The organism is Chromobacterium amazonense (genome assembly GCF_001855565.1).
Taxonomy (GTDB): domain Bacteria; phylum Pseudomonadota; class Gammaproteobacteria; order Burkholderiales; family Chromobacteriaceae; genus Chromobacterium; species Chromobacterium amazonense.
Genome location: NZ_MKCR01000031.1, coordinates 115,344 through 346,029 on the forward strand (window position 1 = coordinate 115,344; position 230,686 = coordinate 346,029).

Here is a 230,686-nt window from a genome sequence, read left to right on the forward strand (position 1 = left end):
CGCCGGCCAGATCGACGAATTCACGGCCGTCCTGATCCCAGATGCGGGACCCCTCGCCGCGCACCGGGATGAAACCGGCCGGGCCGTAATTGGGGACCATGACCTGATCGAAGTCCGCGCGGGTTACCGAATTGCTCATTGATGGTTTTCCTTCCTTGTTCTGTCGTGCGCCGGCGCTGGTTTCAGCCGGCTGTTTTTAGTTGCTCGATCGATTCTAAAGGATGGCGGCGAGAAGTCACTATCCTGTTTGCGACACCAGCGTATAGAAAGGGACGAAATCCTTAAAATCCTGTCCAACAATAAACAGCCGGCATTCAAGATCCCCACCCGCGCCATGAGGCAACCAGCCCCTCAGCCCGGCAAGACCCAAACCAACACCCTGATGGCATAAAACGCTTTTTTTCTAGCCAAAATCACTATTTGCCCGGCCAAACAAGACTTTAGATCCACCTACCCTGATCCTGCCTTGCGCCTCCTTGCCATAAGGCTGGCACTGGTGCCGAGGTTTTGTTCGCGCCGCTCCGCCGGCAGATGGCAAACAAGCAGCATGCCGCAAAGCGAGGTCAATGCGCTGCAGCGGCCTGCATCGCCCGGCCACGCGCGCAGGCGCGGGTGCTGCAGGTCTGACTCAGCAGTCACGACGCCTGCGTGCGGCTGGCATTGGAAAACGGCAGCCTGCTGGCCGCCCGCGTGCCCAGCTACCGCTGCCCGCAACCTGGCCAAACCGTCGCCCGGCAAGAGAAAGGAGCGGCGACCTGCTTCGCCGCGCCCAACGGCTAAAGTCAGACCCTATCCTCAGCAGGAACCAAAGCTTATAAAAAAAGCCTTCTCAAGCAGAGGAGGCTTTTTATTTTTAATGCATTTCAACTGAAACTTCCCTTGCAAAGGCCAGTGTTAGCTGAGGGTGATTTCAAAGACCAAGATCAGCACCATTGTCAATAGATTGGAAAACTGCGTCTTGATTTTCAACTCACTGGGACACTTTATCGGTTAATCTGTACTTTCTCTTAAGCTCCAAAATCAGGGGTTGGTTTTTTGCTAGGAATTCATTGAATTGCTTGATTACATCGCCTTGTCGGATGCTGGAGAGCGAGAAATCATTGCTTCCAAAGGGAAGCATTTTATCAAAGACCAACGCGCCCGGCTTGTGCATAACCTCGTCCAGATAGTAATTAATGACCGCCGGGCTGGCATAGACGGCATCGTAGTGCCCAGTCATCCCCAAACTGATCACCTGGCTGAACGAATCTTCCTGATAGACCCGAATGGCTCCCTTATTGATTTTTTGCCGCATGGCTTGGTCAAGAGGCCAAGGGGTGAATCCTCTCATGGTCACGATGGCTTGAAGAGACGCTTCTGATAGCTGGTCGACTTTCTCCGGCTTCACTAGCAACCCTTCAATCACATGGATGACTGGATCGCTGTAAATGATAGATTTTCCTTTTTTCAGGTCGGCTTGCCAGTGCGGATTGTCCGGATATTTGAAATCAATTGAACTGTCGTTGAGAAAAGTATGAAACAGCCTGGAAACCGGAAGTGGCGTGTAAGTAAATGAATGGCCGGATTGTTTGGCAAATGCATCAAGCAGATCTCTGCCATATCCGAAAAATTTTCCATTGGTGCAACTATGCAGCGGATAGTAATCAATCTCTTCGACGCCCACAACAAATGCGTTGGCGGCAGCAGCGTCCATGAGCGCCATACCAAAGAATGCCATTGATATTAATGTCAAATTCATTTCACACCGCGCAGTCACGTCCATTTGGGTTAAGTTACGCAAGCCACTCCACTTGCTTGAGCCCGCTAACAAACCCCTGACCCAGCCTTACGCCTCGCTGGCTTGGGTTCTCTAACGAGCTTTTGTCAGCCGCTTTTAAGCTTGCTTATTGCTTACCACTTTAGTGCAAACGGCCAAGTTCTGGCCTAGAAAATAGCTGGCTACGATATCGAAGTTGGACTCGCCCGAGAATCGCGAACCGAGCAAGGGCTCGGAATCACAGACAGGCACAAAAAAGCCCTCCCGCATGGGGAGGGCTCGGTCTGCCTGGGGCCGGCGGGATCAGTGCTGATGCTCGTGCTCGCCATGCACATGCTGGTGGGCGATTTCCTCGGCCGTTGCCTCGCGCACATCCATCACTTTGAGGGCGAAGCGCAGGGTTTTGCCGCACAGCGGGTGGTTGCCGTCCAGCAATACGGTCGGGCCCTTGATCTTGGTGACGAAATAGTAGCGCGGCTGGCCATCCGGGCCCAGGCGTTGGATCTGTCCGCCCACCTTGATGCCAGGCGGGAAGTCGGCCTTGGGCATGGTGGTGACCAGGGCTTCGTCGCGGGGGCCGAAGGCGTCTTCGGTCGCCAGCTCCACAGTGGTTTGAAAGCCTGCTTCCTGGCCTTCCAGCGCGGCTTCCAGTTTGGGGAAGAGATTGTCGTAATCGCCGTGCAGGTAGGAAACCGGGTGCTTGCCATCGTCGTAAACCAGGCCCTGGCTATCGGTGACTTTCATGCGCAGGGTGACGGCGGTGTTGGCGGTGATTTTCATGGCGGGAAATGGCAAAAAAATGGAAGCCCGAAGGTTGGCAGTTAAGCGAATCAGTGTCAACCGAATCTCCCCTGGCTTGTCGGATGCTTATTGAGAAAGTAGCCATTTCCCATGCGGCACCCGTTGCCCCTTTGCCAATCCAGCCACCTAACCTGGCCATGCTTTTCAAAGCACGCGCCAAAGAAAACAGCGGACCAACCGGCCCGCCGTCTTTTGCCAATCCGACACCGCGCCGTCAAGCGCTCCATGCCTGATTACTGTACGGACACAGTCTCCACCCGGCCCACGCGGCTGCCGTCCTGGCTCACGCCGCGCCAGTAATCGGCCTGCACCTGCCGGCCTGGCTGATAGGTTTGCCAACTGTGGCCGTCGGTCGAGTACTGCAGCCGCGCGCCCGGCCATTCCGTGGTGACGGCATACGGCCCGCTGCCGGGCTGCACCGCCGGCATCGGCAGGCGGTATCGCACGCCGGCTTTTTCCAGCTTCGGCGCTTCGCGCCAGCCCAGTACGGCGGCAAATTGCTGCCAATCGGCGTTCAGCGCCGCCTTGTCCACCAGATGGGTGACGCCCAGCTGGTAGGTTTCGCCGGCCTGGTATGGCCGCTCCCACGCCGCCTTGTGCCAGGCGCGCTCGGCCAGCGCCAGCATGCGCGGGTAGACGCGTTGCTCAAACTCGGCATCGGTCCGTACGATCTCGCTCCACGCCTGTCCTTGCATGCCGGCAAAACGCGCCGGCGCGGCAGAGCTGGTTACGGCAAATGGCTTGCCTTGGCGGTCCGGCATCACTTCGGCGTTCTGCGCCAGGTTGTCCGGCGCGAAGCTGAACACCTTGTAGCTGTCGGTATCGCGCGAGGCCCAGTAGTAGCCGTGTTCGCGCGGGTTCAGCTCGTAGGGGAAGTCGAAGTACAGATAGTCCGGCATCGCCAGCACGGTCTTGAATCCCCTGTTGGCCAAATCGCTGGCAGACTGCGCGGCGCCCCAATACAGGGTGTCCCATTCGGTAACCAGGGTATGGGCGGTGGCGAAGTCCGACGCGCCGGCGGCGCCGTGCACGCCATCCTGCCAGGCGCCCATAGTGGCGATGCCCTGGCCGGCCACGATGCCACTGGCCTGGCGGGCGAACCTCAGCGGCAAATCATCCACGCTCTTGATTTGGCCGCTGCTGACAAGCGCCTGGCAGGCCGGAGAGCGGCCCCACGGCTTGTCCTGTTGCGCCATTTTTACCTTGCCCTTGCCCGGATCGCTGCCGCTGACATCCTGAAAACCACCGCCCAACAGGATGTTCTTGGCCTCGTCGCCGCCAAAGTGCCAGGTCTGCAGCGGCTGGCCGGCTTCGCGGTGCATGGCCGCCACCTCGGACACCAGCTTGCTGACGAAGCGCTGGCTGCCCGGCACGCAGGGGTTCAGGTAGGTGTGGCGGTCGTAAAACTGCACCGACAAGGTGTTCGATTGGTCCTGCGGGTCGAGCAGGCGGTATTCGCTGGCTGCCTGCGGCTGGCCTGCCGCCACCAACTTGCGGTAACGCGCTTCCATGGACACCACGGCGGCGCGGGCGTGCGCGGGCATGTCGAATTCCGGAATCACCTCGATGAAATGCGCCTGGGCGTAGCGCACCAGATCGATGTAATCGGCGCGGGTCAGATAGCCGCCGCCGGACTGGTTGTCCGGGCCGGAACCAAGTTGCGGCAGCAGGCAGCGGGTTTCGCTCAAGTCATGGCAGCGCCGCGCGCCGACGTCGGTCAGCTCCGGCAGGCCCGGAATCTGCACGCGCCAGCCTTCGTCGTCGGACAGGTGCAGGTGCAGCTTGTTGAGCTTGTAGGCGGCCATCTGCTCGATCAGCCGCCGCACGGTGGCCGGCTGCTTGAAGTTGCGCGCCAGGTCCACCATCATGCCGCGATACGCATAGCGCGGCGCGTCCTCCACCGTCATCGAGGGGATGGCGCCGCCGCCTTGCGGCGCCAGGCCCAACAAGGTTTGCACGCCATAAAACACCCCGGCCGCATCATAACCTTCCACCATGGCGCCCTGTTGGCCGATGGACAAGCGGTAGCCGCCGGATACGGCGATGTCTGCAGGCAGCTTGGTCCCGGCCACCATTCCCGACACCGGGACCCCATTCGCTCGCAGCCCCAACTGCGCCGCGCGCTCGGCCAGCGCCTGCCGCTGTGCAGGATCGAGCCCGGATAGATTCAGGCTGAGCCCGCTGAACTGCACCTGGCCGCTGCCCGCTTGCTGCCGCATCACCGCGGGAATGGTGCGTTTGGCCACCTGCGCGGCTGACAGCTGCAGCCCGCGCGGAACGAAGGTGTGATAGCGCTGTTCCGGCGTGGCCAATGGCCGTTGCTCTCCGGCCGGGTTCTTCCAGTTGTCCCCGGTCAGCGGCAGCAGGTAGCTGGCATCGTCGCTACTGTCATGCTGCAGCAGGGCTGGCGGCTGGCCATCCACCACCACATAAGGCCGCGGCAGCACGTCGCTTTCGTGCAGCAGCCAGTATTCGTCAATCAGCGGCAGTTCCAGCTTCTGGCCGGCGGCCAGCCCCTGGAAACCGGCGGTGGGCGCGAGCTGGTACAAGTCGCCAGTGATATGGCGGATGACGAAGTCTGGCGAATCCAGCTTCAGGATGCGGCGGATGCTGTGCAGATACAGGCTCCATCCGCTGCCGGCCGGCACGGCTTGGCCGCCCCGGTTTTCCAGAATCAGCCGGCCTTTCAGGCAGGAGGCCCAATCCGCGCCCAGGTCGGCGCAGGGCGCGCCGGCAGCCGCCCCTTTATTGGTATCCACCGCCATTGTCAGCGCCAGGCTCTGCCCCAGCGCCGCCGCATCCGGCGCCGACCAGGCGGCGGACGACAAGGCCGCCAACACAGCCACGCCCAGTAATCGTTTCAGCTTCATTTCCCTTTTCTCCTCCACAGCCAAGCGAAGCCGACCCTTCCATTAAAGGATCGGCAGGAATCCTGCCAGCGCCATGCTCGCGCCATTTGGTATTAAATTGGTATTATTGATGACATGCAATAGGTATTCGCAACGCGGCTTGATGCAAAACAAATTACCCATCGCCAGGAGCCCCCATATGCCTGGGCTTTCTGGCTCGACTCACAATTAATATTGATTCTCATTAATATTAAGTGCTAGCATGCGCCTGCTTCGACAGGACATCCGAATCCGCATTCGGCGCCGGTCCAGCCTTTGTCATCCACATCGCCGCTTACCATGAAAAAATCCCCCATCCTCGTTGATTTCAGCCTGCTCAGGCTCAATCCGCATTTCCGCTGCATCTTCATCGCCCGCCTGATCTCAGTGTTCGCCTTCGGCATCCTGATGGTGGCGGTGCCAGTGCAAATCCATCAGCTGACCGGCTCCCCGCTGCAGGTGGGCATGGCCATGGCGCTGGACGGCATCGGCATGTTCGCCGGCCTGATGTGCGGCGGCGTGCTGGCGGACCGCATGGACCGCCGCCGGCTGATTCTGCTAGGCCGCTCTTCCTGCGGCCTGGGCTTTTTGGCGCTGGCGGCCAATGGGTTTCTGGAGCAGCCGTCGCTGGCGGCGCTGTACGCGGTATCGGCTTGGGATGGTTTCTTCAGCGGCATCGGCATCACCTCGCTGATGGCGTCCATTCCGGCCATCGTCGGGCGGGAAAACCTGCCGGCGGCCGGCGCGCTGAGCATGCTGACCATGCGTCTGGGCGCGGTGCTGTCGCCGCTGCTGGGCGGCGCCGTCATCGCGGCCATCGGCGTCAACTGGAACTACCTGCTGGCCGGCCTCGGCACCTTGCTGACCCTGGTGCCGCTGACCCGTCTACCCAGCCTGCTGCCGCAAGGCGGCGAGCTCGCCCATCCCTTGCGCGCGCTGCGCGAAGGCTTCGGCTTTCTGCTGCAGGACAAGGTCGTCGGCGCGGTGGTGGCGGTGGGCACGCTGCAGGCTTTGCTGGCCTCGGTGCGGGTGCTGTATCCGTCGCTGGCGGAGGATGGCTACGGCGGGGGCGCGTTCGCCGTGGGCCTGATGTATGGAGCGGTACCGCTGGGCGCCATGCTGGGCGCCTTCACCAGCGGCTGGGTGGCCGGCTTGCGCCGCCCCGGCGCGGCCATGTTGGCCGCCATGCTGGCTTCCGCGCTGGCCCTGGCCTCGCTGGGATGGGCTCCTCGCTTGGCGGCCGCACTGGCGGCGCTGGCGCTGGTGGGTTACTTCGGCTCTATCGTCTCTTTGCTGCAGTTCACGCTGGTGCAAGGCCGCACGCCGGACCACCTGCTGGGACGCGTCAACAGCCTGTGGAGCGCGCAGGACGTGACGGGCGACAGCCTAGGCGCTTTCGGCCTGGGCGCGCTGGCCAGGCTATTGGCGCCGATGGCCGCCGCCGCCGCGCTCGGCCTGGGCGCCGCGGCGGCCGGACTGGGGATGCTCGCCGGCTTTAGCCAACTGCGCCGGCTGCGAAATGGCGCGGGCAGCGCATCCCCTGCGACCCAAGCGGCTCCGCAACAGAGCTGATGCCTGCGTCGTCGCGTCCGGCGGCGCGCGATAGCAAGCAGTTTTTTGCACGCGCGCCACTTTATCGCCAATGATAATGCAAACAATTCCTATTTACATTAAGGTCGATTGGTGCGACAATAAGTCAACCATTTGACATTGATTGCGCAAATATTCCGCTGGCTTCAGAAAACCTTGCCGCCGCGCCACGTCAGCCAAGTGGACAACCGTTCCGTGATGAACTCTGGGTTTAGACAATGAAAAACAATCGCCTCCCACGCCAGGGCTTCCGCCTGGCGCTGCTCTCCGCCGCTGTCTGCAGTCTGCACCTCCCCGCCGCCTACGCCGCCGAAGCTGAATTGCCGACCGTGGTGGTGACCGCCACCGGTTACGAACAAAAGATCAAGGAAGCGCCGGCCAGCATTTCGGTGATCACGAGAGAGCAGTTGGAAAAGAAGCCTTACACCAATTTGACCGACGCGATCCAGGATCTGGAAGGCGTCAACATCAACGGCTCAGGCCCGGGCGACAAGGACATCTCCATCCGCGGCATGCCCGGCGAATATACTTTGCTTCTGGTGGACGGCCGACGTCAGAACACCCGCGAAGCGCGCAGCCGCGGCACCGGCGGCTTCCAGCAGTTCCAGATCCCGCCGTTGGAAGCGATTGAGCGCATCGAAGTGGTGCGCGGCCCGATGTCGTCGCTGTACGGCTCCGACGCCATGGGCGGCGTGGTCAACATCATCACCCGCAAAGCGCCGAAGGAATGGCACGGCTCGATGACGCTGGGCGGCACCATCACCGAGCACTCCAATGAAGGCAACACCGGCCAGAGCAGCTTCTGGGTCGGCGGCCCGCTGGTGAAGGATCTGCTGTCGCTGCAACTGTATGGCGCGCTGAATAATCAGGCAGAGGACAATATCTTCTACGCCAACAGCGGCGATGGCGGCAAAGTTGGCACACACTCGGGCGATATCAACGCCAAGCTGAGCTTTACCCCCAACCAAGATCACGAGATCACCTTCGAAGCCGGCCACAACGAACTGCGGCAGACCACCACGCCCGGCAAGAGCGTTGCGTTTGATGACACTAAGGATGATTTTTTCGACGTCCGTGATCATTGGAGCCTGAGCCACAACGGCAAGTACGGCAATATCCGCTCCAACCTGGCCCTGTATCAGGAGATCGAAAAGCCTAGCCACAGCGTCAACAATGTAGACGACGGCAAGGGGCTCAAACTGACCAATACCACGCTGGATGGGCAACTGACCTTCCTGTTTGATCGACATACGTTCAAAGTAGGCAGCCAAGTCGGCCAACAAGTCGGGGACAATATGGCCGCGCAGGAGGCCCTGCAGCCCCCATTTAAATACACCGGCGCGCCGAATCCCAATAAGGTCACGGTCAATACTTGGGCGCTGTTCGCGGAAGACACTTACGACCTGACCGATACCCTGAAGCTGACCGGCGGCGGCCGTCTGGACCATCACAGCGTGTTCGGCAGTCATTTCACCCCGCGCCTGTATCTGGTGGATCAGCTGAATGCCAACTGGACATTGAAAGGCGGCGTCGGCAAGGGCTTCAAAGCACCCACCATCCGCCAAAGCACCGACGGCTACTGCATGCGCACCGGCAAGCAACTCGAAACCGGCCTGCTGTGCGGCAACTCCAACTTGAAGCCAGAAGAGAGCACCTCCTACGAGGCCAGCTTGCACTTTGATAACAACCAGAACCTGAGCGCAAATGCCACGCTGTTTTACAACCGTTTCAAGAATAAGGTTGTCAGCTACGGAACGGATCAGTTCACAACAGAGCTGCTCGACAAACTCGGCAGGCCTGCCCGAATCTATGTCTACGACAACGTGGACAACGTGGACATCCATGGCCTGGAGTTCTCCGGCAGCTGGGCGTTTGCGCCGCGCTGGACCGTGTCCGGCAACTACACCTACACCAAGTCCAAACGCCACGGCGGGAAGGAAACCAGCTACTCCGGCCAATCGCTGGAAGGCATGCCGCTGGACAAAACCCCTGAGCACGCCGGCAACGTCAAGCTGGCTTGGAACCCGGTGGAAAAACTGGACGTATATAGCCGCCTCAACTTTGAGGGCAAGCAGTACTACACCGGCTTCCGCAACGGCGCCAACGTCGCCCGCACCCGCGGGGGCTCCAGCACCTGGGACCTAGGCGGTACTTACCGCATCAACAAGACCTTCGACGTCAACTTCGCCGTGCTGAACGCAGGCGACCGCAAAGTCGCCATCGACGACCGCGCACGCGACAACGGCCTCAACGGCAACTGGATGGTCGACGAAGGCCGCCGCTATTGGCTGACCTTGACCGGCAAGTTCTAAACCCCGCCCTTCCCGTCCGCTTGGCTCAAGCGGGCGGGAAGCCGCATATGGCAGTTGCCGGACCGCCCAGGTCCGCCAACTGCCTGTTCCCGTTTATGCAATAGGAGAAATCAAGATGCTGAGCAGCCGCGCTTCCCTCACCACCGCCCACGCCGACAAGGTGCTGTACAAGCTGTGCAAGCACTACGCGCTGAAAGTGCCGGTGGACTTCGACACCGAGCGCGCCCATGTGCAATTTCCCATCGGCACCTGCGACATCCGGCGCGAAGGCGACACGCTGGACATGGTGTGCGCGGCGGACGCGGCCGACAAGCTGGCCAAGATCGAATTCATCATGGACGAGCACCTGGGCTTGATGGCCAAGCAACCGGAACTCAAGCTCGACTGGCAGAAGTAAAGGATTCCCGATGAAAACCCTGTTCTCCCGCTTGCTGCTGGCCGCGCTGCTCGCCGCAACCGCGTTCGCCGCCCAGGCCGCGGTCATCACCGACATCGCCGGCCGCAAAGTGGACGCGCCGGCCAAAGTCAACCGCATCCTCTTGGGCGAAGGCCGGCTGCTCTACGCGCTGGCGCTGCTGGAAGGCAAGCAGCCGCTGGCCCGCATCGCCGGCTGGCAAGGCGACTTCCGCCAGCTGGACCCGCAAACCTACGCCCAATACAAGAAGCGCTTCCCCGAAATCGACCGCATCCCGCTGATAGGCGGCACCAGCGAGAACTCGGTCAGCGCCGAGAAAGTGCTGGCGCTGAAACCGGACATCGCCATCTTCAGCGTCTCCGGCCACGGCCCCGGCCTCTCCAACCCCATCGTCAAGCAGCTGCAAGCCGCCAAAGTGCCGGTGGTGTTTGTCGATTTCCGCAACGCGCCGCTGGAGCACACCGCGCCCAGCCTGCGCATCATGGGCAAGGCGCTGCAGCGCGAGGCCGAGGCGGAACGCTTCATACGCTTCTATCAAAGCAAGATGGACGCCATCCGCAAAACCGTGGCCGCCATCCCGGCGCAGCAGAAGCCCAAGGTGTTTCTGGACCTGCGCGCCGGCGCTTTCCCCAACGTCACCAGCGCCGGCAAAGGCAGCCTGGGCGAGCTGGTGGACGCCGCCGGCGGCGTCAATATCGGCGACACGCTGATTCCGGGCGCGGTGGGCGAAGTCAATATGGAGCACATCCTGGCCGCCAAGCCGGACTGGTACATCGGCACTGGCAGCGCCGACGCGGCCGACAAGATCGGCGTCCAGTTCGGCGCAAACATCTCGCCGGCCCAGGCCCGGGCATCGCTGGCCCGCGCCGCCGCGCGCAAGCCCGTGGGCGCGCTGGCCGCCGTGCGCGAGGGCCGCACCTTCGGCGCCTGGCACCACTTCTACAACACGCCTTACCATATCGTGCTGCTGGAAGCCTTCGCCAAGACGCTGCAACCGACGCGCTTCGCCAAACTGGACCCGGACGCCAGCTGGCAACAGCTGCATCGCGACTTCCTGGCGATCCCGCCGCAGGGCACGTATTGGGCAAGGGGCGGCAAATGATGGAACACGCCATGGCGGCGCCCGCCGCCTCGGCCATATCCGCCGACTACCGCCGGCGCTTGCTGCACCGGCTGCTGCTGATCGCAGTGCTGATCGGGCTGATATTCGCCTCGCTGACGCTGGACGTCACCACCGGCGCCAGCGGCCTGCCGCTGTCCGAGTTCTGGCGCACGCTGCTTGACCCGGCCGCGGCCGATCCGGCCACCGCCGTCATCGTATGGGACATCCGCCTGCCCTACGCCCTGATCGCCGTCGCCGCGGGCCTGGCGCTGGGCCTGGCCGGCGCGGAGATGCAGACCGTGCTGCACAATCCGCTGGCCGACCCGTTCACGCTGGGCCTGCAGCCGGCGGCGGCGTTCGGCGCGGCGCTGGCCATCCTGCTGAACCTCAGCCTGCCGGGCGTGCCCGCGTCGTGGATGCTGCCGGCCAACGCCTTTGTCTTCGCCCTTGGCTCCGCGCTGCTGCTGGACGGCGTGGCGCGGCTGACGCGGATGGCGGCCAGCGGGGTGCTGTTGTTCGGCATCGCGCTGTTCTTCAGCTTCAACGCCCTGGTTTCGCTGCTGCAATTCGTTTCCACCGCCGACGCGCTGCAAGACCTGGTGTTCTGGCTGATGGGCAGCCTGTCGCGCGCCGACTGGCCCAAGCTGGGCTTGCTGTTCGGCGCTTTCGCGCTGATTTTGCCGTGGTCCATGGCCAACGCCTGGCGCCTGACCGCGCTGCGGCTGGGCGAGGACCGCGCCGCCAGCTTCGGCATAGACGTGCGCCGCCTGCGCCTGGCATCCTTGCTGCGCGCCAGCCTGCTCACCGCGCTGGCGGTGGCCTTCGTCGGCACCATAGGCTTCATCGGCCTGATCGCGCCGCACATCGCGCGGCGGCTGGTGGGCGAGGATCATCGCTTCTATCTGCCAGTCAGCGCGCTGACCGGGGCCGCCATCCTGTCGCTGGCCTCCTGTGTCACCAAGAACCTGATTCCCGGCGTCATCGTGCCGGTGGGCATCGTCACCTCGCTGGTGGGCATTCCCTTCTTCATCGCCATCGTGCTGCGCAACGGAGGTCGGACATGAGCGGGCCTCTGTCGCTGGAAAACCTGTCGGTGAGCTACGGCAAACACCGGGTGATAGACAAGCTCAGCGTGCCCAGCCTGGCAGCCGGCGAAGTCGCCGCCCTGCTCGGCCCCAACGGCAGCGGCAAATCCACGCTGCTGCGCGCGCTGGCTGGCTTGCAGCCTTGCGATGGCGCGGTGCGGCTGGGCGATAGGCCATTGAACCGCCGCCACGGCGAGGCCGCCTATCTGCCGCAAACGCTGCCGCCCTGCGTGCATCTGACGGTGTTCGAATCCCTGATGGTGGCCGGCCAGGCCACGGCTGCCGGTCTGTTTCGCCGCCATGGCGACGACGAGGTGGTGGCGCTGCTGGAGTCCTTGGGCATCGCCCACCTGGCGCGCCATTATCTGGACCAACTATCCGGCGGCCAGCGCCAGTTGGTCGGCATCGCCCAGGCCTTGATCCGCGAACCGGCAGTGCTGCTGCTGGACGAACCGCTGTCGGCGCTGGACCTGAACTACCAGTTCCACGTCATGGACCTGCTGCGCCGCGAAACCCGCCGCCGCGGCATGGTGACGGTGATCGTGCTGCACGACCTCAACGCCGCGCTGCGCCATACCGACCGCGCGCTGATGCTGAAAGGCGGCCAGTTGCTGGCCAATGGCCGGCCGGAGCAAGTCATCGATGCCGCCACGCTGCGCGCGGTCTACGGCGTGCATGGCCGGGTGGAACGCTGCCCGCAGGGCGTGCCGCATATTCTGGTGGATGGATTGTCACACCACGCCGGCTAAAGCAATCCCTTCTTGCCGCGGCCAGCCGGCCGCGGCGCGCGCTGGGTAGTAAATTTTGCAGATTTCGCCATATAAAATTGCAATTGATACTCAATCGCATTTATTATGCGCCATCATCATTCCGCAAGCCGCCTGCGCGGCTCATCCAGCAGCACATCATGAACCCAACACCGTCCCGCCTCCCCGTCAGCGCCGCCCAGCACGGCATCTGGATGGGCCAGCAACTGGCGCCGCGCAATCCATCCTACTGGACCGCCGAAGCCATAGAACTGCGCGGCCCTCTCCATGCCGAGGCGCTGCTGGACTCCGCCGCGGAAGTGCTCGCGCACTGCCCGGCGCTGAACATGCAATTCCATTTCGACGGCGAAACGCTGTGGCAGCAGCCGCATGCGGAAACGTCTCCGCCCCCGGCGCTGCATGATTTCAGCGGCGCGGTCCAGCCGCGCGCGGCCGCCGATGCCTGGATGCGCGAGTCTCTGGCCCGCCCCTGGCAAACCGATTCCGAACGCCCGTTCCGCGCGGCGCTGCTGAAGCTGGATTCTCACCATCACCTGTGGTTTCTGCAAACGCACCACATCGCGCTGGACGGCTACGGCTACGGCCTGCTGGCCAAGGCGATCGCCGCGCGCTACAGCGCGCGGGCATCCGGCCAAGCCATACCGCCCCTGCCCGACTGGTCGCTGCAGCACGTGCTGGCGGAAGACCAGGCCTATCGGACATCGACGGATCGCGAGCATGACCGCGCCTTCTGGCTGCAGCGGCAAAGCCATCTCCCCGCAGCGGTGACGCTGGCGCCGCCGCAGGCGCTGGCCGACGAGGTCGCAAAGGCCGGCGGCATGCTGGACGCGCAGCGGATCGCCAGCTGGCAGCTTGCCGCCAAAGCATGCGGAGCCAATTGGGGGGGCTGGCTGCTGGCCGCGATTGCCGCCTGGCTGGCGGAACACACCGGCCGCCGCGACATCACCCTGGGCCTGCCGGTGATGAACCGCATCGGCTCCGCGGCGCTGGACATCCCCTGCATGGCGATGAACATCGCCCCGTTCAACCTGCGGCTGACGCCAGACGACACGCTGGCAGAACTGGTGCGCCAATCGGAGGATGGCCTGCGCGCCATCCGCCCCCGCCAGCGCTATCGCTACGAATGGCTGCGCGGCGACCTGAGCCGGCTGGCAGGCGATGAGCGGCTGTTCGGCCCCGTCGTCAATCTGATGCCCTTCGACCGACGCGCCCCGTTCGCCGGGCTGGATGCCCGCATCCTGCCGATCAGCGCCGGGCCGGTGGAGGATCTGTCCATCAACCTCAGCCTGCTGAATACCGAATGGCGTTTCAGCCTGGAGGCCAATCCGCGCGCTTATCCGCCAGAGCGGCTGCAAGCGCTGTGGCAATCGCTGCTGCACTGGCTGGACAAACTGGCCCAAACGCACCCCGCCACGGCGCTGGCCGAGCTGCTGCCCCATCTGCCGCCCTTATCCGTGCTGCGCGGCCCCGCTCTGGCGCGCCCGCCGCAAGACGTCATGGCCCGCTTGGCGGAGCAAGTCGCCAGCCAGCCGGATGCGGCGGCGCTGGTTTGCGGAGCGCAAACGCTGAGCTATAGCCACTTGCTGGCCAGAGTTCAGGCTCTGGCCGGTCAATTGCACGCCCAGGGCCTGCAGGACGGCGAGCGCGTGGCTATCCTGCTGCCGCGAAGCGTCGATGCGATCGTCGCCATCCTGGCCACGCTTTGGGCAGGCGGCTGCTACGTCCCGCTGGACCCGCACGGCCCGACGGCGCGCCTGCAAATGGCACTGGACGATGCCGCGCCCAAGCTGGCGCTGAGCTGGCGGCGCTGGGCGGCGCAGCTGGGCTGCATCGCCACGCTATGCCTGGACGAGGCCTTGCCTTTCGCGCCAGCGCAGATGCGCGCCATGCCCGCGGCGGCGCATCTGCCCGCCTACCTGCTGTACACCTCCGGCTCCACCGGCAAGCCCAACGGCGTGTTGGTAGGCCGCGGCGCCCTGGCGCAATTCGTCTCCAGCGCCGGCCAGTTCTACCGTTTTGCCCAGGGCGAGCGCATGCTGCAGTTCGCGCCGCTGCATTTTGACGCCAGCGTCGAGGAAATCTTCCTCGCGCTATGCCATGGCGGCGCCTTGCTGCTGCGCGACGAGGCCATGCTGGAGTCCATGCCCACTTTTGTCGCTGCCGTATCCGGGCTGGGCGCAGACGTGCTGGACCTGCCCACCGCCTTCTGGCATGAGCTGGCCTACGCGCTGACGCCGCAGTTGGCCAAGCATCTGTCGGGCGTTCGCCTGGTCATCATCGGCGGGGAAGCCGCCCTGCCCGAGCGCGCCCGCCGCTGGCGCGAGCTGCTGCCAAACTGCGTCCTGCTGAACAGCTACGGCCCGACCGAGGCATCCATCATCGCCACCGGCGCCATCCTGTCCGGCCCCGGCGCGGCATGGGACGGTTCCGACAGCCTGCCCATCGGCCTGCCCCGCCCCGGCGTGGACGCCGTCATTGTGGACGAGACCTTGCGCCCGGTGCCGGCGGGCGAGGCCGGCGAACTGTGCCTGCTGGGCGAAGCCTTGGCCCTGGGCTATCTGCACCGTCCGGAATTGACCGCTCGACGCTTCGTGGAACTGAGCGCCCTGCCCGGCTCGCCGCGCGCCTACCGCACCGGGGATCGCGTAGTCTGGCGCGATGGCCAGCTGCGCTTTCTGGGCCGCCTGGACCAGGAGCTGAAGATCAGCGGCCTGCGCATCGATCCGGCCGAGGTGGAAAACGCGCTGCTGGCCTATCCCTCGGTGCGGGAAGCCGCGGTGATCGGCCTGCCGCGGGCCGACGGCGGCTACACGCTGGCCGCCTTCCTGAGCGGGGAGGAGCAAACCGATTCGGCCGCGCTGCGCCGCGCGCTGGCGGATGTCCTGCCCGCCGCCGCCATTCCCGACCGCTGGCGCTGGCTGCCGCAACTGCCGCGCAACGTCAACGGCAAGATAGACCGCAAGCAACTGTCCCTGCAGGCCGATGACGCGCTTAGCGCTTTAACGGAGACGGGCGAAGCCACGCCCCTGCAGCGCAAGATCATGGCGATCTGGCAACAGGTGCTCGGCGTCACGCCGGACAGTCCGAGCGCCAATTTCTTCGCCATGGGCGGCAAATCGCTGCAAGCCATTCAGGCCGCCAACCGGCTGAGCCGCGAGCTGGAACGGGAAGTCCCCGTCTCCGCCTTGTTCACCCATCACACCGTCAGCGCGCTGGCGCAAGCGCTGTCGGCCCCGGCGGCGCACCGGCCGCCCGCGCAAGACAGCGACCCGTTCGGCCCCTTGCTGACCATACAGCCTGGCGCGCAGCCGGCCCTGTTCTGCCTCCATCCGGCGGAAGGACTGTCCTGGTGCTATCTGAGCCTGGCGCGCCACCTGCCCGGCGTGGCCATCTACGGCCTGCAGGCGGCGGGCATACGCGGCGAGACGCCGGAGAGCTTCGCAGCGATGGTGGACGGCTATATCAAGCAAATCCGCGCCATTCAGCCGCGCGGGCCGTACCGGCTGCTCGGCTGGTCGCTGGGCGGCGCGCTGGTCCAGGCCATGGCCGCCGCGCTGCAACAGACCGGCGAAACCGTGGAACTCTTGGCGCTGATGGACAGCTATCCAGCCGCATGCTGGCGAGGCCGCCCCGAACCGACGCTGCGCGACGCGCTGGTGACGGTGCTCACCGTCAACGGCGAACTCGATGCCGGCCCAGATGGCCGCCGGCTGGACGAAGAGGCCATCTACCAACGGCTGCTGCGCGTCGGCAGCCCGCTGGCGCCGCTGGGCCGCGCCGCGCTGGAGAAACTCGCCCTGGCGTCGTGGCAAGGCATGCGGCATTTCCGCGCCAGCCAGACGCCGCGCTACCACGGCGACATGCTGTTGTTCCGCGCCAGCCATCATCCTGCGGATGGGCCGCAGACAGCCGACTGGGCGCCCTACCTGGACGGCCGGCTGGAGGTGATCGAGCTGGACTGCGATCACATCGGCATGAGCGATCCGCACCCCATGCGGCGCATCGGGGAAACGCTGGCCAGGCGGCTGATAACGGGGTAATGCTTGCCGGGCGCTGCCCGGCGCAAAGCAATACTCCACCCGCCATCTAGTTTTCGAAAAAACGAAACTCATACCAAATGGATTAAGCAGCATTTTTACAGTTGACTTAGTCCAGCTTTGGCGATAACTTTGAACGATAATTATTATCATTATCAACTGGAGCCTGCCATGAGCAAGCCATCCGCGATGACCGAACAGACGGGCGATGTGTTTTATTTTCTGTCCGCCCATCGCAGCCTGAAGGCCGCCGGCATCCATAGCCGCCTGAACACGCCGGCGAAAGACCGCCGCTTCCAGACCGCCGTTAGCCAAGCCTTCGCCCACGCCCGCGCCGCCGGCATCGACCAACCCGTGCTGATGGGCGCCATTCCTTTCGACATGCACCAACCGTCGGAGCTGTTCATCCCATCCTGCCACGGTTTCTTCGACCGCGCAGAGCGTCTTGAGGCCGCATCCCGCCGCTCAGCCGCCGCCGGCCGCGCCGTCAGCGCTCGCAGCACGCCGGACGAGCCGGGCTTCAAGTCCGCCGTCAGCCAGGCCATCGCCCGCTTCCGCCATGGCGATATCCGCAAGGCTGTGCTGTCCCGCGTGTATGAGGTGGAATTTGCCGAACCGCTGGCGGCCGACCAGATATTCGATGCTTTGTGCCGACAAAACCCGCACGGCTACCAGTTCCAGCTGCCGCTGGCCGCTGGCGGCCATCTGGTCGGCGTCAGCCCGGAGTTGCTGCTGCGCAAGCACGGCGCCAGCGTCCACACCTTCCCGCTGGCCGGCTCCGCCAAACGCCAGGCCGACGCCCATGCCGATCAGGCCGCAGGCGACGCCTTATTGCAATCGGCCAAGGACCATTACGAACACAGCTTGGTGATCGAGGACATCCGCAGCGTGCTGGCGCCGCACTGCGTGGAATTGTCCATCCCCGATGCGCCATCCCTGCTCGGCACCCGCGCGATGTGGCATCTGGGCACGCCGATAGAAGGCCGGCTGGCCGACCCCGCCATGACGGCGCTGAAGCTGGCTTGCCTGCTGCATCCCACGCCGGCCATCTGCGGCTTCCCCACGGCCGCCGCTCGCGAGTTGATCGGCCAGATCGAGCCGTTCCAGCGTGGCGTGTTCAGCGGCATGGTGGGCTGGTGCGACGAGGAAGGCAATGGCGAGTGGGCGGTGACCATACGCTGCGCCACGGTTGCAGAAAACCGCGCCCGGCTGTTCGCCGGCGCCGGCATTGTTGCGGCGTCCATCCCGGAATCGGAATGGGCGGAAACCCAGGCCAAACTGGGCACCATGCTGTCAGCCTTCGGACTCACAGGCATGGAGGCGCTGGCATGAGCATCGCCTTCACCCCATGGCCACGAGCGCTGGCGGCCCGTTATCGCGCCGCCGGCTGGTGGGCAGACCTGCCGATGACCGAGATGCTGCAGCGGCAATGCCGCGAACGTCCGCATGCGCCGGCCATACTGTGCGGCGAGCGCGAAATCAGCTACGCCGAACTGGATCGCCAATCCACCAATCTGGCCGCCTGGCTGCATAGGCAAGGCCTGCGCCGCCACGACACGGCGCTGGTGCAGCTGCCCAATGTGGCCGAGTTCTACATCGCGCTGTTCGCGCTGTTCAAGCTGGGCGTCGCGCCGGTCAATGCCTTGTTCAGCCACCAGAAGCTGGAACTTTCGTCCTACGCCAAGCAGATCCAGCCCAAGCTGCTGATCGCCGACCGGCAGCACCAGTTGTTCGGCGACGACGCCATGCTGGACGAGCTGCGCGCGATCTCGCCCGAACTGAACCTGCATCTGTTCGCGCACGACACGCTGGAAACCGCGCTGCAAAACGATGCCGAGCTGCCGGCCGGCGCCGGCCCATCCGATGCGGCCGAAGTCGCATTCTTCCAATTGTCAGGCGGCAGCACCGGCACCCCCAAGCTGATTCCGCGCACCCACAACGATTACTTCTACAGCGTGCGCCGCAGCGCCGAAATCTGCGCGCTCGGCCCGCATACCCGCTTCCTGTGCGCGCTGCCGGCGCCGCACAACTTCCCGCTCAGCTCGCCCGGCGCGCTGGGCGTATTCCATGCCGGCGGCGCCGTGGCGCTGGCCCCCAGCCCGGAACCGCTGGCCTGCTTCGAGCTGATCGAAAAACATCAGGTGAACATCGCCGCGCTGGTGCCGCCTGCCGTGGCGCTGTGGCTGCAAGCCGCGCCTGGGCGAGAGGCCCAGCTGCAAAGCCTGCGACTGCTGCAAGTGGGCGGCGCCAGCTTTGCCGAGTCCATGGCGCGCCAGGTGCCGGCCGTGCTCGGTTGCAAGCTGCAGCAAGTCTTCGGCATGGCCGAGGGCTTGGTCAATTACACCCGGCTGGACGACGGCGACGACATCGTCTTTGGCTGCCAGGGCCGGCCGATGAGCGACGGCGACGAGGTGAAAGTGGTGGACGAGGCCGGCCATGCCGTGCCCGTGGGCACGCCCGGCATGCTCGCCACCCGCGGCCCCTACACTTTCCGCGGCTACTACCAGGCGCCTGAGCACAATGCCCGCGTGTTCGACAACGAAGGCTTCTACTACTCCGGCGACATGGTGGTGGCCGACGAGAACGGCTACCTGCGCGTGGTGGGCCGGGTAAAAGACCAGATCAATCGCGGCGGCGAGAAGATCGCCGCCGAAGAAATCGAACACCTGCTGTTGCAACACCCGCAAGTGGCGCAGGCCGCGCTGGTGGCCATGCCGGACAGCATGCTGGGCGAAAAGAGCTGCGCCTTCATCGTCCCGCGCGGCGATGGCCTCCGCGCGGTGGCGCTGCGCCGCTTCCTGCGCGAAATCGGCGTGGCCGATTACAAGCTGCCGGACCGTTTCGAGCTGACCGCAGCCCTGCCGCTGACCCACGTCGGCAAAATAGACAAACAAACGCTGCGCGCCCAATTAACCGCCGCAGCCGGAGCCTGAACCCATGAGCATCCCCAAACTCAACGGCTACCCCTTGCCGCAAGCCGCCGACTTTCCGGCCAACAAAACCGCCTGGCAAGTCGATCCCGCCCGAGCCGTGCTGCTGATCCACGATATGCAGCGCTATTTCCTGGCTTTTTACGGCGAGGACAGCCCGCTGATGCAGGAGTTGACCGCCCGCATCGCCGCGCTGCGCGGCTGGGCAGACCGCCACGGCGTACCGGTGGTCTACACCGCGCAACCGACGGAACAAAAACCGGAAGACCGCGCGCTGCTGAATGATATGTGGGGCCCAGGCCTCACCACCGCCGATCCGGCCTTGCAAGCGGTGACGCAGCGGATCGCGCCGCGGCCGCAGGACACCGTGCTGGTGAAATGGCGCTACAGCGCCTTCCAGCGCAGCGACCTGCAACAAAGAATGCAAGCCTGGGGCCGCGACCAGCTCGTCATCTGCGGCGTCTACGCCCACATCGGCTGCATGATGACCGCTTGCGACGCCTTTATGCGCGACATCCAGGCTTTCCTGGTGGGCGACGCGGTGGCGGACTTCAGCGAGGACGAGCACAAGATGGCGCTGCGCTATGTGGCGACCCGCTGCGGATCGGTCATCGCCGCCGCCTCCCTGACAGAAGGAGAGCAGGAAGCGTTTACCCGCGACTGGCTGAAAACCCAGGTGCTTACCGTGCTGGCCGATGGCGACGACAGCCTGGCCGGCGACGACAATCTGCTGGACTACGGCCTGGACTCCATCCGCTTGATGGAGCTGGTGGGCAAGTGGCAGGCGCAGGGTCTCGACATCGGCTTTGAAGCCCTGGCGCGCGAACCCACGCTAGATGGCTGGTGGACAGCCATCGCCGCCAAGCTGCCGCAGGAGGCCTGAGCATGCGCGGACTGGATTTCAGCGGCCAATGCGTGTGGGTCACCGGCGCGGCGCAAGGCATAGGCCAGGAAGTGGCCCGCCGCTTCGTCGAAGCCGGCGCCCGCGTCATCGCGCTGGACTGGCAATTCGAGCGCGCCGCCGTGCGCGACGGCGTGCTGCGCGAGCTGCCGCTGGACATCCGCGACGCCGATGCCGTGGCCGCGCGGTGCCGCCAGCTGGCCGAGGAGGACGCGCTGCCCGACGTGCTGGTCAACGCCGCCGGCGTGCTGCGCCTGGGCGCGTTCGACGCTCTGTCGATCGACGACTGGCAGCAATGCCTGGCCGTCAACGTCAGCGGCCCGTTCTACCTGATGCGCGCGCTGCTGCCGCACTTCAAGGCGCGCCGCGCCGGGGCCATCGTCAACGTGGCGTCCAACGCCGCCCATGTGCCGCGCCTGGAGATGGCCGCCTACGGCGCGTCCAAGGCCGCCTTGACGAGCCTGAGCCACAACGCGGCGCTGGAGCTCGCGCCGTATCGCGTGCGTTGCAATGTGGTATCGCCCGGCTCCACCGACACGCCGATGCTGCGCGGCATGTGGCAGGACGACAGCGGGGCTGCCCGCACCATCGCCGGCAAGCCGGAAGCGTTCCGGCTGGGCATTCCGCTGGGCAAGCTGGCCACCCCGGCCGACGTGGCCGGCGCCGTGCTGTTCCTGGCTTCCGATCTGGCCGGCCACATCACCATGCAGGACGTGGTGGTGGATGGCGGCGCCACGCTGGCGGCCTGACATGCACGCGACAAGGCGCAACCCTATCCTTGCCCTGAACCGTGGCAAGCCTGCGCCGTCCTGTCGCACATGTGCCCATTCGGGGCGGCCGCTACCCGCGCCGCTCCTGCCGCAAACAACGGAGCGCGTCCGCTGACGGTTTGCGGATCGCTTCGCGGAGAAGACCCATGACTACCCTCGCCCGGCCAGACAGCCCCTCGCGCGCTGCCGGCTACTCGTACTCCCTGCCGCCGGCCAGCCAGGCCGACTACCGCGCCATGCCCAGCCCGGTCGAACTGCTGCGCAGCCTGCCGCAAAACGCGCGCGCGGCGCAATCGGTGCATGCCGGCCGCGCCGCCGTGAAACGCGTTCTCTCCGGCCACGACCCGCGCTGGCTGGTGGTGATCGGCCCGTGCTCGATACACGACCCGCGCGCCGGCCTGGACTATGCCTCGCGCCTGGCAGAACTGGCAGCGGAGCTGGACGACACTTTGCTGATCGTCATGCGCGCCTATTTCGAAAAGCCGCGCACCAGCGTGGGTTGGAAAGGCTTGATCAACGACCCGTATCTGGACGATAGCTGCTGCATGGACGAGGGCATGCACATCGCCCGGCGCTTCCTGCTGGCCTCCGCCGAGCTTGGCCTGCCGCTGGCCGGCGAGGCGCTGGACCCGCTGTCGCCGCTCTATCTGGCCGACCTGTACAGCTGGACCGCCATCGGCGCCCGCACCACGGAATCGCAAATCCACCGCGAACTGGCCTCGGCGCTGGACAGCGCGGTGGGCTTCAAAAACAGCACTGACGGCACGTTGGACGCTGCGCTCAACGCCATCATATCCGCCAGCAGCCCGCACGCCTTCCTGGGCATGGACCATGCAGGCCAAGTCGCGGTGGTGAACAGCCGAGGCAATCCGCATGGCCATTTGGTGCTGCGCGGCGGCGGCGGCCGGCCCAACTACGACTCGGTCAGCGTCGCGCTGGCCGAGCAGGCGATGAAAAAGCGTGATATCCCGCCAGTGATCATGGTGGACTGCGCCCACGGAAATTCTTGGAAAAACCACGTCTTACAGCCCATGGTGCTGGCCGACGCGGTCTCGCAGATCGTCCACGGCAACCGCAGCATCCGCGCCTTCATGCTGGAGAGCTTCATCGAAGCCGGCAACCAGCCGATACCGGCAGATCTGTCCCAGCTGCGCTACGGCTGCTCCGTCACCGATCCCTGCGTGGACTGGGATACAACGGCCCGCATCTTGCGCGAGGCGCGCGCCAAGCTGCGGCCGTTGCTGGGGAATTGAACCCATCCTTAGCGCGGGTTGGCTGAACAGGCCATACCCGCGATCCATCAGCCAAGCTCGCTTCCCAATACCCACCAGCCTCCGCGTGCCCGGCCACGCGCCCATCGCCAGCCTGCCTCTTGCCCGCCCTACAAGGCGACAAGGCTAATAGGCAGGAGTGCAGTTAGGGCCAGCCCACTTTCCATCGCTATTGAGCGTCACGCCGGGATCCTGCAGGCGGCAGTCTGGCAATTTGGCCTTGCCATCAGCAGGAATCACAATGACTGTGGTAGACGGCGCAGCCGGTTGAGCAGGCGGATGCAATTTCCGCTGCATCTCTTCCATGCTCGCCCTATTATCTTGAACACGCTTTTCTGACTGTCTCATCATGCACTTGGCAAATCCATCTGTTCCAGGCTGGAATCCAAAACCGGTACAGGCGTTTTGGTCCATCTCACGCAGTTCTTGCGGACTGGCGCAGGCTGTCAGCGCCAAGGCGCACCCCGTGATAGCAATCAACATTGGCGTTGTTTTCACACATTGTCCTCCACAGTTAGGCCTTTTGCCCGATACAAGACCAGAATGGTCTACCTACTTTTGTAGAAGCTCTCCTTGTTATTACAAGTACGCGTATTCATTGAATCGCCCCCGCTTTCCTAGACACCGCAAGAGCCTCACACTAGGCCCTACAAGGAGGTGTCATGAGCAAGCCGCGTTTCCCCGAAGAGTTCAAGATTGAAGCCGTCAACCAGGTGACCGAACGAGGCTACCCCGTTTCCGAGGTAGCCAGTCGTCTCGGCGTATCCACCCACAGCCTGTATCAATGGCTGAAACGCTACGAGCTGAGGGGAGCAGATCAGGTAATTAGAGCGGCTAACAAAATTCCTGATGCGGCGTTGCGTCGACTTGCCGTACTCAAGTACTGCCTGTGTCGGTGCGCCTTGCCTCAGCCGTGAAACTGATTTTGTTAGCCGCTCTAAGGAAGGTCTGAACAAGTCTCCAATCTTCCCGTAAACTGACTCCCCCTCAGTCAGATCCAGGACGCCAGCATGCGACAGCAGATGACCTTCACCGATCTCGAACTCGCCGCTAAGAAGAAGCGCACCCGCCGCGAAATCTTTCTGACAGAGATGGATCAGGTCATGCCTTGGGCGCAGCTCGAAGCCGTCATCGATCCAGTGTATCCCAAGCCTGGCAACGGTCGCCGCCCCTACCCGTTGTCCGCCATGCTGCGCGTCTACTGCCTGCAGCACTGGTACAGCCTGTCCGATCCCGCCATGGAAGAAAGCCTGTACGAGATCGCCTCCATGCGCCAGTTCGCCGGCCTCTCCCTGGACGCCGTCCCGGACGAAACCACCCTGCTGAACTTCCGCCATCTGCTGGAAAAGCACCAGCTGACCCACGCTCTGTTTACCGCCATCCACCAGCATCTCTGCGACAAAGGGCTGATGTTGAAGCAAGGCACCATCGTCGATGCCACCCTGATCCACGCGCCCAGCTCCACCAAAAACGCTCAGGGCGAGCGCGATCCGGACATGCATCAAACCAAGAAGGGCAATCAGTGGTACTTCGGCATGAAGGCCCATATCGGCGTCGACGCCCAGTCCGGCTTGGTGCATCACGTGGCCGGCACCCCCGCCAATGTGGCGGATGTCACGATGGTCGATCAGTTGTTGCACGGCGAGGAAATCGATGTGTTTGGCGACGCCGGCTTTGCTGGCGTGCACAAGCGAGCCGAACACCAATCGCGAGCGGTGCGTTGGTGGATTGCGATGAGGCCCGGCCAGCGCAAAGCGCTGACCGATTCAGCCGACGACCGGCAGATCCAGCTGGGCGAAATGGTCAAAGCCAAGATTCGGGCCAAAGTGGAGCATCCGTTTCGGGTCATCAAGCAGCAGTTTGGCTACCTGAAAACACGCTACCGCGGTTTGAAGAAGAACACCGCGCAACTGATGACGCTGTTTGGGCTGGCCAACATCTGGCTGGCGCGAAAGGCCTTGCTGGCGGCGAGTTAAAAGGCCGGATGACCGGAAGCACCCGGTCATCCTCATGGCGGGCGATCTAGAATTGGTAGGTCTAATGCAACCGAAGCCCCCGCGAGAAATTGCATTTCTGTTTGCGTGGCAGGTTGTTCAGACCTTCCCTAAGCAGATGTCGCTAATCGATCTACCCGATGACTATATGCGCTCTTCATTTTCACAAAAAAAACTCAAAGGACCAAAGCTTACCTGAGTTACATTATCGGTTATTGGTATCATATTTAACAAATGCTTAGTTCCAACATCATAAAGATGATATTCATCACCCAAATTACCATACTCCGATCTAGATATAATCTTTTTATCAATAACTGCTGATTTAACTTCGCCATTCACAGCATAGCTCGTTGTAAAATGCAACATTCTATTCACAAAATCGCCCGTTGGCGATTGAAAGAAAAAATATACTGTTTCATTTTTCATATCTAGGTCAACAAATCCATTAATAGTGACCATTCTACCATCTTTACGGGGAAATTTTAATTCAGATATTTTTGCCGTACAAACCACTCGACTATCAAAAAAATAATTATTATATGAATATCCAATATAAGAAAAAAACAAGAAAAATACCAAACAAATCAAAAACTTATTTGATTTTTGCAATTCAAATCACTCCCATCATGCTTGTCACAATAGTATATAGAAGTTCCTTTTCTATTCTTGATATAGAATACATCGCCACTAGAGCCAGGCAATTTTGGAACGTCTTTATATAACAAGCCAACCACATAAATTAACCCATTATCCTTCTTGATCTTATTTATATATAAACTCGGTAAAAAATCAGAGATAAGCCACCCAGAGGCCAATCCCAAAAATGCGACAAGAATAAAAAACAAAAAATCTCTAGCCCTACGCTCTGTCAGCAGAATATTCTTACTTCTATCTTTTAACAAAGACACATCTAGGCTGGAATCCACATTTTGTTCTAAATCAGAAACAGCCAGATGCGCTGTAGCCTCCGCCTCCGCCTCCGCCCCCACATCGCTTACTCTTTTTGTATCTTCTTGAGAATCTTCCCCGCTCGGCTCGCACACTCCAACAAACATGCACCCTCGCCTAGGAACTGTCTTAATCAACTTTGGGTCAAGCCCGATACGTTCAAATTGTGCTCTTAACTCAAATATCAATTTATGATAACTTGAATCAGTTACAATTAACTTACCCCATACAGCCTCCATAAGAACATGCTTATCAAAAAAACCGCTCACCAGCTTACTGAGAAGAACATTCTCATTATACTTAAGATCGACTTTCCTACCATCAGGCGCTTCCAACACTCCTTCTGTATAATCATATAGTATATGGTGTTCTATAATCCACTTCATAGATGCCATCCTCATTCTTCATATAAACCACCAAACGGTTAATGCAAATTACGTCATTATGTAAATTTAAAATTTACATGCCGTCTTTTAATTATAGATAGAAATTTTAAATTCGCCATATAACGAACCTTTACGCCTAAGGCCACATGATTTTGTACTTATGCACTCCAAGCTTAAAATATAGAATCAAACTGTACACTTCACAGCTATCAACGATAGCCTCAGCGCTCAGAAGGTTTAGTAAGGCTGACAATCACTTTTCTTGCACCTTAATGAAATTAGAATGGCAATTCATGCCTAAATGCGCGATATTTGAGGAAATAACTTTCCAGAACCGAGGCATGACATGCGAGCCAATTTTCAGCTTATCCTTGACGAGTTCATTTCAAATCATCTACGCGATGAAAATAGCGATATACAAATTTCAATCGGTATCGGCTCTAGTATAGTATGCGACATGATCATGGATGCAATCGAAGTCAAATCCATAACGACTCACAGCACATATATTTCAGTCGATAGCGCGAAGAATGATGATGGCACAGTAAGGATCATAATTAAGCCATCATATAGACAAGAACAAGAAGACCTCCTGAAGTGCATGATAGCACCCTGGCGTAACTTTCAGCCTCAACCAGCTAAATCAAAGCAACAACACATCGTCTTGTCTGGCGCATCGGGAAATAACTTCTAATAATTCACTCAGCATCTTTTCCTGCAGCAGCCGCTTTCTAACTGTCAACACATGGAAAGCGGACTGCCACAGCGCCACTCGTTGCATCTCACCATGAACCCATCCCTCTGCCGCCAATGCAAGGTTGCGGCATGGCAACCAGCGCAATGCCCAGAGGAAGAGCACCTTCAAGTCATAAAAGCTTCATGCCCAGGAACTGAGCCAAAGCTCATCATTCCAGCCAGTGCACTTGTGCAGCACCCGCATGCATTTCTTGGCTAGTTAAAGCGAGTAATTTCAGCACCCTCGCAAATTCTGTGGCCCATAATCTTCGCGCCATGGCAGCTATCTTCCCCAACAATCACATCCAGATGCCAGTGCAGTCCATTTTATATTGCGCAATCACAGCGTATCGCCTATACCATCTCTTCCACGCTCAACACACGTGGCAAAAATAATAGTGCAGCTCCAGCGCCGATTGTCCGCGGCCAGCCAGCTGCAGCGGATCCACACGGCCCACTGTTTGACAGCCGGATAGACCTGAGTGTCGAGTACTGCTTCAGCTGGCGCAATCATGACATGTTGCAACACCGTGCAGCTACGCCCCTTTTGCGAGCGGGAAACTCGCTCAACGGGTGTCATGCACGCATTCTGCAGCACTGGGGCAGCTTGGGCTGATACTCCATTACCGCCAGCAAATAGTCCTCTCTACGCACCACGATCGTCCGGGCCACCACTTCACTGGCAACTCATCGCATCCAGGATGACCAGAAACCCTCCAGCATCCAGCACAGTAGAAAATACATGCCTCACGTTGATTGCATTTATTTTTCTTGAACCACATTCTACCTCATCGCTAAACCCAGTCCGGTGACGATCTGCTGGAACGAGCTCAACCGTCCTTGCTTCCAGCAGAAGAAGGCGTTCTCGAATTGATTGGGATCGAGCAGTCGGAACACGCGGTTGAAGGTGCTACGAGAAGGAATGCCGTTTTCAACGACAGTCAGCACAGCAGCCAAGCTCGCTTGACCTCTGCGGACTCGACCACTACAAAACTCACATCCTCCCGCTAATAGCCGCCAACAAAAATCCTGATGCTGCGTTGCGCCGGCTTGTCGTACTCAAGTACTGCCTGCGTCGGTGCGCCTTGCCTCAGCCGTTAAATTGATTTTTGTTAGCCACTCTTAAGATGGCGCACACGGCAATCACCAGAATGCTGCCCAGCGAGCGCCAGATAGGCACATCTATCATTAAGACAAAAATCTACGATTGCAGTCTCGCAATGCCAAGGGTTCAACAAGTGGAACAATCCCCCTCAATGCTCTACATAGCAGCTCGGCGATGTCTGCAAAAACAAATCGTAAATTCCAAGGCCAGCCGGCTCTTACGTACAGTCCTTGCTCTGCACACGTCTATAGAGTCACGCGCCAGCGGCCTGGATGGGCTGGAGCAGGTAAACCATTAGTACATTTCACTGCGTCATAGCATGCATCATGCTTTCTCACATCAAATGCCAATCCACTCCACGGACTTGGTAACATATCCTATACCTGTATGTCTCAAACCGCGCTGCACGCAAATCTTGTCGCCTCGGGAAATTTTAAAAACACGCTCTGCCACATCCGCCACCACCTGCTGTTCATGACCAAATGGTGCAATTAATTCTACAATGAATGGGCTATCCCCAGACTGCCAATCACTAGGCACTATATCTCGATCACCTGTCAATAGAGCACTTCTAACTGCAGTAGAAACGAATGCCCAATTACAAAAAGCTAAAGGGAGACCTTCATCACTTAAATAATATGAAAATTGCCCCAACATCAAAGCGGGCACAACACGTCTCTCCCATTGCTCCAACGTATAGCTTTTATGGCTATCAGAATTTAAACTAATTGATAAAAATCCGCCCAAAAGATTATGTCGCGGAATAGATGAACTTTCAAAATCCATAATTTTCATATCTGAGACAACTTTCATTCCAGCACGTCAAACCATTTTCAATAAAAAATAAACAGCCCTACCAAGTTACATAAAGTAGCTATCTCTTGGTCAGCGGTCGAAAATTATCTCACAATTAGAAAAATCTAAATCTTAATTCCCATAACGCTGAGTTTAAAATTCCTTACCAATCATTACTGGACATTGATAAAACAATCCTCGTCTACCAAATTTGATGAAATGAGAATCAACTACAGCTAGCCATGCCAACCATGGCTAGCCATTGCTTCGTTTAAATTGTATGAGTCAACATAGGTGTAGAGCGAGAAGCATCAACAGTACGTAGTACGTCTGCCCCAGCATCTGGAGAGGACAAGCCAGTCATTGCATGCGCCAGACGTTGGCTATTCATATTAGCGTTGGGGAGCCCGCTGCCTTCGGTCTCTGGCGCGCTCAATCGAAATGGCAAGATAGCTGATAAGCCACTGGCAACTTCAATCTCCCCCGCCTCGCTTCCGACAACCATTGCGATTCGGCCATTACGCAATAAAATCTGCGCATCACTGCTAGAAAAAAACTGCTGCAACTGCGCCAAACTAGCTCCCTCTGGCGTTTCATTCAATAATAGCGAAGACTCATAGCGCCGCCCTGCCAAATCAACATTTAAGCAAATTTGCGCCCCATCCCCAATACGATGCCGCAATAATACAGCAGCCGGACGGTTGACTCCCTGGAACGAAACTGTATGCCCACCGATCGAAATCGAATTATTTTCAATTCTCAAGCCAGAGAAAACCTGCGGCTTCAACTCGCCAAGCACAACGCGACCATCTTGAATACTGTGCTGCTTTAATGCATAGTCCACATCGAAAATCCAACGCTCTTGGGCATTGCCACTCGCCTCTACCCTCAAGTTCAGCGGATTTGCCGGTAAAACGACAGCATACGCCCCACCACCGCCATTCAAGGTGTAACTCAATAAGCCGCGATCATCGGCATCAGCCACCGTCGGCATAATCAAAGAGCGAGCTGATGCATCCAAGTTCACTTCAATGGCTGTAGACCGGCGCGTCTCATCCAATCGGTAAATAGCCCAATCGGTTGGAAACGCATACATGCGCGGGACAAAATCCGTTCCAAAATGCGCGCGTAAACGATCCATGGCAGGCGCGCTGGCAGTTCGCCTACCTGTCACTTGCTGATAATCAAAGGTCAGCCGGCGACTGATTGCAGCAGGCAACAAAACAGGTAAGTTTGGCTGAGATGCATCAAGCGAAAATGCCTGTTCCCTGGCTAAGCCTAGGCCAGCATACACATCCAGCCAACGATGGGTATCCGGATCAGGACGGGCAAAATAATGGTCCCACCCCCCCGTGACCGTGTGCGCACTCCCACCCTTAGTCGCATTGATTTCTACGCTGCCGTAATGCAATTGACCACTACGAAAATCGATGCGATCGACTACCGCTCCAGGATTCAGCTGCCATATGCCATGCTCCAGATGGAATCCAGCACTCTCAATACTGTTTGCAATAGCATCCAAGCGTTGCGACGCTTGGTCAAACCCTTGCCGCAAGCGCTGGTAATTCTCGACCAAGGCCGGCAATCCCACAGCCAACCCTGTCAGCGGCACCGCCAACGCGCTCAAACCCGCAGCTGCAGCACCCGCGCCTGTCAAGCCAGCAATCAAACTGGCTATATTCAAACCGCTCATGACGACGGAAGTACCAAGCCTGGCCTCTATCACCGCACGAGCAGTCGGATCGCTGGTTTGCTGCAACTCGACCACCGTCGCGGCGATATTGACCGCATCAAGCACAGGATTGGCAACGCCAGCAACACGCGACATCAACTCCGTGCCACGAGCAGCCAGGTTCCACTCGGCTCCCAGCGCGCTTCTTATCAATCCAGTCAGCTGTGCTGCATCATCCGCCAAGCCGACGCTGTTTTGCACCAACTGGCTGTAAATTTGCACCTTAGCCGCATCGCTGACTGCATTCAGCCCACCATTGCGCGGATTAACGCTCATCAGGGTTTGCAGCATGAATGCCGCATTCAAACTGCTCACGCCGCGGCTTTGTTCTAGACCCGGCCTCACCACAAGACGGTTGTCCGCCGCACGCCATTGAAAGGCATCAGCCAAGTGAGCTGTCATCGAGGAAATATCATAGAACTCGGCAAAAATAGGATTCTCGTCGCGCACCCAACGCACCTCGCCGGTATCGCGCTTAATGAATCGAATCTCCATGCCGCCTCCTGCGCGCGACCGCCTAACCTGCACCGTCGCCAGCCAACTAGCATCCAGGCTTTCCCTTTGCTTCAGTGTCTGGACTGCAATAGACCACTGTTCCGCGCGATGAATTGCACCAATGTTCTGCACAGCGTAAGCAGAGACGCTATCTCGATGCACGGCATCAGGCGCTTGTTCACCCAAGAGCCGTTGCCGCACGTCATCGCCAACCTGTTGATGCAATTCCACCAGTGCAGCCCGCTCGGCATCGCTCAAGGCGGCATGATGGACCACGCTTTCGATGTCCCGTCCCACCTCCAGCAAAGACTCCAGTTGCACATGCCTTGGCGTCATCTTCTGCGCGTCAGGATCCCAACGCCATTCCACCTTGTGCAGCAGGTCTCGCAAGCGCGCCGACTCTTTAGTGATCCAGCCATATTCTTCCGTCAGAATTTCCTTTTTGCCACTGGCATTGACACGCACCGGATACTCGCGCGCACTCAAAGAAATTTGTTCTGGCGCAATGCCTAAAAGTTCTGCCTGGCATTGCAGCCAATCAGCGACCTCGCTTGGCAGTGACTGTTCATGCAAATTTTGCCTATCCACCAAATTACAACCAAGCAAATCCAGATGGATACCACGGATCTTCTCCGTCGGCATGCGCGCAAAAAGTATGTCCAGTTCAACTTGCAGCTGCTCTGCGTTGCGGTAGCCAAACAGAGTCACGCCATTAGCCTTGCGGCCATGCCCAACCAACACAATGCGCACTCGCCCTTCGGTATCCAACTGAAGCGGGGCACTCGACCGCACTAAGCTTGTTTGCTCGTTCCAACCCAACGCCGAAGCCGCACTGACATCTACATTCAATTGCATCCATTCGCTATGGCGCGGACTCTTGCTAAATATATTCTTCGCCGCTTCAAAACAATAATCATCACCATCTAACTGAACAATCAATTGCCGCTGATAATTATCCATCTGATGAGATTCATGGGCACTCGATATTAGATGCCTTAATGCGTCCAGTGCCGGCTCGCGCCAACCATCCTCGGCATCAACAACAGCTCCCAATGCGCCCCACTGGCTATAGAGATACTGCGCCATAGCATGATTTCTGGCCTCATCCGCCCATTGCCGCAGCAGTGCAGCGGCAGGATAGCCTGTCCGTGAAAGTCTCTCAAGCTCGCTAGCAAAATTATGCAGCGTTTCAATTTTTTCAGCAGCAGACAGGCGAGTGATGTCTCTATGATAATTATCCAGCATCACTAGCGCACTTTCGATTGGCGTCGCTGCTATATTACCAATTTGAGCAATTAGCTGATCCCGAGTCCACAATTTAATGATGGGATAGCGTACGAGCGATCGCAGATCATCTTCAATTTCTTCCATTTTTTCTGGATACGCACGCCATAGCCTATCCAACTCTTCTTCGTTTTCAGTGGAAATATCACGTTGCCCCATGCGGGCAGCTTGTTGATAAAACTCCAAGTACTTAGTTCCCCATGCAGGATACTTGAGTACCAATTCAAAATCCAAGGGAGGACGGCCTAAGATTGCCCACGTAGGATCTGTCAATTGGCCGTGCCAACGCGCATCGTTTACCAGCGCCTGTCGAACTACGTTTGTGCTATCAAAATCCCTATAATTGACAGCCCTGGTTCTAACCTGATCTAAAGCCAGAAATTTTTCTTCCCAGCTTTTAATATTGCTTATAATATCATCCGTGCTTTGCCCAGGGCCTGCAAATTGTCGGGCACACAAGTCTATTGCAATTTTGTGACCGCCCAATTTTGCCATAATCACATAATGTTGTAATGGTTCAAAATCGCGCTCATTCCGCCAAAGCTGCAACATACGCACATCAAATGCAATATTATTTTGCTGCAGCAAAATGGAAATTCGCTGAGCAACAGCATAGCTAGTACCGAGAGCGCTTGTACGCAAGGCCTGCAGCTCACTGTTGCTCAATATTTGCTTAAGTTGAGAAACGGCATCGACAAACGATAATTGATCAATTCTGCTACGCCCCCTACCACGACTGCGGCTTGGATTTTCCTCTACAGACTCCCGGTGATTGGGCGCCGTTCGCACGGCGCCCACAGCTTCTCGATCTACTTGCCATACAAAACCACTAGTATCATCATCTGGCAGACGTTGGGCCAATTGCTGTTCTCCACTTGATATACTCTGGCCATCGCACAGCAATTGCGCCGGCATATCTTCCGCAGTGAAGTTTGATAATATAAATCGCTCTAGCGTATGAATCTGTTTTACTCGGTTAGCCCCGGAGAAAACATTATCTGACATATCAAAACGAACAAGGCATCGCTTACCCACCGCAGTTCTCAACGTCATCTCGGTAGGATTTGTCGTACTCATATCAACCTCAACATGCCATAATTCCCGCAACAAATTAAATGGCATTAACCGTCTGAGTGCATTTTCACGTCTCGCGATCACCCCTGTTCTGAATGGCAAAGTGATATTGGGGTTGGATGAACTTGGCAGCTTAAAAGCTGGCCGGCGAAGAATATCATTACACTCAGTCAAAATAGATTTTATTTTTTTGTACGACGCACCCTCTCTTTGAAAAATATTTCTTGCCATTGCGATGAAGTTACTTTCAGCCAACAATGGTTGTGCGAAACGATAAATATCTCTTATAGAATCTACTTGCTGCTGACTTGAATAATAATCAAGGGATAGATTTTGTAGTCTCGCAATGACTTTCCCGGTTAAAACCTTCATTGCAGATAACCGTGCACTATCTACATGAGTATAAATATAGTTCATTGATTCATGTAGCAATTCATTGAGCTTTGGGCTTGCAACCTCATCCACCCATCGATTGTATTGATCTATGATGCTAAGATTTACCATCCATTCTGGCACATGTCTATAATCTGCAATTATATCTACATCTCCCTCAATCAGAGGGCTACCTATTTCTGCCAGCGGCAGTTCTGCATATTCAGTAGGAGATTGGTGCAAGATGCGTATCTCTCCTATCTTGCCCTGGCGCTGCAACATCTTCAGCACAGGCAACTCCGCTGCCCAAAAATAGCTGTTAACCTTCAACCCTTTTCTTGATAAAACGTAAACTACCCCTCCCCTTTCCTGAGTATGCGCCGCATAAATAGAGCTTAAATAACCTATGATTTCCATGTTCCCCTCCGCAGCAGCGCGAGCGATTTCAGCACTCCCAGGATTTCTATGGGCATAGTTGCTTATTCTATGTCTTAAACTATGAACAAAATCCAAAGCTGTAATATCAAAATCGCTAGCAACGCTTACCCCTTCAGGGCGTAACTTGCTATTCAAAACTCGCTTATATTCTTCTCCATCGCCAGACCAAAATGTCAGCAAGCAATTACGTCCAAGGCGCGGCTCAAACGCAAATCCAATGGATTCCAAGTAAAGCAAAAGCTCCCCCCGCGCCCCGGTGTGCTTCCTAACAATACCCTCCACTGCCAAATCTGCAATGGTACTCTTTTGCTCATTTGACAGTGTTAGTGGAGGGTTGTGACCGGATTGGCGTTGTGCCGAAATTATTGCATCTATGCCTGCCGCCAAATCAGCTTTCATTGCATCCAAATCCAAAGCAGCAACGATAGACCGGTCCAGCGTTTCGAGTTCACGCCCCATTGAATTCATGCTTGGCATACGCTCATAAATATTATGAATTATCTCAATCTTTTCTCTAAGAGAGGCTGCACGTTCCAATGCCATATCACTATTCCCCTGACATTATTGCAAGTTGCTATATTGCACAAATAAAATGGTCTACATGAGGCTACAACCAGATAACAAGGTTCATAATTAAAGCCTCACCGAACTGCATCAACTGAGCAGAGTCTTTTCTTATGACAAACCAACCAAGTTGACGATTCATTATGACAAAATATTCCAACTCTTAACCAATAATAAAACTCACCCAACCTTATTTATTATTAATGAATCACTTCCAGGGCTAATGCATGTAGAAATATAGCCATTATTAAAATCAAACTTATCACAACTAGGTAAAATAAAAAACCTGCCCATCCAAAGATGAAGCAGGCTTAAATTTTCTATTCTATCTTTTTCCAATGTCTATTCAAATGCATCACAACACTGATTAAGAACTAAGACACCGCGCATGCATACTCAACTCAGCACGCTATTCAGACGTGGCAACATATCCCTGTCCAAATTTCCCATCAACAATGCAAAATTAACGTGCGAAGTCAAATAACGATGCTTACTCTCAATCAATCCTGCAAAAGCATCAAGGTAAGCCTGCTCAGCTTGCAATAGGTCAAGCTGGCTCCTTAATCCAACCTTCAAACCTAATCTCGTAGAGTCCAACTTACTCTTACTGGATAACAATAATTTTTCTTTCGCCATTGTTAATTTCACCCCGCTATTCATATCATTCAAGGCCTTAAGTATTTGCGCTTTGACTTGACGGCGAGTAGCCTCTAATTTTTCTTGTGCGGTATCCTTGTTTGACAATGATTCTCTTAATTGAGCCTGGTGCCCCCCCCCGGAAAAAATTGGCATAGAAAAAACTACGCCAATACTACTACCACGCCTACTTGCTGGAAATCCATCCGCATCATGCTTATCACTATAGGCCGCACTTAAAGCTAATATCGGCATATGCAGGCTTTTTTTAGCAAGCACCTCTGACCTGGCTACTTCGATAGCAAACTCCGCGAGCCGGACTGAATGATTGACAATCATTGCTCTATTTGCAAGATACTGAAACTCACTTTCAGGATATGGCTTCAGCGCTAATACATTATCTACCGTGTAAACCATTTTCCCATCCAGCCCCGTCAGGCGCCCCACTTCAAGCTGCCATCTTTCCAGCTCATTTCTGTCTTCTAACTCTTTTGCGCTTGCACCATCCAGGGCCGCCTGTGCCTCATTCAGCTCCAGCATACTTGCTGTGCCCAAACGTTGCGCGAGATAGGCCTGCTGAACTTGCAATTGATATGCCTTTTTCGCCGCAAGCGTAGCTGCCAATAAATCTTGCGCACGGGATGCTTCAAGATAAGCTCTGATAACTGATGCCAATAGTTGCTGACGACTAAGATCAAATTGCACATCAGCCATTTTGGCCTCAATACCACCGCGTTGAAAAGCAGCATACTTTCCCACATCAAACAGTGGCTGATTTAATTGAAAACTATAGCTACGCGCCTCTGAGCTAGGCATGCTGACAGGCGACTCCCAATGATTTCGCGTATGATTAGTTGCAATGCTAAGCTGAGGAAGTAGTCCTGCGCGTCCTATATTTTTTTTTTCTCTTTCAGCATAGAGTTGATGCTGTGCAGCCGCATATTCCGGATTAAAATTACGTGCGGCGTCCCAAGCCTCTACTAAACCAAATGCCAGAGATGAGCCAGGCAAACACACCATGATGGAGGCGATCAGGAAATACCGTATTATGTTTTTCATAAAGAGGTCATAATGAAGATTTGTCAGATTCAGCAATACTCATCGCACAGCTCAGAGATATGCTTCACTATGTTGGCCAGCACTAACGCTCCATCAATGCCTCACCCATTACTTCACGAATGGGCGACAGTAAATAATCAATCACTTTCCGGCTATCCGTTTTAATTTCTGCCGTAACTGCCATCCCTGCCTGCAGTGCCAGCATCATTCCAGTCTTGGAAATCGTTTCATCAGCAAGCAGAATTCGTGCCGCATATACTGGCCCTCGCTTTTCATCTGGTATCGCGTCATGTGATAAATGTTCAACAATCCCAGAGAGGGTGCCATACTTGCTATATGGATAGCTATCTACCTTTAATGTTACCTGCTGCCCGCTACGCACAAAGCCAATATCCTGATTCAATACCAATGCATCCACAACCAACTTGGCATGATCTGGTGCGATTACCATAATTTGCTGCGCCTGTTGCACAACGCCACCAATAGTATGGACTGCCAATTGTTGTACATGGCCACTGACTGGTGCCCTCAAATAGCGTGTTTTTTCTCGCTCGCTGTAACGTCGAATATTTAACTCTGCTTCACTAGCCTTATCCTCAGCTTCAGCTAACTCTCCCAATAATTGTCTACGCATATCAGCCTGATATTGTATCAGTTCTGCTTGAATTCTCTGGCCATTGGCGCGATGTTGCAGCATTCTCTGCATTTCGACCTCTAGGCTCTTTTGAATTCCAATACGCTCGTTTTCAAACTCCAGCCATTGCAAACGCGGGGCCATTCCCTGCTCATTTAATTGACGCCATGCTTCCGCTTTGTCAGCCAGCGCAGGCAATCTTGCGGTTAGTTTTTCCTGCTCCAATTGGCTAGCTATGAGCAATGCCTTGTTCTCTGCGGACTGCGCCATTAATGCGGCAACCCTTGCTTGGTATGCGCCTAATTGCTGTTTGATTCGCATCTGCAATGGCGTGTTGCCATGCTCCCCCCCAGGCAGTGCCGTATGCCTAGAAATGTGATCGATTCCCACCAAAACCGCACGCAAGCGCTCGATATCCTGTAAGGCCAGTCCCAGCTGCCGCTGCAATTGCGATACATCCACCTGATTTTCAGTGCTATCCAATTCCAGCAAGATCTGCCCCGCCTCTACATGCTGGCCATTCATGACGTGGATCTTACGGACGATGCCAGCCTCGAGAGGTTGTATCGACTTCACCCCTCCATCAGGCATCACTTGACCTTGAGCAACCGCTGTTACGCCCACTTCTCCCAGGCAGGCCCATGCCAAAGCTAGAGCAAACAAGGCCATCAGCACATAAGCTAACCAACGCCCCGCAGGTGAAGCGGGCGTTTCAAGCACTTCCAAAGCTGCAGGCAAAAATTCGCGTTCATGGGGAGCCAGCTTCCGGCTTATTCTATCCTGCCAGCTTTTTACTACCTTGCGATACAACTCCTGAAATTGCTGGCCACATCTGCATGCGCGAGTCCAAACAACCAACAATTTCTTTAAAAACACTTGCTTCATACTAAAACCTCTATATTTCCATTCCCGGCCTGAATCGCACATAGACGCGCATAACGGCCTCCCTGCCTTAACAGATCTTCGTGACTACCATCTTCCATAACCATTCCATTTTCTATCGTGACGATACGGTCGCAGTACCTCACGGTGGATAAACGATGGGCAATGATCAACACCGTACGCCCTTGGCAAATATCACGCATATTCTGCTGAATGATGCTTTCTGACTCATAATCCAATGCGCTGGTCGCTTCGTCCAGAATCAAAATGCGCGGATTGCATACCAAGGCGCGTGCGATAGCGATACGCTGGCGCTGCCCGCCGGACAGATTGGAGCCTCTCTCCTCCAGCATGGTGTCATAACCTTCCGGCAGCGCCAGAATGAAATCGTGCGCGCCCGCCAGTTTGGCCGCTTCCATCACGCGCGCCATGCTCATTCCTGGATCGGCCAACGCGATGTTGTCGCGCACGGAACGGTTGAACAGTAGATTCTCCTGCAGCACCACACCAATTTGCGTGCGCAGCCAAGCCGTATCTACCATCGCCAAATCGAAGCCATCTATCATCACCCGGCCGGATTCCGGCAGATACATGCGTTGAACCAGCTTGGCCAGGGTGCTCTTGCCGGAGCCTGAGGGACCGACAATCCCCACCGTTTGCCCTGCCTCTATCTTCAAACTGAGCCGGCGCAGTATCTCCGGCTTATCCGGCCGATAGCGGAAAGTCACCTGATCAAAGACCAGATTGCCGGCAATGGCTTCCAGGCTGGAGCGATTCGGGTCATAACCTGGCTCAGTCGGGCTATTCAGAACATCGCCCAAACGCTCCACGGACAACCTGGCCTGCTGAAAATCATTCCATAACTGCGACAGCCGCAGCACCGGCGCCGCCACATGGCCGGCAAACATATTGAACGCCACCAATTGCCCCATGGTCAGGCTGCCCTCGATCACGGACTGCGCGCCCCAATACAAAATCAATGCGGAGCACAGCTTGGATACCAACTGCACAGCCTGGCCGGCGATATTGCCCAAATTGGCGCAACGGAAACTGGCATTAACATAAGCCGCCAGCAGCTCCTCCCAGCGCGACTGCGCCTGGGATTGCACCGACATGGCTTTCAAGGTCTCAATTCCGGTGACAGACTCCACCAAAAATGATTGGCTTTCCGCATTGCGACGAAACTTCTCATCTACCCGCTTGCGTAAAATGGGCGTCACGAATACGGCAATCAAAACCAGGCACGGCAACGATAACAATACAATCACCGTCAATAGCGGACTGTAGTACCACATTACCGCCAGAAAGATCACGGTGAACAACAGGTCCATCACCAGCGTCAATGCCGAACTGGTGATGAACTCGCGGATATTCTCCAGCTCTCGCACCCGCGCGACAGTTTCCCCCACCCGCCGCGCTTGGAAATACGCCATAGGCAATGCCAATAGATGTCGAAATAGCTTGGCGCCCAGCTCCACATCCACTCGGTTTGCCGTATGGGAAAACACATACGTGCGCAAGCCGCCCAGCACCACCTCGAACACGGCTATCGCAATCAGCCCGCATATCAGCACCTGCAAGGTGCTCATGCTTTGATGCACCAGCACCTTATCCATCACCACCTGAAAAAACAGCGGAGAAACCAGAGCAAATAGCTGCAGGAACAAAGACATCAGCAATACATCCGCCAGCAGCTTCTTGTATTTCAGCAAAGCGGGCACAAACCAACTGACATCAAACTTGCCGCCCTGCCCCAGCAAGGCCGCGCGCTTGGTGGCCAGCACCAGGTGTCCGTTCCACATCGCCTCGAATTGCGCCAGCTCAAGCATGGCGATTTCGCCGCTTTCACCCTGCTGTATCAGAACCCGCCCATCCACTGCCTTGGCCAGCAACACAAAGCCGCCATCGCGTAACTCCGCAATGGCCGGCAAAGGCGTACGCTCCAAGCGCCCCACTGCCACCTTGACTCTGCGCGACTTCAAGCCCAGTTGGCGACACAGACGCACCAGCGCCTCGCCATCACATGGCCGGCCGGCCATCTCGCGCTGCAATTGTTCAATGTTGGCGGGTAGACGAAAAAAGTGCAGCAGGACAGACAAGCAGCCCAGCATGCTGGCGCAAGCCTGCTCCGACTCGCGCAAGGCGGGCAAAGGATCATTCATACAATCATCGCTCTAGGTATGAGAAAAAATCGCCCCTTAGACGCGCGGCAATAGCGCGCCGCTACCAGCAACGCGGCATTTGCGAGGGGAGCGAAACCACAGGGGAAGGAAGATCAGGACACTGCCTTGCAAGCAAGGCGGGCTTATGCGTGGAAACTAGGTTGGCATACATCTTACCTCAGGCAGCTGGAATGTCGGCAAACCGCTCATATATTCGGGACGATATGGGAAGCCCGCGGCGCTGGTTTCAACGCAGACGGGTGGTCAACCCATTGAAATCGCATTGCATATCACAGTTTCCAGCCATGTGGCTGGCTGAGTTGATAAGACAGGCATCCATGGCTGCTCGAAATTCAGATATTTGGCCTGTCAACATACAATCTGCAAAAAGATCTGGCTCAATAAACATTTGCGTAAGTACTGCGGCAAACCACTCTATAGAAAGCCAAACTAGCAATGGAAACAGACAAATACATAAAAAAATAAGTACTTTCAACTCTACTTTCATAAGCTATATGCTTCTATCAATGGAATCCGAATGCGAATCGACCCAAAACCAACTAAAGCACCGCCTCAAACCGAACTGTTACATTTCCATGATACCTGCCCGGAAACATCGCATTTGCATCAGCGGATGATATGAGAAATTCCAGCAACAATTTAACATCACTGAAATCCCAGACATTTTTCTTAATATAAACGCTCCCTCCTTGCGAAATAAAAAACTCTTGATAATGAATGAAAGCATCACACCTAACACTATTACCATAAACATCATTTACAAGATGGCGGCTTCTACTATTGCCAACATAGGAAAATCTAAATCTCGAATTTGTTCCTATAAAAACTGGAATCATCTTTCTCAAAGCGCCATCTGTATGCTTCTCCAAAACCACATTAGAGTCTGGAACCCTTATATTTATATAGCTAGGCACTGTCAAAGCTACAGTAAGCTGAACAGAAGCTCCAGCAAACACGTCAACCAGATTGGCATTCAAACCACCAACACTGCCAGCCAAAACTCCTAGATTACCGACATATGTCCCTACCGGAAAGGCATCAACAGGACCAAAATCATATTCAACGACAAAGTGCATTAGTTTCACACCATCTTTAGGGTATGCAAAGACAAATGAACAGTCTACTCCTGCCTTAAACATTAAAGCGTAGCCTCGAGCGGCACCAATAGTTATTCCACCACGAGAGATGCCTTGACAACTTGCACTCTTATTAACCAGCTCTAATTCTAAGCGCGTCCACTCTCCGCCTGTAAGCTGCGTTCTTGGAACAAAAGCAAAACCTAGTCTTTTGAAATTTATTCGCATTTCACGGGGTACACCACCCGCAGGATTGAATACTATATTTCGCTCTCCTTGCGACACCGTACTTGCGGTATAATTTATTGATATATTCCCATTCACATCCACCGGGACAACGTGCTCCGCGCTAGTCAATAGCAATGACTTAGCACTGTCACAACTGACAGCCCTACAAAAAGTGACCGGAGCTTTCGGACCCATGGTGCGATATGAATCCAAGTTTTCTGAATTGGGTATATTAATATCTGCTGAAAGCACACATTGCGACAGGCCCATCCATCCCAAAAATACGCATAGCCCGCTTAAAGTAGATTTTTTCAACATGCTAAACATTATTTACATCCTTAAATTCCACACCATTCACCAAGCAACCGATATCCCCTACGAAAACTACACCCTCGCTCAGCGCCAGCCCTTCTGGCTCGAAATGCAAGCGGCAATGCTTGACGCCCTCGCGCTCCACCCCCAGTTCCGGGGTATGCGCATGCACATCCAGCGTGAACAATCCGTTTTCATCGCTAACCGTGCGGCCGGCATGGTTGACCACGCTGGCACCGGCCCAAGGCTGGCCGCTTTGGTCAAGCAGCCGCCCCATCACCGTCATCACGCGCATGACCTTCACCTTCTGATAAGCCACGCCGCCGCGGTTCAGGTGGTAGGCGGCGCTGGATGGCCGCACGCTCAGCGGCTGCCCCTCTTGCGCGCGCGCCAACATAAAATTGACTCGCCCCGGCTGATACGGCGTCAGCGGCAGCAGATTGACGCCAGGGCGCAGCGTCTGCTCGCCCCAGCGTCCATCGCCCTGCAGCGTGGCATTGGGATCGTCGGACTCCACCTCCACAATCATCACGGCCGCGTTGCCGGCTTCAACCGCGCCCAGCGCGGCCTTGCCTGCGCCCAAGACCACGGCATTGCGCACATTGAGATTGCCGGTCCAAATGCGGTTGGCGCCCCGGCTGAAAAAGGCATCGCCGTCCGCCAAATCATGGCGGAAGCCCACATTGCCGCTAAAGCCCAGCCCTTGCTCATTGGCCTCCGCCGCCAGGCCTGCGTTGCGCAACGCGCCGTCTTGCCACTGCTGACTCATGCCTGCCGTGGCATAGGCTCGCTGGCGGCCTTCCTTGGCGCGGCTGCCCACGCTGGCATGGTACTGACGCCCGGATTCGCCCAGATGCAGGTTCAATGCCGCTTCCACACCACGCCGGCGCGCCTGCCCGCTGAAGCCGGCTTGATCAAACAGGGAAAAACGCAAGTCGACATCCTGGCCCAGCCAGTTCTGGCGACGGTTCAAGCCCAAATCCACGCCCACGCTGCCGCTGCGCGCATCGTGGCGCGCCTGCAGCGTCACGCTGTTGCGCTCATTCAACTGGCGATAGGCCGTAGCCGTGAGGGCATGCCGCGCCTCTCCGCTTCGCCGCCACTGCTGCTCCAGGCCCAGCTGCAAGCTGCCCTTGTTGTCGGCCAGGGTACGCAATAGCTGGCCATGCCACCCCTTGTCGCCATCGCGCCAAAACAGGCCGCCGTCCAGCCGCATCCGTTCGTTCAGCTCGGCATCCACCGTAGCGGCATACTCGCTGCGCGAACCGCTGCGCACCACTCCGCCGCCCAGCATCACCTTGGGATGCAGCAGATAATTGATCATCCCGCCGCCGCTCCAGCCCAGTTGCCGGTGAAACCGGCTGCCCAAGCTTTCGCTGCGCTGCCCTGCAAACACGTTGTAGCGCCAGCGCTGTGCCGGGTCGCCCCAACGCTGCGGTTTGTAGACCCACTCCTGGCGACGGCTCATTTCCTCTCCATCCTTGCGCACCCGCACCTCAACCGGATAGATGCCGCCCGGCAGGCGTTTGGTGTCCAGGGCTTGCAGGCCCCCTTCCAGCGCCTGGCTATGCAGCAGCACTCCATCACGTAAAATCTCCGCCACGCTGCCCGGCAAACCGCTCACCTGTATCGGGGTCTGGCTGGGAAAATCGCTGTCACGGACCAATGCGTCGGAGCTGCCGGCCATCAGCCCCAGCACCGTCTCACCGCTCAAGGTGGGCGTGCGGGCCAAGCCCTGCACGCCGTTGGCGAACTTGCCCAGCCGGATAAAATGCCGCGGCAATTCGCGCTGCGCGTACCACTGCCCCACCGTCTGCCGCCAGGCATGATGGCCTGCGCCGCCTTGCGCCAGCTGCGTGGCGCCCACCAGCGTCCAGTTGTGCAGGCTGCCGGTGACGTCCAAGCTGTAACGCCCCTCAAGCCCGCCGCGTCCCTGCGCAAACACGCTCAAATCGTTGCGCAGCAGCAGGCCATGCCCGCCTTGCGCCGGCAGCGCGTGGAAAGCCGCGTCCCCAGCCTGTTCCGCGCCGCGCGTCAGCAGCTTCAAACGCGATTCGGCAATATCATATTCAAGCGCCAGCAGCCCGTTAGGGCAGTCTTGCGCACAGCTTCCCAATCTTCTGGGGGACGTCAAATACGCCAGCCACAGCCCGCCCTCCGCTGGCTCCATGCCAGGCTGCAAGCGCACCATGCCGTCACTGGACACTATCAGCTCCACCTCACCCAATTGACGGCCATCCACCCACAGCTCGGACAAGCGCGGCACGTCAAACAACGCCGCGCGAAACTCTTCCGGGAGCGCAGCCAACTGCTCATCCCAATGCTTCTGCACGGATGCCTGCACAGGGAGAACCATAGCTAGCAAGCCATAGATAAATACTCTACACAAAATTAGTACATGCTTTTTCAACATAGAAATAACCATTAAGCTCGACATCTTCTTCAAACTGATTCGAGCAAACAGTCAACAAAATGGTTATTTTTATATTTTGAAATCCGCCTCTGACTACAACACTCGACACTCTATTTTTTTGAAGCTCCCATTCTCATGCGCAAAGAATACTCATGAGAATGGGCAGGGATTATTTACAGTTCAGAAACAAAATCAATCTCTACCGTTGCAACATAGTTATCACCAGGCAAGGTGGATGGCACGTTTCTTTCTGATTCAATAATCAGGTCTCTATCATGAGCGCCATGGGGTGCAACATCCTGAAGATTACCATTCAGGGTCACGGGACCGACCTTTACCGTCAACGGAATTTCTTCGAGCAAAGTTGCACCTATCAATCTCGGGGATGTGCCACCAGCAGCAAGTCTGGCTTTTACCTTACCTAGATTACTGGTCAATATCAGCTCGAGAGTGTTACGAATCTGAGCACCCAATGTACCCGTCAATACCATAGCTTCACCCGGTGCGATAGCAGCATTACCAGCTTTTTTAACAATAGTAAATTGAACAGGAAGGTTATAACTTACAGCAAAGGTCTTTTGTTCAGTCGTAGGAGCGGCAGTAGCAACATGCGACACTCCGGTCAAGGCAATCATGGCTAGGCCATATGCGTATTTTTTAATAGATTTAGACATTTTATGTTCCTTATAAAATAAAAATAAGCTTTATTTATCACAAGATAGAAATCATGACCTTGCGCCTCCAGCGGTCAAAACCACCGGCCGCAGGAAAGCTTCAATAATCTCGGCAATCACTTATTAACAACACAGCCATTAATCAAAGTAGGCTCGAATATGGAGCAACAACAAAACCATGGCAGAACAGACAACTACAGTAAACAAAATGAAAATAAACATCAACAATATGAATATGCTTTCCATTCCGTCCATTTTTCCACTTACCCCTCAAGCTCCACGATGCGCGTCCGCTCGCCTTCCTTCAGGAAGACCTTGTACTTTTTTCCGTCGGCAGGAAACAACTTCTTCTGCCCCGGCCGCAAATGGATTAGTCCTGCGTTTTCGCATTGATCGCCCGAGCATACAGAATAGTGCGGGATGATCACCGTGCTATTCCCCTGGTTCCAGATCACATGCTGGCTGTTTTCTTTCATCACTCGCGTGTCAAATCGGGTATGCTCGGGCCGTACAATGACAACTGCGCCATAGCCGATCAGCAGGTTGACACCGGCGCTGAATGACTGCTGATATTGCTCGGCTACATTTTCATCTAGTTTGAACTCATCCAGCGTTTTGGGCACCACGGGAGAAAACGTAGCGCGGTAATAGCGCTCCCGCTCCCGGCCTCCCAGATGAACCAGCCTTAACACGCCGCGTCCCTTTGCCGGGATAATCAAATGCGAAGGGCTAGCCAACAAACCTTCTTTTTTATCCAAGATGCCTGCATCTCCCGAATCGGCAACGTCCTGTTCCCGACCAGATTCATCAAACACCACTTCACGCAAAGAAACTTTCACATAGGCCGTGCTATCACCATGGTTGTGCACATGCTTAACCAAAGTGCGCTTTGTTTCATCCATGTATTCAAACATGGAGCCCACATCTATGCTGGGCGCCGCCACCGCATGCAGCGATGCCAGCGCACTCAAAGCTAAAAATAATAAATAACGCATGATATTCCTCTTAAGAATGGCAAATGACAGAAGGAATCGATTTCATCGCCATTTTGATCTCATTCAATTCTTGCCTGGTCAGATACAAATACTGGCCTGGAGCGGCCATGCTCAATACTTGTTTACAAATACGCCCTACACGATGCAAACGACAAAACTCCTCATCCCGCTCAGTAAACCGCTCCAGCTTTTCCATCACCGCCACTTGCAGGCTTTCCACTTTTGAGCGATGCAATACCGCGCTCATACCAGAAAACACATCCAACATACACACCTCACTGCTCTCAGCCGTACCCGGCATCTATCCAAAAATTTTTATTACTACCCTGCTAAACAACCTACGGGCATGCGCATCCGACTACCTACATTCTGTTACGCAGAAACGCTCATCGCGCCGCCCGCCATAGCCATTCCACCAGCAGACATCCCTGCAACCTGGCTATATGCCATTACGCCTGCGGCGCCCTGCCCAGCCGAACCAAACGAGACAGCCGAACTCATCACAGAAACCTCGTTAAGCTGCTGACTCAAAGCCGAGCTGGCGGGTTGAGTGGGAGCCAGTGCCTGAAGCATGTTCTGGACTTGCCCTGCCAAGCCCTCCCCGCCTGGGTTTGTGGCGAATTGCTGGCCAAGTTTGCTTAATTCATTTTGGAACCAAGCATGATCTCCACCGGCCTGGGCTGCCGTAGCAGCGATACAAGCCTTAGCCGACGAAGTGGAATTGAACGAAGAATTTTCCAGCAACATTGAAACCAGCAACAAAGCCAAAGCTGGATTCAGTTTCTTCTTCTTTTCCTCCCCCTGCTCCTGAGCAGCAGCTGCAGAAAGCAAGACATCCGTTTTAATAGACTCCATAGCCGTATATGCCGGGGTATACATTCCGCTGCTCACTCCACCAATGCCAGAAACCATCACAACCACCTTTAAAAAGTCACTTATAGATTTGTCAATCCACAGGCACCTTCATCAAAGGCACTTCGATTTGGCTTAGCTTGCAAAACGATGGCGAATCAACAGATGGGGCATCATCCCACGGATTCCAGCAATCATGAAATGAATAACACTTAGCAATCATTACCATTCCATAATCAAACAAATCAAGCCTTACTGACTCTTAGCCAACATTACCCATCGCCGATAAGCACTTGAAAAACAACATGATTTTAATCTTGCGAGCAAGTGAAGATGCCATGCCATCGGCAATAGATTGGAACATATGGAAAATCCGCGCACAGCAAAGAAATATACTCAGCGCCCCTTTTAAAATCATATAGAAATAAGCTTTTTATCTTTGCACTTTAATAGTCCACTCAATCATGTAGCCATCAATTTAACGCATTGAAAATTCAATTTTTTTACTCTATAAATAGAGCATTCAATCTTTAAGGCAATTAAAATGAAACCCCATATTGTATTTTTTATATTTTTCGCACTATTCAATTTCTCTCACTCCCAGGCTGCTGAAGTCATCATCCGCACTTATGAATTCCCCAACGAGACAGACCGCCTAGCAGATGATCAAATTGGAGGCATTGCCGGGAAAATTATTACCGCCGCGCTTAGCGCTCAACACATCCGCTTTCAGCTCATTTGGCAGCCGTGGCTACGCGCGCAGGCCGAAGTTAAATCAGACAGTGAAGGCAATTCTTTCATCATTCCGTTAACCCGAAATTCAGAGCGCGAAAATCAGTACGTATGGGTAAGCAAGCTATACGACTCCAATATCGCTTTTCTCACCCTGCCCGGGAAAACCAAAATTGATAGCATCGCCGAGGTCGGGAAATACAAAGTAGGCGTACTAGCCGGAACTGGTTATGAAGCCACCCTGCAGCGAAACGGCTTGAGCAGTGAACAAATAGATAGAAATACTGAGGAGACACGCAATGCAAAAAAGCTGCTGCTAGGCAGAATAGATGCATGGTATACGGGTGTGATTGGCGGCATGCACTTACTGCAGAAGGAGGGTTACGATGTAAGAAAGGTGCAAATCGGCCGTTCAATTGATACGGAGGCAGATTACATCGCTACTTCAAAGAAAACGCCGCAGGCTCTCGTTGAAAAAGTTCGCAATGCAATTGAGAGATATAAAAAGACCCCTGATTATGAAAAATTGATTCAATCGTATCTTTCCAATTAAATGCAAGCAGGCGTTTAAATTTAAAATCCCCCGCTAAAGATATAGCATCTTACTTTGCGCATGCCATATCCTCAGCGGAGGAGTTCTACATTCAATTAATAGCGATCAGGTTAAATTTAAACTATCAACTTTCCCTCTCCTTGCACAGCCATGCTCCACGCAGTCTGTACGACATGGCGTGAGGCCTGATCCATATTATTGATGAAGCCAGCCTGGCCCGCCTCAGGCGCAAAGCCGCTCATGGCCTGAACCAATGCATCGACCGCCTGATGGCTGAGAGCAGTATAAGAACGCAGGCTGTTTTTCTGGACCTCACCTAGCTCCAAGACAATTTGCGCACGTTTGCTGGAAAAATATCCGTTGAATGTCGCTGCGCCTATCTGCTCGAAACGGTCCTGATCGCTGGCTCCCGCTGTTTCATCGCACCGATTCAGTAAAATCTGCAAATCATCTCCGTTACGCTTGAACCAGATATCCTGCTGATCAATATCATCCAGTACGATATAGTCGTCCTGTTCGGCATCCAGCACTTCGCAATCAATCACCGCGTCCGACAACACAAAGCTATCTACGCCTGTTCCACCTGAAAAACGGTTTTGATAGCCGCCCAACACCAGCACATCGTCACCCGCTCCGGCAGACAATTCGCTGAACTTGGAGCCGCTGTCAGCAATAAGGTAGTCGCTCTCATCCGCGCCCGTCACCACTGCGTGATAACCCATGAGCTTGATCTGGTTTCGGCCATGGTCGGCTTGCAGGCGGTTATGATTGCCAAACACCAGGGCATAATCATTGCCCTGGCCCAGGCTGATCTGGTTATGGTTGCCGATGGCGACGACGAAGTCCTGCCCCGCGCCCCCATCCATGCTGTTGTAGTTGCCGGAAACCACCAGATAATCCTGGCCGGCGCCGCCGTCGATCACGCCTCCCTCGCCAAAAACATAGGCTTGGTCATTGCCGTCTCCCAAGTATGCGTGATTGATGCGGCCAGCCTGCACCGCGACATCGTCGCCCGCGCCGCCAAACATCATGTTCTCTCGCCCCATCAGCACACCAGTGTCTGAGCCAGCGCCTCCAGAAAAGACATTGGAAGTGCCGGTAGCGTAAAAGACATCATCGCCTCGTCCTCCCCAGAAGTTGTTGTTCTCTCCCAGATAGGCGCCCAGATCCTTGCCATCCCCGCCCCAATTGAAGTTGTAATTCCCCAAGGAAACATGCATGTCTCCGTCGCCTTGCAGGTGGCCGCTATTACGCAGGAAGTCAAAAGTCTGCTCTTGCATATTCAGCAGATCGGCGCTCAGATTTTGCTTGAGATTGCTGAGCAGTTGCACCATCTCGCTCTGTTTGTCTTGGCTAAACAAGGTTGCGAACAAGTTCGGCAGATGCAATGCATTCAGGCCAAACGCCTTACGATCTGTCTCTGCCGGCGCTAAAGCGTCCGCTGGCGGCGGCGCATCGTCTGTTTCTTCAGGAGCCGCGGCTTGCAAGCCATGGCTTCGGGCAAAAGAACTCAGCGCGTCTTTCCCCAAGGCCGCTCCCGCCTCCAATGCATCCAGCCAACGGGCCGGGTCGGTAAAAGCCGCCAGTTGCTCGCCGCCGAAGTCGGCAATGACAGACAGCATTTCACGCAGCATGGCGGGCCCGTCTATGGCGTCGCCGGATCTAGACACCAAACCGCCTTGCGCGGTGTAATCCACGCCGAAAATATCACCCAAGGTTGTATCGCTGCCCACTCCGGCCAAACGACCCAACAAGCGGTTTTGCAGCTGTCGCGGCAGATCTGTTGGCGTAAAAGTGAAGGTGGTTTTGGCCATGCCTGTGGCGGTGAATTGCTGGGTCAGCAATCCAAATAGCGAACCCAGGTTGGTATCCAGAATGGACTGGATATTATCGCCAAAGACAAAATTCCAGTTAGCCGTGGTGATCTGGATATCCGCGCCCTGCCCGCCAACCGCAAAATTGAAGGCTAATTTTTCATTCATTTGGCGCAGCTTGTCCGCCCGGCTCAATTGACCACCGCCTTGTTGTCCTTGGCTGGATTGCCATTGATTGAACTTTTTGTTCAATGTGGCTTCGATATCGCTCTTCAATCCGCGGCTGCTGCGCTGATGTTGGCTGTCCAAGGCGGTCAGGCTGGCATAGTCTACGCTGCTGGTTTGATCCAGCCCCGCCGTATCGGCCAGATATTTTTCCACGCCCGCCAGGGTCCACTGCGCCCATTGCGCGCTTAGCCATTGGCTCTGGTCGCGGTTCCCGGCAATCGTTTGCAGCACGCCGGCAATACGCGCGGCGCCATCAAACGGATTCACCAGCGGCGGCATGGGAATGGACTTGTCCGCCATCACGATCAGATCATTGCTGCGCCCCATATTGAAGCTGACGTTGCGGTTGCCTATAAACAACTGCGCCCCTTCCAGCGCGCGATAGCCGGCGATGTCCACGCTATGCTGGCTGTCTCCATCGCCGATATGGACCATCACGTTGTTATCGCCGAAAACCAGCGACTTCATGCCGCCAACGCCTACCTTGATTCCCAAATTGGAGGTGCCCCAATTGACGGTAGTGAACTCGCCATCGCCCAATTGCAATTGGATATTGCCGGAATAGCTCAGCTGCCCGCTATCCGAACCGGCATCTGCCTCTTGATTTGTGGCAACGCGTTTTTTCGGAGCTTGGAATACATCCTGATTGTCTGCGATGGCACCGCTAGCCGATGCGCGACTTGATTGCCCTACCCTTGCCAGGTTGATATCGCCCTCGGCGATGCCGCTGCGCATCGACTCGCGCCGCACTTGCAGTTGCTGATCCTCTCCCCGGCTGAATACTACTTTATGCTCAGGCTCTTTACGCAGCCAATCTCCCTGCTCTGCGCGGGTATGCTTGCGGCCTTGCGAATCCACCGCCACTTCGCTGCTGCGCGCAGAAACGCTGGCAACACCCCCCTTGCGCTCCATGGCTTCGAAAAAGCCGCGCGCATATCCATCCTGCCTGGATGAGCCAACCAAGGAACACCCCACCAAGCTGACATGTTCGGCTTGGGTTTCAATGCCATGCGCACGCGCAATATCGTTACTCACATGCTGTAGACGCGCGGCGAGAGACTCGGCGTCGTAACCGCCCAAGCGGCCATTGCCATCCACCCCACCCTCACTGCCATGCCCCACCACCTGCCAACGCAGCTTGCCGCGCAAACGGGACAGTTCGCCATGCACTACCCGGTATTGGCCATCGGCGCCTACTTGCACCAACACGCTCTTGTCCGGATGCTTGCCCGCCAATCGCGCGGCCGCCCTGGCCGCCACGGGGTCATTCTCCATCTGGAAAATCAGTTGGCCATCAAAGCGGCTTGCTGTCTCGCCGCGGGTTGGCGAGGTGACTTGCTCGGTTCGCCATTGAGCCAGTTCAGTTGAAATATCCAGAATGGGACGTTCCGCATTTTCCTGATATCTACTTAACGATTGCAATTTATGTCTATCATTATCAACATCTTCTATCTTTTGAATTGAGCCAATTCTCTCCAACGTTTCCAGCAACAGATTCTGACTACTACTCATATTCTTATAATGATTTTTTAAAAAAAAATCATCCACATCCAAGAAAACATCAGAAATGGTGTTTTTTACTAGATTCAAATCTTTACTATACAAATTCTCAGAACGCAACTCCAATTCTTTTCTTAACAACTCATTTCCACTATCATGATACTGCGTCACCTGTACAACATGCTCGCCCCCCTCTCGCTTACGCAAAATCAGATGTCGTATATTATTTTGCTGACAAAAAGAAACTGTCCCCTTACCCTCCGCAATAACAAGACGTGAATTAGATACTACAAGATCATTTACATCAGATGGTAATTGCCCTGCAAGCACAACAAGTGGCTTATTGGTTTTTTTCGATAACTCAGCCTCAAAACGTACTGCATCATCAATACGAACACAATCCATCGACTCACTTGAAATAGGAATGCCAACATCACCGGCAACAAAAATAACAGAGCGCTTCCCTGCTTCTGACTTTATCAATGCATCACGCATCCCATCCAATAAAGAAAGCCTATTTTCAATTGGCACTTGATGAAAGCCATACGCATACAACATTCCGGCATCAGAAACATGTGAAATCAGCTTATTTAAATTGCCCTTCTCTGCTTCGGCCAAATTACTCCTATCTATAGCATTTTTATCAACAACTGAAGGGTATATAGCGCTCTCTTCAATTCCTTTAGGAAAGCCATCCAACACTTCCTTACCATTTACATAAACTCCTCTCCTAGCACCATGATCCTTATCTCCCATCATTATCTCAGTTACTCTGGTTGACTCTGCAACACCACTTGCATAACTATCAAAAATAGAAGTTCGCGTATCTGTTGCTCCAGATAGAATTAGCGTGTTTTTTTCTGTCAACAGCTTTACAAAATTAGCACCATCGCTCTCTGTCAAATCCAAGAATTGAACCTTGTCCTCAACTCCCGGGCACAACTTAATTAACTTCTCTCGTGCAGAAATATAATCCAGCTGATGCGTGAATTCAATTTCAATATTCGCGCCAGCGCGCTTAAAGCTTTCGTCATTACTCGGCTTGCCTTCAGTAAAAGAATGGAATTCCTTAAGCTTTATATCCAAATCTAACGCTTCGCCATAATCAGACCGCCCTCTTAATTCATCTCTATAACGTTCAATTAAATCTTCAACTTCAAATTGATTGGTTTCCGAAGCAACCATATCTCTAGAATAATTGAACGACCATTTACCATTTGTATCTTTATGAATCTCAACTTCAGACTGCGCAAAAAATCTTAAAAAATCTTCCGTATCAAAACGATTAGCATCCTCCCCTTCAACACGCAAACCTAATCTAACTCTCTGTTTAAAATTATAATCTTCATTTGTTAGCACAACTAACTTTTTCCCCTCACCCATTAAAGACTCACTAATTTCTCTTATTGGGCGTGAATTAATTGCCTGCTCACCATAATTTGGTGAGTTAGGGAGGAAGAAAATGATATTGTCAAATTTATTTAAGTAATCTTTCGCAACCTGTCGCCCTCCCAAAGCTTCTAAATCCTCGTCGAATGCTGGTACTCGAGCAGAAGACCGTGCAATATCTGGTTGCAAGTCCCTTCTTGCCGACTGCCCAAGCTGTTCTTGAGCTTTGACAACGGGCTCGCTCTCTTGGCTCAGCATGCCTTGCCCCGCTACAGCATGTCTCGGACCACTCGAATCGCTCGGCAGTCCCGCAGAATCTTGCGACGGGCGCCGCACCATTCTCACTTGCCCATTTTCGCCATCCGGTACAAAGCGGGGATGGTCTTCTCCTGGCTGCCAGGTCACTTTCAGGCGTGCGCCCATGCGCTGGTAGGCACCTTGCAATTGGGCAGTATCATGGACAATCGGCTGCCATACGCCTCTATCGCACAAAGCCAATGGGAAGGATGGATTGGCCACGGCGCCCACCAGCGGCACGCCTTGTTCATGCGCTCCCATGTGGGCCGGGTAGCTAACTTGAGGGCCATGCTGCACGGTATGGTGCGAGCCGCGGCGCAAAGGACGGCTCTCGTCTTTGGCCGCCACAGCGGCATTCAGCATGCCGCGGATGAAGCGTTCGGTCTGGCTGCTGCTGGGCACGGAATGCGCGCGACCGCTAAAACTGAGCATGTCGTGCAGATCGTAGTCGCCGGTATACATCTTTTGCTGCCACTGCGGGCTGGCCCGCAGCAACTCGGTGCTGCGACGCAAGGATTCAGCGTCTCTCATGTCAACCGGGAAATAGAAATGATCGGCGTCTACGCGCTTAACCTGCTGCCCCAACGCTTTCATAGCCTCATCGGAAGCATCGCGCAGCGCGTATAGATCCGGAGTCACGTAGAAACCCAGCAATGCTTTCGTTTCCGGATGCCAATGGCCAACCAATCCAGCCAGCCCCAGCTCCTGCAGCCAGGCCAGCTTTTGTGCCCCCTCCGCGCCATACGCGCCGCTCAAGGAACTGCCCTTGACCGTTTTTTCCAAGATATCGTGCCCCTTGGCCGCCGCGCCATCTGCCAGACGTTCCAGCGTCAGCGCACCGGCTTCGCGCGCGCTGACCGCGAAGTTGCCCAAGCTGGATGCTACGCTGAACGCCAATAAATGCTGCTTGGACACAAACTGGGATGTGATCCGGCCAAAGCGGCCATCCGGCAGGTCGACACCTCGAAAAACATAGTCGCACAGTGGTTTCAGGGCTGGATTCTTGCGCACTAGATAGCGCTCCAGCTCCGCATCCGGCATCTGCATCACACGATCAATAAAATCCATGCGCCCGCTTGAATTACTCGATAGCCTGCTTTGTGCTTGCTTGTCATGCGTCGACTCGATAGCTTGGGGAAGCCCATGGACACTCACTGGATCGGCTGTATTGCCTGTCGCTCGTCGTATTTCATCCGCAATGCCGGCCAATGCGGCTTTATCCACTCGCCACGTTTTGCCAGGTTCCACATCGACCAAGGCGTTGAGATGGGCGAGCGCTGCATCCGGCTCCAAGCGAGCCCAAGCAATTGCCGCTGCGCCCAATTCAGTATCGCCGCTACGCGCAGCCTCTCGCGCCAATTGATACAGTCGCACGGCTAGTTGAGGGCTCTCTTTCGCTACTGCCAGCAAATCCTCACGCCGCGACAGCATGTCGCCTGCAAACATCTTTTCTTCCAATTGGGCGCGTAACCGGCCCAAGGCAGGATTGCGTCCTGATGTGGGATGCTCCGCCAGATAACGGCTAAGCCGCTGATGCAAGGCCAGGCCTTCAACTAGCTGCGTGTCACCGCCGACCGTGGATAGCCGTTCCAGACCATCCAGAATCGCGCGATAGGATGGTCCTATGCGCTTGGCGAATACTGAAGCCTCCTGTTGCAATGCTTGGCGCGTGATCAGGCCATCCAATGGCATCCTCTCCGCTTCTTCAGCAGAACCTTGCCCCTCACTCCTGAGGCCGCTCGTCTGCCCCAAACTTTCCAATTCATCAGTATCTGCGACACGATTAGGCTTTGGCACCTCACCTTGCTCACGCTGCTCAAAGTCTTTTTTGAGCGAAGCCACCACGTCAGCGTTCTGCTGTGCCGTTTGAATCTGCCCGGAGTGGCGACGGGATCTAGCCCGCACGCCTGCATTGATCTGCAGGCGATTGACCGCGGCCCGGGCATCCTCCAACCCACCCAAATCTGATGCAATCTGGCCGGGGGTTTCCGTGCTGCCCGCCTCGCCATCGATTTCATCCACATCATTAGCCTCGGTCGTTTCATCCGGCTCCGGCGCATCAGCGCGCGGAGGCTCGGCCACTGCTACCCTGCGAACCTCACGCTCCGGCTTGGCATCGCTCTGTTGTTGCACACTCTTGGCATCGGAAGCGGCTTGACCCACTTTTTGACGGCTTTCTTCTGCGGCCTGCGCACCACGCTGGCGGGCCAGCTCCACATCCTGGTTAGCCTGCTCTTGCCTGGCCTGCGCTTGTTGCTGGGCGCTCTGCGCCTTCACTCTTTGTTCCTCGCCCTGCGCAGTTGCGGCCCGCGCCTGATCCTGACTGCGCAACCGTGCCTCCTCGCTTCGCCGCCGGCCTCTTTCGCTTTTCTGCAAGGCTTCTTGACGCTTTGCTTGCTGGCGCTGATGCTGCTGATCTACCGTGTTCAGCGCATCGGATGCCGCCGCCTGCGCCCTCGCCAACTGCTCTTGGGCATCCGCTGGCAGGTCGGCTGCAAAACGATCCCGCCAAGCATGGCCAGAACCACCTTCCAGTCTCGGTGTGGCAAACGATTCCAACCCGTGTGTCATTTGGCCCAAGCGTGATGTCACTGCATCAGCCTCTTCATTCAAGACATCACGCAGCCAATCACCATTACGCGATAATTGCTGCTCATCGCTTGCTTCCAGCTGCCTCAGGCTACCTTCGATATCCGCCAACTGACGCTTTTTTTCTTGTTCAAGGCGCTGCTGGTCACGTTCCGCCGCAGCTTGGTCCTGAGCCACCTGCACTCCCATGTTGGGCACGTTGACGTCCGGCATCGCAGCGGCATAGGCGGCGACATTGTCGATCACATACCCCAGGCTATTCTCAGGCCCCGTGCCGCTGAAGGAGATGCGATTGCGGCCTGCCACTGCGGTAAGTTGTAATTGCTTATGCTGCCACTCGGCGGCATCGCCTTGGCTGCTGAAAACCAGAACATTGTTCCAGCGCACTTCGATACCGTGCTCTAGGCCTGCATGCAGACGGCGAGCAAAGTCAAAATCCAATGTAATGGTCTGTCCGCCGCGCAGGCCATCCAGATCTTGATAAATCGTAGTATTGCGGTCAGTAGACAGTTCGCTGGAGAATTGGCCATATTTAGCTTCAGCCGAAAGCCCGTATACACCGGCGCCAAGCCAAGCCTCGATGCCATGAGTGGATTGCCAGCCATGGCCATATTGTTCGAAATCGCCATTGACGATCAGATTGGTCCGCGCAACGCTTTGCTCGTCTATCGATAAGCGGCTGGCGTGCTGCCCCTCGTCCACATCCTGCGGCCGTGAAACCTGGCCACGCAGATCACTGGCCAAGCTTGAATCCGTCTGGCTAATCTCATCCAAACGAAAACCCTGCAACTGCTGGACTTCAGCCAGCTCTACGCCAAGGCTTTCCTCGTCAGCTCCAGTCCGGCTTTGCCGTCCCGGCAGCCGGAATCCTCCCCGTCCCTGGCGGGATACACCGGAAGTGTCGCCTTCGTCTCCTTGCACCAGGTAATTGATGGCCTGACTGGCCGCCGCACCCAACAGGGTTTGCTTGATATTGCCAAACAACTCCGCCAACTTATTGCTGGCCGTATTGCTGCTGGCCACCGCGAGGGAATAGAAGTCGCCATTGCCGACTTTGACCACAACGTTATTCCGCGCATAAGCGGCGGTGATCATCATGCCGTCGCCAATCTGGATGTTGGCATTGCCTCTGCCCTTCATCACGGCAACATTAAGGCCATCGCCCCACTGGGTATTGAGGTTGTAGTTGCCCCAGGCGACATTGACTCTAGTGCCGCTTCCCACTTTGATGTTGCTGTTGAGCTTGCCGTAAACGGCGGTCACGCTCAGCCCATCTCCTACAGTCGTGACAATATTCGCTTCGCCTTTGGCTGCCGTAACCTGAATACCATCGCCCACCTTGGTCACCAGGTTGGCACGCCCCAGCAAGGCCTGGTAGCCATCGCCCTGCCCCACCTGGGTGATGATATTGGCCTCGCCTTTCGCCAATGTGACCTGACGCCCGGCACCCACCTTAGTCACCACGTTGGCGCGCCCCCAGGCGCCTACATAATCGTCACCATCGCCAATATGGGTCACCACATTGGCCTCACCCTGCACGATGCTGAGCTGGCCACCCTGGCCTATCTTACTCAATACATTGGCTCGCCCCTTGGCCGCTCGAACACCCAAACCATCGCCTACATGGGTCAATACATTCAGCTCGCCCCAGGCTGCGACAATTTGATCGCCAGCTCCCACCTTGGTCATCAGGTTGGCTTTGCCTTTGGCAAAGCCAATTTGCAGGCCTTCTCCTACTTGGGTCAGCACATTGCCCACGTCGGAAACCAACAGCCCCACGGTGGCGCCATTCCCTACCTTGGTCAGCACATTGCCCTTGCCCAACAACAAAGCAGCAGTAACGCCGTTGCCTACATGGGTCACCACATTGGCTTCAGCCTTGGCCAATACCCCAAGCAATCCATCACCCACCTTGGTAACGATATTGGCTTTGCCCAAGGCCAAAACTCCGGTGATGCCGCTGCCTACATGAGTCATGACATTGGCTTTTCCGAACGCCGCAGCCAGCGTCGCGCCATTGCCAACTTTCGTCATCAGGTTGAAATCGCCTGCAAACAAGCCAAGGCTGATGCCATGCCCCACTTGCGTGAAAACATTGGCCTTGCCCGCCATCAGCGCGGCAGTCAAGCCATCGCCGACCTTGGTCAAGACATTGGCTTTGCCTATCATTGCGGCAAACGTTTCGCCATGGCCAATCTGGCTGAACACATTCGCGCCGCCAATCATGGCGGCCAATGTCATGCCATCCCCAACCTTGGTGGCCACATTGCCCTTTGCCAGCATCAGCGCTACGGTCAGGCCATTGCCGACATGAGTAAAGATATTGCCCTTGGCTATCATCAAAGCCAGCGCTTTTCCATCGCCTACTTTGGTGAAAACATTGAGCACACCGCCCATCAATGCCCAGGCATCGCCCTGTCCAATATGGGTGAATACATTGCCAGCCCCAACCATCGCGGCAATCGAAGTACCATCGCCCACCTTGGTAAAGATATTGCCCGCTGCGGCCATCACGCCCAGCGTGCGGCCATTGCCCACATGGCTTAGCACATTGCCCCAGCCCAGCATGACCGCACTCAGATCGCCTTCACCTACTTTAGTCAGCACGTTAGCAGCCCCAAGCATGATTGCCTGGGTTGCTCCCTGACCAATATGTGTCAAGACATTGAGCTGCCCTCCCAACATCGCCTGCAGCGTGCCATCACCATATTTGGTCAGTACATTGGCGCCGCCAAGCGCGATAACTCGGGTATCGGCCTCACCATTCCCCTGATGAATATGGCTAACCACATTGGCCCCGCCCAGCAGGCCGGCAGACAAGTCGCCGCCACCCAAAACAGAAAGCACATTGCCTCCGCCTGCCATTACGGCGTCTACCGCCCCCGATCCCACTTTGGTGAATACATTGAAGCCGCCGGCAGCCAACCAATGCTCACGGCCTCGGCCGATGTGGGTATGCGCATTCGCTCCGCCTAGCATCAGGACCTGGCCATCGCCATCACCATGATGAACAGAAATATTTCCATAGGCCAATAGACGTGCAAGATAGTTGCCATCGCCACGTCTGATCAGTACATTCGCCGCACCGGCCGCATACACATCCATGCGTCCTTGCGCGCCTAGATGCAGCAATACATTGGCCAAGCCCGCGCCACGGAATACCAGATCGCCCTGCAGGCCTTTCTTGATGACGATATTTGCAGCGCCAGCTCCACTGAAGTGAATGTCCCCTCGCGACACATCCGATTCGATCAGATTCCCCCCGCCAGCGCCTTCAAAATTAATATTGCCTTCAGTATTTCCTTCCCTCCGCGGACGCTCTGCAAAATCATTTACAGAATGGTTTTGCACTTGCGTCAAAATTCCCGACAGGGCGGTCACGGTGTTGATCCGATAATTAAGATCGCTTATTTCATACTCACCACCTTCCAGCGCGCTGTACCCGTTTGATTCGCCAATAGTTTCTTCAGCAATAGAGGAAACATTATTTCCCGGTTTTCTCCAAGCACTCGTTCGATATCTAATCTCACCGGTTACACCATCATTAACAAGCTCCAGCTTGACAACATTGGTATAATTATTTTCAAATCTTGCAAAGATATAACAATTAGACTGAGCAATCGATCTCACTGCATCAACAGTCACGCCACTATCTACATGGTTTTCTCCTAGACTCCCTATTCTGGCAGAAATAATCTCGATATTATTTACTTCCTGCTTTAGCCCTCCGCCATAACTTACCCATTGATCCTTTTTAATTTCGCTTTCTATCGCCTGGACATGGGCAGCCTTCTGATGCTCATAACTAAGCCCTGTCAGACTATACGCTCCACCCACCCCATTGATTTTTGTTGGTGTAAATCCAGCTTGCTCACTGATATGCATATCACTGAGTTGATTTAGATGATCTCCAGTACGGTACCATGATGTAGAAATATACCGAAGCGCGCCACTAACAGGATCGTTTAACAACTCAACCTGATTGACTTTGGTATAACCATCATCGACAATAGCGAAAATATAAGTATTTGGGCGAACCGTTGATTTAATAGCCGAAACTTTTTTTGCCTGATTAACCCATTCACCACCCAAAGTACCACTAATTAATCGAATAGTATCAGCACCAGCAGAGGCTAACGGATTGCCAGCTTCGCCACCTCTCCGTGTGATATGATTAAATCCCCCAATCCCCTTGAAGTGAATATTTCCATTGGCCACATCCGATATAATTCGATTGTACCCCCCAGCTCCTGAAAAATGGATATCGCCACGTGTTCGTTGGAAATCATCGTCATCGTGACAAAGCCGAGATAGCTCATTCCATCCTCCCAAGCCTCTGAAATCAATATCACCATCTCGCCCCTGGCGCAGAACGCGGTTATATGCTCCAGCACCATATAAATTTACACTGCCAGACTCTACACGTGAGGTAATGATATTGGCTGCGCCTGCACCAGAAAAAAAAATTTCCCCGCTCGATCCTTGATAGTGCTGAAACCATGTACGCTCTAGCTGATTTGCGCCCCCTGCTCCATCAAATCGCAAATCGCCATTATCAGTATGGTGGGTAATTTGGTTATACCCGCCTGCGCCTGAGAAAAAGACATTACCTGAAACACCCCGCCTTGTTAATAAATTAGCCAATGCAGCGCCTTGATAATGAATGTCTCCACCCTGCCCATCATGCTGTATCGATACCGCGCCACTCAACCCACTGAAATCTATACTCCCCGATTGTTTTTTTTCGATTGTTGCGTAACCTGCGGCACCACGTACCGTCAATGCGCCACTATCATCAACCACCTTCAAATATGCGGCACCGGCATTTACGATATCATCGCCAGTGCCTGTATAAACAGTTGCACCTATCGATCCCACAGTAATCTGATCATTACCGCCATAAGCATGAATGACGCCACCAAACCCTATCGCATTAATCGTATTATCGTCATCATCAGCAACATAATTACCCGTAAAAAAATATTCAACACTCCTCCAGACGCTCTTACCCATAAACTACCTTCCTATTCTTCTTTCAAATTGAAAACCACTGTACTTTTCGCGCACAAGTACCCACATCTGGATGAATAGTGCCTCGCACAGTGCAGACTCGCTGGCCTTTTTTTGAAGAAAATACTCTTTGACGCAAATCACGTACCACAGCACGAGCATGACCAAATGGGGCAATCATCTCTGGTATAAAGATAAAATCGCCTGATTGCCAATCAGTCTCTATTAAATCCCTAGATCCTGACAACAATATTTTTCTCACCTGAATAGAAACAAAAGCCCAGTTGCAAAAAGCAACTGGGCGTCCTTGATCGTCTTCATAGTAGCAAAATTGGTCTAAATCAAATGCCGGGATGATTCTATGCTGCCACTCCGCCACTGAGTACCTTCGGTGCAGCGGGGAATATTGACTTAACAACATTACCCCACCCAACATGGCCTGTTTTTGCGATTGACTCAGCTTACCTGCCTGATAAATCGTTGCCACAATTTAATCATTTACTCCCATCATTTATTTTGACGGCAATCCTTTTCACACAAGATCCGCGAATACAGGCACACCCCCAGTCTCTGGCGTTGCGTTTATCATACCCGTCGAAATCATTTTCTTTATTTCCTCTTCCATCCTAGGGTCTTCCAGCATACTTTTGACAATCGCAACCATATACATAAAACCGGCTGCAGGCATATGAACCACTCCCTTCAAAACCAGTTGGGCGACATCCTCCTTCTCATTCCCATGTGCCAGCTTATTATGATCATGCCCAACAAAATGAAGAGAAAAGACGCCTCTGTTATAGTTAACGCTTGCAACAGTTTGTACAAACTTCTCTTCCATAATAACTACTCCGTGTTTATTGATAATAATGAAATTATGAATTAAATACTCAACTCACATGAAAATTTTCTCATACACTCACCAAAATCATAAATTAATTACCATTCCCACCGCTTAAAAAACCTTACCGATACAACCTTACGCGCTCTTACTTCGCAATATTAATACCTACCAAAATTCAATATTTTCCAGGATCTATTTTCACTCTTCCTACAATTACCGCGTAGATGATTGCAGCTGGGTTAGCAACAGCTTGCCAAAAATATGTAATCAGCTTCTTGAGATTCAAATAAAAAAACCCCGCATAGCGGGGTTTTTCTGTACAGCCCTGCAAACAGGGCTTAGTCAAGAAAAGCTTACTGCGTCTTTAGACCGAAGGAATCAGCGGTCGCCTGGGCGGTTTTCGCTTCTTCTTCCAGCAGGGCCTTGATGGACAGGCGGATGCGGCCACGGTCGTCCATTTCGATGGCCTTGACCTTCACCACTTGGCCTTCCTTCAGATGATCGGACACATTCTTGATGCGCTCGTTGGCGATCTGCGAGATGTGAACCAGACCATCCTTGCCCGGCAGGATGGAGACGATGGCGCCGACGTTGTTGTCGAGGATCTTGACCACGGTGCCTTCGTACACCTTGCCCACTTCCACTTCGACGGTGATCTCTTCGATGCGCTTCTTGGCCGCTTCCGCGCCCTCGTTGCTGACCGAAGCGATGGTGATGGTGCCGTCTTCCTCGATGTTGATCTCGCAACCGGTATCCTTGGTGATGGCGCGGATGGTTTCGCCGCCCTTGCCGATCACTTCGCGGATTTTCTCCGGGTTGATCTTCATCACATACAGGCGCGGCGCGTGGGCGGACAACTCTTGCGGGCCGTCCACGGCTTCCTTCATCAGGCCCAGGATGTGCAGACGGCCTTCCTTGGCCTGCTCCAGCGCAACCTGCATGATTTCCTTGGTGATGCCCTGGATCTTGATGTCCATCTGCAGCGCGGTGATGCCTTCGGCGGTGCCGGCCACCTTGAAGTCCATGTCGCCCAGGTGATCTTCATCGCCCAGGATGTCGGTCAGCACGGCAAAACGGTTGCCTTCCAGGATCAGGCCCATGGCGATGCCGGCCACGTGCGCCTTCAGCGGCACGCCGGCGGACAGCAGCGACAGGCAGCCGCCACAGACGGAAGCCATCGACGAGGAGCCGTTGGATTCGGTGATTTCCGAAACCACGCGCATGGAGTAGCCGAACTCGGTTTCCGGCGGCAGCACGGCGACCAGCGCGCGCTTGGCCAGACGGCCGTGGCCGATTTCACGGCGCTTCGGCGGGCCCATGCGGCCGGCTTCGCCGGTGGAGTACGGCGGGAAGTTGTAGTGCAGCATGAAGCGTTCGGTGTATTCGCCGGCCAGCGCGTCGATGATCTGCTCGTCCTGCTTGGTGCCCAGCGTGGCCACAACCAGCGCCTGGGTTTCACCGCGGGTGAACAGGGCGGAACCGTGGGTGCGCGGCAGCACGTTGCTGCGGATGCTGATCGGGCGCACGGTGCGGGTATCGCGGCCGTCGATGCGCGGCTCGCCTGCCAGGATCTGGCCGCGGACGATTTCCGCTTCCAGGCTCTTGAAGATGCCCTTGATTTCGTTGGCTTTCAGCGTGTCGGTGTCTTCGTTGATCAGCGCGGCCTTGACGGCATCCCAGGCTTCGTTGATGGCGACGCTGCGGGCTTGCTTCTGACGCAGACGGAAGGCTTCGGCCAGCTTGTCGCCAGCGATGCCGCGGATCTGGGCGATCAGCGCTTCGTCCTTGGCCGGAGCGGACCAGTCGAACATCACCGGATTGACTTCGTCGGCCAGTTCGTTGATGGCCTTGATCGCGGCTTGCATTTGCTCGTGGCCGAACACCACGCCGCCCAGCATCACGGCTTCGGACAGTTCCTTGGCTTCGGATTCCACCATCAGCACGGCGCGTTGGGTGCCGGCCACCACCAAGTCCATCTGCGAGGTTTGCAGTTCGGACTTGGTCGGGTTCAGCACGTATTCGCCGTTGATGTAACCAACGCGGGCGGCGCCGATCGGGCCGGCGAACGGCAGGCCGGAGATGGCCAGGGCGGCGGAAGCGCCGATCATCGCCGGGATGTCGGAATCCACTTCCGGATTCAGCGACAGCACGGTGGCGACGATCTGCACGTCATGGTAGAAGCCTTCCGGGAACAGCGGGCGGATCGGACGGTCGATCAGGCGGCTGGTCAGCACTTCCTTCTCGGACTGCTTGCCTTCGCGCTTGAAGAAGCCGCCCGGGATCTTGCCGGCGGCGTAGGTGCGCTCCAGGTAGTCCACGGTCAGCGGGAAGAAATCTTGGCCCGGCTTGACGGACTTGCCGCCCACCACGTTGACCATCACGACGGTGTCGTCAACGGTGACGACGACGGAACCGGACGCCTGGCGGGCGATTTCACCGGTTTCCAGGGTGACGGTTTGACGGCCGAACTGGAAGGTTTTGGTGATCTTATTGAACACGAGGGTTTCCCTATATCTTGGTTCGATTGTAAAAATCGCGAGCCGGAAAAAACAACGGGAACCCCTAAAAATTCGGACCTGCGGCTAGATCTGAATTTGTAGAGGCTCCCCCCGTTGTCACGACAATTGAAACTCGCGAAGCTGTCGGTGTGAAAAAGTCGCAGCAAGCTGCGACTTTTTCAGAACCGGATACCGATTACTTGCGCAGGCCCAGGCGGGCGATCAGCGCGCGGTAAGCATCAGCGTCAGTGCCCTTCAGGTAGTCCAGCAGACGGCGGCGACGGCTAACCAGCTTCAGCAGGCCACGACGGCTGTGGTGGTCCTTGGTGTTGGCTTTGAAGTGCGGGGTCAGGTCGTTGATGCGTGCGGTCAGCAGGGCAACCTGCACTTCGGACGAACCAGTGTCGCCTTCAGCGCGTTGGAAGCTTTTAACGATTTCTGCTTTTTGAGCGGCGGTCATTGCCATTTGGATTACTCCAGTTTCAGTAGGGGGTTTGAAAACCCGACAAGTGCGGCGAGCCGGAAAACCCAACCCATTCCACACTCCGGTAAGCGGCGGATCAGGACTTGGCCTGGTTCGCCAGGAGCCGGATCGGATGCAAGCGGCCATCGCCGCGAGCCTCGCCCAGCCCCACGAATTTCCGCGTCACCTGATGGTAAACTCGGAAACGCTGCATTTTCTCACACTTTTGTTCAAAACGCACGGGTTGGCCGTGCATAAACTTGCCGATCTCGCCATCTGGCAGCTCGACCTGTGGAAAGTGCGCAACCAGCACGTCGGCCGGCAGCAGCATGGCCTCGCGCGCCGGCATGTCCAGCGGCTCCAGATCGGCCAACCGATGCGACTGGTCCAGCGTGAAGCCGCCGGTCGCGGTGCGGCGCAGCGCGGTCAAGTGCGCGCCGCAACCGAGCGCCTCGCCGATGTCGCAACCCAAGGTGCGGATATAAGTGCCTTTGGTGCACAGCACATCGATCTCGGCCGATACGCCGTCGAACGACAACAGCTCCAGCTTGCGGATGGTGACCTGGCGCGCCTCGCGCGGCACCTCGATGCCGGCGCGGGCATATTCGTACAGCGGTTTGCCCTGGTGCTTCAGCGCGGAATACATCGGCGGCACCTGGCTGATTTCGCCGCGGAAACGTTGCAGCACGGCCTCCAGCTGCTCGCGGCTGAAGTTGGCCGGCCGCTCGGACACCACCTCGCCTTCCACGTCGCCAGTGGTCGTCACCACGCCGAACCTGACCGTGGCGCGGTAGCCCTTGTCGGCATCCAGCAAGTAGGATGAAAACTTGGTGGCCTCGCCCAGGCACACCGGCAGCAGGCCGGTGGCCAGCGGGTCCAGCACGCCGGTATGGCCGGCCTTGGCGGCGTTCAGCAGCCAGCGCGCCTTCTGCAGCGCGTTGTTGCTGGAGATGTCGTAGGGCTTGTCGATCAGCAGCACGCCATCGATGTGGCGGCGGTTGCTGCGCGGCTTGCTCATTCGGCCTTGCCCTCGCCCGGCTCGCCGTCGGCGACATCGCCGAACTTCTCCGCGTCTTCGCGCGCCACCTGGTTGATCAGGCTGGTCAGGTGCATGCCGCGCTCGACCGAATCGTCGTAGACGAAGTGCAGCTGCGGAATGCTGAAAATCTTGATCGCGCGGCCCAGCTCGTTGCGCAGGTAGCCGGCGGAGCTGTCCAGCGCCTCCTGAGTCGCTTCGCGCGTGCTATCCACCATCACGGTGTAATACACCTTGGCGTGCGAGTAGTCGCGGGTCACCTCCACCTGGGTGATGGTGATCCAGCCGGCGCGCGGATCCTTCAGGCCCTTGCGGGTCAGCTCGGCCAGCTCGCGCTGGATTTGCTCGGCGATGCGGTCCGAGCGGGAAAAACCTTTTTTGGCTTTGGCCATGATAATTCCAATCGTTACCTTGCGATTCACAGAACCGCTTTAGCCACGAAAACCACGGAAAACACGAAACACAATCACGAGACCGATACTCAGAACGGTGCGCCAGCGCGTTCACTCCAAGCCAGTCTTGTCACTGCTGCCCTCGGGCTGGTTTGTTCGTGTTTTTCGTGGGTTTCGTGGCGCAAACATGAAAAAGGCGAGCGCCCGCCGACCTTTCGGTCAGACCGGCGCCCGCCCTTGGCGTCTCAATTACAGAGAGCGCGCAACTTCGACGATTTCGAACGCTTCCAGTTGGTCGCCTTCCTGGATGTCGTTGAAGTTCTTCAGCATCAGGCCGCACTCGTAGCCTTGCTTGACTTCCTTCACGTCGTCCTTGAAGCGCTTCAGCGATTCCAGTTCGCCGGTGTGCACCACCACGTGGTTGCGGATCAGACGGACCGAAGCGGAGCGCTTGATCATGCCGTCGGTCACCATACAACCCGCGATATTGCCCACCTTGGAAACCGAGATCACCTGACGGATTTCCACCGTACCCAGGATCTGTTCCTTCTTCTCCGGCGCCAGCATGCCCGACAGCGCGGCCTTCACCTCGTCCACCGCATCATAGATGATGTTGTAGTAACGGATGTCGACGCCTTCGTTTTCCGCCAGCTTGCGCGCGGCGGAATCGGCACGGGTGTTGAAGCCGATGATGATGGCCTTGGAGGCGATCGCCAGGTTGACGTCGGATTCGCTGATGCCGCCCACGCCGGAGTGCAGGATGGCCACGCGGACTTCTTCGGTGGACAGCTTCTGCAGACTGCCGGCCAGCGCTTCGTACGAACCTTGCACGTCCGCCTTGATGATGATGGACAAGGTTTGCACCTCGCCTTCAGACATCTGGGCGAACATGTTCTCCAGCTTGGCGGCTTGCTGCTTGGCCAGACGCACGTCGCGGAACTTGCCGGCGCGGAACAGGGCGATTTCACGCGCCTTCTTCTCGTCGGCCAGCGCCATGGCGTCTTCGCCGGCCAGCGGCACGTCGGACAGGCCCAGGATTTCCACCGGGATGGCCGGACCGGCCGATTCGATGGCCTTGCCGTTTTCGTCCATCATGGCGCGGACGCGGCCGAATGCCGTGCCAGCCAGCACCACATCGCCCTTCTTCAGCGTGCCGGACTGAACCAGCAGCGTGGCGACCGGACCACGGCCCTTGTCGAGGCGGGCCTCGACGATGATGCCCTTGGCCAGGGTTTCCACCGGCGCCTTCAACTCCAGCACTTCGGCCTGCAGCAGGATGGCTTCCAGCAGCGCGTCGATGTTAAGACCCATCTTGGCCGACACTTCGACGAACTGGGTATCGCCGCCCCAGTCTTCCGGCACCACTTCGTGCGATACCAGTTCCTGACGGATGCGTTCCGGGTTGGCGCCCTGCTTGTCGATCTTGTTGACCGCCACCACCATCGGCACACCGGCCGCCTTGGCGTGGTGGATCGCTTCGATGGTCTGCGGCATCACGCCGTCGTCGGCAGCCACCACCAGCACCACGATGTCCGTAGCCTTGGCGCCGCGGGCACGCATCGCGGTAAACGCTTCGTGACCCGGGGTGTCCAGGAAGGTGATCATGCCGCGCGGGGTTTCCACGTGGTAAGCGCCGATGTGCTGGGTAATGCCGCCGGCTTCGCCCGCCGCCACTTTGGCGCGGCGGATGTAGTCCAGCAGAGAGGTCTTGCCGTGGTCCACGTGGCCCATCACGGTCACCACCGGGGAGCGCGGCTTTTCCACCACTTCGACGGTCTCGCCGCCGGTCACTTCCAGGTAGGCCTCCGGATCGTCCGCCTGAGCGGCCTTGCCGATGTGGCCCATTTCTTCCACCACGATCAACGCGGTTTCCTGATCCAGCACCTGGTTGATGGTGACCATCATGCCCATCTTCATCAGGGTCTTGATCACTTCAACCGCCTTCACGGCCATCCGGTGAGCCAGTTCGGCCACGGTGATGGTTTCCGGCACCAGAACCTCATGCACGATGGGTTCGGTCGGCGCCTGGAAGGCGTGCTGGTTGTTCTGCTTGTTCTTGCCCTTGCCGCCGCGCGACTTCCAGTCGTTGCCGGCGTCGCCGCCCTTGGTCTTCAGACCGCGGCCGCCCTTCTTGCCTTCATCCCAGCGATCGCCGCCCTTCTTGTTGCCGCCGCCCTTCTTGGCGTCCGGACGACCGGCAACCGTCGCCGGCACGGATGGTGCGCTAGGCGCGCCGGCTACGCCGGGACGCGGGCCGCGGTTGTCGCCAGCCGGGCGCGGACCACGGCTGTCGCCAGCCGGACGCGGACCGCGGTCGCCGGCGCCAGCCGGACGCGGGCCACGATCGCCTGCACCTGCCGGACGCGGACCACGGTCGCCTGCGCCAGCCGGACGCGGGCCGCGATCGCCTGCGCCAGCCGGGCGCGTGCCGCGGTTGTCGTTGCCACGCGGGCCGCGATTGTCGCCAGCCGGCGCCGCACGACGCTCTTCTCGCTGCGGCTCAGCGGCCGGAGCGGGCGCCGGAGCCGGTTGCGAAGCCGCCAGCTTGGCGGCCTGGCGACGCTCCTCGCGCTCGATCTTTTCGCGCATCAGCGCTTCCTGGCGGGCGCGGAACGCGGCTTGGCGCTTCTCTTCGGCTTCGCGCGCGGCGATTTCTTCCGGCGACAGGATGGAGGCGACCGTGCGCGGAGCCGGCGCGGGGGCCGGCTTCGGCTCGGGCTTAGGTTCCGGCTTGGCTTCCACCTTGGGCTCGGGCTTAGGCTCCGGCTTGGCTTCCGGCTTCGCCTCGACCTTGGGCTCCGGCTTCGGCTCGGGCTTCGCTTCCGCCGGCTTGGCGGCCGGAGCGGGAGCCGGCTCGGCCGGCTTCGGCGCTTCGGCGCGCGGGGCTTCTTCCGGGCGCACCACTACGCGCTTCTTGCGGGTTTCCACAGTCACGGTGCCGCCGTCGGCTTTTTTCACCTCGGAGGTGGACTTGCGGGTCAGCGTAATGCCGCCGTCCTCGCGCGCGCCATGCGCACGCTTCAGATAGTCCAGGAGCTGGGACTTGTCTTGCGCCGACAGGGTGTCTTCCGGCGAGCGCTTGCTCACGCCGGCCGCCTTCAGCTGTTCCAGCAGGCGTTCCGGCGAGAGATTCATCTCACTGGCAAATTGTTTTACATTCGTCAAAACCATTCGTCTTCCCAAATTCCGTAAATACTTCCCGAGAAAGCCTTACTGGTTGAACCAGTGTTCGCGCGCCTTCATGATGATTGCGCGTGCAGCTTCCGCTTCCATGCCGGTCATGTCCACCAGATCGTCAACAGCCAAGTCGGCCAGATCGTCGCGGGTGGTCACGCCGCCTGCGGCCAGCTTGCGAACCAGCTCGGCATCCAGGCCTTCCATGTCCTTCAGGTCATCCGATACGTTTTCGACCTGCTCTTCGGACGCAATGGCCTGAGTCAGGAGCGCATCACGGGCGCGGCTGCGCAGCTCGCCCACCAGCTCCTCGTTGAAGCCTTCGATTTCCAGCATTTCTTCCAGCGGCACATAGGCCACTTCTTCCAGCGCGGCAAAGCCTTCGTTCACCAGCTTGGCTGCGATGTCTTCCTCCACGCCCAGCGCGCTGACGAACAGCTGGCGCAGCGCGGCGTCCTCGGCCTGGTGCTTCTCTTCGGCCTCGGTCACAGTCATGATGTTCAGGTACCAGCCGGTCAGTTCGGCGGCGAGCTTGACGTTCTGGCCGCTGCGGCCGATGGCCAGCGCCAGTTGGTCTTCCTCAACGATCACATCCATGCTGTGATTGTCTTCGTCCACCATGATGCGGCTGACTTCAGCCGGCGACAGCGCGTTGATCACGAACTGAGCCGGTTCCGGCGCCCACAGCACGATGTCAACGCGCTCGCCAGCCAGTTCCTGCGTCACCGCCTGAACGCGGGAGCCGCGCATGCCGATGCAAGTGCCTTGCGGATCGATGCGGGCGTCGTTGGCCTTGACTGCGATCTTGGCACGCATGCCGGCATCGCGCACGGCGGCGCGGATTTCCAGCATGCCTTCGTCGATTTCCGGCACTTCCAGCTCAAACAGCTTGACCAGGAAATCGGGCGAGGTGCGGGACAGGATCAGTTGCGGGCCGCGGCCTTGGCGGTCGATGCGCAGCAGGTAAGCCTTGACGCGGTCGCCCACGCGCAGGTTTTCCTTAGGAATCATCTGGTCGCGCGGCAGCACCGCTTCCAGCTTGCCGCATTCGACGATGGCATTGCCGCGCTCGATGCGCTTGATGGTGCCGATCACCAGGTGCTCGCGGCGCTGCAGGAATTCATTCAGCAGCTGCTCGCGCTCGGCGTCGCGGATGCGCTGCAGGATGACCTGCTTGGCGGTTTGCGCGCCGATGCGGCCAAACTCGACGGCTTCCATCGGTTCTTCAATATAAGCGCCCAGCTCGACGCGCGGATCGCGCTCGCGAGCGTCGATCAGGCCGATTTCCTTGCTTTCGGATTCCAGCAGCTCATCCTCCACCACCAGCCAGCGGCGGAAGGTCTGGTACTGACCGGTGTGGCGATCGATCTCGACGCGCACATCCATTTCGTCATCGGTAAACTTTTTCTTGGTTGCCGAGGCAAGCGCCATCTCAAGGGCGGAAAACACCACATCCTTGCTGACATTCTTTTCGCTCGCCAGGGCATCCACCAGCAACAAAATCTCGCGACTCATGCATTCCTCTCCGAATTTTGTCCTTTAGCGCGGGCTATCGCCGTCCAGGCATCAAAACTCAGGCTCGAGACGAGCCTTGTCGATGTTGGCGAACGGAATCACCACGATGCGGCCATCCACATCCAGCTTCACGGAGCCGTCTTCGACCCCGGCAAGACGACCGGTAAATTTCTTCTGCTGCTCGATCGGCATCCGCGTCTTGATCTTGGCGAGCTGACCGGCGAAACGGACGAAATCGGCTTCCTTCTTCAAAGGACGATCCAGGCCCGGCGAAGACACTTCCAGTCGCTCGTAGTCCACGTTCTCGACCATGAACAGTCGAGTCAGGTGATTGCTCACCAACACGCAGTCTTCCACGGTGATGCCACCGGGCTTGTCGAGAAATACGCGAAAACCGCCACCCGGGGTCATTTCAAAATCGACCAACTCGTAGCCGAAACCCTGCAGGGTGTTTTCCAGCAGCAAACGAACATCCATTGCTTTTTCCACAAATAAAAAATGGGCGAAACGCCCATCCCTAACCGCTGCGATTGTAACCTATTTCCGCAAAAAAGAAAACCTAAGCGCCCGGCCGCGTTCTTTGTCCGCCGGCGGCCATTTTCCGCCGAAAAACGCGCGCGCAAACACCCGCCGCTCAGATCGCGCTGCAAGGGCATTTTGAGCGCGCGCCGGCCAAAACGAGCCGCGCGGACGCGGGAGCCGCCATGCCTTGGACACGGCGCCAACCCGCGCGCGCCATCGCACACCCAGCCGCGACGCGCCGAGCATGATCGCAAACCGCCCATAAGCCCGACCAGCGCCCCGCCCCGGCCCGGCTCCATGCCAGACAATTTTTGCGAGAGTTTTTCAGTTACGGTACATTACCGCGAATCAAACATCAGTTTGAGCCCAGCGGCCAGCGTCACAGGCCGCGAAGACAACGATTAAAAAAACAGCGACTCGCTAAAACCGGATCGCCGCCGGCGCGCGCTGGCGCGATGCTCGCTAAAACCCGCACGACGGAGAAACCCGGATTTATGGATAAGGTGTGGCTTAAAAACTACCAGGCTGGGGTTGCCCACGAGATCGATATCAATCAGTTCCAGTCGGTCATCGAAGTGTTCGACCGCAGCGTCAAGAAGTTCGGCGACCGCCCGGCCATGGCCTGCATGGACAAGGTGCTCAGCTATTCGGAACTGGACGCCCTCAGCGGCCATTTCGCCTCCTTCCTGCAACACAAGCTCGGCGTGAAGAAGGGCGATCGCGTGGCGATCATGATGCCCAATCTACTGCAATACCCCATTTCCGTCTTCGGCACCCTGCGCGCCGGCGGGGTGGTGGTCAACGTCAACCCGCTGTACACCCCGCGCGAGCTGGAACACCAGCTGAAGGACGCCGGCGCCGAAACCATTATCATCTTGGAAAACTTCGCCAACGTGCTGGAGCAGGTGCTGCCGCGCACCCAGGTCAAGAACGTGGTGATCGCCACCATCGGCGACATGTTCGGCTTCCCTAAGCGCCAGCTGGCCAACTTCGTGGTGCGCAAGGTCAAGAAGATGGTGCCGCCGTGGCACATCCCCGACCACATCGGCTTCAACGACGCGCTGGCCGCCGGCCGCGCCAGGCCGTATGACAAGGTGCAGCTGACGCACGACGACATCGCCTTCCTGCAGTACACCGGCGGCACCACCGGCGTGGCCAAGGGCGCCGAATTGCTGCACAGGAACATCGTCGCCAACATGCTGCAGGCCAGCGCCTGGGTTTCCACCCTGGTGCGCGAAGGCCAGGAAGTCATCGTCACCGCGCTGCCGCTGTACCACATCTTCTCGCTGACCGCGAACCTGATGGTGTTCACCGAGCTGGGCGCGCTGAACGTGCTGATCCCGAACCCGCGGGACATCCCCGGCTTCATCAAGGAATTGCGCAAGTACCCGATCACCTGCATCACCGGCGTCAACACCCTGTTCAACGCGCTGCTAAACAATCCGGAATTCGCCAAGCTGGACTTCTCCACCTGGCGGCTGACGCTGGGCGGCGGCATGGCGGTGCAAAAAGCGGTGGCCGACAAATGGAAGGCCGTCACCGGCGTGACCCTGGCCGAGGCCTACGGCCTGACCGAAACCAGCCCGGCCGCCTGCATCAACCCGATGGACCTGCAGGCCTACAACGGCACCATCGGCCTGCCGGTGCCGTCGACGGAAATCGAAATCCGCGACGCCGAAGGCAAGCCTGTGCCGCAGGGCGAACAGGGCGAGCTTTGCATCCGCGGTCCGCAAGTGATGCGCGGCTACTGGAAGCGCCCGGACGAAACCGCCAAGGTGCTGGGGCCGGACGGCTTCCTCGCCACCGGCGACATGGCGATGATCACGCCGGAGGGCTTCGTCAAACTGGTGGACCGCAAGAAGGACATGATTCTGGTGTCCGGCTTCAACGTCTACCCGAACGAGATCGAAGACGTGGTGGCAGGACATCCGGGCGTGCTGGAAGTGGCCTGCATCGGCGTGCCGGACGACAAATCCGGCGAAGTGGTCAAGGTGTTCGTGGTGAAGAAAGACCCAGCGCTGACCGAAAAGGACATCATCCACTACTGCCGCGAGAACCTGACCGGCTACAAAGTGCCCAAACTGGTGGAATTCCGCCAGGAACTGCCGAAAACCAACGTCGGCAAGATTCTGCGCCGCGCCCTGCGCGATCAGGAAACCGCCAAACAAGCTTGATCCCGCCCGGCAGCATACGCAAGCCGCCCTTCCCGGGCGGCTTTTTGTTTTGCCTCGAACAAACACAAGACCGGCCGCGGCAACTACACTATAGTGGCCTACCCAGATACGCCGTACAGGAAGCGATTCATGCTGATGTTGCCGTTTTTCAAGCTGATGGCCGAAAAAAAGGCCAGCGATCTGTTCATGACCAGCGCGGCGCCGCCGATGCTGAAAGTGGCAGGCGAATTGCAGCCGGTCAACGACAAGCCGCTGACGGCTGAAATGGTCAAACAGCTGGCTTACAGCCTGATGAGCGAACACGACATCGCCGAGTTCGAGCGCGAGCGCGAAATGAACCTGGGCCACCCCATCGCCGGCCTGGGCAGCTTCCGCATCAATATTTTCTGGCAGCGCGGCTCGGTCAGCATGGTGGTGCGCTACATCATGCCCAATATCCCGTCGCTGGAAAGCCTGCAATTGCCGGCCAAGCTGGGCGAGCTGATCCAGCAGAAGCGCGGCCTGATCCTGGTGGTGGGCGCCACCGGCTCCGGCAAGAGTTCGACCGTGGCGGCCATGCTGCAAATGCGCAACCAGAACATGAAGGGCCACATCCTCACCATCGAGGACCCGATCGAGTTTCTGCACCGCCACGACCAGTCCATCGTCAACCAGCGCGAAGTGGGCTTCGACACGCTGTCTTACGAGCGCGCGCTGAAAAACGCCATGCGCGAGGCGCCGGACGTGCTGATGATAGGCGAGATCCGCGACGCGGAAACGCTGATCCACGCCATCAACTACGCCCAATCCGGCCACCTGTGCATCTCCACGCTGCACGGCAACAACAGCTATCACATGCTGAACCGGGTGATCAATTTCTTCCCGCCGGAAAGCCGCCACTCGCTGCTGCTGGACCTGTCCGCCTCGCTGCGCGCGGTGGTGTCGCAGCGACTGGTGGCCACGGCCGACGGCAGCCGCGCGCCGGCAATCGAACTTCTGATCAATACCCCACACATAGCAGAGTTGATTCGCACCGGCGAGATGGACAAAATCAAGGAAGCCATCGAAAGCAGCATGAGCGATGGCGCGCAAACCTTCGAGCAGGCGCTGTACCAGCTGTACCGGGACGGCCGCATCACGCTGGAAGAAGCGCTGAAAAACGCCGATTCGCCAACCAATCTGTACTGGCTGGTCAATCAATCCAAAGAAAGCGGCAAAGACAAATCTGGCCCCGCCAGCGCGGCCAGCTTCGACAGCATCAAACTGGACTTGTAAACCCACCCGATGATTACCCTCTACGGCATTCCCAACTGCAATACCGTGAAGAAAGCCCGCCAATGGCTGGCCGACAACGGCATCGACTACGTCTTCCACGACTTCAAGAAACAGGGCATAGACGCCGCGCGCCTGCAGGCCTGGAGCGCGCAAGTGCCGCTGGCCAAGCTGGTGAACCGCCAGGGCACCACCTGGCGCGCGCTGCCGGACGACAGCAAGGCGGCCGCGGACGAAACCGCCGGCGCCATCGCGCTGATGCTGGACAAGCCGTCCGTGATCAAGCGCCCGGTGCTGGAATGGGACGGCAAAGTCGGCGTAGGCTTCTCCGAGGCCGACTGGGCGGAGCGCTTCGGCAAATGAGCGCGACGCTGGATTTGACTCGCGAGCTGATCCGCCGCGATTCCGTCACCCCGCGCGACGAAGGCTGCCAGGCGCTGATGATAGACCGGCTGCAAGCCATAGGCTTCAAGGTGGAGAAGATGCGCCACGGCGACGTGGACAACTTCTGGGCGCGCAAGGGCGACGCCGGCCCGCTGTTCTGCTTCGCCGGCCACACCGACGTGGTGCCCACCGGCCCGCTGGACAAGTGGGACAGCCCGCCGTTCGAGCCGACCGTGCGCAACGGCCTCTTGTACGGCCGCGGCGCGGCGGACATGAAAGCCTCGCTGGCCGCCTTCGTCACCGCCTGCGAACGCTTCGTCGCCGAGCACCCGGACCACAAGGGCTCGCTGGCGCTGTTGATCACCTCCGACGAGGAAGGCGTGGCGACCGATGGCACGGTGAAAGTGGTGGAGGCGCTGGAAGCGCGCGGCGAAACCATAGATTACTGCATCGTCGGCGAACCCACTTCCGAACAGCGCCTGGGCGACACCATCAAGAACGGACGCCGCGGCTCGCTGTCCGGCCGGCTGATCGTGCACGGCATCCAGGGCCACATCGCCTATCCGCAATTGGCGAAGAACCCCATCCATCTGCTGGCCCCGGCGCTGGCCGAGCTGGCCGCCACGCGCTGGGACGAGGGCAACGCCTTCTTCCCGCCCACCAGCTGGCAGGTGTCCAACATCCAGGCCGGCACCGGCGCCACCAACGTCATCCCCGGCCACTGCGAACTGCTGTTCAACTTCCGCTTCTCGCCGGAAAGCACGGCGGACAATCTGAAGGAGCGCGTGTATCGGATCCTGGACCGGCACGGCTTGGCTTATGAACTGCACTGGCAGCTGTCCGGCCAGCCCTTCATCACACCGCCGGGCGCGCTGACCGACGCGCTGAGCGCGGCGATCGCCGAGGTGGCCGATGCCAAGGCCGAGCTGTCCACTACCGGGGGCACCTCGGACGGCCGCTTCATCAAGCGCATCGCGCGCGAGCTGGTGGAGTTCGGCCCGATCAACGCCACCATCCACAAGCTCAACGAGTGCGTGGCGGTGGACGACATCGAACCGCTGGCGGATATCTACCGCCGCACGCTGGAAGGCCTGCTGCTGGATTGACCTTGGGCCTTCCGCATCCTGAAACGCCGCCTGCAAGCGGCGTTTTGTTTGCCATGCAGACCGCGCCATGAGCAGCGCGCCAAGCGGCTATGCTGAAACCTAGCCGGAGCCGGTGGCGCAAGCGTGCAGATTCACGTCTCCGCGGTGAATGCAAGATACTTCAGTCCACGCTAATATTGGCCGATCATGGAAATCGAAATCGCAAAAATCTTCGTCGCTCTGCTGGTTCTGGTGAATCCGCTCGGCGCCATCCCCATCTTCATCAGCCTGACGCCCAACGCCAACCAGGAAGAAAGGCAGAAAGTCGCCAAGACCACCGCCATCGCGGTAGCCGTGGTGATGTGCCTGTTCGCCATCGTCGGCCAGACGCTGCTGCGCTTTCTGGGCATCAGCATAGGCTCGTTCCAGGTCGGCGGCGGCATTCTGCTGATGCTGATCGCGATCGCGCTGATGAACGCCAAGCCCGGCCCGACCAAAACCACCAAACAGGAGCGCGAGGAAGCCGGCCACAAGACCAATATCGCCGTGGTGCCGATGGCCATCCCGCTGATGACCGGCCCCGGCACCATCTCCACCGTGATCATCTACGCCACCACCGCCGCCTCCTGGGTGCAGGTGGTCTATTTGCTGATCAGCAGCCTGCTGGTGGCGCTGACCTGCTTTGGGGCGCTGACGCTGGCCACTCCGCTGACCCGCTTGCTGGGCCAGACCGGCATCAATATCGTCAATCGCGTGATGGGCATGCTGCTGGCCGCCGTATCGGTGGAAATCATCGTCGACGGCCTGTACCGGCTGTTTCCGCAACTGACTCGCTAAAAGACACTGGCCTGCGCAGCGGAGGCTGCCCAATCGGCAACCGCCGCCCGCCTGGCGGACCGCAGCGCCAGGGACGGCGGATAAACGCCGCAGGCCGTGACGGGCTTAAACCATGCGCACAGTTTTGAATGTCGATCTCGCCGCAAGAAAATGCGCCCACACCTAATGGCCAAGGCGCCACGCTCCTGCCAAGCTTAGCCCGTCGGGTTTGATGCGGATCAAACCTAGTTCGCGCTTTTTCTATCCGATCTAGAACGCAAAACCTTGCTGTAAGCATACAGATGCATCTGTATACATATTTTCACCGCATTCTGTTCATTGTTTGTACTGATGGCGGGCAGTACAAATAGCCCATTTTCATAGCGCGGTGGCCGCCATGTCCAAGCCAGAAATCAAACCCGTTCCAGTCAAAATCCATCCCCGCCTCACCAGCGGGCGCTTCAACAACCTGCGCGTCGGCATGGTTCTGCTCACGCAACTGATATTCTTCGGCGTGCCCTGGCTGCAATGGAACAGCCGCCAGGCTGTGCACTTCAACCTGGCGGAACATCACTTCCTGATCTTCGGCATCAGCCTATGGCCGCAGGATTTCATCTATCTGGCGGCGCTATTGGTGGTATCGGCGCTGGGCCTGTTCCTGTGGACCACGCTGGCCGGCCGGCTCTGGTGCGGTTACAGCTGCCCGCAAACTGTATACACCCAGATCATGATATGGATAGAACGGCTGGTGCAGGGCGACCACCTGGCGCGCCGCAGGCTGGACGCGGCGCCGATGAGCGCCGGCAAATTCTTCAAGAAAGGCGCCACCCAGCTGCTGATGGGGGCGTTTTCGCTGTGGACAGGCCTGACCTTCGTCGGCTACTTCACGCCGATACGCGAACTGGCCACGCTGCAGGTGGGACCGTGGGACCTGTTCTGGACGCTGTTCTACGCCGGCTTCACTTGGCTGCTGGCCGGGGTGCTGCGCGAGAAGGTCTGCCTGCACATGTGCCCGTACGCGCGCTTCCAGGGCGCGATGTTCGACGACCACACCCTGATCATCTCCTACGACGAACGGCGCGGCGAACCGCGCGGCAAACAGCAGGCCAAGAGCGAGAACGCGGTCAAGGGCTGCGTGGACTGCGGCATCTGCGTGCAGGTCTGCCCCACCGGCATCGACATCCGCAACGGCCTGCAATATGAATGCATAGGCTGCGCCGCCTGCATCGACGCCTGCGACCAGGTGATGGACAAGCTCAAATCGCCGCGCGGGCTGATCCGCTACACCAGCGCCCAGGCGCTGCAAGGCAAACCCGCGCCGGCCAAATCGCTGCACCGGCCGCGCATCGCGGTGTATTCCTGTCTGCTAGCCGGCATCATCGTGGCCTCCACCACCGCGCTGGCGCTGAAAAAGCCGTTCAAGGTGGACGTGCTGCGCGACCGCGCCAGCCTGGTGGAGCAAAGCGACGACGGCATGCTGCAGAACCGCTACAACCTCAGGCTGATCAACACCACCGAACAGGCGCAGCGCTATAGCGTGACAGTGGAGGGCTTGCCCAGCATCCGCATGGAGCGCCCCGATCAGGTCTTCGACGTCAAGCCGGCGCACACCGAAACCGTGGTGGTGCGCGTGCAGGCCGATCCCGAGCACGCCAGCCGCGGCGCCCACCCCATCCACTTCGTGATACGCTCGCTGAACGATGACGTCACCGTCAAGGAAAAATCCAGCTTCATCGGCGAATAAACCGGCAGGAAAAGTGCATGAACAAAACCGGCCAACTGAGCCAACGCTTCCGTCACGCCATCGAACAGGGCCACCTGCGCGCCGGAGACCGCATGCCCTCGCTGCGCAAGGTGTGCCAGGATCACAAGATCAGCATCACCACCGCCCAGCGCGCCTATGCCGAACTGGAACGGCTGGGGCTGATTGCGTCCCTGCCCCGCTCCGGCTTCCGCGTGCTGGCGCGCGCCGCGCCCAGCCCGCTGACAATGGACGGCGACGGCAGCGACGTCAGCATCGAGCACCTGACCGCCGCGCTGCCCATGCCTTGGGGATGTCCCTACATCAATCCGGCGCTGATCAACACCACCCCGCTTAACCGCGCCCTGGCGCGGGCGTTGGGCGACTACCGCTACGCGCTGGCCGGCCAGACCAGCACCGGCTACGAAGGGCTGCGCCGCGAGCTGGCGCTGCGCTATCTGGCCCAAGGCGTGGAGCTGGACGGAGAGGAGCTGCTGGTCACCTGCGGCGCGATGGAGGCCCTGAGCCTGGCGATACGCGCGGTAGCCCGGCTGGCCGGCAACGCGGCGATGCTGGTGCTGACGCCGGCCTTTCCGGCGCTGTTCGACCTGCTGGAGCAGCTGGGCATTGCCGTCCGCACCTTGGCCACGCCACCAGGCCAGGCCTTGGACCTGGAGCGCCTGGATCAGCTGCTCGTCCAGCATCGCCCTGCCGCCATCCTGGCGATGGCCAACTTCCAGCACCCCACCGGCCTGACGATGAGCGACGCCGACAAGCAGGCGCTGCTGACGCTGGCGGACCGCCACCGCGTGCCCATCATCGAGGACGACACCTACCGCGAGCTTTACTTCGGCGAAAACGCCCCATTGCCGCTGAAAGCCTATGACCGGCACGGCAGCGTGTTGCACTGCGCTTCGTTCAGCAAATCGCTGGCGCCGGGCTATCGCGTCGGCTGGATCGCCGCCGGGCGCTATCGCGACAGCATCATCGGCTTGAAGCTGTGCAGTTCCTTGTCCACGCCGCTGCCCAGCCAGCTGGCCCTGGCGCGGCTGCTGGCCGGCGGCCAGCACGAGGACATGCTCAGCCTGCTGCGCGGCCGGCTGCAAGCCAACTGGCACGCGCTGAGCCAGCAACTTGCCGCCCAATTGCCAAGCGGCAGCCGCCTGGCCACGCCGCAAGGCGGTTATTTCCTGTGGCTGGAACTGCCGCCGGGCATGGACTGCCGCCGCCTGCTGCCGCAGGCGATGCAGATGGGCATGCACTACGCGCCCGGTTCGCTGTTCTTCCGCGACAGCGAGCCCAGGCAGCATGCGCTGCGGCTCAACTTCAGCTATTACGACCCATTGCAGCAGCGCGAAGGCGCGGCCAGCCTGGCGGCGCTGCTCTCCGCCTGAGCCGCTCTGCCGCCATAGGAAAACTCGCCAAGCCCGTCCGTCAGCAGCTATCTCTAAAGCATGAGCCTAGCTTATGCAAAGCTGCTTGCCGGGGGCGAGAATGAACCGACGCCATTTTCTGAAACAAACCGCCTGGCTATCGGGCTGCGCGCTGCTGGGCGGCTGTCTGTCCGATGGCCGCTCCCGCCCGGCTTCCAATCCGCCGCCGCCCGCTGCGGCCATGCGGCCTGCCAGGCTGCAGGCCGCCGGCTGGCGCATGCCGGACGAGGGCGAGCCGCATGCCGCCACCTGGATGGCCTTCGGCGCCCAGGCCGCGATCTGGGGCGATCGCCTGCTGCAGCCCGCTCAACGCAATCTGGCGCAAATCGCCCGCGTCATCGCCCAGTTCGAGCCGGTGCGCATGCTGGCACCGGCAGCCAACATGGAGCTGGCGCGGCGGCTGTGCGGGGACGGGGTGCAGTTGATCGCCCAGCCCTTGGACGACATCTGGATGCGCGATGCCGGACCGGTATTCGTGCACAACGTCCAGGGCCAGTTGGCCGGCGCCGGCTTCAATTTCAACGGCTGGGGCGGCAAGCAGGAATACGGCTGGGACCGCGCCGTGGCCGCCGCCGTCTGCCAGCGCGCCGGCGTACCGCTGCTGAAGAGTTCGCTGACGCTGGAAGGCGGCGCGCTGGAGGTGGATGGCGACGGCACCGCCATCCTCGCCGAAAGCTGCGTGCTCAATCCCAACCGCAACCCCGGCGTGGACAAAGCCGCCTGCGAGGCGGAGCTGAAACGGCTGCTGGGCGTGGACAAGGTGATCTGGCTGCCCGGCATCGCCGGCCGCGACATCACCGACGGCCATACCGATTTCTACGCGCGCTTCGTCCGCCCCGGCGTGGTGATCGCCGGCGTGGACAGCGACCCGTCCTCATTCGACCACGCGGTGACGCAACGCCATCTGGCCATTCTGCGCCAGGCCACCGACGCCAAGGGCCGCCGGCTGCAAGTAGTGACCTTGCGCGGCCCGGACAAGGTGAGGCCCGACTACGACAGCAAGTCCTTCGCCGCCGGCTACGCCAACTTTTACGTCTGCAACGGCGCGGTGATCGCCCCGCAGTTTGGCGACGACGATGCCGACGGCAACTGCCGCGACATCCTGCGCGAGCAGTTCCCAAACCGCGAAATCGTGCAGCTGAACATAGACGCGATAGCAGCCGGCGGCGGCGGCATACACTGCGTCACCCAGCAGCAGCCGGCGTGAAGGCGCGCGGGATGGTCATGCAAACAGTGCGCAAACTACCTTGCCACGTGTGAAAACCGGTCTGAATGATACTCACCGGACTTTGCCACTCTTCAACAGTCTAAACTCTTTAGCAGAAATTTCGTTTTCTCGCCAAGCGGCCTGCAGAGCGCCTGCGTCATAGCGAACAAAATAGCGCGCGGATCGCTCGAGCACTTCCAATCCCTCTTCTGACCAGTTTCCGAAGCCGCGAGTTTCCATGATACCCAATATCTGAGATAACGGATCGGGCAGCCCGTTCAAAGCAAACGAATAAACAACCCAAGCTCATTAAAATTTAAGCCACATTATTACTAGAACGGTATATCATCATCTAACTCATTTAACCCACTTAACTTTTCTGTCGCTTTAGCAAAGATGATGTCTTCATTCTTAATAACTTCATCCACGCCAAGTTCCGTGATAGAATAGGCGTAAAAATCACATCCATCATTGATATCTGTTTCAATCGTTTTTTCAATCAAGCCCATTCTTTCAAGCTTGATTAGTGAAATTTGAACAAGAGACTCATGCACCCCGCTAAAACTATTAGGGATGGTCTGAACAACCTGCCACGCAAACAGAAATGCAATTTCTCGCGGGGCTTCGGTTGCATTTCACCCACCAATTCCAGATCGCCCGCCATGAGGATGACCGGGTGCTTCCGGTCATCCGGCCTTTTAACTCGCCGCCAGCAAGGCCTTTCGCGCCAGCCAGATGTTGGCCAGCCCAAACAGCGTCATCAGTTGCGCGGTGTTCTTCTTCAAACCGCGGTAGCGTGTTTTCAGGTAGCCAAACTGCTGCTTGATGACCCGAAACGGATGCTCCACTTTGGCCCGAATCTTGGCTTTGACCATTTCGCCCAGCTGGATCTGCCGGTCGTCGGCTGAATCGGTCAGCGCTTTGCGCTGGCCGGGCCTCATCGCAATCCACCAACGCACCGCTCGCGATTGGTGTTCGGCTCGCTTGTGCACGCCAGCAAAGCCGGCGTCGCCAAACACATCGATTTCCTCGCCGTGCAACAACTGATCGACCATCGTGACATCCGCCACATTGGCGGGGGTGCCGGCCACGTGATGCACCAAGCCGGACTGGGCGTCGACGCCGATATGGGCCTTCATGCCGAAGTACCACTGATTGCCCTTCTTGGTTTGATGCATGTCCGGATCGCGCTCGCCCTGAGCGTTTTTGGTGGAGCTGGGCGCGTGGATCAGGGTGGCATCGACGATGGTGCCTTGCTTCAACATCAGCCCTTTGTCGCAGAGATGCTGGTGGATGGCGGTAAACAGAGCGTGGGTCAGCTGGTGCTTTTCCAGCAGATGGCGGAAGTTCAGCAGGGTGGTTTCGTCCGGGACGGCGTCCAGGGAGAGGCCGGCGAACTGGCGCATGGAGGCGATCTCGTACAGGCTTTCTTCCATGGCGGGATCGGACAGGCTGTACCAGTGCTGCAGGCAGTAGACGCGCAGCATGGCGGACAACGGGTAGGGGCGGCGACCGTTGCCAGGCTTGGGATACACTGGATCGATGACGGCTTCGAGCTGCGCCCAAGGCATGACCTGATCCATCTCTGTCAGAAAGATTTCGCGGCGGGTGCGCTTCTTCTTAGCGGCGAGTTCGAGATCGGTGAAGGTCATCTGCTGTCGCATGCTGGCGTCCTGGATCTGACTGAGGGGGAGTCAGTTTACGGGAAGATTGGAGACTTGTTCAGACCTTCCCTAGTTCTCACCCATATTCGGGTAAAGCATTACTACTTGCGAACCGTGCAGAGACATGTGGACTGAATTCGCCACTTCATTCTGTTTCATGGCAAGCACGCCTGCGCGACAGCGCCAAACACGTGTCATTCCCCCTCCCGCCGCTTGACACAAAAACGCCTTCCGGCCCATAGGGCGGGAAGGCGTGGGCGCTAGGTCGGTACGGTTAGACGTGCAACAACAGGAAGCGCCGCTCCCACGGACTGATCACGTCGAAGTACTCGCGGTACTCGGCTTCCTTGATCGCCGCGTAGGTTTCGACGAAATGCTCGCCGAACAGCTCCGCCAGCGGCTTGCAGCGCAGCAGCATGTCGATGGCGTCGTCCAGGTGGCGCGGCAGCTGGTGCGGCTGCTCGTAGGCGCTGCCGGTCAGCGGGTCGGATGGCTGCAGCTGCTCGCGCATGCCCAGGTAGCCGCAGGCCAGGCTGGCGGCCATCGCCAGGTACGGGTTGACGTCCACGCCGGCCAGGCGGTTTTCCACGCGCCGAGCTTCCGGCCCGGAGTGCGGCACGCGCAGGCCGCAGGTGCGGTTGTCGTAGCCCCAGCTAAGGTTGATCGGCGCCGAGGTGTAGCGGCTGAGGCGGCGGTAGGAGTTCACATACGGCGCGAAGAAGGGCATGGCCGCCGGCAGGTATTTTTGCAGCCCGCCGATGAAGTGCAGGAAGGCCGGCGACGGTTCGCCATTGTCCTGGCTGAAGATGTTGCGGCCGCTGGCCAGGTCCACCACGCTCTGGTGCATGTGCATGGCGCTGCCGGGCTGGCCCTGCATGGGCTTGGCCATGAAGGTGGCGTACATATTGTTGCGGATGGCCACTTCGCGCACGGTGCGCTTGAACAGGAAAACCTGGTCGGCCAGCTGCAAGGGGTCGCCGTGATCGAGGTTGATCTCCATCTGGGCGGTGCCCATCTCATGGATCAAGGTGTCCAGCGCCAGGCCCTGGGCCTCGCACCAGTCGTACATCACGTCGAAGATGTCGTCGTATTCGTTGACGGCGTCGATGGAAAAGCTCTGCATGCCGGCCTCGGTGCGGCGGGTGCGGCCCACCGGCGGGCGCAGCGGCAGGTCTTCGTCGGGCTGGATCTCCACCAGGTAGAACTCCATCTCCGGCGCGATCACCGCCTTCCAGCCCTTGTCCTCGTACAGCTTCAGGATGCGCTTGAGCACATTGCGCGGCGCCAGGTCCACCGCCTGGCCGTCAAAGCTGTAGCAGTCGTGGATGATCTGCGCCGTCGGCTCGCGGTTCCACGGCACCGGGCGCAGCGTGCTGGCGTCCGGGATCAGCTTCATGTCGGGATCGGCCACGGAGGTGAAGTCGCGGTCCGGGTAATCGCCGGTCACCGTCATCGACAGCACCGCTTCCGGCAGGCGCAGTCCCTCGGCGGGGTTGTATTTGTGGCGCGGCACGATCTTGCCGCGGGCGAGGCCGGTCATGTCCGGGATCAGACACTCCACCTCGGTGATGTTATGTTGGTCAAGCCATTGATTGATGGTATGGGCACTGTCCATAAAGCCTCTGTTACGTGTGCGCGCCCGAACTGCTGAGCAGTTGGGCCGGATGGGCCAGCGTGCGTCGCCTGCCTGCCTGAAGCAGGAACAGGGCGCGCTCGGCCAGTTGCGGCGGCTTGGCCGCCTTTGAAAAAATGGTGGAAGACCGGCCTTGCCGGTGGCGCTGCTGCAAAATGATCCCCCTTTCGTGATAAAGATTTGGCAAATTTCGCGTTCAAGATTTTGAACGCTTCCCCATCCTAGCCAGCCCTTTTGCCTGCCGGCAACGGGCACGCCGTATCTTTTGGTCAATCATGGTCAACAATAGGACAAACAACGCAACAGGACGGCGGCGTGAAAGTGCATTAGAATTAAACGATATGAATACCGATGCCCATGCCGACCAGGCCGCTCCCTCACCCAATCCCCGCAAACCTCGTCGCTGGCTGCGCTGGCTGGCGTTAGCCATTGCCTTGCTGCTGGCCTTCTGGGCTTTTCTGGGCCTGGCGGCGCCGCGCATGCTGCAGCAGGCCGCATCCGATTGGGCGCGCAAGCATGGCCGGCAACTGGCCATCGCCGAGGTTCGCATCGTGCCCTGGAGCATGGAGCTGACGCTGAACGGCGTCGCCCTGCGCGAAACCGACGGCCGCCCCTTGTTCATGGCGCGCCGCCTGTACCTGAATGCCGACCTGTATGCGCTGCTGCTGGGCCGCTGGCAAGCCAGCGAAATCACGCTGGATACGCCGCAGCTATGGCTGGAGCGCGACGCTCAGGGCAAGTGGAACTGGGAAAAGCTGGCGGCCGATATCTCTGGACCAGCCAGACTGGACAGCGGTTCCACCCCGGAGAAACTGCCCCGGCTGAAAATCGACGCGATCAATCTGCGCGGCGGCCAGATCCGCGTCAGCGACCACGAAGTCGGCCAGGCCGAGCGCTTTAAGCTAATGCCGATCAACCTGAGTCTGAGCAACCTGTCCACGCTGGCGGAAAACGGCCGCTACGCGCTGCACGCCGAGCTGGACGGCGGCGGCCGCTTCGACTGGCGCGGCAGCATGCAGTTGCAGCCCTTGCAATCGATAGGCGAGGCCCACATTCATGATCTGCCGCTGGCCGCCGCCTGGGACTATGTCCACCCCTATTTCGCCGTGGAGAAGCCGCAAGGCAGCTTGTCCGTGGACGCGCGCTACCAACTCGACCTCAGCGGCAAGACGCCGGAACTGACCATGTCGTCGCTGAGCGCCAAGCTGCAGAGCTTGAAGCTGAAAGGGCCGGCCGGCAGCGCGCTGGAGCTGCCTGAGCTGAAAGTGGAAGGCGGCGCGCTGGACCTGTCCCACGCCCTGCTCACCGTGGAGCGCGTGGAGCTGAATGGCGGCCGCCTGCGGGCAGGCCGCGACGCGCAAGGACGGCTCAACTGGATGCAGGCGTTTCCATCCGCCCAAACTGCCCAGCCCGCTGCCGCCAAACCCTCGCCCTGGCTGGTCAAACTAGAAAACATCCGCTTCAACGACTGGCGCGCAGCCTGGACGGATGAAACCTACGTCCGCCCCATGAGCCTGGAAACGGCGATTCCGCGGCTGCAAACCAAGTTGACGCTGGAGCCGGAACACGGGTTGCGGCTGGACAACGCCGGGCTGCAGCTGGCGCAGTTCAAGCTCAGCAACGGCGGCGTAGCCTGGCTTGAGCTGTCCCGCGCGGAGCTGTCGCCAACGCGCGTGAGCGTGAAGCGACGAGAAGTGGAAACAGGCGATCTGGCGCTAGACGGCGTGCTGCTGACGCTGCAGCGAGAGCGCGACGGCAAACTGCAGTTGCAGGATTTGCTGGCCAGGCGGCCGCTCAAGACCGCGGCCAAGGCCGCGCGCGAAGCCAGCTGGGACATCGACTATCCAGATGTCGCCTTGCAAAACGGCAGCCTGCGCTGGCGCGACCTGAGCCTGCCCAAACCGCTGGAATATCGCCTGGACAAGCTAAACGGCGAGCTGGAAGCCAAGGATGGCGACAAGCTGTCGCTGGGCCTGTCCGCCCGCGCCGGCAGCGGCGGCTTCAGCGCCAAGCTCGATATCGACCCAGCCAAGCCCGCCGCGCGCGGCAGCGTCAAGCTGGATGCTCTGCCGCTGGCACCGCTGGCCCCATATGGCCTGACCGGCACGCCTCTGAAGCTAAGCGGCGGCGCCGCCAGCGCCGACCTGAAGCTGGACGCGGCCTCCGCCGCCAAATGGCAGCTGTCCGGCCAGCTCCGGCTGGCCAAGATGGCGCTGCAGGAGCCGGGCGAGCCGCTGCCTTTGCTGGGCTGGAACAGCCTGAGCCTGAGCCAGCTGCAGGCCCAGGGCATGCCGCTGAAAGTCAGCATCAACGACGTGCGGCTGGATCAGCCCCGCGCCCGCCTGATCCTGGACCCGCAGCGCCGCCTCAACTGGCAGCAGATCTTCGCTGGCAAACCCGGCGCCAAGCCGGCAGCGGCTCCCGCCACGCAGCTGCCGCAGGTCGACGTGCACAGCATTCACGTGCAGAACGGCGCAGTGGAGTTCGCCGACCACGGCATGACCCCGGACTTCGCCACCCGCATGCACCATCTGCGCGGCAGCATTCAGAACCTGTCCTCCCGCGCCGGCGGCCGCGGCCGCATCACATTGGACGGCGCGGTGGATCAGTACGGCGAGGTGAAAGTGCGCGGCGCGCTGTCGCCGCTTTCGCCCACCGACAGCACCGACATCGTGCTGGACTTCCACAACCTGGCGCTGAACAACCTCAATCCGTACTCGATGAATTTTGCCGGCTGGCAAGTCAAGGACGGCAAGCTGTCGCTGGAATTGCGCTACCTGCTGGATCGCCGCCAGCTCAAGGGCGAGAACCGCATCGTGATCGACTCCATCCAGCTAGGCGAGGAGCTGAAGGGCGACAAAGGCCCGCACCTGCCGCTGCGGCTGGCCGTGGCGCTGCTGGAAGACAGCAACGGCCGCATCGATCTGGACCTGCCGGTGGCCGGCAGCCTGGACGATCCGCAGTTCAGCTACGGCCAGGTGGTCTGGAAAGCCTTCGTCAACATCGTCACCAAGGTCGCCACCGCGCCGTTCCGCGCCTTGGGCGCGCTGCTGGGCGGCGAAGGCTTCGACGACATCCGCTTCGTCGCCGGCGAGGCTCATGTCAGCCCGCCGGAGCGCGAAAAGCTGGACAAGGTGGCGGCCTTGATGGCCAAGCGGCCCAAGATGCAGATCGCCATCGCCGGCGGCTACGCGCCGGACGCGGACAGCAAACAACTGGCGCGCGCCCGCGTCGACTCGGCCGTGCTGGCCGCCGCCGGCCATCCGCCGCTGGAAGACGAGCCGCTGCCGGTGCTGGACCTCAAAGACAAGCAAACGCAATCGGCGATCAAGAGCGTCTACGCAGGCAAGATAGGCCGGCTCAAACTGATGGGCTATCTGTTGAAGCCGGGCGGCCCGTCCGGCGAGGCGCTGGCCAAGCAGCTGCGCGACGAAATGCTGGCCGCCCAGCAGGTCAGCCAGGCCGACTTGCTCAAGCTGGCCGAACAACGCGCGCAGAACGCCCGCAAGGCCATGCTGCGCCACCAGCCGACGCTGGCGGACCGCATCGCGCTGGACGCGCCGCAGAAGACCTCGGCCAACCGCGACGGCGTGGAACTGGCGGTCAAACTCACGGCGAAATAGCGACGCGGCGTTGCGGCTGCGGTACAATCGCAGCCGGCACACAACACAATAGCTTGCGTTTCAACACTGGACGGCGTAACAACATATAGTGTGCTACGCCGTTTTTTCACGCCCACGCAGCCATGCCGTCGTCGTCGAACACCGTTTCAGAAGGATGAGCGTTCCATGCAGCAGGAAAACATCGCCGCCATGGCGGAGCAGGACATCTCGCGCGAGGTGTTGCTGGAGAAATACGCCAAGAACGGCGAACAGAGCGTCAGCGAAGTCCGCCACCGTGTCGCCCGCGCGCTGGCCGCGCTGGAAAAAGATCCGGCCCGTTTCGAGCCGCTGTTTTTCGAGGCGCTGGACAAGGGCTTCATCCCGGGCGGCCGCATCAACTCCGCCGCCGGCACCGAACTGTCCGCCACGCTGATCAACTGCTTCGTGCAGCCGGTGGGCGACTCCGTCTCCGAAACCGAGCACGGCAAGGTAGGCATCTACCAGGCGCTGTTGCAGGCGGCCGAAACCATGCGCCGCGGCGGCGGCGTGGGCTACAACTTCTCGCGCATCCGCCCCAAGGGCGCCCACGTGAAGGGCACCAACAGCCGCGCCTCCGGCCCGGTGTCGTACATGCGCGTGTTCGACCGCAGCTGCGAGACGGTGGAATCGGCCGGCGCCCGCCGCGGCGCGCAGATGGGCGTGCTGGATATCAGCCATCCGGATGTGGAAGACTTCATCCACGCCAAGGACCAGGGCGACCTGCGCAACTTCAATATCTCGGTCGGCGTGTCCGACGACTTCATGCGCGCGGTGGAAGCCGATGGCGACTGGCAGCTGACCCACGCGGTGCCGCCGAACTCCGAAGCCTTCCCGGACAGCTTCCAGCGCGAAGACGGCCTGTGGGTGTACCGCGCCGTGCGCGCCCGCGAGCTGTGGCGGCAGATCATGGCCTCCACCTATGACCACGCCGAACCGGGCGTGCTGTTCATGACCCGCATCAACCAGGACAACAATCTGTCCTATTGCGAAGTCATCGAATCCACCAACCCCTGCGGCGAACAACCTCTGCCAGACTACGGCTGCTGCGACCTCGGCTCGATCAACCTCACCCGCCATGTTCGCGCGCCGTTCGGCGAGCAAGCCAGCTTCGACTTCAAGTCGTTCGAGAAAGTGGTGCGCATGGCCATCCGCATGCTGGACAATGTGCTGGACCTGACGGTCTGGCCCTTGCAGGAGCAACAACGCGAGGCGATGAACAAGCGCCGCGTCGGCCTCGGCTTCACCGGCCTGGGCGACGCGCTGATCATGCTGAAGATACGCTACGACAGCGAGGAAGGCCGCCGCTTCGCCGCCCGCATCGCCGAAACCATGCGCGACGCCGCCTACGACGCGTCGGTGGAGCTGGCCATCGAAAAGGGCGCCTTCCCGCTGTTCGACGCCGAAAAATACCTGGCCGCGCCGCACTGCGCCAGCCGGCTGCCGGCCAAGATCCAGGCGCGCATCCGCAAGCACGGCATCCGCAACTCGCACCTGTTGTCCATCGCGCCCACCGGCACCATCTCGCTGGCCTTCGCCGACAATGCCTCCAATGGCATCGAGCCGCCGTTCTCGTGGTTTTACACACGCAAAAAGCGGATGGCGGACAACACGCAGCAAGAATATCTGGTGGAAGACCATGCCTACCGGGTGTGGCGCATGCAGGGCGGCGACACCGCCAAACTGCCGGATTACTTCGTCTCCGCGCTGGAGATGAGCGCGCTGGACCATATGCGCATGGTGGCCGCCGTCGCGCCCTTCGTCGACACCGCCATCTCCAAGACCGTCAACGTGCCGGCAGACTACCCGTTCGAGGACTTCGAAAGCCTGTACCTGGAAGCCTGGCGCGCGGGCCTGAAGGGCATCACCACCTACCGGCCCAACAATGTGCTGGGCTCGGTGCTGTCGGTGGAGCCGGCGCAATCCGCCGCCGCGCCGCAGGACCTGTCCGGCGCCGCCAGCGATCCGGACCGCCGCGTCACGCTGAACACCGCGCCCACGCCGGCGCTGTCCAGCCTGAAATGGCCGAACCGCCCCAAGCTGAAGGAAGGCAATCCGTCCTGGACCTTCATGGTGGAAGGCGACGCCGGCGATTTCGCCGTGGTGGTGGGCCATATGGAAAACGGCCGCGCCACGCCGTTTGAATGCTGGGTCAACGCCACCGACGAACAGCGCGGCCTGTCCGCCATCGCCAAGACCCTGTCGATGGACATGCGCTGCCGCGACCGCGCCTGGCTGGCCGCCAAGCTGGACGCGCTATCGCGCACCAATGGCGACAAACGCTACCGCTTCGCGCTGGGCGACAAGACCATACACGCCACCTCGGCCGCCGCCGCGCTGGGCCAGGTGGTCCGCTACCGCGTGGAGCAATTGGGCGCGCTGACGCTGGAACCCGGCGAAGCCACGCCGGTGATGGACGCCCTGTTCGCGCGCAAGGAGCCGAAGTCCGGCAGCGACGGCACCATGAGCTGGTCGGTGGATGTGGTGAACCCGCAAACCGGCGACGACTTCGTGCTGTTCGTCAAAGAGCTGGTGCTGCCCAACGGCAAGCGCCGCCCGTACTCGGTGTGGTTGGCAGGCGCCTACCCGCGCGAACTGGACGGCCTGTGCAAGATGCTGTCGCTGGACATGCGGGTGATCGACCCGGCCTGGATAGGCCTGAAGCTGCGCAAGCTGTTGAACTACGCCGAGCCGCAGGGCGACTTCTTCGCCCGCATCCCCGGCATGGAAAAATCGCAGAGCTGGCCGTCCACCGTCGCCTATCTGGCGCGGCTGATCATCCACCGCTACGCCATGCTGGGCGTGCTGACTGAAGAAGGCGTGCCGGTGGAGGAAATGGGCGTAATGGTGCCGGAACAGAGCGACCTGTTCGCCCTGGAAGCGCCGTCCATGCTCAAGCCGCTGGCCGGCAAGGCCTGCCCGGAATGCGGCAACCACGCCTTGATCAAGAAGGACGGCTGCGAGTTCTGCACCGCCTGCGGCCATGTGGGAGCTTGCGGCTGAGTCAGGCTCCATCTTTCAAGCAGGCCCCGCGCCGATACGGCGCGGGGCCTCAGCCACTATCCTTTGACGTCAACAGCCCCTAGTAACCTCAACGCGGGACATACTTGATCAGCAGCTTGTCCAGCTCCCCGGAGTCCTGCATCTGTTGCAGCTCCTGGTTGACCAGCTGCTGCAGCTGCGTGCCCCTGGGGTTCTTTCGGGTGAAAATCATATGGAAGGCATTGCCCGGCATCCCCGGCAGCGGCTTGTGGCCAATTTTGGGGTCGCTGATGATATTGGTGCTGCCCAGCCGGTCCAGCCCGACCAACACCTCGTAATCCTCGGCGAATAAATCAAAACGGTCTGCCAACAGCGCCCGGCCCAAAGTCGGGTAATCGGCCGTGCGCACCATGGCGTCCTTATTGACCGCGGTCAGCGCGGAATAGGCATAACCCTTGATGCCGCCCAAACGATAACGGCCCAGATCGGCCTGGCCCGCAACATTTACGCCATCCGGATATTTGATTTTGGAATAGAACACATAGTAGTGGGTCTGATAATACGGCCTGGAGAACAGAAACTGTTTTTCGCGTTCCGGATTCTTGCTGGCGCTCAGCGCCATCAGATAGGTTTCCGCATTTTCTATCGACGCCAGGCAGCGCTTCCAGGGCAGCAAATTGATCTGAAACGGAATGTGATGCTTGTTGAGAATGGCGGTGATCACGTCTACCGAGTAGCCGGTGATCTCGGCCGTGGCTTGATGGTTGTAACGCAAATAATAGGTGTAAGGCGGCCATTCGTCGCCGTCGTCGCAAATATGCAGCAGGCTGCGGTCCAAGTCCTGGGCCAGGCCCAGCGCAGGAAAAAACAGCAGCGCGGCGAGTGTTGAACGTGTCTTCATGGTGGTTGCCTGCGGCGATACGCTATCTTGATCACCTCAATGTAGACGGCGCGTCAAGCGCTGCCCTATCTTCTGCCTGGTGCGCTTTAGCCTTTCCCATGGGACGCAGGCGGCGGAAGATGCGCCTCAGGCCGAATGCTTGCCGGGGAAAATCAGCGAGCGTCAGGTCGGCTGCAGATGCAGTTGATATAGGAGCCGCCCTGCAGCATATTGATCAGGCCCACGCTGTATTGCGGGTCGAGCGCCAGGCTGCCGTCGGAACATCCGGGCATGCCGTGTTCGCGGACATAATCCGGCGCGACATAATCCGCCCCGTACATGGCCAGATTGCGCTCGCGCATATGCATGTTGCGGGTTTCCATGCCATCCAGCCGCAGCGACAGGCCGTGGCTCCCGAAAAAGGTAACGGAGGCGCGGCATACGCCCAGCCACGTCGCATTGGAGCCGGGCTCGTCGGAAAACTCGCTGACAAGCAGCCTATTGGCGTCGGGATTGCCGCCGCATCCATGCGCCACCAGAAAACGCTGAACGGACCCCTCCAGCGTATCGAAGACAAAAAAGCGAGGTTCAGTCGACGGCAGGCCATAATCCACGACGGCCCAATACAAGAGGCTGGCGCGCGGATAGCGTTCCCTCTGCACCGCCAGCATATCCAGTACTGCGGCATCGGGCAGCGACTCCTGCCGGCACAGCCGCAACAATATTGCCTCCAGTTCGTCCACCCTTGCCCCCGTGGTCTCGTTGCGGCCTGTTTGATGATGCGCCCGTCCATTCGTTTTTCATTCTAGCCGTAGGCCTACACCAGGCAAGCGCAGGGACGATTAGTAAAAACCGCAAACTCCGCCAGCCGCGAACAGTCCAAGCTCGACGCCGCCTGCACGCCTGTCTACAGTAGACGGCAGGCTCAGGATGGGCCGCCATTGAACGATGAGGATTGCGATGAAAGCTTTTGGCAAGAAACCGGACGGCGCGCGGCAGGAGCGGATGCGCGCCTCGCCCATGTGGGCTGGCGACGGCTTCCGCAACATCTATCCCATAGCGCCCGGCCTGCGCGATCCGAATGTGAAAATGCCGTCGCTGAAGGACTTTCTGTGCGGCGGCGAGCGGCGCGTGCCGAACGGGCCGCTGCCCACGCTGGACCCGCGCCATGCCTGGCGCAAACCGCCGGAATCCGGCCTGCGCGCCACCTGGCTGGGCCACTCCAGCGTGCTGATCGAAATCGACGGACTGCGCCTGCTGACCGACCCGGTGTGGGGACCGCGCGCCTCGCCCACCCGGCTGGCCGGACCCAAGCGCTTCCAGCCGGCGCCGGTGAAATTGAAGGAACTGCCGCCGCTGGACTTGGTGCTGGTCTCGCACGACCATTACGATCATCTGGACTATCCCACGATACGCGAGCTGGCCAAGACCCCGGCTCCTTTCGTCACCTCGCTGGGCGTCGGCGCCCATCTGGAAGCCTTCGGCGTGCCGCGCGAGCGCATCACCGAACTGGACTGGTGGGAGAGCTACCAGCACCCCGGCTCCGAGCTCGTCGTCACCGCCACGCCGTCGCAGCACTTCTCCGGCCGCGGCCTGAAAGACCGCAACGCCACGCTGTGGTCCTCGCTGTCGATGCGCACGCCGCGCCATTCCGTCTTCTTCAGCGGCGATACCGGCTTGACCGGCCAGTTCGAGGAGATTCGGGAAAGACTGGGCGCCTTCGATCTGGTGATGCTGGAAGTGGGCGCCCATCACCCAGCCTGGGGCGACATCCATCTGGGCCCCGACAACGCGCTCAAAGCGCTGGAGCTGCTGGGCGGCGGCGCCTTCCTGCCGGTGCACTGGGGCACTTTCAACCTGGCGATGCACGCCTGGGATGCGCCGGCCGAAACCCTGCTGGCCAGCGCCGAGCGGCGCAATGTCCGGCTCTTGATGCCGCGCCAAGGCGAGGCGGTGGAGCCTGCCCATGCCGAACGCGCCGCGCCATGGTGGCGCGGGGTGGATAGCGTCGCCCTGCCCCAAGAGTCCAGCGCGGCAGAGCCCGATGCCGCGGCGCCGAAATCCATGCCCTGGCCGCTGGACTGATCTGCGCCGCAGCCCTAGGGGCTGTTGACGTTTGGGGAGAGGTCGCGCCGGGATGCGTTTTGCGACGAATCGAGGCGTTTCGCGCGCCGCATTTCATTCTCTGCCAGCGCGGAACAACGAAGAGTCGGCACGAAAGGCGCCCGGCCCTGCGGGTTTGGCCGCTTTGGTCCGGAAGCCGCGTTGCCCAGCCCTTGCATAGAATGACTATGCGTCGGACTGTGCGCCTTGCTTCCGGTCCAAATCGGCGCAAACGCGATCCACTCACCAAATGTCAACAGCCCCTAGACCAAAATGTAAAAATCAGAAGTTCATGCATTTTTCCCATTGAGCAATTACTCCAAGCGCGTATATTTCACCTTGCTGATAAGTGATAGCCTTTTTTTAAACCATTTACCTTCCAGCAAGCTGCCGCACTCAATTCGACGGGCATCAAGGAGAAAATGCATGAAGAAGACGCTTACCTCAGTTTCCGCGCTGGCCGTAACGGCGGTCTGCCTGAGCAGCCCTACCGTCCAGGCCCGCGCCTTTGCGCCGTATGTGGACATGACGCTATGGCCGACGCCGCAAATCGACAAGATAGGCGTCAACCAAGGCATTCAGCAGTTCACGCTCGCCTTCGTCGTCGCTCAGAATGGCTGCAACCCGTCTTGGGGCGGCGTGCTGCCGATTCCCGGCGCCAGCAGCGATCAGCAATCCAGCGCCATCAGCGCCGGCATCACCAATTTCCGCGCCAAGGGCGGCGAGGTGATGGTGTCCTTCGGCGGCGCCAACGGCACGCCGCTGCAGCAGGCCTGCACCAGCAATGCCAGCTTGCAGGCTGCATACCAGAAGGTGCTGGACACTTACAATCTGAACCGCATCGATTTCGACATCGAAGGCGGGGCGCAAACCGACGCGGCCGCCAACAACCGCAACTTCGCCGTCGTGGCCGCGCTGCAAAAGAACTACAAGGCCAAGGGCAAAACGCTGCATGTGTCGCTGACGCTGCCGGTGATGCCGTTCGGTCTGACCCAGGACGGGCAGAACGTGCTCAACTCGGCCTTGAGCAATGGCGTGGCGCTGGACACCGTCAACATCATGGCCATGGACTACGGCCAGCACACCGCCGACATGGGCGCGGCCGCCAAGCAGGCGGCGCAGGCGCTGTACGGCCAACTGGACGCCGCCTACAAGGCGCATGGCCAGACGCTGACCGACGCCCAACTGTGGCAGAAGGTGGGCGTGACGCCGATGATAGGCCTGAACGATACCCAGCCGGAAACCTTCACCGTAGCCAACGCCAACAACCTGTACGGCATGGCCAACAGCAATAACTTCGGCGTGCTGTCGATGTGGTCGGTCAGCCGCGACAAATCCTGTCCGGGCAATGGCAGCTATGTGGACTCGCAATGCTCCGGCATCGTGCAGACGCCTTACGCCTTCAGCAATGTGTTCAAGGGCTTCAAGGACCACTGGGGCAGCGGCGTCACGCAGGATCCCAACTATGGCGGCGGCGGCAGCGGCGGCAGCGGCGGCAGCGGCGGACCCGTGAATGGCCAGCCGTGGTCGGCCGGGCAAACTTACAATACCGGCAATACCGTAACCTATGCCGGCGCCACCTGGACGGCCCAATACTGGACCCAGGGCAATACGCCGGGCCAATCCGCGCCCTGGCGGCAAACGGCCGGGCCGCTGCAGTCGTGGAACGTCAACGTGGCGTATCAAGGCGGCGACTGCGCCAGCTATCAGGGAGCCAAATACTGCGCCAAATGGTATGCGCAAGGCATCGTGCCGACGGCTGGGGATCCGTGGTACCGCGCCAACTGATCTCAAGCGTCTTGATCAGCAAGGCCGGGCCTATGCCCTAATGCCGTTCACTTAAGGATTTTCGGGCGACTTTTCTGGCCTTGAGAGCACAGGAATCCACAAAAAAGCACCGTTTCCCATGCATGGAGACGGTGCTTTTCTCTTAAGTGAACGGCATTAGGGCCGAGGCCCGGCCTTTTCGCATGATGATGCGCCTTGGCGCTTGCAAGCCCAGGGTTACAGGCTGGGGAAAGCGAACTGCGAGGCCTCGTGGCTGGCGCGCTGCGGCCAGCGCTGGGTCACCGCCTTGCGCCGGGTGTAGAAGCGCACGCCGTCCGGGCCGTAGGCGTGCAGGTCGCCGAACAGCGAGCGCTTCCAGCCGCCGAAGCTGTGGTAGGCCACCGGCACCGGCAGCGGCACGTTGATGCCCACCATGCCCACCTCCACCGTGTCGGCGAACAGGCGCGCCGCCTCGCCGTCGCGGGTGAAGATGCAGGTGCCGTTGCCGTATTCGTGCGCGTTGATCAGCGCGATCGCCTCCTGCAGGCTGCCCACCCGCACCACGCACAGCACCGGGCCGAAGATTTCTTCCTGGTAGATGCGCATCTGAGGCGTCACGCGGTCGAACAGGCAGCCGCCCAGGAAGAAGCCGCCCTCATGGCCGGGCACCGTGATGCTGCGGCCGTCCACCACCAGCTCGGCGCCGGCCGCCACGCCGTCGGCGATGTAGCCGCTGACCTTGTCCAGGTGGGAGCGCGTCACCAGCGGCCCCATGTCCAGGCCCGGCGACGTGCCCGGTCCCACTTTCAAGGCTTTGATCTGCGGCGTGAGCTTGGCGATCAGCGCGTCGGCGGCTTGATCGCCGACGCAGACGGCGACCGAGATGGCCATGCAGCGCTCGCCGCAGGAGCCGTAAGCCGCGCCCATCAAGGCGCTGGCGGCGTTGTCGAGATCGGCGTCAGGCAGCACCACCGCGTGGTTCTTGGCCCCGCCCAGCGCCTGCACCCGCTTGCCGCGGCGGCTGCCCTCGGCGTAGATGTACTCGGCGATGGGCGTGGAGCCGACGAAGCTGACGGCCTTGACCTCGGGCGCGGCCAGCAGCGCGTCCACCGCCTCCTTGTCGCCATGCACCACGTTGAGCACGCCACGGGGCAAACCGGCCTCGTGCAGCAGGCGGGCGATCAGCAGCGTGGAGCTGGGATCGCGCTCCGACGGCTTCAGCACGAAAGTATTGCCGCAGGCGATGGCCAGCGGATACATCCACAGCGGCACCATGGCCGGGAAGTTGAACGGCGTGATGCCGGCCACCACGCCCAGCGGCTGGAAATCGCTCCAGGCATCGATGGCCGGGCCGGCGTTGCGGCTGTACTCGCCCTTCAGCAGCTCCGGCGCAGCGCAGGCGTATTCCACGTTCTCGATGCCGCGCTTCAGTTCGCCGGCGGCGTCTTCTAGCGTTTTGCCGTGCTCGCGGCTGATCAGCGGCACAATCTCCGCCTCATGCTGCTCCAGCAGTTGCTTGAAACGGAACAGCACTTGCGCCCGCTTGGCCGGCGGCGTGTCGCGCCAGGCGGGAAACGCCGCCTGGGCGGCGGCCACCGCCTGCGCCACGGTGGCGGCGTCGGCCAATTGCACTTCGGCGATGGCCTCGCCGGTGGACGGGTTGAAGACCGGCGCGCGGCGGCTGCCGCCGTCGCAAGCCTCGCCATGGATCAGATGCTGCAAAGTCGTCATTTCAGGATCTCGTTTTATTGGTGACAATCGTTTCAGGCCAGCTTGGCCAGCGTCTCGCCGACGGCGTCGAACAGGCTGTCCAGCTCCTGCTGCGTGGCAGTGAACGGCGGGCCGAACTGCAGCGCGTCGCCGCCGTAGCGGACGTAGAAGCCCTTGCGCCACAGCGCCATCGCCGCCTCGTAGGGCCGCACGATGGCGTCGCCGCCGCGCGGCGCGATCTGCACCGCGCCGGCCAAGCCGCAGTTGCGGATGTCTATCACATGCGGCAAGCCCTTCAGGCTATGGATGCCGCGCTCAAAGTGCGGTGCCAGTTCCGCCGCGCGCGCTACCAGCTGTTCGTTTTCCAGCACATCCAGCGCGGCCATGGCGGCGGCGCAGGCCACCGGATGGGCCGAGTAGGTGTAGCCGTGCGGAAACTCGACCGCGTATTCCGGCGTGGTCTGCGCCATGAAGGCTTCGTAGATGTCCGTAGCTGCGATCACCGCGCCCATCGGCACTGCGCCATTGGTCAGCTGCTTGGCCACATTCATGATGTCGGGCGTCACGCCGAAATATTCCGCGCCGAACATCGCTCCCATGCGCCCAAAGCCGGTGATCACCTCATCGAAAATCAGCAGAATGTTGTGCTGGGTGCAAATGTCTCGCAGCCGCTGCAGATAGCCCTGCGGCGGCACGATGACGCCGGCGGAGCCGGCCATGGGCTCCACGATCACCGCGGCGATATTGGACGCGTCGTGCAGCTCGATCAGCCTCAGCAGGTCGTCCGCCAGCTCCGCGCCGTGCGCCGGCAGGCCGCGGCTGAAGGCGTTGGCCGACAGCAAGGTGTGCGGCAAATGGTCTACATCCAGCAGCGGACCGTACAGCTTGCGGTTGCCGTTCATGCCGCCCAGGCTGGTGCCGGCGATGTTGACGCCGTGGTAGCCGCGGGCCCGGCCGATCAGCTTGGTCTTGGACGCCTGGCCCTTCAGCCGCCAGTAGGCGCGCGCCATCTTCACCGCGGTATCGGCGCATTCGGAGCCGGAGTTGGTGAAGAACACGTGGTTCAGCGCGCCCGGCGCCATCGCCGCCAAGCGCTCGGCCAGCCGGAACGACAACGGGTGGCCGAACTGGAAGCCCGGCGAATAATCCAGCGTCGACAGCTGACGGTATACCGCCTCGGCGATCTCCTTGCGGCTGTGGCCGGCACCGCAACACCACAGGCCGGACAGGCTGTCGAAGATGCGGCGGCCGTCGGCGTCGGTCAGATAATTGCCCTCGCCAGACACGATCAACCGCGGGTCGCGCTGGAAGTTGCGGTTGGCGCTGAACGGCATCCAGTGCGCGCGCAGGTCGAGATGGTCGAATTCGGAACGGGTGGTGAGCGGATGCATCGCAGGCCTCGCTGACAGAAGTATGGCTACAGCATGCGCCGGACATTTGGTGAGTTAAATGCTATCTTTCTTACGTTCAGATTAGATAAAACTCAACCAATGAACCGCAAACCCGCGCTGGGACAAGTCAGCGATTTCGATATCCGCCTGCTGCGGCTGTTCCGCACCGTGGCCGAATGCGGCGGCTTTTCCGCCGCCGAAGGCGTATTGGGCATCAGCCGCTCCGCCATCAGCCTGCAGATGGGCGATCTGGAAAAACGGCTGGGCATCCGCCTGTGCCAGCGCGGCCGCGCCGGCTTCGCCCTCACCGACGAGGGCCGCGAAGTGCTGCGCGCCAGCCAGACCGTGCTGGCGGCGCTGGAAGACTTCCGCAGCGAAGTCAACTTGCTGCACCGCCAGCTGCGCGGCGAATTGAACATCGGCATCATCAACAACTTGGTGACACTGCCCAAGATGCGCATCACCCAGGCGCTGCGGGCGCTGGCCAAGCAGGGGCCAGACGTGCGCATCAATATCGGCATGATGACGCCCAGCGACATCGAAACCGGGCTGCTGGACGGCCAGCTGCACGCCGGCGTGGTGCCGCTGATCCAGCCCTTGTCCGGGCTGGACTACCTGCCGCTGTACGACGAGCGCTCGCAGCTCTACTGCAGCCGCGAGCATCTGCTGTTCCCGCAGCCAGATGAAGCCATCGGCGAGGCGGCGCTCGCCGGCGCCGACGCCATCGTCCCCGGCTACCGGCTGCCGCCGCAGGCCCAGGCCCTGCAGCAGCGGCTGAAGCCGGCCGCCACCGCGTCCGACCGCGAAGGCATCGCCTTCCTGATCCTGACCGGACGCTATATCGGCTATCTGCCGGACCATTTCGCCGCCGGCTGGGTGGCGCAGGGCATGATGCGGCCGCTGCTGCCGGATGTCTGCTTCTACGACGCGCCGCTGGCGCTGGCGGCGCGCAAGGGGCGGCGCGCCAATCTGGTGCTGGAGCGTTTTCTGCAGGAGTTGGAGCGCAGCGCCTGAGCCTCAAGCCAACAACAACAATGCGATGCCCAGCGCCGCCGGCAGCCCCTGCGCAAAGAAAATGCGCCGACTGACAGTCAACGCGCCGAATACGCCGGCCGCCAGCACGCAAGCCAGGAAAAACAGCTTGATCTGAAAGCCCTGCGCGCCCAGCCACAGCCCCCAGGCCAGGCCGGCGGCGAGAAAACCGTTGTACAGGCCCTGGTTGGCGGCCAGCGCCTTGGTTTCCCTTGCTTTCTCGGGCGTCAGCCGGAAAGTCTTCATCCCCAGCGGCTTGTCCCACAGAAACATTTCCAGCGCCAGGAAATACAGATGCAACAAGGCCACCACGGTGATCGCCAGATTTGCCGCCATGCTCATAGGTCTGCCTCCATATCGTTCCCCTCAGGCGGCGCCATGCAGGTCCGCCTCCATTCATTTAGAATGAACAATACACTCCTTACCTCATCTTGACGATGCCACCACACCCCAGCACTTGCCACGGTCTGATCGATACCCGCTTCGGCCCGGTCGCCGCCTGGCTGAACCGCGACGGCGCGCTGATCCGGCTGATTTTCCATCCCAGGCCGGAGCAAATGGCCGAACACGCCTGCCAGCGCGACGACGCGGCGCTGGCCGAGGTAGCCCGCCAACTGGCGGAGTACCAATCCGGCGCGCGGCGCGACTTCGACCTGCCGCTAGACCCGCAAGGCACACCGTTCCAGCAACAGGTGTGGGCGGCGCTGCGCCGCATCCCGTATGGCCACACCATCAGCTATGGCGAGCTGGCCAAGGCGCTGGGCCATCCGGACGGCGCTCGCGCCATCGGCCGCGCCAACGCCACCAACCCCATCGCGCTGATCGTGCCCTGCCACCGGGTGCTGGGCGCCGACGGCAGCCTCACCGGCTACGCCGGCGGCCTGCCGCTGAAAGCCGCGCTGCTGCGCTTTGAGCTGGAGCGCACCGCGCCGCCGGGGCTGTTCAGCGCTTGAAACGCCAGCTTGGGGCCGCCGCCGCTCCTGCGATTTCGCTCCGCCCCCTGCATTTCATCCGCGCCAAGCGCGCTTCATCCCTCTGATTGCGCAGTCCGTCGCATGTCGATGTCGCCCCACGATGCGCTCTCCTACAGTCACATCACACACCAACCAGGAGAGCATCATGACTTACCTCGACATCGCCTCAGCCTTGGACGCCCTCAACCAGTTCTGCCATCATATGCCCTTGTACTTCGCACAGGCGCTAAACGGATTAGCCGCCATCGAATGGGGGCATGCCGTCTCGTCCTTGCTGCTGACCATTCTGGCCTGCAACGCCCTGATCGTGCCCCTGGTATTGATCTGGCTGGCGGTGGACCTGTCCCTGCCCAAGCTGAAGCTGTACCGCCAACGTCTGACCCTGCCGGCCCCGCGCAAAGAGGTGAAAATTGGATAATCAAAACCACACGACGCCTTGGCGTGAGGATTTCAGCATGATCCTGAAAACCATAGAAAAGGGCTGGTGGGGCTTCGTCGACATGGTGGCGCAGCTGGGTTGGGGACGGCTGATGTTGACGCTGCTGCTGATCATGATGCTGGGCGGCATTCTGAATATCGAACACATGACGCTGCTGCTGTCCCTGGTCGCCATCCTGGTGAAGGTGCTGGCCATCGGCAAACACCGGGCAGAGCAAGAGGCGGACCGCGCCATCGCCCGCAGCGAAAAAGCGGAGCAGCAGGCCGAGCTGGAAGCGCTGCAGCGCCAGCTGGCGGAAACGCGGATGAGCGCGCTGCAGGCGCAGATCGAACCGCACTTTCTGTTCAACACCCTGTCCTCGGTGTGCCAGTTGATGGAAACCGCGCCGGACAAGGCGGTGGTCATGCAAAAGGCGCTGATCCGCTATCTGCGCTCTTCGCTGCCGGAATGGCGCGACTCGCCGGGCGAAACCCGCCTGGGACAGCAAGTGGAATTATCGCGCGCCTATCTGGAAATCATGCAGTTGCGGATGGAGGACAGGCTCAAGGTTTGCATCAAGGTGCCGCCGTCGCTGCAAAGCGCCCGTTTCCCGGTGATGATGCTGCAAACCTTGGTGGAGAACGCCATCAAACATGGCCTGGAACCCAAGGCGGAAGGCGGCGCCATCGAGGTGGACGCCAAGGTGCAGGACGGCAAGCTAAGGCTGGCGGTGCGCGACGACGGCGTCGGTTTCCCGGACCAGCCCGGCCAGGGCATGGGCCTGGCCAATATCCGCGAGCGGCTGTCCCTGCTGTACGGAACCGAGGCCGAGCTGGTGCTGGAAGCGCCGGAGGACGGCGGCACGCTCGCCACCATCGCCATGCCGTTTGCCCTGGTTTAACGAGGAAAAACCATGAACACGCTTAGCGCCTTGATCGCCGACGACGAAAGATTGATGCGGGAACAGCTGCGAATGGCGCTAGGCCGGGTCTGGCCGGAGCTGGACATCGTCGCCGAAGCCCAGGACGGGAAACAAGCGGAGGAACTGGCCCGCCAGCACCAACCGGACCTGATTTTTCTGGACATCACCATGCCGGCGCAAAGCGGCATCGAGGCGGCGATCGCGCTAAACGGGCAGTATCCCATCGTGTTCGTCACCGCCTACGATCAGTACGCGGTCCAGGCCTTTGAGGAAGGCGCCATCGACTACCTGCTGAAGCCGGTGGAAGACGCCCGACTGCTGCGCACGCGACAGCGCTAGGAGCAGAAGCAGCCGCCGCTGCCGCAGGATTGGCAAAGTACTTTATTAAAGCTCAGCCGCCAGCTGGACAAGCCGGAATACCTGCGCTGGATACGCGCCTCGGTGGGCAACAGCCTGCGCCTGATCAGCATCGATGAGGTGCTGCTGTTCCAGTCGGACGAGAAATACACCCTGGTGCAAACCGCCAGCTGCGAAGCCCTGATCCGCACCCCGCTGAAGGAATTGCTGCCGCAACTCGATCCCGAGCAGTTCTGGCAAGTGCATCGCGCCACCCTGGTGCGGGTGGCGTCGATAGAAGAAGTGCGCCGCGGCGAACGCGGCCTGCTGCTGAAGCTGCGCGCTTACGGCCCGCTGGTGGAAGTGAGCCGCAGCTACGCCCATCTGTTTCAGCGGATGTAAGCCTTGTCTCAAACGTCAACAGCTCCTACTCCAGCTTGAACGCCAGCGTGGTCTGCTGCAGCCGCTCCGCCACCACCGCCAGCTCGCGCGTGGCTTGCGAGAACACGTCCACGGCCAGCCCGTTTTCCTTGGACATCTCGGCGATGGACTCCACCCGTCCGGCCAACTCGGTGCTGGCCTGGCGCTGCTCGCCCACCGCCATGGCGATCTCGCCGATGGCTGCCACCACCTCGGCCGCCCGCTCCTCCACCGTGCTGATGGTGGCTGACGCGCTTTCCGCCGCCACAACCACGTCGGACACGATCTGCCGGCTGCCGCGCATGCCGTCCACCGCCACCCGCGCGCCGTCCTGGATCTTGCCTATCATATTGGTGATTTCCTGGGCCGAGGTGGTGGTGCGCTCGGCCAGCTTGCGCACCTCGTCTGCCACCACCGCGAAGCCGCGGCCCTGTTCACCGGCGCGCGCCGCCTCGATCGCCGCGTTCAAGGCCAATAGATTGGTCTGATCGGCCACGTCCTTGATCACGGTGGCGATGCTGCCGATCTGCTGCGCCTGATCGGACAGCGATTCCAGGCTCTCCGCGGAATGCGTCACGCTGTCGTTGACCTTGCGCACCCGCACCGTGGATTCCTGCACTTCCTTGTTGCCGGCCTTGGCTTGCTGGCCGGCGTCCGCCGCCTGCTGATTGGCCTGGGCGGCATTGCTGGCGCACAGGTCTATGCTGACCGTCAGTTCCTCGATAGACGCCGCCGCGCTGGAGGTGGCGTTGACCTGCTGGCCAATGCTGGCGCTGACTTGCTCGGTCGACGCCGCCAGTTGCTCCGAGGTGGCCGCCACGCTGCCGGCTGAGCGGATGATCTCGCCCACGGTCTTGCGCAGCCGCTCCTGGGTATCGGCCAGCGATTGCATCATCGCGGCGATTTCGTCCTTGCCACGGGGCACGATCTTGCCGGTCAGATCGCCTTCGCCCATTTTCTCCATCGCCCGGGAAGCGTCTTGCAGGCTGCCGACGATGCCGTTTTGCACCATCAGCCCCAAGGTGACCAGTATCAGCAAGCTCGCCACCAAGACGCCGATGGCGGTATTCCTCACGCTCTGGAAGCTGGCGCGCGCGTCCTCCAAGCCTTTATCCGCCAGTTTGACATTGATGTCGGATAGCTGGGTCAGGATGTCATTGGCGGCCGTGAACAAGGGACGGCACTGCTTGGCCATGATCTGCAAGGCTTTCTTGTTGTTCTCGCCGTTGCCGGTATCGGTGTAGCTCAGCTCGCGCACCTGCTTGCACGGTCCTTCCATCGCCTCCCAGGCCGCGTCAAAACGCTTGAGGCCGTCCACTTCGGGCGGCGTCAATTGAGTCTTGCGGTACTGGTCGAGGAAGCCCTTCATCGTGGCCTCAAACTTGTCGCGGTTGGCCTGCACCTGATCCATCTGCGATTTTTCCGTCTCCGCGATGTAGCGGTAATCGGCGCGATTGACATAGGCGGCGTTCATGGAGGCCTGGCCCAGCCAATAAATCGGGTTGATCATATTGTCGTGCATGTCGGTGGTGAGATCGAACATCTTGGACACGCCGCTCATGCCGTTGGCGCCGATGATCAGCGCGGACAGGATGCCAAGCAGGATCAAACCGAAAATCTTCAGCCGGATGCTGAATTGGGCGAGTAAGTGGTTCACGCTACGCTCCCAGCCATTTAGGTGGATACACATAGCGTTTTAGTCTCAATCAGAACCAATCACCAGTCATGATTTGCGCCGCAAAACGATGCGGCGCGGCAACTAGGGGCTGCCCTCCCGCAAACACTTGCGGTAGAAGATGCGGCTATGTCCTGGCGGGTAGTCTTCCAGCTCGCCGAAGCGTTGATAACCCAGGCTTTCGTAGAACTTGGGCGCCTGGAAGCTGTGGGTATCCACCCATGCGGCAATGCAGCCGCGGGCGCGGGCTTCGGCTTCGGCCTGCTCCATCATTCGCCGTCCCCAACCCTGCCCGCGCGCGCCGGCCGGGGCGGACAGCAGTTCGGTATACAGCCAGCCGCCGCGGGTATAGCCCCACAAGCCGCCCACCACCTGGCCGCTTTCATCCTCAATCCGGATCACCAGCGGCCTATGGTCGCTAGGGCCGGCATGCTCCTCGTTGTAGGCGATCAAGGGCGCCACGATGGCCGCGCGGGTTTCCACTGCCGCCACATCGCTCAACACGGTTTGGTACTGCATGCTTCGCTCGCTTTATTGTCGTTATCAAAAAAAAACAGGGGTCGCCGCATCAATCGCCGACGACGATGCCGATGCCGCGGCCGCGCGGGTCGGAAGCGGTTTCCGTCACCGCGCCGTCCACCCGCACCGCCTGGATGTCGCCCATGCGCCAGCCCTGATCCTGCAGCGTGTAGCCCAGCGCCCGCAACTGGTCCGCCACCGAGCCGGTCAAGGGCGCGTACTCGTCGTAATAAATGGTGTCCTTGGGCAACAACTGGTGATGCACGCGCTGCGCCGCCACCGCCAGCTGCAGCGGCATGTCGAAGTCATACAGATTGTTCAGCACCTGGAAGATGGAAGTGAAGATGCGTGAACCGCCCGGCGTGCCGATCACCAGCGTCACCTTGCCGTCGCGGGTGACGATGGTGGGCGTCATCGACGACAGCATGCGCTTGCCCGGCGCGATGGCGTTGGCGTCCTTGCCCACCACGCCAAAGGCGTTGGCCACGCCGGGCTTGGCACTGAAATCGTCCATCTGGTCGTTGAGCAGGAAGCCGGCGCCCTTGACCACCACGCCGCTGCCGAAATCGAAATTCAGCGTATAGGTATTGGCCACCGCATTGCCCCAGCGGTCCACGACGGAGAAGTGCGTGGTCTGGTGCGGCTCCAGCCCCGGCTGGATGTCCGGCGTGGCGGAGATCGCTCGCGGATTGATCTCGGCCGCGCGGCGCTTCAAGTAGCCCGGATCGACCAGCGCGGCAGTCGGCGCGGCCACGAAGTCCGGATCGCCCAAGTAGTCGGCGCGGTCGGCGAACACGCGTTTTTCGATCTCCGCCAGCAGATGGATATAGCGTGGGGAATTCAGCGCAACGCCGGCGAAGTCCGCCGCACGGTTCTCCTTGATGCCCAAGAGCTGCGCCAGGGCCACGCCGCCGGAGCTGGGCGGCGGCGCAGTATAGATGACGTTGCCGCGCCAGTCTATCCGTATCGGCTCGCGCCAGCGCGCGCGGTAGTCCTGCAGATCCTCGGCGGTGATCAGGCCGTCATCGCGCCGCATCTGCGCCACCAGCAACTTGGCGGTTTGGCCCTGATAGAAATCTGCCGCGCCGTAGCGGGCGATGCGTTTCAAGGTGGCGGCCAGCTCCGGCTGGCGGAAGGTCTCGCCCGCCTTCATCTTGCCGAAGTACTGCGCGAAATTGGTCTTGCCGGCAAACAGTTGCACCGCCTCGCCGCGGTACTGGAACTGGCGGTCGGCCACGATGAAGCCGCGCTCGGCGTAACGGATGGCCGGCTCGACCAGCTGGCTCCATTTAAGCTTGCCGAAGCGCTGATGCGCCTGCCACAAGCCCATCACCGTGCCCGGCACGCCGGCGGCGCGGGCGCCGACCAGGCTCATCTGCGGCAGCACCTTGCCGTCCGCGTCCAGATACATGTCGCGGCTGGCAGCCTTGGGCGCCGTTTCGCGGTAATCGAGGAAATACGGCTTGCCATCCTGATAGATGGTCATGAAGCCGCCGCCGCCGATATTGCCGGCTTCCGGATAGGTGACGGCCAAGGCGAAGGCGGTGGCCACCGCCGCATCCACCGCATTGCCGCCGGCCTTCAGCACATGCGCCGCCACCTCGGCGCCGTAGCGATCCGGCGCCGCCACCGCGCCCTGGCCAGCAGAAGCCGGCAGGCCGCACAGCAGCAGACAGCCAACAGTGAGCAGACGAAACAAGACTTCCTGGCGCATACGCTTCCTCCACGATTTCAATTGCCGACAACATGCTTATGCCATCAATCGCCGCGCCAAGCCAAATGTTTTTCATATCTTGACGGCGGCGCGCCATCCAGCGCCGCGCGCAATGCCCTCACCTCGTCCACCGCCGTTTCCTTGCGCAAGTATTCATCGGCGCCCGGCGCGCCCATGCTCAAGCCCGGCTGGCGATAGCGCATGCCGCTGGCCACCGCGGCGCGCGCCGAGGCGTGGAATTCATGGCAGCCGGTGCGGCGCGCCAGCTCGGCGATATTGGCGGCGCGTACCCCTGCGCCCGGCATCACGATCAACCGTTGGCCAGCCTGCTGGCGCAACAGGGCCAGCAGGTCTGCGCCATCCAGCGCCGTGGCGGCCTGGCCGGAGCTGAGCAGCCGCGCGCAGCCGGCGGCGATCACCTCTTCCAGCGCGCTGATTGGATCGCGCGCCATGTCGAAGGCGCGGTGAAAGGTCACGCTCATCGTCCCTGCCAGGCCGACCAGCTCGCGCGTGCCCGGCCCGTCGATGTCGCCATCGGCCGTCAACATGCCCAGCGCCACGCCGTTTACGCCCAGCTTGCGGCACATCTCGATGTCGCGGGCCATGGTTTCGAACTCCAAGGCCGTGTACAGAAAATCGCCGCCGCGCGGGCGGATCAAGACATTGAGGTCTATGCCCAGGCTATCCCGCGCCAGGGCCACCATGCCGTAGGACGGCGTGGTGCCGCCTTCCAAGAGGTTGTCGCACAGTTCCACCCGCTGCGCGCCGCCCTGTTGCGCCGCCAGACAGGACGCCAGCGAACCGGCGCAGATTTCCAGAATCGATTGCATGGCTTTCTCCTTTGCTTACCCTATCTGACTGACTCTCCATACGCGGCAAAGGTGCCGCCCAAAGGCAAAAAAAACGCCGACACGCAGTGCCGGCGGCGGTCAGGGAGAATGACGCGATGAAAAAATCATGTGACTTTCAGCCCGCGGCTGGCGAACAGCGCGCGCGCGTGCGCGGCCTGCGCCGCGGTGGGAATCGGGGTATCGTTCAGCTGGTATTCCATGCCCAGCTGCGCCCACTTGTCCTTGCCCAATTGATGGAAGGGCAGCACTTCCACCCGCTCCACCAGATCGCCCAGCTCGGCCACGTAGTCGGCCAGGCGCTCGATGTCGGCGTCGCCATCGGTCAGGCCCGGCACCAGCACGTAGCGTATCCACATTTTCTTGCCAAGCCGCTTCAGGCGCTGGGCGAAGTCCAGCGTCGGCTGCAAGGGTTGGCCGGTGAGCGCCAGGTATTTGTCGGGGTCGGAATGCTTGATGTCCAGCATCACCAGGTCGACATCGTCGAACCATGCGTCCGACACCCGCTCGTGCAGGAAGCCCTGAGTGTCCAGGGCGGTGTGCAGGCCATAGCGTTGCTTGATCTGATGGAACAGCTCGCCGACGAACTCGTGCTGCATCAGCGGCTCGCCGCCGGAAATGGTGACGCCGCCGGCGAACTTCAAAAAGCGCGCGTAGGTGGCCACTTCGGACAACGCCTGCTCCACCGTCACCTGGCGGCCGTTATGCAGCTTCCAGGTATCCGGGTTGTGGCAGTACAGGCAGCGGAACTGACAGCCCGAAACGAAAAACACGAAGCGCATGCCGGGGCCGTCCACGCCGGCGCCGCTCTCGGTAGAGTGCAGATAGCCTATGGTTTCGGCTTTATCGGATGCTTCGCTGTGGTTTGCGGCAATAGGTGGGGTCATGCCGTTTCTCCGGTGAATCTTGTGAAAAAAGCGGGACTTTCCTTTCGGACCGCCCCGCCATTGATGCGATGGTGTTTCCGCGCGGGCAAGCCTTGCAGCCTGCCCGCCCTGCCTTTTTTTCAGCTTACATCTTGCCGTGGAAGGTGCGGTTGATCACGTCCAGCTGCTGCTCGCGCGTCAGCTTGACGAAGTTCACCGCATAACCGGACACGCGGATGGTCAGCTGCGGGTACAGCTCCGGGTGCTCCATGGCGTCCAGCAGGGTTTCGCGCTTGAACACGTTCACGTTCACGTGGAAACCGCCGCCGGCGATGTTGCGCTCGCCGTCGCAATCGAACGGGGTGCAGTTGGCGCTGCTGAACTCGGTCGGGTGGGCCGAGCAGAAACCGTCCAGGCAGTTGGCCAGGTTGACGATACGCTCTTCAGCAGTATGGCCCAGCGCGTCCGGCGTCGCCGAAGCGGTCCAGCTGATGCCGTCCAGCGCGGAGTCGTACGGCAGCTTGGCCACGGAGGCGCCTGCCGCCACAAAGCCCTTCACGTCGCGGCCGTTCATCGGGTTGGCGCCCGGGGAGAACGGTTCGCCGGCGCGGCGGCCGTCCGGGGTGTTGCCGGTCTTCTTGCCGTACACCACGTTGGAGGTGATGGTCAGCACCGACTGGGTCGGCTTGGAGTCGCGGTAGAAGTACGGCTGGGCCTTGATCTTGTCCATGAAGGACTGGGTCAGCCACACAGCGATCTCGTCCACGCGGTCGTCGTTGTTGCCGAATGCCGGGTATTCGCCTTCGATCTTGTAGTCAACCGCCAGGCCATCTTCATTGCGGATGATGTGAACCTTGGCGAACTTGACGGCGGACAGCGAGTCGGCGGCCACGGACAGGCCGGCGATGCCGCAAGCCATGGTGCGGACGATGTCGCGGTCGTGCAGCGCCATTTCGATGCGTTCGTAGGCGTACTTGTCGTGCATGTAGTGGATGCAGTTCAGCGCCTTGACGTAGGTGGCGGCCAGCCAGTCCATCATCTTCTCGAACTTCGGCATCAGTTCTTCGTAAGTCAGCACGTCGCCGGTGATAGGCTCGAAGCCGTGGGCCACCAGCGCGCCGGACTTCTCGTCGCGGCCGCCGTTGATCGCGTACAGCATGGCCTTGGCCAGGTTGGCGCGGGCGCCGAAGAACTGCATCTGCTTGCCGATCTTCATCGCGGACACGCAGCAGGCGATGCCGTAGTCGTCGCCCCAGTACGGCAGCATCAGGTCGTCGTTTTCGTACTGGATGGCGCTGGTGTCGATGGACACCTTGGCGCAGAAGTTCTTGAAGCCTTGCGGGAAGCGGGTGGACCACAGCACGGTCAGGTTCGGCTCCGGCGCCGGGCCCAGGTTGTACAGGGTGTTCAGGAAGCGGAAGCTGTTCTTGGTCACCAGGGTGCGGCCGTCTTCGCCCATGCCGCCGATGGATTCGGTCACCCAGGTCGGGTCGCCGGAGAACAGTTGATCGTATTCCGGGGTGCGCAGGAAGCGGACGATGCGCAGCTTGATCACCAGATCGTCGATCATTTCCTGGGCTTGCTCTTCGGTCAGCACGCCGGCGGCGATGTCGCGCTCGATGTAAACGTCCAGGAAGGTGGACACGCGGCCGAAGGACATGGCGGCGCCGTTCTGTTCCTTAACAGCGGCCAGGTAGGCGAAGTAAACCCACTGGATGGCTTCGCGGGCGGTGGCGGCTGGGCGGCTGATGTCGTAGCCGTACTTGGCGGCCATCTGGCGCAGTTCGTCCAGGGCGCGGAACTGTTCGGACAGTTCTTCGCGTTGACGCATCACTTCGTCGGTGAAGGTCACGTCGTTCAGTTCGGCGAACAGCTGCTGGCGTTCCTTGCGCAGGAAGTCGGTGCCGTACAGCGCCACGCGGCGATAGTCGCCGATGATGCGGCCGCGGCCGTATGCATCGGGCAGGCCGGTGATCACGCCGGACTTGCGGCAAGCCATGATTTCCGGGGTGTAAACATCAAACACGCCCTGGTTGTGGCTCTTGCGATACTTTTCCCAGATTTCCTTGATCACCGGATCCAGCTTGAAGCCGAAGGCTTCCAGGCCGTTCTCCACCATGCGCAGGCCGCCGTTCGGCATGATGGCGCGCTTCAGCGGAGCGTCGGTTTGCAGGCCGACGATCACTTCATTGGCTTGATCGATGTAACCCGCGTCGTGAGCGGTAATGGAAGAGGCGCGGTCGGCCGAGACATCCAGCACGCCCTTGGCGCGTTCTTCTTTCAGCAGCACACCCAGGGTATCCCACAGCTTCTTGGTGCGCTCGGTGGCGCCAGCCAGGAAGCTGTCGTCGCCTTCGTACGGCTTGTAGTTCAGCTGGATGAAGTTGCGTACATCGACCTTGCTCTGCCACTCGCCAGCGACGAAATCGCGCCACGGGTTGGCTTGAGCTGCATTTTGAGTGATGGCGTCCATCTGGGGCCTCCTTACTTGGCTTGGTCCGGTAACGTGTTAGATATTGAACACATGGTACATTCGGAATCGAAAATTTCGTTTGATCTTGATCAAGTAGCGCCCCGCTTGAGGCGCGATTTCGATCCTGCAGCGCAACATGCCAACCGCCTTCAACATCATTGATTTATCAGTGATTTATAGCAAAGTCGGCGCGATACAGCTTGTACCGCGCCGACTACATTCGAAAACGAACATTCACATGCCGTTTACAGGGTAAAAGCCTGCCTCAATGTTCAGACCGCTTTCAGCGTGTGGCGTTCCAGCAAGTACACCACCAGACCAACGCCAAACGCGCCGCCGACGATATTGCCCAGCGTGGCCGGCACCAGATTATGCGCGATGTCCGCCCATTCCAGCCCCGCCATGCCCTGCAGCTTGGCCAGCGCGAAGAAAGCCATGTTGGCGATGCTGTGCTCGAAACCGGAGAAGAAGAACACGAACACCAGCAGCATGATGATCAACAGCCGCGCCGCCTCATTGCTCAGGCGCATCGGCACCCATACCGCCAGGCAGATCACCCAGTTGCACAGCACGCCCTTCCAGAAGATCTCCATGCTCGAGGCGTGCACTTTATGCTCCACCACGTTGAACAGCAGGTGATCGGCAGGCAATACGCCCATGCCGCCGGCCCCGGCCAGCACGGCGACGAACAGCAGCACGCCCAACAGATTGCCCAGATACACCATCGTCCAGCTGCGCAACATATTGCAGGTGCGGCAGCGCCCGCTCAGCCGGCCTACGGTGAAGTACATCACATTGCTGGTGAACAATTCCACCTTGCACACGATGATGCTGACCAGCGCCACGCCAAAGAAGCCGGAAGTGGCAATGTAATAACCGGGGGCGCCGCTGGCGAAGAATACCTGGCCTAGCTTCAGGCTGACGGCCAGCACCACGGCGATCAGCGCGCCGGCCATGGCCGCGCTGAGCAGATAGTGCCCCGGTTCGGACAGCAGCACCTGCTGCTTGCTGGCGGCCTCGTCGACCACGTAGGCGAGAGTTGAAGAGTGGCTCATGATGTAACGTCTCTATAAGGATGTGGGTAAGGCGGCGTCGCGCGATGCGGCCGGAGGCGATTCGCATCCGATGCGACTTTGCGAAAATTTTATGTTCGTTTTAGTAAATTCGTGTTTGATACCGATCAATCCATCGCGCACCACCACTCAAGCCACCCCCACACGGCGAGACTGCAGCATAATCCTTCCTCATTTGCACAAATACCGGCACAAAACACCAGAGGAATGTTGCAGCATCTCGCCAACGCAATGCAGGCAAACCTCCGCGCCGGCCCGCCTTGCATCGGCCATACCTGATGTAACGCTGGCATTTCGCTATCTTCTAGGCAAGAAACACGCCCTTGCTATTTCATAGAATGTGAAAGAAAAGATGTTCATTTATGTAACTTTATTTTCATTTTCGAAAATATTTCAGCAATTCCACGTTCGCATATCATGCGCGCCGCCACCCAAATCATCACAATCGAACAATGCAAGTTAGAACAATTAAGAGACAAGGCCATGCGATTCCATCCTGCAACGCATGCCAATAAATACCTTCACTTCAAAGACTTGCACAGAACAAGCACGGAAAAGAACGCCATCCCCCAGCTCCAGAGCGCTTTGTGTCAACAGGCAATGTCAGACCCAAGAAAGGCAAAACCACGCAATAAATTGCGCAGAGCAATCACTCAAATTTCAAACTTGTGGCAAGGATAAAAAATGACCATGGCAAAATTACCATGGAGCAATTATTTTATAAAATAGAAAATTTATTGAAATTTAATTTCACTAAGAATGGATTTAAAGGATATAAAACCAATAAAAAAATATTGTCATTTGGGATTTAGGAAAACAGCCATATCTCAGCCATGTTCATTTGTTCATTTGGTGACAAAATTATCTTGATTAGAATCAACTGATGTTCTTAAATGTGTACCTTGCTAACTACAAATGCCCTTACGATGGGCAGCAATTAAGCAAGACGCGGTTCACAAACAAAGACATACAGAGAACCCGTCGGCAACAGTTAGATCCTCCCTCCGCCACAAGCCGACAACGCCGGCGACGGAGGATGGAAACCCGGAATTTGCGAAATATCGTTTGAAAAGGCACCTCATCATGTCACAAGCAATCGCCTCAACCGCCTCCCGCTCCGGTTCGTCCGGCTGGACCAAGCACGACACCACCTGGATGCTCGGCCTCTATGGCACCGCCATCGGCGCCGGCGTCCTGTTCCTTCCCATCAACGCCGGCATCGGCGGCCTGTGGCCCCTGATGCTGATGGCTATCCTGGCCCTGCCGCTGACCTTCTTCGCCCACCGCGGCCTGACCCGCTTCGTGCTGTCCGGCAGCAAGGAAGGCGCCGACATCACTGAAGTAGTGGAAGAACACTTCGGCATCGGCGCCGGCAAGATCATCACCTTGCTGTACTTCTTCGCCATCTACCCGATTTTGTTGATGTACAGCGTGGCCATCACCAACACGGTGCTGTCCTTCCTCAATAACCAGCTGCACATCGACGTGGGCACCGGCATCGCCACCCGCGCCGTGTTCTCGCTGGCGCTGATCCTGGGCCTGATGTCCATCGTCCGCCTGGGCGGCCAGATGATCGTCAAGGCGATGAGCATCCTGGTCTACCCGTTTGTGGTGGTGCTGATGCTGCTAGCCCTGTATCTGATCCCGCAATGGAGCGACACCGCTATCCGCCACGCCGGCAGCCTGGGCGACGCCCTGTCCAGCGGCGCCTTCTACAAGACGCTGTGGCTGGCCATCCCGGTAATGGTGTTCTCGTTCAACCACTCGCCCATCATCTCGTCCTTCTCCGTCGACCAGCGCAAGCTGCACGGCGATGAAGCTGAGCCGGCCTCCAGCCGCGTGCTGATCCGCGCCCACACCATGATGGTGCTGACCGTGATGTTCTTCGTGTTCAGCTGCGTATTCAGCCTGAGCCCGGCCGACCTGGCCGCCGCCAAGGCCCAGAACATCTCCATCCTGTCCTACCTGGCCAACCACTTCCAGAACCCGGTGATGGAATGGGTTGCCCCGATCATCGCCATGGTCGCCATCAGCAAGTCCTTCCTGGGCCACTACCTGGGCGCCAAGGAAGGCTTCAACGGCCTGGTGATCAAGCAACTGCGTCAAAACGGCAAGACCATCGAAACCTCCAAGCTGGATCGCTACACCGCCATCTTCATGATCGTGACCTGCTGGATCATCGCCACCATCAACCCGTCCATCCTGGGCATGATTGAAACCCTGGGCGGCCCGGTCATCGCGATGCTGCTGTTCCTGATGCCGATGTACGCCATCCACAAGGTTCCGGCGATGAAGAAGTACTCCGGCGCCGCCAGCAACATCTTCGTGGTACTGATCGGCCTGATCGCCATCTCTGCCATCTTCTACGATCTGATCGTCTGATCGTAACCAGGCAGGCCGCCCAGCGGCCTGCTCTCCCCCTCCGTACCAGCTTCAAAGAGGTAGCATCATGTTCAGCATGAGTGATATCTACAAAATCGGCGTAGGTCCCTCCAGTTCCCACACCGTCGGCCCGATGAAGGCCGGTCACCAGTTCCTGGGCGCGCTCAAGGAAACCGGCAGATTCAACCAAGTCACCCGCATCCACGTGGACTGCTACGGCTCGCTGGCCCTCACCGGCAAGGGCCACTGCACGGACCAGGCCATTATCCTGGGCCTGGCCGGCAACCTGCCTGACACGGTGGACCCGGACAACTCCGCCAGCCTGATCGCCGACGTGGAGCAAACCGGCCAGCTGACGCTGGGCCGCACCCACCAACGCGTGATCTTCGGCATGGACTTCCATACCGCCAACCTGCCGCTGCACGAAAACGGCATGCAGATCCACGCCTTCGTCGGCGACGAAAAAGTACTGACCAAGACCTATTACTCGATCGGCGGCGGCTTCATCGTCGATGAGGAACACTTCAACCAGTCCAGCTGCAGCGACACCCCGGTGCCGTACCACTTCGTCACCGCGCAGCAACTGATCGACATGTGCGAAGAAACCGGCCTGTCCATCGCCGCCCTGGTGCTGGAAAACGAAAAAGCCTTCCACGACGTCAAGGACACCGAGGCGCACTTCCGCCGCGTGTGGGAAGTCATGAAGGGCAGCATCGAGCGCGGCATGCGCACCGAAGGCAACCTGCCCGGCCCGATGCGCATCCCGCGCCGCGCCCCGGCCCTGCATCGCATGCTGACCAGCTCCCTCACCGTGGCCAAAGACCCGATGAGCGTGATGGACTGGGTCAATATGTACGCCATGGCCATGTCGGAAGAAAACGCCGCCGGCGGCCGCGTCGTCACCGCCCCGACCAACGGCGCCTGCGGCATCGTGCCGGCGGTGCTGGCCTACTACAACCACTTCATCCAGCCGCTGGATGACGACAGCTGCCTGCGCTTCTTCCTGTCTTCCGGCGCCATCGGCTGCCTGTTCAAGCTAAACGCGTCCATCTCCGGCGCCGAAGTGGGCTGCCAGGGCGAAGTGGGCGTGGCCTGTTCCATGGCCGCGGCCGGCCTGACCGAGCTGATGGGCGGCAGCCCGTCCCAGGTGTGCATGGCGGCGGAAATCGCCATGGAGCACAACCTGGGCCTGACTTGCGACCCGGTGGGCGGCCAGGTGCAGATTCCATGCATCGAGCGCAACGCCATCGCTGCCGTCAAGGCGATCAACGCCGCCCGCATGGCCATGCACCGCGTCAGCAGCCCCAAGGTGTCGCTGGACAAGGTCATCGCCGCCATGTACGAGACCGGCAAGGACATGGACGCCAAGTACCGCGAAACCTCCTGCGGCGGCCTCGCCCTGCAGATCAAGGTGGAAAGCAAGGTCGTGCCTAGCCAGGCCATCCGCTGGGTGGACGACGCGGCCTGAGCCCGTCGCCCGTGCTAAGACAAACGCCACCGTCACGGTGGCGTTTTTGCTGGGCAGATGCCATGATGGGCGCTCAGCAAAACCATACTCGCCAGTACAGTTTAGAAAACTGTCCATGCATCTGATAACAAAGGCCTATCCGTGAACGCCAAAGCCGATTTCTGTCTGCTGTTCGACTTGGACGGCACCCTGACCCACACCGACGACCTGCACTTCGACGCCTTCGCTACGCTGATGGCCGAACACGGCCGCGCGCTGGATCACGACACCTTTTTGCGCCACATCGTCGGCACCACCAACGAAGCCATCATGGCCAGGCTGTTCCCGGACCTGCCAGAGCAACACCTGGAGCTGGCGGAACGCAAGGAGCGCCTGTTCCGCGACTCCGTCACCCGGCTGACGCCGACGCCGGGCGCGCCGGAACTGTTCGACTGGGCAGAGCGCCATGGCGTGGGCATCGCCGTGGTCACCAATGCGCCACGCGCCAACGCCGAACTGATGCTGGCCGGGCTGGGCCTGACGGACCGGGTGGACGCGCTGGTGATAGGCGACGAGCTGGCGCACGGCAAGCCGCACCCCCTGCCCTACCAGACCGGCCTGACCAGGCTGGGCGGCTGCGCCGACCGCGCCTGCGCCTTCGAGGACTCCCCGTCCGGCATGCGCGCCGCCCACGCCGCCGGCATCCACAGCTACGGCATCGCCTGCGCGCTGCCGCCGCAAACGCTGCTGGACGCGGGCGCCGCCGCCGTCATCGCAGACTTTACCGCGCCCGAGCTGTGGCGCTGGCTGGAACGCGCGCTAGGCTAGGCCTCAGCCCAAGGCGGAATATAGTGCGCCGGAAGTCGGTTCACCCCATCGGGCGCGGGGAACACTGGCTAATGGGGTGGCCCATAGGGTGGACCGACGGTTCATCCCCGCGCCTGCGGGGAACACACCACCTGTACGCCCGGCGTGGCGCCGTAGCGCGGTTCATCCCCGCGCCTGCGGGGAACCAACGGCAGTCATAACGTCGTAGGCTGGGGCGACGGTTCATCCCCGCGCCTGCGGGGAACACTCAGGAGCCTTTATGGCTGAGACACTGCAAACCGGTTCATCCCCGCGCCTGCGGGGAACACAAAGCCGCGCGCAAGTGGCTGGTGGGTGAGGGCGGTTCATCCCCGCGCCTGCGGGGAACACTTCCATGGGATCGATGCCCAGCACCTGGGCGACGGTTCATCCCCGCGCCTGCGGGGAACACGCACGGCGTGCCGCCGACCAGCAGCTCCGGCGCGGTTCATCCCCGCGCCTGCGGGGAACACCTCGGCGACTCGGTGGCTGACGACAGCCGAGACGGTTCATCCCCGCGCCTGCGGGGAACACGCGCAAGGCAGCTTGGCCTTGTGGCCGGCGGCCGGTTCATCCCCGCGCCTGCGGGGAACACAAAGCTGTCCAACAGCAACAGCATTCTGAGGGCGGTTCATCCCCGCGCCTGCGGGGAACACGTTTGCTGAGGTCGATCTGCAGAGAGTTGACGCGGTTCATCCCCGCGCCTGCGGGGAACACCAAAGGAAGCTGCACCGATAAAATGCCCGGCTCGGTTCATCCCCGCGCCTGCGGGGAACACTGCTAGCCTATCAGAACGGTGTGGCGTATTTGCGGTTCATCCCCGCGCCTGCGGGGAACACTACAACGATATGCCCGACTTCCAATTCAAATTCGGTTCATCCCCGCGCCTGCGGGGAACACAAGTCCGAATATTTCATGGTCAATTGCAATATCGGTTCATCCCCGCGCCTGCGGGGAACACATTCTCGCGGGATTTACGATGAGGATAAGCTGCGGTTCATCCCCGCGCCTGCGGGGAACACATAAGCAGCAAAAGCTCCACGCCTAGATGCACCGGTTCATCCCCGCGCCTGCGGGGAACACATAAGCAGCAAAAGCTCCACGCCTAGATGCACCGGTTCATCCCCGCGCCTGCGGGGAACACGAGTTAATCGCAGATATAAGACCAGTCTGTATCGGTTCATCCCCGCGCCTGCGGGGAACACGGCCACGTCTCCCACATCCGCCGCAGCCACGGCGGTTCATCCCCGCGCCTGCGGGGAACACGCCCAAGTGCTGTTCAGGATCTCGTTGACGTCCGGTTCATCCCCGCGCCTGCGGGGAACACGTTACCATTCAACCCTGCATACCGGCCGTCGGCGGTTCATCCCCGCGCCTGCGGGGAACACCGAATGGCTGCCTGATAAATGGCCGGCTGGCCCGGTTCATCCCCGCGCCTGCGGGGAACACACCAATTACAAGCAACTGATTCCAAAGAACAAAAACACCACTCCAAAATCTACCGATTTTTAAAGAGCCAAATCCCCCTTTCAACTCACATCGATTACGCCTTATTCTCCCGTATCCACCGACGTGGGCGGCGGCAAAAAAGACACCAATTTCGCGCCGTCGAACTCGGCCGGGATGCGGCGGTTGGCGCCCAGCGTGACGAAGTCGAAGCCGGCCTCGGTGGCGGCCTGCCAAGCCATCACCGCGTTGCCGTCTTCCAGCCCCTCCTCCACCTGCTGCCACAGGTAGTCGCGGATTTTGCAGTTGTAGTTGCCCACGTAAACGCCGGCGCGGATTTCCAAGAGCCAGATCGCCATCCGGCCGCGCAGCCGGGGCGGCGCGTTCTCAATTACGATGACCAGCATCGCCCAGCCCCTCGTCTTCGGGAAACGCCGCGTCCACCACGCCCTGCGCCTCCGGCTTGTCCAGACCGCCGGCGTCGAGCATGGTTTCGATGTCCGGGATGATGCGCTCCAGCAGCCTGGTTTTGCGGAACATGTCGCGGCAGCGCTGGCGCACCTCGCGCTCCACGTTGTGCACCGGCTTGGCGGCGACGGCGAAGGCCACCGGCACCACGGTTTCAAATTTGTAGACGTCGGCCACGTCGTAGACGAAGGACAGCGGCTTGCCGCTGTGGATGAAGCCTATGGCCGGCGCGTAGCCGGCCGCCAGCACCGCTGCCTCGGTCACGCCGTACAGGCAGGCGGTGGCGGCGGACAGGCAGCGGTTGGGGATGTCGGCCTGGTCCCAGTCTTCGCGGTCGTAATTGCGCGCCTGCCATTTGACGCCGTACTGCTGCGCCAACTGCTGGTACATGGCCCGCACCCGCGCGCCCTCGATGCCGCGCAGCTGCTCCACGCTGCGACGCTGCGGCGGCTCATCGCCAAAACGCCGGCGATACATCTCGCGCACCACCTTCAGCCGCGCATCCTCGTCCAGCGCCAGCCGGGCCTGGTACAGCAGCCGGTCCGCCCGCGCGCCGCCGGGCTGGCCGGCTGAATACAGCCGCACCCCGGCCTCGCCCACCCACACCAGCAAGGTGCCCACCTGGGCCGCCAGCTTGCAGGCGGCGTGGGATACCCGCACGCCCGGCTCCAGCATCAAACAGGCCACGCCGCCCACCGGGATGTGGGTGCGCACACCTGTCACATCCACCGCGACGAAAGCGCCGTCCAGCACATCCAGCTGGCAGCGCTCGACGAACAAGACGGAAAGCCGCTCCTTGATGGGGAGCGGCTTCAAGGGCGGGAGGGGTTGGCTCATGGCAGCCGTTTCACCAACAGTAGGCCGCAGCCAAAGCCCAAGGCATGGCCCAGGCTGGAATGCGGAGCGGCGGCGGGCTGGCCTAATAAAGCGCACGCCAGCTTGTCGCCATCGGCCACTCTGGCCATGCCCTGGTAATCGACCGAGGAGAAACGCAGGCGGCGTCCCTTGCTGTGCAGCACATGCTGGACGTAGGCGTCCACCTGCACTTCGTCGACATCGATTTCCAGCCCCCAGGCTATGGCGCGGCGAGCCAGCCAATCCAGCGCGGCGCGAGTCATGGCTTCCTGGATTTGGCCTGCCGGGAGGCCCTTGGCTTTCGCCTCGGTCTTGGCCACCATCAATACATCATGGCGCCGGCTGCGTTGGCCCTTTTCCTTGGGCTTGGCCACCACCGGATTGGCCCGCAGGCTGAAATGCACCCATTCACCCGCCTCCAGCCTGGGCTGGTAAGGCTTGCTTTCCACCTTTACCGCCGGATGCCAAGCCTGCGGCGGCCGCTGAGACAGCAGGTAGTACAGCAAATGGCCATTGGCGCCCTGCTCCGCGCGGAACAGGAAATCGCGCTTGGCGTCAGGCGCATCCGGAAACAGCTTCCACATCAGCCGGTGGTCTCGATAGGCATTGCCGGCGATCATCGCGTCGGATTCGCAGACAGCCGCCGACGCCGGAACCGTGATGCGGGACAGATAATGGCTCATTGCTTGCCTCCCGCCAGATAGACCCACTCACGCCGCGGTTCGAATTGCCAGCGCCGGCGCGACAGGGGTTGGTCATGCCGCATCAGTTGCAAGGTGGCGTCCATGCCGACATCGGCCATCGCCTCGTCCCAGAAGTAACGCGCCTGCCTGTCCTTATCCAAGTCGATATCGCCCGGCCACGTCTCGTCGTCATTCAGGTTGAAACCCGGCACAAGCGGCTCATCGTCGCGGCTGTCCAGCGCCTGCTTCAGCGTGTCGAAACCGCCCAGCTTTGGGTCCAAGGGCAGCGCCAGCGGGCAGGACTTGCGGCCGAGATACGGCAAAAACACCGGCGCGCGCAACGCATCGGCTAGCATGGACAAGCCATATGGCGCGTCCGGCGAGGCCTCCACCGCCACCGCGCTCAGGCTGTCGCTGCGGTATTCGCGGCTGCTGAGAATAGTGTTCAGCTTTTCCTTGTCCCGCACTTCCTGGCGGCGGCTGCGGTAGGCAAACTTCTTGGGAATGTCCGGCCACTGCACGGTGTGGTAGTCGCGCAATGGCATGCCGGTGGCGACGAGCTTGACGCCAAAGCGGTAGCCGCGGCTCAGCGCCTGCTGGCCGGCCTCGTCGTCCCGCCTCACGCCCAGCGCCGCGCCCAGCAGGCCCAGCAGCGCGGAGCGGGACGGATGATCGGCGCTGGCGCGTTGCTCTCCCACTGCCAGCTCGCCCCAGCTGGCCATGGGGCCGTACAGCCGGAAAACCAGATACTCGCGCATGGCCTTACTCCGCGACGAAAGCCAGCAGCGCCTGCAGGCTGCCCTCGCCCTTGATCACATCGAATTCGCAGCGGCTGTCGGCGCAGGCGCCATACACGTCATCCATCTTCTTCCGCGTGGACACCAATGCCTCGACGCCATCGGCCGCATAATCCGCGCCCCCCAACGGTTTGAGGAAGGCCAGCGACAGGCTGCGCGGCTGGCGGTCGCCGCGCTCGGCCAGCGCGTAATGGGCATAGGCGCGGCTGGCGTAACTGTTTTGCTTGCCGTTGGGCGCAACCGTCAACACCGCTTCTGCCAGCGCCGCGATGGCGCGCTTCGCCAGCTCGGCATCGCCGCCCAGGTTTTGCAGCAGCAATTCACGGTCGATGCAGATGTACTGATAGAACACCGCGGCGGCGAAGGCGCTTTCGCCGATGTGGGCCGCGCCGGGGTCTTTGCAGTTCAGATCGTCCACCGCCGTGAAGTAATCGTCCTCCACCGCCGTGGCATGGATGCCCAGCGCGTGCGCCACCTGCACCGCCGCCTCCACATTGTGTTCGGTCTTGCTGGCCAGCATTCGGCCGAACATGGCGATGTCCGCCGCCTGCTGCTTATGCAGCAGCGCGTCCAGCTCCTCTTTTTCCGGCGCGCGCTTGTCGGCGATCAGCTTGGCCACCAGCTTGTCCAGCGAGGCCTTCTCTTCCGCCGAAACATGCACCAATTGCTCTATCTCGTAAGGTTTATCCTTCTTCAGCGCGCCATACACCTTAGCGATTTCATTGGTGCTGTCGCCGGCCAATTTTTCCGAGAAACCGGCAGCTTTCAGTTTTTCGTAAACCTCCACGCCCAGCAGCTTGGTGCGGGTACCTAGCGCGCCTTCGCTCTGGCCTACCTTACTGAACAGCTTTTGCTCGAACAGTTCTGAGGTGCGCCAAGCGCGCTTCAGACTTTGCGACGACACCCGCAGGCGCTCCACGCCACCCATCATCGCGGTCTTGGGCCGGCCCAGATCGTCGCGGTTCAGGTTGGCCGGCGGGTAGGAAATCAGGGTATGCAGCTGGATGAAACGGCTCATGTTTTTTCTCCAATGACAATCAGGCGGGTTCTTGATCGGCTTCGCGCAAGGATTCATGGTAATAGTCGGCGGCCCAGCGCAGTTTCAGGCGTTCGCGCGGCGGCAGCGCCGGGTCCGGCTCGCGGAATTCCCATACCCACTGCAGCAGGTCCACCGCCAGCTTGCCCACGTCCACTTCGCCGCCCAGCAGGTCCACCGCGCGGCGGGCCTGACGGTAAAAACTGTCCTCGTCGCGGCAAGTTTGCAGCTGGCGGAAGCGCAGCTCGCTCATCGCCTCGCGGCCGGATTCGTTCTTGCGGCCCAAGCTGCGGGCAAACTCCTTGCCCGGCGCGTGGGTGGCATGCGCCGCCACGCCGGCGGCCAGCGCCAACTCCTCTGCCCCCACATCCAAACCCTGCCGCCGCAACTCCTGCAGCAGCCGATGGAAGGCGGATTGCAGCAATACTTCTTCCGGCGCGGCGCAGCACCGCAGTTGGGCGCGGTCTGCCCGCTTCAACATGGCGAACGGCCCATGGCGCTCCTCGTCGCTCGGGTCTAGCGCCTGCCGCCACTGCGCGACCGTCTTGGCCAGCGTTTGGCGTTCAGCCTTACTGAGAAACCGCTTCATCGCTTGCTCCCTGGTATTGGGCGATACGCTCGCCCATATTCTTGTGGGGTTTGGCGCGCCACAGACCGCGCTGCAAATCGGCGCGCGCCTTCACCACCTTGGCCATATCCATCTCCTCAATCGGCGCGCACAGCACCCAATAATCGAACAATTCCAGCGCCAGCCGGCGCAGCGGCGGCAGCCAGGCCGCGAAAACCTCCGCCTGCGCGGCGACATCCAACTGCGGCGCCTTGGCTAGGCTATTCACTGCCAGATAGAACAGGCTCTCGCTGCGCAGCCAGAAGCTCTGTTCGATGGCTGGTTCCTTCTTCTCCATATTGCGAGCCTTCTTGACGCCATCCCCCAGCATCAGCGCACTTTGCCTGGCGACTTCCAGCAACTGGCGCACGGCCTCGATGAAGTGCGGCTCGTCCTGGCTGATCAAACCAAACCAGGGCAGCGTGACATCGCGCCAGGCTTCGGCCTTCATATTGTCCATCTGGTAACCAAAGCACCACAGCCGCGCCTCGCCATCCTGTTGGAGCTTGTCCGCCTTGCCGCGCCGGCGGTTGAAGTCCCATACCGTCCGCGCCGGCTTTTCGTCGTCGTTCTCGCCCAGGGTCAGGCTCAGCCAATGGCGGTAGCCGCCGGCCGCGCGGCCGCCCTTGGTGGAGATGGGCGGCTTGCTGATGTCTTTGGGGTCGGTCAGATAGGGCGTAAGCGGATGCAGCCAGGGGCCGGTGTAATTGATGCCGTAATTGCGGGTGAGGTACTGGCGGAACAAGGCGTCGTGCGCCTCTCCGCAGACCTCGCACACCCCGGCGGCCACGTTGTCCGCGTCCAGCCGGATGCGGCGCGGCATGCTCCAGTACGCCTGGGCAGGATGCACATCCTCAGGCAAGGTTTCGACACCGCTCTTGTCGCTAACGCGGGTGGCGGCCAGCCAAGGCAGCTTGGCGGACAGCGGCAAGTCCGCTCGCCAGGCGGCGTCCTCGCCATCCAGCGGCAGCACGTTCAGCCACAGCTTGCGCCACAGCGAGGCGTCGGCGTTCTCCGGCAACACCAGCGTGGTCAGCGGCCCGCCGCCGCGCAGCGAAGTCCTATGCCCCACGCCGCCGCTGGGCGCGTTGATCTGCAAGGTGAACAAGGCTTGCGCCGCGCAGCCCTCGCACAGGCCCTGCCAGCCGGCCAGCTTGTTGAAGAACAGGTTGGAGTCGGAGCCGGTGTCTATCAGCAGCTCGGCGGTGCTTTTGGCGTTGCCTTCCAGCTTGGTGTCGCGGTCCTGCATGAAGGCGATGTCGCCGGTCAGCTCAAAAGCCGGCCGCAGTGGCGTGAGCCAAGCCTCCAGCTCCGTCGCGCTGGGCGGCTCGTTCCAATAGCCCAGCCAGTCATTCAGATTGCCCGGCGCCGCAGCTGTTTGCAGCAGGCCGATAAGCAGCTGATACAGCGCGCCGCGAAAATCCGCGCGCGGCGCCAGCACATCCACCACCTCCGGGTCCGCCGCGTCGTAGACGCTGCCCGGCGACACGCTGCCATCGCGCCGTTTGAAGCGGAGCCAAGTTGCATTTGCAGCTAGGAGATTCATGATGCCTAGTCCTTGAAGTCAACATTTACGCCGCGAGGCGAACTAACTTTACGCACTCTCAGCACAACGATCACAATCGCTACCGCTAAACCAATGGCACAGATGACGGCGCACATCCCCAGATAGTTCTGATCAATACCACCACACAACCATGCGATAAAGACTTCAACAAAATTGGCACGCACGATAACACCCCCGAATTTGGCTGGACGATTTAATCGTAGCACAAAATCAGAAGCAGTAAAAAACGATCTGAAAATGAAACTCTCAGTCCAGAATCTGCTACCCTCAAGTAGCTCCTCAACTTTTTGGGGATGAACCGCAGTACACAACAATCTGCAATATGTTCCCCACTTTTGTGGGGATGATACCCCAGGCGGCCCCGGCCGCCTGGTTCACGTCCATAACAGCCCCAACTCCAGGCTGTACTTCACCGCCACTTCCCTGCCCCTGATATCGACGCCCTGCCCCATCCACGCGCCCGCCTCTTCACCGGCAAGCAGAGGCAAGACCAAGTCGTACTCGCTCAGCCAGGGTTGCTCCTGCGCCAAACGATCCAGCATGAGCTTGAAGCGCTGCCGCCAGGCCGGCGCGATGTCCTTGAGCTTGTTGGCGTCCACTCGCAGCGCGGACAGCTGCCATTGCAGGCGCGGATCGCCGCTTGGGAACAGCGGCCGCAAGGCCTCACCATCGGCCACTGCCAGATAAACCAGCCGCGTCTCGTCAGCCAGCCGGGTGGCGACGTCGCTGTCTTCGACCCAGTGCTTGCTGCTGTCTTCGCAGTAGCCCTTTTCCCAATCCAGCCCATTGAACAGCGCCATGCTGCGCTGGCTCATCGCCTCACCCAGGCATTTATTGGCGGCAGCGTGCAGTTCAGCCGGCGTTTCACGTTCGCTGGCCCCGCCATACACGGCCTCCACCAACTGCCGCACCGCGCCGGCTTCGCCGATTTCTCCAGGCGACACGATGCCGCCCGCCTCCAGCAAGGCCTGCTGGGTCTGCCATAGCTTGGCGGAATCTGGGTATACGTACTGCGCGCCGGGAAACAGCCGGCCATACCAATCGGCCTTGGCTTCTTCATCCGGCTCCGGGCCATAGACGTAGAGCACAGGCTGCGGCCGCTGCTCCAGGCACCGCGCTGGAGGCGTGCCATCTGGCCACGGCTGGCCATCGGTCTGGCGGGCGTGGCGCTGCAAGCGGCCGGCGCGCTGGATCAGCAGGTCTATCGGCGCCAAGTCGCTGACCATCACGTCTACGTCGAAATCCAAACTCTGTTCCAATACTTGAGAGCCGATCAGCACCCGTCCCGAGCGCGTGGCGGCATCGGAATGCTTGCCCAGCGCGTCCAATACTTTGTCTTCTATCTCCAACCGATGCCCCATCGCGTAACGGCTATGGAATAGGTGCAGCCTATCGGCGGGGATGGCATCCCGCAGCAGGTCAAAGGCGCGACGGGCGTCGTCCACAGTATTGCGCACCCAGCACACGCAGCGGCCGGTATGCGCTTGCTGGATGATCCGCTCGATCACAGCCTGTTCATCATGCAGATGCGCCACCCGCACCTTGCGCTTGACCTCGCGGCGGGTTTCACAGGGCTGCTGATGGAAGGCGGAGGCGGAAAGATGGCTGGCCAAGGGATAATCCGGCAGAAAGGCTTGGCTGAGGCCAGGCTGGGCCAAGCCTTGGCGATAAGCGTTCAGCAACTCGCGCTTGATCTGCTCCGGCAAGGTGGCGGACAACAGCACCGCGCTGCCGCCTTGCGCCGCGTGCCAGCGCAGCAAACCGGCCAACAGCGTGCGCACATAGGGGTCGAAACCGTGCACTTCATCAACCACCAACACCTTGCTGCTCAGCCCCAGCAAGCGCAGCGACTGGTGCCGCACCGGCAGCGCGGCCAGCAAGGCCTGGTCTATGGAGCCGACGCCGGCCTGCGCCAGCAAAGCCTTTTTATTGTTATCCGCAAGCCAGGCATTGCAGCTCATGCCTGCCGAGGCATCGTCCTTGGCATAGGGCTTGCCGCCACTTTGCACGCTGAGCGCGAAGTCCTCCACCAACTGGCGCGCGGAATGCGCCAACACCAGAGACGGCCGCTCGCCATCGGCGAACAGCTTGCGATACACGCCGCCCACGCGGCGATACATTTGGTTGGCCGTGGCCATGGTGGGCAGGGCGAAGTACAGGCCATCGGCCAGCCCTGCCGCCATCAGACGACGCGCCAGAATCAGCGCCGCCTCGGTCTTGCCGGCGCCGGTCACGTCTTCCAGCAGGAAAAGCTGCGGTCCATCGGCCAGGGACACGCTGGCGACGTAACGCTGCAAAGGCGTGGGAGAAGACAGATAGGGGATGAAGCGGGTCAACTGATCCGCGCCGGCATAAGGCGCGCTAGCACTGGCAGTGATGCCGGAGACGGCCAGGGCCCGCCGCGCAGCCGGGCGGGCATGCTCATGCCAATAGTCCGCAAGCGCCATGGGCCGGGATCGGTAGGGAAAATGATATTGGTTGGAGCCTATCCAGTCCGCCAGCACCATCAGGCCGGCAAGCTGCCAGCCCAGGCGCGGATCAAGTTCATGGACAGGCATAGGCAAAGAACCGACCAAGGCCGCGGCGTCGCAGGCAAAGGCCAGCGCGACGTCCATATCGTCCGGCAGAAAGTGATCGCTGGCCCGCAAGCGTCTGGCCCCGCCCTCCCGCGGCGGCTGGCCATGATGGCCGCAGACGATGCGCCACCAGTCATCCCAATATTCGCGGTTCGCCACCGGCATGACCTCCGCCGGCAAGCTATCTTGCAGATGATCCATCCATAACAAGAAGCCCAGGCTATCGTGGCGCAGCGTGTATTGCGGCGCGCGCCCCACCGGCACCAAATCGACACAACCCGGCGGCAGAATGGCCTGAAAACTGCGGGCGAACTTGCCCGTATCGTGCAAGATGGCGAAATACACCGCTGCCGCGCGGAACTGCTCCACGCTCCAGCCCTGGCTGGCTGCGCAACCCGCCACCCAAATCGGCCGTAGATCCAGCAGAGCCTCCATCACCGCCGCCACGTCGAGCATGTGGAAAGGCAGCAAATGCCAGCGCTCGCCCGCATCGTCACGCGGCGAGGATTTTCCCCTGTATCGCCAATACGCTTGCATGGATCCTCCGGCACAAACCAGTCAGCTCAATAGACATGATCTAAGCGCGCAGGCTAGCAGCATTTCAATCGAATGTCATTTCACTTTTCAACTGTCTCCACAAGAAATTCATCACATGAAAATACTGCGCGAGGCATACAGAATCAGGCACGCTGGCATAAGGAGCACAGGCTGACAACCTCGACCTCAAACTCTGGCCCAGTTCATCCCCGCTCACGCGGGGAACACGCGCAGCGGCTTGCCGTTGACGCCTACGATTTCGGTTCATCCCCGCTCGCGCGGGGAACACCATTGCTGCTCCATCTCGGCGTCGATGACTGGCGGTTCATCCCCGCTCGCGCGGGGAACACGCCACCCTGCCCAGCGTGCATGACCTCGACACCGGTTCATCCCCGCTCGCGCGGGGAACACTTGAGACTACCCAGGAAATCGATCGACGAGGCCGGTTCATCCCCGCTCGCGCGGGGAACACGACGGATTAGCCACCGGCTATGCTCGGGCTGCGGTTCATCCCCGCTCGCGCGGGGAACACTAAAGAGGATGCGGAATCAAAATCGCATGTTTCGGTTCATCCCCGCTCGCGCGGGGAACACGAGACAGCATGCGCTTTGACGAATGGATGCAGCGGTTCATCCCCGCTCGCGCGGGGAACGCACCAATTTCAAGCAGCTGATTTTTAAAGACAAAAACATCAAGCAAAATCCTACCGATTTTCCCGCCTAAAAATTCAGCGCCTGAATCATCGCGACCACAGCGTCTGCCGCCGTTATCTAGAGCACTTTACCACGCGAAAACGCCATCGGAATGATCGCGCCGCGCTAATTTCCCGTGCAATCCACCACGCGCAACAGGCGCGGCGCTTGTCCGGCCGGCTGGGCCAGCAGGCTTTGCGGCGGCAAGGTCTGTTTGCCGTATGCGGCGGGCGCCATGCCGAAGTTGGCGGTGAGCAGGCTGCCGTCGGCAAAGCGGGTTTGCTGCAAAGTGCGTTCCGGGTTGAGCCAGCTGAATCCGGTCATGGCCTGGGCGGCCAGTTGCTGGTGCAGCGGACGGAAGGCGCGGTCGGCGCATTGCAGCTGCGGCAGCCGGCTTTTGAGGCTGGCGGCGGACAGGTGGAACAGCGGCGGAACGTTGTACAGCCATTGCGCCAGCAGGTTGTCGGCATAGGCGTTGCTGAACTTCAGGTTGTCGTACAGCCAGTGGTTGGTGGTGACGATTGAGCCGTGGAATACGGCCTGGTACAGCGGCAACCGATATTCGGGGCTGTAATAAAGATCGCGGTAGGGCTGTTTGAGCGGGACCTGCTTGAAGAAGGTTTCCGGCTGGTCCGCCGGGAACCAGCGGCCCAGATAGTATGGCGACTTCTGGTTTTTCTGCAGATCCGGGTCGCCCCACCCTAGCACGGGCACCTGCATGCCGTGGGCAAAGGCGATGCCGCGGCTGGTGGTGGCGTTGCCCATTTCCGACCCCACCGGCAGCTGGTAGGCGTCGGCCACCCATTGCATGGATTGTTCGTAGCCTTGCGCCATGGCCGACTTGGCGGTGTGGCGGCCCGGGGTGAAATCGTCAAACGCCATGCCGGTGGCGTAGGCATCGAGGAACCAGCTGTTGAAGCCGACGGCGGACATGAGCGCGCGCGTGCGCTGCTCAAGCGTGTCGCGCACGCAGGCCGGGTTGGTGTAGTAGCCGGACTGCTGGAAGCCGGCCTTCATTTTGCCGTTCTCCTGCATGACGCCGCATTTGCGATAAACCGCCTCGCCCTGCTGGGCTGTCAGCCAGTCTTCATGCTGGCCCGGCGGCAAGGCGGTTTCATAGGAGTCGTAGCTGCCCATCAGATAGCCGGCCGCCACGCCGGCTTTCACCGCCAGCGGCTGCCACAGGCCGCCCTCCCAGTTGTCCACGCCCAGCCATAGCCGTTTCAATCCGGCCGATTGCAGCGCGTCCACCGTCTTGCGCGACAAGCCGCCGCCCCAGCGCGAGGCGTCGGCCAGCAAGGCCGGGCCAAACGCATGCTCCACCTCCACGCGCAGCTTGCGATAGGGCGATGCCAAATCGGCCCAGGCCGGCTGCGGCCCCAGCCAACCGGCGCGCGCCTCCGCGGTGAGCGCCTGGTTGACGGCGTTTATCAATGCCTTTTGCTGATAACGGTTGGGCCGCTTGCCCGCGCCTTGCAAGGCGGCTTTGCCCTCGCCATCGAAATGCGCGCGCAGCCGCGCGGCCAGCGGCGCCGGCCCGCGCAGCAAACGGACAAAGGCCGGCCAGTCGCGCACATCGGACACATCCAGCAGGTTATTGCCCCATAGATAGATGTGGCTGGCGCCCACCAGCTTGGCCGTTTCCGGCTGGCGGCGGATCTTGTCTTCCAGCGTCTGGTAGCGGCCTTCCGACACCAGCCACTGACGGTATCGCTGCGCGCCGGACAGCGGATTGTCGTCTCCCAAACGCAGCAGCAGCGTGAACGGCTGGTTCTGGTTCAGCGCGTTGAAGTCGTGGCTCAGCGTCAGGGCCAGGCCCTGGCCTTGCGCGGCAAAGGCCAGGCGGTTGTTGAACGGATTCAGCAGCAGCCAGTGCAGGCTGCTGCGGCCGTAGTCCATGCCCCAGAGCGGCAGGCTGAGGTTTTCCGAGGTATCCAGCCCATCGCCGGCAAAGCCAGGCAGAAAATCCTGCCACAGCTTGCTGCCTTCCGGGATATAGCTGCCTTCCGCCAGCGGCAGGATCAGGCCGCGGCCCATCGCGGAAGGCGGTTGTCGCAACAGCTCCACGCGGCCCGGGGCCGCGGCATTGAGCGTCAACCGCAGATCGCGCCCTTCCAGGCGGGCCAGCCAATGGTAGCGTCCATCGTCCCATTGCCACAGCGCGTTGTGCGCTTCCTGCTCCAGCGCGGATACCGCATGCGGCGCCACGCCGTCGGAAAGCGTCCGCTTGCCGCCGCCGGCCGGTTCCACCTTGATGGCCAAGGTAGCCGGCTCCAGTTCCACCCGCCACGCTTCATTCTGCAACACGATGCCCGCCCAGGCAGACAGCGGCAGCATGGCCAACAAGCCCCATCCATACTTCAAACGCATGCTTATTCCTTAACAATGTATTTACAGCATGTGCTTAAGACCATGCTTGCGCGCGAAAATTCGCCAATGGTGATATTGCATGGCTGGCCGTGGTAAGCTCGCGCCGTTCGCAATTTGTTAAAGAAACATGACACATCGACACTGGGATATTTTCTGCACCGTCATCGACAACTACGGCGACATCGGCGTCACCTGGCGCCTGGCGCGCCGACTGGCGCATGACTGCGGCCGCGAGGTGCGATTGTGGGTGGATGATCTGGCCAGCTTCGCGCGCATCGCGCCCGAGCTGGACCCGGCCTTGCCGCAGCAGACGCTGGCCGGCATCCAGATCCGCCGCTGGCCGCAAGCGGACTTTCCAGAAGACATCATCCCGGGGGACGTGGTGGTGGAGGCATTTGGCTGTCGCTTGCCAAACCGTTTTGAAGAGACGATGGCTGCCCGGCCGGCCAAACCGGTGTGGATCAATTTGGAATACCTGTCGGCGGAAGACTGGACGCGCGGCTGCCACAAGCTGCCGTCGCCGCATCCGCAGCTGCCGCTGACCAAGCATTTCTTCTTCCCCGGCTTTGACGCGGCCAGCGGCGGCCTGATCTGCGAGGACGGGCTGATCGCCGCGCGCGAAGCGTGGCAGGCGGACGAAGAGGCGCAACGCGACTACTGGCGGCGGCGCAATGTGCCGGCGCTGGCGGACCATGAATGGAAAGCCAGCCTGTTCTGCTATGAGAACCCGGCCGCAGCCCGGCTGCTGCAGGCCTGGGCCGACGGCCCGCAGCCGGTGCGCTGCCTGGTGCCGGAAGGCAAGGCGCAAGCCGCCGTTTCCGGCCTGTTCGACCACCCTTTGCAAGTGGGCGAACACGCCCAGTTGGGCCGGCTGACCGTGGACGTGCTGTCGATGAGCGATCAGGACGACTACGACCGCCTGCTGTGGAGCTGCGATTTCAACTGCGTGCGCGGCGAGGACAGCCTGGCGCGTTCGCAATGGGCGGCGCGACCCATGCTGTGGCACATCTATCCGCAAGAAGACGAAGCGCACCTGGCTAAATTGCAGGCCTTTCTGGAGCGATATTGCCGAGGTCTGCCCGAGGAAGCCGCCGCGGCCATCCGCGAACTGAACCTGGCCTGGAACCAGGATGGCGACATCGCCACAGCCTGGCGCAATGCCGCAAGATGGCTGCCGGCTTGGCGCAGACATGCGGCAAACTGGCAACAGCAATTGCTGGAAGGCGGCGATCTGGCGCATAGACTGCTGCAATTTGTCGCCGAAGTTTCTGAAATCGGATAAAATGCGGCGTTTTTGTCGGAAAGCCGTTCCGGGTTTCCGTCGTTAATTCAAGAGTTTGGGACTCATACGCAATGAAAACCGCACAAGAACTGCGCGCTGGTAACGTATTCATGGTCGGCAACGACCCGATGGTTGTTCAGAAGGCTGAATTCAGCAAGTCCGGCCGCAACGCTTCCGTAGTGAAGATGAAGATGAAGAACCTGCTGACCGGCGCCGGCAGCGAAACCGTTTACCGCGCCGACGACAAGTTCGACGTCGTCGTGCTGGACCGCAAGGACTGCACCTACTCCTACTTCGCCGACCCGATGTACGTGTTCATGGACTCCGAGTTCAACCAGTACGAAGTGGAAGCCGACAACCTGGGCGACACCATCAACTACATCGTTGACGGCATGGAAGACGTTTGCCAAGTGACCTTCTACGACGGCAAGGCCATCTCCGTGGAGCTGCCCACCACCGTAATCCGCGAAGTGGAATACACCGAGCCGGCCGTGCGCGGCGACACTTCGGGCAAGGTGCTGAAGCCGGCCCGCCTGGTAGGCACCACCTTCGAAGTTCAGGTTCCGGCCTTCGTCAACACCGGCGAAAAGATCGAAATCGACACCCGCACCAACGAATTCAAGAAGCGCGCCTAAGCTCTTCCTGACCGTCGTGCCCAAAAAAGCGCCCTTCCGGGCGCTTTTTTCATCCCCGCATCTGGCTGGTATACTGTTTACCCTTCCCGTCCCACCAAAACCACCCATGTCCGATCTCTTTTCCGTCGAACCGCAAAAACCGTTGGCCGAAGCCTTGCGTCCGGCCGCGCTGGATCAGGTGATCGGCCAGCAGCATCTGATCGGCCCCGGCAAGCCGCTGAGCCTGGCGGTGGAAGCCGGCAAACCGCACTCGATGATACTGTGGGGGCCGCCCGGCGTCGGCAAGACCACGCTGGCGCGCATCCTGGCCGCCAGCTTCGACGCCGAGTTCATCCCGATCTCGGCGGTGTTCGCCGGCGTCAAGGACATCCGCGAGGCGGTGGAAAAAGCCCATGCGGCGCTGCAACGCTCCGGCCGGCGAACCATTCTGTTCGTCGATGAGGTGCACCGCTTCAACAAGAGCCAGCAGGACGCCTTCTTGCCGTTTGTGGAGTCCGGCCTGATCACCTTCATCGGCGCCACCACGGAAAACCCGTCGTTCGAGGTCAATTCCGCGCTGCTGTCCCGGGCCCAGGTGTATGTGCTGAACAGCTTGAGCGAAGACGAGCTGAAGCAATTGTTCGAGCGCGCCCAGTCCGAAGGCGCGCTGGATGGCCTGAACTTCAGCGAGGCGGCGGTTTCCACGCTGACCGGCTATGCCGACGGCGACGCCCGGCGTTTTCTGAATCTGCTGGAGCAGACCCGCACCGCGGCGCAAGCGCGCGGCCAGGCCGAGGTCGACGCTGCGTTTCTGGAAGAAGTGCTGACGCTGAACGCGCGGCGCTTCGACAAGGGCGGCGACGCCTTCTACGACCAGATTTCCGCGCTGCACAAATCGGTGCGCGGCTCCAATCCGGACGCGGCGCTGTACTGGCTCAGCCGCATGCTGGACGGCGGGGCCGACCCGCGCTACCTGGCGCGGCGCATCGTGCGCATGGCCTGGGAAGACATCGGCCTGGCCGATCCGCGCGCCATGCAGATCGCCAACGACGCCGCCGCCACTTACGAACGGCTGGGCAGCCCGGAAGGCGAGCTTGCGCTGGGACAAGCGGTGATTTATTTGGCCGTCGCCGCCAAGAGCAATGCCGGGTACAAGGCGTATAATGAGGCCCGCGCCTTCGTGAAACAGGACAAATCCCGTCCGGTGCCGGTACACTTGAGAAACGCGCCGACCCGCCTGATGAAGGAACTGGGCTACGGTCACGCCTACCGCTACGCGCACGATGAGCCCCACGCCTACGCCGCCGGGGAAACTTATCTCCCGGAAGGGCTGGAAGACATCGAATGGTATCGCCCTGTACCGCGCGGACTGGAAAGCAAGATTCAGGACAAACTGGCTTTTTTGCGTCAGCTGGACAGATCAGCCCTTGGAGAAAAGGAAGATGATTAGCAATCCCGCCATATACTGGACAGATCCTCTGGGAATATGGATTTCCAAGTATACAAACAATACTTGGCTCCCTAAGATGCTAATCTGCGCAGCTATTCTTTTTTCTCATTTATTGCGATCCGATAGCTGGATGCAAATACCTGAATTTATCATTTGCGTTATATCAGGTACATTAGGAATTACCATACCGATTGCCCATGCAGCAAATAAAAAGAGGCTCAGTACCGTTCCTCAAAAACTTTTTTTCTGCGTGACAATAATTCCTATTACGATCATCATCCTTAACCGAATAGTAAACTAGCCATGCTCGACATCAACTTACTTCGCAACGACATCGAAGCCGTCGCCGCCCGTCTGGCCGGCCGCGGCTACACCCTGGACACCGCCGCCTTCAATCAGCTGGAATCCGAGCGCAAGTCTCTGCAATCCCGCATGCAGGAACTGCAAGCCAAGCGCAACGCTTCCTCCAAGCAGATCGGCATCGCCAAGAGCAAGGGTGAGGATGTCTCCGCCATCATGGCCGAAGTAGCGACGCTGGGTGACGAGCTGAAAGCTGCCGAACTGGCATTCGAAGGCGTGCAGAGCAAGCTGGACGCCTGGCTGATGTCCATCCCCAACCTGCCGCACGAATCGGTGCCGGTGGGCAAGGACGAGGCCGACAACGTGGAAGTGCGCCGCGTGGGCGTGCCGCGCCAGTTCGACTTTGCAGTCAAAGATCACGTCGACGTCGGCATCCCGCTGGGCCTGGACGCCGAAACCGGCGCCAAGCTGTCCGGCGCGCGCTTCACCGTGCTGAAGGGCGACATCGCCCGCCTGCACCGCGCCATCGCCCAGTTCATGCTGAACACCCACACTGGCAACCACGGCTACGTCGAGCACTACACACCGTACATCGTCAACGACACCGCGCTGTTCGGCACTGGCCAGCTGCCCAAGTTCGCCGAAGACATGTTCAAGGTGATGCGCGGCGGCGACGAAACCGCCAGCCCGCAATACCTGATCTCCACCTCGGAAATCACGCTGACCAATACCGTGGCCGACACCATTCTGCAGGCCGACGAGCTGCCGAAGAAGTTCACCGCGCACTCGCCGTGTTTCCGCTCCGAAGCCGGCAGCTACGGCCGCGACACCCGCGGCATGATTCGTCAGCACCAGTTCGACAAGGTGGAGATGGTGCGCATCGAAAAGCCGGAAGACTCCTACGCCGCGCTGGAAGAGATGGTGGGCCACGCCGAGAACATCCTGAAGGCGCTGGAGCTGCCTTACCGCGTGATCACGCTGTGCACTGGCGACATGGGTTTCGGCTCGTCCAAAACCTATGACCTGGAAGTGTGGCTGCCGGCGCAGAACACCTACCGCGAGATCAGCTCTTGCTCCAACTGCGAAGCCTTCCAGGCCCGCCGCATGAAGGCGCGCTACAAGGACGAAAACGGCAAGAACCAGCTGGTGCACACGCTGAACGGCTCCGGTCTGGCCGTGGGCCGCACCCTGGTGGCGATCCTGGAAAACTACCAGAACGCCGACGGCAGCGTGACCATCCCGACCGCGCTGCGCCCATACATGGGCAAGGACCGGATCGGCGGCTAAAGCGCCCCGCTGACACAAGACCGGCTTCGCGAAGCCGGTCTTTTTTTTGCGCGCCGCTTCCGGCGCGGGCCGGCTCAGTGGGCCAGCGCCGGCTGACTGGCCTGGATCGCCAGCAACACCTCGAACTGGCTGCGCGCCAGCGGCTTGCTGAACAAAAAACCCTGAGCGCAGTTGCACCCCAGCTCCCGCAAGAAGCGGCGCTGCTCCTCGTCCTCCACCCCCTCCGCCACCACGTCCAGCCCCAGGCTGCGGGCGATGGAAACGATGGCGCGGGTGATGGCGGCGTCGTCGTTGTCGCGCCCGCAGTCCGCGATGAAAGAGCGGTCTATCTTCAGCCCGCGCACCGGCAGGCGCTTCAGGTAAGACAGCGAGGAATAGCCGGTGCCGAAGTCGTCGATGGACAGATACACGCCCAATTGCTGCAGCCGGCGCAGCATGTCCACCATGCCGCCGGCCTCATCCATCGCCACGCTCTCGGTGATTTCCAGCTCCAGGTCGGCGCTGTCCAGGCCATGACGGCGCAGCCTGTCCTCCAGTTGCCGGGTGAAATCGCCGTGCTTGAGCTGGCGGCCGGAAACATTGACCGCCACCCGCCCCGGCAAATGGCCGGCATCGCGCCAGCGGCGGATATCGGCGCAGGCGGTGTCCAGCACCCAGTTGCCGATCTGCACGATCAGCGCGCTGTCCTCCGCGATCGGAATAAAGCGGTCCGGCGGCACCAGGCCCAGCTCCGGATGGCGCCAGCGCAGCAGCGCCTCAGCGCCGACGATGCGGCCGCTGTCGAGCGCGACTTTAGGCTGATACCACAGCTCCAGTTCCTGCTGCGCCAAGGCGCGATGCAGGCTGTACTCCAGCTTCAGCCGCTCCAGCGCCCGCGCGTTCATATCGGCGGTATAGAACTGAAAACCGTTCTTGCCGCGCTGCTTGGCGCGGTACATCGCCGTGTCCGCGTGCACCAGCAAGGTGTCGGCGTCGCGGCCGTCGTCCGGGAACATGCTGATGCCTATGCTGGCGGAGATGAACATCTGCTGGCCATCCGCGCCGGACAGCGCGGTGATGGCGTCCAGGATGGCCTGGGCGCGCGCCGCCACCTGCGCTTCGCCGGCCGCGCCCTCCAGCAGTACGGTGAATTCGTCGCCCGACAGCCGCGCCGCCGTCTCGCCAGGCAGCAACAGCGACTGCAATTGGCGCGCGATGTGGATCAGCAACTGGTCGCCGGCATAGTGGCCCAGCGTATCGTTGACCAGCTTGAAGCGGTCCAGATCGATGAACAGCAGCGCCACCCCATAGCCGCCGGCATCGGCGCCGTCCACCGCCAGCTGCAAGCGTTCCAGAAACAAGGTGCGGTTGGGCAGGCTGGTCAGCGCGTCGTGGTTGGCCAGGAAGTGCAGCCGCTCCTCCGCCTGCTTGCGCTGGGTGATGTCGGAAAACACCGCCACATAATGCAGGCATTCGCCCTGGCCATCGCGGATGGCGGTGATGCTCAGGTGTTCGGTGTACAGCAAACCGCCCTTGCGCCGGTTTACCACCTCGCCCTGCCAGCAGCCGTCGCGCAGCAGGGTCTGCCACATATGGTGATAAAACTCCGGCGGCTGGCGGCCGGACTTCAGCATGGCCGGCGTCTGTCCCATCGCCTCCTCGCGGCTGTAGCCGGTAATGCGGGTGAAAGCCGGATTCACCGACTGGATCACGCCGTTGCGGTCGGTGATGACGATGCCTTCCATGGTCGACTCGAACACCTTGTCGGCCAGCAGCAGGCTGTGCCGCGACTGCTGCAAGGCGTGGTCGCGCTGGCGCAGCGCCTCGTTCAGCTCATGCAGGTATTCGTGCTCGATGCCCTGCACGATGTCGTCGAAGCCAAGCAGCCTCAGCAGCTGGCCATCCTCGCCGAATACCGCCAGATGGCGGATATGGTGCTGCTGCACCAGTTGCCTGGCCTGCAGCAGGCTGGCCGTGTCCGCCACGCCGATCAAGGGCTTGCGGCAGCTCTCGCCCAGCGAGGCCGGCATCGCGTCGGCGGCCAGCCAACGCAGCACGTCGCGCTGGGTGACGATGCCGTAAGCGCCGTCGCCCAGCGCCACCGCCAGCGCGGATAGCGCGTGTTCGCGCATGGCCCGCATCGCCTCCTGCGCAGACGCCCCTGCCGGCAGAATGCGCGCCGGCGGGCCGGGCAGATCGCGCACCCGCTTGACGATCAAGAATGACTCCAGCCCCTGGTTGCGCACGATATCGGTCAGCGTGACCATGCCCAGCGGCGCGCCGTCTTTCATGATCAAAGCATGGCGCAGCTGGCGCGCGCGGAATTCGCGCACCACGGCCAACAGCGGCATATCGTGCGGCAACAGCGCCCCCCCGCCGCTGACCGCCTGTCCCACCGGCAGCAGCGGATCGACCCGCCCCAGCGAGGCATCCAGCGCATCGGCCTCGGTCCAGATGCCCAGCACCTCGCCGCTGTCCTCGTGACGCACCACGATGGAGCTGCAGCCGGCCGCCATCATGCGGCTGGCCGCCTCCCGTATGGACAAAGACTGCGGGCAGCTGAGCAGGTCGCAGGAAGCGATCTCGGCTATGGTTTGATCGGGATGCGGCAGGGGCATGGGAATGGATGCGTCATATTCGGTGACGGCCATTATAGCGTCAACCCTGCAGCGACAAGGCTGCTTGGCGCAAAATAATGCCAAACAAGAAAAAGGCGCCGCGATGGCCGCGGCGCCTTCTCAGCGATGGAAATGGCTGCCTAGCGGCGCACGCCCCACAGATCGTGTTCGCTGCAGTCGACGATTTCCACCTGGTAGAACTCGCCCACCTGCATGTCGGCGGCGTCCTCGACAAACACCAGCCCGTCGATCTCCGGCGCGTCGGCATAGCTGCGGCAAACGGCGGTGCCTTCGTCGTCGATCTCGTCCACCAGCACTTGCAGGGTCTGGCCGACGCGGCGCTCCAGGCGGCGCGCGCTGATTTCGGCCTGCACGGCCATGAAGCGTTCCTTGCGCGCCTCTTTCACCTCTTCCGGCACCGGGTTCGGCAGTTCGTTGGCGGTGGCGCCTTCCACCGGCGAATAGGTGAAGCAACCGACGCGGTCCAGCTCGGCCTCGCGGATAAATTGCAGCAGCTCTTCGAAGTCTGCTTCGGTCTCGCCGGGGAAGCCGACGATGAAGGTGGAGCGGATCACCAGCTCCGGGCAGATCTCGCGCCATTTTTTGATGCGAGCCAGCACGTTGTCGCTGTTGGCCGGGCGCTTCATCAGCTTGAGGATTTTCTGGCTGGCGTGCTGGAACGGGATGTCCAGATACGGCAGGATTTTGCCGTCGCGCATCAGCGGAATCACCTCGTCCACGTGCGGGTACGGGTAGACATAATGCAGGCGCACCCAGATGCCGTGCCGTCCCAGCTCCTCGCACAACTCGGTCATGCGGGTCTTCACCGGACGGCCGTTGTGGAAGCCCAGCTTGTACTTGGTATCCACGCCGTAGGCCGAGGTGTCCTGCGAGATCACCAGGATCTCCTTGACGCCGGCCTTGGCCAGGCTTTCCGCCTCGCGCAGCACATCATGGATGGGACGGCTTTCCAGATCGCCGCGCATGGACGGGATAATGCAGAAAGTGCAACGGTGATTGCAGCCTTCGGAAATCTTCAGATAGGCGTAGTGCTTGGGCGTCAGACGCACGCCGATGTCCGGCACCAAGTCGACGAAGGGGTCATGCGGCTTGGGCAGGTGGGTATGCACCGCGCTCATCACCTCCTCGGTGGCATGCGGACCGGTGACGGCCAAGACCGAAGGGTGCGTTTCGCGCACGACATCGCCCTTGGCCCCCAGACAGCCGGTGACAATTACTTTGCCATTCTCGTTCAGCGCCTCGCCGATAGCGTCCAGCGACTCCGCCACGGCGGAGTCGATAAAACCACAGGTATTCACCACCACCAGGTCCGCCCCGTCGTAGGAAGCGGCGATGTCGTAGCCTTCGGCGCGAAGGCGGGTCAGGATCTGTTCGGAATCGCTCGCGGCCTTGGGACACCCGAGGGATACCATTCCTATACGTGGAATCTTGTTCATGTCAGCATGATATGAAAAAAAACGCGCGATTATACAACGGTTTGCAACTTCGCACTCAAGCTTACGCCATCAAGCACCCAACCATCTCATGGCATGCCTTTGCTCCGCATAATCCTATCCAGGTATCCGCCCGACCAAAAACCAAATCTTGACTTTTGTTAACCCAAATGGTAAAATATATGTATAAATAAGTTTATGAGCAGAAGAGGAGTACGCAGATGGTCATCACGGAGTTTGGCAAGCTGATCCGCAAGGCTCGGTTAGATGCCGAAATTACTCTGTCCACGATGGCACAGGACCTTGGAGTAACTTCCGCATTTCTTAGCAGCCTAGAGACTGGTCGTAAGAAAATTCCTGACGGCTGGCCGCAAAAAGTGGAGGAGTACTTTCAACACCATGGGATGAAGGTACATGGGCTTATAGAAGCTGCCGATATAACCAACCAGAACATATCTCTTGAAGGTCTAGCTCCTGAGCACCAGCGCTTGGTCGCTGGATTTGCACGGATGAGTCCTAGTGGTCAGCAGCTGAAACAGCTCCAAGAGCTACTGGCAACATTTAAGAACTAGCAATAACAGAAAGGAACACAAAGGAAAATGGAGCAGAGAACTTACCATCCCAAGGGTTATCAGGTCAGACCCCGAACCATTCAGAGCATCCGGAGCCAAGCTATGCAAGCCCGACACACTCTAGGGTTGGGGCCTGACCGCTTTCAAGTAGCACCTTTACTTGACCTTCTGACGGTCAACTTCGGCATTGATGTTGACATCGTAGAAGATCATGAGATGTCGGCCCACATCGAAGCAGAATGTTTCCCCAGTCAGCTCATCATGCGCATCCCCGAACGAACTTGGGAACTGATTGAACAAGGCGACTCAAGAGCTCGTTTTACTTTCATGCATGAGCTAGGGCACCTGATCTTACAACACGACCTAAGCTTACACCGGGAAAGTGGGCGCTATGAACACAAGTGTTATGAGGATTCAGAATGGCAAGCTGATCAGTTCGCAGCAGAGATCTTGATGCCGGTCTCGGTCATCAACAACAGAAAACTGTTCGATGCGTACGATCTTGCTGAATTTTTCGACGTTTCACTACAAGCTGCGAGCATCAGGCTACAACAACTTACGAAACGCAATGAACTACAGGGGGAAAAATAGAGGCCACATACCGAAGCAGTGGCCCTTTGGGACTTCAGGATATCGTTGGCGCGAAACCTGAAGCAGAGGTTCTCTGACCACCATCTGCAGATGACGAAATCAGAGCGTATTCAGAAATAGTCCTAGGACTATACGCAAGAACTCGTCGTTTGTCCACAGTCAAGTGTTAGCAACCTGACTATGGAGGACCAAACATGGGTCCGAAAATTGTTCCAGTTCGCGCGTACGGGCGTTTTCGCTTCGGCCGCTATGAACAAGTGCGTAAGCACTTCCGCAGCCTGCCGCGTTAAGCTCAACTAACCTCATCTGATGTCCAATCAGCCCCTCGCCTGGCAGCGGGGGGCTTTCTCCCCTACCCACAAGGAAGCCGGCACGCAAAATGCCGCAGTATCAATTGCAAGTAATTGATATTAAAAAACAAAGTAAAACGATTTGATGGCCTGCTCACGGCAGCCCAGCGATACGAAACCAACACGAGGAGTTTTATTCATAGCGAGTGCGCGAAAAACGAAAAACGCGAAAGTATACAGCGATTTACGCTTTCGTGATCAAAACTGTCATCGCAAACATGCACGCCATCCACGGCAATGGGATGCGCCAGCAGCCATAGCCTGCAGCGCGTGACCGATGACAGGCCATTTGGCCGTTTCTTTGGCGCAACCTCGACTTCGACTGGCGAATCGGACCTGACTGTCGCCATCCCGGCACACCCACCGTATCGCGTCCTCCCGCGCGCCTGACCGGCCGCCGCGGACATGAAGGGCGGACCTCACCTCTTTCGGAACGCGCGCGAAGGGACGGTTGCCACGTCGCCCCTTATCCCTCCGCGGCGTCGCGCAGCGCGCAAACGAACTCCCCCATCACCGGGCATCCCGCCTCATCCCGGACCGGCAGCCGCTCCCGCGCCAGCACGCGCCAGTGGCCCGCCAGCAAACGGTCCAGATAGCCGGGGTGATGGCGATAGCGCCCGCTATGGTGCAGCCGGTAGTCGCTTTGATCATCTTCCAGCATTTCCGTGCAGAACAGCAGCAGGCCTCCGGGATTCAAAGACGCGGCGCATAAATCGAACAATCGATCCAGCGCGCCCAGATACGGCAAGGTATCCAGGCAGGAGATCAGGTCGTAACCGCGCGGCCCCAATCGCAGATGGTCCAGCATATCGGCCTGATGCAAGTTATCGAACAGTTGCTTGGCGCGAGCGTGTTCCAACATGCCTTCGCTCAGGTCCACGCCGTCCAGGCGGTGGGCATACGGCCTCAGGACCGCGCCGATCAGGCCGGTGCCGCAGCCCAGATCCAGCACGGTACGCGAAGCCGGCGCGATGGCGAGGCGGGCCAGGCAATCAGCCACCCATTGCGGCCCGTGATAACGAAGACGGGCCAAGGCCTGATCAAAGCCAGCGGCCGCCGCGTTAAATGCCTGGCCGACATAAGCATTGGAACAGGACGCAGGCGCGTCCCCCTGGCCAAACGCAGCCTGCATGTGCACGGCCACCGGATGATCCGGCTGTTGCGCCAGCCAGCTCTCCGCCATGGCCCGCGCCTGGTCCCAGCGGCCCAGCTCGCAGCAGGCCTGGGCCACGGCGATCGGCGTCATCTTGCCCGGCGGCTCCGCCAATACGCCCTGGGCGTTGCTGCGTCTGGCTTCCGCATACCGCTGCTGCGGCAGCAGCGCGTCGCGCAATAGGTAATAGGCATCGGGGCATTGCGGATCGAGCGAGACGGCCTGCCGCAACGCGCGCTCCGCCTCCCCCTCCTGTCCCGCCTGCGTCAGCAAGGCCCCCAGATGAGTCCAATAACAATAACGCGAAGGGTCCAGCGCAATAGCCGTCCGCATGGCGGCGATGGCCTCGCCGTCCCTGTGCAGGCGCGCGCTGGCCAGGCCCAGGTTGAAATGCCACTCCGCGTGCGAGCCGTCGCTTGCCACCGCGCGCGACAGCAAGGCATAGGCGTCTGCCAGCCGTTCTTGCTGGAGCAACAGAAAACCCAGCCAGTGGCAGGCCGCCACGCCCACCGCGTCGTCGTCAAGCAAGGCGCGGTAGGCCGCCTCCGCAGCGGCCGCCTCGCCCGCCAAGTGCAGCCGCTGCGCCTGCCGCAATGCGTATTCGCTCGTCATCGACACCTTGCCGTGCGCGAAAAAATAAAGCCGAAGGCGAAACCGCCTCCGGCTTGTTGCTTAGGTCTGCCAGGCAATGGAGCGCCCGTCCCGTTCGCTCAGGACTTGTCCTTGTCCTTTTCTTCGGCGCCCGGATAAGCAGGGAAGCCGAAACCGCCGAACAGCTGTTTGGTCTGCTCCTGCATGCGGTTCTGCATTTCCAGGAACATGCCTGTGCTTTGCTCCATGTAGTTGGCCATCATGTTCTGGATGGCCGGCCCCTGCAGCTTCATGAACTCGCCCCACAGCGGAGTGTTGAGCATGGCGTTGTCGCCGTAAATGGCGCGGGTCTGCTCCTGCATTTTTTGTTGCAGCTGCGAGAACAATTGCAGATTCTTTTCCAGGAACGGCCCCATCATGCCCTGCATGGCCTGGCCATAATAACGGATGAACTGAGTCAGCACTTCGTAGCTGAACATCGGCATCCCGCCGTTTTCCTCTTCCAGAATGATCTGCAGCAATACGCTGCGGGTAATGTCTTCCTGCGTCTTGGCATCCACTACCTGGATATCCACATTGTCCAGAACCAGCTGCTTGACATCGCCCAGCGTGATGTAGGAACTGGTGGCGGTATCGTACAGTCTACGGTTCGGGTACTTCTTGATGACCCGTTTCTCAACACTCATTTAACGCTCCTGGTTATTGTCGTGGCGTTGTCCGCTGGCAATCTAACATAAATACAACAGAGTAGAGCAAATCTACTACCAATCCACCAACTCGTGTGCTACATTTCTTCGTCATTGTGCAATGCACAATCCATCCAAGCACAGTAATCGTTCGACCCCATTTTCCACGTAATGGAGGTTTTACACCATGTCCTTAAACAATGAACAGCTGAACAAACTGTCGCTGACCGGCATCGAGTCCTCCCTGCGCTTCGCCCAGATCGCGCTGGACAGCGCCGAACGCCTGGTCAAGCTGCAACTGGACGTTTCCAAGCAATCCCTGGAAGACCACACCAAGGCCGCCAAGCAACTGGGCGAATTCAAGGATCCGCAGGAAGCCGTCAATCACTTCAACAAGCTGGCCACCCAGAACATCGACAAGGCCGTCAGCCACTCCCGCAACGTGTATGAAGTGGTCTCCGCGGCGCAAAGCGAGCTGAGCAAGCTGGTGGAAGAGAGCGTTGGCCTGTACAACAAGTCGCTGATCAACTCGATCGAGTCGTTCGCCAAGAACGCGCCGGCCGGTTCCGACGCCACCCTGAACGCCGTCAAGACTTCGGTTGCCGCCGCCGCCGCCGCCGTCAACACCTTCAGCAAGGCCGCTCAGCAAGTGGCCGAATTCACCGACAGCAGCGTCAAGGCCGCGACCAGCGCCACTGCCGACGCGGTGAAGAATTCCGCCAAGCGCGGCGCGACCGTCTGAAAGATGGCATGAAGCGATAGCCAACCCCGCCCTTGCCGGCGGGGTTTTCGCTTTAACGGATGCGCGCGGCCCCGCTACGGGGTTACAATCGCGCTTTACAGAGATTGTGCAAGCACCACGGGTTCCCCTCATGAAGATCAGCAGCAACTTCGACGCCGGCAGCATCGAGATCGTCTCCTCAGACAACCTTGACGACATCCAACTGCGCATCCGCCGCGACAATGCGGCCGAGTTCGCGCAATGGTTCTACTTCCGCGTACAAGGCGCTGCCTACCAACACTGCACCTTCCGCTTCCTGAATGCCGCGGAATGCGCCTATCCGCAAGGCTGGGTGGACTATCAGGCGATGGCCTCGTACGACCGCGTCAACTGGTTCCGCGTGCCGACGCGCTACGAAGACGGCGTGATGGTCATCGAACACGTGCCGCTGTCAGGCAGCATCTACTATGCCTACTTCGAGCCGTACTCCTACGAGCAGCACCTGAACCTGATCGGCCAGGCGCAAGGCTCCGGCCTGTGCCAGGTCACCGACCTCGGCTCCACCGTGCAGGGCCGCGACATGAATCTGCTGACCATAGGCCATGAAGTGGAGTCCGATCTGAAGATCTGGATCACCGCGCGCCAGCATCCCGGCGAAACCATGGCCGAATGGTTCATCGAAGGCTTGCTGAACCGCCTGCTGGACCCGCAAGACCCAACCAGCCGCGCCCTGCTGGACCGCGCCACCTTCTACGTGGTGCCGAACATGAACCCGGATGGCTCGGTGCTGGGCAATCTGCGCACCAATGCGGCCGGCGCCAACCTGAACCGCGAATGGTCGGACCCCAGCCCGGAAACCAGCCCGGAAGTGTTGGTGGTGCGCGAAAAAATGCTGGAAACCGGCGTGGATCTGTTCCTGGACATCCACGGCGATGAAAACATCCCTTATGTATTCCTAGCCGGCACCGAAGGCGTGCCGTCCTGGAACGAGCGGCTGGAAAAGCTGGCGGACAGCTTCCGCCACCACTTCCTGCTGGCCAGCCCCGATTTCCAGACAGAACACGGCTACCCGCGCAATGAGCCGGGCAAGGCCAATATGGGCATCGCCACCAACTGGGTTTGCGAACAGTTCGGCTGCCTGGCCTTCACGCTGGAAATGCCGTTCAAGGACAACAACAACCTGCCGGACGATGATTTCGGCTGGAGCGGCCAGCGCAGCCTGCGCCTGGGCGAAGCGGCGCTGTCGCCGATCTACGCCATCCTGAACGATCTGGAACGTAGCTAACACGTCCCGCATGCTTAAAAAAGCCGGCTCACGCCGGCTTTTTGCATGATGGCCTTCGCGAACCTCACAGCACGACAGGCAGCTTCTCCAAGGTTTTGATCAGCTCCACCTCCGCCATGCACCAGTCGCGGCCTTTTTCCATCACCTTGCCCAGCGCGATCTGGAAATGCTTGCCGCGCACAGTCATGTAGAACTGCTTGTCCAACATATAAAGTGAAACCGGCAGGATCAGCGCATTGATCAACTTGTCCTCGCGCCGATACGGCATGAACAAGCTGATATGGCCAGCCAGCCAGACCTGATCCGGCGGCAGCGTCGGATCAATCAGCCGCGCATCCGTCGGACGCAGCGATGCCGCCAGCGGACGCGTGCTCAAGGTCTCGACGCCCAGATAAATCCGTTCGCGGCTGGTGCGCCGCACTCGGCGGATAATGCCCAGGCTCCAGCCATCGGCGTCCGGCTCGCGATAACCGATCAGACCGCCCAAGGCCACCCATTCATTGCCCATGACATCCAGGGAAACGCCGAGGCCGGTCTGGCTGATATTCTCCAACGACCATTTGGGAAACTGCGGCGGCGGCGGTTCAACCGTCTCTCCCGACAAAGCCAAAGCTCTGGCAGGCTGCGGCGAGACGGACTTGTCGCGTTTCCGGCTGGTGACGAAACCGTAGATCCGGATATTGGCGGCGTCTTCATAGCTGTCCTTGTCGCCGGCGCGGGTGGATGGCGCGGACTCGTCGTCCGGCTTGCGCACCAGTTTGTGCAGCATGGTCAGCCGATGCGCCACCTCCACCTGCCGATTGCTGACCACCTTGCGCTCTGCCCGAGCAAACAGCACCGGCTTGACCGCCCATATCCGCATCAAGGTTCTGAGCAAGACGGCGTCGATCCCCGGCACGACCAACAATTTCAATTCCGCCGGCACACGGCCTGCCTCCATGGCAATCGCCCAGTGATGCAAGGTTTCCACCAGCTCTGTGGTATGCCAATAACGCGTCCACTCATTGGCGCTGGCGCCGCTTGGCCGTTCGGCCGGTTTGGAAGCATCCAACTGGATGGCGAAACTGGCTTCGGCAAAATAGGCTTTGCTCAGCGTCATTCTATTGCTCAGCAAACACAGTAGCTGATAAGAGAAATGGATCTGTTTGGCAGTGAGATTGCCATCACTGAGCATGGACAGCATTTGCAACACCAGATACTGATCCTGCACCGTCGTAGCCAGGGCTTTTTCATCAAACAAAAACACCGGCTGAGCATCCAAACCACGCTGCTCCGCCAGGCGGTACAGCTGATTCACATTCAGCCAAAATACCTCATCCGGCTGAAAATTCCTCATGTACTGCCACTTGGCATACTCAAGCAGATAATAAAAAATACGCGCCAGCACCAAAGGCAGATGGATGGAGATCGCCCCGGCCTTCGGATCATCGTCAACAGCCGGCAATGCATATTGATAAAATTCGGTGAATTTCTGGCCGTAATTCAGTATCTGAGCGCGCAGCTGGCTTTCCAACACCTTGGGCATCCGCGCATTCATCAGGTATTGCGCGCATAGGCTATCGTGCAAAGGCTGCGTTTCCTGATTCAACATCAGCACCGCCTCCAGCAGCTCCACGGACAACGTCTGGGAGGAGAAGCCGAGTCCGCTCAGCAGCTCCACCGCCTTGTCATGCGCGGCGGGACCGTACTCTTGCTTCAACGCCTCGACATGCGCCTTGGCCGCCTCCGCGTTGGCCATCGGATCCGGCTTGCCCTTGCCTCCCCTTGAAAAGAAATCCAGCATGCTACCGTCCAGTCCCCTGAAGCCGTCAAAAAAAACACGATATGACTCTATACTACTAGATTTATAGCCAGACCGGCGCGCTTGCTGCAAAGCGCAGTCGCGGCTTGTCCGCGCTTGATTGCACTCATGAAATGCTAATTAAGCATTGACGCCTCCCGGCATCGGCAATAGCATTTGCCGCTGGCGACGGCTGGCATGCGGCTATGCAAAACAAAAAGCGCCATAAAGGCGCTTTTTTTCTGAGCCGGGAATCAGGCTATCAGATAACCAGATCTTCCAGCGACTTGCCGCTGTCGATCCAGGCCTGCACCCAAGCCGGCTTGCGGCCGCGGCCAGTCCAGGTCAGTTCGGCGCTTTGCGGGTGGCGATACTTTGCCTCAACCGGTTTGCGCACAACAACGGCCTTGCTCAGCACTTCTTCAACGCTCAAGCCGTAAGCGCGGGCCAGCTCGATAATCTGTTTCTTGGCCTTGGCTTTTTCTTCCACCTCGCGGCGCTTGATTTCGTTTTCTACTTCGCCCTTAAGCGCAACCAGTTCGGTAAAGTCGAGTTTCGACAGATCCATGAGATGTTCCCTTGATGATTATTGATTTACCCATTACAGGGTGTAATGTAGCCAATAAAATTGGCACAAGTCAAGGATCAAAAAGAAAACAAAATCTCCATTATTCGGCTATGGGGTCAATCGAATAGGGCAATTCGAGTTTTCGCAGCGCAATTGCATGCCCCTCATCGCCAAATACACCAGCATCCCAAGTTTGCGATTGCACGACTGCCAAGCCCAAATACCCGGACGCTTCCACTTGACACACGGCTGCCAGCATACCAATCGACTGCTCGGGCAAATCCGGACTGTATAACTTGCAGCCCACAGTGAGGGACTGATCGAACGCCACCAGAAACATCCGGCGTTTCATTTTCCCCAGATACTGGCTGCGAGCGACGATTTCCTGGCCGGGATAGCACCCTTTCTTGAAGTTGACCGCGCCGATCAACTCCATATTAACCATCTGCGGCACAAATTGCTCCTGGGTCTCGCCCGTCACCCAGGCGATGCCGGCACGAATATCATGCAACGACCAGACTGCCGGCGATACCGCGACGACATTCTCCAACTTGGAAATATCGCTCTCCAAACCGCTACCGCGACGCAGCGCCAGCAAATAGCCGTGATGCGGCAAACGCAACAGCGCGCCATCATCCTGCTCGGCTGTCCGCATTTTCTCCAGATCGGCCGCTTCGGCAAAATGCGACTGCAATATATGGGCGGCCTGCGGTCCGGACATGCCCAGAACAAACCACTCCTCATCCATGGTGATTTTGACCTTGGAACGCAGGACAAACATCGTCAGCCGCTTGGCGATGGCCGGCGCGATATCAGCCGATACCATCAGGTAATACGCATTGCCGCGCCGCCAGATCAAAAAACTCGCCAACATCCGGCCTTTGGCGGTTGAATAGGTGCTGTATTGGGCTTCGCCCGGCTGAACCTGCCGGATATCATTGGACAGCTGTCCTTGCAAAAAAGCCTCGGCGTCTTCGCCTTCCACTCTGAGCAATACAAAATTATCCAAAGGCGCCAGCACGGTTTCCCGCTCCAACGCGGCCACTTGCCGCAAGTGCGCCTCAATCGGTTGCTGACCTTGCTCGTCGAGGTTTACGCCTTTTTGACGCAGCCACTGTTGCCAGAATGCATACATGCCGTCGCTCCCTAATTGAAATCAATGTGCGATCTTACCGCCAAGCGGCACTCAGTCGCCAGCCGTTGCCACGTCGTCGTTTGATGCGCCGAGAAAATATCTTTTCGCAACAATCGCCTAGCCGCGGCGGCGGTCGCGGCGGCTGGAATCTCGCAAAAAAACCGCCGCCAAGCATTGACACGCCAGCCGGCCTCCGTATATAGTTCGCCCTCACTCAATTCCCCGATAGCTCAGTCGGTAGAGCGACGGACTGTTAATCCGCAGGTCGCAGGTTCGAGCCCTGCTCGGGGAGCCAATTCACTCTGGCAAAATTGAGTTCATGTGTTCCCTGATAGCTCAGTCGGTAGAGCGACGGACTGTTAATCCGCAGGTCGCAGGTTCGAGCCCTGCTCGGGGAGCCACACCGCCACACGGCGCCCAATTCAAAGTTTTGTTCCCTGATAGCTCAGTCGGTAGAGCGACGGACTGTTAATCCGCAGGTCGCAGGTTCGAGCCCTGCTCGGGGAGCCAGAATACGACGAAGCCGCAGCTTATGCTGCGGCTTTTTCGTTTGGCATTTCCCCCTTACAATCGTCTCCAAGCTGATTGGAGAAACAATGCCTCGCCACCCCACCCTATTTGCCGCCGGCGCCATCCTGCTGTGGGCCTCGCTCGCCACTCTGGGCGCATTGACCCGCTCGCTGCCGCCATTCTTTGTGGTCGGCATCAGCCTGTGCATAGGCAGTATGCTGTCACTGCACCGGATACGCGACTGGAAAGTCGCGCCAGCCACGCTGCTCGTCGGCGTATACGGCCTGTTCGGCTACCACTTCCTGCTGTTCTTCGCCTTTCGCCTGGCGCCGGCCCTGGAAGCCAATCTGCTCAACTATCTATGGCCCTTGTTGATCGTCACGCTGTCGCCGCTGCTGATCCCCGGCACGCAACTGACGCGCCGCCACATTGCCGGCGGCCTGCTCGGCTTTGTCGGCGCGGCGCTGATCGTCACCGGCGGCAAACTGTCGCTATCGCAGCAATATCTGCCAGGCTATCTGCTGGCCATCGCCGCGGCAGTGGTCTGGTCAACCTTCAGCTTGCTGCTGAAGCGGCTGCCCAGCTTCCCAAGCAGCGCCATGGGCGGCTTCTGCCTGCTGTCCGGGCTGCTGTCGCTGGCATGCCATGCGCTGTTCGAGCCGGCCGCGCGGCCGGATGCCGCGCAATGGGCCTGCCTGCTGTTGCTGGGTCTGGGTCCGATGGGCGGCGCATTCTTCTTATGGGAACGCGCGCTGCGCCACGGCGATCCTCGCCGCATCGGCTCGCTGTCCTATGCCACGCCCTTGCTGTCCACCCTGCTGTTGACCGCCAGCGGCCGCGGCGAATTGAATCAACTGGCGCTGATAGCCATCTTGTTGATTCTTGGCGGCGCGCTGCTGGGCACGCTGCCGGAACGGCCCGCGCCAAAAGCCCAGCCGCTGTAGCCATACCAAGAAAATACTGAAAAAGTTATAATTACAGGTATCAAATAAAGGAAAAGCCATGTCCGTATTGAAGGAGTTCAAGGAGTTCGCCGTCAAAGGCAATGTGATCGATCTGGCGGTCGGCGTGGTGATCGGCGGCGCATTCGGCTCCATCGTCAAGTCACTGGTAGACGATGTGATCATGCCGCCTATCGGCCTGCTGGTCGGCAACGTCGACTTTTCCAACCTGTTCTTCGTGCTGAAGGACGGCGCCAAGCAGGCCGGGCCGTATGTTTCGGTTGCGGCGGCCAAGCAAGCCGGCGCGGTTACCTTGAACCTGGGCCTGTTCATCAACTCGCTGGTCAGCTTCACCATCGTCGCCTTTGCCATCTTCATGCTGGTCAAAGCCATCAACCGGCTCAAGCGCGAACAGCCCGCGGCGGACGCGCCCCCCGCGCCGGCCACCAAGGAATGCCGCTACTGCCTGTCTGCCATTCCTGAGAAAGCCACGCGCTGCCCCTGCTGCACCTCGCAGCTGGACTGACCGAGCAACGCAAATCCCTTGCCCGCGCCGGCCGATTCCCCTACAATCCGCGTCGTTCTGGGGGAGTAGCCTCGGCGCAAGACCGCGCCGGCAATGGTCAACATACTTGGCGGCAGCCATGGCCATCGCGACGAGCTTCCGTTTGGCAAGACCCATGACATGCTTGCGCGCAGCGGGGCCGCCGCGCAGGTTTGTCATGGCGTATGCGCGGCCCCTGGAGCATTCATGCAAGCCTTCCTGATTTCCACCGGCGTGGTGGCTCTGGCCGAGATCGGCGACAAAACCCAACTGCTGGCCCTGCTGCTGGCCTCCCGCTTCAAAAAACCTGGTCCCATCATACTCGGCATCTTCGTCGCCACCCTGGTCAATCACTTTGCCGCCGCCGCGGTCGGCCACTGGCTGATGGCCAAGGTTGGCCCGGACATCATGCGCTGGGGCCTAGGCGTCTCTTTTATCGCCATGGCCGCCTGGATGCTGATTCCGGACAAGCTGGACGACAGTAATCTGCTGCGCGAGCGCTTCGGCGTCTTCGGCACCACCGTCATCGCCTTTTTCCTGGCGGAGATGGGCGATAAGACGCAAATCGCCACAGTCGCGCTGTCCGCGCGCTTCCCGGAACAGCTTTACATGGTGGTGATGGGCACCACGCTGGGCATGATGATCGCCAACGTGCCGGCGGTGCTGCTGGGAGAAGTTGCGGCCAAGAAGGTGCCGCAGAAGCTGATGCACGCCCTGGCCGCCGCGCTATTCGTCGGCCTGGGCATCTTGACGCTGCTGACGCCGCTGTCGCTGTAAGGCCTAAAAAACGAGGGAGGCCGCAGCCTCCCTCTTTCCCATCGACTCAAGCCTGCGACAACAGGACGTTTGGATCAAAGCCTATGCGCAGCGCGCCCCAATGCCGTCCGCCCAGTTCCAGCGGCAGATCCACTTCGGACAACACTTCGCCCGTATCGCGGCTATAGGTTTGCAACAGGAACGGCTGCGCATTGCGGGCGGCGCGCAAGCCGGCCGGATCGTTGAAAATCCGCTTGTCCCGGCTTTCCGCCAGATCCTTCCGCGCATCGCCGCAGGGCGGGCGGCTATACCAGCTGTTATGCGTCGGCGCGTAGCCATTGCCGTCCACCGCCAGGCAGAACTTGCCGCCCGGTATCAGCTCCACCACGCGGTCTATCACCGGCTGCAGCTGCTTGGCCAGGCGGTCGTCGTAACTGGTGTGGTACTTGGCCGGCTGAGTCCCGGCAATGGGCTGATAGCGCCGGTCGAACAAATCCAGCCCGCGCTGCGACTCGGCCTGCAGCAATTGCGCCACCTGATCGCGCGCCGCCCGCGCGCGGCTCAAGGCCTGGTCGAACGCGCCCTCGCCTATCACAAACTTCGAGACCAGCCCCTGAACCTGCTCGGCGGCCTCGGTCAACTCGGCGGCGGCGCGCTCCGTCTCGCCAAGCCGCTCGTTCACCAGCAGCCCCAACTGGTGCATCTCGGCCACATGCCGGTTGACCATCTGATTGCCGTCCATGAACTCGTGCATGGTGGCGGCGATCTGGCTCAGGCTGGAAGAGGTGGATTCGAAGTCGCCCATCATTTTGCTGAAATGCTCGGACGCGCGCGAAATCACCTCGCGCGCCTGATGGGTGTCCTCGGTGATGGCCGCGGTTTCCTGCTGGGTGTTCGCCACCAAGCCAAGCATGCCGTCGATATTATGCGAAATCTCGTCCGTGGCCGTTTTCACGCGCTCCGCCAGCTTGCGCACCTCGTCGGCCACCACGGCGAAACCGCGCCCGCTCTCGCCGGCGCGGGCCGCCTCGATAGCCGCATTCAGGGCCAGCAGATTGGTCTGCTCGGAAACGTCCTTGATCAGATCGACAATAGCCTTGATGCTGGACGAACGCTGGCTCAGGTCTTCCACCGTGTGGTTGAAATGCCCCACCTTGCGGCTGATGTCGTGAATGCTGTCCGTCACCGAGCGCAGTTCCTGGTAGGAGTCGCGGGCGACGAGCAGGTTTTCCGCTGTCGTCGCCGAAATCGCCTCGGTCTGCGCCGTCACCTGCTCCACGCCGCGGGTGGAGTGGTCGCTGGCTTGTCGCACCTGCTTGGCCAATTCGTCCTGTTGACGCGCGCTAGTTACCGATTCCGTCACATTGCGACGCGTCACGGCGGAATCCATGGCGATGCGCACCGTCATCCGCCGCACATTGCTGATGATCTCGCGCATTTTCAGCAGGAAGCGGTTGTACGACAGCGACAACTCGCGGATTTCGTCATAGGTTACGGTGGGAATCTCGCGCGACAGATCGCCGGCGCCGGCGCCGATTTCATTGAATATCTGGATAATCATCTTCAACGGACGCACGATCAGGTAGCGCAGATACCAGACCATGAAGGCGATGAACAGGAAGCTCAGCACCCACAATCCCAGCGTCCAATGCAAGGCGCTATCGACCGTGGCATCCACCCGCGCCAGCACCTGCGGGGAGACGCCGGCATCGCGCACGGTAGTCCGGATATCGCTCAGCGCGTAATAGCAATATCCCGCCATCAGCAATTGAAACAGGCTGATGAAGAAAAAGCTGCCGAGCTTCCTGCTCAGGCTATGCCAGAAGGTCTTTTCCGAAAACGTATACAGCCGCCAAAACCACTCCATCTGCTCTCCTCCCGAACAATCTGAACCGCTTTATTTTTATCGGTCGTTATTTTTTCTGAAACCCGCCGCGCTGACCATTCCCTCAGGCCTTTAAGGCTTGATCCAAATCAAGTCCCCGTCGTTTCCACACCATCCAGCATTCACGACCAGAAAAAACCGGCAAGCCATCCTGCAGCGGCAAAGCCTGCTCCAGTGCAAACCATGGATTCAGCAACGCTTGCAGAGCATTCTCGGCCATGCCGAACGGCGGCCCCCTTTCGCCCTCGCCCAGGAAAAACACGCCGGCCAATAATCCCCCAGGCTTGACCAGCCCCGCCACTCTTACCGCATATTGCCCGCGCATTTCCCTTGGCAAGGCGCACAAAAAAGCCCGCTCGAACACGCAGTCGAAAGCGGGCAGTTCCAGCTGAAAAAAGTCGCCCAGCAGCAGGCTATCCGCGGCGGCGGGCCACTGGTGCCGCGCCCGCGCGATGGCCGCAGCGCTGAAATCCACGGCCAACACCTGGTGCCCCAGCGCCAACAGCGGCGGCATGTCTCCCGCGCTGCCGCATCCTGGCAACAACACCGTGGACGGCGGCAGACTGGCGAATAAAACCCGCGCCGGCTCAGGCAGGCTCGCCCCCTCCCAGGGCGTCACGCCCTCGCGATAACGCTGCTCCCAGAAATCCACTCGAGAACTGTCTGCCATGGTTATTTCCCGTTCACGCCCGCCTCAGCCATGCCGCCGCCTGCTGCGGCGTCAGAGCATCACCGCGCAGCGACTCGGCCGCGCCATCGCGGCCCAGCCTATGCAGAACGCCCTGCTCGTCAAACCGATAACGGCTGCCATCGGGCAGGCGGCCCCACTCGACGCCATCCAGGCTATCCAGCTCCAACAAGACGCCGCATGCCGCAGCCAGCTGCAGCAAGCGCTGACGCTGCGGTAGACGCAGCCAAACGGCTTCGCGCTCATCGTCGCCCATGAAACACCATTGGCTAATCTCACCAAACGTGCGCGCGCAACCGCGGCAAACGTTGTCGCCTAAGGCGGTGGAACACAGGGCAATGCAAGGAGAATCAGGGCGATTGCGACTCATCAAGGCGATATCCAAATACAAAACAAAGACTTGAAACAGTTATTTTATCGCAGACGATAAGCCAAACTGCTTTCGGTCGAGTATATCAGCAGAATTAAACGGGCACGCATATTGGATGCGCAAAGGAGGGAGAAAGACGGAAAATAAAAAACCCGGCTATACCGGGTTAGATTTACCACTGTTTTTAAACAGGTTTTATTTGGTCGGGGTGAGAAGATTCGAACTTCCGACCCTCTGCACCCCATGCAGATGCGCTACCAGGCTGCGCTACACCCCGACTCAAGAGAAACGTAGTCTAACTGATTTATTATTTTTTGCCAATACCCGAATCCAGCCATTCCAGGATGGATTCCAATTCGGCGCGCACTTCCTGGGCGGTAATCGGACGCTCGCCCTCACCTCCCATTCCCAGGCGCTGGCGAGCGCCCTGTATGGTGAAACCGTCATCGTAAAGCAGCGCGCGTATTCTGCGCACCAGCAACACTTCATGGTGCTGGTAATAGCGGCGATTGCCGCGCCGTTTCACCTGGCGCAGCTGGGAAAATTCCTGCTCCCAATATCGCAGCACATGCGGCTTGACGCCGGTCAGCTCGCCGACTTCGCTGATGGTGAAGTATCGCTTCGATGGAATCGACGGCAGATCAGCCTTGCTTGTTAGCATGGTATTGCTCAACCATTCCCTTGAGTTTCTGGCTTGCGTGGAACGTTACCACACGGCGCGCGGTAATGGGAATCTCTTCCCCGGTTTTGGGATTGCGACCCGGACGCTGCGGTTTGTCGCGCAGCTGGAAATTGCCGAAACCGGACAATTTCACCGAATCCCCGGACTCCAGCGCCAGCCGGATCTCTTCAAAAAACGACTCGACCATGTCCTTGGCTTCGCGTTTGTTCAGACCTACCTGGTCAAACAGCAAATCGGCCAGTTCAGCCTTCGTCAAAGTCATGACATTCCCCTCAAACATCTGAACCAATCGGCGGGCGCGCGGCCCGCCTAATTCTCAATCAAACGCGCAACTGCGCACCCAGCTCCAGCGCCGCCTGCAACAAAGCCTGCATCGCCGGCTCGACGTCTTCGTCGGTCAGGGTGCGGCTATTGTCCTGCATCAGCACGCTAAAGGCCAGACTCTTCTTGCCTTCGGCGACGCCTTTGCCACGGTAAACGTCAAACAGTGCGATTTCCGTCACGATGTCGGCCCGCTTCGCCTGGAACGCCGCCAGCAATGCCGCCGCGCTGACTTGCTCATCGACCAGCAGCGCCAGATCGCGGCGAACCGGCTGGAACTTGCTGACCGGCTGCGCCTTGATGCGGCTGCGCGCGGTGACGATGGCAAGATCCAGTTCGAACAGCACCGGCGCGCTAGGCAGATCATAAGCCTGCACCCACTGCGGGTGCAGTTCGCCGATCACGCCTACCGTCTCGCCGTCCACCCGCACCTCGGCGCAACGGCCGGGGTGGAAGGCGGGATGGCTAGCCTTGCGATACTCGGCCGCCGCCGGGTGCAGCAGCGCCTCCACATCGGCCTTCACGTCGAAGAAATCGACGCGCTCGGCCTTGGCGCCCCACTGCTCGGGCAGGCGCGGCCCCCAGGCCAGGCCTGCCACTTTTTCCGGCTGTTCGAACCCCTGCTCCGCGCGCAGGAACACGCGCGCCGCCTCAAACACGCGCACGCGCGGCTGCTTGCGGTTGATGTTGCCGACGAGCACGTCGACCAGGCCGCCGATCAGCGTCGAGCGCATCACGCTCATCTGGCTGGCGATGGGGTTCTGCAGGCGGATGGCCTTGTCGTTGCCGGCGAAATCGCGCTCCCAGCGCTCGTCGACAAAAGCGTAGCTGACCACTTCCTGATAATCGCGCGCGGCCAGCAGATGGCGCAGCTGGTCCACCGGGCGCAGCTCTTCCGGCTGCCGCAGCATGCGCATGGAAGAACGCGGCGCGTCATCCGGAATCCGGTTGTAGCCGTAAACTCGGGCCACTTCTTCGATCAGGTCTTCCTCGATCTCGATGTCGAAGCGGAACGACGGCGCCTGAACGGTGAACACCTCATCCGCCAGGCTGAATTCCAGACCCAAACGGCCCAGAATTTCGGCAATCTCTTGCGAGGACAGCGCCACGCCCAGCACCTTGGCCACCCGCGCCACCCGCAGCTGGACGGCTTGGCGCCGCGGCAGCTCGGCCACTTCCTCCACCACCGGACCGGCTGCGCCGCCGCAGATGTCCAGCACCAGGCGGGTGGCGCGTTCGATCGCCTCGCGCTGCAGCTGGAAATCCACGCCGCGCTCGTAGCGGAAGGACGAGTCGGAACCGAAGCCCAGTTCGCGGGCGCGGCCGGCGATGGCCTTGGGCGCGAAGAAAGCGGATTCCAGGAAAATATCGGCGCTGGCAGTGGTCACGCCGCTCAGTTCGCCGCCCATGATGCCGCCCAGCGCCAACACCTTGGCGTCGTCGGCGATCACCAGGTGCTTGTCCTGCAGCTCGACCGTCTTTTCGTTCAGACACAGCAGGCTTTCGCCGGCGCGCGCCTGGCGCACGGTGATGCCGCCGTCGATCTTGGCCAGATCGAATGCGTGCATAGGCTGCCCTTGCTCCAGCAGCACGTAATTGGTGATGTCGACGATGGCCGAAATCGAACGCAAGCCGGAACGCTCCAGGCGCTGGCGCATCCAGGCCGGCGTCGCGGCGGCGGCGTTGACGCCCTTAACCACGCGACCCAGGTAACGGCCGCAGGCTTCACGCGCCTCTATCTTCACCGAACGGGTGTCGTCAATGCTCGGGGCCACCGGCTCTATGGCTACCGGTTGCAGCTCGGCGCCGGTCAGCGCCGCCACTTCGCGGGCGACGCCGCGGATCGACAGGCCGTCGGCGCGGTTAGGCGTGATTTTCAGCGTGAACAGCTGGTCGTCCAGGCCCAGATAGTCGCGAATGCTCTGGCCCACCGGCGCGTCGGCCGGCAGCAGCATCAGGCCATCCACATCTTCCGGCACGCCCAACTCCTTGCCGGAGCACAGCATGCCGTTGGATTCCACGCCGCGCATCTTGGTCGGCTTGATCTTGAAGTCGCCCGGCAGGACGGCGCCCGGCAAGGCGCACGGCACGCGCACGCCGACGGCGACATTGGGCGCGCCGCAGACGATCTGCACCAGCTCGCCCGTGCCCACGTCAACCTTGGTGACGCGCAGGCGATCGGCGTTTTCGTGCTTGACGCACTCTTTGACTTCGGCGATCACCACGCCGGAAAACGCCGGCGCGGCGGCGATGGTTTCTTCCACTTCCAGGCCCGCCATGGTCAGCAGCTCGGACAGTTGTTCAGTGTTCAGCGCCGGATTGACCCAGCTTCTCAGCCATTGTTCGGAAAATTGCATAGTCGGCTCCGTGCGCGATCAGTTGAATTGCTTCAGGAAGTTGAGATCGTTCTCGAAGAACAGGCGCAGGTCGTTGACGCCGTAGCGCAGCATGGCGAAACGGTCCAGGCCGATGCCGAAGGCGAAGCCGGTGTATTTTTCCGGATCGATGTTGACGTTGCGCAGCACATTAGGGTGCACCATGCCGCAGCCGCCGACTTCCAGCCAGCCGCGCTCGCCCAGCACGTCGATTTCGGCCGACGGCTCGGTGAACGGGAAGAAGGACGGGCGGAAACGCACTTGCAGGTCGTCGCGCTCGAAGAAGCGGCGCAGGAAGTCGGTCACCACGGCCTTCAGATCGGCGAAGGACACGCCCTCTTCCACCCACAAGCCTTCCATCTGATGGAACATCGGCGAATGGGTGGCGTCGGAATCCACGCGATACACGCGGCCCGGCGCGACGATCTTGATCGGCGGCTCGTTGTTCATCATGAAGCGCGCCTGGATAGGGCTGGTATGCGTGCGCAGCACGTCGCCGTTCTCTACGTAGAACGTGTCCTGCATGGCGCGCGCCGGATGGTTTTCCGGCACGTTCAGCGCCTGGAAATTGTAGAAATCGGTTTCGATTTCCGGGCCGTCGGCCACCTCGAAACCCATGGTGCGGAACAGGCCGCTGATGCGCTCCAGCGTCAGCGCCACCGGGTGCAGGCCGCCGCCGACGGAGCCGCGGCCAGGCAAGGTGACGTCCAGCGCCTCGGCCGCCAGCTGGGCTTCCAGCTTGGCGGCGTTGAGCTGGTCGCGCTTGTCGTTGTGCGCGGCTTCGAATGCCTGTTTGGCCTGGTTGATGGTGGCGCCGGCGGCCTTGCGCTCTTCGGGCGCCAGCTTGCCCAGCTGTTTGAGGAGTTCGGTCAGCTCGCCGCTCTTGCCGAGATAGCGCGCTTTGACCTGTTCGAGCTCGATCAGATCGGTCACCGCCGCCACGGCGGCGAGACCGGCTTGGAGAATCGCGTCAACGTTGTTCATCGTGTTCCACACCGCATGCGAATAGAAGGCTGATCACAGCGGGCATGCGGCATACCCGATCTGATCAGCGCTCTGCTGGCAGATGCCGATAGAAAAAAAGGGAGGCATGTGCCTCCCTTCAGATCCGTCTGGGCGATTAAGCAGCGAGGCTTGCTTTCGCCTTTTCGACGATCTGCGCAAAAGCCGGCTTGTCGAACACGGCCAGGTCGGCCAGGACCTTGCGGTCGATTTCGATAGCGGCTTTCTTCAGGCCGTTCATGAACTTGCTGTACGGCAGGCCGTTTTCACGAGCAGCTGCGTTGATACGAGCAATCCACAGTTGACGGAACTGACGCTTTTTCTGACGACGGTCGCGGTAGGCGTATTGACCCGCCTTCATCACCGCCTGTTTGGCGATGCGATAGACGTTCTTCCGACGGCCGCGATAGCCTTTCGCCAGAGCGAGGATTTTCTTGTGACGAGCACGTGCGGTTACACCGCGTTTTACGCGTGGCATATTTCAGATCTCCTTAAGCGTAGGGCATCATGGCGCGAACAGAGGCCATATTGGTTGCATCCACCATGGTGGTGCCACGCAGTTGGCGCTTGTTCTTGGTGGTCTTCTTGGTCAGGATGTGACGCTTGAAGGCGTAAGAGCGCTTGATACCACCGCTGCCCAACACTTTGAGACGCTTTTTCGCGCTCGACTTGGTCTTCATTTTCGGCATGGAAATGCTCCTGCTGAATTTGTTTGGATTAGACACAGGGTGGCTCCCAGGCTTAACCGGTTGCGCTTGAAACCGCTGCGTCACGCTTTTAAGGACGTTGCCGACCTACAAAATCAACACGGCAGAGCGCACTCTGCCGTGTCGGAACGACGATTATACCGATTATTTCTTCTTCGGCGCAATCATCATTACCATCTGACGGCCTTCGAGGCGCGGAAACTGTTCCACCGTGCCCACTTCCGCCAGATCGGCTTCCACGCGCTTGAGCAGCGCGAGGCCGATATCCTGGTGTGCCATCTCACGACCGCGGAAGCGCAGAGTGACCTTGGCCTTGTCGCCTTCAGTCAGGAAACGGACCAGGTTGCGCAACTTGACGTTGTAGTCGCCATCGTCGGTGCCCGGACGGAACTTGATTTCCTTGATCTGAACCTGCTTCTGCTTCTGCTTGGCTTCGTGACGCTTCTTGGACATTTCGTACTTGTACTTGCCGTAGTCCATCAGCTTGCACACCGGCGGCTGAGCGGTCGGCGAGATCTCTACCAGATCCACGTCGTTCTCTTCGGCCAGAGCCATTGCTTCACGCAGACTGACGATGCCAATCTGCTCACCTTCCTTACCAACCAGACGGATCTCGCGGGCGGTAATTTCGCCGTTGATCCGTGCTTCGCGTTCCTGAGCTATAGCCAAATCTCCTAATGAGTAATAAGTGCGCCGCCGCCGGATCAGGCCTCAGGCATCTCAGCCTTGAGGCGCGCGATGAACGCATCCAGCGTGAGCTGGCCCAGGTCTTCGCCCCGGGCGCGCACGGCAACCAGTCCGTCTGCCTTTTCCTTGTCGCCGACAATGATCTGATACGGCAACTTTTGCAGACTATGTTCGCGGATTTTATAGCCGATCTTCTCGTTTCTCAAGTCGAGCTCGACACGGAATCCTTGTTTCTCAAGCGCTTGAGCAATTCCATACGCATAATCCGCTTGCGCTTCGGTGATATTCATCACCACCATCTGCACCGGCGCCAGCCACAAGGGGAAGGCGCCAGCGTGGTTTTCGATCAGGATGCCGAGGAAACGCTCCAGCGAACCCAGCGCCGCGCGGTGCAGCATGACCGGACGCTTGCGACTGTTGTCATCCGCCACATATTCGGCGTCCAGACGCTCCGGCAGCATGAAGTCGAGCTGCAGGGTACCACATTGCCAGGAGCGGCCGAGGGCGTCCTTGATGTGATACTCGATTTTCGGGCCATAGAAGGCGCCCTCGCCCGGCAGCTCTTCCCACTCGACGCCGCAAGCGCGCAGCGCCTCGCGCATGCCTTCTTCAGCCTTGTCCCAGGTGGATTCTTCGCCGATGCGCTTCTCCGGACGCAGGGCCAGCTTGATGGCCACCTTGTCGAAACCGAAGCGATCGTACACTTCCATCACCAGGCGGTGGAAATCCTTGGCCTCCTGGTTGATCTGGTCTTCCGTACAGAAGATGTGGCCATCGTCCTGCACGAAACCGCGCACGCGCATGATGCCGTGCAGCGCGCCGGACGGCTCGTTTCTATGGCAGGAACCGAATTCGGCATAGCGCAACGGCAGATCGCGATAGGAACGCAGGCCGCTGTTGAAAATCTGCACATGGCCCGGGCAGTTCATCGGCTTGACGGCGTAATCGCGCTTTTCCGACTCGGTGATGAACATGTTTTCGCGGTAGTTTGCGGCATGGCCGGAACGCTCCCACAGATTGGCGTCCATCATCATCGGCGTGCGCACTTCCTTGTAGCCTTCATGATTGAGCTTGGCCCGCATGTATTGCTCGACGTTCTGCCACAGCTGCCAGCCCTTGGGGTGCCAGAACACCATACCCGGCGCCTCGTCCTGCAGATGGAACAGGTCCAGCTGCACCCCCAGCTTGCGATGGTCGCGCTTTTCCGCCTCTTCCAGCATGTACAGGTAGGCTTCCAGGTCTTCCTTCTTGGCCCAGGCCGTGCCGTAAACGCGCTGCAGCATCTCGTTCTTGCTGTCGCCGCGCCAGTAGGCGCCGGCCACCTTCATCAGCTTGAACACTTTCAGCTTGCCGGTGGACGGCACGTGCGGGCCGCGGCACAGATCGGTGAATTCGCCCTCGCGATACAGAGACAGCACTTCGCCCTGCGGAATCGATTCGATGATCTCGGCCTTGTAAGCCTCGCCGATGCTCTTGAAGTAGGCGATGGCCTCATCGCGCGGCAGCTCGTAACGCTCGACCGGGATATCCTTCTTCGCTAGCTCGGCCATCTTCTTCTCGATGGCCGCCAGATCTTCCGGCGTGAACGGACGCTTGTAGGCAAAATCGTAGTAGAAACCGTTCTCGATCTCCGGCCCGATGGTCACCTGCGCCTCCGGGAACAGCTCCTTGACGGCGTAAGCCAGCAAGTGGGCGGTGGAGTGGCGGATGATGGACAGGCCGTCCGCGTCCTTGTCGGTGACGATGGCCAGATCGGCGTTGCCGTCTATCAGGTAGCTGGTATCCACCAGCTTGCCATCGACGCGGCCCGCCAGAGCGGCGCGCGCCAGGCCGGTGCCGATGGATGCGGCCACTTCATGAACCGTTACCGGTTTATCGAAAGAACGGACCGAGCCGTCCGGCAAGCGAATGTCTGGCATGTCAACTCCAACGAGGGCGAGAGGTTTTTGTGATCGAGTCTAAAGCAAAAGGATAAAAAAAAAGTGCGGCCTGAGCCGCACTTCTTTTTCGCATGGTACAACCCGCAAGGCTCAGCTTCCGTGAGTATGTCGGGTTGTGGTAGTTCGTAAGGATTTCACTTAACCACTCCATGCATTGAATTTGGTAGGCACGATCGGATTCGAACCAACGACCCCCACCATGTCAAGGTGGTGCTCTAACCAACTGAGCTACGTGCCTGTCGTCGAGGTGTGCATAGTAAAAGAAGCTCCCTGTCTTGGCAAGCACTTTTTTGCGTCTCCGGCGCAAGCCCCGCGCTTGCTGTATACTAGCGGACTGATTTTGCTAAACAAACCCTGAAGCGATACTTCGAATAATGTTGAAGTTTACCGTACACAAGACCTCCGGCGGCGCGCGGCGCGGCACGCTGGAGCTGAACCACGGCACCGTCGAGACCCCGGTTTTCCAGCCGGTTGGCACCTATGGCTCGGTCAAGGCGATGAGCCCGGTGGAGCTGAACGACATCGGCGCGCAGATCATCCTCGGCAACACCTTCCACCTGTGGCTGCGCCCAGGCCTGGAGATCGTCGAGCAGTTCGGCGGCCTGCACGAGTTCATCGGCTGGGACAAGCCCATCCTCACCGACTCCGGCGGCTTCCAGGTATTCAGCCTGTCCGACATGCGCAAGCTGACCGAGGAGGGCTGCACCTTCCAGAGCCCGATCAACGGCGACAAGCTGTTCCTCAGCCCGGAAATCTCGATGAAGATCCAGACCGTGCTGAATTCCGACATCGTGATGCAGCTGGACGAGTGCACACCGGGACAGGTGGACCACGCCACCGCGCAAAAGTCGCTGCAAATGAGCCTGCGCTGGGCCGAGCGCTCGCGCCGCGCCTTCAACGATCTGAACAACCCGAACGCGCTGTTCGGCATCGTGCAGGGCAATCTGTACACCGACCTGCGCCAGGAGTCGCTGGAAGGCTTGATGCAGATCGGCTTCGACGGCATCGCCATCGGCGGCCTGTCGGTGGGCGAGCCGAAACCCGAGATGTACCGCATGCTGACCGAGCTGAAGGACATGCTGCCGGCGGACAAGCCGCACTACCTGATGGGCGTGGGCACGCCGGAAGACCTGGTCCACGGCGTGGCCAACGGCGTGGACATGTTCGACTGCGTGATGCCGACGCGCAACGCGCGCAACGGCTGGATTTTCACCCAGTGGGGCGACGTCAAGATCAAGAACGCTCGCTACAAGGACGACAAGAAGCCGCTGGATGAAGAATGCGGCTGCTATGCCTGCCGCAACTTCAGCCGCGCCTACCTGCACCACCTGCACCGCGTCGGCGAAATCCTGGGCGCTCGCCTCAACACCATTCACAACCTGTATTACTACCAGGAATTGATGCGCCAGATGCGCCAGGCGATCGAGGAAGACCGCTTCGAGGACTTCCGCCTGGAATTCGCCGCCAAGCGCGCGCGCGGCGTCAACTAAGCGGGCCGGGCGGGGAACTGCGGCGCATTGCCGCCGGTCCCACGCCCTTGCCGCGCTCCATGGTTGGAAAACACATGGAGCATGGCTACAATGCCCTGTTTGAATGCAAGTCATAACACGAATTTAGGAGTTTCCCTGATGTCCTTCATTACTCCCGCCTTCGCCGCTGGCGGCGCCGCGCCCTCCGGCTTCGATCTGATGGGCTTCCTGCCCATGATCGTCATCTTCGTGCTGTTCTGGTTCCTGATGGTGCGCCCGCAGCAGAAGCGCATGAAGGAAACCCAGAAGATGCTGTCCGAGTTGCAAAAAGGCGACGAAGTGGTCACCCAAGGCGGCATCATCGGCCGCATCACCAAGACCAGCGAGCAATACCTGACGCTGGAAATCGCGGACAAGGTGGAAATCAACGTACAGCGCGGCGCCGTCAGCGCCAAGCTGGAAAAAGGCACGCTGAAAACCCTGTAAGCCACTCATGGCCGCCCCGGAAACCTCCGCAGGCGGCCTTGCTCATTTTCCATCCCAGAACTAGAACATGAACCGCTACCCTCTCTGGAAATACCTCGTCATCGTGGTGGCGCTGATCCTCTCGGCGATCTACACGCTGCCCAACTTCTACGGCGAGACCCCTGCGGTGCAGGTCTCCAGCACGCGCCAATCCATCCCGGTGGACACTGCCCTGATGGCGCGCGTGGAAGACGCGCTGAAATCCCAGAACATCAATCCTGACGGCGTATTCCTCGACAACAACGGTCTGAAGGTTCGCTTCAAGGATACCGACACCCAGCTGAAGGCGCGCGACGCCATCCAGCATGCCCTGGGCGACAACTACATCATCGCGCTGAACCTGCTGCCGGCCTCCCCGGCCTGGCTGACCGCCCTGCGCGCCAACCCGATGTTCTTGGGCCTGGACCTGCGCGGCGGCGTGCACTTCCTGCTGGAAGTGGACATGCAGGCGGCCATCGACAAGGCGATGCAGCGCTACACCGGCGACCTGAAGCGCGAGCTTAAGAACAAGCAGGTCCGCTACGGCGACATCAAGCGCAACGGCAATACGCTGGAAGTGCAGCTGCGCGACGGCGACACGCTGAAATCGGCGCAGGACGTGGCGTACCGCTCGCTGCCGACGCTGGCCATCCGCGCCGACGACAGTAGCAACAAGCTGCTGCTGACGCTGAAGCCGGAAGAAATCACCAAGATCCAGAACGACGCGGTCAAGCAGAACATCACCACCCTGCACAACCGCGTGAACGAGCTGGGCACCACCGAGCCCATCATCCAGCAGAATGGCCCGAACCGCATCGTGGTGCAGCTGCCGGGCATTCAGGACACGGCCCGCGCCAAGGACATCATCGGCCGCACCGCCACGCTGGAAGTCCACATGGTGGAAGACGACCAAGGCAAGGTATCGGAAGCGCTGGCCGGCAACGTGCCGGCAGGCTACGAGCTTTTGGACGAAGTCACTTCGCGCGGCCAGAGCAAGATCCTGCTGAAGAACGACGTGGAGTTGACCGGCGACAACATCAATGACGCCCAACCCAGCTTCGACCAGTTCGGCGCGCCTGCCGTCAGCATCAACCTGGACAGCGCCGGCGCCGCCATCTTCCGCCAGCTGACCGCCGAGAACGTCGGCAAGCGCATGGCCATGGTGCTGGTGGAAAAAGGCCGCAAGGAAGTCGTCACCGCGCCGGTGATCCGCACCGAGATCGGCGGCGGCCGCGTGGAAATCTCCGGCAGCATGAACGCCGCCGAAGCCAACGACACCGCCCTCTTGCTGCGCGCAGGCTCCCTGGCCGCCCCGATGAACATCATCGAGGAGCGCACCATCGGACCGAGCCTGGGCAAGGAAAACATCGAGAAAGGCTTCCACGCCACATTGTGGGGCTTCGCCGCCATCGTCACCTTCATGGTGCTGTACTACGGCCTGTTCGGCGTGTTCTCCGGCCTGTCGCTGGCGATGAACGTGTTCTTCCTGATCGCCATCCTGTCCATGCTGCAGGCCACGCTGACGCTGCCTGGCATCGCCGCCATCGCGCTGGCGCTGGGCATGGCGATTGACGCCAACGTGCTGATCAACGAACGGATACGCGAGGAGCTGCGCAACGGCGTGCCGCCGCACTCCGCCATTCAGGCCGGCTACAGCCACGCCTGGGCCACCATCCTCGACTCCAACGTCACCACGCTGATCGCCGGCCTGGCGCTGATGATCTTCGGCACGGGTCCGGTGCGCGGCTTCGCCATCGTTCACTGCCTGGGCATCCTGACCTCCATGTTCTCCGCCGTCGTGGTATCGCGCGGTCTGGTGAACCTGTGGTACGGCCGTCGTCGCAAACTGACCACGCTGGCCATCGGCCAGGTGTGGAAACCGGAAAACAAGGGCTAATCATGGAGCTTTTCCGCATCAAACGGGACATCCCGTTCATGAGCTACGGCAGGCTCACCACGGCGATCTCGCTGGTGACCTTCATTCTCGCCGTGTTCTTCCTGGCCACCCGCGGCCTGAACTTCAGCGTGGAGTTCACCGGCGGCACCGTGCTGGAAGTGCAGTACCCGCAAGCGGCCGAACTGGACAAGATCCGCGATAAGGTCGACACCCTGAAACTGGGCGAAGCCACGGTGCAGAACCTGGGCAGCAGCCGCGACGTGATGATCCGCCTGCCGAACAAGCCGGGCACCAGTTCGGCCCAGTTGTCGGACAAGGTGATGGGCGTATTGAAGGCTGACGATGCCGGCGTGCAGCTGCGCAAAGTCGACTTCGTCGGCCCCAGCGTCGGCGCCGAGCTGGTCTCCAGCGGCCTGACCGCGGTGATCCTGGTGTGCGTCGGCATCATGCTGTACCTGGCCCTGCGCTTCGAATGGCGCTTCGCCGTGGCGGCCATCATCGCCAATATGCACGACGTGGTGATCATCCTGGGATGCTTCGCCTTCTTCCGCTGGGAGTTCTCGCTGACCGTGCTGGCCGGCATCCTGGCGGTGCTGGGCTATTCGGTGAACGAGTCGGTGGTGGTGTTCGACCGGATCCGCGAAAACTTCCGCAAGCCGGGCACCCGCAACTTGCCGGTGGCTTCGATCATCGACAACGCCATCACCTCGACGATGAGCCGAACCATCATCACCCACTTCTCCACGGAAATGATGGTGGTGTCCATGCTGGTGTTCGGCGGCCCGGCGCTGCACGGCTTCGCCATGGCGCTGACCATCGGCATCATGTTCGGCATCTACTCGTCGGTGCTGGTGGCCAGTCCGATCGCGCTGTGGCTGGGCGTGGCGCGCGAACACATGATCAAGCCGGTGAAACAAAAAGAGGAAGCGGTGGTCTGATCCCCGCAACCTGAATGACTGGCCGGCTTGCCCGGCCAGTTTCGCGTTTACCCTCCCAGTTTGAAACGGAAATCATGGAAACCATCACGTTTTTGATCGACTTCATCCTACATATCGATGCCCACCTGACCCAACTGGTGGCGGCCTATGGCCCATGGATCTACGCCATCCTGTTTTTGATCGTGTTCTGCGAAACCGGCCTGGTGGTCACCCCCTTCCTGCCGGGCGATTCGCTGCTGTTCGTCGCCGGCGCCCTGGCGGCGATGGGCCAGATGAACCCGCACTTGCTGGTGCTGCTGCTGATCGTCGCCGCCATCCTGGGCGACGCCACCAACTACGCCATCGGCCGCAATGTCGGCATGAGATTGTTCGGCATGTTCCCGCGCCTGCTGAAGCAGAGCTACCTTGACAAGACCCATGCCTTCTACGAGCGCCATGGCGGCAAGACCATCATCTTCGCCCGTTTCGTGCCCATCGTGCGCACCTTCGCGCCGTTCGTCGCCGGCATCGGCAAAATGCATTATCCGCAATTCTTGAAGTACAACGTGGTGGGCGCCATCGCCTGGGTGGTCGGCTTCGTCTACGCCGGCTACTTCTTCGGCAACCTGCCCTTCGTGCGCAAGAACCTGGAGCTGCTGATCTTCGGCATCATCTTCGTCTCCTTCCTGCCGGGCATCATTGAAATCGTCCGTCACAAGCGGGCATCGCTCAAAGCTTGATTTATTTGCCACAAAATCCACAAAAAACACGAAAATAAATCCAAAGCCAGCCAGTTGTTCTTGGCTGGCTTTGTCATCAGCCAATGCCTGCGCCCTGGCAACCTATTTTCGTGTTGTTTCGTGCCTTTCATGGCCTACCGGTTTGCAAAAAAAATGAAACGCATCCAACGCCTGCCCGACCACCTCGTCAACCAGATCGCCGCCGGCGAAGTGGTGGAACGCCCCGCCTCCGCGCTGAAGGAAATGCTGGAAAACAGCCTGGACGCGGGCGCCAGCAAGATCAGCGTGGATTTGGCCCAGGGCGGCATCAAGCTGATCCGGGTGACGGACAACGGCAGCGGCATCGCGGCCGAAGACCTGCCGTTGGCGCTGGACCGCCACGCCACCAGCAAGATCGCGTCGCTCGACGATCTGGAATCGGTGGCGACGCTGGGCTTCCGCGGCGAGGGCTTGGCCAGCGTGGCGTCGGTATCGCGGCTGACCCTGACCAGCCGCCCGCACGACGCCGAGCACGCCCACCAGATCATCGCCATCGACGGCACCCTGCACCCGGTGGAGCCGGCCGCCCATCCGCACGGCACCAGCGTGGAAGTGGTGGACCTGTATTTCAACACGCCGGCGCGGCGCAAATTCCTGAAGAGCGAGAACACCGAATACGCGCATTGCGAGGCGACGTTCGAGCGCATCGCGCTGGCGCATCCGGAGGTGGAGTTCCTGCTGCGCCACAACGGCAAGGTGATCTGGCGGCTGCCCGCGCAAAGCGCCGAAGACCGCGTGGCCGCGCTGTTGGGCAAGGACTTCGTCGCCGCCGCCATTCCCCTGCAAAGCCAGGCCGGCCCGTTGGCGCTGACCGGCTTCGTCGCCTCGCCCACCTACTCCAAGGCCAGCCGCGACGCCCAATACTTCTACGTCAACGGCCGCTTCGTGCGCGACAAAACCGCGCAGCACGCGCTGCGCCAGGCCTATCGCGACGTGCTGCACCACGACCGCCACCCAGCCTACGCGCTGTTCTTCACGCTTGAGCCGTCCGGCGTGGATGTCAACGTGCACCCGACCAAGATCGAAGTCCGCTTCCGCGAAAGCCAGGCGGTGCACCAGTTCCTGTTCCACAGCGTGCACAAAGCATTGGCCGGCACCAGCGCCGGCGCCGCGCCGACGGTGCAGGTGGAAGACTCGACGCCAGACGCCGCGCCGGCGCTGTCGCGCGGCGAGTCGGCCCCGTTGTTCGGCAACAACTCGACGGCGCCCGCTGCGCGCCCAGCCTCATTCAGCGCGCCGGCGGCGCAGCCCTTCCGCTATCAGCAACAGGCCATCCCGCTGAACGTGGCGCGCGAGGCGGTAGGCGTCTACGACAAGCTGTTCGGCGGCCTGCGCGAAGAAGAAAGGGCGCTGTCCCACGCCGAGCCGACCATGCCCTCCCCCGCCGCGCCGCTGCCGCATCCGGCCGTGCTAGCCATGCCCGCCCACGACGAAGACGGCATCCCGCCGCTGGGCTTCGCGCTGGCGCAGCTGCACGGCGTCTACATCCTCAGCCAATGCGCAGAAGGCCTGATCCTAGTGGACATGCACGCGGCGCACGAGCGCATCGTCTACGAACGGCTGAAAACGGCGCTGGAGACCGACTCCATTCCGCTGCAGCCCTTGCTGCTGCCGGTTTCGTTCGCCGCCGACCGCATGGAAGTGGCCACCGCGCACGGGCATGGGGAGGAAATGAAAAAGCTGGGCGTGGAGCTGGCGCCGCTGTCGCCGACACAGATCGCCGTGCGCGGCGTGCCGGTGTGGCTGAAAGACGGCGATCCAGTGGAGTTGGCGCGCGCGGTGCTGAAGGACGTGCGAGAGTTCGGCCTCACCCAGGTGCTGACCGAGCGCCGCAACGAGCTGCTGGCCACCATGGCCTGCCACGGCGCCGTGCGCGCCAACCGCCAACTGACGCTGCCGGAAATGAACGCCTTGCTGCGCGACATGGAAGCGACGGAACGCTCCGGTCAGTGCAACCACGGCCGCCCCACCTGGACGCGGCTGACCATGCGCGACCTGGACAAGTTGTTCATGCGCGGGCAGTGAGCGCCTTTTAGGACACCGTTGACGTTGGCCGCAGGGATCGCGTTTGAGCTACGCCAAACCCGCAGGGCTGGGCGCCTTTCCCGCCAATTCTTCGTTGTTCCGCGCTGGCAGAGAACGAAATGCGGCGCGCGAAATGCCTCGATTCGGCGCAAAACGCATCCGCGCGCGAACGCTTTGCCAACGTCGACAGCCTCTCGGAACGTGTCCAGTATCTTTCGCTTTTAAACCTGGCCAATCAAAAAGAGCCCGACCCGCTTGCATCAGCCAAACAAGGGCAAGCCGCACTCGACCTTGCCGATGAAGTCGTACAGCACATCGGTGGTCGGCCCCATCACCGAGGCGGCGCGGAAAAAGCGCTCAACGCCGACTTCTTTGCGGAAAGCCGCGCCGCCGCATACCCGCATCGAGATATCAGCCACCGTCAGCGCATTCTCTCCGGCGCAAGCCTTAACCATCAACACTTTCAGCATCGCATCGGACCGACCGGCCTCCAGGGCGGACAAGGTATCATCCCGCAAGGCCCGCGCCGAGGCGGCGGCAACTCTAGCACGCGCCAGATAGGCCCTGATCGTCGGCAAGTCGGCCAAGGAGCTGTCCAGATGGTGGAAACGGGTCAAGCCCACATGCTGGGAGGCGCGCTGCAGCATCGCGTCCATCATGCCGATGGAGCAGGACGCATTCAGCACGGCGAATACCGGCAACACTTTTCCAACCATGATATCGAAACCGCCGCCATCCTCGCCCAACAGGTTGGCGAGCGGCACCCGCGCCTGCCGCGCCTGTACCGGGGCGGAAGCATTGCCGCGCAAACCCATGCCATCGAACGGTTTGACGCGGTGCAGGCCAGGCGTGGCGCTAGGCACCCACCACATGCTGCTGGCCCCTTCCGCAGCCAACGGCCGCGACGACCAGACATATGAGTTAGCTTCTTGGGCCGAGGTAATCCACGATTTGTCGCCATCGAGCACCACCTCATCGCCATCCTGCCGCGCCGTACTCAGCGAGGCCCAGAAATGTCTGCGAGAGCCGGCTTCGGACCAGGCAAGCGTGGTCAAGTGGCGACCGGCGGCAATATCGCGCCGCACGGCCTCGGCGCCGTAGGCTTCCAATACCAAGGCGCCGCAAAAGTGCATGGTCAACACCATTGCCGTGGATGGGCAGGCTTCCGCTACCTTTTCCACCGCCAGGGCAGCCGCGCGCAGCCCCTCACCCGCGCCGCCTACCTCGATGGCGCTGATCCACCCCAACACGCCAGCCTGCCCCAAAGCCTCGATGCCGGCGCGGGGAAAGCGCGCTTCCGCATCCACGCCAGCCGCCTGAGGTTCGATGACATCCGCGATGGCTTGCGCCAGGCGTTCCAGATTAGATGGCATAGGCTCCTTCTGCGGAAAAAGATGTGGGCTTAAGATAGGCAGCATAGTTTTTGCGCAAGCGCACCAGCGCGGGGACAATGATGGCGATGCAATAATCCTCTATCGGATGATTGTCGTAATAACGCTGATGGTCAGACCCGGCCGGCCAAAAGGGCTGGGCATCCGCTACTTCGGTCACGATGGGACTGAGGTAGCGCCCCTCATTGTTCATCCGCTCTATCATAGCCTCGGCCAATGCTTTCTGGCCGGGTGTCTGGGCGAAAATAACCGAATGGTAGAGATGCCCCACTTCGTCCCCCTGCCGGTCCCACGAGGTGGGATCATGGAAGTCGAAGTAAATCGTATAGAGAACTTCTAGGCTGATGACTCGCGGATCGAACACCACCCTCACCACTTCGATATGGCCGGTTGCATCGCCCACCACATCCTCATACGTAGGGTTGGCCAGCGTGCCGCCGCAAAAGCCGGACACCACGTCGGACACGCCATTGAGGCGGCTGAACAAGGCCTCGAAGCACCAATAGCATCCACCACCCAGAATGATGGTTTCCATGTCCGTCCATTCGATTCGCTGCAACCACTAACGTTATAGCTCAGATCGTCGCCGCCAGGTTTAGAAGTAGTCACGCATCCGGTAATAAGCCATCCCCAACACCAGCGCCGGCGTGCGCAGCAGCTTGCCGCCGGGAAACGCCCGGTGCTGGATCTTGGCGAACAAGTCCAGCCTCGACGAGGTGCCGGCGATGGCTTCCGCCACCACCTTACCGGCCAGCCCGGTGATGTTGACGCCGTGGCCGGAGAAGCCTTGCAGGTAGTAGACATTGCCCGACAGCCGGCCAAAATCCGGCGCGCGGTTGACGGTGATGTCGCAGAAGCCGCCCCAGGCATAGTCGATGCGCGCGTCGGCCAGTTGCGGGAACACCCGCAGCATGTCGGCGCGCATGGCGCCGGCCAGGTCGCGCGGCTCGCGGCCGGAGTAGCTGACCTTGCCGCCGAACAGCAAGCGGTGGTCGGCCGACAAACGGTAGTAATCCAGCACGAAATTGGTGTCGCACACCGCCATATTGTCGGCGATCAGCGCGCGCGCCCTCTCCTCGCCCAGCGGCTCGGTAGCGATGACATAGGTGCCGGCCGGCATGATGCGCCGCTCCAGCTCTGGAACCAGCGCGCCGATGTAGGAGTTGCAGGCCAGCACCACCTGGCTGCAGGACACCACGCCATGCTCGGCATGGACCCTGGGCGCCGCGCCCTGCTCCAGGCGGGTGGCCGGCGATTGCTCGTAGATGTCCACGCCGGCGTCCCGCGCCGCCTGGGCCAGGCCCAGCGTGTAATTCAGCGGATGCAGGTGGCCGGAGCGCGGATCGAACAGCCCGCCCTGGTAACGCTCGCTGGCCAGCTTGTCGCGCAGCGTGGCGCGGTCCCACAGCTGCTGACCGCCGTAGCCATAGCGCTGCTCGGCCTCGCGCTGCCAGTCTTCCAGATCTTGCATATGGCGCGGCTTGACCGCCACATTGACGTAACCGCGTTGCCAGTCGCAACGGATGCCATGCTTGCGCACACGCTCGTCGATGATGTCCACCGCCTCCACCGACATGTCCCACAGCGCCTTGGCCGCCTCGTCGCCCACCTGGGCGCGGATGCCGGCTATATCGCTGGCGAAACCGGCGATGACCTGTCCGCCGTTGCGGCCTGAGGCGCCGAAGCCCACATGCGAGCCTTCCAGCAGGATCACCGAAAAACCCTTCTCGCGCAGATTCAATGCCGCGGACAAGCCGGCTAGGCCGCCGCCCACCACGCACACGTCGCAACGCGCCTCGCCGCGCAAGGGAGGACGCGGGTCCCAGGCATGGGCGGTGGCGGCGTAATACGACGGCGGATGCGGTTGATGGGCGAAACGCAGCATGGAATGTCCTCGGCGGAGCAAAGCGGAATGGCGGCCCCGGTCGCGCCGGGGCCGTGGACGGTCACATCATCAAGACGACGGGGGTGTCTCCGCGCCAGCTGACATAGACCGGCTCGTCCCAGGTGGGGGCGGTTTCATTGGCGTCGAACCAGCGCGACGACGGCACCACCGATTTGACGATCTTGCCGCTGGCCAGTTTCACGTGATAGATGGAATAACTGCCGAGATAGGCGATATCCTGCACTTTGCCGGCCGCGCGGTTGGGGCCTGGCGGCAGAGGCTGCTTGTCCAGCCGCACATCCTCCGGCCGCACGCTGGTCCAGACATGCATGCCCTTTGGGCCGGTGATGCCGTGCTCGATGCGGATCATGCCGCCCAGTTCCTGCGAGTTGATCTCCACCAGGTCCGGCTCATCCACCACCACCGAACCCTCGAACATATTGGTTTCGCCGATGAACTCGGCGGTGAAGCGACAGTTCGGATATTCGTAGATCTCGGTCGGCGTTCCCACCTGCAGTAGCTTGCCCTCGCTCATGATGCCGATGCGGCTGGCCATGGTCATCGCCTCTTCCTGATCGTGCGTCACCATGATGCAGGTCACGCCCACCGCCTCGATGGTGTTGACCAGCTCCAGCTGGGTCTGCTGCCGCAGCTTCTTGTCCAAGGCGCCCAGGGGCTCGTCCAGCAGCAGCAGCTTGGGCCGTTTCACCAGGCTGCGGGCCAAGGCCACGCGCTGCTGCTGGCCGCCGGACAATTGGTGCGGCTTGCGGCCGGCGAACTTGCGCATCTGCACCAGATCCAGCATTTTCGCCACCCGTTCGGCGATCTCGTCCTTGGCCACGCCATCTTGCTTAAGGCCAAAGGCGACATTCTGCTCCACGGTCATGTGCGGAAACAGCGCGTAGTTCTGGAACATCATATTGACCGGCCGCTCGTACGGCTGCAGCCCTTGCATGTCCTGGCCATCGAGGATGATGCGGCCGGAGGTGGGCGTTTCCATCCCGGCCAGCATCCGCAGCAGCGTGGACTTGCCGCAACCGGAACTGCCGAGCAGGGCGAAGATTTCGTTCTTGCGGATGTCCAGGTCGATATGGTCCACCGCCAGGTGATCGCCGAACTTCTTGACTACCCCCGATATCCGCAGGTAGGCCGCCTCCTCGACGGCGGCCGCGCTGGCCGCGCCGCCGGCAGGAATGGCTGCTGCTTGTTTAGTGGCCGCGATGGCTTCCGACATGATCTGACTCCCTCCGACTCGGCGCCTCGCGGCGCCGCTGCTGTTGAGCGCATGCTGAGATGGAACGGGAGCGCCTGCCGGCCTCCCTCGGACTTGAACCAGGCTAACGCGGGCAAGGCATGGCAGGATGCATCAAGACCGATGGCCTGCCCACACCCGCTTCGCGCTGCATGAAAAGATTAAACGATGAATGGCCCGAGCGGGAAGATGCGGACAGCCGCGCCGGCGGCATGACGATAAAGGCAGCCATGATGTCTCCTCTTGTCTTGGCCGGCGTCTGATGCGCCAGCTTTGGCACAGCCTATGCCATGTTTAATAAATTTGACAAGTACGAGATGAAATCCTGGGCCTGGACGATCTGCGGCTTGTCGCGTGCAAGCCGCAGACCATTCAAGAGCAGAGGATCAAGCCAGCCAAACAGACGGTTAGCGAATGGAAGAGGGATCGGTTTGGCAATCACATGCCGCAGCCGGCTTGGCTGGCTGCCGGCGCTCGACGAACAAGCTGTTGCCCGGGATCTTCTTGGCCTGCTTCTTGGCTTCAGCCGTCACCGCGCCGATTTCATGATGGCTGACATACTGGCCGGCCCGCACTTTGACCACGCCCAGCGACAGGGTCGTCAAGGGCAGGAACATGGTTTCGCCGCTGCGGACCGCCACCTCGAAGCCGCCAGCGGCGCGATGCGCCTCGGAGAAATGCTGCGAGGCCTGCTGGCCAAACTCGCGCAGCATCAGCCGCAGCCGCGCCTCCCAGTCCTCCGACTGCATCAGCACCACAAAGTCGTCGCCGCCGACATGGCCGACGAAGTCGCGTTCCGGATCGGCATGTTCCAGCAACAGATGCGCCACCAGTTCGATCAGGTTGTCGCCGGCGGCATAGCCGTATAAATCGTTAAACGGCTTGAAGTGGTCCAGGTCCGCATAGGCCACCACAAACGGCGACTGCATGCCGAGCAGGCGGTCTATCGTTTCATTGATCGGCACATTGCCGGGCAAGCCGGTCAGCGGATTGGCGTAGCGCGCCGCCGACAGCTGCAGCTCGGTGATCTTGCGCATCAGCGCGAAACCGGTGCCCATGCCCAGATAGCGGCCGTTCTCCGTGATGATGAAGCCATCCACCAGATAGCGTTGCTCCGCGGCCACCACCAGGCTGGACAGCTCTTGAATATTGATGTCGGCGTTCACCACCAAGGGCTGCTTGTCCATCATCATATGGCACGGCTTCTTGCCGTACAGCTCGCGATTGAACGGTTTGGCGAAGCTTTCCAGCAAATGATGGCGGCGCAACAACCCTACCGGCACGCCATCCTCCACCACCGGGATGGCAAAGCAGTCCGGATGATCGGCAAAACGGCGGTAAGCCGCTTCGTTGGCCACCTTGGACTCCATCGGCGCCACTTCCATCAGCAAATCGCGCGCCAGTGGCTGGTTGCGCAGCCCCAAGCGGCGGCTGCCGGCCCACGGCAGCATATCGTTCTGCAAGGGCAGCTCCAGCACCGGATGCGCCTGCGGCCTCGCCAGCAGATAGCCCTGGCCGTAGCGCACGCCCAGCCGGCGCAAGGTGCGCAGCTCGGCCGGCGACTCTATGCCTTCCGCCACCAGCAGCGAGCCGGATTGGCGGGAAATATCCACCATCGAGCGAACGAATTGCTCTTTCAACGGGTCCAGATGGATGTTCTGTACGAAATGTTTGTCCAGCTTGACGAAATCCGGACGCAGCTCGGACCACAGCCGAAGATTGGAAAAGCCCTCGCCCAGATCGTCCAGCGCGACGCGCAGTCCGCCCTGGCGACAGCGGTCCGTGACTTCGCGCAAAGCCAGATAGCCGCCATTGGGGCGGGTTTCCGTCAACTCCAGAATCACGCGCTTGCTGTCCAGGCCGATCTGGCTGAAGAACGAAAAGATGGCAGCCGGGCGCTGGCCTTGCACCAGCAGCGTCTCCGGGCTGGTATTCACGAACAGCAAGCCAGGCAGGGACAGCTCGGCAAAACGTTCCGCGCAGGTGCGCAAGCAGGCCTGATCCAGCGCCAGCAGCATCTGGCATCGTTCGGCCGCCTCGAACAGCATCATCGGCGAATGCAACATGCTGTCCGACGGCCCGCGGATCAGCCCCTCGTAACCCAGGATGGCCCCGGTTTCCAGATCCACGATAGGCTGGAATACCGGCTGCAGCTTGCGCTGGCCGATGATTTCTTCCAGTTCGTGACACCAGCCAGCCAATCCATCCCGCACGGTTGGCTCGACGCAAGTTTGCATGATCTTTAAAAACAGTCCGATTGCGTTAAACAACGTTAATCTAAAACAATTAAATGTCATCTAGATTACATACGCCGTTTGCATTCCATCCCTATTCAGCGCGGCCTGAGCGGTTCTAGAATGAAAACACCACCCTAAGCCACAGGAGCCCGCCATGCCTCACGCCCAGATCGCCGGACACCGGGTCTATTACGAGGAGAGCGGCCATGGCGTTCAGCCGCTGCTGTTGCTGAACGGCATCACCATGTCCACCGTAGGCTGGACGCTGATGGCGCCGGCGCTGGAGCAGCATTTCCGCCTGCTGCGTCTGGACTTTCTCGGCCAAGGCCAAACCGATCATCCGCCCGCCGAGCACTATCAGCTGGCGGAACAAGCCGACCTGGCCGCCGGACTGCTGGCGTGGCTGGGCATCGACCAGGCCTACGTGGTAGGGTTGTCCTACGGCGGCATGGTGGCGCAGCACCTGACCCACCGTCATCCAGGCCGCGTGTCGCGGCTGCTGCTGGCCGGCACGCTGGCCTGGGCTGACAGCGTCAATAGCCATATCGGCGACAGCTGGATCGCCGCCCATCACCAGGGCGGCCTGGACTTGCGCTACCAGATCAGCGTCCCCTGGTTGTTTTCCAGCCGCTTCCTCTCCGGCAACGCCGGCATGCTGGAAAACCTGAAAGTGCTGGCCGGCATGGTGGATTGGGATGCGGTGATCCGCCTGATAGAGGGCGTCAAGCAGCACGATTCCCGCACCTGGCTATCACAATTGCAACTCCCGGTGCATATACTGGTCGGAGACGAGGACAGGCTGACGCCGCTATATCAGGCCCGGCTATTGCACGAACTGATCCCGAACGCCGAGCTGGAAATCCTTCCCGGCGTCGGCCATGTGCTGCATATCGAAGCCGCGGAAGCCTTCGTCCGCAGCATCATCCGTTTCGGCGCCCGCTGAGGCGGCCACAACACCAAGGGGGGAGACTCGATGAGCGCTGAAGCCGTACTGTTGAATGTTGACAAACAAGGCGTCGCCACCGTGACGCTGAACCGCGCCGATCTGCACAACGCGCTGGATGATGAAGCCATCAGCCTGCTGGCCGCCACGCTGGAAACGCTGGCCGAGGACAATTCGGTGCGAGCGGTGGTGCTCACCGGCAGCGGCATCAGCTTCTCCGCCGGCCATGACCCCGACTGGCTGCGCCGCTTGTCGCAGTTCAGCGCCAGCGACCTCAACCGCTACGCGCAGCAGCACGCCCGGCTGCTGCACACGCTGGACACCCTGCCCCAGCCGACGGTGGCACGCGTGCAAGGCTCGGCCTTTGGCCTGGGCGTGGCGCTGGTCGCCTGTTGCGACATCGCCATCGGCGCATCGGAGGCCTTGTTCAGCCTGTCCGATGTCCGCTTCGGCCAGATTCCGGCATTGGCGATACCTTACCTGGTGCGCGCCATCGGCGAGCGCCCCACCCGCCGCTATTGCATCAGCGCAGAACGCTTCAATGCCGGCAAGGCGAAGCGGCTGGGGCTGATTCATCAAGTATTGGAAAACGACGAGCTGGATGCCGCCGTCCAACACATGCTGGCGCAGCTGCTGCTGAACGGTCCGGCGGCGATGCGCGCCGCCAAGCATCTGGTGGGCGAAGTCGGACAGCAGGACATCACGCCGCAGGTGATACAGCGCTGCATTGAACACAGTTTAGCGGTGCGCATGAGCGACGAGGGCCGCGAAGGCATCCAGGCGCTGATCGAAATGCGCAAGCCGTCCTGGCTGGAGTGACGTCCGGCTGGCTCATCGGGGCGCGTCGATGCGACAATAGCCCGCATCGACGATTGCCTGCTTCCCCATGTCCAACCACACTTTCTTCTGGCACGACTACGAAACCTTCGGCGCCGTGCCGCGCCGCGACCGCCCGTCGCAATTCGCCGGCATCCGCACCGACGCCGAACTGAACGAAATCGGCGAGCCGGTGATGCTGTACTGCCGCCCGGCGCCCGACTACCTGCCCACGCTGCAGGCCACCCTGCTGACCGGCATCACGCCGCAGCTGTGCCGGCAGCAGGGCGTGGCGGAACACGAGTTCGCCGGCGTGATCGAACGCGAACTGGCCACGCCGGCCACCATAGGCGTTGGCTACAACTCGCTGCGCTTCGACGACGAGGTCACCCGCTTCCTGTTCTGGCGCAACCTGATCGACCCGTACGCGCGCGAATGGCAGAACCACTGCGGCCGCTGGGACCTGCTGGACCTGGTGCGCGCCACCTACGCGCTGCGCCCTGACGGCATCGTCTGGCCCCTGCATGAGGACGGCCGCGTCAGTTTCAAGCTGGAACACCTGTCCGCCGCCAACGGCCTGGCGCATGAGTCGGCGCACGACGCGCTGTCCGACGTGCGGGCCACCATCGCGCTGGCCAGATTGATCCGCCAGCGCCAGCCCAAGCTGTTCGACTACTACCTGACTCTGCGCAAAAAGGATGCGGTCAAGGTACAGCTGTCCTTGCACGACCCCAAGCCGGTGCTGCACGTCTCCGGCATGTATGGCGTCGAGCGCGGCAACCTGGCCCTGGTGTGGCCGCTGGCCGCTCATCCGACCAACGCCAACGAGGTCATCGTCTGGGACCTGGCGCACGACCCGGCCGAACTGCGCGGTCTGACCGCAGACGACATCCGCCTGCGCCTGTTCAGCCGCGCCGACGAACTGCCTGCCGGCACGCAACGGCTGCCGATCAAAACCATCCACATCAACAAGTCGCCGTTCGTCGTCGCCAATCTCAAAGTATTGACCGAGGAAGCCGCCGCGCGCTGGGGCATGGACCTAGAGGCCATGCGCCGCCACGCCGAAACGGCGAAAACCTTGCCGGACCTGTCCGCGCTGTGGCGCCGCGTCTATCAGCGCGAGGCCGGCGATCCGCTGGACGTGGACGAAAACCTGTATGGCGGCTTCGTTTCCAACAACGACCGCAAGGTGCTGCAGAAAATGCGCCGGCTGTCCGCGCCGCAACTGGCCGGCGAAATGGCGCTGTTTGAAGACCCGCAATTGGCGGAACTGCTGTTCCGCTACCGCGCCCGCAACTTCCCGGACTCCTTGTCCGACAGCGAGCAGCGGCGCTGGAAGCAATGGTGCCGGGAACGGCTGGCCGCCGCCCTGCCAGGCTTCCAAAGGGAAATGGCCGAGCTGGAGGCAAGCGAGCTGCCGCCCGAGCATAGGCAGCTGTTGCGGCAAGTGGCGGATTATGCCGCGAATCTGCAAACCGAACTCGACTAAGGCCCAGTAAGCGATGACTGGCGGAGCGCAGGCGCGCTCTGCCATCGGAGTTACGCTCCCGCCCCGTGCCCGGCAAGGCATCCCGCGCTATCGGGGCGAGTCTGTCACCCTCGACCAGCCGGTTCCTCGGCCCATTTTCTGCCCCCTACGCATTTCCCCTTATGAATTTTCATTATCTAGTGCGCTAGAACCATTTATATGGGAATCAAAAATGCGACCAGGAGGCCTGCATGCTGCACCAACTCACCGTTCGACAAAAACTGCTCGGCGGTTTCTCGCTATTGATCCTGCTGTTATGCGTGGTGGTGGTCGTCGCCTACAACAAGCTGCACACCATTCAGGACAACATCACCGAGATTAAAGAAGACCGCTACCCCAAGATCATTCTGTCTCAACGCATCGCCCTGAATCTGCTCTACATCAGCCGCGGCGTCCGCGATGGCGTCTTGGCCCGCGACAAGAACATGGTGGAGAAAAAAATCCAGCAGGTAGAAGACCTGCGCGCCAGCAACCGCGCCGATCTGGAAAAAATGGAGCCGATGCTGTCCACGCCGGAAGGCAGGGCCTTGTTCGCGAAAATCAGGGAGGCCCAGAATGCCCAACGGCCGCTATTCGAACCCTTGTATGCGCTGATGCGCAACCATCAAAGCGATGCCGCCCGCGATTTTCTGGAAACCAAGTTCGCGCCCTCCAACAACAATCTCATCAGCGCGCTGCTGTCGCTGCGCGACCGCCAACAAGGCCGGCTGGATAAATCGATGCAGATCGCGCTGGAATCCAGCCGGGACGCGGTGATCATCCTGCTCGCCACCGCGCTGGCGTCGTTGCTGCTGGCTGTCATGGTAGCGTTGTGGATCTCGCACTTGATCACCTCTCCGCTGCGCAAGTCGGCCGATCTGGTGCATCAGATCAAGCAGGGCAATCTGGCCGGGGACAGCGAACCCATCCCTCCCGCCCGCGACGAGGCGATGCAGATCGCGCGCGACATTCAGGAAATGCGGGACGGCCTGCGCCAGATGGTGCTAAGCATCCAGGAAAACGCGCATCAGGTATCGGATTCAGCGCGCGCGCTGTCCGGAATGGCGCAACAGGTGGCCAACGGCGCGCAGACCCAGGCGGAAGCCACCTCGTCTGCCGCCGCCTCCATCGAACAACTGACAGTCAGCATCAACCAGGTGGCGGACAACTCCAGCGAGGCCTCGCAGCAGGCTCAGGCCGCGGGGCAGCTGGCCAATCGCGGCGGCACCGAGGTGCTGGAATCCGTCGGCAAGATCCGCTTCGTCACCACCTCGGTGGATGATACCGCGAAGCAGATGAACAGCCTGACGCGTGAAGTCCAGCAGATAGGCAATATCGTCACCGTGATCCGCGATGTGGCGGACCAAACCAATTTGCTGGCGCTGAATGCCGCCATCGAAGCCGCCCGCGCCGGAGAAACCGGGCGCGGCTTCGCCGTGGTGGCCGACGAAGTGCGCAAGCTGGCCGAGCGGACCACCACCTCGGCCCAGGAAATCACCGCCATGATAGGCTCCATCCAACAAGGCGTGGGCCAGGTGGTGCACAGCATGGGTCTAAGCCTGAATTGCGTGGAAGGCGTGTCCGGCACCGCGGAACAAGCATCGCTATCGATGAAGGAAATCGAAACCAGCGCCGACACCATCATACGCACCATACACAGCATCACCGGCGCGCTGACCGAACAGCGCAGCACCAGCTTGAGCCTGGCGCAGGATATGGAAAAAGTGTCTCGCATGGCCGAGGAGAACAACGCCACCGTGCAGGAATTGGCCACCACCTCCAGCCAGTTGAATGCGCTATCGGCCAATCTGCAAAGCGTAGCGACGCGCTTTCGGCTTTAAGCAAACCACCCTCAGCCGCACCGTGCTGCGCCTCTCGGCGCAGCTTTTTCCGCCGGCAATCTCCAGACAGCATAGCAAGGCCATGCCGCAACAAGCTGCCAACACGACATGCGTTTCTCATTTATAATCGCGCCACCCCAACCATAACTATCGCACCGACATTCCATGGACCCGATCCTGTTGTTCCACTCCCTGATCATGGGCTTGGTGGAAGGCATCACCGAATTCCTGCCCATTTCCTCCACCGGCCACCTGATCCTGACCGGCGACCTGCTAGGCTTCCTCGACAAGGAAAAGCGCGACGTCTACGAGATATTCATCCAGCTGGGCGCGATGCTGGCGGTGGTGTGGGAGTATCGCCGCAAGATAGGCCATACAGTGGCCGGCGCCGTCCGTCCGGGCGGCGAGCGCAATCTGCTGCTCGGCATCGTCATCGCCTTCATCCCGGCCGCCATCGCCGGCCTGCTGTTTTCCAAGCAGATCAAGGCCGTGCTGTTCAACCCGGTCTGCGTGGCCATCGCCTTCATCGTCGGCGGCCTGATCATCCTGTGGGCGGAGAAGCGCGAGCATAAAGTGACGGTGGCGACCGTCGACGACTTGAGCCTGAAAGATGCCGTGAAAGTGGGGCTGTGCCAATGCCTGGCGCTGATTCCCGGCACCAGCCGCTCCGGCGCCACCATCATCGGTGGCCTGTTTTTGGGCTTATCGCGCAAGGCGGCCACCGAGTTCTCGTTCTTCCTCGGCATTCCCACGCTGGGCGCGGCTTCGCTGTACAGCCTGATCAAGCACCGCGAGGCGCTGAGCGCGGACGACATCGGCGTGTTCGCCGTCGGCTTCGCCGCGTCCTTCGTCTTCGCCTTCCTCGCCATCCGAGCGCTGCTGCGCTTCATCTCGACGCACAGCTTCGCCGTGTTCGCCTGGTACCGCATCGTCTTCGGCCTGATCGTGCTGGCTAGCTGGCAAACCGGCTTGGTGAACTGGAGCGCCGGTTAAAAACGCGCGCCGCCGGCAAAGCCTGCGGGTCTGCCCGCCCTACTTCGCATCCCGCCCGACTTTGCTGACGCGCTCGAAGAATTGGTAGATCCCGGTCTCGCTCATCCTGCGCGCGTCGGCCAGCTCGCCGGCGCGGGTGGCGTAGATCGCCTGGTTGTCCGGCGACAGCACCACCGCCGCAGGAATGCCCTTGGCGATGGGATGGCCGTAGGCGGCGTCGATGTCGAGGTTATGATCGAAATTGCCGACATCCACCTTCACTACCTTGAATTCCCTCGCCAGCAGCTCGGCGCTCTTGCCCGACTTCAGCGCCGCATCCAGCGCCCGGCAGTCCTCGCACCAGTTGGCACCCATGATCAGCAGCACCGGTTGGTGACTTTGCCGTGCGGCGGCCAGCGTCTGTTGCAACTCAGCTTTGGCGTCGGCCTTCTCGTCATATGGCAGATCGCTCGCCAGCGCGGCGGAGCTCGCCAGAAACAGCGACAACAGGATCAGCAGTTTCTTCATGGGGATTCTCCGGAATCAAGCCAGGCGGGGCTGGCACAATACTTCGGTTTTAACGGAATGGGCGATGAAACATTCGGCATGGGCGGCGTGGTGCAGCTGTTCATGCCGCTCCGGCGTCGGCGGCGTGTCGCCGAAAAACATGACCTTGGGTTGCAGGATGACGCGCGCGACCCAGACTTTGCCGTCCTCATTCTTGCCCATCTCGCCCACCGCGACGTCATGGTATTCGTCCACCCGGAAACCGGCGCGCGCGGCGATGTCGAGAAACCACAGCATATGGCAGCTGGACAAGGCGGCGATGAACGCTTCTTCCGGGTCCACCGCGGCCGGATCGGAATATGGCGCGGGGACCACATGCGGCGACGATGACCCCGCTACTTCGGCGCCGCCATCGAATTTCAAAACATGCGTGCGGCTATAGCGGCAGTCGAGAAAGTCCTGCCCGTTTCGCCGCCATAACACTTCCGCCTGATGTTGCGGCATCGCATCCGCTCCTTGTCCGATTGGTCGAAGCCGATCATAGCACGGCAATGACAAGGACATTTCAAGCTCAACGATAGCGGGATGGTCTCAAGGCGCTTTCGCCCCACACCTCGTCCTGTTCCGCGCGCCAATGCCGCAGCGCATCCAGATCCAGCTCCGCCATCAGCAGCGTCGGGCCGTCGCCCGCCCACGCCAGCAAACGGCCGCGCGCGTCGATCAGACAGCTGGCGCCGTCGTACTGCGGCGCAGGATAGTTGCACAAGGCGATGGCGCAGCGGTTCTCCAGCGCCCGGCCGCGCAGCTGTTGCAGACGGACATCGCCCAGCTCGGCATCGTGGCGCATCGGGCAGGCATTCGGCACCAATACCAGTTCGGCGCCGTGCCGCATCAAGGCGCGGCCGGCCTCCGGAAATTCGCGGTCGTAACAAATCATCGCGCCGACGCGCAAGGTTGCGGCGCCCAGCCCCAGATCGGCGCAGACGAAGCCATCGCCGCCTTGCAGCGCCGTTTCCGCGCCGTCGGTGAAATCGCAGATGTGGACCTTGTCGTATTGCAAGGCTAGCTCGCCGTCCGCGCCGTACAGGCGCAGCCGGTTGCGCAAGGCGCCGCGATGCCGCGCCAGATAGGTCAGGCCTATGGCCAAACCATGCTCGGCCGCCAGGCTGGCCACTACGGCCAGCGCCGGTTCCCCGTCGTCCCAGGCATGGGCATGATCCATCCGCTCCGGCGCGTAGCCGGTGGACCACATTTCCGGCAACAGCAGCAGATGCGCCCCGCTGGCCGCGGCCTCGCCGCACCACTGCCGCAGCAGCGGCAGGCGGCGGGATGGATCGTCCGGCGCGCAGCGCTGCGCCAGGGCCAGGCGGATCACGCTCATACCAGCGCGATCCGCACGTAGATGGGCTGGTAGGGCGCGTCCTGGCTGACCTTGACCATGCCCTCCTTCACCAGCTCCAGCACGGCGATGAAGTTGACCACCAAGTGCGCCACGCCCTTGTCGATGTCGAACAGCTCCTCGAACGGCACATACTCCTTGCCGTCCAGGTAGCGCAGAATCCAGCTCATCTGCTCGCGCACCGACAGCTCATCCTTCTCCACCTTGTGGTGGCGGCGGTGCTTGGCGCGCGACAAGATGGCCATCCAGGCTTGGCGCAGGTCGGCGGCGCTGACATCGGGCAGGCGCTGCTCGGCCGATTGCTCGATCAGCACCGCCAGCCAAGCGAAATCGCGGTCGGCCTGCGGAATCTTGTCCAGCTCCAGCGCGGCCAGCTTCATCTGCTCGTACTCCAGCAAGCGGCGCACCAGTTCCGCGCGCGGATCGTCCGGCTCGCCGTCCTCGTCCAGTTGCGGACGCGGCAGCAGCAAGCGCGATTTGATCTCGATCAGCAGCGCCGCCATCAGCAGATACTCCGCCGCCAGCTCCAGCCGCCCATGCTGCATCGCGTCGATGTAGGACAGGTACTGGGCGGTGATCTCCGCCATGGGGATGTTCAGCACATCGAGGTTCTGCTTGCGGATCAGATACAGCAGCAGATCGAGCGGGCCTTCAAAGCTCTCCAGAATGACCTGCAGCGCGTCGGGGGGGATGAACAGGTCTTGCGGCACTTCCAGCACCGGCTGGCCGAAGACGTGCGCAATCGGCACGCTGGGCGGCAGTTCCGGCGCAGTCAGTTGGAAGTCGGCGGCATCGCCGGAGGCGGGGGTATCAGATACGGCAGTCATGGCGACAAGGATACCAGTTCCCGCGACGGGCCGCGCCACCCCGCCTCCTCGTCTCAAGCTGCCAGAATCAGTCCTCCCAATACTCTCCCGGCAGATAGTCGCTGAAATACCATTGCTGGCCTTCCAGGTCGCTCGCCTGATAGCCGCTGGCGCCGTAATCCTCGCGCTTCAGCGGCTGCACGATATGCGCCCCCTGCGCCTTGGCATGCTCGTAATGCGCAGCAGGATCCGCCACGTAAACGCACAAGGCCTGGGCCAGCCCGGACACGCTGCGCGCGCTGACCCAGTGTTGCTCGGGCTTGGGGCTGGACAACATGATCACGGCGTTGCCCAGACTCAACTCCGAGTGCAGCACTCGGCTCTCCTCGATCACGGCGAAGCGCCGCCGGAAGCCGAATACCCGCTGCAGCCACGCCATCGCCGCAACGGCATCGTCGTAACACAGGCACGGATAGGCGCCTGGCAAGGCTCTGGTTTGGTTCATCCCACGCTCCTGCTTGGGGAAGGAATAGCGGGAACTTGATTGTATGAGAATGGCAATAAAAAAACCGCCCTGCGAAAGGGCGGTTTCTTCGGAACAGGAGATGTTCTAGCGGCTTGCCAGGCTATCAGGCCGACAGCTCCAGCATCAGCTTGTTGATGCGCTTGACGAAGGAGGCCGGGTCTTCCAGCTTGCCGCCCTCGGCCAGCAAGGCTTGGTCGTACAGCACAGCGGCCAGATCGCCGGCGCGGGCTTCGTCCGATTCCTCGGCCAGTTTTTTCACCAGCACGTGCTCCGGATTGATTTCCAGCGTCGGCTTGCTGCCTTCTATCTTCTGGCCCGCTGCCTTCAGCATGCGTTCCAGGTGGGCGCTCATATCGTGTTCCCCAGCTACCAGGCAAGCCGGGCTTTCCACCAGACGGGCGGTGGCGCGCACTTCCTTCACCTTGTCGCCCAACGCCTTCTGCACTTTTTCCACCACCGGCTTGGACGCCTCCTCAACCTGCTTCTGGGCTTCCTTGTCGGCTTCGTCTTCCAACTTGCCCAAGTCCAGCGCGCCTTTGGCGACCGATTGCAGCTGCTTGCCGTCGAACTCGAACAGAGAACCGACCACCCATTCGTCGACGCGGTCGGTCAACAACAGCACTTCCACGCCCTTCTTCTTGAAGACTTCCAGGTGCGGGCTGTTCTTGGCGGCGGCCAGAGTGTCGGCGGTGATGTAGTAGATCTTGTCCTGGCCTTCCTTCATGCGGCCGATATAGTCGGCCAGCGTGACGGTAGGCTCCTCGCTCTCCGAGGCGGTGGTGGTGAAGCGCAGCAGCTTGGCGATGCGCTCCTTGTTGGCGAAGTCCTCGCCCACGCCTTCCTTCAGCACCTGGCCGAATTCCTTCCAGAACGCGGCGTACTTCTCCGGCTGGTTGGCTGACAGGTCTTCCAGCAAGCCCAGCACCTTCTTGACGCAACCGGCGCGGATGGCGTCGATATCCTTGCTTTCCTGCAGGATTTCGCGCGATACGTTCAACGGCAGGTCGTTGCTGTCGATCACGCCGCGCACGAAGCGCAGGTAATGCGGCATCAGCTTTTCGGTGTCTTCCATGATGAAGACGCGGCGCACGTACAGCTTGACGCCCTGTTTGCGCTCGCGGTCGTACAGGTCGAACGGGGCGCGCGACGGGATGTACAGCAGTTCGGTGTATTCCTGGCGGCCCTCTACGCGGGCGTGGCTCCAGGCCAGCGGATCGGTGAAGTCGTGGGCGACGTGCTTGTAGAATTCCTGATACTGCTCGTCGGTGATGTCGTTCTTGGAACGGGTCCACAGCGCGGAGGCAGAGTTGACCACTTCCAGCTCGTCGCTGTTGGTCACTTCGCCGTTCTCGCCGTAGCCGGCGCCCTTCTTCATTTCGATCGGGATGGAGATGTGGTCGGAATACTTGCGGACGATGCCCTTCAGGCGCCAGTCGTTCAGCAGCTCGTCTTCGCCTTCCTTCAGGTGCAGCACGATCTCGGTGCCGCGGCCGGCCTTTTCCACTTGTTCCAGCGTGTACTCGCCCTCGCCATGCGACTCCCAGCGGGTGGCCACGGTTTCGCCTGCGCGGCGAGTGGTCAGCGTCACCTTGTCGGCCACGATGAAGGCGGAGTAGAAGCCGACGCCGAACTGGCCGATCAGATTGGCGTCCTTCTTGGCGTCGCCGGACAGCTGCTCGAAGAAGGCCTTGGTGCCGGATTTGGCGATGGTGCCGATATTGGCCACCACTTCCTCGCGGTTCATGCCGATGCCGTTGTCGGCGATGGTAACGGTGCGGGCATCCTTGTCGAAGGTGATGCGAATCTTCAGCTCCGGATCTTCCTCGAACAGCTCCGGTTTGGCCATGCCCTCGAAGCGCAGCTTATCGGCCGCGTCCGACGCATTGGAGATCAGTTCACGCAGGAAGATCTCCTTGTTGGAATACAAGGAGTGGATCATCAGCTTCAGCAGCTGTTTCACTTCGGTCTGAAAACCCAGGGTTTCTTTCTGTGCACTCATGGTCGTCAATGTTATTGAGGTTGGCGATAGCGGCAAGATGGTGGGTGTTCCGCGCATTTCAAGACCCAAAATGCAAAAAGCCCTGTCCAGAGACAGGGCTTTTTGATCCGGCAAGCAGGCTCAGGATTCGGCCTGGCCTTCCTGCTGCTGCGCAGGCGCCGCGTCAGCCGGAGCCGGCTGCGCCTGGGCGGCCTCTTCTGCCGGAGCCGCGTTCTTCGGCTGCATCTGCAATTCGGCGGCGCGTTTCTCTTCGGCGCTCACCTCGCCTTGCGGCTTGCCGCTCAGGTCGAAGCGCTTGCCGCCGCGCGCCAGAGACTTCAGATAACGCGGCTTGCGGCAGTGGTTGGCCACCACGCGCGAGATCAAGGCGGAGTCGAACTGGGGGAGCGAAGCGATCAGGCTCTCGTGTATGCCGAGCGCCAAGGGCCGGAACTGACGAAACACGTCGAACTTGCCGTAAATATGATCTGCGATCATCTCGGTCTGCTTTTTCTTGGACAAGCTTTGAACAGCAGACTTGAGAGCAGCACCGAGTGCCGTTTCAGTATTTGGCTTCATGAACTTCTATCTAGATCCATTGATGCTAAAGACAGCGCATGCTGCCCAATCAAGAGGCGTGATGCAACCGGCCACTTGTCCAGTTTAGACGATGGGCGCCGCTTGGCGTCATTTTAAGGCTGCCGGATTAAACCTGACAGCATGCCCGCCTAGCAGAATCATCATCGCGCCCTTACTCAGCGTGGTGCCCCGGGCCGGAATCGAACCGGCACAGCCGAAGCCGAGGGATTTTAAGTCCCTTGTGTCTACCAATTTCACCACCGGGGCCGCTACAGAGCAGGCGATTGTAGCCCAGCAAAACTGGACTGACAATGCATTTTAAATATCAAGAATCCTTGCCGCGCGCGCCCGAAAAAGCCGCAGGCGTCTGGCAAATTCAGATACTGGGAGGAAATTCCAGATCAGCAGAGGTAACAGCGGGAACACTGAAGACAACAGCCTGATTTTAAAGAATTGCCACAACGCGGGTGGAGCAGCACTTTAACCAGAAAGGGAAAAACTGTCAACGCGCGTCGGCCCGGCTGGGCGCGGGGAAGACAATGTCCTCGATCGAAAGGATCAACATTACAAGCCAATAATATACAGATATCCTACTCATTATCATTACAAAGCTGCAATTTACATTTTTAATTTTTTATATACAAAAAGACAGCAGCTTAATGAGAAAAATCCATCCAATATCAAGGATTCAAAGCCTAAATAGCAGGGAAATCACGCCACATCCAAAACAGCACGACGCAATTTCCCTCTACTCGACAAGCACTACAGCGAGCCGAAGCCAAGCGGCATGCCGTCACTGTTTATTGACATACTGACAATCAGGACAGCTCTGCCGAATCCAGCACCGCCAAGATGCGATAAGCCGCCGTCACGCGCGCCGCATTCGGATAATTGCGGTTGGCCAGCATCACCACAGCGATTTTGCGCGAGGGCACCAGCGCCACATACGCGCCAAAACCATTGGTGGAGCCGGTTTTGTTCAACAACACCGCTTGCTTGGCCGGTCGCGCAGGAGTCAGCCAGCTGACAAGCTGCGGCTGGAAAGCCATTTCATTGGCGTTGCCGGCCAGCAAGCGCTGCAAGCTCACCGGATAGCGGTAACCCTCCCAACCCAAGCCCTGCTCCAAGTCGCCCGTCCGATAATAAGCGGCATGGCTGGCGTCCAGCGCTTGGCGCAAGCGGACATCGCCCCAATTAGCCGCCATGTATTTGGCCATATCGGCCGCGCTGGACTTGATGCCGTAGGCCTCGGAGTCGAGCGCGCCCGCCCTCACCCGCACCGGCTTGCCATCGCGGGCATAGCCCCAGGCATAGCGTTCCATCTGGGAGGCCGGCACCCGAACATAGGTGCTGCCCAGTCCGAGCTTAGGCAACAGCGTCTTTTCCATCGCCTCCTCGAACGGCTGTCCCAGGCTTTGCGCCGCCAGATAACCAAACAGGCCGATGCTGGGATTGGAGTACAAGCGACGCTCTCCGGCCGGGAAAGCCGGACGGAAAGCCTGAAAATACCCAATCGCCTGCTGCCCGCTGTTTACAGCATCCGGAAACTGCAGCGGCAGGCCGCCTGCGGTATACGTCGCCAATTGCAATAGCGTAGCCTGGCCGATGGCGCGGCCCTGCAGCGCCGGCAAGCGGCTGCCGGCCGTATCGGACAGCGACAGCTTGCCTTGGCTCAGCGCATAGCCGCCCAAGATGCCGGTAAAAGTCTTGCTGATGGAGCCAAGTTCAAACAGCGTGTCACTAGTGACCGGCTGGCGGCTCTGTTTCGATGCCAAACCATAATTGAAGAAGTACGTCCGGCCATTGGCCACTACCGCTATCGCCATGCCGGGGATGTCGTGCGTCTTCATCAAGGGCGGAATCGTCGCATCCACCACCTGAGCAATGGCCGGCGGCGCATTCTCTGCCGCTCTGGTCAAACCGGAATACAGGAAAAGGCAGCCCAACAAGCCGGCCAGCGCCGACGTTTTTTGGATACGCATCGAGAAACTCTCCTTGGCGGACTGGGCATCGGCTCCCGCCCCACAGGATCTGCGCGGCGCGATGCCATGAAAGGGAAAACGTGCCGCCACATTACAAACCGCTGCCGGCGACGTAAACCGCCTACCCTGTAACCAGCGTAACCACGCCTATGGCCTCAAGGATGCTCGGCTTTATCGGCGGCGTGCTCAGGGTCGACATATTTGCGCAACAGGGCATCGAGCCTGGCCGACGATTCGGCATCCGGCTCGCCGTCAAAGCGCGCCGGACGAAAGTGCATCTGGAACGCCGCGATCGCCGCGCGCGTACCGTCGTCCAGCACGCCGCTTTGCGGCGCATCGTAACCGTAGGCCGACAATCGCCGCTGCCAGCTCGCCGCATCCGACTGCGCCGGTTGCCGCGGCAGGAAGTGCTGGATGTCCTCATCGTCCGGCCAGGCGCCTATGCCAAAATCGCGATGCAACCGCTCCCAGGGAAACCTCGGTCCCGGATCCACCTTGCGGCCCGGCGAGATGTCCGAATGCCCCACCACATTGCTCGGCTGGATCTGGTGCCGCGCCACGATATCGGACGCCAGCTTGCCAAGCAGAGCGATCTGCTCTTCTGCAAAGTCAAACCATGCCCGCTGCATCAAAGGCCATTCATCCTGCCGCGGCGATGGATAACCCAGATTGACGATCTCGATGCCGATTGAGCTGGTATTCAGATAACGCACGCCCTGCCAATAGCTGTCGCCGGCATGCCAGGCGCGCCGCGCCTCCGGCACCAGACGCAACACGGCAGGCTTGCGCGCAAGGGTCTGGGCGTCCGGCACCAGATAGTGCGCGCTGGCGCGATACTGCGCGTCGGTCAGCAGTCGCAGCGAAGTCGGGTAATCGACGGCGGTGTAATGAAACACCAGCGTCCGGACGCGAGAATCATGGCTAGCCGACGCTATCGACTCATCGATCCAATCCGGCGTCCGTGCCTCTCCCGCCCATGCCCTGTTCGTCAGCACGCCTCCCGTGGCGGTGATCTGCCCCCGCTAGCCATACCAGCAATCAGGAGAGAAGTCCTAGGTTTGCATGGTGGTGGAACCTGCTGATCTTTGGCTTGCTAATTGTGCCTGGCGATGGCGTGCCGCAAATTCCGCTGGCGGTATCCGGCCAATCGATCCATGGGGACGGACTTGATTGTAATCGTCCCGCCACGCGGAGATGATCTGCCTGGCCTCCGCCAGCGAATCAAAGACATGCTCGTTCAGGCATTCGTCGCGGAGTCTGGCATTGAAGCTTTCGATGTAACCATTCTGCATCGGCCGGCCTGGTTGAATCAGGATGTGGCGGATGCCGCGGCTTTGCGCCCAGCCCATGAATGCCCGACTGGTGAACTCCGGCCCATTGTCCGTCCGGATCGCTGACGGATAGCCGCGAAATTGCGCCGCCTGATCCAACATCCGCGTGACGTATTGACCGGACATCGAGAAATCCACCGCAATCTGCACCGCTTCGTGGCTGAAGTCATCGGCGACCGTCAGGCATTTCAAGCGCCGACCACTGGCTAACTGGTCGCTGACAAAATCCATGCTCCACACCTCATTCCACTGTGTAGCGGCTTGCAGCGGCGTGCGCACGCCGGTCAGCTTACGCCGACGGTTACGTCGTCTAACCGCCAGACCTTGTTCGCGATACAAGCGGTACACCCGCTTGTGGTTGATGCCCGGAAACTCTGCGCGCAACAGGTCATACACTCGCCGATAGCCAAAGCGGCGGCGCGTGTGGGCGATATCGATGATGCGGGCGGTCAGCCGATGCGTGAATGCATCGGTTTGCGGCGGATGTCGCCAGGCGTCTCGAGAAAGCCCCACAAGCCGGCAAGCGCGGCGTTCCGACAATGCCAGTCCGCTGCTTAGCATGATGCGGATGGCCTGCCGCTTGGCTTGCGGGGCTAGCGCTTTATCCCGAAGGCGACCTTGAGAGCTTCGATATCGAGGTGGGCTTCGGCCAGCAGCTTCTTGAGCCGGGCATTCTCGGCTTCCAGATCGCGAGCGCGCTGCAATTCCGCGACGTTCATGCCGCCGTATTTGCTTCGCCATTTGTAGAAGGTGGCTTCAGAGAAGCCTCCCTGGCGGCAGACCTCCTTGATGGCCATGCCGAGTTCGGCCTGCTTGAGAAAGCCGATGATCTGCTCTTCGGTGTATCTGCTCTTCTTCATATCCGTCATTTTCCTTCAAGTGACAGACTTCTCTCTACTTTTGATTGGTAGGAGCTGAGGGGAGCAGATCAGCGGCGCAGGCCAGCGGCGCCAGTCCGCCGCGATACAGAAACTGCCTGCGATTAATCATCGAGCCTTCTCCTTTGCCCATGGGCCTTACCCTGCTGCCTATGGGTGATTGTCTTGATCGAATAGAGTCTGACTAAGGATCAACCGTTAAATTCACGCTTGCTGCGCAGACTGTCGCGGTTGATAAGGCATGAAAACGCGCTTTCTGGAGTTATTTCCGCAGATACTGCTGCGGCGCTGGCAGTGAACTGACCAGAAAAAGATGGCAAAAACGGCCCGGAAGGAATTGAACAGGAAATAGAAAAACCCCGTAAGTCTTTGACTTACGGGGTTTTATCTGGAGGCGGGGGTCGGAATCGAACCGGCGTAGACGGATTTGCAATCCGTCAGAAAAATATTAAATACAATAAGTTACAGAAACAACCACCCAATTCAACCATTGCACTGCAATTTTGAGGGGATTCCATCCCGGATGGCTGTCATCTGTTTTGGAGAGTCCGAAAGCACCACATCAATGCCCAGGCACGCCGCTTGACGATACGCATCAGCATCATTCACCGCAATGGCAACAATCTTCACCGGCGCATGCTTTCTGAAGCACGCCACGGCATTCGGCGTCCACATCGTTGCATTCACATCAGACACCCCTTCCCCCAAAGTAAATTGTTCGACAACCTTGAGCTTTCTCTTCAATTCAAACCCTGCCCATATAGGCTGATTTGGCGGGGCATCGCAACCTGCATTAAGTGCAACTTTTGCCAATCGCGTCCGCGTCGCATCGCGTGACTCAAACATGCGGGCCTTGGGATATGAAGCAAATGCCTGCTGAAAGGCCACCTCCGTAGAGTACAACGTCACCCGAGACCAAGCCTGTTCTTCGTCCAGCACCTTCGCCACTGCCAATGCCAGCGGTTCTGCCGGCAAGGCTTTCAGATCCAAAATCACTGGCATGTTTGCAGGCAGTGCGTGCAGAGCCTGGCTCAAAGTAGGAACGCCGACAGGTTGCTTGCGATACGGATAGTCACCCTTGCTGCCTTTGAACGTCCACCCTACATTCACCTGCGATAAGTCTTTAGCCGTGCGTGCTGCGACTGGCCCTGATACATCGGATAAGACAGCCAGGTCGGCTGGGCGATACAGAACAGGCACCCCATCCTGGCTCAACTGTACTGTCAGCCACATGATGTCAGCCCGGTTGGAAACGGCAAGACGAATTGCTTCAAGCGTGTTTTCAGGCGCATCCGCCGTACCCCCACGGTGAGCCGCAATTTGTGGCAAGGTAGGAATCACGGTTTCAGCAAAAGTACTCGGGATAGCAGCCGTTGCAAGCAACGCGGCAAACAGGGCTGCCTTACTTTGAAGATGTCGCATTTCATGGCTCAGATATGATTGAAATCATAAATGTATGCCAAAACCGACTCTCGGCGCATGTGAATTTTTCATACAAGCCTTGAATTCGCCAGGGCTGCATGCACAGAGCGCATAAAAACGCACAAACCGACGCCACCCACTCCCCCGCAGCAAAAGCCCGCCATAGCGCGTTTTTACGGCCTTCATGCAGCTGCATGAAAGTCCACACATTAAGCGGGCGGGCGAGGCGGGGCTTCGATGGCGCGCGCTGGGGGCTGTGATGTAGGAATGTCGCCGATGACACGGATGAAATTTTAGCTAAATTTAACCGGCAATCGATTCTCGTCCACCAGATGAACTAAGGCGTCCACCACGAGCGGGTCGAACTGGCTACCAGCACGCCCCTTAATGTAATGCATGGTATCTTCCAGGCTCCATGGCATCTTATAGGGGCGCTTGCTCAGCAGCGCGTCGAACACGTCCACCACTTGCACAATGCGTGCTGACAGCGGGATAGACTGGCCTTTGAGCTGGAGTGGATAGCCTGTACCATCGAAATGCTCATGATGACCGCCGGCAATTTCTGAACCCAGCGACAGGTAGCTGATGCCCTCCACCAGCTTGGCCGACTTAGCCAGAATCTGCTCACCGATAGAGGCATGCAGCTCCATGATGGTCCGTTCGTCCGGATCCAGCTTACCGGGCTTGAGTAATATGTGATCCGGCGTGGCCACCTTGCCGATGTCGTGCAGGATGCTGGCCATGCCTATCCGGTCCATGAATTCGCGCGAAATAAGGTCTGGGTAGTGGTTGCGTATCCGCATTTCCTGCACGATAGCGTCAGTCAGCTTCTGTACCCTTAGGACATGCTCGCCAGTGTCGGTGTCGCGGAACTCTGCCAGATCGGCCAGCGCCACCACAGTGGCAGCTTGCGCGCTGCGCAGCTGCTGATAAAGGTAGAGATTGTCGTAGGCGGCGGAGATGCGTTGGCAGAATACGTCTAGCAGATCGCACTCCACTGCATCCAACGGTTGTTGCGGCATAAATTGCACCGCAAACTCGTGGTTGTTCCGAGCGGGGATATACAGCATGTCATAAGGGTGCTGGAAAGTCCGGATTTTCTCACGAAACACTTGTTCAAACAGCGCGGCCAGCTTGGGCTCTCCGGCCAAATTGCCGACTTCCGCCAGATGCTCGTAAGCGCCGGATGCGGCCAGGATTTCAGGCAATGACGAGCCCGGTTCTGACCCGTTGCGTATACATAAAATCCCATCCGGCGCGATATCCAGCAAGGCACTGACTTGGCGCAAGACGCCGGACGCGAATTCGCGCAAAGAATGGATTTCATATAGGTCTGACGCGCTCTCCAGAATCTTGGCCAGACCCTGGCGATTTTTTTCGAGCGAAACCAGGTTTTCATACGCGCGCAGGGAGGCAATCGTAGTGGTAAACAGCTTCTGCGTGGTGAGTTCGGTTTTGGTCTTGTAGTCATTGATATCGTAATGCAGGATGACGTCCTGTTCCGGCGCATGGCCAGGTTGTCCAGTGCGCAGCACGATGCGGGTGAGGGAGTTCGCCAGCTCTTCCCGGATGCGTCGGGCCAGCTGCAAGCCCGCATCATCGCTTTCCATGACCACATCCAGCATGATGAGCGCGATGTCATCATGCGCTTTCACGACTTCCAATCCTTCCTCTCCACTGAAGGCGCTGAGGAAGGTAATCGACTGCCCTTTGTAGCGCACGTCTCGCAAAGCCAGACAGGTGGCGGTGTGGACGTCTTTTTCGTCATCCACAATGAGCAGTTTCCAAGGCTTTTGTGTTTCAGCCAGGGTTTCGGGGTTTTCGTCCTGACTGTCATCGAGCAGCCAATCGTCTTCATCGGCCGGTGGGGGGCGTTCGCTCATATCATCTATCTCGTGGAAGCGCGTGAAATGCATGCAACTCCTTTAAGAGATAGTTGATTTTGAATACAAAACCACTCTTCAGACTTATCTCTCCGAAGTCCTCCTGGGAAATTGAGCCCTGTCAGATTTTCTGTGTGCCTGCGGCTATGCAATGATTCTGAAAGAAACTCCCCATGACCGTTGCGATCCCCCCAAGCAGACCAAGAGACCGAAGGCCCCAAACTCATTTCTGACGAACTGATCGACCATCCGTGCGGGCAAGACCCCTTGTGTGATCTGCCTCATGTATCAGACAGTAGCCGCCAGCGCATACTCCCCAAACTGGATCACCTCCTCGCCCAGCCAGTCGTTGACCTCCTGCAGCCGCATCATCAGCGGCTTGATCTCGTTTTCGTAGAACACGCCGGCCGCCTTGGGCGCGTCGCCAAAGCCGCCGACATTGCCTGGGATCACGCCCAGCAGCTGCGGCGGCACGCGGTGCGCGGCCAGCACGTCGTCGCGCGTCACGTTCTTGATGTTGAGGAATTCGTCCTTCGCCGTCACTTCGCTGATCGGGAGCAGCTGCAGCCCATCCTTCTTGCCGTTGGGCGCGTACATGAACAGGTTCTTGAAGTTGCCCGGCCCTTTGCTGTCCTTCAACGCCTTGCGCAGATTGTCGATGTCCTGCTCGTTATTGGCGGCGTCGGTCATGTAGAGGATGAAGCCGGCGTGTGAGCCGTTCAGATAATACTTGCGGCGAAACAGCGTGGCGGACTCATTGAGCCAGGCCGATTGCAGCGCGGCCAGGTATTCCGGCAGGCCGTACACTTCCTGATTGATATCGGCATCCATCAGGTGCAGCACCCGGCCGGCGAGCAACTGCTCCTGGTCGAAACCCGGCACCCACCAGAAGCCGGCCAGGTCTTTGGCCCGGCGCACGTACTTGGCGCGCGCCGGCTTCAGCTCCATCACCCCGCCCAGCCGGTTGCTGATGGCCTGCAGGTAGGCATTGCCGAACACCAGATAATCCATCAGCCAAGCCGAAAACGCCGACCGGCTCAGCAGCCGATGTGGCTTGTAGGTGCTGACCAGCACATTGCGCTTCACCGTCAAGGCGCTGGCGTGGTGGACGTTGGCGCGCAGGCTGCGCGCCAGGCCATCCCAGCTCACCGGCGGCTCATACCAGCGGCCATTGTCCACGCATTGCAGATAGTCCATCAGTTCGCGCCGGTCCAGCACCGGCACCGGCTCGCCAAAGGAAAACGCCAGCGGCGTGCTGGCGGGCGCCGGCGGCGTCGCTGGCTGATGGGTAAGGTTGCGGCTACGCGCTTTGGCCATTAGAAAATCTCCATGAAACTGGTATTGGTGGAAGTCGCGCCCTCTAGCGGCTCGTGCGCCAGGGCGTGCATGGTGGCCCACGCCAAATCGGCATGGCTGGTTTCTTCGGAGCGGCCGGCGGCGAAGGTAACGCCGCGCCCGCTGGGGGTAGAGGTTTTCTTGATCGACAGGAAGGCGGCGGCGATATCGTTGTGGCTGGCGTCAAACGCCAGCCGGCCGCTGTTGATCACGTCCAGCGCCTTCAGTACCAGCCGGGTTTTCACTTCCACGCTGTAGCTGATCGCCACCGCGTCCGGCCGGAACTGCTTCACCAGCTGATAGACGCCGGTGCCCAGGCCGGAGGTGTCGATGCCGATGTATTCCACGTTGTAGCGCTGGGTTTGCTGGCGGATGAAATCGGCCTGCTTGGCAAAGTCCATGCCCTTGAACTGCGCCCGCTCCAAGATGCGGAACTTGCCGCCCGGCACGGCCGGCGGCGCCAGCACCACCAGCGCCGCGCTGTCGCCGGTATGGCTGGGGTCATATCCCAGCCAGACGGGCCGATGGCCAAACGGCCGCGCGGCGAAGGGCTTGAAGTCGTCCCACTCGGCCCAGGCGTCCACCATCGCCCGCTGCAGCGCGGCAAACGAAAACACGCTGGCGCCGTCGTCGATGAACTGGCACATGAACAGCTGCAGGAACTCTTCCGGGCTGTACTCCAGCCGCAGCTGGTCGATGTCGAACAGATCGCAGCCACCGGCCAGGGCATCAATGATGGTGACGATCTGGCGCCAGCGGCCATCCGGCCCGCGCACGCCGCCGGCCAGCGCCTGGTGCGACACGTCTAGCTTGATGTGTTCCGCCTTGGGCCGGCCGCGGTTGAAATGCTCGCCGGTCCATACCTTGTACCCCTCATGGGACATGGCGGACGGCGTGGAGAAATACGTCTGGCGGTACATCTTCTGGCTGGCCATGCCGCTGGCCAGCTTGCGCAGCTCCAGAAAGCGCGGAATCCAGAAATACTCGTCCACATACAAGTCGCCATGGCGGCCCTGAGCGGTGCGGCTGTTCGTGCCCAGGAAGGACAGCTCCGCGCCATTGGGCAGCTTGATCACCTCCCCTTTCAGCTCCACCCCGGTGACGTCCTTCACGAAATCGCAGATGTAGGAACGGAACTGGAAAGCCTGGGCCTTGGAAGCGGACAGGAAAATCTGATTGCGCCCCGTCTCCAGCGCGGTAATCAGCGCCTCATGCGCGAAATAGTAGGTGGCGCCGATCTGGCGGCTTTTGAGGATGTCGCGGATGCGCTCTTGCTGCCCTGCCCTGTACCAGTGCTTTTGATACTCGAACATGCCGTCGAGGAAGGCCGCCACCAGCTGCGCCTTGTGCTCGTCGGTTATCGGGTTACGTTCCGGCTGGCGCTTAGGCTTGGCGTTGCGGTTGGCGAGATTCGGGTTCAGATCCGACTCTTTGCCGGTCTGGCTGTACTTGCCCACGCGCGCCAGGCGCTCCACCTGGCGACCCAGCAAGTCGATTTCCTTGAAGTCCTTCCCTTCCTTGTCCGGCTTCAGGATCAGCTGCTGCATCCGCGTTTCGATGGTGGACGCGATGCGGTCGGCCGGGTCGGAATCGTCCCAGGCGTCGCGCCGCTTCCAGCTATGCACCGTCGCCGGCTTCACGCCCACATGCTCGGCGATGCGCGCCACGCGCCAGCCCTGCCAATACAAGGCGCGGGCGAGGCGGCGCGGGTCTAGGTCCAGCTCGGCGATAAGGGTTTGAGTATCCATGCCGGCAGTCTGCCGGCTTGTCCGGCGCACTTCTCCGACTGCCGGTTGTGCCCGTTCGCCACACAACAGCCAGCGCTCGACCCCGCCCCGCGCGGCCCGGAATATGGGCGCATCGCCACGACAGACACCCGACCGAGGACCGCAAACCATGGCAAGCAAGGCAAAGAAATTCCGTGTCGCCACCGAAGGCGCCACCACCGACGGCCGCAACATCGAGCGCAGCTGGATTGAGCAAATGGCCGCCAACTACAACCCCAAAAAGTACGGCGCCCGCGTCAATCTGGAACACTTCAAGGGCTTGTTGCCCGATGGCCCGTTCAAGCGCTACGGCGATGTCACCGCCCTGAGCGCGGAGCAGGTAGAAGACGGCAAGCTGGCGCTGTTCGCCATCATCGACCCCACCGAAGATCTGGTCGCACTCTCCAAAGCGCGCCAGAAGATTTACACCTCCATCGAGGTGGACACCAATTTCACCGACAGCGGCGAAGCCTATCTGGTTGGCCTGGCCATCACCGACGACCCCGCCAGCCTGGGCTGCGAGATGCTGGAATTCAGCGCCAAGGCCAAGGCCAGTCCTCTGGCCGCCCGCAAGGACAAGCCGGACAACCTGTTCACCGCCGCCATCGAATGCAGTCTGGAATTTGAAGACGACAGCGCCGGCGTGCTGGCCGGCTTCAGCGACAAGATCAAGGGCGTGCTGGGCAAATTCTCCAAACGCCAGGACGCCGATACCGCCGAGCTGTCCGCCGCGGTTCAAACCATCGCCGAAAGCCAGGCCCAGGTGCTGGAGCAATTCAGCGGCGTGGCCCGCGCCGATGACGTGGCCCAGCTGCGCCAGGAATACGGCCAACTCAAAACCACCCATGACACACTGGTGGAAAAGCTGAGCAGCCAACCCACCACCCCGGCGCGCACCACCGCCACCGGCGGCAATGCCGAAATCGTCACCGACTGCTGATCCCCATTACCGGAGCCACACCGCATGAAAACCGAAACCCGCAACGTCTTTACCCAACTGCTGGACCAGATCGCCCGCTTGAATGGCGTCAGCGCCGCCGCCGTCGAAAAATCCTTCAGCGTGCAGCCGTCCATCCAGCAGAAGCTGGAAACCCGCATTCAGGAGTCGAGCGAATTCCTGTCGCGCATCAACGTCGTCGGCGTCGATGAACTGGAAGGCGAAAAGCTGGGCCTGGGCGTGTTCGGCACCATCGCCGGCCGCACCAAGGTGACGCCGACCAATCCGCGCCGCCCGCGCAATCTGGCCGATCTGAACAGCCACAAGTACCGCTGCGAGTTCACCGAATTCGACACCGCCATTCCCTATGTCCAGCTGGACACCTGGGCCAAGTTCCCGGACTTCCAGACCAAACTGCGCGACGTCATCGTCAAGCAGCAGGCGCTGGACCGCATGATGATCGGCTTCCACGGTGCCAGCGTGGCCGAGCAGACCGACCGAGTGAAATATCCGCTGCTGCAAGATGTCAACAAGGGCTGGCTGCAGCACTACCGCGAGAAAGCGCCGGAACGCGTGATGGCGGAAGTGAAGAAGGGATCGGGCAAGGTGCTGATCGGCCACGGCGGCGACTACGCCAACCTCGACGCGCTGGTGATGGACGCCGTGGCCGGCATGATCGACCCCACCCTGGCCGGCAACCCGGAGCTGGTGGTCATCCTGGGCCGCGACCTGCTACATGACAAGTACTTCCCCATCGTCAACCAGGACAACAAGCCCAGCGAGCAGCTGGCGGCCGATGTCGTCACCAGCCAGAAGCGCGTCGGCAACCTGCCAGCCGTCACCGTGCCCTTCTTCCCGGCCGGCGCGATGATGATCCCCCCGCTGTCCAACCTGTCCATCTACTACCAGAACGGCAGCCGCCGCCGCCATCTGCGCGAAGAGCCGGATTTCAACCAAGTGGCCAACTACGAAAGCAACAACGAAGCCTATGTGGTGGAGCGCTACGAGGCCGGTTGCCTTGTGGAAAACATCGAGCTGGTGAAAGCGCCATGAGCCACGCCCGCGCCCACTTCCAGCGGGCCAGCGCGGCCAGGGCTTCGGCCCTGGCCGTGGAAGATGGCCCGATCCACTGCACCGCCTACGAGCTGATGCTGGTCAAGCTGGCCGAAGACAAGCGCCGCTTGAAGCAAATCCAGTCCATGGAAGGCAAGGCGGCCGTCAAGCGCGAAGTGCTGCCCGACTACGCCCCCTGGGTGGAAGGCGCGCTGGAGGGCGGACGCGGCCAGCCCGACGACGTCCTGATGACGGTCATGACGTGGCGCATCGACGCCGGCGACTACAGCGGCGCGCTGGACATCGCCGAATACGCGCTGGCCCACGGCCTTCCGCTGCCGGACCAGTTCAGCCGCACCACGGCCACCGTCGTCGCCGAGGAAATCGCCGACGCCGCCAAGCGCGCCCGCGACGGCCAGCAGCCCTTCGACCTGCACACGCTGACCTACACCGCCGAGCTGACCGACCAGCACGATATGCCGGACCAAGTGCGCGCCAAGCTGCTCAAGGAAGCCGGGCTGATCCTGGCCGAGCAGGCGCCAGCCGCCGCACTGGAACATCTGCGCCGCGCCCAGCAGCTGGACAACCGGGTCGGCGTCAAAAAGGACATCGAGCGCATCGAGCGCGCCATCAAGAACAGCGCCCAGCCGCCCGCTGGCGGCCAGGCCTAACCGAGCGACCCCGCGCGACTGACGGCAGGGGGTGGACGCCAGGCGCACGCCAACGGCCGAAGCCCCCTCCACCGTCACCCATAAGGACAGCGCCATGCAGATCAACAGCATCAACACCGTCAACGCCACGCCCACCAGCACGCCCGCGCCGGCCGATGGCGCGGCCATCGCATCCAGCCGCTTCTGGCCGGATGTGGAGCCGGCCCACTTCCGCGTCACCATGCGTTACGACGGCACCGTCACCGCCGCCCGCCTGCGCGGCGCGCTGATCGAAGCCATCGCCGCCGTCAATGGCGAGCTGGCCGGCTGGCGCATGGTCAAGATTGCCGGCGGCGCGCTGCGCCTGGCCGACATCGAGGCCGAGCAGATCGACGGCGAATCGGTGCTGGTGCAGCGCTGGCGCCGCGCGGTCTACGCCACGGCGGCGGCGGACCTGGCCGAGCGCTACCGCTCGTTTGACGCCACCGGCGCGGCCCGCCAACGCGCGGAGGATTTGGACGACACCGCCGACCAGCTGCGCGCCGACGCCCGCGCCGCCCTGCGCGCCCTGATGGGCGTGGGCCGCTGCACGGTGGAGCTGATCTGATGCGCGCCATCCGCGCCATGCAGGGCGACAGCGTGGATGCCATCGCCTGGCGCGTCTACGGCAAGACCCGTGGCGTGGTGGAACGCCTGCTGCAAAACAACCCAGGGCTGGCCGAGCATGGCCCGGTCCTGCCCAGCGGCACGCTGGTTCAACTGCCGGACCTGCCGGCCGACCCGGCGCCCGCGCAAACCCTTATCAACCTATGGGACTAACACCATGGCAGAACCTGTAAGCAGTACCGCCACCACCGCCATGCTGGCCGCCGTCGCCGGCTTGGCCATGCTGCCCGGCATCGACGCCGCCGTGGTGCTGGGCGCCTTCGCCGGCGCGGCCGTGTTTGTGCTCAGTTCGGACAGCCTGAGCCTGGCCAAGAAAGCGGGATTTTTCATCGTCAGCTTTCTGGCCGGCCTGGTCGCCGCCGCCGGCGTGGCCAGCCTGCTGGCGCGCTGGCTGCCCATCGAGGCCAGCCCCGGCGTGGGCGCGCTGCTCGCCGCCGCCCTCGCCGTCAAGGTGCTGCTGTGGCTGATCCGGCTGGCCGATGATCCGGCCGCCGCCATGCGCGGACTGAAAGGGGGCGGCAAGTGAACCTCGCCCACATCTTTGTCGCCGCCCTCCTCGCCCTGGTGCTGCTGGCCTTCCAGCGCGGCAGCAGCCAGCACCGGCCATGGGCCAGTCTGCTCGCGTACCTGCTGATCGTCGCCGCCGGCGCGGTGGCTGTGCTGCGCCTGTTCGGCCGGCATGAGCTGGCGGAGCTGCCGCAGCTGTTCATCAACTTGGCGCTTTTGCTGGCGCTGATCGCCCAGCGCGGCAACGTGGTGGAGCTGTTCCGCAATAGCGGCCCGCGCCAGTCGCGGCTGGCCCTCCTGCTGAGGAAAGAGACATGGCTCTGATGAAGAAAGGCGCGCACGGCCTGGACGTGCAAGCGCTGCAGCAATGGCTCGCCGCCTTGGGCGCCAAGCTGGCCGTCGATGGCTGGTATGGCGACGCCACCGAAGCGGCCGTCGCGGATTTCCAGCGCCGCGCCGGCCTGGTGGTGGACGGCATCGCCGGCGGCAAAACCCTGGCCGCGCTGGCGGGCCAAGCCGGCCCCCGCCTGCTGAGCGAAGCCGACTTGCACGCCGCCGCTGAGCGCCTGAGCGTCGGCGTGTCCGTGGTCAAGGCCATCAATGCGGTGGAGTCGCGCGGCAGCGGTTTCCTGGCCGACGGCCGCCCCATCATCCTGCTGGAACGCCACGTCGCCTATCAGCGCGCCGGCAAACAGGCCGACCAGTTGGCTGCGCTATACCCGGCCCTCTGCCACCAGGCCCGCGGCGGCTACGCCGGCGGCGCGGCCGAGTGGGCGCGCTTCACCAGCTTGGCAATCATCGGCGGCGAACAGCTGGCTATCGAGTCTTGCAGCTGGGGCGCATTCCAGATCATGGGCTATCACTGGCAGCGGCTGGGCTATGCCAGCGCCGCCGACTGGCGCCTGGCGATGGAATCGGGCGAACCGGCCCAGCTCGATGCCTTCGTGCGCTTCATCCTGGCCGAGCCGGCTTTGCTCAAGGCGCTGCAAGCGAAGCGCTGGGCGGACGTGGCCCGGCTCTACAACGGCCCGGCCTACAAAGCAAACCTCTACGACGCCAAGCTGCAGGCCGCCTATGAGCGGGCCGAACGCATCAATCAAAGCGCGATTCAGAAAGGGAACGACTGATGGGCATTCCACAGTGGATCTATTTGGGCATGTCCTGCGTGTCGATTGGCATCGAGCTGCAGCGGCATGGGCAAGCCTGCCAGGGTCGCCACAACTTCTTCGGCGTGCTGTTAGGCCAAGGCATCGTGACGGGTCTGCTCTATTGGGGCGGATTTTTCACCGGAGGCTAAGACATGTTTCCAAGCCTGTTATCCCGTCTGCTCCTTGGCGCGGCCTGTGCCGCCGCCCTGCTGGCCGGCTACACCCTGTGGCAGCAAAGCGGCCAGCTCCAGCGCCAGGCGGCCAGCCTGTCCGCCGCGCAGCGCAACAGCGCCACGCTGGCCGAACGCAACCGCGCCCAGGCCGAGCAACTGGCCGCCCAGGGCGCCGCCATTCAGCAGCAGCAAGCCGCCAACCGCGAGCTGGCCAGCCAGCTGTCTGCCCTGTCCCGTCAACACGCCGCCGCCGCTGCGAAACTGGAGGCCGCCATCCATGCCACGCCTGCCGCTGCTGCCTGGGGTAGCGCTGTTATCCCTGATCCTGTTGCCCGCCTGCTCGACACCACCGGCCAGCCCGCCTTCGCGCCCACTGCTGATCCTGACCTGCCCGACGGTAACGGCCTGCGCCCTACCGGCGTTGGCGCCGATCACCAACGCCCAGCTGGCGGACAGCTGGCAGCAACACCGGGCGGCGCTTGAGCAATGCGCCGCACAGATCAACCACATCATCCAATGCCAATCACGCCATGACTGATTTCTACGACCGCGCCCAGGAACTGGAGCAACGCCAGCGCGAAGAAGCCCTCGCCCGCCAGTTCGCCCATCTCACCCACGGCGCCAGCCTGAGCCACTGCGAAGACTGCGCCGAGCCGATACCGGAAGCGCGCCAGCGCATCATTGCCGGCTGCACCCGCTGTGTGCAGTGCCAGGAAGATCATGAACAAGCCCGCTGACCTGCGCCGCGCAGTCGAGGCTGCCTTGCCGGCGCTGCGCGACAACCCCGACCGCCTGATCATGCTGGTGGAAGATGGCGGCATCGTCACGGCACCGGGCCGGCTGCATTTCGGCTACCGCTACACGCTGAAGCTGGTCATCACCGATTTCACCGGCCATCTGGACCAGCTCATCATCCCGCTGCGAGCCTGGATCGAGCAGAACGAGCCGCCGCTGGTGCAAAACCCGGAGCGGCTGGAGAAAGGTTTCCGCTTTGAAGTGGAATGGATCAGCGCCACGGCGGTGGATGTGCAGATCACCCTGCAGCTGTCCGAAGGCGTGCGCGTGGACGTGGGCCAGCACGGCAATGTTACGGCCACCCACTACGGCGAGCCGGCCGAACCCTTCGCCGGCGTCGAATACTGGACCATCACCGTGAAGGGCGAAACCGTCTATGACAATCGCCCGGCTTGAATCCGAGCTGTCCGGCCTGCTGCAAAAGGTGGCGCCGGCCGCTCGCCGCGCCCTGGCCCGCGACATCGGCCGCGCCCTGCGCCAAAGCCAGCAAAAGCGCATCGCCGCCCAACAGAACCCGGACGGCAGCGGTTATACCTCACGCCGGCCGCAATACCGCGAGCAAAAGGGGCGCATCCGCCGCCAGATGTTCGCCAAGCTGCGCACCGCGCGCTGGCTCAAGATCGAAGCCAATGCCGGCGGCGTGGAAGTCGGTTTCCTGCGCCAGGTGGAACGCATCGCCCGCGTCCACCAATACGGCCTGCGCGACCGCATCAGCCGTCACACCCAGCGTGAAGCGCAATACCCGGCGCGCGAGCTGCTGGGGTTGACCCAGCAAGATTTCGAGCTGATCCGCGGCAAAGTCCTGGACCAGCTCGCCAAATAGCACCGCCATACCCGTAACACCCGCAACAAAAGGAACTACATGTCCATTCAGCTGCACAACGCCGACTGCCTGCGTTTCCTCCCCACCCTGCCCGCCAACCACTTCGATCTGATCCTGACCGATCCGCCGTACTCCTCTGGCGGCCTGCACACCGCCACGCGCCAGCAGCCGCCCGCTACCAAATACCTTGGCAACGATGTTAAACGCCCGGTCCACCAGTTCGCCCACGACAACAAAGACCAGCGCAGCTGGTGCCGCTGGTGCGTGGAATGGCTGACCGAGTGCCACCGCGTGCTGAAAGACGGCCACCTGATCGCCATCTTCATCGACTGGCGGCAACTGCCCACCCTGACCGATGCCCTGCAGATGGCAGGCTTCCTGTGGCAAGGCGTGGCCGCCTGGGACAAGACCAACGGCGGCGCCAGGCCGCGCCAAGGCGGACTCAAACAGCAGGCGGAATTCATCGTGTGGGCCAGCAAGGGCAAACTACGCAAGGCCGATATCTACCTGCCCGGCGTGTTCCAAGGCCGCAAGCCGACCAATGCCTACCACATCACCGCCAAGCCGGTGGCCGTGATGGAAGAGCTATGCAAGCTGGCCGGCCCCAGCGGCCATGTGCTGGACCCGTTCGCCGGCGGTGGCGCCACCCTGGTGGCGGCGCGCAATCTTGGCCTGTCCGCCATAGGCTGCGAGCTGGAGCCGGAAATTTACCGCCAGGCGCGGCTGGCGTTGGAGGCTTCACAGCCTCTCGCCGCCTAGCGGTTGTGCTGTCGCGCCACACAACACCCACCGCGCGACACCCCGCGCCGGCCTGTGCAAACTGGTCGGCATGCAAAACTTCGCTGACCTCTCCCGCCGCATCGAGTCGCTGATCCGCCTCGGCACCATTGCCGAGGTGGATCACGCCGCGCGGCGCGTGCGCGTCCAGACCGGCGCGCTGACCAGCAACTGGCTGCCTTGGGGCGCGCACCGCGCCGGGCAAACCCGCGACTGGAACCCGCCCACGGCGGGCGAGCAAGTGCTGCTGCTCTGCCCCAGCGGCGACCCGGCCGGCGGCGTGGCGCTGTTGGCCATCTATTCCGACGCCTTCGACGCCCCCAGCAGCAGCTCGGACGAGCATCTAACCGTCTACCCGGACGGCGCCCGTATTCTTTACAACCACGCCACTGGCGCGCTGGCCGTCAGCGGCATTCAAACCGCCCTGGTGCAAGCGGCGCAGCGCGTCACCGTGGACTGCCCGGAATCGCTGTTTACTGGCAACGTCACCATCCAAGGCCGGCTGACCGTGCTGGGCGATGTGTTCGCCAAGGCGAAAGCCACCGTATCCGGCCTGTTCAGCTACCTGGCCGGGATGTCCGGTTCCGGCGGCGCAGGCGGAGCCACCACCATCAGCGGCAGCATCACCCATCGCGGCGGCGCGCTGTCGTCCAATGGCGTGGTGCTGGACAGCCACACCCACCCGGACGCCCACGGCGGCAACACGGAAGGGCCGAACCCATGAACGCCATCGGTCTGAATCCCGCCACCGGCCGCAGCTTGGGCGGCGACGATCATCTGCGCCGCAGCATTGCTTGCATCCTCACCACGCCGCGCGGCTCGCGCCTGGCGCGCCGGACCTTTGGCTCGTTGCTGCCGGAGCTGATCGACCAGCCGCTAAACGGTAAAACCCGCATGCAGGCCATGGCCGCCAGCGTGATGGCGCTGGCCGAATGGGAGCCGCGCATCGAGCTATCCCGCGTGCTGCTCAGCGTCGGCGCCGGCGACCAAGCCGGCCGCCTCACCATCGACATACAGGCCAAGCGCCGCGACAGCGGCCAGCCCTTGGCCTATTCCATCCCCGTGCGAGGCTGACCATGGCCATCGACCTCACCCGCCTGCCCGCGCCGGCCATCATCGAGCCGCTGGACTACGAAGCCCTGCTGGCCGAATACAAGGCCCAGTTGCTGCAGTTGGCGCCGGCCGAACTGCGCGACAGCCTGGCCGCGGCGCTGCAACTGGAAAGCGAGTCGCTGACCTTGCTGCTGGAGCTGGCCGCCTACCGCGACCTGCTGCAGCGCCAGCGCATCAACGAGGCGGCCAAAGCCTCGCTGTTGGCCTACGCCGAGAAGACCGATCTCGACAACCGCGCCGCCGACTACGGCGTGCAGCGCTTGCTGATCCAGCCGGCCAACCCGGACGCCACCCCGCCGACCGACGCCATATGGGAAAGTGACGAGCGCCTGCGCTACCGCGCGCAGATGGCGCTGGAAGGGCTGAGCGTAGCCGGCAGCCGCGGCGCGTATGAGTTCCATGCGCTGCGCGCCAGCGGCGACATTGCCGGCGCTTTCATCGACAGCCCGACCTTCCGCGCCGTTGCCGTGCCACCGGCCATCGCCGGCCAGCTGCCCGCCGGCGCTATTGTGCTGGCCTGCGATTACGCCGCTGGCCTGGACAGCCCATTGCCCGGCGATGTGTCCATCGCGGTGCTGCCGCGCCAGGGCTTAGACGGCGCGGACTTGCCGGCGAGAGTGGAGCTGCTGCTGCGCGACGACGATGTCCGGCCCATCACCGACCGGCCGCGCGCGCTGCTGGGCCAAGCCATTCCATTTGAAGTCGACGCCACCATCGAGATGGAGCAAGGACCAGATTTGGACGTGGTGCTGAAGGCCGCGCGCGAAGCGTTAGCGAACATGCTGGCTCATACACGCCAGTTACACGGCGAGGTGGCGCGATCCGCTATTTTCGGCGCGCTGCACGTCCATGGCGTGCGCCGCGTCGAACTGCGCGCACCCGCCGATGACATTCGCTGCGACGGCCGCCACTACCCGGACTGCCGCAAGGTGCGGCTGGTGAGGGCCGACGCATGAGCCGCCATCTATTGCCGCCGAACCGCACGCCGCTGGAGTCCGCGCTGGCGGACGCCTGCGCGATCGATCTCGACGTTTCGCCGCTGCGCGGCCTGGCCGACTCGGCACGGTGCCCAGCGGCGCTGCTGCCCTGGCTGGCCTGGTCGATGTCGGTGGATAGCTGGGATGAGGCGCTGACGGAGCGGCAACAGCGTGCGCTGATCCGCGAATCCATCCCGATTCACAAGCGCAAGGGCACAGCCGGCGCGGTGCGCCGCGCCATGACGGCGCTGGGCCTCAGCATCGAATACCGCGAGTGGCGCGAGATCCCTGGCGCGGCGCCCTACACCTTCCAGCTGACAGCCTGGGCCAACGACAACCACAGCCCGGACGGGCCGCTGCTGGACGCCGACCTTTACCGCCGCCTGCGCCGGGTAGTGGACGAAGCCAAGAACGAGCGTAGCCATTACGAACTGCGCGTAGGCGCGCAGTTTGACCAGCTGCAGCGCCTGGCCAGCGTGGCGCGCATCAGCGCCGTGCAGCGCGACGCCGCGCAATGCCTGCCGCCGCCAGCGCATCCCATCACCCATCTCATGCAGGCCGCTAGCGCCGCCCAGGCGCGCGGTGTGCTGCGCTTTTCCATGGAGGGATAAACCGTGAGTACCCCATTAATCCCGCAGCTACTGGACAGCGGCCTGGCCGCCATCCAATTAGCCAGCGGCGACGGCGTCAAACTGCGCATCACCCACATCGCGCTGGGCGATGCTGGCTACACACCCACCGCCGGACAAACCAGCTTGCAGCATGAAATCGTCCGCTATCCCATCGCCGATGGCAAAAGCGTCGGCCCGCGCCAGCTGCATCTGACGGCGCTGGCTGATGACAGCGCCGAGTTCTGGGTACGCGAGGTCGGTTTCGTGCTGGAAAACGGCTCATTCCTAGCGGTGTGGAGCTCCCCCAGCCGCGCATTGGCCTACAAGCAGGCGGGACTTGAGCTGCTGCTGGCCTACGACCTGACCCTGGCCGGGGTGCCGCCGGATAGCGTCGTCGTCCAATCCACCGGCGCCGGCCTGAGCCTGCATCTAGCCGAGGAGCTGGCCAGCCTGGCCGCTTCGGCCGTCGCAGGCATGCAGGTGGATCTGCAGCAGGATGCGCAGTTAGCCCATTACGGGCAAGAGCTGTCCGTGGTGCGGACACACCTAGAGGAATTAAACCAACGCGCTATGCGCAGCGAGATTGATCACGGCAGTCGGCTTGCCCGTGCCGAAGAGGCACAGCGCCAGCATGGCAACCAGTTGTTGGCGCTGGCCGAATCGGATCGCCAAACCTCACAACGGCTCGATGCGCTGGCTAGCCAGCAGACATCCGAACACGCCAACCTGCTCGCCCTGCACGCCGCCAATTCGGCCGCCATCGTTGACCTGCAAAACCATTATTTGAAAGGAGTTACCGCATGAGCCTGGAATCGAGCATTGCCGACCTGGTGCGCGCCTCTACAGATCTGACTGCCACCGTGCGCGGCAAGACGGGTGAAATCGACGCCAAGGTGGCGGCGAAGATTAGCGAGATGGAGGCTTGGCGGAGCAGTGCTGCGCGATGAATTCGCCAGCATCCTAGTTCATGAAATTCGGGTGGAGGGCAAGGCGGATCATTGGTATCCCGTGGTATTTGACCTGCCAGCAAGGCGCGTCGGCGATATCCAGATTGCTCGTTTTGTTCATCAGGATGAGGACAAGTATGGAAGGTTTAATGGGCATGTACTTCTGCACCTACGGGCGATGTCCGGAGAGTGGGGCGGCACACCCGCTTTCCTTTATCCAGTTTCATATGGTTACGGCCAAGGATTATTTGACACCACACCCCCCATCGCCAATTTCGCGTTGACTGCCTACGGCATGAAGGCTGTGGTGTGGTTGTTAGGGAAGGTCTGAACAACCTGCCACGCAAACAGAAATGCAATTTCTCGCGGGGGCTTCGGTTGCATTAGACCTACCAATTCTAGATCGCGCGCCATGAGGATGACCGGATGCTTCCGGCCATCCGCCCTTTCAACTCGCCGCCAGCAAGGCCTTTCGCGCCAGCCAGATGTTGGCCAGCCCAAACAGCGTCATCAGTTGCGCGGTATTCTTCTTCAAGCCGCGGTAGCGTGTTTTCAGGTAGCCAAACTGCTGCTTGATGACCCGAAACGGATGCTCCACTTTGGCCCGAATCTTGGCTTTGACCATTTCGCCCAGCTGGATCTGCCGGTCGTCGGCTGAATCGGTCAGCGCTTTGCGCTGGCCGGGCCTCATCGCAATCCACCAACGCACCGCTCGCGATTGGTGTTCGGCTCGCTTGTGCACGCCAGCAAAGCCGGCGTCGCCAAACACATCGATTTCCTCGCCGTGCAACAACTGATCGACCATCGTGACATCCGCCACATTGGCGGGGGTGCCGGCCACGTGATGCACCAAGCCGGACTGGGCGTCGACGCCGATATGGGCCTTCATGCCGAAGTACCACTGATTGCCCTTCTTGGTTTGATGCATGTCCGGATCGCGCTCGCCCTGAGCGTTTTTGGTGGAGCTGGGCGCGTGGATCAGGGTGGCATCGACGATGGTGCCTTGCTTCAACATCAGCCCTTTGTCGCAGAGATGCTGGTGGATGGCGGTAAACAGAGCGTGGGTCAGCTGGTGCTTTTCCAGCAGATGGCGGAAGTTCAGCAGGGTGGTTTCGTCCGGGACGGCGTCCAGGGAGAGGCCGGCGAACTGGCGCATGGAGGCGATCTCGTACAGGCTTTCTTCCATGGCGGGATCGGACAGGCTGTACCAGTGCTGCAGGCAGTAGACGCGCAGCATGGCGGACAACGGGTAGGGGCGGCGACCGTTGCCAGGCTTGGGATACACTGGATCGATGACGGCTTCGAGCTGCGCCCAAGGCATGACCTGATCCATCTCTGTCAGAAAGATTTCGCGGCGGGTGCGCTTCTTCTTAGCGGCGAGTTCGAGATCGGTGAAGGTCATCTGCTGTCGCATGCTGGCGTCCTGGATCTGACTGAGGGGGAGTCAGTTTACGGGAAGATTGGAGACTTGTTCAGACCTTCCTTAGGAAGTCGTAGCTACAACGTCACCTCATCGTGCCCGGTCAAGATCAATGTATTCAACGCCGAATCGGGAAACTTGGTTTTCAGCGATGGTCGGCCCGAGTTCGAAATCCGGCTCGATGCAATGACTGCTGTATCGAGTGGCATGATTCCTAATGGCTTTCTGAGAGGGGTGTGATATGGAACAGCAAATCACTGAACAATTGGTTGCGGGTTTTCGTGAGGCCCAGCTACGGGAGTTGCGCCAACGGCGTGACGTGCTGTTGCGTGCCTGCGACTGGACGCAAATGGCGGATGTTGTGCTGACAGAAGAACAAAAAGCAGCGTGGCAAACTTATCGCAAGGCGCTACGAGATTTGCCGGAAACGACGGTGAACTTGGATAAGGTGGCGTGGCCCACTGCACCGACCCCATCGCGTTAAGCACCTACTTCAAAAAGCCCCGCACCCGCGGCAATGCCGTTCACTTAAGGATTTTCGGGCGACTTTTCTGGCCTTGAGAGCACAGGAATCCACAAAAAAAGCACCGTTTCCCATGCATGGAGACGGTGCTTTTCTCTTAAGTGAACGGCATTACCGCACCCGCGGGGCTTGTTCATTGCCGGCTGGCCGCTATCAAGCGGCCTGTTGTTCGATCTGCTCCGCCTCATATTTCAGCGCCGCGGCGGCGCTGACGGCGAAGAAGTGGATCGACGGGTCTTCATGATGGCTGGCGAAGGTCTCGCCCAAGTGCGCCAGGCAAACGCAGAGGTTTTCCAGCGTCTCGCGCGGGTCATGTCCGATCAGGGGATTCAAGGTGTTGGCAATAGAACGATTGTGCATTTCTAACCTCATTTATTATTGAATCAGGCAATTAAATGCCAAGTCGTTATTTTTACGAAATCGTTACAGGTTTGATATTGGCGTTTAAGCCAATGCGCTGCATAACCTCCGGCAAAAAAATGTGCGCCACCAGCACGCGCGCATCCCGCCGTTTGCCCGCCTCAGATTTAAACCCAAGTTTTCTAAAGGAATTTTCCACATGCGCGCGGATGGTGCGCTCGGTAATGCCCAGCGCCTGCGCCGCCTCACGGTAGCTGCGCCCGGCGGCGATAAGTAAAACTACGGACACCTCGGCATCGCTTAACTGTCCCAATTGCCGGGCCTGCACCTGCTGCCGCAATGCGGCGTCCGCCAGCACCTGCCGCAAGTCCTCTGCCAGCCGGGTCCGCAGATGCGCCGGCGCATCCTCTTTCGCTATTTCCGCGATGACATCCAACAACGTGAGCATATCCCGCGCGTCCGCCCTGTCCAGAAAACGCTGGATCAGGTCGGAGACGGGAAAGGGCATGTTCTTACGTAGAAATACGGTCAAATTCTATGCTAGGTTGTGGCGCGGCCTGATACAACAAGCACCGCTCGCGCCGGAATATCACGCGGGGCAACATGCTCAGAACCTCACCCGGAGACTGAGACATGCCCCAGGACTACCACCACGGCGTCCGCGTGCTGGAAATCAACACCGGCACGCGCCCCATTCGCACCATTTCCACCGCCGTCATCGGCATGGTCTGCACCGCGGACGATGCCGACCCTGCCGCCTTCCCGCTCGATGCCCCGGTTTTGTTGACCGACGTGCAAGCCGCCATCGGCAAGGCCGGGGTCAAAGGCACCCTGGCCGCCAGCCTGCAAGCCATCGCCGACAACGCCAGCCCGCTGGTGGTGGTGGTGCGCGTCAAAACCGGCAAGGACGCGGCGGAACAAAACAGCCTGATCATCGGCACGACGACAGCCAGCGGCCAAAACACTGGCCTCAAGGCGCTGCTCAGCGCCCAGCAGCGCGTCGGCGTGCGCCCGCGCATCCTGGGCGTGCCGGCGCTGGATACCCTGCCGGTGGCCACCGAGCTGGCCGCCCTCGCCGCCAAGCTGCGCGCCTTCGGCTACGTCAGCGCCAACGGCTGCAAGACCAAGGAAGACGCCGCCGCATACCGGCAAAACATTGGCCAGCGCGAGCTGATGGTCATCTGGCCGGACTTCACCGCCTGGGACGGCGCGGCCAACAAGGACATGCCCGCCCCTGCCGTCGCCCGCGCCCTGGGCCTGCGCGCCATGCTGGACGAAACCCAGGGCTGGCATAAGACGCTGTCCAATGTGGTGGTGCAAGGCGTCACCGGCATCAGCCAGGATGTTTACTGGGACTTGCAGAACCCGGCCACCGACGCCGGCTTCCTCAACGAAAAATCCATCACCACCCTGATCCGCCGCGACGGCTTCCGCTTTTGGGGCAGCCGGACGTGCAGCGACGATCCGCTGTTCGCGTTCGAGTCCTACACCCGCACCGCCCAGGTGCTGGCCGACACCCTGGCGGAAGCGCATATGTGGGCCATGGATAAGCCGCTCACGCCCACGCTAGTGAAAGACATCGTGGACGGCGTCAACGCCAAGGGCCGCGAGCTGGTGACCAATGGCTACTTGCTGGGCTTTACCTGCTGGTACGACGCCACCGTCAACGACAAGGACACGCTCAAGACCGGCAAGCTGGCCATCGACTACGACTACACCCCCATCCCGCCGCTGGAAAACCTGATGCTGCGCCAACGCATCACCGACCGCTACCTGATCGACTTCGCGTCCAAGGTCAACGGCTAACAGGAGACAACCATGGCCGCACTGCCGCGCACCCTGCGCAAATTCAACCTGTTCAACGACGGCATGTCCTTCATTGCCGAATGCCTGTCGGTCAAGCTGCCGGCGCTCAAGATGAAAACCGAGGACTACACCGGCGCCGGCATGATCGGCCCAGTGGCGCTGCTCAAGGGCGTGGAAAAGCTGGAGATGGAACACACCTACAACGGCCCCATTCCGGAAATCATCGCCACCTTCGGCGCGGAAAAACACGACGCCGCCAAGCTGCGCTGGATGGGCAGCTATTCAAACGAAGCCACCGGCGAAAGCCACGCCGTGGAAATCGTCGCCGCCGGCCGCCATAACGAGCTGGACTCCGGCGACGCCAAGGCCGGCGAGAACGGCGAATTCAAAGTTAAGACCGACCTGACCTACCTGAAATGGATCATGGACGGCAAAGAGCTGATCGAAATCGACATCGTAAACGACGTGTTCAAAGTGGCCGGCCAAGACCGCATGGCCCAGCACCGCGCCAATGTCGGCCTGTAACCCCCATTTCTAGGAACCCCAAGCCATGAATGAAAACACCATCCAGCTGGACGCCCCCATCCAACGCGGCGAAACCAAGATCGAAGCCATCGAACTGCGCCGCCCCGGCGCTGGCGAGCTGCGCGGCCTCAAGCTGGCCGACGTGCTGCAGCTGGACGTAGACGCCGCCATCAAGCTGCTGCCGCGCCTGTCCATGCCGGCGCTGACGGAGGAAGAAGCCAAGCGCCTGGACCCGGCCGACCTGCTGCAATGCGCCACCGTGGTGGTCGGTTTTTTGTTGAAGAAATCGGAGCAGCCCGCCAGCCTCTCCCCGGCAGCGTAGACGACGCCATCGCCGATATCGCCACCATATTTCATTGGCCGCCCTCGGCCTATAGCGCCATGCCGCTGGCCGAGCTGGCCAGCTGGCGCGAGGCGGCCCGCCTAAGATCAGGAGCCGCCGACGATGAATAGCCAGCTGAAAATCGAAGTGCTGCTGGCGGCCGTGGACAAACTGACCCGGCCGCTCAAGCAGGCCATGGCCGGCAACCAAGCGCTGGCGCGCGCGGTGAAGGAAAGCCGGGACCAGCTCAAAGGCCTGGAAAAAACCCAGAAGCAGCTGGACGGCTTCAACCGCCTGCGCCAAGAGTCCCAAACCAGCACTGCTGCCCTGCATGCCTCGCGCCAGGCGCTGGACCAGCACCGCCGCGCTCAAGGGTTGGCCAAGTCCGAATTGAGCCTGATCGCTACCAAGCTCAAGACCGCCGAGAAGCGCTACCACGACCTCAACGAATCCCTGGTCAAATACCCCAAGCTATCCGCCAACTACGCCGGCGCCATCGCCAAGCAGCGCTATGAGCTGGAACAGCTGCAGCTTGAGCACGCCCGGCAAAAGAACGTCATCCGCAAATCTCAAGAGGCCATCAAGACCGAAGAGCAAGCGCTGCGCGCCAACACCGCCCGCCGCAAAGAACTAGCCGCCGCCTTGGCAGACTCCCGCCAGCAGCTGGGCCAAGCCGGCATGCATACGTCCAAGCTGGCCCAGCATCAAGCCCAACTCAAAGCGGCCACCGCTGCCGCTGCCGCTGCCGCCGCGCTGGATAAGCAAAGCGCCGCGCTGGAGCGCGCCAACAAACGCCAGCAAGCGTTCATCGCCGCCCGCGCGCGCTACGACAAAACCCTGGCCGCGCGCGACAAGATCGCCAGTACAGGCGCAAAGGCTGTTGCCGGTGGCGCGGCCATCGGCGCCACCATGGCCATGCCGGTGATGGCCTACGCCCAGGCCGAAGACGCCGCCACCCAGCTGAAAGGCGCGATGATGCGTGCCGGCGGCGTCATCCCGCCGGAGTTCGAGCAGATCAACCGCCTGGCGGAAAAGCTGGGCGACCGCCTGCCCGGCACCACCGCCGATTTCCAGAACATGATGACCATGCTGCAGCGCCAGGGCATGAGCGCGCAGTCTGTGCTGGGCGGCCTGGGCGAAGCCGCGGCTTACCTGGGCGTGCAGCTCAAGATGACGCCGGAGGCCGCGGCGGAATTCACCGCCAAGCTGCAAGACGCCACCCGCACCAGCGAAAAAGACATGATGGGCCTGGTGGACATGATCCAGCGCGGCTTTTACGCCGGCGTAGACCCGGACAACATGCTGGAAGCCTACAAGGGCTTGGGCGCGGCCATGGACATGATGCGCGTCAAAGGGCTGGAAGGCGCCAAAGCCTTCGCCCCCTTCGTGGTGATGATGGATCAGGCCGGCATGCGCGGCGAGTCAGCCGGCAACGCCATTCGCAAAGTCATTGCGGCCAGCCTGAACGTGGACAAGATCAAGAAGGTGCAGCAGAACCTGCGCAAGCAAAAAGGCATTGCGCTGGATCTGGACTTCACCAACGGCAAGGGCGAGTTTGGCGGCCTGGACAAGCTCATGTCCCAGTTGACCAAGCTGCAAAAACTGGACACGGTAAATCGCCTGGCCGTGTTGAAAGACATCTTTGGCGACGACAAAGAAACCAACGAAGTCCTATCCAAGATCATCGAAAAGGGCAAGGAAGGTTACGACGATGTTGTGCAGAACCTAGCAGCCCAAGCCAGCCTGCAGCAGCGCGTCAACCAGCAGCTTGGCACCCTGAAAAACCTATGGGACGCCGCATCCGGCACCTTCACCAATGCCATGGTGCGCTTTGGCGAAGCCATTAGCCCGGAGCTGAAGGCGGCCTCTGAATGGATTGGCAAGCTGTCGGAAAGGCTGGGCGAGTGGGCCAAGGCCAACCCGGAGCTGGCCAACGCCATCATGAAAACCCTGGCCATCGTCGGCCTGCTGCTGGCCGGCTTGGGCGGGTTGGCGCTGGCAGCTGCCGCCATCATCGGGCCGTTCGCCATGTTGGGCCTGGTCATGTCCAAGGCATCCATCGTCATCGGCTCGCTGGGCGGCATCTTCGGCCTGCTTCGCGGCGCGTTATCCCTGCTGGGTGGCGCGCTGGGCATGGCCGCCAAGGCCATGATGTTCCTCGGCCGCGTGTTCCTGATGAATCCCATTGGGCTGGTGGTCACCGCCATTGCAGCGGCAGCCTATTTCATTTGGCGCAATTGGGATTGGATCGGCCCCAAGTTCGCCGCGCTGTGGAATGGCATCAAGGATGTGTTCTCTACCGTCTGCGGCTGGATCACTGGCTACCTGATGAACTGGACGCCGGTTGGCTTCATCGTTCGGCATTGGGAAGACCTGTGCAAGATCACCGCCGCGCTGTGGGACCGCTTCAAGGGCATCGTCTTTGCTGCTGGCGGCGCGCTGGTGGCGTACTTCCTCAACTGGACGCCACCGGGCTTGATCATCAAGCATTGGGACAGCATCCAGGCAGGCGCGCGGGCGGCTTGGGACTGGATCAGCGCCAAGGTGACTGGCGCTGGGCAAATCATCGCCGATTACTTCATGGGCTGGACGCTGTACGGCGTCATCGTCCGCCATTGGGATCAGATCACCGGCTTCCTGGGCAGCCTGGGCGCGCGGCTGGCCGACCTGGGCCGTATGGCCATGGATGGGCTGATCGGCGGCATCATGAGCAAGCTGGAAGCCTTGCGCAACGCCATCAGCGGCGTGGGCGATGGCGTCATCAACTGGCTCAAGATCAAGCTGGACATCCATAGCCCGTCCCGCGTCATGGCCCAGCTGGGCGGCTTCACCATGGCCGGTCTGGAACAAGGCATAGACAAGGGCCAGGCCGGGCCGCTGGCCAGCATGCGCGAAGCTGCCAAAAAGCTCACCGCCGCCGGCGCCGGCATCGCCATCGCCACCGCACCCGCCATGGCCGGCCAACTGGACCACCGCCCGCCGCTGCGCGCCAGCACGCCGGCCGCGCCCGCCCTGCAGCCGATTTTCCATATCAACATCCACGCCGCGCCGGGCATGAACGAGCAACAGCTCGCCGCCCTGGTGCAGCGCCAAGTGACGCAGGCGCTGGCCCAGGCCGCCAGCCAGCAAGCCGCCGCGCGCCGTTCCCGCTTTGGAGACTTCGACTAATGCTAGGCATGCCGATGATGGCCCTGGGCCTGTTCGTGTTCACGCTGGACACCCTGCCCTATCAGGATTTCAAACAGCAATACGGCTGGCGCTGGCCTAGCAATAGCCGCGTTGGGCTGCGTCCCGCGTATCAGTTCCTGGGGCCGGACGAAGAGTGCATCACCCTGTCAGGCCGGCTGATGCCGGAGCTAACCGGCGGCGAAACCGCCCTCAGCCTGCTGCGCCTGATGGCGGACCAAGGCCGCGCCTGGCCACTGATCGAAGGCACCGGCACGCTATACGGCTATTTTGTGGTGGAGAAGATGGACATCAGCCGGCAGGAGTTTTTCAGCGACGGCGCGGCCAGGTGCATAGACTTCACCCTGTCGCTCAAGCGCGTGGACGATCAGCTGCTAGACCTGCTCGGCACCGTCACCCACGCCATGCTGGAGCTGATCCAATGAGCGCCGCCGGGCAGCTGTTCGAGCAAAATGCCAGCCAGCTGGATGGCCTGGCCAAGCAGGCTGGCCAGACACTGGACAATCTGGCCGCCCAGGCATCGGACGCGCTGCGCCAGCGCCAGCCGCGCCGGCCCGTCTGCCGCATCCTGCTAGGCGGCAAGGACATCACCCGCAACATCACGCCGCGGCTGATCAGCCTAACACTCACCGACAACAGGGGATTTGAGGCGGACCAGCTGGACATTGTGCTGGACGACAGCGACGGCAAGCTGGACATCCCGGAACGCGGCGTCACCGTCAAACTAGCGCTGGGTTGGGCAGATGGCCCGCTGGTGGACAAGGGCAGCTACATCGTGGACGAGGTGGAACACACCGGCACGCCGGACACTCTCACCATCCGCGCCCGCGCTACCGACCTGCGCGCCGGCATCGCCACAAAACGGGAAAAGAGCTGGCACCAAACCACCCTGGGCGCCATCGTGCAGGCCATCGCCAAAGCCAACGGCCTGACGCCGGCTATCCCAGCCTGGCTGGCCAAGCAAAAGATCGAACACATCGACCAAACCAGCGAGAGCGACGCCAACCTGCTTAGCCGCCTGGCCGAGCAGTACGACGCCATCGCCACCGTCAAGCAAGGCCGGCTGATCTTCTGCAAGGCGGGCGACGCCGAAACCGTCACCGGCCAGCCCTTCCCTGTCTGCCTGATCCGGCGCAGCAGCGGCGACAACCACCGCTTCAACGTGGCCGACCGTAACGCCTACACCGCCGTCAAAGCCTACTGGCATGACGTGCGCGGCGCCAAGAAAGGCGAAGTCATCGTCAACCAAGACACCAAGTTTGAACGCCGCGCCACCGTCACCAAGCTAGGCCGCAAGAGCAAGCGAACCAAGCTCACCGCCATCCAGCAAAAGGGCATCGAACCCAGCAGCGAAAACATCAAAGTCCTGCGCCACGTCTACGTCAGCGAGGCCACCGCGCTGCAAGGCGCAAAAGCCGCCTGGCAAAAGCTGCAGCGCGGCGTGGCGGAATTCTCCATCACCCTGGCCGAAGGCCGGCCGGAGCTGTTCCCGGAACTGCCCGCCCAGGTGCAAGGCTTCAAGCCCGTCATCGACGCCACCAGCTGGGTGCTGAAGAAAGTCACCCACCAGCTGGGCGACGGCGGCTACACCACGGCGCTGGAGCTGGAGGCGAGGCTGGAGGATGTGGCGGGGTAAGTGCGGAGCGCCTGATTGGGCTGCACGTCAAGGTTTGATGATGCGCGGGTTGGTGCTGCCCCACACCGTGTACATGTCCGCCAGCAAGGCGCCGTTGTATTCCTCCAGATCCGATTGCGCAATGCTGGCACCGCCTTGTTCGCCGAACAGCACCACTTCGTCGCCCGGATGGACGCCTGGAATATCCGTTACGTCCACCATGATGGTATTCATGGACGTTTTGCCGACGACCGGCGCCTTGCGGCCATGAATTAGGACCGAGGCCTTATTGCTCATGGCGCGTCGGTAGCCATCGGAATAGCCCAGAGGGAGATTGGCGAGCAGAGAGTCGCGGCTCAGGGTGTAGCTGCGGTCATAGCCCACGGTATTGCCGGCGGCATAGCGATTGACCGAAGCTACGCGGGTTTTGAACGCCATGACCCGCTTGTATTCGGTGTAGCTGGGAATGGAGTCGCCATAGAGCAAACCGCCAGGACGCACCATGTCCAGGTGTGCCTCCGGCACTTCCAACGTAGTGAAGGAGTTGGCGCAGTGCAGCAGCAGCTTGCTGCGGTCCAGCCGGGCCGCGCGTATCAGCCAGGCCGTATCGCGCTGGAATTGGGCAAAACCGGCCTGCACGTCTTTTTTCTCCTCCACCGGGAAGTGCGTCATGATGCCGGTCACCTGGATGCCGGGCAGACGCAACAGCCGCAATGCGTCGCGGCGGGAAGCGCCCAGATTGAAATCCAGGCCGTTGCGGCTCATGCCGCCGGAGTTGAGGGCCAGGTGAAACGTCAGCGTGCGGCCGCTTTGCCGCGCGAGTTTGGACAGGGCCTGCGCGCTCTCCAGATTGCCTATCAGTTCTTCCATGCGATAAGGCAACGCATCCTCCATCTCCTCCGCCGTGGCGGTGCGCACCCGCATCAGCCGCCCGGCAAAGCCTTTTTCGCGCGCCACCCGCGCCTCCTCGTTGCTAGCCACGCCCAGGCAGGGGATGCCGGCCGCTACTGCGGTGGGCACCAATAGATCAATGCCGTGGCCATAGGCGTCGGCCTTCATGATTGCGCAGATTTGCGGCCCGTTTGGCCCCAGCCTGGCTTTCAGTGTTTCCAGATTATGCCGAAATGCCGCCAAGTCTATTTCCAGCCAGGCGTTGGCGGCATGGTTGAGCTGGCCGTTGCGGTGATCGCCGGCTTGCGGCAGGTAGGGCGCGGCCGGCGTCAACTGGCCGGCAAACATGCTGGCGATAGCCAGTGCGAGCAAAGTGGGGCGGAACATGGCGGGCCTCCTGGCGGATGCGGTTATAGCGTGAAGCGGTTCACCACCTGGTGCAGGGTGGCGGTGCGCTGTTTCAGACTGGAAACTTCTTCCTGCGCGTGACTGGCCGCGTCGCGGTTGCCGGCCGCCGCCTCGCTGACAGCTTGCGAGCGCTCCGCCAGCTGGCGATACGCGCTGGCCTGCCCTTGCACCGCCGTAGTGATGTTGCCCACGTTATTGACGGTTTCGCCTATGCTGTCGGCGAAATGGGTGAGAGTGTCGCTGGCGGAATCCGCGTGATGCTTGCAGTTGTCCACCTTTTCCACCGCTTCATGCATGCGCTTGCTAGCGTTGGAGGCGGATTGCTGAATGGCGATCAGCGTTTGACCGATTTCCACTGTCGCCTGCGAGGTGCGCATCGACAGGTCGCGCACTTCGTCCGCCACCACGGCAAAGCCGCGGCCCATCTCTCCGGCCCGCGCCGCCTCGATGGCGGCGTTGAGCGCCAGCAGGTTGGTTTGGTCGGCGATGTCCTTGATGACCGAAACAATGCGATTGATATCGGCCGTTTGCTGATTGAGATGCTGGATATCCCCCGCAAGATGGGTGACTTCGCCTTGCACCTGATTCATCACCTGGGCCGCTGCGCGGATGCTGTCCACGGTGTTGCGCGTGGTGTGGGAAAAGCTATGCATGTGCTGCTGCACATCGTTGCTGATGTCGGCGATCTGCCCCACCGACCCGGCCAACTCATCGATGGAGGCGCTGCTGCTTTGCGCCATGTCCGCCTGAGACAGCGAGCGCTGGTTTACGCCATCCACCAGCCCGGCCAGGCGGGCGGACAGCTCGGACAACGCATGCGATTCGTCCCAGATTTCGCGCATCCTGTCGCGCAGCGCGGCCATGAAGGTATTAAACGAAGCGGCGATCATGCCTACCTCGTCGCGGTGCCGCACCGTCAGCGTGCGGGTGAGATCCCAGTCCCCGTCGGCCAGCCGGGTGAGAGCCTCGCTGGCTTCGTTGATTGGACTGACCAGCTGCCGTGCCACCAGGTTGGCCAGCAGCAGGGAGACGCCCAGCACCGCCAGAGCCACCAGCGAGACATGCAGCAACAGACCGTTGCGCAACTGGTGCACCTTTTCCAGCGACATGTCGGCGCCGATCACGTAGCGCATGCCGTCCGGCGTGGTGAACGGCACAAAGGCGGAACGAAACCAGCCGTATTCCCCCTTGTAGTCTTCATATTCAATGCTGCCCTTCTCCAGCGCCGTGCGCAGGCCGGTGGGCACCTGGGGGTATTCCGCCAGAAACCAGCGCTGGTATTTGCCGCTTTTTTCCTCGTCCGGGCTGGCGGAGGAATGGGTGTACAACACCTTGGAGCCGCGCAGGATGGTGGAATACACGTAGGCCAGCTCAGACTGGTGGACAAAGGTGGTAAGCCGTTTGGTAGATTCGACGTCGCCATCGAAATGATCCGGCAGCTTGTCGTGGAAATGCTCGCCGATGATGCGCTGCGTGGCGTAAGCGGAAGTCAGCAGATTGCGATTGATGCCATCCATTTCCGCGTTCAGCGTGCTGTGATAGGCGTAGACCGAATAAATCAGCACCACCACCGCGGTGAGAACGGTAAAGCAAAGGGACAATTTGGCCTGCAGGCCCCAGCGTATACTCATGAAGCGCTCCCTCAACCCAAGCCTCCGTGCGTGGTGGCTGCTTCCTGGCATGCCGCTCATGCTGATGGAGCAGGCTGGCCGGGACTTTTAATAGTTATAGCTGGAACTATTCACGCCACAACTTTGATTGACCGCCAGGATGGCGACGGCGAGGGGGCAACGATTTGACAGGCGCTGCCATGGCGCATGCGCAAAAGCGCAAGGGATGGGATGGCGTAAATGGCAGGGCAGGGCTAAGCGGCGTGCCCTCTGGCGCGTTTGCTCAGCTACGTAGCTGGGCACTAAACAGCTTGCATTGGGCAGGTCACCTCAATATCAAAGCGGCACGCAAACAACTGGGTTGGTCGCCAGACTAGTTACTGGCGCTATGCGAGCGGCCATGAGATAGCGTTGGATGGCGATGATATTCGCGGCAGCTTTCGCGTCCCCCTGGCAAAGCTGTGGATCGTCCCTGCGGGGCATCCACGAGCTTTCGATATCCGGAGTACCCGGTTCATCGACTAATTCACCGCTACCAGTGGATAACCCTGTGCACAACCACCGCCAGGGCAATGACAAAGCGCCTCTTGCTGGAGGCGCTTATTTTTTGGGCGGCTGTTGTAGCCAGCAGCGGCACAACAGCGCGCCCCGCCGCCAAGCCGCCGGCGCGGCTACAGTGGGCGCAACCACATGCCGGAGCGCCCCATGGACTTTAGCCGCCTGAACTACTATGCCGCCCTTTCTGACGACGACTTGAACGAAGCCATCGCCGCCAGCTACTGGTGCATACCCGACGAAGTGCGGGACGCGCCCTACTTCCATCATCCCAACTACTGCCGGGACTGGTTTGAGTCGGCCAAGATCGTGGCGGACATCGCCTTTAATGCGCGGCGGGGTGTGCAGCAAAGATTCGATGCTGCACTGTCCCGATTCACCAGCGACAGCACCAAGCCCCGCGACATCCTGCTTGTCTGCGCTCCGCGCGAGGTCTGCATGGCAGCGCTGTTTGCTTGTCTGTCGTAGCAGACTCACCCCACGCGCCGCCAGCGGAAGGGCAATGAAAAAGCGCCTCTTGTGGGAGGCGCTAATTTGGTTCTGTGATGATATGGGCGGCTGTCATTCCGCTTTCATCCTGTAAAGCTGGTGGATCGCCCTGCGGGGCATCCACGAACTTTGCGATATTCAGAATAAATAAAATAAACTCTTATATAAATCATGAAAACTAATAGCACCCTACCATTACCCAGCCACCAATATATTTTTTATTAAATAATTTCATAAACCATTATAAAATTACCAAAATGTAAACTAGACTTTATAACAGTATTTAGTAAGTCAAAACATTATAAACTCAATAGGCACCTTGGCTTTAATAAGCAAATGCACCCCTTAATATGCAACCAACCCAATCTTTGGAGATTTAAAATGGATACAACTATCGAAAAAGGCTACCTGTCTGACAAGCCCGGCTTTCACGGAGAGCTGAATGCCGTGTCTCAAAATTTTAAACTGAAAATCGTAAAAAACGGCCAAACCATTGGCTACCTTATGATGGGGCAAAGTGGCATATATAATCACTACGCCAAAATTGGCGAAAAAGGTGATGATTTCCAAATCCAATCCGATGGAACTGGAGAGGTCATCGCAATCAAGTCCGGGATCTCGCAAGGATATTTCCTATCCGTGGATCCAAGAGGCTGGGTATGCTCAGCACGATTTGACCTTAGCCCTTACTGGACTGTAGACAACAAGTCATCATCCACTTTCCAACTCAAAACAAAGGGTAAAGACGTTGTTCAACACCCCATCTCTGCCGATAATATCAAGACAGGTGAATGGACATATGTTTTGCCAGGAAAAGGAGAGGCTATCGAATTCCAGAAAGAACCGGTCTAAATAATCGGCAAGCCTTATCAGCATCGATTAAAGCGAAATCACTGATGAAATAAGCGCCTCTCGCTGGAGGCGCTTATTTTTTGGGTGGCTGTTGTAGCCAGCAGCGGCACAACAGCGCGGCCCGCCGCCAAGCTGCCGGCGCGGCTACAGTGGGCGCATCCACATGCCGGAGCGCCCCATGGACTTTAGCCGCCTGAACTACTACGCCGCCCTTTCTGACGACGACTTGAACGAAGCCATCGCCGCCAGCTACTGGCGCATTCCCGACGAAGTGCGGGACGCGCCCTACTTCCATCATCCCAACTACTGCCGCGACTGGTTCGAGTCGGCCAAGATCGTGGCGGACATCGCCTTTAATGCGCGGCGGGATGTGCAGGAAAGATTCGATCCCGCCCTGTCCCGATTCACCAGCGACAGCGCCAAGCCCCGCGACATCCTGCTTGTCTGCGCTCCGCGCGAGGTCTGCATGGCCGCGCTGTTTGCTTTGTCAGTCGTAGCAGACTCACCCGAGCACCACCAGCGGCAGAACAATGAAAAAGCGCCTCTTGCGAGAGGCGCTGGCTTGGTTCTGCGATGATATGGACGGCTATCACTCCGCTTTCTTCCTGCAAAGCTGGTGGATCGCCTCTTCGAGGCATCCACCCTACGAGCTTCGCGATATCCGGGGTACGCGGTAACTTTTTTAACCGGATCTTCAATGTTCATTCAAACATCTCCTTTACTTGAATAAAGATAAGCATATAACGTTTGAGTTTGCACGTCCTATTGAACGAGATGTCATGCACCTGCGATGACTTCTATTTGGTAAGGGAAGTCACTTGGCGGGTATGGGTAAAGGTCAAGACATAGAGCCTCGTACAGAGCGCGATACTCTTCATCAGCCCGATATCTGGCCAATAAACGATCTCTGTACTCCTCTGATGGTACCAAAAAAATGGCCTGCTCATATGGTAGATAAAACATTTCCGAAGGGATGCGCCACTCTCTTTGCCAAGACCAGTCTACCCATCCGTCCTCCTGTGACTTGATGGGATCAAAAGAGACTAATTTCCAATGAATAGCCGGATTAATATAATGATGCTCATCTTTGGGCTGATAAATGACTGGGCGACCACCAGCTGCAAAGAGCCAAGACTTTTCTACAGATATGCCAAATGGACTGAAATGCTTATTCTCTTTTGTGAATTCACTTACCGGAGCTTCTGAAAAGCAAACCACGGGGGTACTTCCTATGATTGCTCTCGTTGTACCTTCGAGGTGCTCATCACAGGCAATTTTATAGAGGATATCTACAGCCTCATCATAACAACCGGCACGTACCAGATGGGTCACTCTATAACTTAGATCGGTTCTCTTACTTCTCATATTTACTGAGGCATATAACGTAGAAGTGAGCGGCAGTGGGAGTAAAACGGAGGAAGCACAAGCACTGCACGTGACTATCCCGCTCGACTGTAGAGTTAAAATGCATCACTCCAACCAAGGGAGGTTTTTGGTTGGGCCATAAATGTGATTACCATCAATCCAGAATTTCCCCCCGACATTTGGCCCATAAATGTAGCCATCTTCGATCCAGTACTTGCCACTATTTTTCGGACCATAGATATATCCATGTTCGATCCAGTATTTACCCGATTCAGCAGGGCCATATATGAAATTATCTTCAATCCAATATCCGGTGTTCATTGCTTATAGTCCTGTAGGCATTTTTGAATAAGGGAGTAAAAATAAAGCGCCTCACTGTAGAGGTGCTTTATTTATGGGACAACACTTTACAAAACTGCACACTCATCCATCGTCGGGCTGCCGATGATGCGAGTGCTGCCCTTGCACGATACCGTTACGCTTTGTCCTTTCTTCAGGGTCTTGGCCTGCGCTGCATTTTCCTTGCCCATCTTGGCCATCACCCGGTTGAATTCATCCTTGCCCCGCAGCCAAACCACCGTATTGTCAAACGCATCCTTGTCGATGGATGCCACGCGGCCGGACACTTCCAGCAGCTTGCCCTTGTAGATATCGTCGGCGGCGGCCTCGTTGTCATCGTAGTCCTGATACAGCTTCAAGGCCGTCACTTTCACGGCGGCCTCTTTCGACGCTTCGGCGACTGGCGCCGAACTTGTCTGACTGTCGGCGCTGGCCATCTTCCCTTCCTTGTCGCCCTTGCCGCCAAACATCGCGCCCAGCGCAATCAGCGCCACCAGGCCAATTGCGATCCATTTCAGTGCCTTCATGTCATCACACTCCCAATATAGGTTGTTTTAGTTAAAATCAATATGACGGTATGAAATGCTAACACAAAGTGAATCACAAACAAAAAAAGCCCGGCTAAGTCCGGGCTTCTGTTTAGGAGGGTGGGGTTGACCTACGACAAGCGTTTGTAGGTATCCAGCAGGCTGCGCATGGTGGTAACGGCCAGTGTGCGCCCCTTTTCGTCCACTTGATTCAGATCAGCCAGCAGGCTGCTGTCCTCATTCGACAACGCCGCACCATTGCGAACACCTGTCACAACGTACAGGACATCGAAACCTACAGCATGCAGAAGGTTGAGGGCTTCAGCGTTTGGAAAGCTGCGGCCAGCTTCATACGCCATATAAGTCGTATAGCCAACGCCGGCGGCCTTTGCGCCATCCTGCTGCGTAAAGCCCAGTCGGTTTCTTTCCTCTCGGAGCCGGTCCCCAATATTCAATTTTTAACCTCTCGCAAAGCGCACCCATCCATTTTCAGACGGAAACATGTTGCAACATTCAGAATTCAGATGTACGATGCAAAGCAATTCAGATTTCAGATGATGGTACCGCATATGACCACCACCGCACAGAGTGGCCGAAGGGTTTACGGTCCACGTGGTGTAGCACAGTCAAAACCCGTGCAGATGCGCCTGCTGCCTATTGAACGCTACCTCTTCAATAAGCTGAAGGAAAAGCTAGGCATGTCTGAGAGCAGCCTAAGCCGTGAAATCTATCTCGTTGGCCTGCCCACCTTCCTGGCTCTACACGGTCTGACGGAATGGGCAAATGCTATCCAAAAAGCATTTTCAGCATAACCACCGAACCGGAGGGCTTACTGTGACAACCACCTTTCCCCAGCAGCATCAGGCTTTGAATCAACACTTGGCCATGCACTACGGCATGACTGCCGGCGTGTGCGCCTATGCCGCCAAGTACATGCTGAAGTGCAAAACCGAAGCGCAGCTCGTGGCTGCTCTAGATGAATACCGCCAGCTGCCGCCAGCGCCCAAACCGCGCTAAAGCCTCGCCCAAATAAAAGCCGCATAGGGACAGCAAGGAAACCGTGATGGACAGACTCAGGATTGCGTATCAAGACATGTGCAAGGCCATGGCCGGCGGATGGTCCGCCATGGCGGCGGCCTTGGGCTTTAGCAAGGACGGTCTGGAAAACCGCGTGTACGAGCGCAAGGGCCAAGCGGTTTCCGTGCATGAGGCCATGCAGATGCAGGCCTTTAGCGGCACCACGCTGTTTGCAGAGGCCGTGGCGGCGGAGGCCGGCGGCGTGTTTATCCCTTTGCCGGATGTGGCAGCGGTGGACGATGAAGAAATCCAGCGCGTGTACATGGAGCTGGTGGATGAAGTGGGCCGCCTGGCGCGCGAGTGGAGCGAAGCCACCCGCGACGGCGAGGTGGACAAGCGCGAACGCCAGCGCCTGGAGGCCATCCGCGACGCCATCTGCACCAAGGTGACGCAGATGAACCATCTGACCTTTCAAGTGTTCTGCCGGAGCTAATCACCATGGCCTTTATCTGCCCGCACTGCAAACAAGTCGCCTACACCCGCACCAGCCGCTATCTGTCCGATCTGACACAGGAGGAATATTTGACGTGCTCCAATGTCACCTGCGGACACAACTTCAGCACCTTTCGCGCCGTGCGTGAAACGCTCAGCCCGTCGGCGCTGCCGCGTGCCGGCATCTACATTCCAATGGCTACCAAGCAGCGGCTTGCGGAAGTGCAACTCCTGATTCGCCGTCAAAAAGCTGGAACGGAAAACCAACTAGAGCTGCCGGGCCTGACCGCCTAAGCCCTACCCCTCCCCCTCTCATTGAAAAATCGCACCGCGCAGTGCGAGGGGGCTTTTTACGCCCAAAAAACGCAACACACAGGAGAAAACGCCATGCAACAGCCCAAAGCGCCCCGCCTTGCCAAGCTCCGTTATGTCCGCTTTGCCAATGGCACCGCCTGCTATTCCACTGCCGGCCGCGAGTTTTCCGGCCTGGGCGAGTGGCTGGAATACCTGGGCTGCTGCGCCCTGGTGCTGTTGCTGATTGTGCTGCAGTTCGTTTTGCCTGCCTGATTCTGGAGCCATCGCCATGAATACCGCTACCACCGTTAAATCCCCCTGGCGCGATGTCGCCGTGAACATGGCGCGCGAGAATGCGGCGCGCCATGAGGCGCAGAAAAAGGCCCAGGCCAGGCTGGCGCCGGTGCATCTGCCGGTGGAGCCGTTGCGCCGCGAGGTGGCAGGGCCGCAACTGGTGGCGGTGGACGAGCTGCAAGCCAAGGTGCTGACGCCTGCGCAGCTGGACGCGCTGGCGGACATTCAGGACGCCATCAAGGTATTGGCCCAGGTGGAGCGCGCCATCAATCAGCAAATCTTGCTGAATGGCCTGCAGCTGCGCCAGTTGGCCTTGCATCAGCCGGGCATGGTGATAGAAGCGATTGAGAACATGCTGCCCGAAGCGCGCATAGCCGAAGCCAAGCTGCTGCGCGGCGGCCTGCCGCTGCGCGCCGAACCGCAGCAAGCCGCGCCGGCCGCCCGCGAGGAGCGCGCCGCATGAAAACCTGCCGCCTGCCTGATCTGGACCGCTTCCCGCGCCACCTGGGCCGGGCAATTGGCCGCGAGTGGCGCCAGCGCCGGGGCGTGCCCCTGGCGCTGGCCCAGGATCAGGCAGACCCGCGCGAGGCCGAGGCCAACGCCTGGCTGCGCGACCTCACCCGCTTTATGCCGCGCGACGCGCTGCCGCTGGGCGCGTGCGAAATGGAGCTGGTGGAATTTGCCAAGCAGCGCGCGTTTGAGGCGGACCAGCTGCTCAGCCGCGGCGCAAACATGGAGCAGCTGGAACGCTACTGCGCCCGCTTTGGCGTGGAGCCGCCGGCCGGCAAAACCAATGCAGGCCGCGCCAAGCGCGTGGCATGCAGCCTGTGGTGGCGCCGCGCCCTGCGCCGCGCCAATGCTCGCCGCAGCGAACATCTGTCTATCCAGTTGGGGCTGGTGCATTGCCGCCATGGCCTGTATGCCAGCCACGACGCCATCGCTCGCCGCCGCGAGCAGAAGCGCCGCAACCGCGGCTTGCTGGAGGCGCTGGCAGCCATCAACGAGCTGGGCCAGGAATACACTCTGCAAGAGCTGGCGGACCTCAGCATCAGCAACCCTGCCATCCGCCGCGCCGAGCTGATGGTGCGGATTGCTGGTTTTGAACACCTCGCCCAGGGGCTGGACTATGCCGGCGAATTCATCACCCTCACCGCCCCCAGCCGGTTTCACCCGCGCCACAAGGGCAGCGGCCAGCGCAATGCCAAGTACAACGGTGCCACGCCCATCGACACCCGCGACTATCTGCAAACCGTGTGGTCACGCATTACGGCCGCGCTGGCGCGCATGGGCATCAAGCCGTTTGGCTTCCGCGTGGCGGAACCGCACCACGACGGCACGCCGCACTGGCATGCCTTGCTGTTCATGCCCAAAGAAGCAGTCACAGACTTCCGCCGAGTGGTGGCGCGCCATGCCGTGCGCGAAGACCGCCAAGAGCTGGGGCTGACCTACCTATTGACCAAGACCGAAGCCATGCAGGCGGCGC

General features: G+C 60.5%; 199 protein-coding genes, 6 tRNA genes, 1 pseudogene and 2 CRISPR repeat arrays (2 of these 208 only partly in view). Of the genes and pseudogenes, 101 read left to right on the plus strand and 105 right to left on the minus strand.

Annotated elements, in window-relative coordinates; translation table 11 throughout:
* Positions 1-139, minus strand: partial view of an aspartate aminotransferase family protein gene (locus tag BI343_RS14305; protein WP_043629484.1) — the 5' portion only. It extends 1,076 nt beyond the left edge of the window; the window shows 139 of its 1,215 coding nt (coding positions 1-139); it begins with the start codon at positions 137-139; its stop codon lies off the left edge, out of view.
* Between the two features lie 509 nt (positions 140-648).
* Here BI343_RS14305 and BI343_RS20615 point away from each other — a divergent pair.
* Positions 649-780, plus strand: coding sequence for a hypothetical protein (locus BI343_RS20615; RefSeq protein ID WP_268812249.1), 132 nt, complete (start codon positions 649-651; stop codon positions 778-780).
* A 190-nt stretch (positions 781-970) separates the two neighbouring features.
* On the opposite strand, the gene BI343_RS14310 is transcribed toward BI343_RS20615, so the two are convergent.
* From BI343_RS14310 to BI343_RS14320, 3 genes are all read right to left on the minus strand, one after another.
* Positions 971-1,780 (minus strand): substrate-binding periplasmic protein, encoded by an 810-nt coding sequence (locus BI343_RS14310; protein WP_139165745.1) that lies wholly within the window; start codon positions 1,778-1,780, stop codon positions 971-973.
* A 279-nt stretch (positions 1,781-2,059) separates the two neighbouring features.
* Entirely contained in the window at positions 2,060-2,536 is a 477-nt protein-coding gene (locus BI343_RS14315) for an FKBP-type peptidyl-prolyl cis-trans isomerase (protein WP_071110188.1), read from the minus strand.
* 254 nt (positions 2,537-2,790) lie between these two features.
* Entirely contained in the window at positions 2,791-5,427 is a 2,637-nt protein-coding gene (locus BI343_RS14320; protein WP_071110189.1) for a family 20 glycosylhydrolase, read from the minus strand.
* 318 nt (positions 5,428-5,745) lie between these two features.
* On the opposite strand from BI343_RS14320, the gene entS reads away from it, so the two are divergent.
* The 12 genes from entS (at position 5,746) to BI343_RS14380 (ending at position 22,607) form a co-directional block, all read left to right on the plus strand.
* Positions 5,746-7,017, plus strand: coding sequence for an enterobactin transporter EntS (entS, locus tag BI343_RS14325; RefSeq protein ID WP_071110190.1), 1,272 nt, complete (start codon positions 5,746-5,748; stop codon positions 7,015-7,017).
* Between the two features lie 236 nt (positions 7,018-7,253).
* Positions 7,254-9,347: a TonB-dependent receptor domain-containing protein gene (locus BI343_RS14330; RefSeq protein ID WP_071110191.1), complete on the plus strand. Its 2,094-nt coding sequence runs from the start codon at positions 7,254-7,256 to the stop codon at positions 9,345-9,347.
* 115 nt (positions 9,348-9,462) lie between these two features.
* Positions 9,463-9,744 (plus strand): DUF2218 domain-containing protein, encoded by a 282-nt coding sequence (locus BI343_RS14335; RefSeq protein WP_043629803.1) that lies wholly within the window; start codon positions 9,463-9,465, stop codon positions 9,742-9,744.
* A gap of 10 nt (positions 9,745-9,754) precedes the next feature.
* On the plus strand, positions 9,755-10,864 hold the full coding sequence (locus tag BI343_RS14340; protein WP_071110192.1) for an ABC transporter substrate-binding protein: 1,110 nt from the start codon (positions 9,755-9,757) through the stop codon (positions 10,862-10,864).
* On the plus strand, positions 10,861-11,928 hold the full coding sequence (locus BI343_RS14345; RefSeq protein ID WP_071110193.1) for a FecCD family ABC transporter permease: 1,068 nt from the start codon (positions 10,861-10,863) through the stop codon (positions 11,926-11,928). Before BI343_RS14340 ends, BI343_RS14345 begins: the two co-directional genes overlap by 4 nt.
* Complete coding sequence (locus BI343_RS14350) at positions 11,925-12,698, plus strand: ABC transporter ATP-binding protein (protein ID WP_071110194.1); 774 nt, start codon at positions 11,925-11,927, stop codon at positions 12,696-12,698. Before BI343_RS14345 ends, BI343_RS14350 begins: the two co-directional genes overlap by 4 nt.
* 158 nt (positions 12,699-12,856) lie before the next feature.
* Complete coding sequence (locus BI343_RS14355; protein ID WP_071110353.1) at positions 12,857-16,756, plus strand: non-ribosomal peptide synthetase; 3,900 nt, start codon at positions 12,857-12,859, stop codon at positions 16,754-16,756.
* A 168-nt stretch (positions 16,757-16,924) separates the two neighbouring features.
* On the plus strand, positions 16,925-18,085 hold the full coding sequence (locus BI343_RS14360; protein WP_071110354.1) for an isochorismate synthase: 1,161 nt from the start codon (positions 16,925-16,927) through the stop codon (positions 18,083-18,085).
* Complete coding sequence (locus tag BI343_RS14365; protein WP_071110195.1) at positions 18,082-19,686, plus strand: (2,3-dihydroxybenzoyl)adenylate synthase; 1,605 nt, start codon at positions 18,082-18,084, stop codon at positions 19,684-19,686. Before BI343_RS14360 ends, BI343_RS14365 begins: the two co-directional genes overlap by 4 nt.
* 4 nt (positions 19,687-19,690) lie before the next feature.
* Positions 19,691-20,566 carry an isochorismatase gene (locus BI343_RS14370; protein ID WP_071110196.1) on the plus strand — a complete coding sequence of 292 codons (876 nt, stop codon included), beginning with the start codon at positions 19,691-19,693 and terminating at the stop codon, positions 20,564-20,566.
* Between the two features lie 2 nt (positions 20,567-20,568).
* The gene (dhbA, locus tag BI343_RS14375; protein WP_071110197.1) at positions 20,569-21,333 is read left to right on the plus strand and encodes a 2,3-dihydro-2,3-dihydroxybenzoate dehydrogenase; all 765 of its coding nucleotides are present in this window, start codon (positions 20,569-20,571) and stop codon (positions 21,331-21,333) included.
* Positions 21,334-21,500: 167 nt separating this feature from the next.
* Positions 21,501-22,607, plus strand: a complete 1,107-nt coding sequence (locus tag BI343_RS14380) for a 3-deoxy-7-phosphoheptulonate synthase (RefSeq protein ID WP_083340978.1) — start codon at positions 21,501-21,503, stop codon at positions 22,605-22,607.
* A gap of 144 nt (positions 22,608-22,751) precedes the next feature.
* On the opposite strand, the gene BI343_RS19755 is transcribed toward BI343_RS14380, so the two are convergent.
* A complete protein-coding gene (locus BI343_RS19755) occupies positions 22,752-23,123 on the minus strand; it encodes a hypothetical protein (RefSeq protein ID WP_139165746.1) in 372 nt (123 codons plus the stop codon).
* 164 nt (positions 23,124-23,287) lie between these two features.
* Here BI343_RS19755 and BI343_RS20755 point away from each other — a divergent pair.
* Together BI343_RS20755 and BI343_RS14390 are read left to right on the plus strand one after the other, a co-directional pair.
* Positions 23,288-23,446 (plus strand): annotated as a pseudogene (locus BI343_RS20755) (transposase); the annotation flags it as partial.
* Positions 23,447-23,635: 189 nt separating this feature from the next.
* The gene (locus BI343_RS14390; protein ID WP_083340712.1) at positions 23,636-24,601 is read left to right on the plus strand and encodes an IS5 family transposase; all 966 of its coding nucleotides are present in this window, start codon (positions 23,636-23,638) and stop codon (positions 24,599-24,601) included.
* Between the two features lie 162 nt (positions 24,602-24,763).
* Here the strand turns inward: BI343_RS14390 and BI343_RS19760 are convergent, their stop codons facing one another.
* The 16 genes from BI343_RS19760 to BI343_RS14435 form a co-directional block, all read right to left on the minus strand.
* Complete coding sequence (locus BI343_RS19760; RefSeq protein ID WP_169829016.1) at positions 24,764-25,189, minus strand: hypothetical protein; 426 nt, start codon at positions 25,187-25,189, stop codon at positions 24,764-24,766.
* Positions 25,190-25,206: 17 nt separating this feature from the next.
* The gene (locus tag BI343_RS19765) at positions 25,207-25,956 is read right to left on the minus strand and encodes a winged helix-turn-helix domain-containing protein (protein ID WP_139165748.1); all 750 of its coding nucleotides are present in this window, start codon (positions 25,954-25,956) and stop codon (positions 25,207-25,209) included.
* A 643-nt stretch (positions 25,957-26,599) separates the two neighbouring features.
* Positions 26,600-26,821 carry a hypothetical protein gene (locus tag BI343_RS19770; RefSeq protein ID WP_139165749.1) on the minus strand — a complete coding sequence of 74 codons (222 nt, stop codon included), beginning with the start codon at positions 26,819-26,821 and terminating at the stop codon, positions 26,600-26,602.
* A 653-nt stretch (positions 26,822-27,474) separates the two neighbouring features.
* Positions 27,475-27,648 carry a transposase family protein gene (locus tag BI343_RS19375; protein WP_083340979.1) on the minus strand — a complete coding sequence of 58 codons (174 nt, stop codon included), beginning with the start codon at positions 27,646-27,648 and terminating at the stop codon, positions 27,475-27,477.
* A gap of 487 nt (positions 27,649-28,135) precedes the next feature.
* The gene (locus BI343_RS19380; protein WP_083340980.1) at positions 28,136-28,609 is read right to left on the minus strand and encodes a toxin-activating lysine-acyltransferase; all 474 of its coding nucleotides are present in this window, start codon (positions 28,607-28,609) and stop codon (positions 28,136-28,138) included.
* 253 nt (positions 28,610-28,862) lie between these two features.
* On the minus strand, positions 28,863-34,529 hold the full coding sequence (locus tag BI343_RS19385; RefSeq protein WP_083340981.1) for a TcdA/TcdB pore-forming domain-containing protein: 5,667 nt from the start codon (positions 34,527-34,529) through the stop codon (positions 28,863-28,865).
* Positions 34,530-34,946: 417 nt separating this feature from the next.
* A complete protein-coding gene (locus BI343_RS14405) occupies positions 34,947-36,245 on the minus strand; it encodes a TolC family outer membrane protein (protein WP_139165750.1) in 1,299 nt (432 codons plus the stop codon).
* 82 nt (positions 36,246-36,327) lie between these two features.
* On the minus strand, positions 36,328-37,764 hold the full coding sequence (locus BI343_RS14410) for an HlyD family type I secretion periplasmic adaptor subunit (protein ID WP_169829018.1): 1,437 nt from the start codon (positions 37,762-37,764) through the stop codon (positions 36,328-36,330).
* Positions 37,761-39,923 carry a type I secretion system permease/ATPase gene (locus tag BI343_RS14415; protein ID WP_211269437.1) on the minus strand — a complete coding sequence of 721 codons (2,163 nt, stop codon included), beginning with the start codon at positions 39,921-39,923 and terminating at the stop codon, positions 37,761-37,763. The genes BI343_RS14410 and BI343_RS14415 overlap by 4 nt, the downstream gene beginning before the upstream one ends.
* A gap of 247 nt (positions 39,924-40,170) precedes the next feature.
* A complete protein-coding gene (locus tag BI343_RS19775; protein WP_139165751.1) occupies positions 40,171-40,431 on the minus strand; it encodes a hypothetical protein in 261 nt (86 codons plus the stop codon).
* A 52-nt stretch (positions 40,432-40,483) separates the two neighbouring features.
* The gene (locus tag BI343_RS19780) at positions 40,484-41,575 is read right to left on the minus strand and encodes a hypothetical protein (RefSeq protein WP_139165752.1); all 1,092 of its coding nucleotides are present in this window, start codon (positions 41,573-41,575) and stop codon (positions 40,484-40,486) included.
* Positions 41,568-43,892 (minus strand): CS1-pili formation C-terminal domain-containing protein, encoded by a 2,325-nt coding sequence (locus BI343_RS14420; RefSeq protein ID WP_071110202.1) that lies wholly within the window; start codon positions 43,890-43,892, stop codon positions 41,568-41,570. The genes BI343_RS19780 and BI343_RS14420 overlap by 8 nt, the downstream gene beginning before the upstream one ends.
* A gap of 254 nt (positions 43,893-44,146) precedes the next feature.
* A complete protein-coding gene (locus tag BI343_RS19785) occupies positions 44,147-44,647 on the minus strand; it encodes a hypothetical protein (protein WP_139165753.1) in 501 nt (166 codons plus the stop codon).
* 263 nt (positions 44,648-44,910) lie between these two features.
* A complete protein-coding gene (locus tag BI343_RS14425) occupies positions 44,911-45,642 on the minus strand; it encodes a hypothetical protein (protein WP_071110203.1) in 732 nt (243 codons plus the stop codon).
* Between the two features lie 10 nt (positions 45,643-45,652).
* Positions 45,653-45,910: a hypothetical protein gene (locus BI343_RS14430; RefSeq protein ID WP_146131725.1), complete on the minus strand. Its 258-nt coding sequence runs from the start codon at positions 45,908-45,910 to the stop codon at positions 45,653-45,655.
* Between the two features lie 104 nt (positions 45,911-46,014).
* Positions 46,015-46,554 carry a hypothetical protein gene (locus BI343_RS14435; protein WP_139165755.1) on the minus strand — a complete coding sequence of 180 codons (540 nt, stop codon included), beginning with the start codon at positions 46,552-46,554 and terminating at the stop codon, positions 46,015-46,017.
* Between the two features lie 484 nt (positions 46,555-47,038).
* On the opposite strand from BI343_RS14435, the gene BI343_RS14440 reads away from it, so the two are divergent.
* Entirely contained in the window at positions 47,039-47,779 is a 741-nt protein-coding gene (locus BI343_RS14440; RefSeq protein ID WP_071110206.1) for a substrate-binding periplasmic protein, read from the plus strand.
* Positions 47,780-47,895: 116 nt separating this feature from the next.
* Here the strand turns inward: BI343_RS14440 and rtxA are convergent, their stop codons facing one another.
* The 10 genes from rtxA to rimP all read right to left on the minus strand — a co-directional run bounded on the left by rtxA (position 47,896) and on the right by rimP (position 71,002).
* Positions 47,896-60,609, minus strand: coding sequence for an MARTX multifunctional-autoprocessing repeats-in-toxin holotoxin RtxA (gene rtxA / locus BI343_RS19390; protein WP_083340985.1), 12,714 nt, complete (start codon positions 60,607-60,609; stop codon positions 47,896-47,898).
* 22 nt (positions 60,610-60,631) lie between these two features.
* On the minus strand, positions 60,632-61,093 hold the full coding sequence (locus tag BI343_RS19395) for a toxin-activating lysine-acyltransferase (RefSeq protein WP_280513340.1): 462 nt from the start codon (positions 61,091-61,093) through the stop codon (positions 60,632-60,634).
* 45 nt (positions 61,094-61,138) lie between these two features.
* Entirely contained in the window at positions 61,139-61,444 is a 306-nt protein-coding gene (locus BI343_RS19790) for a hypothetical protein (protein WP_043625898.1), read from the minus strand.
* A gap of 356 nt (positions 61,445-61,800) precedes the next feature.
* A complete protein-coding gene (gene pnp / locus BI343_RS14510; protein ID WP_071110219.1) occupies positions 61,801-63,945 on the minus strand; it encodes a polyribonucleotide nucleotidyltransferase in 2,145 nt (714 codons plus the stop codon).
* A gap of 196 nt (positions 63,946-64,141) precedes the next feature.
* Positions 64,142-64,411, minus strand: coding sequence for a 30S ribosomal protein S15 (gene rpsO / locus BI343_RS14515; RefSeq protein WP_043625892.1), 270 nt, complete (start codon positions 64,409-64,411; stop codon positions 64,142-64,144).
* Between the two features lie 94 nt (positions 64,412-64,505).
* Positions 64,506-65,426: a tRNA pseudouridine(55) synthase TruB gene (gene truB / locus BI343_RS14520; RefSeq protein WP_071110220.1), complete on the minus strand. Its 921-nt coding sequence runs from the start codon at positions 65,424-65,426 to the stop codon at positions 64,506-64,508.
* Positions 65,423-65,836, minus strand: a complete 414-nt coding sequence (gene rbfA / locus BI343_RS14525; protein ID WP_071110221.1) for a 30S ribosome-binding factor RbfA — start codon at positions 65,834-65,836, stop codon at positions 65,423-65,425. The genes truB and rbfA overlap by 4 nt, the downstream gene beginning before the upstream one ends.
* Before the next feature lie 249 nt (positions 65,837-66,085).
* A complete protein-coding gene (gene infB, locus BI343_RS14530) occupies positions 66,086-69,007 on the minus strand; it encodes a translation initiation factor IF-2 (protein WP_071110222.1) in 2,922 nt (973 codons plus the stop codon).
* A gap of 39 nt (positions 69,008-69,046) precedes the next feature.
* The gene (nusA, locus tag BI343_RS14535) at positions 69,047-70,525 is read right to left on the minus strand and encodes a transcription termination factor NusA (RefSeq protein ID WP_043625880.1); all 1,479 of its coding nucleotides are present in this window, start codon (positions 70,523-70,525) and stop codon (positions 69,047-69,049) included.
* Positions 70,526-70,576: 51 nt separating this feature from the next.
* Entirely contained in the window at positions 70,577-71,002 is a 426-nt protein-coding gene (gene rimP / locus BI343_RS14540; protein ID WP_043625877.1) for a ribosome maturation factor RimP, read from the minus strand.
* 539 nt (positions 71,003-71,541) lie between these two features.
* Here rimP and BI343_RS14545 point away from each other — a divergent pair.
* The 8 genes from BI343_RS14545 (at position 71,542) to BI343_RS14580 (ending at position 81,138) form a co-directional block, all read left to right on the plus strand.
* The gene (locus tag BI343_RS14545) at positions 71,542-73,221 is read left to right on the plus strand and encodes a long-chain-fatty-acid--CoA ligase (RefSeq protein WP_071110223.1); all 1,680 of its coding nucleotides are present in this window, start codon (positions 71,542-71,544) and stop codon (positions 73,219-73,221) included.
* Between the two features lie 129 nt (positions 73,222-73,350).
* Positions 73,351-74,475 (plus strand): PilT/PilU family type 4a pilus ATPase, encoded by a 1,125-nt coding sequence (locus BI343_RS14550; RefSeq protein ID WP_071110224.1) that lies wholly within the window; start codon positions 73,351-73,353, stop codon positions 74,473-74,475.
* A 9-nt stretch (positions 74,476-74,484) separates the two neighbouring features.
* On the plus strand, positions 74,485-74,835 hold the full coding sequence (locus BI343_RS14555; RefSeq protein WP_071110225.1) for an arsenate reductase: 351 nt from the start codon (positions 74,485-74,487) through the stop codon (positions 74,833-74,835).
* The gene (gene dapE, locus BI343_RS14560; protein WP_071110226.1) at positions 74,832-75,962 is read left to right on the plus strand and encodes a succinyl-diaminopimelate desuccinylase; all 1,131 of its coding nucleotides are present in this window, start codon (positions 74,832-74,834) and stop codon (positions 75,960-75,962) included. Before BI343_RS14555 ends, dapE begins: the two co-directional genes overlap by 4 nt.
* Before the next feature lie 186 nt (positions 75,963-76,148).
* Positions 76,149-76,778 carry a MarC family protein gene (locus BI343_RS14565; protein ID WP_189338861.1) on the plus strand — a complete coding sequence of 210 codons (630 nt, stop codon included), beginning with the start codon at positions 76,149-76,151 and terminating at the stop codon, positions 76,776-76,778.
* A 376-nt stretch (positions 76,779-77,154) separates the two neighbouring features.
* Positions 77,155-78,501, plus strand: coding sequence for a cytochrome c oxidase accessory protein CcoG (gene ccoG, locus BI343_RS14570; protein WP_071110358.1), 1,347 nt, complete (start codon positions 77,155-77,157; stop codon positions 78,499-78,501).
* Positions 78,502-78,518: 17 nt separating this feature from the next.
* Positions 78,519-79,892 carry an aminotransferase-like domain-containing protein gene (locus BI343_RS14575; protein ID WP_071110227.1) on the plus strand — a complete coding sequence of 458 codons (1,374 nt, stop codon included), beginning with the start codon at positions 78,519-78,521 and terminating at the stop codon, positions 79,890-79,892.
* 100 nt (positions 79,893-79,992) lie between these two features.
* The gene (locus tag BI343_RS14580) at positions 79,993-81,138 is read left to right on the plus strand and encodes an agmatine deiminase family protein (protein ID WP_083340987.1); all 1,146 of its coding nucleotides are present in this window, start codon (positions 79,993-79,995) and stop codon (positions 81,136-81,138) included.
* Between the two features lie 332 nt (positions 81,139-81,470).
* On the opposite strand, the gene BI343_RS20055 is transcribed toward BI343_RS14580, so the two are convergent.
* From BI343_RS20055 to BI343_RS14590, 3 genes are all read right to left on the minus strand, one after another.
* Positions 81,471-81,647: a hypothetical protein gene (locus tag BI343_RS20055; protein ID WP_169829019.1), complete on the minus strand. Its 177-nt coding sequence runs from the start codon at positions 81,645-81,647 to the stop codon at positions 81,471-81,473.
* Positions 81,648-81,836: 189 nt separating this feature from the next.
* On the minus strand, positions 81,837-82,802 hold the full coding sequence (locus tag BI343_RS14585; RefSeq protein WP_083340712.1) for an IS5 family transposase: 966 nt from the start codon (positions 82,800-82,802) through the stop codon (positions 81,837-81,839).
* A gap of 274 nt (positions 82,803-83,076) precedes the next feature.
* Positions 83,077-84,417, minus strand: a complete 1,341-nt coding sequence (locus BI343_RS14590; protein WP_071110228.1) for a glutamine synthetase family protein — start codon at positions 84,415-84,417, stop codon at positions 83,077-83,079.
* Between the two features lie 359 nt (positions 84,418-84,776).
* Between BI343_RS14590 and BI343_RS14595 the strand changes: the two genes are divergently transcribed.
* Together BI343_RS14595 and BI343_RS14600 are read left to right on the plus strand one after the other, a co-directional pair.
* Entirely contained in the window at positions 84,777-88,058 is a 3,282-nt protein-coding gene (locus BI343_RS14595; protein WP_071110229.1) for a DUF748 domain-containing protein, read from the plus strand.
* Between the two features lie 165 nt (positions 88,059-88,223).
* Positions 88,224-91,076 carry an adenosylcobalamin-dependent ribonucleoside-diphosphate reductase gene (locus BI343_RS14600; protein WP_071110230.1) on the plus strand — a complete coding sequence of 951 codons (2,853 nt, stop codon included), beginning with the start codon at positions 88,224-88,226 and terminating at the stop codon, positions 91,074-91,076.
* Between the two features lie 88 nt (positions 91,077-91,164).
* On the opposite strand, the gene BI343_RS14605 is transcribed toward BI343_RS14600, so the two are convergent.
* Together BI343_RS14605 and BI343_RS14610 are read right to left on the minus strand one after the other, a co-directional pair.
* Complete coding sequence (locus tag BI343_RS14605; RefSeq protein ID WP_071110231.1) at positions 91,165-91,956, minus strand: substrate-binding periplasmic protein; 792 nt, start codon at positions 91,954-91,956, stop codon at positions 91,165-91,167.
* A gap of 152 nt (positions 91,957-92,108) precedes the next feature.
* Positions 92,109-92,657: a murein L,D-transpeptidase catalytic domain-containing protein gene (locus tag BI343_RS14610; protein WP_139165756.1), complete on the minus strand. Its 549-nt coding sequence runs from the start codon at positions 92,655-92,657 to the stop codon at positions 92,109-92,111.
* A gap of 238 nt (positions 92,658-92,895) precedes the next feature.
* On the opposite strand from BI343_RS14610, the gene BI343_RS14615 reads away from it, so the two are divergent.
* Both BI343_RS14615 and BI343_RS14620 read left to right on the plus strand, forming a co-directional pair.
* Positions 92,896-94,020: an MBL fold metallo-hydrolase gene (locus BI343_RS14615; protein WP_071110233.1), complete on the plus strand. Its 1,125-nt coding sequence runs from the start codon at positions 92,896-92,898 to the stop codon at positions 94,018-94,020.
* 444 nt (positions 94,021-94,464) lie between these two features.
* Positions 94,465-95,826, plus strand: coding sequence for a chitinase (locus tag BI343_RS14620; protein ID WP_071110234.1), 1,362 nt, complete (start codon positions 94,465-94,467; stop codon positions 95,824-95,826).
* Positions 95,827-96,042: 216 nt separating this feature from the next.
* On the opposite strand, the gene BI343_RS14625 is transcribed toward BI343_RS14620, so the two are convergent.
* Positions 96,043-97,536, minus strand: a complete 1,494-nt coding sequence (locus BI343_RS14625; protein ID WP_071110235.1) for a CoA-acylating methylmalonate-semialdehyde dehydrogenase — start codon at positions 97,534-97,536, stop codon at positions 96,043-96,045.
* Positions 97,537-97,568: 32 nt separating this feature from the next.
* On the minus strand, positions 97,569-98,906 hold the full coding sequence (aptA, locus tag BI343_RS14630) for an omega-aminotransferase AptA (protein WP_071110236.1): 1,338 nt from the start codon (positions 98,904-98,906) through the stop codon (positions 97,569-97,571).
* Positions 98,907-99,005: 99 nt separating this feature from the next.
* Here aptA and BI343_RS14635 point away from each other — a divergent pair, with 99 nt between their 5' ends.
* Positions 99,006-99,920, plus strand: coding sequence for a LysR family transcriptional regulator (locus tag BI343_RS14635; RefSeq protein ID WP_071110237.1), 915 nt, complete (start codon positions 99,006-99,008; stop codon positions 99,918-99,920).
* A 3-nt stretch (positions 99,921-99,923) separates the two neighbouring features.
* On the opposite strand, the gene BI343_RS14640 is transcribed toward BI343_RS14635, so the two are convergent.
* Positions 99,924-100,280, minus strand: coding sequence for a DUF1304 domain-containing protein (locus BI343_RS14640; protein ID WP_071110238.1), 357 nt, complete (start codon positions 100,278-100,280; stop codon positions 99,924-99,926).
* Between the two features lie 95 nt (positions 100,281-100,375).
* Between BI343_RS14640 and BI343_RS20625 the strand changes: the two genes are divergently transcribed.
* The 5 genes from BI343_RS20625 (at position 100,376) to BI343_RS20475 (ending at position 102,990) form a co-directional block, all read left to right on the plus strand.
* The gene (locus tag BI343_RS20625) at positions 100,376-100,891 is read left to right on the plus strand and encodes a methylated-DNA--[protein]-cysteine S-methyltransferase (RefSeq protein ID WP_071110239.1); all 516 of its coding nucleotides are present in this window, start codon (positions 100,376-100,378) and stop codon (positions 100,889-100,891) included.
* 166 nt (positions 100,892-101,057) lie between these two features.
* Positions 101,058-101,330 (plus strand): hypothetical protein, encoded by a 273-nt coding sequence (locus BI343_RS14650; protein WP_071110240.1) that lies wholly within the window; start codon positions 101,058-101,060, stop codon positions 101,328-101,330.
* 37 nt (positions 101,331-101,367) lie between these two features.
* Positions 101,368-102,231 carry a sensor histidine kinase gene (locus BI343_RS14655; protein ID WP_071110241.1) on the plus strand — a complete coding sequence of 288 codons (864 nt, stop codon included), beginning with the start codon at positions 101,368-101,370 and terminating at the stop codon, positions 102,229-102,231.
* 12 nt (positions 102,232-102,243) lie between these two features.
* The gene (locus BI343_RS20470) at positions 102,244-102,591 is read left to right on the plus strand and encodes a LytR/AlgR family response regulator transcription factor (RefSeq protein ID WP_244886664.1); all 348 of its coding nucleotides are present in this window, start codon (positions 102,244-102,246) and stop codon (positions 102,589-102,591) included.
* A 102-nt stretch (positions 102,592-102,693) separates the two neighbouring features.
* Positions 102,694-102,990, plus strand: a complete 297-nt coding sequence (locus BI343_RS20475) for a LytTR family DNA-binding domain-containing protein (protein ID WP_244886665.1) — start codon at positions 102,694-102,696, stop codon at positions 102,988-102,990.
* A gap of 25 nt (positions 102,991-103,015) precedes the next feature.
* Here BI343_RS20475 and BI343_RS14665 read toward each other — a convergent pair whose 3' ends face one another.
* The 7 genes from BI343_RS14665 to BI343_RS14695 form a co-directional block, all read right to left on the minus strand.
* Complete coding sequence (locus BI343_RS14665) at positions 103,016-104,665, minus strand: methyl-accepting chemotaxis protein (RefSeq protein WP_071110242.1); 1,650 nt, start codon at positions 104,663-104,665, stop codon at positions 103,016-103,018.
* Positions 104,666-104,767: 102 nt separating this feature from the next.
* On the minus strand, positions 104,768-105,202 hold the full coding sequence (locus tag BI343_RS14670) for a GNAT family N-acetyltransferase (protein WP_071110243.1): 435 nt from the start codon (positions 105,200-105,202) through the stop codon (positions 104,768-104,770).
* A gap of 49 nt (positions 105,203-105,251) precedes the next feature.
* Positions 105,252-106,916, minus strand: a complete 1,665-nt coding sequence (gene ggt, locus BI343_RS14675; RefSeq protein WP_083340989.1) for a gamma-glutamyltransferase — start codon at positions 106,914-106,916, stop codon at positions 105,252-105,254.
* A 44-nt stretch (positions 106,917-106,960) separates the two neighbouring features.
* Positions 106,961-107,746: a copper homeostasis protein CutC gene (locus tag BI343_RS14680; protein WP_071110244.1), complete on the minus strand. Its 786-nt coding sequence runs from the start codon at positions 107,744-107,746 to the stop codon at positions 106,961-106,963.
* Positions 107,747-107,871: 125 nt separating this feature from the next.
* Positions 107,872-108,651: a pyruvate formate-lyase-activating protein gene (pflA, locus tag BI343_RS14685; protein ID WP_043623368.1), complete on the minus strand. Its 780-nt coding sequence runs from the start codon at positions 108,649-108,651 to the stop codon at positions 107,872-107,874.
* 124 nt (positions 108,652-108,775) lie between these two features.
* A complete protein-coding gene (gene pflB, locus BI343_RS14690) occupies positions 108,776-111,103 on the minus strand; it encodes a formate C-acetyltransferase (protein WP_071110245.1) in 2,328 nt (775 codons plus the stop codon).
* A 272-nt stretch (positions 111,104-111,375) separates the two neighbouring features.
* Positions 111,376-112,158 carry a formate transporter FocA gene (locus BI343_RS14695; RefSeq protein ID WP_083340990.1) on the minus strand — a complete coding sequence of 261 codons (783 nt, stop codon included), beginning with the start codon at positions 112,156-112,158 and terminating at the stop codon, positions 111,376-111,378.
* A 1,101-nt stretch (positions 112,159-113,259) separates the two neighbouring features.
* On the opposite strand from BI343_RS14695, the gene BI343_RS14700 reads away from it, so the two are divergent.
* The 3 genes from BI343_RS14700 (at position 113,260) to BI343_RS14710 (ending at position 116,833) form a co-directional block, all read left to right on the plus strand.
* Complete coding sequence (locus BI343_RS14700) at positions 113,260-114,558, plus strand: HAAAP family serine/threonine permease (protein WP_071110247.1); 1,299 nt, start codon at positions 113,260-113,262, stop codon at positions 114,556-114,558.
* Positions 114,559-114,625: 67 nt separating this feature from the next.
* On the plus strand, positions 114,626-116,026 hold the full coding sequence (locus BI343_RS14705; RefSeq protein WP_043623360.1) for an L-serine ammonia-lyase: 1,401 nt from the start codon (positions 114,626-114,628) through the stop codon (positions 116,024-116,026).
* 141 nt (positions 116,027-116,167) lie between these two features.
* Positions 116,168-116,833 (plus strand): HAD family hydrolase, encoded by a 666-nt coding sequence (locus BI343_RS14710; RefSeq protein ID WP_071110248.1) that lies wholly within the window; start codon positions 116,168-116,170, stop codon positions 116,831-116,833.
* Between the two features lie 97 nt (positions 116,834-116,930).
* Positions 116,931-118,300: direct repeats of the CRISPR family, unit length 29 nt; unit sequence CGGTTCATCCCCGCGCCTGCGGGGAACAC.
* A gap of 101 nt (positions 118,301-118,401) precedes the next feature.
* On the opposite strand, the gene cas2e is transcribed toward BI343_RS14710, so the two are convergent.
* From cas2e to BI343_RS14755, 9 genes are all read right to left on the minus strand, one after another.
* Positions 118,402-118,704 carry a type I-E CRISPR-associated endoribonuclease Cas2e gene (gene cas2e / locus BI343_RS14715; RefSeq protein ID WP_071110249.1) on the minus strand — a complete coding sequence of 101 codons (303 nt, stop codon included), beginning with the start codon at positions 118,702-118,704 and terminating at the stop codon, positions 118,402-118,404.
* Complete coding sequence (gene cas1e / locus BI343_RS14720; RefSeq protein WP_071110250.1) at positions 118,685-119,602, minus strand: type I-E CRISPR-associated endonuclease Cas1e; 918 nt, start codon at positions 119,600-119,602, stop codon at positions 118,685-118,687. Before cas1e ends, cas2e begins: the two co-directional genes overlap by 20 nt.
* Positions 119,599-120,303: a type I-E CRISPR-associated protein Cas6/Cse3/CasE gene (cas6e, locus tag BI343_RS14725; protein WP_071110251.1), complete on the minus strand. Its 705-nt coding sequence runs from the start codon at positions 120,301-120,303 to the stop codon at positions 119,599-119,601. The genes cas1e and cas6e overlap by 4 nt, the downstream gene beginning before the upstream one ends.
* Positions 120,300-121,061, minus strand: coding sequence for a type I-E CRISPR-associated protein Cas5/CasD (cas5e, locus tag BI343_RS14730; RefSeq protein ID WP_071110252.1), 762 nt, complete (start codon positions 121,059-121,061; stop codon positions 120,300-120,302). Before cas5e ends, cas6e begins: the two co-directional genes overlap by 4 nt.
* 4 nt (positions 121,062-121,065) lie before the next feature.
* Positions 121,066-122,118 (minus strand): type I-E CRISPR-associated protein Cas7/Cse4/CasC, encoded by a 1,053-nt coding sequence (cas7e, locus tag BI343_RS14735; RefSeq protein ID WP_071110253.1) that lies wholly within the window; start codon positions 122,116-122,118, stop codon positions 121,066-121,068.
* A 19-nt stretch (positions 122,119-122,137) separates the two neighbouring features.
* A complete protein-coding gene (casB, locus tag BI343_RS14740) occupies positions 122,138-122,725 on the minus strand; it encodes a type I-E CRISPR-associated protein Cse2/CasB (RefSeq protein ID WP_071110254.1) in 588 nt (195 codons plus the stop codon).
* Positions 122,706-124,289: a type I-E CRISPR-associated protein Cse1/CasA gene (gene casA, locus BI343_RS14745; RefSeq protein WP_071110255.1), complete on the minus strand. Its 1,584-nt coding sequence runs from the start codon at positions 124,287-124,289 to the stop codon at positions 122,706-122,708. Before casA ends, casB begins: the two co-directional genes overlap by 20 nt.
* A 395-nt stretch (positions 124,290-124,684) precedes the next feature.
* Positions 124,685-127,423: a CRISPR-associated helicase/endonuclease Cas3 gene (locus BI343_RS14750; RefSeq protein ID WP_071110256.1), complete on the minus strand. Its 2,739-nt coding sequence runs from the start codon at positions 127,421-127,423 to the stop codon at positions 124,685-124,687.
* A gap of 199 nt (positions 127,424-127,622) precedes the next feature.
* Positions 127,623-128,077: direct repeats of the CRISPR family, unit length 29 nt; unit sequence CGGTTCATCCCCGCTCGCGCGGGGAACAC.
* Between the two features lie 164 nt (positions 128,078-128,241).
* On the minus strand, positions 128,242-130,485 hold the full coding sequence (locus tag BI343_RS14755) for a glycoside hydrolase (RefSeq protein ID WP_071110257.1): 2,244 nt from the start codon (positions 130,483-130,485) through the stop codon (positions 128,242-128,244).
* Between the two features lie 127 nt (positions 130,486-130,612).
* On the opposite strand from BI343_RS14755, the gene earP reads away from it, so the two are divergent.
* The 4 genes from earP to serS all read left to right on the plus strand — a co-directional run bounded on the left by earP (position 130,613) and on the right by serS (position 135,418).
* A complete protein-coding gene (earP, locus tag BI343_RS14760; RefSeq protein ID WP_071110258.1) occupies positions 130,613-131,767 on the plus strand; it encodes an elongation factor P maturation arginine rhamnosyltransferase EarP in 1,155 nt (384 codons plus the stop codon).
* A gap of 71 nt (positions 131,768-131,838) precedes the next feature.
* The gene (gene efp, locus BI343_RS14765; RefSeq protein WP_043623327.1) at positions 131,839-132,402 is read left to right on the plus strand and encodes an elongation factor P; all 564 of its coding nucleotides are present in this window, start codon (positions 131,839-131,841) and stop codon (positions 132,400-132,402) included.
* Between the two features lie 106 nt (positions 132,403-132,508).
* A complete protein-coding gene (locus BI343_RS14770; RefSeq protein ID WP_071110259.1) occupies positions 132,509-133,831 on the plus strand; it encodes a replication-associated recombination protein A in 1,323 nt (440 codons plus the stop codon).
* 303 nt (positions 133,832-134,134) lie between these two features.
* On the plus strand, positions 134,135-135,418 hold the full coding sequence (serS, locus tag BI343_RS14775; RefSeq protein ID WP_071110260.1) for a serine--tRNA ligase: 1,284 nt from the start codon (positions 134,135-134,137) through the stop codon (positions 135,416-135,418).
* Positions 135,419-135,492: 74 nt separating this feature from the next.
* On the opposite strand, the gene BI343_RS14780 is transcribed toward serS, so the two are convergent.
* Both BI343_RS14780 and rimO read right to left on the minus strand, forming a co-directional pair.
* Positions 135,493-138,048 carry an EAL domain-containing protein gene (locus BI343_RS14780; protein ID WP_244886666.1) on the minus strand — a complete coding sequence of 852 codons (2,556 nt, stop codon included), beginning with the start codon at positions 138,046-138,048 and terminating at the stop codon, positions 135,493-135,495.
* 107 nt (positions 138,049-138,155) lie between these two features.
* A complete protein-coding gene (gene rimO, locus BI343_RS14785) occupies positions 138,156-139,448 on the minus strand; it encodes a 30S ribosomal protein S12 methylthiotransferase RimO (protein WP_244886667.1) in 1,293 nt (430 codons plus the stop codon).
* 242 nt (positions 139,449-139,690) lie between these two features.
* Between rimO and BI343_RS14790 the strand changes: the two genes are divergently transcribed.
* Both BI343_RS14790 and BI343_RS14795 read left to right on the plus strand, forming a co-directional pair.
* On the plus strand, positions 139,691-140,041 hold the full coding sequence (locus tag BI343_RS14790) for a helix-turn-helix domain-containing protein (protein WP_071110262.1): 351 nt from the start codon (positions 139,691-139,693) through the stop codon (positions 140,039-140,041).
* 102 nt (positions 140,042-140,143) lie between these two features.
* Positions 140,144-140,632, plus strand: coding sequence for an ImmA/IrrE family metallo-endopeptidase (locus BI343_RS14795; RefSeq protein WP_169829020.1), 489 nt, complete (start codon positions 140,144-140,146; stop codon positions 140,630-140,632).
* A gap of 816 nt (positions 140,633-141,448) precedes the next feature.
* Here the strand turns inward: BI343_RS14795 and BI343_RS14800 are convergent.
* Positions 141,449-142,747: a methyltransferase domain-containing protein gene (locus BI343_RS14800; RefSeq protein WP_071110264.1), complete on the minus strand. Its 1,299-nt coding sequence runs from the start codon at positions 142,745-142,747 to the stop codon at positions 141,449-141,451.
* 98 nt (positions 142,748-142,845) lie between these two features.
* The gene (gene phaR, locus BI343_RS14805) at positions 142,846-143,412 is read right to left on the minus strand and encodes a polyhydroxyalkanoate synthesis repressor PhaR (protein ID WP_043626620.1); all 567 of its coding nucleotides are present in this window, start codon (positions 143,410-143,412) and stop codon (positions 142,846-142,848) included.
* Positions 143,413-143,599: 187 nt separating this feature from the next.
* Here phaR and BI343_RS14810 point away from each other — a divergent pair, with 187 nt between their 5' ends.
* Positions 143,600-144,154 (plus strand): phasin family protein, encoded by a 555-nt coding sequence (locus BI343_RS14810; RefSeq protein ID WP_043626618.1) that lies wholly within the window; start codon positions 143,600-143,602, stop codon positions 144,152-144,154.
* Between the two features lie 130 nt (positions 144,155-144,284).
* Positions 144,285-145,418, plus strand: coding sequence for a M14 family metallopeptidase (locus BI343_RS14815; protein ID WP_071110265.1), 1,134 nt, complete (start codon positions 144,285-144,287; stop codon positions 145,416-145,418).
* A gap of 64 nt (positions 145,419-145,482) precedes the next feature.
* Here BI343_RS14815 and BI343_RS14820 read toward each other — a convergent pair whose 3' ends face one another.
* From BI343_RS14820 to ygfZ, 3 genes are all read right to left on the minus strand, one after another.
* The gene (locus BI343_RS14820; RefSeq protein WP_071110266.1) at positions 145,483-147,201 is read right to left on the minus strand and encodes a hypothetical protein; all 1,719 of its coding nucleotides are present in this window, start codon (positions 147,199-147,201) and stop codon (positions 145,483-145,485) included.
* Positions 147,202-147,460: 259 nt separating this feature from the next.
* The gene (locus BI343_RS14825; RefSeq protein ID WP_043626609.1) at positions 147,461-147,766 is read right to left on the minus strand and encodes an H-NS histone family protein; all 306 of its coding nucleotides are present in this window, start codon (positions 147,764-147,766) and stop codon (positions 147,461-147,463) included.
* A 100-nt stretch (positions 147,767-147,866) separates the two neighbouring features.
* Positions 147,867-148,901 carry a CAF17-like 4Fe-4S cluster assembly/insertion protein YgfZ gene (gene ygfZ, locus BI343_RS14830; protein ID WP_071110267.1) on the minus strand — a complete coding sequence of 345 codons (1,035 nt, stop codon included), beginning with the start codon at positions 148,899-148,901 and terminating at the stop codon, positions 147,867-147,869.
* A gap of 219 nt (positions 148,902-149,120) precedes the next feature.
* On the opposite strand from ygfZ, the gene BI343_RS14835 reads away from it, so the two are divergent.
* From BI343_RS14835 to BI343_RS14860, 6 genes are all read left to right on the plus strand, one after another.
* Positions 149,121-149,196, plus strand: a tRNA-Asn gene (locus BI343_RS14835).
* A 30-nt stretch (positions 149,197-149,226) separates the two neighbouring features.
* Positions 149,227-149,302: transfer RNA gene (locus BI343_RS14840), tRNA-Asn, on the plus strand.
* A 33-nt stretch (positions 149,303-149,335) separates the two neighbouring features.
* Positions 149,336-149,411, plus strand: a tRNA-Asn gene (locus tag BI343_RS14845).
* Positions 149,412-149,497: 86 nt separating this feature from the next.
* Positions 149,498-150,355, plus strand: a complete 858-nt coding sequence (locus tag BI343_RS14850) for a DMT family transporter (RefSeq protein WP_071110268.1) — start codon at positions 149,498-149,500, stop codon at positions 150,353-150,355.
* Positions 150,356-150,413: 58 nt separating this feature from the next.
* The gene (gene mscL / locus BI343_RS14855; protein ID WP_043626605.1) at positions 150,414-150,878 is read left to right on the plus strand and encodes a large-conductance mechanosensitive channel protein MscL; all 465 of its coding nucleotides are present in this window, start codon (positions 150,414-150,416) and stop codon (positions 150,876-150,878) included.
* A gap of 225 nt (positions 150,879-151,103) precedes the next feature.
* Positions 151,104-151,673, plus strand: coding sequence for a TMEM165/GDT1 family protein (locus BI343_RS14860; RefSeq protein WP_071110269.1), 570 nt, complete (start codon positions 151,104-151,106; stop codon positions 151,671-151,673).
* Positions 151,674-151,719: 46 nt separating this feature from the next.
* Here BI343_RS14860 and BI343_RS14865 read toward each other — a convergent pair whose 3' ends face one another.
* From BI343_RS14865 to BI343_RS14925, 13 genes are all read right to left on the minus strand, one after another.
* On the minus strand, positions 151,720-153,519 hold the full coding sequence (locus tag BI343_RS14865) for a methyl-accepting chemotaxis protein (protein ID WP_071110270.1): 1,800 nt from the start codon (positions 153,517-153,519) through the stop codon (positions 151,720-151,722).
* Positions 153,520-153,601: 82 nt separating this feature from the next.
* On the minus strand, positions 153,602-154,207 hold the full coding sequence (locus tag BI343_RS14870; protein ID WP_071110271.1) for a methyltransferase domain-containing protein: 606 nt from the start codon (positions 154,205-154,207) through the stop codon (positions 153,602-153,604).
* 13 nt (positions 154,208-154,220) lie between these two features.
* Entirely contained in the window at positions 154,221-154,595 is a 375-nt protein-coding gene (locus BI343_RS14875; RefSeq protein ID WP_083340991.1) for a DUF1289 domain-containing protein, read from the minus strand.
* Positions 154,596-154,795: 200 nt separating this feature from the next.
* A tRNA-Pro gene (locus BI343_RS14880) sits at positions 154,796-154,872 on the minus strand.
* A 30-nt stretch (positions 154,873-154,902) separates the two neighbouring features.
* Positions 154,903-155,256: a MerR family transcriptional regulator gene (locus tag BI343_RS14885; protein WP_043626594.1), complete on the minus strand. Its 354-nt coding sequence runs from the start codon at positions 155,254-155,256 to the stop codon at positions 154,903-154,905.
* The gene (locus tag BI343_RS14890; RefSeq protein ID WP_011134908.1) at positions 155,237-155,539 is read right to left on the minus strand and encodes an integration host factor subunit alpha; all 303 of its coding nucleotides are present in this window, start codon (positions 155,537-155,539) and stop codon (positions 155,237-155,239) included. The genes BI343_RS14885 and BI343_RS14890 overlap by 20 nt, the downstream gene beginning before the upstream one ends.
* A gap of 58 nt (positions 155,540-155,597) precedes the next feature.
* The gene (pheT, locus tag BI343_RS14895; protein WP_071110273.1) at positions 155,598-157,955 is read right to left on the minus strand and encodes a phenylalanine--tRNA ligase subunit beta; all 2,358 of its coding nucleotides are present in this window, start codon (positions 157,953-157,955) and stop codon (positions 155,598-155,600) included.
* Between the two features lie 18 nt (positions 157,956-157,973).
* Positions 157,974-158,957 carry a phenylalanine--tRNA ligase subunit alpha gene (gene pheS, locus BI343_RS14900; RefSeq protein ID WP_043626588.1) on the minus strand — a complete coding sequence of 328 codons (984 nt, stop codon included), beginning with the start codon at positions 158,955-158,957 and terminating at the stop codon, positions 157,974-157,976.
* Positions 158,958-159,093: 136 nt separating this feature from the next.
* Positions 159,094-159,453 carry a 50S ribosomal protein L20 gene (gene rplT / locus BI343_RS14905; protein WP_011134905.1) on the minus strand — a complete coding sequence of 120 codons (360 nt, stop codon included), beginning with the start codon at positions 159,451-159,453 and terminating at the stop codon, positions 159,094-159,096.
* A gap of 13 nt (positions 159,454-159,466) precedes the next feature.
* The gene (gene rpmI / locus BI343_RS14910) at positions 159,467-159,664 is read right to left on the minus strand and encodes a 50S ribosomal protein L35 (RefSeq protein ID WP_043626585.1); all 198 of its coding nucleotides are present in this window, start codon (positions 159,662-159,664) and stop codon (positions 159,467-159,469) included.
* A 162-nt stretch (positions 159,665-159,826) separates the two neighbouring features.
* Positions 159,827-160,351, minus strand: a complete 525-nt coding sequence (gene infC / locus BI343_RS14915; RefSeq protein ID WP_083340992.1) for a translation initiation factor IF-3 — start codon at positions 160,349-160,351, stop codon at positions 159,827-159,829.
* Positions 160,352-160,386: 35 nt separating this feature from the next.
* Positions 160,387-162,288, minus strand: a complete 1,902-nt coding sequence (gene thrS / locus BI343_RS14920; RefSeq protein ID WP_071110274.1) for a threonine--tRNA ligase — start codon at positions 162,286-162,288, stop codon at positions 160,387-160,389.
* Between the two features lie 182 nt (positions 162,289-162,470).
* Positions 162,471-162,547: transfer RNA gene (locus BI343_RS14925), tRNA-Val, on the minus strand.
* Positions 162,548-162,683: 136 nt separating this feature from the next.
* On the opposite strand from BI343_RS14925, the gene tgt reads away from it, so the two are divergent.
* The 6 genes from tgt (at position 162,684) to mutL (ending at position 169,900) form a co-directional block, all read left to right on the plus strand.
* Positions 162,684-163,799 (plus strand): tRNA guanosine(34) transglycosylase Tgt, encoded by a 1,116-nt coding sequence (gene tgt, locus BI343_RS14930; RefSeq protein ID WP_043626579.1) that lies wholly within the window; start codon positions 162,684-162,686, stop codon positions 163,797-163,799.
* 138 nt (positions 163,800-163,937) lie between these two features.
* Positions 163,938-164,264 (plus strand): preprotein translocase subunit YajC, encoded by a 327-nt coding sequence (gene yajC, locus BI343_RS14935; RefSeq protein WP_043626576.1) that lies wholly within the window; start codon positions 163,938-163,940, stop codon positions 164,262-164,264.
* A 67-nt stretch (positions 164,265-164,331) separates the two neighbouring features.
* Complete coding sequence (gene secD / locus BI343_RS14940; RefSeq protein WP_043626573.1) at positions 164,332-166,179, plus strand: protein translocase subunit SecD; 1,848 nt, start codon at positions 164,332-164,334, stop codon at positions 166,177-166,179.
* A gap of 2 nt (positions 166,180-166,181) precedes the next feature.
* Complete coding sequence (secF, locus tag BI343_RS14945) at positions 166,182-167,117, plus strand: protein translocase subunit SecF (RefSeq protein ID WP_043626570.1); 936 nt, start codon at positions 166,182-166,184, stop codon at positions 167,115-167,117.
* Positions 167,118-167,191: 74 nt separating this feature from the next.
* Positions 167,192-167,836 carry a DedA family protein gene (locus BI343_RS14950; RefSeq protein ID WP_071110275.1) on the plus strand — a complete coding sequence of 215 codons (645 nt, stop codon included), beginning with the start codon at positions 167,192-167,194 and terminating at the stop codon, positions 167,834-167,836.
* Positions 167,837-167,989: 153 nt separating this feature from the next.
* Positions 167,990-169,900 carry a DNA mismatch repair endonuclease MutL gene (gene mutL / locus BI343_RS14955; RefSeq protein ID WP_071110276.1) on the plus strand — a complete coding sequence of 637 codons (1,911 nt, stop codon included), beginning with the start codon at positions 167,990-167,992 and terminating at the stop codon, positions 169,898-169,900.
* A gap of 260 nt (positions 169,901-170,160) precedes the next feature.
* Here mutL and BI343_RS14960 read toward each other — a convergent pair whose 3' ends face one another.
* The 5 genes from BI343_RS14960 to BI343_RS14980 all read right to left on the minus strand — a co-directional run bounded on the left by BI343_RS14960 (position 170,161) and on the right by BI343_RS14980 (position 176,665).
* A complete protein-coding gene (locus tag BI343_RS14960; RefSeq protein ID WP_244886668.1) occupies positions 170,161-171,273 on the minus strand; it encodes an acyl-CoA dehydrogenase family protein in 1,113 nt (370 codons plus the stop codon).
* The gene (msrA, locus tag BI343_RS14965; protein ID WP_071110363.1) at positions 171,263-171,826 is read right to left on the minus strand and encodes a peptide-methionine (S)-S-oxide reductase MsrA; all 564 of its coding nucleotides are present in this window, start codon (positions 171,824-171,826) and stop codon (positions 171,263-171,265) included. The genes BI343_RS14960 and msrA overlap by 11 nt, the downstream gene beginning before the upstream one ends.
* 60 nt (positions 171,827-171,886) lie before the next feature.
* Positions 171,887-173,176, minus strand: a complete 1,290-nt coding sequence (locus BI343_RS14970; protein WP_071110277.1) for an NAD(P)/FAD-dependent oxidoreductase — start codon at positions 173,174-173,176, stop codon at positions 171,887-171,889.
* Positions 173,177-173,237: 61 nt separating this feature from the next.
* Positions 173,238-174,410 carry an ABC transporter ATP-binding protein gene (locus tag BI343_RS14975; RefSeq protein ID WP_083340993.1) on the minus strand — a complete coding sequence of 391 codons (1,173 nt, stop codon included), beginning with the start codon at positions 174,408-174,410 and terminating at the stop codon, positions 173,238-173,240.
* Positions 174,411-174,835: 425 nt separating this feature from the next.
* Positions 174,836-176,665: a GGDEF domain-containing protein gene (locus tag BI343_RS14980; protein WP_071110278.1), complete on the minus strand. Its 1,830-nt coding sequence runs from the start codon at positions 176,663-176,665 to the stop codon at positions 174,836-174,838.
* 154 nt (positions 176,666-176,819) lie between these two features.
* Here BI343_RS14980 and BI343_RS14985 point away from each other — a divergent pair, with 154 nt between their 5' ends.
* The 5 genes from BI343_RS14985 (at position 176,820) to BI343_RS15005 (ending at position 182,765) form a co-directional block, all read left to right on the plus strand.
* Positions 176,820-177,608 carry an alpha/beta fold hydrolase gene (locus BI343_RS14985; protein WP_071110279.1) on the plus strand — a complete coding sequence of 263 codons (789 nt, stop codon included), beginning with the start codon at positions 176,820-176,822 and terminating at the stop codon, positions 177,606-177,608.
* Positions 177,609-177,638: 30 nt separating this feature from the next.
* Positions 177,639-178,427: an enoyl-CoA hydratase-related protein gene (locus BI343_RS14990; protein WP_043626555.1), complete on the plus strand. Its 789-nt coding sequence runs from the start codon at positions 177,639-177,641 to the stop codon at positions 178,425-178,427.
* 67 nt (positions 178,428-178,494) lie between these two features.
* Positions 178,495-179,913: an exodeoxyribonuclease I gene (gene sbcB, locus BI343_RS14995; protein WP_071110280.1), complete on the plus strand. Its 1,419-nt coding sequence runs from the start codon at positions 178,495-178,497 to the stop codon at positions 179,911-179,913.
* A gap of 230 nt (positions 179,914-180,143) precedes the next feature.
* Positions 180,144-181,772: a methyl-accepting chemotaxis protein gene (locus tag BI343_RS15000; RefSeq protein ID WP_071110281.1), complete on the plus strand. Its 1,629-nt coding sequence runs from the start codon at positions 180,144-180,146 to the stop codon at positions 181,770-181,772.
* 165 nt (positions 181,773-181,937) lie between these two features.
* Positions 181,938-182,765, plus strand: a complete 828-nt coding sequence (locus BI343_RS15005) for an undecaprenyl-diphosphate phosphatase (RefSeq protein WP_071110282.1) — start codon at positions 181,938-181,940, stop codon at positions 182,763-182,765.
* A gap of 39 nt (positions 182,766-182,804) precedes the next feature.
* Here BI343_RS15005 and BI343_RS15010 read toward each other — a convergent pair whose 3' ends face one another.
* The 15 genes from BI343_RS15010 to BI343_RS15085 form a co-directional block, all read right to left on the minus strand.
* Positions 182,805-183,272 carry a thioredoxin family protein gene (locus tag BI343_RS15010; RefSeq protein WP_071110283.1) on the minus strand — a complete coding sequence of 156 codons (468 nt, stop codon included), beginning with the start codon at positions 183,270-183,272 and terminating at the stop codon, positions 182,805-182,807.
* A gap of 15 nt (positions 183,273-183,287) precedes the next feature.
* Positions 183,288-183,755, minus strand: a complete 468-nt coding sequence (locus tag BI343_RS15015; RefSeq protein ID WP_071110284.1) for an OsmC family protein — start codon at positions 183,753-183,755, stop codon at positions 183,288-183,290.
* A gap of 67 nt (positions 183,756-183,822) precedes the next feature.
* Positions 183,823-184,632, minus strand: coding sequence for a carbon-nitrogen hydrolase family protein (locus BI343_RS15020; RefSeq protein WP_071110285.1), 810 nt, complete (start codon positions 184,630-184,632; stop codon positions 183,823-183,825).
* Positions 184,629-185,477, minus strand: coding sequence for a segregation and condensation protein A (locus BI343_RS15025; protein WP_043626537.1), 849 nt, complete (start codon positions 185,475-185,477; stop codon positions 184,629-184,631). The genes BI343_RS15020 and BI343_RS15025 overlap by 4 nt, the downstream gene beginning before the upstream one ends.
* A 67-nt stretch (positions 185,478-185,544) precedes the next feature.
* Positions 185,545-185,961, minus strand: coding sequence for a VOC family protein (locus tag BI343_RS15030; RefSeq protein WP_071110286.1), 417 nt, complete (start codon positions 185,959-185,961; stop codon positions 185,545-185,547).
* Positions 185,962-186,085: 124 nt separating this feature from the next.
* Positions 186,086-187,981, minus strand: coding sequence for a molecular chaperone HtpG (htpG, locus tag BI343_RS15035; protein ID WP_071110287.1), 1,896 nt, complete (start codon positions 187,979-187,981; stop codon positions 186,086-186,088).
* Between the two features lie 120 nt (positions 187,982-188,101).
* On the minus strand, positions 188,102-188,539 hold the full coding sequence (locus tag BI343_RS15040; protein WP_043626530.1) for a ProQ/FINO family protein: 438 nt from the start codon (positions 188,537-188,539) through the stop codon (positions 188,102-188,104).
* Positions 188,540-188,721: 182 nt separating this feature from the next.
* Positions 188,722-188,806 (minus strand) — tRNA-Leu (locus BI343_RS15045).
* Positions 188,807-189,357: 551 nt separating this feature from the next.
* A complete protein-coding gene (gene ampC / locus BI343_RS15050; protein WP_071110288.1) occupies positions 189,358-190,521 on the minus strand; it encodes a class C beta-lactamase in 1,164 nt (387 codons plus the stop codon).
* Positions 190,522-190,676: 155 nt separating this feature from the next.
* Positions 190,677-191,516, minus strand: a complete 840-nt coding sequence (locus tag BI343_RS15055; RefSeq protein ID WP_280513342.1) for an N-acetylmuramoyl-L-alanine amidase — start codon at positions 191,514-191,516, stop codon at positions 190,677-190,679.
* 57 nt (positions 191,517-191,573) lie between these two features.
* A protein-coding gene (locus BI343_RS15060; RefSeq protein WP_422614097.1) for an IS3 family transposase occupies positions 191,574-192,712 on the minus strand; the annotation gives its coding sequence in 2 pieces (ribosomal slippage) (positions 191,574-192,457 and positions 192,457-192,712; 1,140 coding nt in all).
* Positions 192,713-193,213: 501 nt separating this feature from the next.
* The gene (locus BI343_RS15070; RefSeq protein ID WP_071110289.1) at positions 193,214-194,152 is read right to left on the minus strand and encodes a glycerophosphodiester phosphodiesterase family protein; all 939 of its coding nucleotides are present in this window, start codon (positions 194,150-194,152) and stop codon (positions 193,214-193,216) included.
* 293 nt (positions 194,153-194,445) lie between these two features.
* Positions 194,446-196,068: a DUF3369 domain-containing protein gene (locus BI343_RS15075; protein WP_244886670.1), complete on the minus strand. Its 1,623-nt coding sequence runs from the start codon at positions 196,066-196,068 to the stop codon at positions 194,446-194,448.
* Between the two features lie 255 nt (positions 196,069-196,323).
* A complete protein-coding gene (locus BI343_RS15080) occupies positions 196,324-197,352 on the minus strand; it encodes a phage portal protein (protein WP_071110290.1) in 1,029 nt (342 codons plus the stop codon).
* A complete protein-coding gene (locus BI343_RS15085; RefSeq protein ID WP_071110291.1) occupies positions 197,352-199,118 on the minus strand; it encodes a terminase ATPase subunit family protein in 1,767 nt (588 codons plus the stop codon). The genes BI343_RS15080 and BI343_RS15085 overlap by 1 nt, the downstream gene beginning before the upstream one ends.
* Before the next feature lie 148 nt (positions 199,119-199,266).
* Here BI343_RS15085 and BI343_RS15090 point away from each other — a divergent pair, with 148 nt between their 5' ends.
* From BI343_RS15090 to BI343_RS20060, 9 genes are all read left to right on the plus strand, one after another.
* Positions 199,267-200,076, plus strand: coding sequence for a GPO family capsid scaffolding protein (locus BI343_RS15090; RefSeq protein WP_071110292.1), 810 nt, complete (start codon positions 199,267-199,269; stop codon positions 200,074-200,076).
* 24 nt (positions 200,077-200,100) lie between these two features.
* Positions 200,101-201,126 carry a phage major capsid protein, P2 family gene (locus BI343_RS15095; RefSeq protein WP_071110293.1) on the plus strand — a complete coding sequence of 342 codons (1,026 nt, stop codon included), beginning with the start codon at positions 200,101-200,103 and terminating at the stop codon, positions 201,124-201,126.
* Positions 201,123-201,797, plus strand: coding sequence for a phage terminase small subunit (locus BI343_RS15100; protein ID WP_071110294.1), 675 nt, complete (start codon positions 201,123-201,125; stop codon positions 201,795-201,797). Before BI343_RS15095 ends, BI343_RS15100 begins: the two co-directional genes overlap by 4 nt.
* A gap of 94 nt (positions 201,798-201,891) precedes the next feature.
* The gene (locus BI343_RS15105; protein ID WP_083340995.1) at positions 201,892-202,383 is read left to right on the plus strand and encodes a head completion/stabilization protein; all 492 of its coding nucleotides are present in this window, start codon (positions 201,892-201,894) and stop codon (positions 202,381-202,383) included.
* Positions 202,383-202,595 carry a tail protein X gene (locus tag BI343_RS15110; RefSeq protein ID WP_071110295.1) on the plus strand — a complete coding sequence of 71 codons (213 nt, stop codon included), beginning with the start codon at positions 202,383-202,385 and terminating at the stop codon, positions 202,593-202,595. Before BI343_RS15105 ends, BI343_RS15110 begins: the two co-directional genes overlap by 1 nt.
* 4 nt (positions 202,596-202,599) lie before the next feature.
* Positions 202,600-202,968: a putative holin gene (locus BI343_RS15115; RefSeq protein ID WP_071110296.1), complete on the plus strand. Its 369-nt coding sequence runs from the start codon at positions 202,600-202,602 to the stop codon at positions 202,966-202,968.
* The gene (locus BI343_RS15120) at positions 202,965-203,273 is read left to right on the plus strand and encodes a phage holin family protein (protein ID WP_071110297.1); all 309 of its coding nucleotides are present in this window, start codon (positions 202,965-202,967) and stop codon (positions 203,271-203,273) included. The genes BI343_RS15115 and BI343_RS15120 overlap by 4 nt, the downstream gene beginning before the upstream one ends.
* Positions 203,264-204,076: an N-acetylmuramidase domain-containing protein gene (locus BI343_RS15125; RefSeq protein ID WP_071110298.1), complete on the plus strand. Its 813-nt coding sequence runs from the start codon at positions 203,264-203,266 to the stop codon at positions 204,074-204,076. Before BI343_RS15120 ends, BI343_RS15125 begins: the two co-directional genes overlap by 10 nt.
* Positions 204,076-204,246: a hypothetical protein gene (locus BI343_RS20060; RefSeq protein ID WP_169829021.1), complete on the plus strand. Its 171-nt coding sequence runs from the start codon at positions 204,076-204,078 to the stop codon at positions 204,244-204,246. Before BI343_RS15125 ends, BI343_RS20060 begins: the two co-directional genes overlap by 1 nt.
* Before the next feature lie 18 nt (positions 204,247-204,264).
* Here BI343_RS20060 and BI343_RS20760 read toward each other — a convergent pair whose 3' ends face one another.
* The gene (locus BI343_RS20760) at positions 204,265-204,549 is read right to left on the minus strand and encodes a hypothetical protein (protein WP_422614117.1); all 285 of its coding nucleotides are present in this window, start codon (positions 204,547-204,549) and stop codon (positions 204,265-204,267) included.
* Between BI343_RS20760 and lysC the strand changes: the two genes are divergently transcribed.
* The 12 genes from lysC (at position 204,548) to BI343_RS19795 (ending at position 210,644) form a co-directional block, all read left to right on the plus strand.
* Positions 204,548-204,808 (plus strand): Rz1-like lysis system protein LysC, encoded by a 261-nt coding sequence (gene lysC / locus BI343_RS20765; protein ID WP_422614118.1) that lies wholly within the window; start codon positions 204,548-204,550, stop codon positions 204,806-204,808. The genes BI343_RS20760 and lysC overlap by 2 nt on opposite strands.
* On the plus strand, positions 204,801-205,007 hold the full coding sequence (locus tag BI343_RS15135) for a TraR/DksA family transcriptional regulator (RefSeq protein WP_071110300.1): 207 nt from the start codon (positions 204,801-204,803) through the stop codon (positions 205,005-205,007). The genes lysC and BI343_RS15135 overlap by 8 nt, the downstream gene beginning before the upstream one ends.
* On the plus strand, positions 204,991-205,461 hold the full coding sequence (locus tag BI343_RS15140; RefSeq protein ID WP_071110301.1) for a phage tail protein: 471 nt from the start codon (positions 204,991-204,993) through the stop codon (positions 205,459-205,461). The genes BI343_RS15135 and BI343_RS15140 overlap by 17 nt, the downstream gene beginning before the upstream one ends.
* The gene (locus BI343_RS15145; protein ID WP_071110302.1) at positions 205,442-205,888 is read left to right on the plus strand and encodes a phage virion morphogenesis protein; all 447 of its coding nucleotides are present in this window, start codon (positions 205,442-205,444) and stop codon (positions 205,886-205,888) included. Before BI343_RS15140 ends, BI343_RS15145 begins: the two co-directional genes overlap by 20 nt.
* Before the next feature lie 39 nt (positions 205,889-205,927).
* Positions 205,928-206,647, plus strand: a complete 720-nt coding sequence (locus BI343_RS15150; RefSeq protein WP_071110303.1) for a DNA-methyltransferase — start codon at positions 205,928-205,930, stop codon at positions 206,645-206,647.
* 70 nt (positions 206,648-206,717) lie between these two features.
* The gene (locus BI343_RS15155) at positions 206,718-207,389 is read left to right on the plus strand and encodes a phage baseplate assembly protein V (RefSeq protein ID WP_071110304.1); all 672 of its coding nucleotides are present in this window, start codon (positions 206,718-206,720) and stop codon (positions 207,387-207,389) included.
* On the plus strand, positions 207,386-207,739 hold the full coding sequence (locus BI343_RS15160) for a GPW/gp25 family protein (RefSeq protein WP_071110305.1): 354 nt from the start codon (positions 207,386-207,388) through the stop codon (positions 207,737-207,739). Before BI343_RS15155 ends, BI343_RS15160 begins: the two co-directional genes overlap by 4 nt.
* 2 nt (positions 207,740-207,741) lie before the next feature.
* Positions 207,742-208,734 (plus strand): baseplate assembly protein, encoded by a 993-nt coding sequence (locus BI343_RS15165; RefSeq protein ID WP_071110306.1) that lies wholly within the window; start codon positions 207,742-207,744, stop codon positions 208,732-208,734.
* The gene (locus BI343_RS15170; RefSeq protein WP_071110307.1) at positions 208,731-209,366 is read left to right on the plus strand and encodes a phage tail protein I; all 636 of its coding nucleotides are present in this window, start codon (positions 208,731-208,733) and stop codon (positions 209,364-209,366) included. The genes BI343_RS15165 and BI343_RS15170 overlap by 4 nt, the downstream gene beginning before the upstream one ends.
* 3 nt (positions 209,367-209,369) lie before the next feature.
* Complete coding sequence (locus BI343_RS15175; protein ID WP_071110308.1) at positions 209,370-210,170, plus strand: phage tail-collar fiber domain-containing protein; 801 nt, start codon at positions 209,370-209,372, stop codon at positions 210,168-210,170.
* A complete protein-coding gene (locus tag BI343_RS20065) occupies positions 210,167-210,313 on the plus strand; it encodes a hypothetical protein (protein WP_169829015.1) in 147 nt (48 codons plus the stop codon). Before BI343_RS15175 ends, BI343_RS20065 begins: the two co-directional genes overlap by 4 nt.
* The gene (locus BI343_RS19795) at positions 210,300-210,644 is read left to right on the plus strand and encodes a hypothetical protein (protein ID WP_139165757.1); all 345 of its coding nucleotides are present in this window, start codon (positions 210,300-210,302) and stop codon (positions 210,642-210,644) included. Before BI343_RS20065 ends, BI343_RS19795 begins: the two co-directional genes overlap by 14 nt.
* Positions 210,645-210,761: 117 nt before the next feature.
* Here BI343_RS19795 and BI343_RS15180 read toward each other — a convergent pair whose 3' ends face one another.
* The gene (locus tag BI343_RS15180) at positions 210,762-211,727 is read right to left on the minus strand and encodes an IS5 family transposase (protein ID WP_083340712.1); all 966 of its coding nucleotides are present in this window, start codon (positions 211,725-211,727) and stop codon (positions 210,762-210,764) included.
* 247 nt (positions 211,728-211,974) lie between these two features.
* Here BI343_RS15180 and BI343_RS15185 point away from each other — a divergent pair, with 247 nt between their 5' ends.
* A complete protein-coding gene (locus BI343_RS15185) occupies positions 211,975-212,217 on the plus strand; it encodes a tail fiber assembly protein (protein WP_083340996.1) in 243 nt (80 codons plus the stop codon).
* A gap of 192 nt (positions 212,218-212,409) precedes the next feature.
* On the opposite strand, the gene BI343_RS15190 is transcribed toward BI343_RS15185, so the two are convergent.
* Both BI343_RS15190 and BI343_RS15195 read right to left on the minus strand, forming a co-directional pair.
* Positions 212,410-212,616, minus strand: coding sequence for a hypothetical protein (locus tag BI343_RS15190; RefSeq protein ID WP_071110309.1), 207 nt, complete (start codon positions 212,614-212,616; stop codon positions 212,410-212,412).
* A gap of 52 nt (positions 212,617-212,668) precedes the next feature.
* The gene (locus tag BI343_RS15195) at positions 212,669-213,148 is read right to left on the minus strand and encodes a LuxR family transcriptional regulator (protein WP_139165758.1); all 480 of its coding nucleotides are present in this window, start codon (positions 213,146-213,148) and stop codon (positions 212,669-212,671) included.
* 101 nt (positions 213,149-213,249) lie between these two features.
* Between BI343_RS15195 and BI343_RS15200 the strand changes: the two genes are divergently transcribed.
* From BI343_RS15200 to BI343_RS15225, 7 genes are read left to right on the plus strand one after another with little or no spacing between them, the layout of a single operon-like run.
* Positions 213,250-214,422, plus strand: a complete 1,173-nt coding sequence (locus BI343_RS15200) for a phage tail sheath protein (protein ID WP_071110311.1) — start codon at positions 213,250-213,252, stop codon at positions 214,420-214,422.
* A 12-nt stretch (positions 214,423-214,434) separates the two neighbouring features.
* The gene (locus BI343_RS15205) at positions 214,435-214,947 is read left to right on the plus strand and encodes a phage major tail tube protein (protein ID WP_071110312.1); all 513 of its coding nucleotides are present in this window, start codon (positions 214,435-214,437) and stop codon (positions 214,945-214,947) included.
* 25 nt (positions 214,948-214,972) lie between these two features.
* Complete coding sequence (locus BI343_RS15210; RefSeq protein WP_071110313.1) at positions 214,973-215,269, plus strand: phage tail assembly protein; 297 nt, start codon at positions 214,973-214,975, stop codon at positions 215,267-215,269.
* Positions 215,197-215,400: a GpE family phage tail protein gene (locus tag BI343_RS20770; RefSeq protein WP_081571663.1), complete on the plus strand. Its 204-nt coding sequence runs from the start codon at positions 215,197-215,199 to the stop codon at positions 215,398-215,400. The genes BI343_RS15210 and BI343_RS20770 overlap by 73 nt, the downstream gene beginning before the upstream one ends.
* On the plus strand, positions 215,393-218,437 hold the full coding sequence (locus tag BI343_RS15215) for a phage tail tape measure protein (RefSeq protein ID WP_071110314.1): 3,045 nt from the start codon (positions 215,393-215,395) through the stop codon (positions 218,435-218,437). Before BI343_RS20770 ends, BI343_RS15215 begins: the two co-directional genes overlap by 8 nt.
* The gene (locus tag BI343_RS15220; RefSeq protein WP_043627261.1) at positions 218,437-218,880 is read left to right on the plus strand and encodes a phage tail protein; all 444 of its coding nucleotides are present in this window, start codon (positions 218,437-218,439) and stop codon (positions 218,878-218,880) included. The genes BI343_RS15215 and BI343_RS15220 overlap by 1 nt, the downstream gene beginning before the upstream one ends.
* The gene (locus tag BI343_RS15225) at positions 218,877-220,091 is read left to right on the plus strand and encodes a phage late control D family protein (protein WP_083340997.1); all 1,215 of its coding nucleotides are present in this window, start codon (positions 218,877-218,879) and stop codon (positions 220,089-220,091) included. The genes BI343_RS15220 and BI343_RS15225 overlap by 4 nt, the downstream gene beginning before the upstream one ends.
* A gap of 27 nt (positions 220,092-220,118) precedes the next feature.
* Here the strand turns inward: BI343_RS15225 and alr are convergent, their stop codons facing one another.
* Both alr and BI343_RS15235 read right to left on the minus strand, forming a co-directional pair.
* Positions 220,119-221,348, minus strand: coding sequence for an alanine racemase (gene alr, locus BI343_RS15230; RefSeq protein WP_071110315.1), 1,230 nt, complete (start codon positions 221,346-221,348; stop codon positions 220,119-220,121).
* Between the two features lie 23 nt (positions 221,349-221,371).
* Positions 221,372-223,000, minus strand: coding sequence for a methyl-accepting chemotaxis protein (locus tag BI343_RS15235; protein WP_071110316.1), 1,629 nt, complete (start codon positions 222,998-223,000; stop codon positions 221,372-221,374).
* Between the two features lie 684 nt (positions 223,001-223,684).
* Here BI343_RS15235 and BI343_RS15240 point away from each other — a divergent pair.
* The 3 genes from BI343_RS15240 to BI343_RS15250 all read left to right on the plus strand — a co-directional run bounded on the left by BI343_RS15240 (position 223,685) and on the right by BI343_RS15250 (position 225,452).
* On the plus strand, positions 223,685-224,002 hold the full coding sequence (locus tag BI343_RS15240; protein ID WP_071110317.1) for a hypothetical protein: 318 nt from the start codon (positions 223,685-223,687) through the stop codon (positions 224,000-224,002).
* A gap of 402 nt (positions 224,003-224,404) precedes the next feature.
* Positions 224,405-224,875, plus strand: coding sequence for a hypothetical protein (locus tag BI343_RS15245; RefSeq protein ID WP_071110318.1), 471 nt, complete (start codon positions 224,405-224,407; stop codon positions 224,873-224,875).
* A 178-nt stretch (positions 224,876-225,053) separates the two neighbouring features.
* Positions 225,054-225,452, plus strand: coding sequence for a hypothetical protein (locus tag BI343_RS15250; RefSeq protein WP_071110319.1), 399 nt, complete (start codon positions 225,054-225,056; stop codon positions 225,450-225,452).
* Positions 225,453-225,652: 200 nt separating this feature from the next.
* Here the strand turns inward: BI343_RS15250 and BI343_RS19410 are convergent, their stop codons facing one another.
* The 4 genes from BI343_RS19410 to BI343_RS19415 form a co-directional block, all read right to left on the minus strand.
* Positions 225,653-226,207 carry an abortive infection system antitoxin AbiGi family protein gene (locus BI343_RS19410; protein WP_169829022.1) on the minus strand — a complete coding sequence of 185 codons (555 nt, stop codon included), beginning with the start codon at positions 226,205-226,207 and terminating at the stop codon, positions 225,653-225,655.
* 138 nt (positions 226,208-226,345) lie between these two features.
* Positions 226,346-226,561, minus strand: coding sequence for a hypothetical protein (locus BI343_RS19800; protein ID WP_139165759.1), 216 nt, complete (start codon positions 226,559-226,561; stop codon positions 226,346-226,348).
* A gap of 86 nt (positions 226,562-226,647) precedes the next feature.
* A complete protein-coding gene (locus tag BI343_RS15255) occupies positions 226,648-227,106 on the minus strand; it encodes an OB-fold protein (RefSeq protein ID WP_071110320.1) in 459 nt (152 codons plus the stop codon).
* A 131-nt stretch (positions 227,107-227,237) separates the two neighbouring features.
* Complete coding sequence (locus tag BI343_RS19415; RefSeq protein ID WP_083341000.1) at positions 227,238-227,561, minus strand: helix-turn-helix transcriptional regulator; 324 nt, start codon at positions 227,559-227,561, stop codon at positions 227,238-227,240.
* A gap of 114 nt (positions 227,562-227,675) precedes the next feature.
* Here BI343_RS19415 and BI343_RS19420 point away from each other — a divergent pair, with 114 nt between their 5' ends.
* The 7 genes from BI343_RS19420 to BI343_RS15285 all read left to right on the plus strand — a co-directional run.
* Complete coding sequence (locus tag BI343_RS19420) at positions 227,676-227,918, plus strand: hypothetical protein (protein WP_083370102.1); 243 nt, start codon at positions 227,676-227,678, stop codon at positions 227,916-227,918.
* A 22-nt stretch (positions 227,919-227,940) separates the two neighbouring features.
* Positions 227,941-228,123 (plus strand): hypothetical protein, encoded by a 183-nt coding sequence (locus tag BI343_RS19805; RefSeq protein WP_139165760.1) that lies wholly within the window; start codon positions 227,941-227,943, stop codon positions 228,121-228,123.
* Positions 228,124-228,169: 46 nt separating this feature from the next.
* Complete coding sequence (locus BI343_RS15265) at positions 228,170-228,616, plus strand: YmfL family putative regulatory protein (protein ID WP_083341001.1); 447 nt, start codon at positions 228,170-228,172, stop codon at positions 228,614-228,616.
* A 5-nt stretch (positions 228,617-228,621) separates the two neighbouring features.
* Positions 228,622-228,909, plus strand: a complete 288-nt coding sequence (locus BI343_RS15270) for an ogr/Delta-like zinc finger family protein (protein ID WP_071110322.1) — start codon at positions 228,622-228,624, stop codon at positions 228,907-228,909.
* A gap of 93 nt (positions 228,910-229,002) precedes the next feature.
* Complete coding sequence (locus BI343_RS15275; RefSeq protein ID WP_071110323.1) at positions 229,003-229,182, plus strand: hypothetical protein; 180 nt, start codon at positions 229,003-229,005, stop codon at positions 229,180-229,182.
* Between the two features lie 16 nt (positions 229,183-229,198).
* Positions 229,199-229,666, plus strand: coding sequence for a hypothetical protein (locus tag BI343_RS15280; RefSeq protein WP_071110324.1), 468 nt, complete (start codon positions 229,199-229,201; stop codon positions 229,664-229,666).
* On the plus strand, positions 229,663-230,686 hold the 5' portion of the coding sequence (locus BI343_RS15285) for a replication endonuclease (RefSeq protein WP_071110325.1). The gene runs 1,232 nt beyond the window's last position; the window shows 1,024 of its 2,256 coding nt (coding positions 1-1,024); it begins with the start codon at positions 229,663-229,665; its stop codon lies off the right edge, out of view. Before BI343_RS15280 ends, BI343_RS15285 begins: the two co-directional genes overlap by 4 nt.

Bases quoted from the DNA above. Each gene is read 5' to 3' on its own strand.
- BI343_RS14315 (WP_071110188.1), bottom strand. From the start codon at position 2,536: ATGAAAATCACCGCCAACACCGCCGTCACCCTGCGCATGAAAGTCACC.
- BI343_RS14320 (WP_071110189.1), bottom strand. From the start codon at position 5,427: ATGAAGCTGAAACGATTACTGGGCGTGGCTGTGTTGGCGGCCTTGTCG.
- entS (WP_071110190.1), top strand. From the start codon at position 5,746: ATGAAAAAATCCCCCATCCTCGTTGATTTCAGCCTGCTCAGGCTCAAT.
- BI343_RS14330 (WP_071110191.1), top strand. From the start codon at position 7,254: ATGAAAAACAATCGCCTCCCACGCCAGGGCTTCCGCCTGGCGCTGCTC.
- BI343_RS14335 (WP_043629803.1), top strand. From the start codon at position 9,463: ATGCTGAGCAGCCGCGCTTCCCTCACCACCGCCCACGCCGACAAGGTG.
- BI343_RS14340 (WP_071110192.1), top strand. From the start codon at position 9,755: ATGAAAACCCTGTTCTCCCGCTTGCTGCTGGCCGCGCTGCTCGCCGCA.
- BI343_RS14345 (WP_071110193.1), top strand. From the start codon at position 10,861: ATGATGGAACACGCCATGGCGGCGCCCGCCGCCTCGGCCATATCCGCC.
- BI343_RS14350 (WP_071110194.1), top strand. From the start codon at position 11,925: ATGAGCGGGCCTCTGTCGCTGGAAAACCTGTCGGTGAGCTACGGCAAA.
- BI343_RS14355 (WP_071110353.1), top strand. From the start codon at position 12,857: ATGAACCCAACACCGTCCCGCCTCCCCGTCAGCGCCGCCCAGCACGGC.
- BI343_RS14360 (WP_071110354.1), top strand. From the start codon at position 16,925: ATGAGCAAGCCATCCGCGATGACCGAACAGACGGGCGATGTGTTTTAT.
- BI343_RS14365 (WP_071110195.1), top strand. From the start codon at position 18,082: ATGAGCATCGCCTTCACCCCATGGCCACGAGCGCTGGCGGCCCGTTAT.
- BI343_RS14370 (WP_071110196.1), top strand. From the start codon at position 19,691: ATGAGCATCCCCAAACTCAACGGCTACCCCTTGCCGCAAGCCGCCGAC.
- dhbA (WP_071110197.1), top strand. From the start codon at position 20,569: ATGCGCGGACTGGATTTCAGCGGCCAATGCGTGTGGGTCACCGGCGCG.
- BI343_RS14380 (WP_083340978.1), top strand. From the start codon at position 21,501: ATGACTACCCTCGCCCGGCCAGACAGCCCCTCGCGCGCTGCCGGCTAC.
- BI343_RS14390 (WP_083340712.1), top strand. From the start codon at position 23,636: ATGCGACAGCAGATGACCTTCACCGATCTCGAACTCGCCGCTAAGAAG.
- BI343_RS19765 (WP_139165748.1), bottom strand. From the start codon at position 25,956: ATGAAGTGGATTATAGAACACCATATACTATATGATTATACAGAAGGA.
- BI343_RS19380 (WP_083340980.1), bottom strand. From the start codon at position 28,609: ATGAAAGTTGTCTCAGATATGAAAATTATGGATTTTGAAAGTTCATCT.
- BI343_RS19385 (WP_083340981.1), bottom strand. From the start codon at position 34,529: ATGGCATTGGAACGTGCAGCCTCTCTTAGAGAAAAGATTGAGATAATT.
- BI343_RS14405 (WP_139165750.1), bottom strand. From the start codon at position 36,245: ATGAAAAACATAATACGGTATTTCCTGATCGCCTCCATCATGGTGTGT.
- BI343_RS14410 (WP_169829018.1), bottom strand. From the start codon at position 37,764: ATGAAGCAAGTGTTTTTAAAGAAATTGTTGGTTGTTTGGACTCGCGCA.
- BI343_RS14415 (WP_211269437.1), bottom strand. From the start codon at position 39,923: ATGAATGATCCTTTGCCCGCCTTGCGCGAGTCGGAGCAGGCTTGCGCC.
- BI343_RS19775 (WP_139165751.1), bottom strand. From the start codon at position 40,431: ATGAAAGTAGAGTTGAAAGTACTTATTTTTTTATGTATTTGTCTGTTT.
- BI343_RS19780 (WP_139165752.1), bottom strand. From the start codon at position 41,575: ATGTTTAGCATGTTGAAAAAATCTACTTTAAGCGGGCTATGCGTATTT.
- BI343_RS19785 (WP_139165753.1), bottom strand. From the start codon at position 44,647: ATGTCTAAATCTATTAAAAAATACGCATATGGCCTAGCCATGATTGCC.
- BI343_RS14425 (WP_071110203.1), bottom strand. From the start codon at position 45,642: ATGCGTTATTTATTATTTTTAGCTTTGAGTGCGCTGGCATCGCTGCAT.
- BI343_RS14430 (WP_146131725.1), bottom strand. From the start codon at position 45,910: ATGTTGGATGTGTTTTCTGGTATGAGCGCGGTATTGCATCGCTCAAAA.
- BI343_RS14435 (WP_139165755.1), bottom strand. From the start codon at position 46,554: ATGGTTTCTGGCATTGGTGGAGTGAGCAGCGGAATGTATACCCCGGCA.
- BI343_RS14440 (WP_071110206.1), top strand. From the start codon at position 47,039: ATGAAACCCCATATTGTATTTTTTATATTTTTCGCACTATTCAATTTC.
- rtxA (WP_083340985.1), bottom strand. From the start codon at position 60,609: ATGGGTAAGAGCGTCTGGAGGAGTGTTGAATATTTTTTTACGGGTAAT.
- BI343_RS19790 (WP_043625898.1), bottom strand. From the start codon at position 61,444: ATGGAAGAGAAGTTTGTACAAACTGTTGCAAGCGTTAACTATAACAGA.
- rpsO (WP_043625892.1), bottom strand. From the start codon at position 64,411: ATGGCAATGACCGCCGCTCAAAAAGCAGAAATCGTTAAAAGCTTCCAA.
- truB (WP_071110220.1), bottom strand. From the start codon at position 65,426: ATGAGCAAGCCGCGCAGCAACCGCCGCCACATCGATGGCGTGCTGCTG.
- rbfA (WP_071110221.1), bottom strand. From the start codon at position 65,836: ATGGCCAAAGCCAAAAAAGGTTTTTCCCGCTCGGACCGCATCGCCGAG.
- infB (WP_071110222.1), bottom strand. From the start codon at position 69,007: ATGGTTTTGACGAATGTAAAACAATTTGCCAGTGAGATGAATCTCTCG.
- nusA (WP_043625880.1), bottom strand. From the start codon at position 70,525: ATGAGTCGCGAGATTTTGTTGCTGGTGGATGCCCTGGCGAGCGAAAAG.
- rimP (WP_043625877.1), bottom strand. From the start codon at position 71,002: ATGGATGTTCGTTTGCTGCTGGAAAACACCCTGCAGGGTTTCGGCTAC.
- BI343_RS14545 (WP_071110223.1), top strand. From the start codon at position 71,542: ATGGATAAGGTGTGGCTTAAAAACTACCAGGCTGGGGTTGCCCACGAG.
- BI343_RS14550 (WP_071110224.1), top strand. From the start codon at position 73,351: ATGCTGATGTTGCCGTTTTTCAAGCTGATGGCCGAAAAAAAGGCCAGC.
- BI343_RS14555 (WP_071110225.1), top strand. From the start codon at position 74,485: ATGATTACCCTCTACGGCATTCCCAACTGCAATACCGTGAAGAAAGCC.
- dapE (WP_071110226.1), top strand. From the start codon at position 74,832: ATGAGCGCGACGCTGGATTTGACTCGCGAGCTGATCCGCCGCGATTCC.
- BI343_RS14565 (WP_189338861.1), top strand. From the start codon at position 76,149: ATGGAAATCGAAATCGCAAAAATCTTCGTCGCTCTGCTGGTTCTGGTG.
- ccoG (WP_071110358.1), top strand. From the start codon at position 77,155: ATGTCCAAGCCAGAAATCAAACCCGTTCCAGTCAAAATCCATCCCCGC.
- BI343_RS14575 (WP_071110227.1), top strand. From the start codon at position 78,519: ATGAACAAAACCGGCCAACTGAGCCAACGCTTCCGTCACGCCATCGAA.
- BI343_RS14580 (WP_083340987.1), top strand. From the start codon at position 79,993: ATGAACCGACGCCATTTTCTGAAACAAACCGCCTGGCTATCGGGCTGC.
- BI343_RS20055 (WP_169829019.1), bottom strand. From the start codon at position 81,647: ATGGGCTTGATTGAAAAAACGATTGAAACAGATATCAATGATGGATGT.
- BI343_RS14585 (WP_083340712.1), bottom strand. From the start codon at position 82,802: ATGCGACAGCAGATGACCTTCACCGATCTCGAACTCGCCGCTAAGAAG.
- BI343_RS14590 (WP_071110228.1), bottom strand. From the start codon at position 84,417: ATGGACAGTGCCCATACCATCAATCAATGGCTTGACCAACATAACATC.
- BI343_RS14595 (WP_071110229.1), top strand. From the start codon at position 84,777: ATGAATACCGATGCCCATGCCGACCAGGCCGCTCCCTCACCCAATCCC.
- BI343_RS14600 (WP_071110230.1), top strand. From the start codon at position 88,224: ATGCAGCAGGAAAACATCGCCGCCATGGCGGAGCAGGACATCTCGCGC.
- BI343_RS14605 (WP_071110231.1), bottom strand. From the start codon at position 91,956: ATGAAGACACGTTCAACACTCGCCGCGCTGCTGTTTTTTCCTGCGCTG.
- BI343_RS14615 (WP_071110233.1), top strand. From the start codon at position 92,896: ATGAAAGCTTTTGGCAAGAAACCGGACGGCGCGCGGCAGGAGCGGATG.
- BI343_RS14620 (WP_071110234.1), top strand. From the start codon at position 94,465: ATGAAGAAGACGCTTACCTCAGTTTCCGCGCTGGCCGTAACGGCGGTC.
- BI343_RS14625 (WP_071110235.1), bottom strand. From the start codon at position 97,536: ATGACGACTTTGCAGCATCTGATCCATGGCGAGGCTTGCGACGGCGGC.
- aptA (WP_071110236.1), bottom strand. From the start codon at position 98,906: ATGCATCCGCTCACCACCCGTTCCGAATTCGACCATCTCGACCTGCGC.
- BI343_RS14635 (WP_071110237.1), top strand. From the start codon at position 99,006: ATGAACCGCAAACCCGCGCTGGGACAAGTCAGCGATTTCGATATCCGC.
- BI343_RS14640 (WP_071110238.1), bottom strand. From the start codon at position 100,280: ATGAGCATGGCGGCAAATCTGGCGATCACCGTGGTGGCCTTGTTGCAT.
- BI343_RS20625 (WP_071110239.1), top strand. From the start codon at position 100,376: ATGCCACCACACCCCAGCACTTGCCACGGTCTGATCGATACCCGCTTC.
- BI343_RS14650 (WP_071110240.1), top strand. From the start codon at position 101,058: ATGACTTACCTCGACATCGCCTCAGCCTTGGACGCCCTCAACCAGTTC.
- BI343_RS14655 (WP_071110241.1), top strand. From the start codon at position 101,368: ATGATCCTGAAAACCATAGAAAAGGGCTGGTGGGGCTTCGTCGACATG.
- BI343_RS20470 (WP_244886664.1), top strand. From the start codon at position 102,244: ATGAACACGCTTAGCGCCTTGATCGCCGACGACGAAAGATTGATGCGG.
- BI343_RS14670 (WP_071110243.1), bottom strand. From the start codon at position 105,202: ATGCAGTACCAAACCGTGTTGAGCGATGTGGCGGCAGTGGAAACCCGC.
- ggt (WP_083340989.1), bottom strand. From the start codon at position 106,916: ATGCGCCAGGAAGTCTTGTTTCGTCTGCTCACTGTTGGCTGTCTGCTG.
- BI343_RS14680 (WP_071110244.1), bottom strand. From the start codon at position 107,746: ATGCAATCGATTCTGGAAATCTGCGCCGGTTCGCTGGCGTCCTGTCTG.
- pflA (WP_043623368.1), bottom strand. From the start codon at position 108,651: ATGACCCCACCTATTGCCGCAAACCACAGCGAAGCATCCGATAAAGCC.
- pflB (WP_071110245.1), bottom strand. From the start codon at position 111,103: ATGGACGCCATCACTCAAAATGCAGCTCAAGCCAACCCGTGGCGCGAT.
- BI343_RS14695 (WP_083340990.1), bottom strand. From the start codon at position 112,158: ATGAGCCACTCTTCAACTCTCGCCTACGTGGTCGACGAGGCCGCCAGC.
- BI343_RS14700 (WP_071110247.1), top strand. From the start codon at position 113,260: ATGTCACAAGCAATCGCCTCAACCGCCTCCCGCTCCGGTTCGTCCGGC.
- BI343_RS14705 (WP_043623360.1), top strand. From the start codon at position 114,626: ATGTTCAGCATGAGTGATATCTACAAAATCGGCGTAGGTCCCTCCAGT.
- cas2e (WP_071110249.1), bottom strand. From the start codon at position 118,704: ATGCTGGTCATCGTAATTGAGAACGCGCCGCCCCGGCTGCGCGGCCGG.
- cas1e (WP_071110250.1), bottom strand. From the start codon at position 119,602: ATGAGCCAACCCCTCCCGCCCTTGAAGCCGCTCCCCATCAAGGAGCGG.
- cas6e (WP_071110251.1), bottom strand. From the start codon at position 120,303: ATGAGCCATTATCTGTCCCGCATCACGGTTCCGGCGTCGGCGGCTGTC.
- cas5e (WP_071110252.1), bottom strand. From the start codon at position 121,061: ATGCGCGAGTATCTGGTTTTCCGGCTGTACGGCCCCATGGCCAGCTGG.
- cas7e (WP_071110253.1), bottom strand. From the start codon at position 122,118: ATGAGCCGTTTCATCCAGCTGCATACCCTGATTTCCTACCCGCCGGCC.
- casB (WP_071110254.1), bottom strand. From the start codon at position 122,725: ATGAAGCGGTTTCTCAGTAAGGCTGAACGCCAAACGCTGGCCAAGACG.
- casA (WP_071110255.1), bottom strand. From the start codon at position 124,289: ATGAATCTCCTAGCTGCAAATGCAACTTGGCTCCGCTTCAAACGGCGC.
- BI343_RS14750 (WP_071110256.1), bottom strand. From the start codon at position 127,423: ATGCAAGCGTATTGGCGATACAGGGGAAAATCCTCGCCGCGTGACGAT.
- BI343_RS14755 (WP_071110257.1), bottom strand. From the start codon at position 130,485: ATGCGTTTGAAGTATGGATGGGGCTTGTTGGCCATGCTGCCGCTGTCT.
- earP (WP_071110258.1), top strand. From the start codon at position 130,613: ATGACACATCGACACTGGGATATTTTCTGCACCGTCATCGACAACTAC.
- efp (WP_043623327.1), top strand. From the start codon at position 131,839: ATGAAAACCGCACAAGAACTGCGCGCTGGTAACGTATTCATGGTCGGC.
- BI343_RS14770 (WP_071110259.1), top strand. From the start codon at position 132,509: ATGTCCGATCTCTTTTCCGTCGAACCGCAAAAACCGTTGGCCGAAGCC.
- serS (WP_071110260.1), top strand. From the start codon at position 134,135: ATGCTCGACATCAACTTACTTCGCAACGACATCGAAGCCGTCGCCGCC.
- BI343_RS14780 (WP_244886666.1), bottom strand. From the start codon at position 138,048: ATGGCCGTCACCGAATATGACGCATCCATTCCCATGCCCCTGCCGCAT.
- rimO (WP_244886667.1), bottom strand. From the start codon at position 139,448: ATGGTATCCCTCGGGTGTCCCAAGGCCGCGAGCGATTCCGAACAGATC.
- BI343_RS14790 (WP_071110262.1), top strand. From the start codon at position 139,691: ATGGTCATCACGGAGTTTGGCAAGCTGATCCGCAAGGCTCGGTTAGAT.
- BI343_RS14795 (WP_169829020.1), top strand. From the start codon at position 140,144: ATGCAAGCCCGACACACTCTAGGGTTGGGGCCTGACCGCTTTCAAGTA.
- BI343_RS14800 (WP_071110264.1), bottom strand. From the start codon at position 142,747: ATGACGAGCGAATACGCATTGCGGCAGGCGCAGCGGCTGCACTTGGCG.
- phaR (WP_043626620.1), bottom strand. From the start codon at position 143,412: ATGAGTGTTGAGAAACGGGTCATCAAGAAGTACCCGAACCGTAGACTG.
- BI343_RS14810 (WP_043626618.1), top strand. From the start codon at position 143,600: ATGTCCTTAAACAATGAACAGCTGAACAAACTGTCGCTGACCGGCATC.
- BI343_RS14815 (WP_071110265.1), top strand. From the start codon at position 144,285: ATGAAGATCAGCAGCAACTTCGACGCCGGCAGCATCGAGATCGTCTCC.
- BI343_RS14820 (WP_071110266.1), bottom strand. From the start codon at position 147,201: ATGCTGGATTTCTTTTCAAGGGGAGGCAAGGGCAAGCCGGATCCGATG.
- BI343_RS14825 (WP_043626609.1), bottom strand. From the start codon at position 147,766: ATGGATCTGTCGAAACTCGACTTTACCGAACTGGTTGCGCTTAAGGGC.
- ygfZ (WP_071110267.1), bottom strand. From the start codon at position 148,901: ATGTATGCATTCTGGCAACAGTGGCTGCGTCAAAAAGGCGTAAACCTC.
- BI343_RS14850 (WP_071110268.1), top strand. From the start codon at position 149,498: ATGCCTCGCCACCCCACCCTATTTGCCGCCGGCGCCATCCTGCTGTGG.
- mscL (WP_043626605.1), top strand. From the start codon at position 150,414: ATGTCCGTATTGAAGGAGTTCAAGGAGTTCGCCGTCAAAGGCAATGTG.
- BI343_RS14860 (WP_071110269.1), top strand. From the start codon at position 151,104: ATGCAAGCCTTCCTGATTTCCACCGGCGTGGTGGCTCTGGCCGAGATC.
- BI343_RS14865 (WP_071110270.1), bottom strand. From the start codon at position 153,519: ATGGAGTGGTTTTGGCGGCTGTATACGTTTTCGGAAAAGACCTTCTGG.
- BI343_RS14870 (WP_071110271.1), bottom strand. From the start codon at position 154,207: ATGGCAGACAGTTCTCGAGTGGATTTCTGGGAGCAGCGTTATCGCGAG.
- BI343_RS14875 (WP_083340991.1), bottom strand. From the start codon at position 154,595: ATGAGTCGCAATCGCCCTGATTCTCCTTGCATTGCCCTGTGTTCCACC.
- BI343_RS14885 (WP_043626594.1), bottom strand. From the start codon at position 155,256: ATGCTAACAAGCAAGGCTGATCTGCCGTCGATTCCATCGAAGCGATAC.
- BI343_RS14890 (WP_011134908.1), bottom strand. From the start codon at position 155,539: ATGACTTTGACGAAGGCTGAACTGGCCGATTTGCTGTTTGACCAGGTA.
- pheT (WP_071110273.1), bottom strand. From the start codon at position 157,955: ATGCAATTTTCCGAACAATGGCTGAGAAGCTGGGTCAATCCGGCGCTG.
- pheS (WP_043626588.1), bottom strand. From the start codon at position 158,957: ATGAACAACGTTGACGCGATTCTCCAAGCCGGTCTCGCCGCCGTGGCG.
- rplT (WP_011134905.1), bottom strand. From the start codon at position 159,453: ATGCCACGCGTAAAACGCGGTGTAACCGCACGTGCTCGTCACAAGAAA.
- rpmI (WP_043626585.1), bottom strand. From the start codon at position 159,664: ATGCCGAAAATGAAGACCAAGTCGAGCGCGAAAAAGCGTCTCAAAGTG.
- thrS (WP_071110274.1), bottom strand. From the start codon at position 162,288: ATGCCAGACATTCGCTTGCCGGACGGCTCGGTCCGTTCTTTCGATAAA.
- tgt (WP_043626579.1), top strand. From the start codon at position 162,684: ATGTTGAAGTTTACCGTACACAAGACCTCCGGCGGCGCGCGGCGCGGC.
- yajC (WP_043626576.1), top strand. From the start codon at position 163,938: ATGTCCTTCATTACTCCCGCCTTCGCCGCTGGCGGCGCCGCGCCCTCC.
- secD (WP_043626573.1), top strand. From the start codon at position 164,332: ATGAACCGCTACCCTCTCTGGAAATACCTCGTCATCGTGGTGGCGCTG.
- secF (WP_043626570.1), top strand. From the start codon at position 166,182: ATGGAGCTTTTCCGCATCAAACGGGACATCCCGTTCATGAGCTACGGC.
- BI343_RS14950 (WP_071110275.1), top strand. From the start codon at position 167,192: ATGGAAACCATCACGTTTTTGATCGACTTCATCCTACATATCGATGCC.
- mutL (WP_071110276.1), top strand. From the start codon at position 167,990: ATGAAACGCATCCAACGCCTGCCCGACCACCTCGTCAACCAGATCGCC.
- BI343_RS14960 (WP_244886668.1), bottom strand. From the start codon at position 171,273: ATGCCATCTAATCTGGAACGCCTGGCGCAAGCCATCGCGGATGTCATC.
- msrA (WP_071110363.1), bottom strand. From the start codon at position 171,826: ATGGAAACCATCATTCTGGGTGGTGGATGCTATTGGTGCTTCGAGGCC.
- BI343_RS14970 (WP_071110277.1), bottom strand. From the start codon at position 173,176: ATGCTGCGTTTCGCCCATCAACCGCATCCGCCGTCGTATTACGCCGCC.
- BI343_RS14975 (WP_083340993.1), bottom strand. From the start codon at position 174,410: ATGTCGGAAGCCATCGCGGCCACTAAACAAGCAGCAGCCATTCCTGCC.
- BI343_RS14980 (WP_071110278.1), bottom strand. From the start codon at position 176,665: ATGCAAACTTGCGTCGAGCCAACCGTGCGGGATGGATTGGCTGGCTGG.
- BI343_RS14985 (WP_071110279.1), top strand. From the start codon at position 176,820: ATGCCTCACGCCCAGATCGCCGGACACCGGGTCTATTACGAGGAGAGC.
- BI343_RS14990 (WP_043626555.1), top strand. From the start codon at position 177,639: ATGAGCGCTGAAGCCGTACTGTTGAATGTTGACAAACAAGGCGTCGCC.
- sbcB (WP_071110280.1), top strand. From the start codon at position 178,495: ATGTCCAACCACACTTTCTTCTGGCACGACTACGAAACCTTCGGCGCC.
- BI343_RS15000 (WP_071110281.1), top strand. From the start codon at position 180,144: ATGCTGCACCAACTCACCGTTCGACAAAAACTGCTCGGCGGTTTCTCG.
- BI343_RS15005 (WP_071110282.1), top strand. From the start codon at position 181,938: ATGGACCCGATCCTGTTGTTCCACTCCCTGATCATGGGCTTGGTGGAA.
- BI343_RS15010 (WP_071110283.1), bottom strand. From the start codon at position 183,272: ATGAAGAAACTGCTGATCCTGTTGTCGCTGTTTCTGGCGAGCTCCGCC.
- BI343_RS15015 (WP_071110284.1), bottom strand. From the start codon at position 183,755: ATGCCGCAACATCAGGCGGAAGTGTTATGGCGGCGAAACGGGCAGGAC.
- BI343_RS15020 (WP_071110285.1), bottom strand. From the start codon at position 184,632: ATGAGCGTGATCCGCCTGGCCCTGGCGCAGCGCTGCGCGCCGGACGAT.
- BI343_RS15025 (WP_043626537.1), bottom strand. From the start codon at position 185,477: ATGACTGCCGTATCTGATACCCCCGCCTCCGGCGATGCCGCCGACTTC.
- BI343_RS15030 (WP_071110286.1), bottom strand. From the start codon at position 185,961: ATGAACCAAACCAGAGCCTTGCCAGGCGCCTATCCGTGCCTGTGTTAC.
- htpG (WP_071110287.1), bottom strand. From the start codon at position 187,981: ATGAGTGCACAGAAAGAAACCCTGGGTTTTCAGACCGAAGTGAAACAG.
- BI343_RS15040 (WP_043626530.1), bottom strand. From the start codon at position 188,539: ATGAAGCCAAATACTGAAACGGCACTCGGTGCTGCTCTCAAGTCTGCT.
- ampC (WP_071110288.1), bottom strand. From the start codon at position 190,521: ATGCGTATCCAAAAAACGTCGGCGCTGGCCGGCTTGTTGGGCTGCCTT.
- BI343_RS15070 (WP_071110289.1), bottom strand. From the start codon at position 194,152: ATGCGACATCTTCAAAGTAAGGCAGCCCTGTTTGCCGCGTTGCTTGCA.
- BI343_RS15075 (WP_244886670.1), bottom strand. From the start codon at position 196,068: ATGCATTTCACGCGCTTCCACGAGATAGATGATATGAGCGAACGCCCC.
- BI343_RS15080 (WP_071110290.1), bottom strand. From the start codon at position 197,352: ATGGCCAAAGCGCGTAGCCGCAACCTTACCCATCAGCCAGCGACGCCG.
- BI343_RS15085 (WP_071110291.1), bottom strand. From the start codon at position 199,118: ATGGATACTCAAACCCTTATCGCCGAGCTGGACCTAGACCCGCGCCGC.
- BI343_RS15090 (WP_071110292.1), top strand. From the start codon at position 199,267: ATGGCAAGCAAGGCAAAGAAATTCCGTGTCGCCACCGAAGGCGCCACC.
- BI343_RS15095 (WP_071110293.1), top strand. From the start codon at position 200,101: ATGAAAACCGAAACCCGCAACGTCTTTACCCAACTGCTGGACCAGATC.
- BI343_RS15100 (WP_071110294.1), top strand. From the start codon at position 201,123: ATGAGCCACGCCCGCGCCCACTTCCAGCGGGCCAGCGCGGCCAGGGCT.
- BI343_RS15105 (WP_083340995.1), top strand. From the start codon at position 201,892: ATGCAGATCAACAGCATCAACACCGTCAACGCCACGCCCACCAGCACG.
- BI343_RS15110 (WP_071110295.1), top strand. From the start codon at position 202,383: ATGCGCGCCATCCGCGCCATGCAGGGCGACAGCGTGGATGCCATCGCC.
- BI343_RS15115 (WP_071110296.1), top strand. From the start codon at position 202,600: ATGGCAGAACCTGTAAGCAGTACCGCCACCACCGCCATGCTGGCCGCC.
- BI343_RS15125 (WP_071110298.1), top strand. From the start codon at position 203,264: ATGGCTCTGATGAAGAAAGGCGCGCACGGCCTGGACGTGCAAGCGCTG.
- BI343_RS20060 (WP_169829021.1), top strand. From the start codon at position 204,076: ATGGGCATTCCACAGTGGATCTATTTGGGCATGTCCTGCGTGTCGATT.
- lysC (WP_422614118.1), top strand. From the start codon at position 204,548: ATGCCACGCCTGCCGCTGCTGCCTGGGGTAGCGCTGTTATCCCTGATC.
- BI343_RS20760 (WP_422614117.1), bottom strand. From the start codon at position 204,549: ATGGATGGCGGCCTCCAGTTTCGCAGCGGCGGCGGCGTGTTGACGGGA.
- BI343_RS15135 (WP_071110300.1), top strand. From the start codon at position 204,801: ATGACTGATTTCTACGACCGCGCCCAGGAACTGGAGCAACGCCAGCGC.
- BI343_RS15140 (WP_071110301.1), top strand. From the start codon at position 204,991: ATGAACAAGCCCGCTGACCTGCGCCGCGCAGTCGAGGCTGCCTTGCCG.
- BI343_RS15145 (WP_071110302.1), top strand. From the start codon at position 205,442: ATGACAATCGCCCGGCTTGAATCCGAGCTGTCCGGCCTGCTGCAAAAG.
- BI343_RS15150 (WP_071110303.1), top strand. From the start codon at position 205,928: ATGTCCATTCAGCTGCACAACGCCGACTGCCTGCGTTTCCTCCCCACC.
- BI343_RS15155 (WP_071110304.1), top strand. From the start codon at position 206,718: ATGCAAAACTTCGCTGACCTCTCCCGCCGCATCGAGTCGCTGATCCGC.
- BI343_RS15160 (WP_071110305.1), top strand. From the start codon at position 207,386: ATGAACGCCATCGGTCTGAATCCCGCCACCGGCCGCAGCTTGGGCGGC.
- BI343_RS15165 (WP_071110306.1), top strand. From the start codon at position 207,742: ATGGCCATCGACCTCACCCGCCTGCCCGCGCCGGCCATCATCGAGCCG.
- BI343_RS15170 (WP_071110307.1), top strand. From the start codon at position 208,731: ATGAGCCGCCATCTATTGCCGCCGAACCGCACGCCGCTGGAGTCCGCG.
- BI343_RS20065 (WP_169829015.1), top strand. From the start codon at position 210,167: ATGAGCCTGGAATCGAGCATTGCCGACCTGGTGCGCGCCTCTACAGAT.
- BI343_RS15180 (WP_083340712.1), bottom strand. From the start codon at position 211,727: ATGCGACAGCAGATGACCTTCACCGATCTCGAACTCGCCGCTAAGAAG.
- BI343_RS15185 (WP_083340996.1), top strand. From the start codon at position 211,975: ATGGAACAGCAAATCACTGAACAATTGGTTGCGGGTTTTCGTGAGGCC.
- BI343_RS15190 (WP_071110309.1), bottom strand. From the start codon at position 212,616: ATGCACAATCGTTCTATTGCCAACACCTTGAATCCCCTGATCGGACAT.
- BI343_RS15200 (WP_071110311.1), top strand. From the start codon at position 213,250: ATGCCCCAGGACTACCACCACGGCGTCCGCGTGCTGGAAATCAACACC.
- BI343_RS15205 (WP_071110312.1), top strand. From the start codon at position 214,435: ATGGCCGCACTGCCGCGCACCCTGCGCAAATTCAACCTGTTCAACGAC.
- BI343_RS15210 (WP_071110313.1), top strand. From the start codon at position 214,973: ATGAATGAAAACACCATCCAGCTGGACGCCCCCATCCAACGCGGCGAA.
- BI343_RS20770 (WP_081571663.1), top strand. From the start codon at position 215,197: ATGCGCCACCGTGGTGGTCGGTTTTTTGTTGAAGAAATCGGAGCAGCC.
- BI343_RS15215 (WP_071110314.1), top strand. From the start codon at position 215,393: ATGAATAGCCAGCTGAAAATCGAAGTGCTGCTGGCGGCCGTGGACAAA.
- BI343_RS15220 (WP_043627261.1), top strand. From the start codon at position 218,437: ATGCTAGGCATGCCGATGATGGCCCTGGGCCTGTTCGTGTTCACGCTG.
- BI343_RS15225 (WP_083340997.1), top strand. From the start codon at position 218,877: ATGAGCGCCGCCGGGCAGCTGTTCGAGCAAAATGCCAGCCAGCTGGAT.
- alr (WP_071110315.1), bottom strand. From the start codon at position 221,348: ATGTTCCGCCCCACTTTGCTCGCACTGGCTATCGCCAGCATGTTTGCC.
- BI343_RS15235 (WP_071110316.1), bottom strand. From the start codon at position 223,000: ATGAGTATACGCTGGGGCCTGCAGGCCAAATTGTCCCTTTGCTTTACC.
- BI343_RS15240 (WP_071110317.1), top strand. From the start codon at position 223,685: ATGGACTTTAGCCGCCTGAACTACTATGCCGCCCTTTCTGACGACGAC.
- BI343_RS15245 (WP_071110318.1), top strand. From the start codon at position 224,405: ATGGATACAACTATCGAAAAAGGCTACCTGTCTGACAAGCCCGGCTTT.
- BI343_RS15250 (WP_071110319.1), top strand. From the start codon at position 225,054: ATGGACTTTAGCCGCCTGAACTACTACGCCGCCCTTTCTGACGACGAC.
- BI343_RS19800 (WP_139165759.1), bottom strand. From the start codon at position 226,561: ATGAACACCGGATATTGGATTGAAGATAATTTCATATATGGCCCTGCT.
- BI343_RS15255 (WP_071110320.1), bottom strand. From the start codon at position 227,106: ATGAAGGCACTGAAATGGATCGCAATTGGCCTGGTGGCGCTGATTGCG.
- BI343_RS19420 (WP_083370102.1), top strand. From the start codon at position 227,676: ATGACCACCACCGCACAGAGTGGCCGAAGGGTTTACGGTCCACGTGGT.
- BI343_RS15265 (WP_083341001.1), top strand. From the start codon at position 228,170: ATGGACAGACTCAGGATTGCGTATCAAGACATGTGCAAGGCCATGGCC.
- BI343_RS15270 (WP_071110322.1), top strand. From the start codon at position 228,622: ATGGCCTTTATCTGCCCGCACTGCAAACAAGTCGCCTACACCCGCACC.
- BI343_RS15275 (WP_071110323.1), top strand. From the start codon at position 229,003: ATGCAACAGCCCAAAGCGCCCCGCCTTGCCAAGCTCCGTTATGTCCGC.
- BI343_RS15280 (WP_071110324.1), top strand. From the start codon at position 229,199: ATGAATACCGCTACCACCGTTAAATCCCCCTGGCGCGATGTCGCCGTG.